Genomic DNA, 230,686 nt, shown 5'->3' with positions numbered 1-230,686 from the left:
GAAGACCAGATGCTCCACCATAGAACCCCAATATCTCGATTGAGCCAACTTGTTTTCCTTGTCTAAATATTTCTCCCTCGTTTTTCTTTGGAAATGTTACCGACCAACCTTCTGGCAAGTTCCCTGTAACGACACATTCTACATTACTGGGTAAATCCCAATTATAACGAGCGTCATTTGCAGTCACTCCAGTTACGTTTGACTTTGCTTCATTCTGTGTATTCATTTGTATGTTTGTATTAGATTTCGTGCTTGAGACATTACTCGCTGTACAACCAGAAATCATACTTAAACATATTATTAACCCACAAATTAGATTGAAAGCTTTCTTCATCTTGAACTCCCTCTAATTTTGTTCCAGTTAACTTACTTAACCGCTATTGACTTCCCATCCTTCACCCTCCATCTTCCCCATATCCACCAGGCAACCACATCCCTTCCTGCGGGATTGAAGGAGTTCGGTGGCTTGACTGGTAGCTGGGGTTTATGGGGATTTTGGGTTGAGGTTAGCGGGGCGCGAGGGGCAATATGTGTAACGGTGACATGATAGAATTTGAGCCGGAATGTTGTCCGGAATCCTTTGTTTTAATTCCTTTGATGATAAGTTTAACGGCAAGATAATTACTATTTACACAAAAACTACAATACTATTCTTTTTATATCGTAAGGAATTATTAGAACTTGCTAGTATTCTAATTTTTAAAGTGTGTTTTTCAACTTGTCGTCAGATAGTACACATTAGCTACCAATTTTTGAACTCTAAATTTATTATTTAAATCAAGTGTTCTCTCCTTTATAATTATTATTACATCTAATCTTACTAAAGGATTTACTTTTTCTATTTCTTTTGTTTGATCAGAAATCTCAGCACGATAAACATTACGTCCGGAAGTAAAAAATAGAGGGCATATGCTTATAGAATCCGTTTTAACATAAATCACTATAATAACTATAATAATGAAGAGGGTTACAACAAGATTTACGACAGATTTATTATCTATAGAAAATAGAGGCAATAAAAGAGTTATTAGAAAGAAAGAATAATCATTAACACTTATTTTTTGATACTTTCTTACTGAGTAACTTCTGCCAATCCTTCTCATTTTTAACTGATCATCAAAATCATTAAATAACCAATTTGTAATTAATCTAAAAAGAAGTAATGAGAATGTAATTATAAGTAATATGAGAAAAAATTCGAACAACTCTTTCCCAATATTTCGCTTTAACCATAATGCCCATTTAGTATTCTTAAAAAAGTTGTTACCATCTATAAACCTATATAACATTATTAAAATTAAAGGTAGATAGGAAGTAGTCCATAAAATCACTTGCTCTCTTTTTCCCCACATCATTACTCTCCTTCTTGAAGAGATTATTACCTAAAACTTATTCGTAGGAAGATACTATTCTAAAGTCTTCAGTAAGAAAAGATTTAACAATTTTATCTGCAAATAAGTGTATTAAAGTTGTTGGAGAATCGCCTTCATGGTAGATTATCTTTTTCCTATCTAAATCTATATAGTCAAATAGTTTCCAAAGCGTATTATATCTTTCAATATATTTTGATTTTTGTTCTGGTTCAGCGGGAATGCTTGATTTAATAATTAGTAATTCTTCACATCTTTTTTCAAAATTTTCCTGAATTGCATTTAACGTTTCAGGTTTAATTTGGGCGAGACCTCTAGAATATATAAATTGCTTACACGATTCTTCAAAAATCTCTTTATTTGAATCTACATAATCAAAAAAAGGCATTGATATAATCGTTTTAATATTTTGATCTCTTAAATCTGTAATATGATCCCTATAATCAAATGCATACTCAAAATTGGTTGGATTTAATATAAATATATAATCATCGACTATAAAGAAATCAAAATTCCCACCTTTTCTTTTCTGAAAATTCGGGATCGGCTTGTCTTAATGCATTCATCAATAGTTCTTTTTTACCTAACGGTGTTACACTTAGTGAAAGTTTTGCTATTCTATCTTTTAAAGCAATTTCATGATTATAATCAGCAACATTAAAAACATGATTTTGCTTTAACTTATTCAACATTGCAATCACATTTGTTTTAATCCAATATACTACGTCCGGTGAAAGCTGAATTTCGGATGTTTGGTATCCATTATCGGCCTCATTTTGTTTGCTAACTAGATGAAAAGAGACATCAACATTTTGTAACTGTGCATCAGTATCGATATTACTTAATTTATATATTAAGTTATTACAATTATTGATATCCATTAAGAATTACTCCCCTACTCTCTATAATAACAGTTGATTCAACAGGCACCTTAATTTTCCTCTAAACTCCATTAAATTCACCTCAAAAGTTTATTGAAGTCGAACCTATAATTGACTTAGTTTTTCCGAAACATCACTTCAATGCTATATAATCGCGTGTCTCCTCGTAAGAAACTCTATAATGCGCCGGATCGTCCAAACGATTCGGCTGTGTTCCATCATATGAAACGCCTCCCTTATCCTTCGGTTTTTCGATTCGTTGGGTGTAGCAACTTGTGTTATCCAATAGGTTAAAACATTATGCAGCATTACCTGTTAAAGTTCACTTGCCCCAAACACTTCGTCTAGCTCCAAGAAACATCAACCCACAACCTTAGGTCTACCCAGTATCAATGGCGTAGATATTAAATCGGTAAAAACTCCCAAACCGACCAAGAACACATTTCAATTTCGAACAGTATTTGACTTGTTCCAATTACAGATCAAAGTGTTGAAACACATTATCAAGTAATAATTATAAACATTCATCTATCTTTTCTAATTCATACCTAAGCAGATTTCTTGCCAAAGTTTTTTTATTCCTACGAATAAATTCAAATACATCATCTTCATCTATGTCGGGTGGAACATTTTTTTCTAATTGTCTAACGGCGCTCGCAGGAATACCATACTCTGTTAGAATAGATAAATTATCTCTAATAAAATCATTTTCGAGTTGTTGAACAAAATAGCTATAAGAACCAGGTCTTCTACTATGTTTTGTACAAACAAAACGCTGTAAACTATCAACAACTCGAAACGCCTTCGGAACAGTAAACTGAAACCAATGTCGATAAAGATGAAATGCTTGTTCTATTGAGTCGTCATAATACTTTAGTTTACGCTCAGGTGTCATATATTTAACGTTTTTAACTTTCCCTTGATATATATCATCCACAATAACCATTAAATTTTTCTTTTTTCTATACATATCTAGGTATCGAACTAATTGTTTGACAGAAAAAACACCATGCTTATCACTAAAATCAAAAAGATTATTTTCCGCTAAACTAAGTATATAAAACATCTTTTCCCAATTAGGCAGTTGTGCCCATGCGATGTTATTATATTGAACATCAATATCACGCTCTAAAGCATAGTATATATTCATTTGACCATTAACAGAAACACCATTTTTCTTAATAATATCCAATAATTCGTGTTTGATCTGATATAATTCTTCATAACGTGCTCGGGTTCTATCTTCAATATCTTCCGGTAAAATATTGATGAGTATCTCATCAGAAATAATTTGTGGATTTTGTTCATAAAATGGTATGTCAATTATAATCTGGCGTTGTTTAGGCGGCTGTACAAAATTATATATTGTTCCTACATAATGCTCCATTAGTCTGCCAGAACGCCCTTTAATATTGCTATAATCAAAAAAGTCTATTTGACGTCCTCCTTTTCGATCATCAAAAAGAATAACATTTTTTGCACTTGTATTAACTCCTTCAATAATAGTTGAAGTACAGAATATGCAATTTAATAATCCCTTATTAAAATATCTAATAATTGAGGCCCCGATATGTTTCTGTAACGAACCATCGTGGACGGCTACTTTATACTCTAATTCTTTTGCAAGACTCCAATCATCAGCAATATTCTTATGAATCCATTCAATAAGTGATAAATCATTTTGTGGTGCTGTCCCTTTAGAAATCAAATAATCTAAATAACCTCTTGCATACCTACGTGCTCTGTTAGGGGATGAACAATATATAAGAGTCTGTTCATTTCCAAGAGAATCTAATAAGGGATATAACAAAGCAAGCTTATTTTTGTCGTTCTCTCTATCTGATGTAGTTGGAGTAATTTGCTCATATAAATTAACGACATTGCAATCAACTAATGAAAAATTTGATTTAAAGAATACGGCGTTATATTTTTCTGCAAAACCTGGCGTAATGTCATCGATATTTGGTCCCAATAAATAGAACTTACAATTATTATGATTAGTGATTTTCAAAAAAGCATTATTAAGGGTGTCTGCTCGATCATCAATACGTCGTAGGCTAAGTTTATAAAACTCATCAACAATAAGAAAATCTATTTTAGGCAACGGCTCATATTCCATAACTCTTTCTGCAGTTAAAAGAAATAAATTCCCCTTTTCTTCTGAAGCTGGTTGAGAAGTTCTTACAATTATCTTGTAAAAATCACTATATTTACGCATTTTCAGCCTTGTTTCATCTAATAAAGCAAGGGTAGGCTGTATAATTACAATGTTTTGGAATTTATGGGAAGCAACAATTTCTTCAATAAGTAAACTTTTCCCAAAGCTAGTTGGTGCACTTGCGACAACATTATTATCTGAAAAAACATTAGTAGATAACTTCTTTTGCTCTTTATGAAAATATGTATTCTCTAAATAATCCGACAAAAAATATTGCTGTCGAATTATATCGGCAGAGGATTCTAATATTAGGTTATCCTTATTTTTAGCTAAATACGGATAAAAACCCAAAGCCTCAATAATGTCCGTCCAAAAATTATACGTCTCATGGCACACTTTTTCCCAATTGTTTAAAATATGGATAACAATTCTGCGCGCCTCTTGTTCGTCTAATGTAGAGCCACTGGATAATAAGTTTGAACATTTTTCAGCTAAATAAAAGCTTCTATTAGAAGATATATTTTCAGAAGTGTTGATTTCTGAAATGAGTTCTTCCAAATAGTTTCACCTCACATATTTTGCATATGCCAAAGACGAGCATGTAATTCAGTTACAAGCTCTTTTTTATTACGAATCGGAAATAACATAAGTGTAATATTCAATTGACTTTTTAAGGGATGTTGATTTTGTATGTCAAAGTAATCCTTCAACTCTCTAATGTTTGTTTCATGATAAGTTATCGCAGCAATGTTATTCATATCGTCATATAATTTATATATATCATGGGGATAGGTACAAAGCATAGGGATATTAATAATGTTAATTTTATCTTTCAATCTGTTAGAATTACTAAGTATTTTGATCCATTCATCTCTTTGTGGAATAGAGTTATTGTCAAGATTTTTCTTTATGATAATGAATTGTTCATTCAAATAATCTTTTTTAAAATGATTATTTAAATCCGATAATAATTCTTGTAAGCCCCTTTTACTTTCTGAATAAAACTTGCTTTCCCCTAACCAAAGTATTTTCTCATCTGGGGAAATATGTACTGAATCAAACCCATGGGCAGGTATTCCGGCTGCATCTTTAAAATAGACCTTTGAAACAAGTGGAATTGTGTTCTTAAAATCGCGCAATAATAGGTGAAGAAGCAATTCTCCAAATTCACCTCGTCGTGCAGTGCTCGATTTTTTTAACTCCTCCAAAGCGGTTTTATCGTTATTTAAACGCCATCTACGCATCAAATCATAATCTTTAATTTTATATATACAATGGGCAGCTTCTCTCAATTTCTCAACTACATCCGTTTGGGGAATTTCTGGGTTTTCATAATCAGCAAAGACATATTCAGGAATAGTATTTATGATTGCTTTTGTCAAATCATCTAACATATATAGAGGTTGTCCCGAGTCATCTATATCCATATTAACAAGAAAAGAATTTAAGTCGTCTTCATCGATCTTTAAAAGTATGATATTCTTTTTATCAAAAATCCGACCGGAAATATTATCACTTCCTTAGATTATATTCTTTTATCTGTTTTTTGAGCCCCACAATATAATAAGAAATTAGATGCAGCTTTGTTTGAAATTGGCGCGATTCTTCAGGGTCATAATATAGAAATTTAAAATCATTCCAAATTATTCATCGAGTAGTGTAGTATTATATAATAATACTTTTCTTCTAGTCATATATTTAATTCATATTTTACATTTCTTCATCTTTCGCTCATTTCCTTCCAGGAATAGCAAAAATAATCCAAGAAAACACAATAAATCCAGATCATTAAGACCTGGATTCTTTACAATTTACTATAAACCTTCCGAGCAAGCGTATTCTCAAGTAACATAAATCGCCACACTAATTCCCATGAAATAGACAAACGGCTTCTCACAGTCTCAAGGCCACATTGACCCTGTAGTACATTACTAAAAATCACTTCATTTTACATCGATAACAACGATAGGTAAGGCTTTTATGTTATCTCCGCCTTTTTTCCCGTTCCACACCGCGCTAAAAGTTTCTCATAACACACAAAAAAGACCCCCGCCAGCAAAGACAGAGGCCAAAATAGAGTTATGGGATAAAACAGTTGAAGATACTATATCTAGGATTAAAGGTATTAAGAGCAAAAAACTTTCACAGTCTCAAGAGCCCTTTGACACTGTGACACTTATTTAGCATATCTTTCCTGCAAAAACGCTATATTTACATTAAATATGTTCCCTCGAACGCACCCTTAACACATTCTTAACATTTTTAGCCTATTTCAAATATTTCCCACCGCTGAAGCCCTTGGTACAGGCCGCTTCTAAAATGTAGGTGTTTTCAAACTCACCACGGTCTCAACGTGGTTTGTTCGCGGGTACATTTTTCAAAAACCACAATATATAGTTATTATCCCTATGTAAAGTACTATATATTGTGGTTGTGTTTTCTTTCGAGGCGAACGATGCTCTCAACGTGCCTTGAGGAGATAAAAAGTATGTCGTAACACTCTGGTATCCCCCTGGCGGCATTGTATATTTCTGAAATCACAGCCTATTGCAGGCATTTTTGCAGGATTAAGAACCGCATTTTGCTCTACAACCTTAGTAATTGTAACGATTAAACCTTCAAAAGTGTGTTAACCTCTTGAAGGCTTTATTCGATACAATTATTTCTAACAATCTCCTCTGCAGACACATTTTCTTCCCTTGCGCCATCAAACCGCTTTTTCTGGTATAACTCACGGCAACATGAAAAACCTGCATTTTCCGTAATTTCATCCACAAAAGGGGCAAAAGCAGCATACTCCAAAATATATACCGATTCTTTGAAGTCTTGAAAAAAGCTGTTGCAATTCAGACAAATTTTATCCATATTTCTGAATCGCTCCACTATATTTCCACCCGACTTTTTATCCTGTAACCCTTTGATTTAATCATCCTCACCCCTGCGCTCCGTGCAGATATCGTCAAGCCATCCCTCATCATAGTTTGAACCTCTGCCCTTATATGGAACATTGCGAGGCTTCCCCATTTTATAAACTTTACAGGATTTGGGTCCGTAACAAAAACTTTCGAACCGATGCTTCTGGGATTTGCCCCATTCATACTCAATGGAGACGTTCGCCATATTAGCCCATATACATTGAAAGCACTTACCTTTCCAACAACTAAGACTCAACATCCTCGCGCCGCGCCATTCGTATGTTTGCATATCAGGCGGAGCGGTTCTCCACGGTGGAGCTGACTTATCTTCGGTTGTTTCCTCGCCCTCACTTATTCGTTTCAATGCACCCGCTCGATAGTAGTCGGCGTATTCCCAACCGGAATACTTCTTTGTCCACGCTGTGCCTTTAACAACATCGCCAATACGGAAACCGCCGCACTGTTGCTGCTTTTCGGAGATTGCCACGGCAAACTGAGCATTAATGCCGTTAACAGAGCCGTCAAGGAACAGGTTGTAACCGATGTGGGAATGAGTTCGATTATCGAGAACATAACGCCATACATTGGTACGCGGCTGAATCGATAATATTTTGCCTAGCCATTGAACTTTTTCTTGATTATCCATAAACGCTCCTTCATAACCAGCAAGGTGTTCGAATGGAGGTCTCCCATTCGGTCAACCTCCCCAACCCAACGGGGTCTCATAATTCTCTGGTATCCCCTTGGCGGGAGAATCCCTGATAACATTACCTATTTTCAGAAGGTGTCGAATTCGGCGACTTTATATATTACTCTTCATTCTTTATATCATCAATTAGTTTATCAAAGTCAGATTGAAACAGTCTATCCTGGATAATGCGATATTTTTCAAACTCGCTTTCCGCGTGGGCTTTGGCAATTTCCATCGTCACCTTTCCTGCATCTTGTAAAACATCACGATCAGCTGCCTCTATAAAACGGTTCAACCGTGTTTCCCAATCATGCATGGACATGGGTATATGCCGAATCGCCATATCCTCTGCAATGTCTAAATAAGCCGAAACCAGTCTCTGTAATTGTCCCATCTCGAATTCGCTCAGGTAGTTTTTAGCTACCGTTACGTCGAATTTCTGAATTTTTCCATGAGGTGCATCTTTCCAGGTTGTCAGCCCCATATGTTCCTTTCCTGCGTCGGCACGAGTATATATAACTTCTGAAGCAGTCTGTCCATGAATCGCCCAATGAAGCTTATTTTGGACAGTTGCAAAAAATCGCTTTGTGGCACTTGCATTTACATCGTAATCGATAGCAGTCGCATAAATATCTGTAATTTTTTGATAAAACTTCCGCTCACTAAGACGGATTTCACGAATACGTTGGAGTTGCTCTTCGAAATATTGCTCCGTCAGAATTGACCCACCATTTTTCAGGCGTTCATCATCCATAGCAAAGCCTTTAATAGTGTAATCCTTTACAATCTGATTTGCCCATTTTCGGAATTGGACAGCACGTTCATTATTCACTTTAAAACCCACAGCAATAATCATTTGCAGATTATAATGTTTAATATCGCGTGCAACTTGACGTGAACCTTCATTTTGAACTATCCGGAAATTCCGGATAGTTGATTCTTGTTCAAGTTCATTATCGGAATATATTTTTTGCATATGTTCGTTTATTGTTCGTACATCAACATCATAAAGTGTTGCCAGCATCTTTTGCGTTAGCCAGATATTTTCGTCTTCATAACGCATTTCAAAACTTTGAGGATCATCACCCGTTGCAGCAATAAAAGTCAAGTATTCCGCCGCACTGGAACGGATTGTTATTTCATTCTTTTTTTTCATAGCCATAAGATTATATCCTCCACCTTGACTTATTGATAATCCACTGCTTTAATTTTCGCAGTCAACTCAATTATACCAAACATTTGTTCTCTTGTACAAGATAAAAACGGGTATCTTTCGTTAGAAAGCTCTTCGTAAGAAAGCAATGAGGCTATGAGGTAGCATGGCATAATACGAAAGACTTAACGTCTGTAATTGCTAAGAAAATGATCTATGCGTGTCCTTGTACTCCTCCCTGGTTGGTCTGAAAACTGAATTGTTACCCATCCATCCTCTTGAGCAGTTATTGTTGCAATCACACCGGAATCCATTTCCAGTTCAAGTTTTCCGCCGACACTCTTGCTGGATGGTCTGTTTTTCCAGGAGATTCTTCTGTAAAAACCCTGCTCCAATTTGTATAAAGAAATTTTTGAAGAATGGCTATATATCTGCGCCCATCTTCCGGATGCATAACAAAAATATAAGAGCGCTGTGTTCCCTTATGATATGTAAGGATATATATCCTGGCATCTGGTAGATATTCAATCATTTCATTCTTAGTTTTATCCCACTGCTCCCAAGTTCGACGAGCCTTCTGGCAATAATAAGCAACATTCTGGCCTCTATTATAATAATCTACAATTTCCAAAGGGCAAATATATTTCTCTGAATTTTTACTGCCTTTAGACTTCGTGCCAATAGGTCCATTATCAGGATCACAAAAAACAAGCTCTGCATCCCTCAAAGCTTCTAACGCATAATCATGCCACTCATCACGGTTTTCTCTTGAAATAAGCTTATGATAAAAGCATGCTGAGGAAAATATCTCTGCTTGCTCAATCATCGATACCGACTTATCTTCGCACACAACTACCTTCTTTAATAAATCAAACAGTTCCGGATCAAGATATTGTTCTTTGTCATTATCAAGATACGTTGTGAATTTTCCATCATCTGAATCGTCATTCTCAGTCAGATACCAATTTACACCTATTTTTATACCACTTTTCTCAAGGTATCTGAGCATGCCATATTTTCCATAATCTCCGATGTCACCAATGTACTGATTTTTCGTGTTGCACCTACTCTGCCTTTTCGAATTTTGTGAAGTATCTTAGGCATCACATTTGCCCTCCAATTTCCTTGTTATCAGTGCTGCTGCTATCTGCAGCGCTTTCATCCGCCGAACCATCAGTGTGTATTGGGATGTTCCCTCACGCAATTTGGGCAGTACCTTTTCACACTTGCTGGTCGTTGGGTGAATCACAAGGCTGCGCATCTGCTCCGGTCCGGATGTGCTTACCCTGCAATAGGCGGCAACTCTGAGCTTTTTATGCTCTTTGGGTTTAGGCGGTATGATTCTAACATTTTTCATTTCAATTTTTTATTAATATAAATATTAACTGGGAAAGGTCATAAACTCATTTGCATTTTACAAAATAAAAGACGTGAAAGATAGACTCCACGTCAAAACACATTTTTGCGTCCGTCCTCTTAAACCCTTGATACATCAAGGTTACAGCCTCTGCAACAGGATTATTACCTCCGTATGCACCGTCCACGGAAACATATCCACCGGCTGCACCTCTGCCACCTGATATCCCCCGCTCTGTAATATCCCCAGATCCCGGGCTAACGTCCCCGGATCACAGGAAACATAGATGATCTGCTTCGGCTTTAATTCCAATAATCGCTCCAATACGCTCTTGTGCGCCCCGGCCCGAGGCGGGTCGAGGACTACAATATCCGGTTGGTCGGTGATTTGTCGGAAGGTATCCTCTACTTTACCGGTAATAAATTCTACATTATCAATTTGGTTATGCTTAGCATTTTCCTTGGCATCTTCCACAGCGTAGGCGTTTTCTTCGATTCCCCAGACCTTTTTGGCTTTCGCCGCTAAAGCCAAGGTGATAGTCCCGATTCCGCAGTAAAGATCCCAAACAACTTTCTTATCTGAAAGCTCTGCCCAAGCCAACACCGTTTGATAAAGTCTGCGGGTCTGAGCAGGATTGACTTGCAGGAAGGCCAGAGGAGAGATCTTGAACTCAGCTCCCAGTACGCTCTCGGTAAAATCCCCCTGACCGGCGATACATACCGGCTTTCCTAAACCGTTGATGCCCCAGACCCAGCGGATTCCTGAGCCGGTTTCATTGAGTCCTGACTTCTTCCCGTCTTCGTCCGGCTCGGACCATGCCCCGGCTCTTTGTTCAGCCGGCAGAAAAGTATCCCTCAGAGAAACAGATTCCAGGGAGTCCAGAATCAACATACCTTCTCCTTGAGAGTTTTCCCTGAAGGTGAGCGAGGTCAGCCGGGAAAGGAATTTCTCATCCTGTTTGCTTAAAAGCCTTTCCGCTTCCTCTATCCAGCGATTCATCCTTTCGCTGATCAAAAGGCAGTCGCTAAAACGAACCGTCGCTTTGCTTTTTTCCTGGTAATAACCAATGTTGCCCGGTCCTCCCCAATGGAGCCGGGCTTTGTTGCGGTAGCGCCAGGGATGATCCATCCCAATCGTGGGATGAATCGTAACGTTATCCATTTGTATTTTACCAATTCTGGCAAGAGCGTCTGTCACCCACTGTCTCTTCCAGGCTAAGGTCTGTTCATACTTCAGGTGCTGCAGTTGGCAGCCGCCGCAAACAGGAAAAACGCTGCAAGGCGGGTCGGTCCTGTCCTCAGATTCCTTTATAATTCTCAGCAATTTTCCTCGCTGCCAGTTTTTCTTTGTTTCTACGATCTGGACTTGGCCTATTTCCCCAGGCAGTAACCCCGGTACGAAGGTGGCTTTACCCTCATAATATCCTACGGCCATTCCGTCCGAGGAAAGGCGAAGGCATTCCAAATTAATACCGCCGATGGCTTGGGTTTTCCCATGAACAGGAAACTTTGATTTCACCGATTCTATCCTCCCCAATGTATTCCGGTTCACTGAATTCAGGTATCCATTCTGTCCGATGGTCTTCTATCTGCAAAACTATCGTCTGCTCCTAGCGTCTTCTTTTCTTTTTGCCAGCAATTATCTCCACCCGAAAACCTTTCTTACTTTGCCGAACAGTAGCCGCCATAAATCCGAAAAACATGGCCGCCCAAATTCCGCCCGTTACGATAACCCCCAGAAACACCCGCCATGCCGATGACCATAAGAGAGGCCGGCTTAGGAGATAGATTCCATAAAATAGACCTGACAGCAAACCACCTTTATAGGTTACAGCCGGAAGGCCCCTTAGAACAGGAACTAACTCTCCGGGCAAAAAGAGATAGGTTAAACCCACGGCCAATAAAAGTATAAAGAATAAGTTTAACAGGTACATAAACAAGGAAGCCCCTGGAGCGATCCTCTGCTGAGGTGTATCCGGATTATAACGGCAGTTATTAATCGAATAAAAGAGCCCGATAGAACTTGCTCCTAACGAGAGGAATACCGCTCCAACGGCCAATGCAATAATAAGGGTCTTAGAAACCCCTATAGCCAACGCAGTTCCAACGAGCAGTGCTTCCATTAACACCAAAGTAGGTAAAACAGCGGCCAATAATTTTCCCCAGACCACCGGCCATCCAGCGAGAGGCACACTGTTTAAGAGCCAGTCAGATTCTCCTTCACGGCCAAAGGATTGTAAGGCCATATTTCCGCTGAACATGATGGTATACATGATTAGCACTGTCATTAATGAGCTTTGGGAAGTCTTAATAGAGGAAAGCAAAAACTGACCAACAAAGAAAAGCATAATAATCAGAGGCACTAAGTATCCGAACCACTCCCGGGTATCACGCTTCATAGAGAGCAGATCCTTTTTGGCCACGGCCCACATTCCTAACCAAGGAGATGCCGGAGGTACAACATCTTGCTTTAGAATTGCAAGGGAAGGGGCCTTCAGCGGCTTTACTCCCTCCACTTCTGCCTGTGCCTTACGCCGTTTGCCCCTTTCCCCTTGACTCAGGGAAATGAATCCTCTGCGGAATCCTTTCTCGACGAGATTAAAGGCGATTAAGAAAAGTAAAACCCCGACCACAAGTATTAACAGGCTCCAGCCTAATCCCCCTAAGAAATTTTGGGAAACCCCAGCAACCAGTGCAGACGAACCCCATCCCCAGGGAAAAAACTTCATGACACTAAGCATCTGTTTCTGTTGTTCCAGCCAAGAGCCAAGATTGAATTTGCTGTTGCTGTTCATCAGCATATTGGGGAGCTGAAAACTAATGGCAATGATGATTCCTCCCAAAGCCCCTATAACGCCAATAGCTTCCTTGCTGCGATGGGGCGGGATAATGCGCATTACCAACAGATTAATCAATTCAGCAATCGCCGTCCCCATTGCCCATAAACCTAGACCGACCAGCAAAACTAGGATATAGAATGAGGCTCCGGCTTTAAACATCAATCCGTAAAACAGTCCGGGTAAGAAGGCAAACAAAACAGCCGTTAAAAAATTACTTCCAATAATCACTAAAGATTTAATAGCAAACACTGCTTTAATAGGTACCGGTGCCATGAACAAAAGCTCAAGGTCGTCGGACATGTAAAGGGCAACAAAGGCTCCTGTAATACCAAAAAAGATCTGTCCCCCTAAGCCGACCATAAATAACATCGATAGGAAGCCCTGGACTGTATCGGGAGACAGGGCTTTTAAAGACCCATAAGCGAAAATTCCTAGGGAAACGACAATTGCAATTACTCCTATTAAAAGCCCTACCATGGCGATAAGGACTCTCACAGGCCTGTGACGGAACTGATTCCAACTAACTCGCAGCTGATTCCTCAACAACAGCATCAAATTTTGCAGAAAGGATTGTTCCGGCGGCGGGCTCATCAAAGGCGGAGGCAATTGAATTTTCATACCTTCAGCCCTCCTCCAGACCCTTAATCAGTTCAGCATTTTCATGACCGCCTGTAAGCTCTAAGAAGATATCTTCCAGGCTTTCTCCTTCGCGTCCAACCTTCTTCCGCAGCTCTTCAGGACTGCCTTGAGCAATCAGCAAGCCATCTTTAAGAATACCTACGCGATGGCACATCCTTTCTGCAATCTCCAGTATATGGGTGGAGACAAAAATAGCAGCTCCTTGGCGAGCCATTTCCTGCAGAACATCTTTAAGTAAACGAGCACTTCCCGGATCAAGGCCGACGGTAGGCTCATCGAGAAGAATTACCTTGGGCTGATGGATAAGAGCCGAGGCCAATACCACCTTTTGACGCATGCCATGAGAATAGCCTTCCAGCAACTCATCCGCACGATCTTGAAGTCCGAACAAACTCAACAGTTGTTCCGCCCTCTCTTTCATGACTTCCTTAGGAACTCTATAAAGGGCAGAAATAAGGTACAAGAACTCCCGCGCCGAAAGCTTACCATATAATTTTGGCTGATCAGGTACATAGGCCATTAGAGACTTAGCTTGAGTTGGCTGTTTACTAATATCATAGTTACAGATTAAGGCCTCGCCTTCACTAGGGTCCAGCAAACCCGTCAACATTTTAATTGTCGTTGTTTTCCCGGCACCATTAGGCCCCAAGAAGCCAAATATTTCACCGCTTTTAACTTCTAAATCAAGCCCTTTTACCACAGGGACCGCCCCATACCTTTTCGTCAATCCATGAGTCTTGATTAAAACAGAATCCAAAGTTACAGCTCTCCTTCTTGGTTTTTAGATATTATAAAGAAGTAGTATTAATTTTTACGATTGAAGCATCTGCAGAAAATAACAAAAACTGCCCTACTAGTATCGTGTATCTATGCCTGGAATAATCATAAAAAACATGATGGTCACTAATAACGCTGTATCCAAAGGGCAAGAGCCATCAAAATATTCCATGTCCCGTGTGCTACAACTGACGGCCATATACTGGAAGAGCGTTCATATAACCATGTAAGGACAATTCCTCCCAGAAATAAGGGTAAAAACCGTATTAGGTCAAAATGTAACATCGCAAAAAACATTCCGGTCAGGACTATTCCTTTGCCCTTCCCGTGAGCTTCTCGCAGCGGCGGGTAGATTAATCCGCGAAAAAGCATTTCTTCTTTAATGGGTGCTATGATTCCTCCCAATAAGGTAAGAAGAGCGAATTCCCAAGAATAGTTTGCCCCTTTAACCGCAATGGCAAAACTCTGCGGCGCTGGTATACCCAAGATTTTTGTCAATTCGTTCCCTAAGAGACCAATACTAAAAAACAGAAAAAATCCAGCCGCAAGTCCTAACAAAATAAATCGTTTTTCAGCCTTTACAAAACCCAAGTCTGAAAAAGGACGGCGAATGAGGCGCATAAAAATCCAAATAACACTAATGTATAGAAATACATCCCCAAATCCTACCCCTAAAAATCTTAAAACTCCGTTTACTGAAGCCAGATCTTTAGGAGTTTCCAGCCAGCCAAGGGGAAATTCTAAAAGTGTAACTAATGCTATTAAAAACAGGCCTTGCCATATGTTCCAGATAGGTTGTCGTGGGGGAATTCGAACCTCTTTCTTTTTAACCATACTATTCATCCTCTATCTCATAGTGCTTGAGACTCTATCATCGAAACACTTCTATTCCCAATTCTAAGGGTTCCCCGGGCTAATGTCCAGAGATGAAAAAGAAGGAGCCCTATCCAAGGGACTCCCTTCTCACGGTTTACATTTTGCGACATAATTCGTTTCTTAATTTATCCCCATCCTAAGAATATAATTTCCATAAACGGGGTACTCCTTCAAGCTCTTCGTAAACATCTCGAAATCAAATTAATATTTTTTAATTTGGCATTGGCTTATATTTGGTAATGGTGTTTTTATTTGCTATTTGGACTTTTTCCGCCAAATACCTAATTTCTTAGCTTCTTCAATAAGACCCTCTCTAAAGTCAGGATGAGCAATTGAAATCAAGGCCTCTGCTCTCTGCCAGGTTGAGAGTCCCTTTAAGTTAACCTTGCCATACTCAGTGACAACAAATTGGACGGTTGGCCTCGTATCCGTAACTGTTGCCCCAAGAGTTAAAAGCCCTTTAATTCTGGAGTGTACAGTTCCTTGTTTATCTTTAAAGGTGGAAGGCAAACAAATGAAGCTTTTTCCGCCCTTAGAGTGATAGGCAGCTTCCACAAAATCCAACTGGCCGCCGGCACCGCTAATGATATTTGGTCCGGCCGATTCTGAGCAAACTTGTCCCGTCAGATCGATTTCCAAAGCGCTGTTAATTGAAATCAGCTGGTCAATCTGGGAAGCTATGAAAGGCAAGTTGGAATAGTCCACAGGATAACCGGCCAAAGATGGATTGTCACGCATAAAATCATAAAGTTTCTGTGTACCCGCTGCAAAAGAATATACCATTCTGCCGCGGTCTAAATTTTTACATCTCCCGGTGACCTTCCCTGCTTCCACCATATCGACAAACCCATCAACCAACATTTCTGTGTGAATTCCGAGGTCCTTAAGATCCGATTCGGCTATCATCTGTCCTAAGGCGTTAGGCATCCCGCCAATACCAAGTTGGATACAAGCTCCGTCTTTAATCTCCGGCAGGACATAGGCGGCAATTTGCCGGTCAATCTCTGATGCAGGAGCCGATGGAAGGACTGGCAGACCACGATGACCGCCTTCAACAATATAATCAACTTTGGAAATATGCACCATATGGTCATATCCACCATGGACTCTAGGCATATCTTCGTTAACCTCAACGATAACATTGCGGGCCTTTTCAATCGCCGCAGCATAGTGGGAGACTGTTACGCCAAAACTAAAATAGCCATGCTCATCCATGGGGGCGACCTGAATAGCTACTACATCCGTTTGTAAATTTTCACGTATGTAGCGTGGCAATTCCGAATATTTTAGCGGGATATAATAGGCCAAACCTTTTTGAGCCCATTTGCGTTCCCGTCCACCAAGATGCCAGCTGTTCCAGGTAAAATGTTCTCCCGTTGGATCACTCTCAATACAGGCCAAGGGAGTCAATAGTACGCCTCCGCGCAGATTCACGTCATAAAGCTCATCTTTACGACGGGCCAATGCTTCGTCTAACAGACCGGCCACGCTCGCGGCCCAAGCAAACTCTACCCAATCCCCGCTGCGAATCACTTTTACAGCTTCATCTGCCGTAACACATTTCTTTTGATACTCTTCCCTAATCAATGCTGCATCCTCCTTACTTAATTCCATGAATCTCTAGTGCCTTGAGCAAAAAACACAAGTACCGCCTTAACTCCGCCTGAGATTTAGTCAATTTGGAGAGTATTGAATTTTCTTTGCAATTATTGTGCCAATATTATTCAATAGATTCGGAATTTTTGATTTAGTGCTGCATCTAGGTTTTGTGTAGAAATTGGAAGTTAAAACTTTTGGATTTCTCGAACACTATTGTCCACTATTGTTGACATAAATTGTACAAAATTCAATCAAAATGGACTAATCTTTAGCTCGCGGTTATGTCTACATATAGATACATGTATTTAATTGTTTACACCTTGTGAAAAGACAGGCTTGGAACTCAATCCCTCACCTGCCTTTTACCGAATTCAAGCTACTTCCTGTAATGGATTTAAGAGTTTGAACGCGTCTCATAATCTGGGTTCTTAAGTTATAATCTTCATTTATTTCATACTTTCAACAATAGCCATTGCCATTTCCTGAGTGCCGGAGGTTCCACCCAAATCGGGAGTGACATACTCTCGATGACTTAAAACATCATTAATACCCTTTTCCACTCGCTGAGCCTCTTTTATAAATCCCAAGTACTTCAGCATTTCAATTCCGGAAAGAATCATCGCTAAAGGGTTGGCTATATTTTTGCCGGCAATCTGTGGAGCGCTGCCATGAACGGCCTCAAAAACCGCCCCCATCTCACCAATGTTTGCCCCCGGAGCAACTCCTAATCCTCCGACTAAACCCGCAACAAGGTCGGATACAATATCTCCGTATAAGTTGGGCAGCACTAATACATCAAACTGTTCGGGAACTTGCACCAGGTTCATGCACAAAGCATCAATAATCCGATCCTCACATTCAATCTCAGGAAAATCTCGGGCTACATGGCGGATACTTTCCAGAAAGAGTCCATCACTCAGCTTCATGATATTCGCTTTATGAACAATCGTCACACGTTTACGCCCTTCCCGCCGAGCAAGCTCAAAGGCGTACCTTCCTATGCGCTCTGACGCATCACGTGTTATCACTTTAATGGATTCTGCGGCATAATTTCCAACCTTGTGTTCAATGCCTGCATATAGGTCTTCTGTATTTTCCCTGACAACTACTATATCGACGTCTTGATACTTAGACGGGACATTAGGCAGATTTCGCAAATGTCTTACATTGGCATAAAGCTGCAGTTGCTGCCTCAGGGCTACATTTACGCTGCGAAAACCCTTACCGACGGGAGTCGTAATCGGTCCTTTGATTGCAACCTTATTGCGGCGAATTGTTTCTAATACATGCTCCGGTAAAGGAGTTCCATATTTTTCAATGCAAGCTTCTCCTGCTTCCACAACCTCCCAGTCCAGAGGTGCCTGACTGGCGGTTATTACCTTTTGAGTAGCGGCGCTTACCTCAGGCCCTATCCCATCGCCGGGAATCAATGTAACCTTAACTGTCATTAAGTGATACTCCCTTTCCTTAAAGAAAAACTAACCGTCAACGCTGCGACTTAAACACCTTTGACTATCGCCTTATTGATTGATTGTGGTATTATTGATTCTTTTGTTTCAACATATCCCCATAAATATAAACAAGTTCCTTATCAAATAAGGATCGTTTCATATCCACTGCCAAAGCACGTACTTTAGCTAACATTTCAACTGCTTGTTCCTCAGAAATTTCTTTGCCATATTCTTTAAACTTTGCCTTAATCGAGGCAGTTCCGGAGTGTTTGCCAATAACAATCTGACGTTCTAGCCCGACATCTTCCGGGCTGAAGGCTTCGTAGGTCCGGGGATTCTTTAAAGCCCCATCAGCGTGAATTCCTGATTCATGGGCAAACATGTTGCTTCCTACAATAGACTTCCAAGGAGGAAGCATACGGCCTGAAGCCCGAGCAACATACTCAGAAAGTTCAACAAATCGTTCGGTGGCAAAGCTCATATCAGTGTTGAGTAAAAACTTAAGAGCCATAACCACTTCTTCTAAAGCGGCATTACCGGCGCGTTCTCCTAATCCATTGACAGTGACCCCAACATGGGAAGCCCCTGCTTTAGCTCCAGCCAAAGCATTTGCCGTGGCCATCCCAAAATCATCGTGGGTATGCATCTCAACATCGAGCCCCGTTTTCTCGATTAACGTTTTAATATTATCGTAAGTAGTGAAGGGATCAAGTATCCCAACAGTATCGCAATAACGCAGACGATCTGCACCCGCTTTTTTAGCTTCCTGAGCAAACCGGATCAGAAAATCCATATCGGAACGGGAAGCATCTTCGGCATTGACGGATATATACATACCTTCCCTTTTGGCAAACTCTGTCGCTTTAACCATACGTTCCAGTACATCGTCGCGGGTGGTCATAAGTTTATGTTCTATATGAATATCGGACGTGGAAATTGAAATGGCTACCGCATCCACTCCACAAGCAAGAGATGCTTCAATATCCGAGATGACCGCACGATTCCAGCCCATAATACTGGCTTTTAAACCGAGTTTTGCTATCTCGCTGATGGCTTTTTTTTCGTCTCCGCCCATGACGGCAACCCCTGCTTCGATTTGATGAACACCTACCTCATCGAGTAAGCGAGCAATGCGCAATTTTTCTTGATTGGAAAATACGACTCCTGCCGTTTGCTCTCCATCCCGTAATGTTGTATCTACAATCGTTAAATGTCTCAATGGAAACACCCCTCTTCTTCAAATGGGAAATATATTATATACTATGTCGCGAATATTTATTCTCTATACTAGCATAATAAATGTTAAGTTTGAAGGAGATCAAAATGCTTATACTGTATACATCAGCCTTCACTTAATACATTTAAGTAATATTAAAGCATAAGGTTTTATCTTTAAGAGAATAAAGCCTAATTATAATTAGTTATAATTTAAAATCATTAATTCTTGATTTATATCCCTTAATAATTTTATGAAATTTGACACAATTCTTAAAGTTAATACTTTATTTAATATTAAAGTGGGATGGCCTATTACATGAATAGTTAGGCCACCCCACTTTAAACGCAGTAAATCGTTTTAAGTCATAGAAGTACCTCAAGGAGGTATTCCAATTTTATTAACAGATCCTGTTACTTTGCTAATCTTTCCTTAAGCAGCTGATTAACAAGACCAGGATTAGCTTGTCCTTTTGTCGCTTTCATAATCTGTCCCACTAAGAACCCAATAGCCCGCTCTTTACCCGCGTGAAAATCTTCTACGGATTGGGGATTAGCGACAATTACCTGGTCGATGATTCCGAGCAATGCTCCTTCATCACTGATTTGAGCAAGCCCTTTCTCTTTGACAATCTGGTCAGCATCTTTGCCCGAAGAATACATTTCTTCCAGAACAGATTTGGCGATTTTGCCGCTCAAAGTGCCTTTGTCAATGAGTTTTACAAGTTCCACCAACTTTTGGGCGGAAACAGGCGAATCCGCTATTTGACACTGATTGCTGTTCAGCAGCCTGGTTAGATCCCCCATAACCCAATTGGCTAAACTCTTTGCCTCGGCACCATGAGCTAAACCCTGGTCAAAATAGTCGGCCATGGCTTTAGTTTGCGTAAGCACTGCTGCATCGTAAGCAGATAGTCCTAAACTCTGTAAACGGTTCCGGCGTTCTCTGGGAAGTTCGGGCAATGTTTTGCGAATTTCTTCTACCCACTCCCTGTCTATTACGAGGGGAACGAGATCCGGCTCAGGGAAATAGCGGTAATCATGAGCTTCTTCTTTGGAACGCAATGCTAGGGTAATTCCCCGGCCTTCATCCCAAGTCCGGGTTTCCTGAACCACTTCCTCCCCTTCATCAAGAACACGGGCCTGGCGGGCAACTTCATATTCCATGCAGCGTCGGACTGAACTGAAAGAATTAAGGTTTTTTGTCTCAGTTCGGGTTCCAAAGGTTGTTGACCCTGCGGGCCTCAAGGAGACATTGACATCAAAGCGAACCGAACCTTGTTCCATGCGGCAGTCGGAAACCCCAGTGTATTCCAGAATTTGGACCAACTGTTCCAGATAGGCTAAAACTTCCGGAATCGAACGCAAGTCAGGCTCGGAAACAATCTCCAAAAGCGGTACTCCTGCCCGGTTATAATCAACGGAAGAGGCGTCCGAAGTCGTAATAGTTTCCCCGCTGTGAACAAGTTTCCCAGCATCTTCTTCCATATGTGCCCGGGTAATCCCAATCCACTTTTTAACTCCGTCAACTTCAATTTCCAAGCCGCCATTTTTGCAAATTGGCAGGTCATATTGAGACGTCTGATAGTTTTTCGTTAAATCGGGATAATAGTAGTTCTTGCGGTCAAATTTAGAAAAATCAGCGATCTCACAGTTTAATGCCAATCCCGCACGAATGGCATAATTGACTACTTCACGGTTTAAAACCGGAAGGGTTCCGGGCATACCTAAGCACACAGGGCAGACATGGGTATTTTGTTCCCCCCCAAACTCGGTAGTACAGCCACAGAATATCTTCGTCTTGGTTTGAAGCTCCACATGAACTTCTAAGCCACAAACCATTTCATAACGATCAGCGACTGCCACGGGTAAGCACCTCCTCTGAAAGATCCGGTTTTAACGTGTGATACGTTGTATTTTGCTCAAAGGTATAGGCAACTCGATAGAGCGTCCCTTCATTGAAATGCTTGCCCATTAATTGCATGCCGATGGGCAGACCATTCACAAAACCTGCAGGTACGGATATGGCCGGAATACCTGCCAGATTAATGGGAACTGTTGTGATATCTGATAAATACATAGCCAGTGGATTGGATTTCTCACCGAATTTAAAAGCCGGCGTGGGCGCAGCGGGAGAGAGCAGAACATCAAATTTCTCAAAGGCCTGATCAAAATCTTGCTTGATCAACGTCCGAACTTTTTGGGCTTTAAGATAATAAGCATCGTAATAACCGGAACTTAAGGCATAGGTTCCCAACATGATTCTGCGCTTAACCTCTTGTCCGAATCCCTCTGCTCTGGTTTTTCTAAACATCCCCAAAACATCTTCAGCTTGGGCCCGGTAACCGTAGCGGACACCATCATAACGGGCAAGGTTGGAACTGGCTTCGGCAGTGGCAATCAAATAGTAGGCCGGGATGGCGTATTCCGTGTGGGGGAGAGAACATTCGCTCACTTCAGCTCCCAGATTACGCAGCGTTTCAATGCTTTCCTGAATCCCTTTAGCTACCTCGGGCTCAATCCCTTCCCCGAAATATTCACGGGGTATGCCAATTTTTAAACCTTTAATGTCATTGAGCAGAAATTTTGTATAATCAGGTTTATCGTAGCGAACAGAGGTGGAATCCTGAGAATCGTACCCGGCAATAGCATTCATCACTAGGGCATTGTCCCTTACTGTTTTTGTTAGAGGGCCTATTTGATCGAGGGATGAGGCATAGGCTATGAGGCCAAAGCGGGATACGGCTCCATAGGTTGGTTTAAGGCCAACAACCCCGCAAAAGGCAGCCGGCTGCCGAATCGATCCCCCGGTATCAGATCCCAGGGAGAAGGCCGCCAAATCAGCCGCTACGGAAACCGCCGAACCGCCGGAAGAACCTCCTGGAACACATTCTAATTTCCAGGGATTTCGTGTTTTCAGATAGGCTGAATTCTCTGTGGAAGAGCCCATAGCAAACTCATCCATATTTAATTTACCTAAAAGAATACTTCCTGCATCCTTTAATCGTGTTGTTACTGTTGCATCATAGGGAGGATAAAACTCCTTAAGAATTTTGGAAGCACAACTTGTACGTATTCCTTCGGTACACATGTTGTCTTTCATAGCCATAGGAATGCCTTCTAAAGCCCCTAGTTCTCCCCCTTGAGCGATCTTCCGATCGATTTCCGAGGCTTGGGCTTGAGCTTCTTTTTCTAAGACTGTTAAATAAGCTTGCAGATCTTTATCTAAATTATGAATTCGCTCTATGTAAGCGTTGGTTAATTCCGTGGCACTAACTTCTTTATGCACAAGGAGTTCATGAAGCTCACTCACGGATTTCTCAAATATCATGGGCGCAGCCCCTCCTTTCTATGTGAGACTAATTCTCGGAACCCTGAAAAATCCTTCTTCCGCATCCGGGGCATTTCTTAAGGCCTTTTCGTGCTTAATGGAACCTTTTACCTCATCCTCCCGCAGCACATTATGCAAGGGAACAGCATGAGCCGTAGGCACAACATCTTCAGTATCCAAACGTTCCAACATTGCGGCGTAATCAAGAATCGAGTTCAGCTGCACAGTATATTCTTGAATTTCTTGTTCGTTTAACTCTAAACGTGCCAATCCGGCGACATATATAACGTCTTCACGTGAAATTGCCATTAAATTCACCGTCCTTTGACTACTTTTTTGCTATCCTTCTATAATAGCAAATCTGGAAGAATCGGGCAACAAATGTGTCAGGGGGACAGTTATTGAAAAGTGCAAATAAGGACGGTTCTTTGGTATACGCCTGACCGCATACAACAAAAAGCCGTCCCTGAGTTAACCTTATGCTACAGAGGAAGTAACAGAAGACTATCCCTGCTTTACACCCTGATGAAATCATGCAAAATGTGCAATAAGGACCGTCCCCAATACACACTTGCTAGGCCCCTCCCCAATTGCTACTGTTTCAGCAGTGTGTCAAATTCGTCTTCCGTTAGGATCTGGACCCCTAGTTCTTGGGCTTTCGTAAGCTTAGAACCTGCTTTTTCGCCGGCAACGACGAAAGCTGTCTTTTTGCTGACGGAGCTTGCGGCTTTGCCGCCGTGGTCTTCAATGACTTTTTCGATCTCTCGTCGGTCCCAACGTTCTAAGGAACCTGTGACAACAATACTTTTACCGGCAAATATCTGGGGTTTTGAAGATTCTTCAGCCGTCATATCGACTCCTGCCTGACGCAGTTTTTCAATAAAACCTTGAGTGCTCTCCAGGCTGAAAAAATAGACGAGATTTTCCGCCATGGTGGGCCCTATATCGGGAATTCCCTGCAGCTCTTCCAGAGACGCTTTCATGAGTTGGTCCATGGAACCAAACCTCTGAGCCAAGACTTTGCCGGCCTTTTCTCCGGTATGGCGAATCCCCAGGGCAAAAATCAAAGGCCCCAAGCCGCGGGTTTTGCTATCCTGAATGGCTTTTAAAAGATTTTCGGCGGATTTCTTACCCATCCGTTCTAAGGGGATTAAATCCTCAAAGGTTAAGGAATAAAGATCCGCAGCGTCCGAGATCAAACGAGCATCGAGAAGCTGCTGAATCACCGCCGGCCCCAGACCGTCTATAGCCATGGCATCGCGGGAAACGAAATGGATGATCCCTTCCCGTTGCCTGGCGGGACAGGTGATACTCTGACAGCGGTAGGCCACTTCACCTTCATCTTGGCGGACAGGGCTTTGACATTCCGGACAGAATTCCGGCATTTCAAAGATTCTTTCCTCCCCGGTTCGTTTCTCAGGCAGCATCTTAACAACTTCAGGAATAACATCCCCGGCCTTATGAAGCAAAACATGGTCGCCGATGCGGATATCCTTCTGGCGTATGTTATCAAGATTATGCAGAGTCGCCCGGCTCACCGTGGACCCTGCAACCAGAACAGGCGTGAGCACTGCCGTAGGGGTTAACACCCCCGTTCGGCCTACCCGAATCAGTATATCTTCAACAACGGTTTCCACTTGTTCTGCTGGAAATTTATAAGCAATTGCCCAACGAGGACTTTTAGCTGTAAAGCCCAATTCCTGTTGAACGGCAAAATCATTCACTTTAATAACCAATCCGTCAATATCATAGGAGAAACCATGACGTTCCGAAGACATTCTTTCACAAAACCCAATAACTTCGTCAATGGTTCCAAAAACCTTATACTCCGGATTGACAATAAATCCTTGTTCCTTTAAATAGGTAAGGACTTCCGTTTGATTATGTAAACCTAACTCGTTGGCACCCAACACCTGATAAGCAAAATAATCCAGCTTCCGCTGGGCCGTAATCTTGGAATTCAATTGGCGCAAGGAACCTGCCGCCGCATTACGGGGATTGGCAAAGGTTGCTTGTCCCTCTTCTTCCCGTTCTTGATTCAAGCGGGCAAAGGAAGCTTTGGGCATATACCCTTCTCCCCGGACGCTTAGTCTTGGAACATCATCTTTAAGGCGTAAAGGTATTGATTTTACAGTCTTAACGTTAGGGGTGATATCTTCACCCACTTCGCCATCACCACGGGTTGCTCCCCGCACCATCAGGCTGTTTTCGTAGGTTAAAGCGACAGTCAGTCCATCAATCTTAAGTTCTACAACATACTCCACAGTTGAAGTCACTTGACGGACCCGTCGGTCAAATTCCCTGAGGTCCTCCGCCGAAAAAGCGTTATCTAAACTCAGGAGAGGTTCCAAATGACGTACTTTAGTGTACTCTTTGGCTACCTCTCCCCCGACTCGTACTGTCGGAGAATCGGGAGTAACCCAGTCCGGATGCTTCGCTTCCAAATCGATCAATTCCCGCATGAGAGCATCGTAATCCGCATCAGTCATGGTGGGTTGATCAAGTACATAGTACTGCTTATTGGCAGTCTCTATCTCCCCCCGCAACCATCTCACACGCTCGAATTCATCCCGCACCGAAATTTCCTCCCTGTTCTCCTAATATGTTTGTATTTTAATTAAGCTGAAAAATAAGTTGTCATTGGTGGAACAACTTGTTTTTTACGGGAGAGAACGCCAGGAAGCTCAACACTGCCATTGACAAGTTCTTTGCCGAAGGCTTTAGCAACTTCTTCCGGATTATCTCCTTTAACAATCAGTTCAGTGTAATCACTTAAAATGTCAGTAACCATTAAGCAGATATAACGCAGGCCTTGAGAATTGCGATAGTTTTCCAGCTCTTTGTTTAAGTTTGCCCGAACATCTTCAAATCCATCCATGCCCATCAGACTGACTTGGCCAACGCCAACTTTGTGGGATCCCATGGTGAAAGCTTTGAAATCTTCTTCAATCATGCTTTGCGGAGTGCGCTCAGCGATGTTGGAACCCGCTTTGAACATATCAATACCGAAGGTTTTGGGGTCAACTCCAGCAATGGCTGCGAGTTCAGCAGCAATAACTTTATCCAGCTCAGTGCAAGTTGGGGATTTGAAGATTACTGTGTCAGAAAGAATAGCAGCTAATAAAATACCTGCAATCGCTTTCTCAGGAACTAAGCCTTTTTCTTTGTAATATTGAGCAACAATCGAACAGGTTGAACCGACAGGCTCGATACGTACATAAAGAGGTTCGGCAGTTTGGAATCCGCCAACTTTGTGGTGGTCAACAACTTGTACGAGCTGAGCTTGATCAGCACCGCCTACAGCTTGACCATATTCGTTGTGGTCAACGAGGATAAGTTTTTGTTTAGCCTCAACGGATTCTAATACTTCAGGTACTTGAACTCCATAATAGTTGAGAACAAACTCGGTCTCTTTATTGATTTTGCCGGCTGTTACGGCAACACAATTTTCAGCACCTGTAAGTTCTTTAAAACGAGCTAAAGCGATAGCGGAGCAAACTGAGTCTGTATCTGGGTTCTTGTGACCAACAATATAAATCTTATCCATTATAACACCTAAACCTTTCTCTTCATAATTTCTCATTTGAATTTAGAGTTTGGTAAGTTTGGCGTACTCTGCCAAGAGTTTTTTAATTCCAATTCCACCATCAAATACAATTGTCAATTCTGCCTGATTTCCTTCACCCTTAATTGAGACTATTATTCCTCGTCCGAATTTAACATGCTCAACCTTTTCTCCTACGTGATGAGCCTCACCTCCTTTAATGACCACCGGGCTGCCAAAATCTTTCTCCCAGGAACCGGACCCTAAAGGAATTCTCCGATCTGGTTTACCCTCCTGTCTCTGAAATGATTTGGGTGAAGTATTTAAACGCAGTTTAGGCGGATCGAGTGGATCGATATCCGTCATCAGCTCCGACGGGATCTCCTCTAAAAACCGCGAAGGTGGATTATACTGGGTTTTGCCATAGAGCATACGCATTTCTGAATTGCACAAGTACAGTTTTTCACGTGCCCGTGTAATAGCTACATAGCACAGCCTCCGTTCCTCCTCCAACTCTGAAGGGTCAAGAAAGGAACGTCCGCTGGGAAAGATGCCCTCTTCCATGCCTACCACGAAAACGACAGGATATTCCAGACCTTTAGCGCTGTGCATGGTCATTAAGGCAATGGATTCTTCTGCAGGATCCAGTTCGTCTATGTCAGCGACCAGCGATACTTGCTCTAAAAAGCCGCTGACTCCGCCAAGGATCTGTTCTTCCTCCCCTTCGGTTTCAGATTGAGCAGCTTTTTCATCGAACTCCGTTGTGACGGAAAGAAACTCTAACAAGTTTTCCAAGCGGGCTTCTGCTTCCGGTGAACTATCTGCTTCGAGAATCGCCTGGTAACCCGTTTTATTCAAAATCTCCTTGACTAACTCTGTAACGGTGGCATTTTTCGAAAACTCAACTAAACCTTGCATCAGATGGGCAAAGGCCAACAATGGTTTCTTAGCCCGGGCTGTTAATTCCGGAATATAGTCTGCTTCCAAAATAGCGTCCAAGACAGGCATTCCTTGTTCGTCGGCATATTCCAGAATTTTCTCCAGAGTACTTTCTCCCAGGCCCCGTTTAGGAACATTAAGCACCCGGGCAAAACTTACTTGGTCTGAAGGGTTATAGATAAGCCGCAGATAGGCTAACATATCTTTGATCTCTAAACGTTGGTAAAACTTTAAACCCGAAAAAATTCGATAAGGCAGGGCGGCTTTCATCAACTGTTCTTCCAGTATCCGAGATTGGGCATTGGTTCGATAAAGAACTGTAAAATCACTGTAGGGACGACCTTCCAGTTCATGCAAACGCTGAATCCGTTCTACCACATACCTGGCTTCATCCCGTTCGTCATTACTGACATAACAAACGATTGGCTGTCCTGAGGAATTCTCCGTCCAGAGAGATTTTTCTTTGCGTCCCTCATTGTTCCTGACAACGGCATTGGCAGCATCAAGAATTTTTTGAGTAGACCGATAATTCTGCTCAAGCTTGATAACCTTAGCTTCAGGGTAATCCCGCTCAAAATCAAGGATGTTTTGAATATCAGCCCCGCGCCAGCCATAAACGGACTGGTCATCGTCCCCTACCACACAAAGATTGCGGTAACGGCTGGCCAACAGCTTGATCAGCATGTATTGGGCATGATTGGTATCCTGATATTCATCCACCAAAATATAACGGAATTTCTCCTGATAATAATCCAAAACCCTGTCATTTTCTCTGAACAGTTTAACCGTAAGCATAATAATATCATCAAAATCCAGAGCATTATTCGTTCTGAGTTTTTTCTGATAATCCCGATACAAATCAACAACTTTGCTCTGAAAATAATCGCTGGCCTGGACAGCAAATCCTTCAGGGTCCAGGAGTTTATTTTTGGCATCACTAATCACCGAAGCTACACCACGCGGGGAAAATTTCTTTTCATCCAGATTCTTTTCCTTTAAGCATCCTTTGATCAAAGCCAGTTGATCTCCCGCATCGTAGATCACAAAATTCCGGGTATAACCCGGCAGATGCTCGATATCCCGCCGCAAAATGCGTACACAGGCTGAGTGGAAGGTGCTGACCCATAATCCTCGTCCTTCACTGCCTACGAGGGTTGTTACCCTGTCCCGCATCTCCTTAGCTGCTTTATTCGTAAACGTAATTGCTAATATATCGCCTGGATCGACACCCCGAGCAATCAAATGAGCAATTCGGTAAGTAAGCACGCGAGTCTTTCCTGATCCTGCACCGGCCAGAATAAGAAGCGGCCCTTCCTGATGCTCAGCAGCTTCCCTTTGTACTGAATTCAAATCGTCCAACCGATACATTAACCACTCCACCTCTCCTCTTGTACATATTATAACATACTGTTCGTCCTGACTGTTGTCTGATTTAAAGGCGGCACTCACCTAAAGGTTACTTGCTATTAAATTTTACTATACCTAGTAATGATGATTGTTATAGCAAAGCCCCAATTATAGTCCTCTGATTCCAGTATCTTGAAATATTTATCCTTTGAACTGTAGATTATCATGTAGATTTATGTCTTTTTGTGACAAATTGCTAATTCTCGCTTTAAATGATTTAAATAAGGAATTAAAACATTCTATTTTCACTAGCCCATATACCCCAAGCAGCATAAATAAGGTTAATAGAGACATAGCCCTCCATTAACCTTATTTCTCCATCATTGCATTATCCTTTTGACTATCGATGTCAGCAGTCTCTTCCTGCCATCCCGATAGTCTCCAGTGGAGACTATCGCACTTGTTTGGCTCCAGAGACACTTGGCCAAATCCACACTGCAGGAGTAGGCCTATTAAGTTGCAGTGTGGCGATAAGCTCGTCCGCTTATCGTCATGGCCGGCGGTCTCTTCCCGCCATCCTTGGCTCCAGAGACACTTGGCCAATCCATGGCCGGCGTCTGCTTGGATGTTCTTCGCTATCGTAAAATCAGAACCACACTATGACTTTCATTAGAAGATCCCTTCAAAACCCAGTCCTTTTAGAAATTCATCCTGAAATTCTTTCTTATTAGATAGCTCAATATGCTCTGCCTGTTTAGCCATAGTCTCAGCGCGCCCTCGCTCAATAATGGAAAGCAAGGCCATTTTAGCCCCATCTCCTGCCGCATTACCTATGGAATGAATTCTTTCCAAGGGTAAAGGCGGAAGCAATCCGATGCCCAAGGCACTTTCTTTCTTAATATAATTCCCAAAGGCTCCTGCCAGAAGCACCCTGTCTATCTCAAGAGGACTAATTCCCATTTCTCTGACGAGCAGTGTAATTCCTGCACTTATAGCCCCCTTCGCCAGCTGTAAAGCTCGAATGTCCTTTTGGGAAAGCACAAGATCCTCGCCGCTGACCGAATCCTTTCCCCAAGCAAGAACAAATTCAAAAGTCTGCTCACCTTTACGCAGCCGCTCACGCACCAGAGGAGGCAATATTTCCAAGTCTTCCGGTTCGCTGGCATAACGTCCGGAAGCAGTAATAACCCCCGCCTTAAACATTTCGGCAATAGCATCGATCAGCCCCGAGCCACAGATACCTCGATCTTTTCCACCTCCGATGGTTTTTAATTCAACATCCTGAGCTATACTCACCGCTTCAATTGCTCCCTCTGCCGCTCTCATTCCATAGCGGATCTCCGCTCCTTCAAAGGCCGGCCCAGCTGCAGTGGAGCAAGTCAGAATCCGGTTCTTGCCGCTGAGAACCATCTCGCCGTTTGTTCCAATATCAACGATCAGGCTGACTCCGTCCAGATGATCAGCTCTTGCCGCTAACATTGCTCCAACGGTATCCGATCCAACATAACCGGCCACATTCGGCAGTACCAGCACCCGTCCAGTGGAGAGCATATAAAGTCCCAACTCTTTAGCTTCCACATCGACCATTTGCTGAAAAACCGGAATGAAAGGGGCCGGAGCCAGATAGGTGGGATCGATTCCCAAAAACAAATGAGCCATTGTTGTGTTGCCCACGACCACGGCCTGATAAATTTCTTCCTGCTTAATGTTCTTCTCCTGGCATAGCTCTTTGATTATCTTGTTAAGGCCGCCCACTACTTTCCCTTGAACTTCCTGAAGTTTTTCCGGACCGCCCGCTGCATAAGTGATTCGTGAAATAACATCAGCTCCGAAAATCTGCTGCGGATTTGTCATCGCCCCACTTGCTGCAACAATGCCTTGGAGCATATCCAAAAGGTAAACCACCACCGTCGTAGTACCAATATCAATGGCAATGCCAAAACAGCGCTTTGAAGTGTCATGGGGTTCTACAGCCAATAATCTATGGCCGTCCAGCACCGCCGTGATTTGAAATCCACCGTCTCGCAGCACCTTAGGAAGTGTAGCAGCAATGGAACGGCTAAAGCGCAGCCCCCTTTCAGGCAGAGCAGACACTAAACGCTCCCAATCTGACCTCTGGTCTTCAACTGTGGGACGTTCGAGTTCAAGTGGATATTTGCAGACACTGGGGGCCAACTCAATTTCCCTTAGCTCGGCCAAATCTGTTTTCCGATGAACGACATCCTTTTGTTCTTCAATCCGGATCGATGCATTGTGAGTAAGGGTGTGTTGACAGGCCAAGACCCAACCGGCCTCTAGCTCTGAAGCCGTTAGAAATTTCTTTTCTGCCAAAGTAGGAGAATACGGAGCATCTGTCTTAATTTGAACCTTACATTTTCCGCAGGTTCCTTTTCCTCCGCAGGTGCTTTCAACTTGCCTTCCGGCTAAAGCAACTGCTTGCAAAATAGTTGTGTCTTTCTCAACCTGAACAACTTTGTTCGAAAATGTGATGTCAATCATCCCTGTCACTCCTTTGCTATAACAACTTGTCAACTCTCAACTGCCTGAACAAAAGGTTTTTTGGAAATTATACTCCAAAGCCCTAAACTGATTAAAGCAAGAATTGCATATAGGAGCCCCATGACCTCTATCCGATTGGCCCAATTCAAGGAAATGAGAATCATACCGATACTGCCAAAGACCGTAAAGGCACAAGACATTAATGATACAGCCGCCCCGGTGTCTCCCTTTTGCTGTTCCAGCATTAAATTAGCACTGGGGGGGCGAGTGAGGCTGCCTGCCAGCGTAGCCGGCAATAAGGTTAAGGCAAATACCGCCGGACTCATACTCCCTATAAAACTGACTAAAAGTCCGCTGACAAAGGAGATAAAATAACTGGCTGAAATAATAAAATCCCTTTTCAGATACCGGGCTACCCTCGAATAGAGCAAAGGACCAATCACCATAAAGATTGCATTAAAGGCAAAATAATAGCTGTAAACTTGTGCGCTTAAGCCAAATTGATCAATATAAATATAGGAGGATGAGGTAATGAAGGACATCATCGGAATCCCCATTAAGGAAAATGTCAAAAGAAGTGAGACAAACCCCGGATTTTTAGCAACAACTTGCAATCTCCCCAGAGATTGAAGAATTCCCCCGGTATAATGCTCAGCAATGGTTTCCTGGAAGGCAATTCCCGCCATTGTGATTAGAAACCCAATCACTGCCAAGGTAGAAAACACTCCCCGCCAGGAAGTAAACCTCAAGATTACTGCCCCAACAACAGGAGCGACGATTGGCGAAATCATAGTCATTGATGACACCACGGCTAAGACAGATATCCGCTTCTTCCCGGTATAACAATCTTTTACAACAGCCTGAGCTACAGAAGTTGCCGCTCCGCTGGCAATAGCTTGGAAAACTCGAAAAATAATAAGCTGATATACATTTCCCGAAAAGGCGCATAAAACACTGGCAATAGTGTAAAGCACTAAACCCGTAAGCAATATTGGTTTGCGACCGTATTTATCGCTTAAGGGCCCCCAAAATAAGGTTCCGATGGCATAAAAAAGGAAAAACATAATTAACGTAAGATTAATTAAACCGGCAGAAGCTTTAAAATTCTCCGCCATCCTCGGCAGGGCAGGAAGATATAGATCAGTAGATAAGGGTATAAACGCACTTAAAAAAGCAATAAGGACTACGAGCCCCTTATCACCTAAATATCGCTGCGTCTTCTTAGGTTCTTCATTTTGATCAGTTGTCTCAAGCAATGAATCCTTTGTCATTCGTTTTATTAACTCCATTCTTTAGTCTGTACAATTACTACAAATTATGTTCACGTGCAAGAACGCTCTAAAGAAAACTTAGCGGGCGCCAAGCATCGGAGCAGGCGGCTGCCAAGTTGCACTTATGCTAGAAGACGAAGGCACTGTCTTCGCAGATATTAGCCCTGCTTGCGGTATACAACCGAAGGTTATACTTTCTGCCTCGGAAAGTGAACTCGTCCAGCTAAAGCTGAACATCGGGGTCTCAGATGACGATAGTCTCCAGTGGAGAGTATCGCCGAAGCCGCTTATACTTAAAAGAATACTGCGCGGCGAAGGATGACTCTACCCCACCTGAAGTTTACGAAGATCCCCCACTTATAGAAGTGTGGGGCTTCAAATCCGGATAAATTTTCAATTCTTCAGTGATACCGCTAAACGGCATGGGGGGGCTGATAACGGAACAGACAATTAGGAGGCACCTCATAAGACACCTCCTTAACCGGTCTTGAAGTTAGGGACGCGGTGAACCTTCTTGTTTGCTAAGCGTTGTTAGGCAACTCCGAATATTTCTTCAGCAATCTTGACGCCATCCGTAGCAGCCTGAGCGCTGAAATCTGCACCTACGTAGTCTTTGACGACCTCATCAATATAGTTGCCGCCGATAAGTATTATGCAATCCAATCCTGCAGCTCTGATGGCCTCAATGGTTTCTTTCATAGATTCCTGGCATCCTGTCAACAGAACACTCATGCCTACAAGGGGGGCTTTAAATTCTTTTATCGCTTCAATAAACTTCTCTTTCGGAACATCCACTCCGAGATCAATGACATTATAACCCGATCCTTTGAGGAGCATTACCACAATGTTCTTTCCTAAATCGTGGATATCCCCTTTCACAGTGCCCATGACGATATTCCCCTTATACTCTGCATTACTGCCCGTGAGGAGCGGTTCTAAAACGACCATAGAATCCTGCATGATTTCTCCGCACATGATGAGTTCACCCAAGAAATATTCTCCGGTCTCAAAGCGAACACCTGCTTCTGCCATTCCTTGCTGCAGCGAATTTACAATTTCTAAGGGCGTTACTCCCTTTGCCAAACGTTCTTTGACTAGATCTGCCACTTGCTGTTCTTCCAATTCCGCTATGGCCTTCGATAATTCATCTGTCAGCATCATCATCCCACTCCTTTGAAATCAAAAAGTATTTTAAATTTCTTAGTTCTATCGTTGTACCCAAAACCAAATGAAATTGTAGGCAAAGTCATCCAACTTTTCCCATTCCTTTTTCACAATTTCTTCGTTTCCCGGAAGATCGCCGAATTCCTCAAGTTTCAGTTCCCAGGGCACACAGACCCCAGGATTGGGATTTATGAATGATTTTTCCTTATCCGCCATTGATTTTCCCTCCTATCTTTCTAATAAACACCAAATTCTCGGGCTGCCTCAATCATGGCCATGACGTTTTCTTGTTTTGCGTCTCCCATCACAACCCCGCCGGCATCCAAGATAAAGCCTCCATCACGGCCCAATTCGTCAATGGACCGTTTAACCTGTTCGCGAATCTTTTCCGGTGTTCCATAGGTTAATAATGTTGTAGGAACACCACCTTGCAGGCAGAACCTGCCGCCCAGAATTTCCTTAGCTTTTTTAGGATCTGTCGTGTCAACCTGAAAGATAATACTTCGATCTGGCAATTCGGCAATTTTTTCAAGATAGGGAGTCCAGTCTCCTTCAGCATAAAACAACATACGTTTCCCTTTAGTCCACAGTCCTTCAATAGTTGCTTTTAAGGACGGCCAGTAAAACGTTTCCCATTGATGCGGATTAAGGAACGGATAAGCTCCGCGATGAAGTGGGGCAAAACAGGGGAAACGCGTGTCTGCGCCGGCACCGGCCAAGCCGCAATTAACATTGTGAGGAGTGATAGCTTCGCAAGCAGCTAATACTTTCTCCGGGCGGCGGCGCAAGTCTAAGAGTATTCCCTTCATCCCCCGCAGAGCATCCCCGAGAGTATCAAAAGGGGCCTTGGTAAACCCGGTCCCTTGACCGACAATTCCATGGTCCATTGTCCATTTTTCGAAAGCGGCTGCCATTATACTTCCGGACATAGCAAAGGCTGCTGAACCTTTGATCAGGGCAACGGCAGCTCTGTATGACCCAGGATTCTCCAATTCCGTACTTATATTGGGCAAAAAGTGATTGACGAGCCATTCTGTCGGACTGGCAGTAAATTCGTCATAATCCTCTGGTTTCATGTATTCTTGCTCATTGTATTGGAAGGTTGAATTCTCATCGACTCCAATTCCCGGAAATTTATATAACTTTGAACCCATGACATCAAACATTGGCGGCCACCATAAAGAAGGGCCGCCTTTAAAAATATCAAAGTCCAAGCCCGGCAACATTTCCGAAACTATAGAATTACTTTTATCAAGGTCGTAATATACTTCTTGCAGAGTGATGCCTTTATATTTAGCAATCCATTCCCCTACGCCGAAGGCTACGGGAACCATATCCGGTTTTCCGCAGTCCATCGCAGTGATGTAACGAGCTAATCGTTTTTGATAAAGGGTTTCCTTTTCATTCATAGTCGCTTACACCTTCCTCTTAAAATAATTAACCATGGTATGGTACTATCATACCGCAATTCCCAAGCTGTGCTAATCTTCCAGCACTTCGCTGCGATAGGCTTTTAAATAGTTCTTACCGAAACGGTCTTTGCCTAACAGAAAATCATTTGTAATGACTGAGGTCATAATTTTTCCATCGAGGGGATCGAGAATTGCAGCATCCATTTCAAAAGCCATACAAAGAGTTAAGAAATGACGATTCATGATTTTTCGTTTTGGGGAATTATACGATATGTTACTTAACCCAGAGACTGTTTTAACCTGAAATGACTGTTTGATTTCCGTAAGACACTTGAAAAACATGGTGGCATTCAGGTGGTTTACCGCTAAGGGAAGGACTAGGGGGTCTAAATACAACTGCTCAAGGTCATATTGATATTTGGTTAAGGTTTCAATGAGTTGATTGGAAATGGCTATTCTATCTTCGGCAGTTTTGGGAATTCCGTTGTCATCTAGAGTGAGCCCAATAACCGAGCAATTATATTCGAGAACTAAAGGGAGCACTTCTTCAATACGGTTTCTTTCCATGGAAATGGAGTTTATTAAAACTCGGCTCTTATCCCCATGAACCGCAGCCAAACCTCTTTTAATGGCTGCGGCTGAAGTGCTGTCCAGACATAAGGGCACATCGGTTACCTCTTGCACCGTTCTCACCAGCCACTCCATATTAGGCGCTTCATCCCCTTGAGCTGTATTGAGATCCAAATAATCAGCTCCTGCTGCGGATTGCCTCAGTGCCAAATCCTGAACAGCAGCCGTGTCTTTATTATTAATAAACTGACGTACGCTAGGAATAGAGCTGTTTAACTTTTCGCCTATAATCAACATCGTCTCTAACCCTCCCCGAAGTCAAAATTATGAAATCTATGTAAGCTGTCCTGTCAGAGTTTACCGGCATCACCTTCCTTATTAAAGTCCTGAAGTTTCCCCCTTAAAACAAGTTTAACCCTACATACAAAACGGTATTATCACCATTGCAGTAGGGTATTGAAGACAAGGCTTACTCTGAAAATCGATAGGGATTAACATCAGCTTGGAGAACGATAATTCTAGCCTCTGTAAAAGCACTAATCGATATCAAAATAAATAGTCTAGATGTATATACATATATTGTAATAATTATTAATTTATTTAGAATGTATAGATAACTTTATCTATTTTTAAAATAGTATCACAACTCCTTTGTCTGGTCAATAACACCATGATGATGGTCTCAAAACTAAAGAAACCTTGGTTCCTCGGTTTGCGCTGATTGGCACGGCCAAAGACTTTCGCCGCGCTTATGTCTCCCTATGGTATCGGCCCAATATTATAAGATTCCTTAGAAAAAAGGATCCGGTCTCAGCATCCCGAGACCGGACCTCCTCCAATTCCTAAAATATCACGATAAATTTTCAGAGCTTCCGTAACGTCGTTGGCGTAAAAATCCGCACCCGTGTATTCTTTAACCTCTTGATTTACCGGGTATCCTCCTACCACAACTTTTACTTGATCTCTAAGCCCTGCGTCTGTCAACAGATCCACAACTTTTTTAATGGAGCCCACACAAAAAGATAACAACACACTAATCCCTAAGATCGCGGCCTTCGATTCACTTACGGCTTGAACGAATTTCTCAGGTGTCACATCAACACCCAAGTCTATTACTTCTAACCCGGAGGATCGCAAAAGATAGATGATAATGTTTTTACCCAGATCGTGAATATCTCCTTCGATGGTACCCATAACAATCGGCAGAAATCTATTATTGGTCCCTTTAACAGGAATGTGGGGCTCCAGGATCCTCATAACTTCTTTAAGAATCTCTTCGGACATAATCAGATCGGACAAAAAATAATCACTGTCACTGTACTTCTCTCCGACTATTTCCACACCCCGCCGGCAGCTTTCTATGATATCTACAGCAGAGTGCCCGGCCTGAATTCTTTCGTTGACCAACCTTAGAGTTTTTTCTTCATCCAATTCTGCCATCGCTATTTGTAGTTCGTCTTCCACCTCATGAACCCCCAATTAGCTTAGTCTTTTTTATACCAACCGTCATAACTCGTCAGTTTATACCTGTCTCCCCTGTAAACAGCTTTGCTCCACCCCACCGGCTTAAGGTCTGAATCAAAAATTGTCTGTTCTATAAGAAATACCGGGGCATAAGGCGGAATCCCAAGAATTGCAGCTTCTTCCTGACTACAGGAGGCAACCTGTAAAACCTTCTTCGAACTGACCGGCACATATTCCGTATGCGCTGCTATTAAACCCGGCAAACTCGGATCTTTTAGTTCTGATTCAAGGATTGGTTTGCTCTTGCTGTAGATTGTGTATTTTACCTCATAGGATAGCCGTTCATTTTCGGCCGAAAGCACCGTTCGAAAAAACAGAAATCGTTTGTTCTCTTCCTGAATCTGAAACTTAGATTTCAATTCTTCATTGGCCCGGATAATCTTAGCTTCCAATAAAGTAGTTTTATAATTCAACCCTCTTTGATTGATTTCCTGATTAAAATCATTTAATTCAAAGACGATGTTATCCAGTTTAGGGGTAGCAACGAAGGTGCCTTTACCCTGCTGAGCATAGACCATGCCTGCAGCCACCAGTTCAGAAATTGCCCTGCGTACCGTCATACGACTTATTTCATAGCACGTAGCGATATCATTTTCCGTCGGCAAAGACTCTCCGGGCTTCAGATCTCCTCTGCGAATTTGTCCTTCGAGCAGCTTAAATAGCTGATAGTAAATGGGGATCACTGAATTTTTATCGATGGCTATTTCTTCTCGGCTCACCAAAAACACCTATTCCTGCTTTAATTGTCTGCAAATTGCAAATTTTTTTAAGTTTAACATGCCAAAATCGGGGTGTCAATGATCTAAAGGATCTAAATGACTAATAGGGATGAAGGAAAATCTCCTTCACCCCGCTAAAAAAACCATCCCGAACCCTATAGACCTCAAAGGAAGGTAACTTCGCCCACAAAAGTGAACTCATTACATGGAGAGGCGATAAGCTCTTCCGCTTATCGTCATGGCCGGCGGTTCACTTCTAACGCACAAACACGTGAGCGAGCCTCGGATTGCTGAGTACTTAAAACTCACAACTGTTGGCAGTTCTAGGAAATGCTATAACGTCACGAATATTCGACATTCCTGTCAGGTACATAATCACCCGTTCAAAGCCCAGTCCATACCCGGCATGCTTCACACCGCCGTATTTTCTAAGATCGAGATACCAGTGATAATCCTCTTCCTTTAAGCCGAACGCCTTCATCCGCTCTTCGAGAACCTCAAGACGTTCCTCCCGCTGGCTTCCGCCAATAATTTCTCCGACTCCCGGTACCAGGAGATCCATGGCTGCAACCGTTTTATTGTCGTCGTTAAGCCGCATGTAGAAAGCTTTTATGTCCTTTGGATAATCCGTAACAAACACGGGTTTCATAAAGATCTTTTCCGTCAGATAGCGTTCGTGCTCCGTTTGAAGATCTATGCCCCAATGCACAGGATATTCAAACTGGGAATTTTCCTTTTCCAAAAGTTCCACGGCTTCAGTATAAGTAATTTGACCGAAATCAGAGTTCAAGATATTTTCCAAGCGTTCGAAGAGAGTTTTATCAACAAATTGATTGAAAAAGGCCATCTCTTCGGGAGCATAATCTAAAGCATACTGAATAATATACTTCATCATTTCTTCTGCCAATTTCATATTGTCGTTCAGCTCAGCGAAAGCAATTTCCGGTTCGATCATCCAGAACTCCGCGGCATGTCTGGCCGTATTGGAGTTTTCGGCACGGAACGTTGGTCCGAAGGTATAGACATTGCGGAAAGCCATGCAATACGTCTCGACATTAAGCTGACCGCTGACCGTCAAACTCGTTTCCTTCCCAAAAAAATCCTTGGCAAAGTCAATGGCTCCTGAGTCCGTCTTTGGCAGATTGGCCGGATCTAAAGCCGTTACCCTGAACATTTCTCCGGCACCCTCGGCATCACTTCCCGTAATAATGGGGGTATGAACATAGACAAACCCTTTTTCTTGAAAAAACTTGTGAATGGCATAGGCCACTACAGACCTAATGCGAAAGACCGCGGCAAATGTATTTGTTCTTGGACGCAAATGAGCAATTGTCCGCAAGTACTCAAAGGTATGGCGCTTCTTTTGCAAAGGATAATCCGCACTTGAGAGGGCCAGAATCTCTATATGTTCCGCCTTCAATTCAAAGGGCTGCTTTGCTCCCGGTGATGGGACAAGGGTCCCCTGGATACGAAGGGCAGAGCTAATGGTTAACTTGCCAATTTCCAAAAAATTAGTTAAGCTTTCGTCAAAAACCACTTGAATGTTTTCAAAAAAACTACCGTCATTGATTTCGATAAAGCCGAAGGCTTTCGAGGTGCGAATGGTACGAACCCAACCAGATATCTCCAACGTTTGGTTGAGAAACTTCTCTGTCTCTCTGAAAATTTGTTTTACCGTTACCGCTTGCATCAGCTTTCCTCCTCAAAAAGGTCCCCTTGAGGGTTAAGAATTTCCTGATTAACAATTATACCTGATTGGCACCTTAACTTCAAATGAGGGTGAAAGGGCGGCCGTTAGCTGACAAACCTCGTACTCTGGGTTTTCAATTCCTCCATTAAGACGATCAACTGCTCAACACTGTCGCGAATTGAAGTAACCGTGGCACTCATTTCTTCACTGGAAGCAGCAATTTCCTCTGAGGCACCGGCATCTTCCTGGGACATATCATTAATCACCTGAATCGAATGAGCTATTGTTTCGCTCATCCGGACAACTTGCTGAACTTCTTCGGACATTATCCCTAATGAACTGGAAACACCCTGCATTCCTTGAGAAATATCCATAAACCGTTGCAGAGCTGTTTTTCCAATCCCGACCTGCTCCTGAATCAAGGAGAAAGCTTCTTCCGTTGAGAGGGCTGAAGCCTCGACGCTGCGAGTCACTTGATCAATGAGCTCAGCGATCTGTTCGGCGCTTTGATGAGAACCTTCCGCCAATTTTCGAACCTCTTCAGCCACGACAGCAAATCCCCGTCCGGCTTCCCCGGCGCGAGCAGCTTCAATGGCAGCATTAAGAGCAAGGAGATTCGTTTGCTCAGAAATTCCGGAGATAATTTGCGTGATCCCACGGATCTTTCCGGTTTGATCTTTAAGGCTCTGACTTGCCGTTTGAATTTCCTCCACCTTAGAGGCTGAAACGCTCATCTTTGCAGCTAAATCCTTCATCATTTCCTCACCCTGCTGTGTCCGCTCAGTGACATCACTATTACTATGTGAGATACGTTCCATATGTCCGGCCAATGATAAGACGCTTTGATTTATTCCTGAACTTTGTTCTCCTATTTCGCTTGTGCTTTGAGCAATTTTTTGAGCACCGATCGCCACTTGATTAATGCTCTCGGCGACTTGTTCGATTCCTGAAGATGTTTGATCTGTGGCCACTGAGATTTCCTTGGTCGAATCCTCAACCCGGTTTAACGCTTTGTTGATCGAGGAGCAGATATCCTTCGTGTTTTCCACCATCTTTCTCATAGCCAGAGCCAGTGTCCCTATCTCTCCGAACCAGTCAGTCCTAATAGCCGTTCTCAAATCGCCTTGGGCTAATACCTCCGCATTTTCGGCTAATTCAATGAGAGGACGTGTGAAACTCCGGGAAAATATGTAACCTGCAAACACTCCTAAGACAAGAACCACCAAGCCGATCAAAAAGGACCATAGTTTTAAATCATTGAGTTGCTTAAGCACCGCACTCCGCGAAAGGACAGCCTTAATATAGCCTTTCACCTGACCTTGATAGTCCTTAAACGGAATGAGCAGAATGTTTGACTGTCCATCTCCGCTTACCACAAATTGAGACTGTCCATTTGCCAGCGCTTTTACCCTATCCTGGGCCACCGGATAATTATCTTTGCCGATGCCCGCCAGTAATCCCCCATTTGTCTTTACGCTTTTAACTAACGAGGCCGAGGGATCGAGGAGGTAAATAAAATAATCTCCGGGGTTCTTCGTCTGGAGAGTTTTTAAAAAATCTTCGCCAAAATCCATCCCATATTCTACACTACCAACCCACTGATCTTGATACTTTACAGGAACTACAACCCGAAAACCGTAGCCTTCGACTCCTTCTTCCAAACCTTCTATTATCTTATGGTCTGTATTGGCGGCCACCACCGTCGGCCGAATTTTTGAAAGGTCATCTCCGAATTTTTTGGGAGAATGTGCTCGATAGAAGGAGATCGCCGGAGCAAGATGAAACTGAAGCTGACTAAAGCCCTGCTTCTTAACCTCATTAAAAACAGGCTGAACTAACTGTGCCAAAGTCGTCCGGTCTCGTTCTGCCAAGGCCTTAGCTACATCCGGATTCATACTCAAGGACAACACTGAAGATTTAGCTTGATCCAGGCGGTTGCTGAATTCATCCCGGATTCCTTGCTGAGCAAGCTTTTCCGTTTGCAGTTCACTTGTTTGCAGCATCTTCTCTGCATTCCAAAGCCCAGCCGCCGAGAGTGCTATTACCACGAAAACAATTAAAATCCCTACTAAAAGAGTTACACGTGTTTTGATTGACATCGAACGTTGAAATCTCATTTCTGCTCTCTCCTAATCATTTCACTGCAATTTTGCAATTGTTCAATTTACGCGGATAGATTTCATTGATTAAATCAAATGGACAACCCACGAAACAGCAGGAATCGATAATTAATTTATATTTCTTCCAAATTATGATATTTCCGAACTCAGTCGTCAAATATTCACCTCCATATATCGAAAAAACACTGATATAGTCGATCAATTTTACTATATTTTTTGGCAAATAAATGAAATCCACATGACAAAAAAAATGTCATGTGGATTTCATTTTGCTCCTAATATCATATTATTTTCCTTAATCTTTGTTCAAAATGAACGTACTTTCAGTTTTTCCTCTTTAATTGCCTTAAGCAGCTTAACAATCGTTCGATTCATCCACATCAATACCGGCCATTTTTATTAGATACATAGCATTGCGTGTTGTCGAGATTCCAGGCCGCAGCTTATAGTCAAAAAAGATTTGCTCATTTTTATAATACTCCCGGAAATGATAATTCCGGATTTTGCGGCTGCTTTCACTTTCAAGATCACCCAGTTCTAAATCATGGGTTGATACCATGCCCATAGCTCCTGCTTTGCTTAATTGCCGAATTAAGATTTTAGCCCCGGCATGACGATCTTCTGAGTTTGTACCTTTAAAAATCTCATCAAGGAGAAAAAATATCTTCGCTTCTTGCTTCGAAGCCTCGACAATTTTTTTAATCCTTAACAGCTCTGCATAGAACGACGAAATGTTTTCTCCTAAATTATCACTGACTCGCATACAACTAAACAATTTGAAAAGCGAACAGGAAAATTCCCGGGCGCATACTGGAACCCCCGCATAGGCCAAAACGAGATTAATTCCTACCGTTCTGAGCATCGTACTTTTTCCGGACATGTTTGATCCGGTTATTAAGATAATTCCGGTTTCCTTATTGATGGTTAAATCATTGCAAACCGGGTTCTTTAAGAGCGGGTGAGCTATCTGTAAAGCTTTAACCCCGGTTTTCTCGGAAGTAAATACCGGGCGGCACCACTCCGGGTGATCTGCAGCAACGATTGCCAGACTGCTGAGGGCTTCTAATTCGCCCAGAGTATCCACCCATGACTCTAAAAATCGGCCTGACCTTTCTTTCCAGGCTTCCAAAGAAATCATACACTGGATGTCCCAGAGTGTTAGGATGTTGACAATCAGAAACATGGCGTTACCGCGATTAGCAATGAGATCTGCCAAGCGCGAAAGTTTTCTGATCTGTTCAAAAGCTGCTTTATCCTCTCGATTGCGCAAGCCATTTCTCAATTCTTGCAGATAATCTGCCTTAAAGAATCGTTTTTCAAATCTTTCCAGCATTCTCTCGTAGACCCGAATATCTTCCTTAAAGGTATGAACCGCATTAAGAGTTTTTCCCCTTTGTCTTCCTATAAAGAGAATTGCCGCTTGAATCACAAGTCCCGTCAAAGGGTACCCATAAGATACATTGTGCCTAAAAAAATATAAGAACAAAAATGATAAAGTTACTAAGGGAAGAGCCCGAGCCAACACGAGAACATCCCGGCGAAGGTAATTTGGGTTATAAGTTTTTGCCCAAGCAAACATTGCCGCAGGAGACGTCATGGGACGCTTTGCCAGAGTTGCCTCGGCTAAAAACCTCTGTCTCCAGGCCATTGTTCCGGCTAATTCAAGGATGGCCCTTTGTCTTTTTAATAGCTCTTCCTCTGTCTCCGGAGGTTCTGTCAAAACTCGCTTAAGTTTTTCCCGGCCTCGGAAGGTCTTAGCTGTGGTAATCCATTGATAAAGTGAACCATAGCCAACGATATCAAGGTCCAGGGCATAAGGGTGATCGGGGTCTTTAAAGTCGTCTCCCAGGTCGGCAAAGGATTTCCACTCTCCCTCCATACGCTTTACGGCCTGATCATAGTTTCCCCGGAGAACTTCAAGATACTTTTGCCTGGCCTTTAAGGATTGGTGCCAAAAGACCAAAGTTATAAAGCTCGCCACCGTTAGAAAGGCAATTCCCATTGTCCAAAAGGGTTTCTTGTTTAGATAAAAGCAGAGAGTTAATATAGCACCTGCGAAGAAAACAACAAGACGAAAATTGCTTAGGCGATTAAGGTCAACGGTTAAACTCTTTAGTTTGCGGCCATAAAACAGCTGCCGTTTATGATATAACTCTGACGGAGTTTTTCTATTTTCAGCCTCAGGCAAAATGACAATCCCCCAAACTATCCCCAAAGAAAGATTTATGTCATTATACACTAACCCGCCCTGCATAACCACTTTTTGGGAAGAGTCAGCGTCGAATCCCTTCTTTTCTTCTCTTTTGGGGAGTGCTATACTAGATTTAAATGTTTGTCCTTTGCCCCCTTACCCTAACCGGGCTAAGGGGGCGATTGATTAGAGGGACGATTTTACTGGAGGAATCATCTATGAATAGACGCCGCAGCTCAATCAATTTATTTTTATTGGCCCTTGATTCCCTTTCAGTTTACCGAGGCCTTTTAGAAGATTCCGTACTCCGGAAACTCAGAGAATTATTCATAGGTCTAGAGAAAGCTGATATCCAATTGCGTGATATTGTTAATGATTACAATGACTTCTACTACGAATTTGCAAGGTGCCCTGGTCTTTCGCTGGCTCATCATATTCTTAACTTAATTATATTTGAGGAAAACTCCTTTTCCTTGAATGCCCAGGCAATACACCCGTCAATGAGAGATAATACTCTTGATCAAGCTGTTTCCAGTGACCTCAGAAATCTCGAAATCATTGCCAAGCTTGATTCAAAGGCGATAAAAGCTGAAATAATAAAATGCTGCAAACTTCACGCCACTGGAAACGACCCCGCTGACATCCTCGACAGCGATCTTCAATCCATCCTCCAGAGTCTCCCGGATTGGGGATTTTCCTCTGCCCTTTTTGCCAACCGGGAACCAGAACATGTACAGGCCTTAAAGGAAACGTTTCTTACCAGTCCCCGCTGGGAAGATTGCCTGGAGGAACTGAAACAGTTTCATCGCCAATTTGGCTGCGGTATTTTTGCCCGCAGTATCGCTTTTATCTGGGAGCGATCCGAAGGCCAAGGCTATCTCAAATGTGTCGAACAGCCTGATCCCATCACCCTGCATGAGTTAGTTGATTATCATGATGAACGCTCTAAGGTTTTGGAAAATACGATGCAGTTTCTGAAAGGGTATCCGGCCAACAACGTACTCCTTTATGGTGACCGGGGAACCGGCAAATCATCCACCGTCAAGGCCATCCTCAATGAGTATCATCCTCTCGGACTGCGCATGATCGAAATCCCCAAAGCTTTTTTGGCGGATTTTCCCCAAATCCTTCGGATCTTAAATAATCGATCGCAAAAGTTTATCCTCTTCGTTGATGATCTGGTTTTTGGAGATAATGAAGAAAACTATACCTCCCTCAAAGCCGTCCTTGAAGGAGGCCTGGAAAGCAAAACCTCCAATATTCTTATCTATGCAACCTCCAACCGGCGCCATTTGGTGAAAGAGTATTTTAGCGAAAGAGCAGGCGTGCAGTCAGCTAATCGCGACGAAGAAGTCCATGCCGGAGACAGCATGCAGGAAAAACTGTCCCTTGCCGATCGATTTGGGATTAATGTTGTCTTCTCATCACCGGATCAAAAACAATACCTAAAAATTGTCGATGGTATTGCTTCCCACAGAAGATTAACCATTGACCAAACAACCTTGCACAAAGAAGCCTTGCAATGGGCCTTGTGGTATAACGGACGTTCGGCGCGTACGGCACGACAGTTTATTGACTGGATTGAAGGACATCTCGCGATTAATTAAAGCAAGCGAAAAAAACGGTTTAAATGCATAGTCATCCATGGGGCGGCAAACAATGTAAGAAAATGCAAAGGAGATGCCGCTGATGGATGACTATTTTAATTTTGACATTATCGGACTCAATTCTAATTACATTTTAGATCCTCAGGCAGGAGTTATTAAAGTCTGCAAATCCTATAATCGTTTGACTAATAAAACTTATGACATTAAAGACTTAACCCCGACTTCAGGATTTCCTGAAACTATGACCGGAGTATTAATCTTAAGAAAAATACTAGAGGTAACCTGGGGATTCAGTTTGCACAAAATGACAGAACATATCGGAGCAAGGTCATTTTAAACTGAATAGGTTCATAAAACTATAAGCTTCATCAATATTATTAAGCATATAGGCGCTTAGAATTCCTTAAACTTTTGGGAGACCCTTTTTAGGAAAAGGCTTGGACAGCTTTACTTAGAGGGATGGGTTTTGCTGTGTTACTATTATTTTTTGATTTAAAATGTTATAATACGTTTTTAAGTCAAAATTCTTGATAAAGGAACGATATTAATGATTAGTACCAGCGGAATTACCCTTAGGTTCGGAAAACGCGCTTTATTCGAGGATGTTAATGTAAAATTCTTGCCCGGGAACTGTTACGGCTTAATTGGAGCCAACGGGGCCGGCAAATCTACATTTTTGAAAATTCTTTCTGGAGAGCTGGATTCCAGCAGCGGAGAGGTCATTATAACACCGGGAGAACGAATCGGGGTATTAAAACAGGATCACTTTCAATTCGAAGAGTTTGAAGTTCTGAAAACTGTAATCATGGGGCATGCCAGACTCTATGAGATTATGGAAGAGAAAGACGCTCTTTATGCGAAACCCGATTTTTCCGATGAAGACGGGCTAAAGGCCTCTGAATTGGAAGGAGAATTCGCCGAACTTAATGGCTGGCAGGCAGAATCCGAAGCTTCCGAACTCCTGATGGGCTTGGGAATCCCCAAAGACCTGCAAAATAAAAAGATGAAGGATCTGTCCGGTAATGAAAAAGTTCGCGTGCTCTTAGCTCAAGCGCTCTTTGGCAATCCGAATATTCTTCTCTTGGATGAGCCTACTAACCATTTAGATCTCCAGTCCATTATTTGGCTGGAAAATTTCCTCTATAACTATGAAAATACTGTGATCGTTGTCTCCCACGACCGCCATTTCTTAAATAAAGTATGCACTCATATTGCTGATATCGATTTCGGAAAAATTCAGCTCTATGTCGGAAATTACGACTTCTGGTATGAGTCTAGTCAATTAGCCTTACGCTTAATGAGAGAAGCCAACAAAAAGAAAGAAGATAAGATAGAGGAACTGCAGAAATTTATTCAACGCTTTAGTTCCAATGCTTCAAAAGCAAAACAAGCCACCTCGCGCAAAAAGCAACTCGAAAAATTAACCCTGGAGGATATTAAACCCTCCTCTCGCAAATACCCTTACATTGCCTTTACCCCTGATCGCGAGGCAGGTAATAATATCTTGTCGGTCAGCAACTTAACCGTTCGTATTGACGGCGAAAAAATCCTTGACAACATCTCCTTCCTCATGAATAAAGGAGATAAAATTGCCTTAGTAGGTCCTAACAGCACTGCTAAAACAACATTATTTAAAGTTTTAATGGGGGAAATTATTCCCGATGAAGGAGAGGTCAATTGGGGGATTACAACGACTCAAGCCTATTTCCCTAAGGACAACTCCGCTTACTTTGACACTGATCTCAATCTAGTTGATTGGCTCCGGCAATTTTCCAGAGATCAAGACGAGTCCTTCGTTCGCGGTTTCTTAGGCAGAATGCTTTTTTCCGGAGATGAATCGTTGAAATCGGCCCGAGTTCTCTCCGGTGGTGAAAAAGTCCGCTGTATGTTTGCAAAAATGATGCTTAGCGGCGCTAACGTTCTCCTCTTTGACGAGCCAACCAATCATTTGGATATGGAATCCATTACAGCGCTGAATAATTCTTTAATGAACCTGGATGGAAACGTTCTTTTTGTTTCCCAAGACCATCAATTTGTTCAGACGATAGCCAATCGTATTCTGGAAATTACCCCCCAAGGAATTCTTGATCGCAGAATGACCTTTGATGAATACTTGGAAAACGAAGATGTTCAAGCATTGCTGCAATCAATGTACAGCTAAAGTTAGCGTAATACTCCGATTTTTGGTATATCTCAATACCCTAATATGACGTTTTTTATGCACAGATCCTTTGATTTAATTGACATATATAGTATTTTAAGCTATATTAATATAAACTCGTTAATTAGATGGATTTACACGAACCTTCTCTATAGCTCCGGCTCTGGGAAGAGGCTGCTGAACTTACCATGTAGCGGGTAAATTATAGTGGAGGTATTTTAAAATGTTTGCTGACAAAATTCTTACTTGCCGTGATTGCGGACGTGATTTCGAATTCACTGCATCTGAACAAGAGTTCTATGCTGAAAAAGGATTCACCAACGAACCCAGCCGTTGCCCAGAGTGCCGCGCTGCCAGAAAGGCTCAAACCAGAAATAACGGCGGCGGTTTTTCGCGCCAACGGGAAATGTTCCCTGCTGTTTGCTCTAATTGCGGAAAAGAAACCACTGTTCCTTTCCAGCCTTCCGGCAACAAACCAGTCTATTGCCGCGATTGTTATCAACCACGTACCCGCAGCAATTGGTAAACTATTGTTAAACCAAACCCTCCTAAGCTTAAATGCTTAGGAGGGTTTTTTAGTATAGTCAACGGCTTACTCTTTGAGGCACGATGGAAGCCATTCTCATCTTGATCATTAAGTCAAATCGAAGCGTTGTATTTTCTCATAAAGCCATGAGCGGGAGATTCCCAGCATTCGGGCAGCTTCCGATTTGTTTCCCTTTGTCTCAGTCAAAGCCTTTTTGATAGTATTTTTGTCTAGATTACGACGAGCAATCTCCAGGTTCCATCCTTTTTCATAATCTGTTGTTGGTTCTATTGTTTGCTCACGGAGATAAAATGGCAAATCTTCGATCTCTAAAAAATCCCCTTCGGCAAAGTTAACCGCTCTTTCAAGGACATTTCTGAGTTCACGCACATTGCCCGGCCAGCGGTGAAAATGGAGAACCCTTTGGACCGCTATGGATACTCCCTTAATTTTTTTACCGAAATCCTGATTTAAGCGTTCTAAAAAAACATGGACAAGCGGGATAACATCTTCTGAACGACGCTGCAATGGAATCAAATGGAAATTGATAACATTCAAACGATAATATAAATCACTGCGAAACTCCCCAACCTCTGCTTTTTTTAATAGGTCCTGGTTTGTCGCTGCAATAATCCTTACGTCAACATTTAGCGATTCATTGCTTCCGACAGGTTCAAAACTTTTATCTTCCAAAACCCGAAGTAATTTGCTTTGTAAATTCAGGGACATATCACCGATTTCATCTAAAAATAACGTCCCGCCGTGAGCAAGCGCAAACTTTCCCAGTTTTCCTCCCCTTTGGGCTCCCGTAAATGCTCCATTGGCATAGCCAAAGAATTCAGATTCCAAGAGATTATCCGGAACTGCTGCACAATTCACCTTAACAAAGGGGCCTTTGCGCCGTGGGCTCGCTTGATGGATCGCCTCGGCAAACAGTCCCTTACCCGTGCCGCTGGCTCCGGTAAGTAAGATCGTTGAATTCCCCCGGGCAGCCATCTCGGCTTCTTTCTTAAGACGCCGCATGGCAGGATTCACGGTAACAATCTGATTAAAGGTCACCGACGCGGGGATTGAGCCGACTTTTTCTTTATAGAGCTGTAATTCACGATCCATTTGAGCCAGTCGTTCTGCAACATCCTTTGCTTCCTCGATTTTCTGATAGACGATTTTTCCCACAGCTCCTATAATCTTCCCTTGTCTGACAATGGGGGAACGGGAAACAATACAAGTCTTTCCTTGAATAACCTGTATTTCATTCGTTTCTGCCAATCCGGTTTTTAACGTTCGCCGCAGGCGAATATTTTCAATAACCTCTTCAATTGGCCTATGAAGGATATCCTTTTCCTTCTTGCCAAAAAAACTGCAAGCGGCCTCATTGATTAGGGTGATCTTTCCTTGACTATCGACGACGACAATTGCTTCGTAAGCGATATTCATCACAGTCAATAGTGTTTCATAAAGGCGCTTGGTAGCTTCAAGTTCCTCTACAACGATAAGTCCATTAGGCATTGCCTGATAAACGGCATTAAGTTTCCCTGCCATTTGCTCTGTTTCGTGAAATAGGGCTAAAATCATATCAATCTTAGTAAAAATTCCCAGGACCTTTCTCTCATCATCAATGACAACTCCTGTCCCCACAGAAGTTTGCTTAGCTCGTTGTTCGATGACTTCATAGGGCGTATTGACTTCGACAGTTACAACCTGGGGGTTGAAATACCCTGCGATAGTTTCCCTTAAATCAACGCCAGCCAGAAATGCATCCAGAACGTTAGATTTTGTAAAGATGCCAATGAGGCATCCCTCTTCGTCCACCACCGGAAGCGCATCAAGTTTATTTCTGCGCAAAACCGTAACACCTTGCCTAAGAGTATCATGGGGATGGAGACACGGAACCTCACGCGTCATCATGTCACCCATTAACATCCCCGATCCCTCCCCAAAAGCCTTCTCCGAAAAAGTCAAACCCTAGCCTTCGTAGTATTCTCCCGATAAACATATTTTCCTCTAATTTTCAAAATTTTCTTTTTACTATTTACCTTGGCTGCATGCGTATTGCGCCATCGAGACGAATGGTGCTGCCATTCAACATTGGATTTTCAATAATACTGCGTACCAATAGGGCGAACTCCTCGGGGTAGCCGAGGCGCGATGGGAAAGGAACCATTGAACCTAAGGACTTTCTGGCTTCTTCCGGCAGGGAATCAAACATCGGAGTTTCAAAGAGACCCGGAGCGATGGTCATAACCCGAATACCATGAAGAGCCATTTCACGAGCAATAGGGAGCGTCATGCCAATGATTCCTCCCTTTGAGGCACTGTAGGCTGCCTGTCCAATTTGTCCTTCATAGGCGGCCACTGAAGCAGTGTTAATGATAACCCCACGTTCCCCACTTGGGTTAGGCAAATTTTCAGTCATTTTTTCCACAGCCAAGCGAATAACATTAAAACTGCCTATAAGATTTATATGGATAACCCGCGAAAAACTCTCCAGAGTATGCAGACCCTTTTTCCCCAGTATCTTTTCCGCAGCCGCGATCCCTGCGCAATTAACAACGACAGACACTCGCGCAAATTTTTCCTGGGCGCTTCCTAAGGCTGCCTGAATACTCTCCGTATCTGTAACATCTGTTTTTTGAAAACAAGCGCTGTCTCCCAATTCTGCCTCAAGCTTTTTCCCTCTCGCTTCGTCTCGATCGGCAATGATTGCCTTCCCGCCGTCATTGACTATTCGCCTAACCGTTGCTTCTCCTAAACCAGAAGCCCCTCCCGTGACAAAACCAACCACCTGTTTCATATCCATTGAACGCGGCCTCCTTCTCAAAAAATCTTAATTCAGTCGTTCAATAATCGTAGCATTTGCCATGCCATGCCCTTCACACATAGTTTGCAGTCCATATCTCCCTCCACTTCGTTCCAATTCATGCATCATGGTTGTCATCAAGCGAGCACCACTGGCTCCTAAGGGATGTCCGAGGGCGATGGCTCCCCCACAGGGATTTAGTTTTTCCCGATCAGCTCCGGTTTCTCTTAACCACGCAAGAGGTATGGCTGCAAAGGCTTCATTGACTTCAAAAACATCGATATCCTCAAGTTTCAAACCGGCTTTGGCTAAAACTTTAGCCGTAGCGGGAATAGGTCCCGTCAGCATTAAAGTGGGATCAGAGCCCACAACGCTGCGGGCAATAATTCGGAATCGGGGCTTAAGGCCCAATTCTGCCGCCTTATCGCCGGACATAATAAGGATTGCTGCTGCTCCGTCTGAAATTTGACTGGCGTTTCCTGCGGTGACTTGACCATTTTCCAAGAAGGGAGACTTTAAATTAGAAAGTTTCTCTAGATTGGTATCCGGCCGGGGGCCCTCATCCTTACTCACATCAATCTGACTTCCATCAGGCAGCTGAACAGGGATCGGCATAATCTCCCGCTCAAAGCGGCCTTCCTTTTGAGCCCTCAGCGCTTTCAAATGACTTTCGAGAGAGAATTCGTCCATTTCCTGACGGCTGATTTTCCATTTCTGGGCGATTCTCTCGGCTGAAAGACCCTGATGAATAATCTCGTAGCGTGAAGTTAACTCCGAAGATAATTCTGTCCCTTTAACATTGGAGCCCAAGGGAGTTCGGGACATATTTTCAACTCCGGCAGCTACAACAACGTCCATATCTCCTGCAAGAATTGCCTGTGCTGCGAAATGAACTGCCTGTTGGCTTGATCCGCATTGCCTGTCAATAGATATACCAGGTACATGAAAAGGATAATCAGCTATGAGAGCAGCTTGACGGCCAATGCAAAATCCTTGCTCCCCAACTTGAGAGACGCATCCCATAATGACATCCTCCACCAGATCGGGCTTTAAGCCCGTCCGTATCATCAGTTCTTTTAAAACCATCCCTGCCATATCTTCAGACCGAACTCCACTTAAGGAACCCTTTTTGCGCCCTACCGGGGTTCTTACTGCTTCGACAATTAAAGCTTCTTTCATTAAATATCCACCTTTCCAAATATTCTGAAACTTCTTTTTGACCTTAGCCTATTGCAATTACTATGCCATCATCTTTACTCTTTTGCTTAGACATAAGAGCCAATAATTACTCTTCCCTTAAAAATAATCCTAAAAGAATAGGTGTCCTTTATAACGGACAGTTGACAACAAAAAGGACATTTTATCAAGTGTCAGTAACACCTCGAATACTGACAAATTGAGAGACCGGCTCTTGGCATATATATTGCAAATATTCAGAATAGACTTAGTAATATTAAGCTAAGGAGTGATGCATTATGATGGCCTATGATCTCACCTTGCGAGCCATTCTTGAACGGGCTTCAAGTCTCTATGCCAAGAAGGAAATTATCTCACGGGATTTTTCCGGAATCTTTCACTATACTTACGGCGATTTCTACAAACGAACTCTTCAACTTGCCAACGTCCTCAAAGATCTGGGAATCACCAAGGGAGATCGCGTGGGCACTCTTGCTTGGAATCATCATCGCCACCTTGAACTCTATTTTGCCGTCCCTATTAGCGGAGGAGTCCTTCATACCCTGAATTTACGGCTTGGAACGGACCAACTGGTCTACATTATTAATCATGCTGAAGATAAAGTAATTTTTGTGGACAAAGACCTTGTCCCTCTGCTGGAGAGCTTTCGGGATCAGTTAACCACTGTGGAACGGATCATTGTGCTGTCCGACACCTTAGATATTCCAGCCTGCGGCCTCGAGAATCCGCTTTCTTATGAAGCACTTCTGGCTGAAGCCGACGAAACGTTTCAATATCCGGACATCTCTGAATGGGACCCTGCCGCTATGTGCTATACCACCGCTACAACCGGGAGTCCCAAAGGGGTAGTCTATACACACCGGGCTTTAGTTCTCCATTGCCTGTCGGCTTGTCTGCCCGATTGTTTGGATCTGCGTGAATCAGATCGTGTCTTGCCCTTTGTGCCCATGTTTCATGTCAATGCATGGGGATTACCATTTGCCTGCACTTGGCTGGGAACAACTCAGGTTTTTCCCGGATCACGCCCACAGGCTGAAGATATTTGTCAGCTCATCCAAGATTATAAAGTAACCATGGCAGCCGGAGTACCAACCATCTGGATGGCAACCTATCCGTTATGGGCCAATGGAAGTTATGATCCCTCCTCTCTCCGCCAATTGGTTAACGGCGGTTCCGCCGCAACTATCTCCTTAATCCGCAATTACTATGAAAAGCTGGGTGTTTCCATTCTCCATGCCTATGGCATGACCGAAACGACACCTGTGGTTCTTGTTTCGCGGCCCAAAAGCACCATGAAGAATCTTTCCTTGGAAGAAAAATACCGGTTGTCGGCCAAGCAAGGGTTGCTCGTACCTGGACTGGAAATGAAAGTCATTGGAGAAAAGGGGAAGGAAATCCCTTGGGACGGGAAAACCATGGGCGAGCTTCTGCTGCGCGGACCATGGATTGCCAAGGAGTATTATAAGGATCCTGTTCGTTCTAAGGAGGCCTTTATCGACGGCTGGCTGCGAACAGGAGACATAGTGACTGTGGATGAAGAAGGATATGTCAGTATCGCCGACCGCAGTAAAGATCTCATCAAAAGCGGCGGTGAATGGATACCCTCTCTGGACCTGGAAAATACGCTCATGAGCCATCCCGCCGTATCGGAAGCAGCCGTGATAGCAATTCCACATCCCAAGTGGGATGAACGTCCCTTGGCTTGTGTGGTTCTGAACCAGAACTATGAAGGGGATGTGACAGCTCAAGACATCCTCGATTTTCTCAAAGACAAAGTACCCAAACTATGGCTCCCGGATTATATCAAATTTATTGAGGCCATTCCCAGAACAAGTGTTGGTAAGTTCTACAAAGCGGCTCTGCGGGAACGTTTCTCTGAAATAGCTTGTACTTCTGGAGTACCTTCTCGCACCGGCGTCTGAGAAGCATTTTAAAAAGAACAACTCTTAAGGAGGATGATTTACACGTGAACTTTGAATTATCCGAAGAGCAGAAAGCTTTTCAAAATCTAGCCTATAAATTTGCTCTTAAAGAATTTGAACCCCTCGCCAAGGAATGTGACCGGGAAGAGAAATACCCTCGCGAACTCTGGCAAAAGGCCTGTGAAGCCGGATTAGTTGGAATTGCTATTCCCGAGGAGTATGGTGGCCCCGGCGGCGGATGGATGGAAACAGCCCTGATCACCGAACAACTGTCTCGAATAGATATGGGGCTGGGCCTGGCCGTCATGGCAGCAACCTTTGGTTCGGAAAACATTCTGAACTACGGCACTGAGGAACAGAAAAAGAAGTACCTTTCACTGCTCCCAACAGGACAGGCTATTTTTGCCGGAGCCTACACTGAGCCCAACGCCGGCAGTGATGTAGCGGGAACCACCACCAAAGCTGTTAAAGATGGAAGCGATTATGTGATTAACGGCAGTAAAATGTTCATCACCAACGGGACGATTTGTGACTATATGGTAGCATTGTGTGTCACAAACCCGGATACACCGAAGAAAACCGGACGACATAGCTTGATAATAGTCGATGCCAATACCCCAGGAATCACCCGCACAAAAATTAAAGGCAAAATGGGTATCCGTGCCTCAGACACTGCTGAGATTAATTTTGAGGATGTGAGAGTCCCGCAGGAAAACCTGGTAGGCAAAGAAGGAAACGGATTCCACCAACTCATGCATTTTTTTGATATGACTCGCATTATGGTTGCTTCCCAAGGTTTAGGGTTAGCTCAAGGAGCCTTAGATTTGGCTCTCAAATATGTTCAGGAACGAAAAACCTTTGGCTTTCCACTCGCTGCCAACCAAGCAATTCAGTTCCAGTTAGCCGAAATGGCAATGCGTATTGAATTAGCCCGCAACATCATTTATAAAGCGGCTTGGAAAGCCGACAATGGACAGTTAGATCCCTCACTGAATGCCATGGCTAAATATTATGCCGGGGAAACCGCCGTCTGGGTAACCGACAAAGCACTGCAGATGCACGGCGGCTACGGTTATATTGATGAATACGACATCCAGCGTTTCTATCGCGACGCTAAAATTCTCGAAATCTACGAAGGAGCTAAAGAAATCGAGAAAATAACCATCGCCAAACGGCTCTTTTAATAGGGCGATATTCCAACGGCGGAGACGCAAGCGCGGATTACGTTTTAAAATGTGCATAAATCCATCCCAAGAAATAAGTGCCCTGGTCAGTGTTGTAGACAGCTGACAGGGCACTTCACTTACTATTAATTTAATTTAATTAAATTAAACATAACTAAATTTAACACTTATTAAGTAATTGATTAGATTGATTTTATTGGTTCAACCCCCTCCTATTTTCCTTTATTATTTTAAGGTTGAGCCAGTCCTGTTATAACCCCATATCCGCCAAGCACCTTGACCGTTCCGACCAGCCCTCCGATATGAGACCTATGCTCAAGATCTTGACCGCTGCCTTGCTTCACAAAATATCTATCCAGGGAATAGTCCACCTGAAAAGTACTCAAGGGTGAGTAGGAGTTTCTAATTCTTCCCTTGAGGTAAACTCCCTGTTGCGGTTTTGTTACACTGACTTGATCAACCACATAAAACTTTCCGTCCTGCTTCAGGCTCACATAAAGTGTCCTTTTTCTAAGTTTCTCTATCGGCTCAGGGGCCATCGACTTAGGAATTTCTGCAATTGCCAGGTTCACGGAAACGTAATCTCCTCTAAACAAATCTGTGGGATCAACTGCTCTCGTTTCCAAAAATATTTCTCGTCCGAAAAGAACCGTAGCCTCAGGCTTTATCGTCATTGCCACGAGAATCAGGAGAGGAATTGCCGCAGCCAAAAGAAAAGATTTTTTCTTAGTCATGGAAGTATTCCCCCTTTCGACTGTTTCCTCACTCGTTCAATGTAAAAACCAAACCCAAGCAATAACAAACCTCCAAGGATAAAAAACAAAGATTTCGGTAAAAAAGCAAACGTATCAATGTAATATCTAAAAATAGTGAGACACACAAAGATCAAACTGATAACACTGCCTCTTCGGATCAGTGCAAAGAGCAGACCTACAAAAAGAAGTGAAAAGATGATGCTTGCTATGCGTGCTGATTGCAAACTAACAAGCACCTCCCAAAATCCCGGAAATGTCAGGAAAACACCGCTTACTCCCAGTATAATATTACCCTGAATCTTCACTATTCCCCGCTTAAATCTATTGGCTGTTCCATACATCAAAAGACCAATCAGCAAAAAAGTCAGGGCAACATACAATCCTTTTGTTTCACACCTCAAAAGCAGCACCAAAATAAATTCTAAACTTACGGCATTAGCAAAAAATAAGAGTAGTTTTGATCTGTTCAGGAACTTAAAGGCATAATACAGTACCGGGAGGCCAATTACGGCTGCGTAGGGAAAGCCCTGTTGAACAGTACCAGCCAGGTAAATTCCGAATAGTACGTTCGCGAACAGCATTAAATACTTATCCTTAAGCTGTAATGCCATTGGCACAACTCCCAACGCCCAAAGAAGAAAGGCAGTCGAAAAATTTCCTCCGAAGTTATATAGTTGACCGATGAGGAAAATTCCTGCTCCATAGACTAATGTCCCAAGATAAATCAAACTCCGCCCTGTCTTGGGATAATGGTCTTCTAAAACATATCCGGCAAAGTTTGAACCCCCAAAGGCAATGAAGATGATACTAAGTTTTGCCATATTGTTAAGTCCATCCCAATTGCTGGCAATAAAACTTAAGATTCCGAGTCCCACCAAAATAGCACCCATAGTAACCAGGGTCCGAATGAAGTTCAGTCCTTCTTTGATTTCATAAATTTCCAATATATCTTTCGTTTGCTGATCACTAATTAATCCGTTCATTCTATAATAATCCAATTCCTCGCCAATAAACGAAAACTTACTTTTATTAATTGCTCTTTTCACATTTCCCCTCCTTAATTCACGTTAATATGTTCTTAGCGAAAGTCTTTATCTCTATTATTATTCTGAGCTGTCTGATAATTTCCCTCCCTTGTTATGGATTTACTATAACAAGTTTTTAACGTCCCTCTCGTAGAGATATTTAAACGCTTTCCCCATACACACAATTAGAGACCATAACAAGTAAACTCGTTCGGCTATAGATGAATATCGGGGCTTCGGTGACGAAAGTGTCCTGTGGACAGTTTCGCTGAAAGCGCGTAGCCAAGAACAAATGCCCTCCATATTTTTAAGCGTATTTGCCCTAGTGACAACCTCTTTTTATTATGTTAGGTTAAGAGCAAGGGAGTGATACTATTGAACTCGTTATTCCTTGCCGACCTTATGGAGCGAAACGTAAAACTTCTAAGCTCTAAGCCAAGTCCTGCTGACACTTCTGCATTAAGCAGTTCCAGCCATCTCGTCCTTATTCAAAATAGTCAACCCACTGAGGTCCTCGTCAGAGATTCAAGAAATTTAAGAAATTCGACAGATTCGAAATCACTCGCTATAAACCTTACTTGGGAGAGACCTTTATTAGCTTCAATCGATACTAAAGCACTGCCCTTCTATCAAGAACACTTCGGAGATTTTCGCCCCGTGGTCATTCTTGATGATTCCGGAAGCGTATTAGGAGTCATCTCAGCCCTTGAGTTAATAGATAGCCTTTTAAAACATTGCGAAATAATGAACTCTTTTTTTAAAACTTTACTTGATACCGTCAATGAGGCAGTCACTGTGGTTACTAAAGAAGGAACCGTAAGTCACTGGAATTCAGTGGCTCAAGACACCTATTCAATCCCCCAGCAAAACATTCTCGGCAAACATATTGCCGACTTTTTTAAACAAGAAACGTTAGCTACCCTAAAAATTCTGGATGAAGGCCGTCCGGTTCGTCAATCTTATCATAGCCCTCGCCCGGGAACTCATGTACTCATTAATGCCTCACCCGTCATCTATGACGGAACAATTCTGGGTGCGATATCCTGTGAGCAGGATGTTACCCAAATCGTAAGGCTCAACGAAAAACTTACGAATACGAGCTCTGAACTGCGTGATCTGCAGAAAAAAATTTCCCCTCCCGAAGATCCTTTTGCTAAGATCATCGGTAAGGGGCAATCCATTCGACATACAATATCTGTTGCTCGTAAAATATCCTCAAGCGAAGCGACTGTTCTTATTACAGGAGAAAGCGGTGTCGGCAAAGAGTTGTTTGCTCAAGCAATACATATGGCCAGCCCCAGGGCAAAAAAACCATTAATTACACTTAATTGCGGGGCTATACCAGCGGCCCTTTTCGAAAGTGAACTCTTTGGCTACCACGGCGGAGCCTTTACCGGGGCCGAAAGAAAAGGGAAACCCGGCAAATTGGAGTTGGCCCACGGAGGAACCCTTTTCCTGGATGAGGTTGGAGAATTGCCTCTGGGTCTCCAAGTCAAATTACTGCGTGTGCTTCAGGATCGCTGCTTTTATCGCTTAGGGGGTACGGAACCCATTACGGTCAATACTCGGATTATTGCGGCCACAAACCGTGATTTGGAAAAAATGATGCAAACAGGGGAATTTCGTGAAGACTTTTATTATCGCTTAAATGTCATCACTTTAGAAGTACCGCCTCTCAGAGAACGAACAGAAGATATTCCCGAATTAGCTCAAGCTTTTTTACATGAATCTGCTCTTAAACACAACAGGCCTATGCCCTCCCTCGATCCCGCAGTCATTGTAGCCTTTCTCAACTATCACTGGCCGGGCAATGTCAGAGAACTCCACAATGTCGCCGAACGATTAGCAGTCTTGGCTGACGAAGGTATTATCGAAACGAAATATCTGCCTCTAGCCCTTAAGCGACCTAAGGTCGAATCCCTCACCTTATCGAATCCAATACCCTCTCAGTTTGGCCGCGCCAATTCTAAAGAGTTAACTATATCTAGCGAAATCGAAAAAATTTGCGGCGTTTTGGAAAAGACCCATGGCAATAAATCAGCAGCTGCCAAACTTCTCGGCATTTCACGAGGAACTCTCTACTATAAGCTTAAACAATACAATTTGGGGTAACGCTCCACTGAGCTTTCAGCTTAAACTCCTCTCTAATTGCCTTTTTTAAAAGCTATATGAACTCACTCAGCCCAACGAACATGGTACTAAAGGCAAGAAATTATCAAGTAATTGTAGAATGGGCAAGATTTTGTTATTGCAATAACTTTTTACGATCCGCTGTTTCGGGAACTCTTTCCAGCCACCCTCTCTCAATAAGCAGGTCCGTACCGTCTTTGGAGTATTCGAGAAGTTCAACAATAAGTCGACCGAATGATGCTACCACATCTTTTCTGGCGCTATTTGTTAAAGCCAGGCCATAGCTTAAGATAGTAAACGCCGTCACGACGGTGGAGTGGAACAAGATTAATTTAGCACTGAATGGTGATTCCCTGGATGTTGTAATTTGAAAATTTGATGTCGATGGTAAAGGTAAGTCATCACTTTCTAATATTGAGCTGAGAACTTCAATCTGTTTATTACTGATTTCCTTCCCTCTAATCAAGTGATCCTTGACCTTTTTATCTTCAACGACTTGAGCTAACCCTGTACTTAACGTTTCTAAGACGAGTTTTGACTCGATTTTATCATATAAATATCCGACTTCTAAAGCGTTAAGAGGCCGTTTACTTCTGCCCCAAAACGAGCCGAAATAATCATCATTATGGACGTAATCCACCTTATCGGGAATTACAATATAAGGAGGCTTCAGAAGAAGTCCTTTAGCTAGTAACACTTCTTTGGCTTCTTTGTTTATTTGTCGTGATGTATCGATACATTCGTTGAAGAAGTTTATAAAATCGGTCCGAGTTGAAATAGCAAAGGCCTGACAATAGTGTAATAAAATATATTTATTAGTGAACTTTGTATAAGTCAGCAAATAATCCTCGGAAAATAATTCACTGGCATTGATATCTACATCTTTTTCCCCAAAAGCATCCGGGATAGGATGTTTAATGGTATTAAAAATGTCCTCCATAGACGTTACCCGCTGACTTGAGACATCCAAAGCATGTTGAAAAACCGGCTTACAGGCAGGATCTTTGGATTTTGCGATAATGTATTTTAACATGCAAAGAGACATTGTTTCGGCAAAGTAGCTTTGCCATAGGAATCCAATTTCTGCAGAAGTTGGCATTATATTACTGATATTATGCGGGATTGTATCCATTGGAGTTTGACTTGTAAATTGCTCCGAAGTATTCATTTTTTATTCTCCTTCTTAGTTTGATCTAATGGTTTATTTGGAGTTATATAAGCTTAAATTTAATATATTAAACAGATTCTTAATATCTTTCCCACAAGAAGCCCATCTTTTCAAGGTAAATAATTCCACAAACCTAATCCGGCTTAAAGTCCGGGACTAGATAAAAGTAATCTTTCGAGGGGCCTAATTCCCAAAAAAACAAAAACGTTTCTTTAATAATTTGAAAATCGGGTAAGAGGGGGCCGTGAGAAACTAAGTTTCAACACGGCCCCTACTAATGAAAAGTTTATTTAACTAAATCATAAAAAAGTTAAACGAGGCTATTAGTATTAACACTAAAAAGCCTCGTTTAACTATTCGGCGTAAATCCTTCGTCCGTTCAACACAACATTCAGCATTCGGAGCTTTCGAGTTGATTTAGGAATATGGCCCTTTTACACCCTGTTTTAAATGAACCTATCACTGGCGGATGGAGTCATCTCTGCTTTGTGCCCTTATTCCTCTGTCATATAAGGGTAACTAACAACGGTACGGGGAATCAGCATCTCTTTTATAGCCCGTTGATTCATCCAACGATATAGGTTGATGGCGCTGCCCGCTTTATCATTTGTTCCTGAAGCCCGGCTTCCGCCGAAGGGTTGCTGTCCGACAACGGCACCGGTGGGCTTGTCGTTAATATAGAAGTTCCCTGCCGCATGATCTAAGGCTCTGGCAATCTTGATAATTGCGGCTCTGTCCTGGGCAAAAACAGCACCGGTTAATCCGTAGATCGTCGCAGTATCGCAGGCTTTTAAAGTTTCTTCCAGTTTGTCGTTGGGATAAACATAAACAGTCATAACAGGTCCAAATATTTCTTCTACCATGGTTTTAAAGTTGGGCGTTTTAGCTAAGATAACCGTCGGCTCTACAAAATAACCAACACTGTCATCGCATTTTCCGCCGATAAGGATCTCTGCATCCTTAGATTCTCTGGCGTAATCAAGATAGTTCTTAATATTCGTGAAGGAATTCTGATCGATAACGGCATTCATGAGATTGCTAAAATTGCGAACATCACCCATCTTGATCTTGCCGATTTCTTCTTCAAGGCGTCCTTTGAGTTCACCCCAAAGGCTTTCCGGAATGTAGGCACGGGAGGCAGCCGAGCATTTTTGCCCTTGATATTCATAGGCCCCAAGCACCATAGCGCAGGCAAGAGCTTCAACGTCTGCAGATTCATGGGCAAAAATGAAGTCTTTGCCGCCGGTTTCACCCACAAGACGCGGATAGGAAACATACTTGTTAATATTTGTGCCCACTTGATTCCAGATCCCGTTGAATACGGCCGTGGACCCGGTAAAGTGGAAACCCGCCATCTTCGGATGACTTACCACGATCCTGCCAAAGTCCGCCCCCCTGCAAGGTACGAAATTGATAACCCCGGCCGGTAAACCTGCTTCCATGAGAATTTGCATAAAATAATAGTTGGAGAGAACGGCCGTGGATGAGGGTTTCCACAAAACAGTGTTCCCTACCATGGCCGGAGCCGTGGAGAGATTGCCGCCGATCGACGTAAAGTTAAAGGGAGTAATTGCGGCGACAAAGCCATCCAAGGCGCGGTATTCCACCCGATTCCAGACACCGGGTGTGTTCATAGGCTGTTGTTTATAAATTTCTTGGGTGTAGTAAGTATTAAAACGCAGGAAATCAGCTAATTCACAAATAGCATCGATTTCAGCCTGGAAGGGATTTTTACTTTGTCCAAGCATACAGGAAGCCGCTACTTTGGCTCGGTATTTGCCTGTTAACAAATCGGCGGCTTTCAAGAAAATAGTTGCTCTATGCTCCCAAGGCATATTCTCCCATTCTTCTCTGGCAGCTTCTGCGGATTCAATAGCCAGGAGCAATTCTTTTTCCCCGGCCACATGGTATTCGCCAAGAACTTTTTGATGATCATGGGGACAAATCATCTGAACTTTGTTTCCGGTCCGAATTTCCTTGCCGCCGATAATTACCGGTATTTCAACAAAGCTTGTTAATTGACGGTCCAGTTCTGCCTTTAAAGCAGTACGTTCCGGAGAACCCGGCATATACCCTTTGATAGGTTCATTCTCGGGAAATTTAAGTTCAAAATAAGCATTATTCATTATAATTCCTCCCATTTTTTGAATCCATAAAGTAACGATTACAAAACTTATCCCTTCTAGATTCCCTCTTCTACATCTAGATTTGCACTTCTACAAGTGGGGTTACTCCTTCGGTTTCTCCGCAGAGGCTAAAGCCCCCCACCGAGACTCCTGATGTACAGTTTTGCAGACCAAGTTCATTGAGAGCCTTAATAAATTCTGAATCATTACACCACAGCAGGCTCAAGCAAGAGTTCTCCTCTGCGGAAACGGTCTAAACCAAATTTTTCAATAGGCATAAAACATTCCTGACCCAGAATTTTCTGAGTTAAAAGAACGGCGGTCTGAGGTCCTACCATGAAGCCATGGCCGCTGAAACCCGCGGCTACCCACATTCCTTGGGCATTAGGAATTTCATCGAAAATGGGATTCGCATCCGGACTCATGTCATAGAGACCCGACCATTGACGCACAACACGCAGATTCTTCAGAAGGGGCAATACGGTAGTCGCTTGGCGGGCCACATCCTCCAAAAACTCCCAGCTGGAACGGATGTCAAAATCTTTCGGTTCGTTAGGGTCGCCCACTCCCATGATAAAGCTGCCGTGGGGAGTCTGCTGGCAGTATAAACGATGATGTAAGGAAATGACCATAGGGCCCTGGCAAGGTTCCACAGGTTCCGTCACCAAGGCTTGATGGCGCTGGGGATAAAGAGGAAGATCAAAGCCGACCATCTTACAGATTGTGCCGGCGGCATAACCGCAGGCATTAATGACGATGGGTGTATCGATGTCCCCTTTCGTGGTTTGGACAGTGGTAACTTTGCCTTTCTCACGTTTAATTCCAGTAACCGTGGTGTAGGTTTCATAGTTAACCCCCAGCCGCCGCCCGGCTTTATAATAGGCATCCACCACATGGAAGGGATTAGCATGTCCGTCGGATTGACAGAAGGTCGCTCCGATCAAACCTTCTATATTTAAATGAGGTACGATCTCTTGAGCCTCTTGGGGCGTAATCATTTTGGTGGGAATCCCTAGGCTATGCTGAATTGCCACATTTTTTTTATATTGCTCCCATTCCCTCTCAGTATAGGCCACCATCAGATAGCCGCCCTGTTTAAATTCAATATCCAAGTCATAATCCAATTCTTCATTCATGCCTTCGAAGCGTTTCACGCTGTCCCGGGCAAGAATTGCATTGGTTTCTGTTCCCCACTGCTGGCGAACCCCGGCACCGCAGCGTCCTGTGGCTCCCGAAGCAAGGTATTGTTTATCAAGCACGACAATATCTTTAACACCGCGCAGGGCCATTTCATAAGCTACGGCACAGCCGGTAATCCCCCCGCCGATAATGACAACATTAGCTGTTTTTTGCAACTGCTTCACCCCCCGCATAGGTTCCTAGTTTCACCGGTTTGACTGTCGGCCGGAAGGTAGGCATCAGGACTTCGGAAACAGGAATCCCATAGGCCTTTGACAGTTCTTGGGCAATTAACATCCGGCAGGTCCGTCCCTGACAAGGTCCCATCCCGGCGCGAAGAACCCGTTTAATTTCGTCAATGGTCCGGTAGCCTTGCTTTATCAAGGCTTGGATTTCATCTAAAGTAATATCTTCACAACGACAGACGATGGTCTCTTTATCCAGCATGTCTAACCCCTCCCAAGCGAATACCGCGCACTTCCATGGCCAGTTCCTGGGGTACAGCCAGCCACACAGTGTAAGTTTTATTTTTCGGGCCGCCGGACTGGACCTTTTTCACCTTAAAGGTACCCAGTTCTTTACCAGCACGATCAACCCCAACCACTTCTTCCTCAACTTGCGGAACCGGCAGATATTCATAAGGAACTCTGACAATGGCTTCTTCCGCGCTATAGGAACCATCAACTATAAAAATTGCCAATCCCGGACAACGACTGAGGCAAACACCGCAGCCATTGCATTTATCAAAGTCCATCCTGGGCAAGTCATTGATTTCCTCCATCGGCTGAATAGCACCTTGCTTGCAGGCTTCCGTACAAGGATTGCAGGGTATCTTTTGGAAACATTCGATAATAGCAACAGGACCTTTCTTCAGCCGTTCCTCAGTGGGGGTAACAGTTTTTACATCCTCAGCGGTGGGAATCCCAGTTTTGTTCAGCATCCCGCTCCCCCCTTTTCCGTCAGTTTTTTAAGTCCTTGCAAGGTCTTTTGCCCGGCAGGTCCCGCCCGCAATTCACTTAACTCTGCCAAGGCATCTTCTTGAAGTTTCGCTGCCGTATCCTGGCCGTAACCTAAACTATAAGCAGCACTTATTCCGGCCAAGCGTCCTTCGACCATAGCAGAACTGGCCTCTTCAACCCCGCTGACATCCCCAGCTACATAGAGCCCAGGACGGGTGGTTTCCAAATATTCGTTTCTTAGGGGCACGTGTCCGGAAAGTTCCGGAACGTATTTCATCTGGCAGTCTGCCTGAAAGCAAAGTTCTGTTAAGGGACTTAATCCGACTGCCAGACAAATAACATCGACCGTCAAGTCCTGTTCGCTCCCGGGAATCTCCTGCCAATGTTCGTCCAATTGGCAAATGATTGCGCCCTCAACACTTTCCTTGCCGTAAGCTTCTTTAATGGTATAAGAGGTCAGGATAGGAACACCGGCACGCCGGATCTTTGAAGCGTGGACCAAATATCCACCAATCGCTGGTGCAGCCTCAATGATCGCTGCCACGTCAACTCCTGCCTGAAGCAATTGATAAGAAACAATAAGTCCTATATTTCCGGCACCAACCATAAGTACACGTTGCCCTGGAACAATGCCATGGACATTCATGAGAGTTTGAACTGCCCCGGCTCCGTAAATACCGGGCATGTCGTTATTGGGGAAGGCTATCATCTTCTCAGAAGCACCCGTTGACACGATAATTTTTTTGGGTTTAATTTTTATATGTTGGCCGTCTTTTTCTGCCGTGACAACACCATCATCATAAATTCCCAGAGCGGTAGCTTCCGACCATACTTCAACCTTCGGCTTAGCGGAACACTGCTCAATCAGAACGTTTCCGATCTGGTAGCCCCGCTCACCGGCGTACTGTTTTTTAGAACCGAAAAACTTATGGGTTTGTTTGACTAATTGTCCGCCGAGTTTGTCATCCCTCTCCAGCAAAAGAACACCGGCACCCAATTCGGCCGCCGCTGCTGCGGCGCATAGCCCAGCCGGTCCGCCGCCAATAATGAGAACTTCTATCTCTTTCAACGCAGGCACCCCTTTCCTTGCTGCGTTTGCACCTGCATGCCTTGCTTAACCTTTTCTACACAAATTCTGACATTGGGTTCTCCATCGACGATCATGAGACAGGATGAACAATTGCCGATAGCACAAAAGAGTCCTCTCGGCCTATGCTTTTCCGGACTATGGCCTAAAACCCTAACCCCCGCAGCATGAAGGGCGGCAGCGATGGTCTCTCCTTCATAACCTTTAACTTCCTGACCATCGAAGGAAAAGGTGATCTCTTCTCCTCGCTGGAAGTCCAAAATAGGATGATCATTAATTCGCACAGACGTCACTCCCCCTGGTTGTAATCCAAGAACTTGATTGAACTTAAATATAAATAGCAATTTTCGTGCCAATTTGCATACTGTCAACTGAAACATTTGGAATTAAATTTTCTGGATAAAAAGAAGTACGGGGACCACTCCTTCATATGAAAGCGGCCCCCTTCGTTAAATTTACGCTTTGCTCACCTAAGAAGAAAGGCGCTGTCACTCTACTCTAGTAGTAAAGTGACAGCGCCCTTGCTCTATTTTCACCCACTTTAATCTATAACAAATTTATCCAAGTCCAACAGTGTAGTATAATATATTTAACGGATAGAAGTGTAATATGATACTTCTTACCAAAAAAGAAATTCAACTGGTTTTTACAATGCGTGATCCAGTAGAAGCCGTAAGAGATGCCGATAAGATTTTCTTTGACTCTGTAGAAGCTGTCCTGGCGGAAGCAGGAGATTTTATTATTCCTTTATCTCGCAAAAGAATCAGCAAAGATAAGTTTTCAGGAGAAATTCGGGAAAATTCAAGACATATTTGATCTCAAATCTTCTTAAGATCGGCTAAGACTAGAGAAAAATTGTTCTAGTTTCTTAAAACTTTTAAACGAGAAAGGAATTGAAGCATATTGATGAATTTTAAGCACTCCATACATTGCATAGACGCCCATACAGCGGGAGAACCTCTTAGAATTGTTACCTCCGGCTTACCGCCTATTCCAGGCAAAACGATGCTAGAAAAAAGACAATATATGCTGGAAAACTATGATCACTTGCGCAAGATGATCATGTTGGAACCCCGGGGACACAGCGGAATGTACGGCTGTATCCTCCTTCCTGCGGTAACAGAAGATGGAGATTTTGGCGTCTTATTTACTCATAACGAGGGATTAAGCTCCATGTGCGGACACGGCATTATTGGGGTAACTAAAGTTGCTATTGAAACCGGAATGATTGTCGCTCAGGAAGGTGAAACAGTCGTTAAAATAGACTCGCCGGCCGGAAGAATTAAAGCCTTTGCCGATGTCAAAAATGGGGAAGTTGAACGAGTTAGATTTCAAAACGTCCCCTGTTTTGTCTATCGAGAGAACATCACTGTCAAAGTCGAGGGTATCGGGGAAGTTACGGGCGATGTTGTTTATTGCGGCGCCTTTTATGTATATTTGGATACAAAACAAATAAACTTGACAATTACCCCAGAAAACACTGAAAAACTGGTCTCGACTGGTATGGAAATTAAGCACAAAGTAATGTCAGTTATGGAATTTAATCATCCCTCATCCGGTGTCAATTGGCTCTATGGAACGATTTTCTACGAAAAGCCTGTACGAGAAGGAAGTATACTTACGACCCGAAATGTTTGTATCTTCGCCGAGGGGCAAGTTGATCGTTCTCCTACCGGGACCGGAACAGGCGGGAGAGTTGCTCTCCATTATCATAGAGGTGAAATGAAAAAAGAAGATACCCTGATCAATTACAGCATTATAGATACTCCCTTTGCAGGCAAATTTGTAGAAGAAACAAAGATTGGGGACTACCCTGCCGTTCTTACTGAGGTATCCGGAACTGCGCAAATTACCGGATTTAATCATTTAGTGCTTGATCCCAAGGACCCGCTGCCCGAAGGATTTAGGATCATTGGAAGTTAGTTTAAGTTTTCTAAACTCTTGATCTATAACAATCTTGAATTGTCCACTCTGTTTAATAGTGTTCAAAGTGTTTAAACACTTTGAACACTATTGTTTAACTCATATTTGCTGATTACCCCATAATTTTGGAGACGTATTAGAAAATTACAAAACTAACTGTTGGATACATCTTTACAGAAAAGCAGAAAAACTGACAGCCTAATTTTAAGCCGTCAGTTGAAATCACTCTATTCACGTGGGATAATGTTACCTCATTGTTAATTCATCAGGGTAGGTCCCTCGTCACGGTTGCGTTTATGCAGTATGATAATCCTAGTGTCAAAACAAAAATTTCAGTTAGAGGATTACACTCCCCTATATCAATAGAATATAGTTTTGCGCTCCATAGAAAAACCTATAGATAATTACAGCTTTTGTCATCTCATTCACCTTATAAACCAGAACATAGTTATTAATTGTTGCCTTGCGAAAACCTTCTGCTTCTAAAAGAACATCATGGCATCTTTCATACATAAACGGATTACTTTTTAAAAAGCCGTAGCATCTTTCAACTTCATTTAAAAATGTTGCTGCAGCCATGGGCTTATCGAGTTGAACAGCAATATACGAAATGATATTGTCTAAGTCTTCATTAGCGTCACTAGTACACTGGGAGAGCGTTCTTTATTGAAAACCTGTAGAGTAATCAGATTGCAAATGTTCCTTAGCAAACAGTTATTTAAAAAGCTGTATGCTCTGTCCGAGTAATAATCTCTTCCTGCAAAGCTTCACTGAGGTCACAGAAGTAATCGCTGTATCCGGCAACGCGGACAATGAGATCACGATACTTTTCCGGTTCCTTCTGAGCCGCCCGCAGGGTCTTGGCGCTGACAACATTGAACTGAATGTGGTGGCCGCTTAACTTGAAGTAGGAGCGAACCAGCTGGACTAATTTCTCAAGCCCTTCATCTCCCTCCACCACTTGGGGAGTAAACTTCAGATTCAGCAAAGTCCCCCCGGTGCGGGCATGATCCATTTTGGAAGCGGACTTGATAACTGCCGTCGGCCCTAAGCGATCAGATCCTTGAACGGGAGAAATCCCCTCGGAAAGCGGTTCCCAAGCCCTGCGGCCGTCAGCCGTAGCGCCGATGACCGAGCCGAAATAGACGTGGCAGGTGGTGGGCAGCATATTAATGCGATAGACCCCGCCTTTCATCGTGGGCCGTCCATTGACTTCATTATAGTAGGCGTTAAAAATATCGACCATGATTTCATCGGCGTAGTCATCATCATTGCCAAAATGGGGCGTTTTGTTCAGCAGCAGCTGGCGAACTCCTTCATGTCCCTCGAAGTTTTGCTCCAAAGCCTTAAGCAGTTGTTCCATGGTCAGATCTTTTTGATCATAAACATGATAGCGAATGCCTGACAAGGTATCTGTGAGGCTGCCCAGGCCGACACCTTGAATATAGTTCGTATTGTAACGGGCACCCCCGTCATTGTAATCCTTAGCTTTAAGAATACAATCGTCGATGAGCATGGACAGGAAGGGAGAAGGCATATAGGCTGCATAGAGGCGCTCGATAACATTGCTCCCTTTAACCTTAATGTCAAGGAAATAGTGAAGCTGCTTTTTAAAGGCTTCGAAGAGTTCCTCATAGGAACTAAATCCTCCGGGATCTCCGGTTTCCAGGCCCAATCGCCCACCGGTCTTCGGATCAATCCCATTGTGTAAGGTCAGTTCAAAGATCTTCGGTAAGTTGAAATATCCTGTGAGGATATAACTTTCTTTGCCAAAGGCACCTGTCTCAACGCAGCCGCTAGTACCGCCCTGACGGGCATCCTCAATGGATTTGCCCTGGCGCAGCAGCTCTTCAACCACAGAGTCGGCATTAAAAACGGAAGGCTGGCCCCAACCCTTGCGGATAATGCGAGCCGCTCGCCTGATAAAACGATCAGGATTTTTTTTGCTCAATTGAATATTGGAACTAGGCTGCAAAAGGCGCATTTCATCGATAACATCTAACACGAGGTATGTGACGTCATTGACCCCATCCGACCCGTCCGCTTTAAGTCCGCCGCTGTTGATATTGGCGAAATCCGTATAAGTCCCGCTTTCTGCCGCGGTTACCCCCACTTTAGGCGGTGCCGGCTGGTTGTTAAACTTAACCCAAAAACACTGTAAAAGTTCCTTGGCCTTTTCTTCAGTCAAAGTTCCTTCGGCTAAAGCCTTCTTATAAAAAGGATACAGGTGCTGATCCAATCGCCCGGGGTTAAAGGCATCCCAGGTATTAAGTTCCAGAATAACACCGAGATGGACAAACCAATAGGCTTGCAGGGCCTCCCAGAAATTTCTCGGAGCATGAGCCGGTATATAGGAACATACTTCGGCAATGGTTTCCAGTTCTGACTTGCGCAGCGGGTCTGTCTCACCTTGAGCAATTTCTTTAGCTTTTTGGGCATACCGCTTAGCGAATGTTATGATTCCCTCGGCGCAAATTCTCATGGCCTTAAGCTCTTCCTGCTTCTGATAGGCTTCAGGATCATTCAAATAGTCGAGATTTGCTAATTGGTCCTCAATTTTCTCTATAAAATCCAAAAAGCCTAAGCGATAGATTTTATCATCAAGAACGGTATGGCCCGGTGCTCTCTGCTCCATAAATTCTGTGAATATTCCCGCATCATAAGCCGCTTTCCATTCCTCGGACATCTCCTGAAAAATCAGGTCGCGCATAGAATTTCCCTGCCAGTAAGGAATGATTTGCTGTTTGTAAACCTCACGAACTTCCTGACTTACCTTAAAGGAAATCTTGGGCCGCGAGTCGAGAATATCTAAATCCTCAAGGGAATGACAGCAAAGCTCAGGATAGGTATACGTCGCCTTGGGAGCAGGTCCTCGTTCTCCTACGATCAATTCTCCCGGATTGATGCAGATCGCTTTGCGTTCCAGCATGTACTTAAAAGCTAAGGCTCTTCGGACAGGCACGGAGGTATTACCGGCTTGACGATAAAATTCCGTCATTAATTCTGCTCTTTCCGCTGAAATATAGGCTTCGGTTTCTAGACTCTGCTGCCTCAGCATGGTTACTCGTTCATTCATTTCAACCTCTCCTCCCTCAAAAATTATTAACCGCCGATTTTAACCTTTAACCCATATCGTTCCAATTCCATCTTGATCTTCTCCATCTGTTCATTCTCAGGAACTTGGATCTCCGGCAGCTGATACTCCAGACCCAACCGTTTGTATTTATCCACTCCCGCCCGGTGATAGGGCAGCAAATGGAGTTCTTGAATTCTTTTCAGGGAGGCAACGAATTCTCCCAGTTGGTGAAGATTTTCCTTATCATCATTACAACCGGGAATGATAGGTACGCGGACATGAACCTTGGGATGGTGCTCTGTCAGCCAGCGCAGGTTGTCCAGGATAAGTTCATTGGGCACCCCGGTGTAGTGTTGGTGTCGCTGGGAATCCATAAGTTTGAGATCGTATAAGAAGAGATTAACGAAGGGGCTGATGGTATGGAGAATTTCCGGCTTAGCATAGCCGCAGGTCTCAACAGCCGTGTGTATCTCCTTCTTTTGACACTCCTTCAGCAGTTCTGTAAGGAAGACCGGCTGCATCAAGGCTTCTCCGCCTGAAAAGGTTACCCCGCCTCCCGATTCGTCATAAAATACGAGGTCTTTTTCAATCTCAGCCATCACTTGGCTCACCGACATCGTTTTAGCTGCCAAATCTCGCGCCCCGGCATGGCAGACCTTACAGCAGTCTCCGCAAGCCTGACACTGAGTGCGGTAAAATATTAATTGGTCTTCTGCCAGTCTAATCGCATCGTTAACACAACTCGCCAAGCATTGGCCGCAGCCGATACAGCGATCCGGCCAATAGAACAACTCTTGGTCATATTTCTGACTTTCCGGATTATGACACCAAAGACAATTAAGGGGACAGCCCTTAAAGAAAACAGCGGTTCGAATACCCGGTCCATCGTGGATGGAATATTTCATAATATTAATGATCTTGCCTTGCGTCACATTCAACACTCCGTCTGTCAATTTACCAACTCTCCGCCGACACGGACCGGCACTTTGGGATTCTGCCGGGCAAGAAAACCAGCCCGCTCCAAGATTCTCTCTCCCACCGGCGGCAGCAAGTCTTTTAAAGGGTAATCCCTCTGAAGATTTCTATAGGTTTCAAGACCAAGCCGGTGATAAGGCAAGAGCTCGATCTCTTGCAGTTTGCGCAGGGATTGGCAAAATTCCGCAGCAGCCATGAGATTCGCATCTGAATCGTTCACTCCCGAAATTAAGGGGATGCGCACAATAATATCCAGCGGGGTATCTGAATCATCAACATTTCTCAGGTTAGCGAGGATCAGAGAATTATCTCTTCCTGCCCATTGTTTATGTAATTCTTCATTCATGTGTTTGAGATCAACGTATAAGACATTCAGCCAGGGCAAAACCTTCAAGACACTCTCAAAAGGGGCGTAAAGACTGCTCTCCATAGCCGTATGAATTCCCTGTCCCCGGCACCTTCTCAGGATTTCTGAGACAAACTCTGACTGGGCCAGAGGCTCCCCTCCACTAATAGTAACACCGCCGCCGGAATAAAAAAAGAAAATCTCATCCTTGGAGATTTCCCGGACTGTTTCTGTCGCGGACATTAAACGTCCATATTTTTTTATGGCATTCTGCGGACATTTCTCAGCACAAACGAAACATACCCGGCATTTTGAGGAATTGATGATGACCTTGCCCTCTTGCTTAGCTATGGCAAGGGCACCTTGCTGACATATGTTCACACATGTACCGCAGCCATTGCAGCGATCAGTTACGTACCCTCTTTCCGGTTCATGTCTCTGAGATTCAGGTGTGGAACACCACTGACAGCGAAGCGGACAGCCTTTGAGGAAAATAACTGTTCGCAGCCCCTGCCCATCGTGGATTGATGTCCGCTCGATTCTGAGCACTAATCCCATTAATTCCTCAGATGTGTTAATCGATGTTCTAATTGAAGATTCAGCGCGACCTAAGACAGAACCTTCGGCATCACCTGCTGTATCTCCAAGAGACCTCTGGGATGGCATTTTAGTCTTTTCTAATTCCGTCATAACCTTCACCCCATAAACTTTAGCCTCGGAATCTTTTCCCCGATAATCTTTACCCTTGTAACATTTATCCCACCGAAATTCCCTGCTGTACGGTACGCCCAATAATCTCGTCTTGAACATCTTTGCCAAGTTCCACAAAATAGGCCGTATAACCGGCAACCCGAACGAGCAGGCCCCGGTATTCTTCGGGATTTTTCTGTGCCTGCACTAATTTTTCCTGGTCAATGACATTGAATTGGACATGGAAGACTCCCAGACTGCACATGCTTTTAAGCAGAGCCATCATTTGAATCATGCCGTTTTCTGTAGATAATAGCTCCGGCTCAACTTTCATATTCAGCAAAGTTCCCTGAACAAACCGGTCGTGGGGAATATTAGCCACAGACTTCAAAACCGATCCCGGACCGTTGAAGTCTGTTCCTCCGCTGGGACTGACCCCGTCCGCCAGAGGTTTCCAAGCCCGGCGGCCTGAGGGAAGTGCACCCACTTCCAAACCAAATGGAGTATTGCCGGACACAGGGAGAATACCCGGTGTCATGCGTCCGAATTTACTGCTGTATTTCTCAATTTCATCGGCAATATAGGTAAACATTTCTCCCGCGATATCGTCAACCAGAGGATCATCGTTGCCGTACTTAGGTGAGTCTAAGCAAAGCTTGCGGATATCATCATATCCTGCAAAGTCACAGTCAAGAGCTTTAAGAAGCTGTTCCATAGTCGCTTGTTTCGTTTCATATACAATATGTCTCACAGCAGCTAAACTGTTGATTAAATCGGCAACCCCTATCAAAATAATTCCATTACCCACATTATATTTAGCTCCGCCCCAGGCATAATCTTTAGCCTGCTCGATACATTCTTTAAAGGTCAAGGAAAGAGCCGGAACCGGACGATGCATACCGATTTCATCAATCACATGACTCCCTTTCACCACGGCCCGGGTGGCATAATCAATCTGCTTCTTTATCGCAGTCAGAAACTCAGCAAAAGTCTTAAAATTCAGGGGGTTTCCTGTTCGCTCGGAGATATAATCACCGCTTTTCCTGTTTCTTCCGTCCAGAAGAGCGAACTCCGCGATACTCCCCAGATTAATATCCGCCAGAGCAGTGTATTGACGCAGACGTCCCTCCAAATTCGTCTCAACACAACCGCAGGGATTCCAATTAAAGGCTTCTTTCAGGGGAATTCCTTTATTTAAGAGCATCCTAATCCCTATATCATCGTTATGGAAGGCCGGGAATCCTGTTCCGAGAGAAATGAGCTCTACGACTTTTCTCAAGAAGGAGTTGGGATTCTTGGCCAGGCTATAGCGAACTGAAAGGGAAGGCTGATAGAGCTGAACGTCCATAGTCGCTTGCAGGATTAAATAGGAAAGATCATTAACGGCGTTCCTGCCGGAACTGTCTACACCACCGACACAAACATTTTGAAACATGGGATACCCGGCGGCAAATTCCGCCGTAACAGCATCCTGAAAGAGACAGGGTTCACTGAACTTAACCCACAGACAGTCTAAAAGTTCCTGGGCCTCCTCGGATGTTAGGCGCCCTGCTTCAAGGTCGGCTTGATAGTAGGGCCAAAGGTACTGATCCATACGTCCAGGATTATAGCTTGCTGCATTCTGTTCCATAAAGATGGCCGTTTGATAAAAATAAAAAGACTGCAAAGCCTCGCGAAAGGTCCGTGCCGGATTAGCCGGCACCTGACGGCAAACTGCAGCAATCTCCAGAAGTTCCTTTTTCCTCTGCGGATGTTCTTCTAATGCCGCCAGTCTTTCTGCTTCCTGGGCATAGCGTTTCCCTAAGGTCTTTAACCCTTCAGCGACAATCAGGAGAGCGCTTAAATAGTAATCTTTTTCATAATCTCCCGGTTTGGTAATATCTAAGGTAGCTTTTCTCTCTTCCACTCGTTTTTGAATACCGCTGACACCTTCGTGGATCAGCCATTCATAACCCGCCGTAGTTTCCCCCCAGCCACGGACTGCTTTGCGGTTAATGTAGATGACCCCATGATCTCTCAGAATACGGGTGTCCTCTGGAATCTGGGCTAACCACTCCTCATAGGTGGATTTTCCTTGCCAGTAAGGACGGATCTCTTCTTCAAAAACTCTGCTGTCTTCCGGCTTTAAATAAAAAGGGTCATAGCGGCGGTCATTAATGGTTTCCAATTCTTCATTGAGCACCGACCAGCAGGTGTCAGCGCATAGAATTCCCCCCCGCATCTTGCTTCCGGAACACCCCACGATCAGCTCATCGTCCCAAATCTTCACGGTCTTTTCCTGACACTGTCTGCGAAAAGCCTTGGCTTTACGCAGGACGAGAGGCTGACCTTCAGTCTCCCGAAAGCCCTCGGTAAGAATTCTGGCATTCTCCAGATCCATCTCGGGACGAGTTCCCAGTACTCTCTGCTTGAGGCGATTCACGCGCTCCATGTAGCTGTTCTCGGCTCTTTGTGGCACATTCACACCCCCGCTCAACGATTCTAGGATCAGGGTCACCTCATTCGGATATCCCCCTCTTCTATTTCTAAAATCATTCCTGCTGCCAGTCATCTATAGTCTTCTTCCACTATCATGGTAACTCTATCATGATTAACGGTGCGCTCCAGTTAAAAACCGTCTGAACAACAATAGCTCCCATAGCCAAAATCTTCTCACCGTCAATGTTTATATCGCGTTTGGAGCAACCCGCGCTCTATACTTATTCCATGATATGAGAAGCCGAAGTTAAGGTCCTTGTAAAGAGCAAAGACCTCGATCTATTCGCCAAGATAAGCCTTTGTCACTCTCTCATCTTTCCTGAGCTCCGCACTATTCCCTTCCATGACTAACTCTCCGGTCTCTAGAACATAACCGTAATCCGCTAATTTTAAGGCGATCTTCGCATTTTGCTCCACCAGCAAAACTGTTGTACCTTCAGCATTCAACTGCTTAATAATTCTCATAATATCTTGGACAATCAGAGGAGCAAGACCCATGGAGGGCTCGTCTAATAAAAGAAGTTTCGGGTCCGTTATCATAGCGCGGCCTATAGCCAGCATTTGCTGTTCGCCCCCTGAGAGGGTTCCCCCGATTTGCTTTTGCCGGTCTTTCAAGCGGGGAAACATTTCAAAAACATGCTCAATTCGATTGCGGCGCAACGAATCATCTTTGAGGGTAAAACCCCCTAATTCAAGATTTTCTTTCACAGTTAAGTCTTTAAAAATCCGCCGTCCTTCAGGGACATGGATTAATCCCATACTGACAATATTGTGAGCTTTCTCTTTAACAATATCCCGGCCGTAAAACTCAATCTTACCCGCAGACGCTTGAATCAGACCCGAAATCGTTTTTAAGGTCGTGGTCTTTCCCGCACCATTGGAGCCAAGCAGTGTCACGATTTTCCCCTTGGGTACTTCTAAGCTAACCCCTTTAAGGGCATGAATTTTGCCATAAAAGGTTTCCACATTTTGCAGGACGAGTGCTAAGTCGCTCATTCCTCATCCTCCTTACCCAAGTAAGCTTCAATGACTCTTGGATTATTTTTGACTTCCTCCGAAGTCCCTTCGGCAATTTTTTGTCCATAATCAATAACGACGATTTTTTCCGAGACTTTCATGACCAGGCCCATATCATGCTCAATCAACAAGACTGTGATTCCTAGATCTTTGCGAATACGATGGATCAAGTCTACTAACTGATCCTTTTCATCATGATTAAGCCCGGCGGCCGGTTCATCCAGCAAAATAAGTTTGGGGTGTGTTGCCAATGCTCTGGCCCATTCCACTCGGCGCTGGTCACCGTAGGCCAGATTACGGGCCAGACGGTCCTTCTTATCCAAGATGCCCACAAAATCCAGGCACTCTTCGCTCACCTGCCGTATTTTCTTTTCTTCCTGACGCTGACTCGGGAGTCTTAAAACGGCTCCCAGAACCCCGGCAGAGGTACGGCTGTGCATGCCTGACATAACATTTTCTAAAACAGTCATATCTTTGAATAAGCGTAAATTCTGAAAGGTTCGCGCCATTCCCATTTTCGTAATTTTATACGGCTTCTGCCGGAAAATAGTTCGGCCCTGGAACAGGATATCCCCTTCACTGCCTTTATAAAAACCTGTCAGGCAGTTAAAGGCTGACGTCTTGCCTGCCCCATTAGGTCCGATGAGACTCATGATCGAATTTTCTTCAATATCGAAGCTGAGGTTATTGACAGCTGTTAACCCGCCAAAACGAAGAGTTAAATTTTTCACTTCTAAGATAGGCATTCTACTCATCCTTCTTTTCTAAGTTCCGGAAAATATAAGCAGCTTTCTAAAAAAACTCGGCCCTAGTTGCACTTATGCGGGAGGACGAAAACACTGTCTTCGCACATAAGCCATTCTATGCAACGAAGTTATACTTTCTGAGAGTATTAAAAACGCTCGATTGTCTGCAGACAAAAATGCCTTTATTAGTTTTTTCGTTCCGGCCAGAGTCCTTGGGGGCGAAATACCATAATGATAACCAACAAAATGCCAAAAAGGAGCATCCGCATCTGGCCAATTTCTCGAAATATCTCTGGGAAGAAGACAAGAAAGACTGCACCCAAAATCGCTCCGGGAATCTTACCCATGCCTCCTAAGATAACCGCCAAAAGAATCATCGCCGATTGAGTAAAAGCAAAGGTCTCCGGCGAAATAGCTGTCATTTTAACAGCGAAAAAGGCTCCTGCCACACCGCCAAAGGCTGCCCCAATCATATAGGCATAAAGTTTGGTTTTTACCGGGTCGATCCCCATGGCCTCGGCAGCATCTTCATCCTCGCGAATATATTGCCAAGCACGTCCCAGTCGCGAATGATAAATTCGCAGCGAAACAATAATTGCTAAAATTACCAAGACAAAAAATGTATAATAAAAGTCAGAAATCTGATAGAGCTTATGGCCAAAAATACTTGGCCGTTGAATACCTACCAAACCACTGGCCCCACCTGTAATCTTTAAGTTGCGGGCAGTAATCCGGGTGATTTCTCCAAATCCCAGAGTTACAATGGCTAAATAGTCGCTGCGCAGTCTTAAGGTCGGTCCTCCAATAATAATTCCGGCGATAACACAGAAAATCACGGCAATAGGTATAGTTAGCCAAAAATTCAAGCCATATTTCATGAGAATTCCTGTGGTATAAGCTCCCACAGCAAAAAAAGCCGCGTATCCAAGGTCAACCAGACCGGCATAACCAATCACAATATTTAATCCCAAGGCCAGAATAATATAAAAAAAAGTATTGGTCATTACTTCCTCGACATAGTTATTGACACCCAAGGGCAATAAGGTGACAATCACGACCAGTAAGGTTAGCAAAAAAGTACGTGTTTTTTTGCCCTTCATCCTTTCACTTAGACGATCTTTAAAACCAACAGAATTACTCATCCGTTACATCCTCTCAATCTCGCTTTTACCCAAAATTCCGGTCGGTTTTGTAACCAGCAATAGGATTAAAATTCCGAAGGTAAATACATCTTTCCAAGCCGAGCCAACAAAAGGCAGCTGAGTTCCGGCTGTTTCTAAGAGGCCGAGGATAAGACCTCCGAGCATAGCTCCCGGTATGCTGCCAATCCCGCCGATAACTGCTGCGGTAAATGCTTTTAAGCCGATGATAAAGCCCATATAAAATTGAATGCTTCCGTAGTAAACTCCCGCCATAACCCCTGCCGCAGCGGCCAAGGCCGAACCGACAAAAAAGGTTAAGCTGATGGTCTTCGTAACATTGATTCCCATCAGGCGGCAGGCGTCCTGGTCAAGAGCTATGGCGCGCATGGCTTTGCCGTACATCGTCCGGTTAATAAACCAGTACAAACAAAGCATCAGAACAGCCGTTGCAACCACCATAATTATCTGAGTATAGGTAATATTAACAGGCCCAACACTGATGCCGTCGTAGCCCAAGCTGGTGGTGAAAGCTTTGTATTCCCCGCTGGTCATCACCATAACTGCGTTAAATAAGGTAAAAGATACACCCACCGCCGTAATCAATAGTGACATGCGGGGGGCATTTTTATTTAAGAGGGGCTGGTAGGCAACCCTATGTATTACAATCCCCAAAAGACCCACCAGAACCATGCTAATCACTAAAGCGACAGTAATTCCTAACCAACCAATTCCTAAGGCACCTCCGAAAATACCAAGAGCCCCAAATCCCACAAAAGCCCCTACCATGTAGATATCCCCGTGGGCAAAATTGAGGAGTTTTATAATGCCGTAAACCATAGAATAGCCGAGAGCGACAAGGCTATAAAAGGAACCGAGAATTAAACCATTCACAAGCTGCTGAATAATGATATAAAAGACTGTCATGGCATGCACCCCTTAACCCTCTTTGAACTATTGTTAAAGATTGTCTAAGGACGCCAGGGAAAAGTTCCCCGCCGTCCTTAGAATCAGTTGATTTTATTGTAAAACGAATTGTCCGTTCTTAATTTGCAGAACAATAAAGTTACTTTCCTGTAACGTCTTATTGGGAGCGAAGGTGACTTTACCTGCTAAGCCCGGAAAGTCCTTGGTCTCAGTCAACGCTTTAATAACGGCTTTGCCATCGGTACTTCCGGCTCGTTTCATAGCATCTGCCAAGAGGTTAATTCCATCATAGGCAAGTGGGGCATAAGCTCCCGGGGTTTGATTAAATTTAGCTTTATAGGCATCGGCGAATTGTTTGGCAGACGGGAGGAATTCTGCGACAGGTGGCGAGAGAACATAAGTACCTTCCCCGGCAGCTCCGGCCATTTGAATTAGTTTGGGGTCGCTGCTGCCGTCACCAACAACAATGGAACCTTTGTAACCTCCCTGGCGCAATTGTTTAATTAAGAGAGCACCATCGGCATAATAGGCTGTCCAAAAGACCAAATCGGCATTTTTAGATTTCAAACTCGTGACTAAGGAAGAAAAATCTTGTTCTCCTTTAGTTGTCACATCATGGGAAACCACTGTATTGCCTGCAGCTTTCCACGCAGCTTCGGTCTGCTTCGCCAAATCTGAGGAATAAGCATCCCCTTGTTCTACGATAGCAACGTTTTTGGCACCTAACTTTTTAAAGAGCTCCACGGCTTTTTGAGTTTGGTGCACGGCAGTACCATTAATTTGGAAGGTATTGCCCGGATTTTGATCTGTAATTTTCGATGAGTTAGCGGCCTCAACGATAAAGGGAAGATTCTTTTCATTGTAAATGGTCAGGGTTGGAACAACCGCGCCGGAGCAATATCCTCCGACAATGGCTACCACCCCTTCGGAAACCAGTTTATTAGCAGCAGCTGTTGCTTGCTGCGGATCACAAGCATCATCACCGGTAACGGTTGCTAGTTTTTTGCCGTTAATCCCGCCTTTGGCATTCACTTCGTCAACTGCCATTTTAATAGCATTTTCCATATCTTTGCCGTAAGTTGCCTCTGACCCGGTCATAGGCAAAGGTAACCCAATCTTAATATCTCCGCTGCCGGCCGTGGATTGTGTATCGGATGAATTGGATGATGTACCTGAAGGTGCACTGCCTTGCGTACCGCAGCCTGTAACAATTACCGTAAAGGACAGAATTGTCACAGCAAGCATACTTAGAAACTTTTTGGACATCTTACTTACCCCTCCTCATTCTTATATAGGTATGTATTTTTAGTTATCTGCCCTGCTCCTCACCTCCAATTCCGAAGTTCTTCATATAACAAGTGACAGGTAAAACATCGATCGGGCCAGTTTAATTCAGAATGAAAAGAGACTAGATTTCTTGGATTCTAAAAGATCAAAATTCTCCATGAGAATAGGAACTATAATGAAGGTAAGGTACCGCAAGAAGCAGCACCACACACATCCATAATCAATAATCAATAAACATTAATCCATTATTAACATTATACCCTATAGTAGGTTTAAAAGTAATAATTTGGTAATAAAGTTTATTCCATTTCACCAACTTGTCCCTGCAGACACCGTTGTCTACGCAAAAACTGTCAATAATGGGCAAAAAATATTGTCAGAATCATTTTTAATATGATGATATAGTGCAATACATGCTCTGTCAATAAGTTATTGCCTAATATACATAATACTTTATACGTGTTATATAGAAGACATTGAGGCTAAATAACTCGGATCAAATAACCAAATTCTTACGTTGAAATACAAACCCTGTTACCAGCAGCAGCAGTCCCGAGATCAAACTCAAGGCCAGGCATCTTGTGCCCGGCAAGACGCTTCCTTGGAGTACTTCTTGGGGACGAAACAATCCGAAGGGTGTGAAATCTTGAAGCCGGGAAAATCCTTCATTCAGGGATGACACAACATCAAGTCCGTAATAAACAAAAGTTATTGCGCTTACTAGAGCAACTGACTTTTCTTCTGAATTAAGAAGCACACCCAAAAGCATGCTGTAACTGCTCACAACTGCGCTCAAACAAAATCCCAAGATTCCCATTCTGAAAAATTGCCAGCGGTCAATTTCTACCTCAAAGAAAGCTGTTGCTGAATATATTCCACCTAACGTGGCGGAGGTTACCAAAATCAATTCCGTGAGCAGCACTCCGATTTGAGTATTGATCACTTCCCGGCGGGAAACCGGTGTCGATAATGGATATGCCATAAAACCTTGTTCAAGTATATGCGCCATCAGGGCATTTGATGAGCTTATTCCATAAACAGAAATAAGCAGCGTCCAGAACCTTCCCAATAATTGCGCTGAAATATAAGCTTCATAGGAAATATCGGGTTCTTCCGTTGAAACTCCAAAGGCTCGTTGGACGGGCACCGGAAAACTTTTAGGAATATCCTGGATAATTGGTGATTCAATTAGAATGGGATAACCCCAGGTAATTAACCATTCATAGGACATCAACCCCAGAGAATAACCTAAAACTTTTTTGCTCTCCAGTTTAAGCATGGCCCAATATAAGGTATCGTTCAAAGCCGTCACCTCGATGTTTCTATAGGTTCATCCGTTCTTTTGGCAAAGAAATAGTGGGATGTTCCTAAAGGCATCACGGAAATATCCACATCGCTGTAACCCGACCGTTCCAGCAAGGAGGTAATTTCTCCTGCAGTGGGAAGACCTGAAAATCCCTGATGACAAGCCAGAAAAAAACTCATAAGATTCTGAGGAAGATGGGTGTGAAAGACTCGGACCGGTTCGCCCTTGCGAACTGCTGTCAAAATTCCCACTTGCCCTCCCGGCTTCAGAAATTCTTTAATACTTTGTAAGAGCTCAATCCTTTGTTCCTGGGTAAAGTAATAAATGCTGTTGTTCAGTAGACAAAGATCAAAGGTTCCTAATTCCGAGAGCGACTCCTTCCGCTGATGAACGAGGGAAAATATATCTTTACAGAGGATTTGAATTCGACCCTCAGATGCCTTAGCCATTTCCTGCCCCCTGCCCGCCACAGCAGGATTCATTTCTAATCCCACTCCCCGTAAGTCTCCAAATTCCTCACTTAAGTTTTTTAAATACCTGCCTTCCCCACAGCCTAGATCCAGGACATTTTTCCATCGTTCTTTTTGACACTTCGTGCGTAAAAATGGCCAGACAAATGGTTCCGAGGCCAAAGAGGCTTTGGAAATCAGTTCTTCCTGCATATCCGTTTCTAAAGTTAACTTTTCCCTCTGTTTCATCATCAGACCAGGAAGTTCAGCAAATCCTCTGGTCCAATGCTGTGTGAGTTCCTTATATAATGCCTCCAAGCCGAAGTTTCGGTATTTATTAACGGCTTTGGCTAATTTGGTTGTTTGAAAACGGTCATTCTTTCTGGTGAGCAGCTCCAGATAGTGAGCCTGTTCTAACCAGTGATCCAATAGAATTTCGTCCCAATCCGGATGCAAGGTCATGATCTCTTCTAAACTGCTTGCTTTTTCCAGCTCCGCCCACAGATTTAGCTCCAAGCCCGTTTGCGTCACCCACAAAAATCCAAGATATTCCATGATTGTTGTGGTTTTTGCCAGCAAAGCCAACATACTTACATCCAAGCGGCTCACTCCTCTATACTTTTTATACTTGATCCTTAAACGCAGAAATCTTTTCTCTCGAAAATATAGCCTGCGAGACCCATAAACATTGTAGAAAGGGCCAATAACAACGAGGTTGGCAGCAATGATGTTTCACCCTCCAACACCTCTTGGGGCCGGAACCAGCCAAAGATCGTAAGTCGTCTAACCCAGAGAAAACGATCATCAAGGCTGGAAAAAGTGTCGAGAGCATAAAAGATAAAGGTTATACAGGCCGCGCTTAGCACGACATTCTCCTCATTATTAAATAGGGTAGAAAATAATAAGCTATAAGAGCCTACGTTAAGAAATAAGGCCAAAGCCAAAATTCCCAGACTGGTATACGCCTTTTTATCCATGGAAAGCGAAAATAATTTTGCTTCCCCCCATATTCCCAGTTCAGTCAGAGTCACCATGAGAATTAAGCCGCTAATGAGGACAGCAGTCTGGGTCAAAAAGATTTCCGAACGACCTGCCGGGGAAGTAAGCAAATAGGTCATTCCCCCCTCAGCGACATATTGGGCGATTAATTCGTTGGCTGTGCTTATTGTATAAATCCCCATAACCAACACCCATACCTGCCCAAAGCATTGGCTGGCCACAAAGGACTCAAAACGGTTAAGAGCAGAGTCTGAAGTCAATCTGAAAACCCGCGCCAGTTTCGGTAAATTCTCAGTTAGTTTTGCCATCCCCTTAGACTGGGACAAGGAGGGAAAAACACCAATCAACAAAAGGTTATAGAGCGACAGACCAAAGGCATAATGGCATGTCTTTCTGCCTTGCCGCTTGAACATGGCTCGAAATAATGCCTTATTCAGAACCCTCCCCCCTTTCATAAAATACCATGAAGGCCTCTTCCAGTTCCGTCATCTTCTGGGAAAAATCTTTAACTTGAACTTGAGCCAATGCCCTTAAGAGCGGATTTAAATCTCCTTCAATTTGAACAGAAACTTGATCAGCCTCCCTTAGATTTACCTTCAAACCGCTCTCGCAAATACGTTGAGCCTGCTCAGAAGTTTCTACGGTAATTTCAAAGGTCCGGCGCTGCTCTTGTCTTAGTTTTTGAATACCTTCAACCGCAGCCAACTCTCCCGCCCGGATAATTCCAACCCTGTCACAAGTCCGCTCCACCTCAGGAAACATATGAGAAGAAATTAAAATCGTTTTGCCCCGGCTTTTCTCTTCCAAAACTAATTCAATAAACTCTTTTTGCATCAGTGGATCAAGACCTGACGTAGGTTCATCTAAAATCAACACCCGGGCATCCAGCATCATGGTGTTAATAATTCCTAATTTTTGTTTCATTCCTTTGGACATCTTCTTAATAGACTGTTTTAGATTAAGATCTAAACGCTCAGCCAGAGCATCGCGCCGTTTCCGAAAAACGGGGGAATTACCATGCATTCCGGCCATAAGGTTCAAAAACTCATGGCCTGTCATCTCTCTGAGAAAATTCATTTCCCCCGGAAGATATCCCACTAAGGCCTTTACGTCCTTAGATTCTTCCCAACAATCTAAGCCATTGATCCGGGCATATCCGGAGTCCGGTTTAATAAACCCCATAAGGTGACGAATCACGGTCGTTTTTCCTGCACCGTTTGGTCCTAATAAACCAAACACTTCTCCCTGTCGGACATGAAACGTGATTTCTTTAAGCCCCGCAACATAGTTTGAGATTGCCTTCGTATTCCTTCGTCGAAGGTTTGTATACACTTTTGACAATCCGTTAACCTGGATCATGGTTTAACACCTTCTTAGACAAAAAACTTTTAAACCACTCTTTAATACTCCAATGCTCTAAAAACCAGTAACTCCGAAAAGGTTTGATTAACTCCGCTAAGCTCATGGAAGGGTCCAGTTTATGGATGATTCCTTCGAGGGTTAGGAGCGATTTTCCTAATAAGACAAACTCAGGCGGAAATTGAATCTCATATCGAAACGCCAAGTTCATACAGTCATTAATGACTTTCCGTAAATCTACTTGACAGAAAGGAACATCCAAATGACTTCTGCAAATCTCCGTCAGATCTTGGCATAAGCCTCCAAAGTCCACCTTTTTCGGCGAGATTCCCAGACGCAGCAAAGATTCAGCCATGGCTTTGGAATCGCGTCTCTTTAAAGCCAAGATGACCTTCAATAATTTGCGTTTTAAACGCTGATTCAAAACTCCCACAATCCCGAAATCGATTAACCCAATCTTCTCCTTAGACAAGACAATGATATTTCCGGGATGAGGATCTCCATGAAAAAAACCATCTCTTAAAATTTGCCGGAGCAACGCGCCGCCGAGAAGTTCGGCGATGGTTCGGCCATCATAGAGGGTTAAGATTTTCTCCCGCTCATTGAGTTTGATCCCCTCAAGATACGACATGGTCAGAACGCGCCTGGTAGTGTGAGTCCAAAAGATTCGAGGAAAAATCACTTGAGAATCTCTGGCAAATCCCTTGGCTATGGTCTCAGCATTTTTACCTTCTGCCAAATAATCTTGCTCGGCTTCCAGCCATCTTGAAAATTCCCCTAGGATTCCCCGGAGAGAATAGGATTTTAATTTTGGAAAACGATTTTCTATTAAGGGAATAATTTCTTTAAGAATTTCTAAATCTGTCCGGATTATTTCCAAATTCGGGCGCTGCACTTTAACTGCAACAGATTCGCCGGTTTTCAGGCGGGCAAAATGGACTTGACCAATTGAAGCTGATGCCAGCGGAGAGGGATCAAACTCTTGAAAAAGGTCTTCCAGCGAAGCCCCTAATTCCTGTTCCACGGTCCGGCGCATAACTGCAAAAGGGACTTGCCGGACTCTGTCTTGAAGCTGTTCCAATTCATAAATAATAGGCATGGGGATAATGTCCGGGCGCGTACTGGCAAATTGACCAAGCTTGATAAACGTTGGACCCAGCTCACTCAACACAAGTCGAATGCGTTGGCCAAGACGTGCCATGACAATATCTGTTTTGCCCTGACTTTTTAGACCCATGCTCTCAAAAAGAATAAAACCAAATCCATGGCGAATCAGCACAGATACAATCTCTTGATAGCGGCCAAAATGCTGAAAAATCATTCCAAACACAGGAAAAGCGCTCCTTTTCAAGCTTCCTGACGTCATAACCTATAATATTCCAAGATACCTAATAATGACCCTTTATCCAGTATCAACATGTTTTTAAACGAGATCACTGTTTCCTTAAAAGCCGAGAAATGCTCGTTTGGTGACATATAACGTTTGATAGCGCCCCAGAGCCCGGATAGCTGTTAAAGCCGTTGTAAGGGGTTCTTCATAATTCCATCCCTTAGCATAAATCCCGCCATATGACGGCTTAAAGGAACCATTGGCTTTCTGAGCGTTGAGAAGGTTCTTTACTCCATTATCCATGAGATCTCTCGGGACGAATCGCCCATACCGCCATAATCCCGATAGGGCTAATCCTGTCTCAGCAACAGAGCCCCAATCTCCATGGTTCTGTGCCTTCAGCAAAAATTCCAATCCTTTTTTGCGGGCGGCTTGAATTTTGCGCGGAATCATCCAGTGTTCCCAGCTAAGTTTCCATTTGCCGAGAAGTTCAAGGACCTGGGCAGTACTGTAGATTTTTCCTTCAAACCACGAAGCCGGAAAGGCTCCCTGCTCATCCTGCTGAGAAATAAGCCAATTTAATCCTCGCCAAAATGTTTGATCGTCTGCTTGGGATGAACCCCATAAAGCTTCCAGAGCATGAATCGTAACATCAACGCTGGCAATATAGACAGGAAACTCTGAGGAAATAGACGGAGGTAACCCTGTGAAACTTGGGAACGTCCCCCAGCTCCCGTCAGGATTTTGCAGCCTTCTTAGGAGCTCTATTCCCTGCTTATTCTGCTTCCGAAGTACCTGATGCAAAGCGGTTAAGGCAACCGAGGTATCGTCCAAATCCGGATGTGTATGTGGGGGAGTACTTCCATAGCTTCCGTCTGAATTCTGGCCCTCTTTAAGATAATCGATTGCCCGAGCAAGCCAAGGAGTCGCTTCGTTTCTTTTCATTTGTTCGCCAAAGATACATACTGCCCAGCCCACTGACCAGATCTTAAGCTGGTCAAAAGCCGGCCATCCTCCACTGGAGTACTGTTTCGAGGCTAACCATTGTCCCGCTTTTTCTACAGCTGTAGAATTGCCGCCGCGGCGCAGGAGGCCCAAAATGCCTAAGCTTGTTGCTACAATATCCTCAGCCCAGGAACCGTCAGACATTTGATTTTCCAGAAGATAGCGGATTCCTCGACTAATTCCTTCCGGGGAATCCGAAGCTAGGATCGAAGCCGCTACAACAACGGGGCGGCCATAGAGGGGCAATTTAGCCAAAACTTTCTCTTCAAGTATATTGGGAAGAATGGTTTCCTCAGGTGTAGGACCTTCCAAACCGGGCACTACCCTTTGTCCTAAAGATAAAACCATCTCCGAAAATTGCCTTGCCTGTGATAAAAGACGGATTTTGGCCATCCACCCGCCTTCACTGCCTTGCAAAACAGCATTTACAATTTGCGTTATTTCCGGGTCAGGCTTATCACCGGGAAACTTCCCCCATCCACCGCGGCGGTTCTGCCATAACCATTGAACTCCTTGCCTCTGGGCCTTCTCAAACCCCCGCCCTATTGCCAGAAGAGCAAGGGCAGCAAGGGCTGAAGCTCCCGGACTTGGAGATACTCCATACATTTCAGTGAGATTTCCTGTTAAGATTTGTTCTATGCCTTCGGCTACATAACTTCTGGCTTTGGCGAGGCATTCGTTGACATCACTTTTTAGCTCCATAGCACCCTCTCCTTTAAGAAATCCCATAATATGATTTATGTTTGGAGAGGAATAATCGTTCCAAAGGCTGATTTTCTTGATTTCTGTTCATAAAAGAAAGGGAGTGTCGCTCACTACTATGAAAAGCAGTTCTTCGACCTCCCTTTGTCCAGAGTCCCTTATTTTTTTAGTTGAAGTTTAGCCAAGGCGTCTGCTAAGGCTGTATTTTTCAGCGCATCTTCATTTTGTTTCCTTAAATAAGCGCTAACTTCTTTTTTATTACCGGTTGTATTTCCAGCCTCTTTTCGTTTCTTAAAGGCAGAAAGTTTTTCCCGATAACCGCAAGTACAAAAGAACAATTTACTTTCGCCCTCTCCCCGAAGCTCCATCTTTTTGTGGCATTCCGGGCAGCGAGCATTAGACATCTGAGAAATATTCTGTCTATAGCCACATTCGCGGTCTTGACAAACATACATTTCGCCTTTCTTGCCTTTCACCTGCAAGAGAAACTTTCCGCAATTGGGACACTTTGTTCTTGTTAAGTTATCATGTTTGAAAAATTGACTGCTGCCGTTAACTGTCGAGACAAGCTGTGCAGCATACTGACGCATATCTTTTAAGAAAGTCTGAGCATTTACCCTTCCTTTACTTATCTCATTTAATTGTTGTTCCCATTGGGCAGTTAATTCCGGAGATTTAAGTTCCTCCGGCACTAAGTTAATAAGTTGAATTCCTTTGGAAGTGGGAACAATCTCTTTGCCTTGGCGATTCATGTAGAAGGAATTAAAGAGCTTTTCAATGATCTCAGCCCGCGTTGCCGGTGTACCCAAACCATGGCTTTGAGCCATGATATCCCTCAACTGGCGATCCTCGATCATCTGAGCGGGGTGCTCCATGGCATAAAGCAAGGTGGCCTCCGTATGCCTTGAAGGGGGCTTCGTTTTATGAGAATCCAGTCGTATGGACAAACTCTTCAGCCTGTCACCGAGGCTTATTTCCGGCAAGGTTTGCAATCCTTGAGCTTCTCCTTCATCCTCATCTTCAGCCCCTGTATAATCTCCCGCATAAACATCTTTCCACCCTTTTTTCAAGACAATTCTTCCTTTGGTGGTAAACACCTCGCCATTGACTTTCATCTTCACGGTGGTTTGCTGGTATTCAAAGGGCGGTAGGAGAACGGCTAGAAATCTGCGCACAATTAAGTCATAAATCTTAAGTTCATCTGAACTAAGCCTATTCAACATAGCAGGCTGTTCTGTCGGGATGATCGCATGGTGATCTGAAACTTTGGAATTGTCAACAAACCTCTTTGTAACGTTCGGTTTAGTTCTTAGGATTCCTCGCGCTAGGTTAACATAAGGACCTTGCGCCACACTTTTCAATCGTTCCGGAAGCGTCGGCACAATGTCATCACTGATATAGCGGGAATCTGTGCGCGGATAGGTCACCAACTTATGGTTTTCATAGAGCTGCTGCATGATATTGGAGGTTGTTTTGGCAGAAAAGCCAAATTTGCGATTGGCATCCCTCTGTAATTCTGTGAGGTCATAGGCCAAAGGCGGCGGCTCGTGCTTGGCCTCTTTTTTAATGTCAATAATCTCTCCGGGATGACCTTTAACCTTTGTTAAAATCTCATCTGCTTTAATTTTATTAAATATGCGGGTTTGACCATTTTTATCCTGCCAGCGCAGATCGAAGGATTGTGCGGAAGCTGCCACTGACCAATAATCCTGCGGAACAAATTCCTTAATTTCCTTTTCCCGCTCAACGATCATTGCCAAGGTTGGGGTTTGTACTCGTCCGGCAGAAAGTTGGGCATTGAACTTACAAGTTAAAGCCCGCGTGACATTTAAACCCACCAGCCAATCTGCCTCGGCACGGCATTCTGCTGCCGCATACAGCGTTTCGAAATCTTTCCCAGGACGCAGGTGATTAAAGCCGTCCCTTATTGCCCTTTCAGTAAGAGAAGAAATCCACAGCCGTTTAATAGGTTTACGCCAACCGGCCTTTTTGATAATCCAGCGTGCCACCAGTTCTCCTTCACGCCCTGCATCCGTGGCGATAATAAGCTCATCCACTTCCGGATTTCTCATCATATTCTTAACAATCCCAAACTGCTTAGCTGTTTCCCTAATGACCACCAATTCCATTTTAGCCGGCAGCATAGGCAGATCTTCGGCTCTCCATATTTTATAGCTTGCATCATACGCTTCAGGGTCGGCCAAAGTTACCAAGTGACCTAAGGCCCAAACCACAATATATTTTTCACCTATAAGGCAGCCATTTCCCTGCCGGGAGCATTTTAAAATCCTTGCAACCTCTCTTCCAACCGATGGTTTTTCAGTTAATACTAATGTCTTCCCCATTTCATGCTCCTAACACAATTATTTCTTGCCTGCACAGTCTTCTTCAACCCAGAGTATCTCCCTTTTCTGAAACTTTGCTCCGCTGGTTCACAATAATCACACCCAGGGCTACAAGTATCAAAGCGATGAACATATTTTGAGTCAGCCGTTCACCGGGAATAAACAGAACTGCTAAAAAGGCCCCGGATACAGGAGTCATAAACTTATAGACACTAATTTCTCCTGCTTTATTATATTTTAGTATAGCATACCAAAGAGAAAAGGCCGTGGCTGATATGAACCCGGAATATATAAGAAGAAGGACTGCTTTTTCCGTAAAGATCATACTTTGCGGCCTCAAGCCCGGCAATCCCACAGCCATTAAAAGAATTGAACCCGTCAGCATTTGCCAGGCTGTCATGATCATTAATTACCTATTCGTCAATATTAAATCTTTGTTGACAAATGGTCAATTAATTAAGGTTTCACAACTTCTCTCTTTTTGTTTATAAGCAGAAAAAGTGACACGTATACCTCATTTTGCAATACGTGCCACTTTCTTGTTTTAATTTAACACTGTTGGATTAGATTTAAGGTACTATTATCTGTAACTATGCAGGTGTATCCAGGAGTTCTACCAATATTGTCCACTTATGAACAGCTCATTGAACAACATCAATCCATTGTCCGTCTGTTAATTCCTGCAGAGCATCCACTGTTAACTTAATGGCCGTATTGGGTTCACCGGCCGCCGGAAACACATGGGTATATACTTTTAAGGAATTATCCAGATACACAGGAATAGGCTGCTTCAAGCCGAAGGGACAAACCCCGCCTACCGGGTGTCCTGTTACACTGATTACTTCCTCAGCTTCAGGCATCTTTGCCTTTGCGGCAAAGACATCCTTAAACTTCCTGTTATCCAAACGCTTATCACCGGCCATCAAAATCATGACGAATTGATCTTTAACTTTAAACAGTAAGGATTTTGCAATCTCTCCGGGAGTTACCTGTAAGGACTCGGCTGCTTTAGCAACGGTGCTGGTATCCTCAAAGGTTAAGATCTCAATGTGTTTTTGACTCTCCTTTAAAAACTCTTTTACACGTTCAGCAGACATAACTTCCCCCTAATATTCAGCGACACACAAATCTTCATTGAGACAAACAATCGCTTTGGCATACAGCTTCCGGTCAATCACAAATTGCATATTTACCTGGCGAAGGGATTGAGAGACACACTTGATATTAATGTCGTTCTTAGCCAAAGCGTTCGCCGCGCGGGCAAGAATTCTGGGCATCGCAATATTTGAACCAATGACGCAGACAATCGCTGCTTCTTGGACCGTCACCGTTTGATATTTCTCTTCCAGTTCAGCTACCAGTTGATGATTGAGATCTGATTCCCAGATGATGAGGGAAATGCTGTTGGCATTGGTAGCTTTAGTAATATAGCTGATATTGTATTCTTTAAATTTCTTCATAATCTCATAATCAAAGCCGATTTCTCCTACCATTAATGTATCGTGGATCTCCACGACAACAATTTTGTCAGAACCGGCGACGATTTCAATTCTGGCCTTGGGACCAATATAGTCTTTAGAAATAAGAGTTCCCGGATGGTTCGGTTCAAAGGTATTCTTAATACGCAGGTTGATGCCAGCCATTTCTAAAGGCTTGGAAGCATTGGGATGAATCGCCTCCATTCCGATGTCTGCCAGCTGGTCTGCAACATCATAATTTGTTTTTCCCACGGGAATGGCCTTTTCGACTCCCACGATTTTAGGATCTGCTGAGGAAAGATGAAACTCTTTGTGAATAATCGCTTCATCCGCTTGCAGATGAGTGGCAATCTTGGAAAAGGTGATTTCTGAGTACCCTCGCTCATATTGCCGCATGATCCCTTCCACCCCTTTGGTATAGCCCGTGGCCACAATAATTGCCTCAAAGGGATTGATAGTTCTGAAGGTCCGCTCAATGCGCTCACTGATGGACAGTTGCTTGGAATCTTGAAAACCGGTTAAATCAACAAGCTCGGCACGTATTCCCCGGTTACGCAGGATATTTACGGTGTTGAAAGCCGAATGCGCTTCTCCAATGGAAGCCAGCAATTCCCTGGCTGCTGATAAAATACTCCCCCGTTCAACATACCCTGAAGCAATAATATCTTCCATACTGCTTAAATAGGCTTTCGTCTGATCAATTCTCTCGATCAGGAAATCACGGCAAACTTGAAAATCTAAACCAATTTCTACGAAAGATTCATTAATCTGGAGCAGTCGTTCCAGCAGCTGATTAATTGAAGCTTCATGGCCCTCACCTTTTATAAAATGCTGGTACACTCCAGGGGCTTTAGTCTTTTTATCTTCTAACAACCAATTCGTTACCCCGGCATAGGCAGAAACTACAAAAACTCTGCCATATCGAAAACCTTCCGAATCCGGGTAACCAATAATGTCGTTAAGCACATTTTGAAACTGAGACATGGATGTTCCGCCGATTTTTTCTACAGTTAGCATTGTTGTCCTGAACCCCTCTTCTTAATTCTAAATAACAGAAGCTAAAACTAAATAACTTATGATGACAGCGTAACTTAGTTATACCTCTATCAGCGACAATTGTCCACCCTTAAAATACGATTCCTAATTTTGCCTGATCGCCGTAACCCATTTATTCGATAACCGAAGGAATCGGAGCAGTCCCCTTGCAATCTGTTACTCGAGAGTATACGCTATAGCTATTAGCTCAAAATACACAAATAAAGGAAAGAACGAAAGGAAGCATGTCTATGAAATACCGTAAATTTGGCTCTTTAGACTATCAAGCTTCAATCTTAGGTTTTGGCTGTATGCGTCTCCCTACTCTAGACGGAGACCCCAGCAAGATTAATGAGCCGGAAGCTATCTCCTTGATCCGTTACGCCGTTGATAACGGTGTCAACTATATAGATACCGCCTATCCCTATCATCAGGGCCAAAGCGAACTATTGGTGGGAAAAGCGCTGCAAAATGGTTACCGGGAAAAAGTAAAACTGGCTACAAAACTTCCTCTTTTCCGCTGCCAGAGTCACGATGACTTTGACCGCATCCTTAACGAGCAGCTCCAAAAACTCCAAACAGATCACATTGATTTTTATCTTTTGCACGGACTCAGCAAAGCTACCTGGGAAAAGGCTAAAAACCTTGACTATAGAAGCTTTTTGAAAAGGGCTCTGGCCGATGGCCGAATTAAGTATGTCGGATTCTCATTTCACGATAAGTTTCCTGTCTTTCAAGAAATCGTTGATGCTTATCCCTGGACCTTCTGTCAAATTCAATATAACTACATGGATACGGAATTTCAAGCCGGCACAAAAGGTTTAAAGTATGCCGCAGAAAAAGGGTTAGCCGTCATCGTCATGGAGCCCCTCAAGGGAGGAAAACTCGTTAAAAATCCCCCATCATCCATACTTAAGCTCTGGGACAAAGCGGAAGTAAAGCGCACCCCGGCTGAATGGGCCTTGCGCTGGGTCTGGAACCACCCTGAAGTCACGTTGCTTTTAAGCGGCATGGGCACCAAGGAACAAGTCGAAGAAAATTTGCTCCTGGCGAATGTTTCTGAACCTAGCACCTTAACGGACCAAGAGCATAGCTTAATTGAAGAGGTTAAAAAACAATACTTATCCTTAACTAAGGTTGACTGTACAGCTTGTGGTTATTGTCAGCCCTGTCCTTCCGGTGTAAACATCCCCGGCAATTTTGCCCTTTATAATGACACCCACATCTATGATGATCTTGCTTCCTCCCATTTTGCGTATAATACCTTCTTTACCCCCGAAAGTAAAGCTTCAGCCTGTACTGAATGCGGGGCCTGCGAAGAAGCATGTCCCCAGCAGCTGCCGATCCGAGAATATCTGAAGGAAATCCAAAAAACCTTTTAAAGAAAACTTGGCTGACTCTCCGAAGACGCAGTCTTCACACGGATTAGCCCTGCTTACATGTATTTAATCGAAAGATATACTTTCAAACCCCTCTTGAAAATTAGACAAAACATTAAGGGTTGTAACACGTATCATATGATTTAAGCCGTCCCCCAGAGATAAACAGTTTCCTTCGTGAAACTGTTTGCTCAGGGTGAGCATATCATACAGATGTTACAACCCTTTTTATTTTTTGATCTTAAATTATAAACAAATTTCAAACCAGAAAACTTGATCCTAAAACTTAAACCTTAAATCCCTAGGCCTAATCCTATCTTTGAATACGAAGAACCCAAATGATTATTGTCTCTCAAAACTTCGGCTTGAATTAGCCAAAACAAACAACGGCTGCCGCAGATAATCTACGGGATAAAGATCGTCTCTTCCGGAAATTAAGGCCATAACCCTCGCTACCTTGGAAGCAGGATCTATGGAAAGAATAACAAAGGCGTCTTTCTCTGGGGTTAAGGGATAGATGACGTTGTTCTTATTTAAAACATCAAGATAAGCATCCAGGGTAAGGACTCTGAAATCTTGGTTACGCCAGCGGATATCGTAGACTTTAAACGCCTGATGGGCCACAAGGGGCAACAGAATATCTTCAGTTAAATAAAGTTCAATCCCCATCATATAACCTTCACTGTCAAGATCATTCCAATATTCACAATGGAATACATTATTGACAGCTTCCCGATAAGTCTTAACCGACAATCGCATTTGACTTAAGATCTGGCCCATACCCAACCATTTGATTCTAGGTATGCTGAGACTTTCGAGGTCGTAATACAATCCAATGTCGCTTTCCTCGAGGGTATACTCAACAGTTGCCTCACTGGGCATCAGGTAAATATAGCCCATTTGCATATTGTTGTCACAAGTGATAAGCATAGCACATCTCCCCCCAAAGCTTCGTATTCCAGCTTGTCTATCTTTTCTACATCATGACTCATTTATCCTGCAATGAACTCCGAGACAATATCCTGAGGATTTAACAAGATACACTAAAAATCGGCTGCAATACTCTATTGTAATCGTTATTTCGACCGATCCTGACGAAGGACGCATGGAGAGACGGCTGTACCGGCCCCGCGGACTTGATCAAGGACACCAAGTTAGTAACCAAAAGTTCATTAGACGTAAAACATCAACTATGATATTCTTAACTCGTTCACCGCATAACTGATAACGTTGAATTATGCCGCTAAAGGAGTATTTTCATGCCTCACATTACAATTTCGGAAGCACAAATCATGAATCTGGCTGATAATGACCGTGTCTATCGGAGGGGAGTATCCTATTTTTTAACCAATAGGGTTCGTAATTTTAGCTATACACCCGATAATGGCACTGTCTGCGCTTCTGTCGTCGGCAGTTTACGTTATGAAGTCCAGTTAGTGTTTGAAGAAGAGGGGAGCCTACACTCCTATCACTGTACCTGTCCTGCCTTTACGGAGTATCATGGTGCTTGTAAACATGTGGTAGCGGTTTTAAAAAGCGTTCAGCAAAAAACTGCGGCTTGGTTAAAACCTTCCACTCAGAATCGGGTTATTGAGAAATTCTTACAAACCTTCTCGCACCAACAACAGGATTTTCACTTAGAAGAGCTAACCTTAAACGCTGAACTCATGATCGGAACTACCTACAGGGTATCTGCACATTTACAGCTTAAAGTGGGCCTGCAGCGTCTCTATATTGTTAAAGACTTTGAGCAGTTCCTTTCCTCTCTTAAAACTGGCGAGCCTTTAGAATTTGGCAAGCAATTTGTTTTTGAACCCCTGCGTCAAACCTTTAATTTGCAAGATCAAGGATTAATATCCATGCTGAAAGAGATGTTTGACCAACATACTTCTCTGAATGAGATGCAAGGATTTTATTACAATACCAATCTGTTAAAGCAGAAATCGATGCCTTTATCCGGTTATTATCTGGCTAAATTATTTGATGCTCTGGGAGACAAAGAATTCCTCTGTCAGATAAATACTTCCCGCCCGCAAACAATGCACATCATCAAAGATGGATTACCCTTGGAATTTTCTCTTAACCAGCAAGACAAAGACCTGTCCTTGGCCCTTGGTTCATCTGAAATCCCCCTCCAACTGACCCCTGACGGCAGTTACTATTTGTATCGTCAAAGCATTTATCAGGCAACTGCTGCCCAAAAGAACCTGCTTCCTTCTCTTATAGGCAGTCTGAACAAGGATTTTATGACAGATATTGTTATTCCGGCAGCTCAGAGGGAGATTTTTGTCTCAGAATCCCTGCCCTTAATCGAAAAAATAGGGTCCATCTCCATAGATCCCTTGCTGGAAGACAAATTTTGTCAGGATATATTACAAGCTAAGATATACTTCGACCGATCTGAAGATATGGGAATTACGGCTCGCTTAGAATTTCATTACGGAAATGTTTCCATAAATCCCTTTACTTCAACTCGGGAAACCAACTATGACTATGCCGAGGACACCATCCTTGTTCGTTCTATTGAACAAGAACGAACCATATTAAGCATTCTGGAACAAGCTGAATTCATTGTCTCCAAAGGCAGCATCTACCTTGCAGAGGATGATAAAATCTTTGATTTTGCTGCCAAAGGACTTCCCCTGCTGCAAGACCTAGCCGAAATATACTATTCTGATCGATTCAAACTGAAAATTCGTTCTGCACCGTCGTTTTCGGGTCAAGTTCGCCTAGATGAGAATCTGGATATCCTTGAAATATCATTCCAATACACTGATATTGATGCAGACGAGTTAACAGATTTATTTCATTCCCTTCATTTAAAGAAAAAATATCACCGCCTTCGTGACGGTTCTTTTCTCGATTTAAGCCAACCTGAGTTAATCTCAGTGGCTCAACTTCTTGACAATTTAAATCTCAAAGTTAAAGATCTGGACCAACCAATTATTAGTCTGCCAAAATACCGGGCTTTATACCTTGACAGTTTTCTTCGCCAGGTAAATCTTCCCGGTGTGCAGCGCAACAAAGCCTTTAAACAGTTGGTTCAAAACATTCTTGAGCCTCAGGACGGCGAGTACGAGATTCCCAAGGAAGTGAATCCTGTTTTACGAGATTACCAGAAAACAGGGTTTCGCTGGCTGAAAACATTAGCGGCCTATGGCCTAGGCGGTATATTGGCAGACGACATGGGCTTAGGCAAGACCCTCCAGATTCTTACCTTTTTACTATCGGAGAAACCTTCATCGCCAGAACCCGCCCTAGTCATCGCCCCCACTTCCTTGATTTATAACTGGCAAACAGAAGCTCAGAAATTCACGCCCTCCTTAAAGATTCTTGTTGTGGATGGAACTCCTCAGGAAAGACAAGCCCAAATAGAAAGTATCAGGGAGTGGGACCTTGTTGTAATTTCCTATCCCATTATTCGCCGCGAGATCGACAATTTAAGGGATGTCATGTTTTCATATTGTTTTCTCGATGAAGCCCAGCATATTAAAAATGCTCAAACGTTGAATGCAAAATCCGTTCAACAAATTCAAGCCAAAGGATATTTCGCTTTAACCGGAACCCCCATCGAAAATTCTCTTTCTGAGTTATGGTCCCTCTTTAATTTTATAATGCCCGGCTATCTCCTCAGCTACCAGGAATTTCGCCAAAAATTTGAGCTGCCCATTGCTAAAGGTGAAGATATTCCTCTCATGGAGTTAAGCCGTCATGTCAATCCCTTCATCTTACGCCGTCTGAAAAAGGATGTTCTCAAAGAATTGCCGGATAAAATCGAAACCCATCTTTATGCTCCCTTAACAGAACGGCAGAAAAAGTTATACCTGGCCTATTTACAGGAAGCAAAAGGGCAGCTAGCTCAGGAACTTGCTGTAGCAGGGTTTAACAAAAGTCACATTAAGATTCTGGCGGTCCTCACCAGACTCCGGCAAATTTGCGGCCACCCAGCCATGTTTGTCGAAGATTATGACGGGGACAGCGGGAAGATGCTTCTCTTACAAGAGGTTTTAACAGACGCTCTGGACAGCGGGCACCGAATCCTCCTTTTCTCCCAATTCACAACGATGCTTGACCTTATCCAGAAATTCCTAAATACTCAGGGCATTGAACATTTCTATCTTTCGGGGATAACAAAAGCTGCCGACCGCCTAAAAATGGCCAATTCCTTCAATGCAGGAACCGGCCAGGTCTTCTTAATCTCATTAAAAGCTGGGGGGACAGGTCTTAATTTAGTCGGTGCCGATATGGTGATTCATTATGATCCCTGGTGGAACCCGGCAGTAGAAGATCAAGCCACTGACAGAGCACACCGCATCGGCCAGAAAAACGCCGTTCAGGTGATCCGGCTCATTGCCCAGGGCACTGTTGAAGAAAAAATCAGTGCTTTGCAAACGAAAAAAAAGGCCCTTGTAGATTCTGTGATTCAGCCCGGTGAAACGTTTCTCTCCAAATTGTCTGAGGAGGAACTGAAAGAGCTCTTTGAGTTAAATTAAGTCAATTAACAACAGTTACTGGCAAATAGGGATTATAAACAATTATCAAGACACTATCTAATTCTATAATCCTTTTATATTCTTGCTAATGATTTTTATCCTAAAGTTAAGTAAACAAGATTTTCTGAAGCCCTTGCAACATAATTGGCGCGCTCGTAACATGCGAGCGCGCCAACTTATCTCTCCAAAATAACCAGCACTTCAAAGGCAGCGTAAATGAAGTTTCGGGAGCTTTAGTTACAACGTAACACCTTTTTTAAAAATAGCTAACTCCCTGAATTGATTTTTCTCATTATTAACCCAGCGTCCACTGGCAACTTCAAGGACATAACTGATAAAATCCTCAAGCAAATTCTCCAGGGTGACATCTTCGATCAGGCTTCCGGCATTGAAATCGATCCAATGGGGCTTAAGCTCATAAATCTGGCTATTGGAAGATATTTTCATGGTCGGAACAAAGCTGCCAAAAGGAGTTCCTCGTCCTGTGGTAAAGAGAACCATCTGACAGCCTGCCGCGGCCAAGGCTGAGGAAGCTACTAGATCATTGCCCGGTGCACTGAGGAGATTCAATCCCTTGGTTTGCAAAGTATCGCCATATTTAAGAACATCCATAACAGTGGCAGATCCCGCTTTTTGGGTACAGCCCAAGGACTTGTCTTCCAGAGTAGTAATTCCCCCTGCTTTATTGCCTGGCGAAGGATTTTCATAGACCGGCTGCTTATATTCAATAAAATACTCTTTAAAGTTATTGATTAAATCCACCGTTTTAGCAAAAACTTCGTTATCCTTAGCCCTCGCCATAAGCAACGTCTCCGCGCCAAACATTTCCGGAACTTCAGTAAGGACAGCTGTTCCTCCCTGAGCTACCAAGAAATCCGTGAATTTTCCCAGCAGAGGATTAGCTGTTATCCCGGAAAACCCATCGGAGGCTCCGCATTTTAGCCCTACCTTAAGCTCAGAAAGAGGTATCTCCTCCCGCTGATCTTTGATCATCTGCTTATACAGTTGTTTCAGAATGTTGACCCCTTCGGCCACTTCATCCGACACTTCCTGAGAAACCAAATACTTAATTCTCTGTTGATTATAATCCCCTAAGGATTTTATAAATTCGGGCATGGTGTTATTTTCACAGCCCAATCCTAAAACCAAAACCCCTCCGGCATTGGGATGTTTCACTACGTCGCCTAAGATCGTCCGTGTATTGAGATGATCATCGCCCAGCTGAGAACAACCATAATTATGCTTGAGAACCATAATATTGTCGACGGCAGCATCCTTCACTTCTTCTTTAAAACGCTCAATAATCTGTTCTGCCGTTCCATTGACACAGCCCACCGTGGGAACAATCCATAGCTCATTCCTTATTCCTACCCGGCCATCCTCTCTGCGATAGCCTTGGAAGTTCAAATTACGCTGAAGGTCTTTCTGCTGAATCCATTGGGGCTGATAGGAATACTCACTGATACCTTCTAAATTTGTTTTGAGGTTATGAGTATGAACATGATCACCCACAGAAATATCCTGTAAAGCATGGCCTATGGGGAAACCGTATTTCACGACATTTTCGCCCTGTTTAATATCTTGAACAGCAACTTTATGCCCCCGGTTTATATCTGCATGAATAGGAATGGCTTGGCCGTCCAGATCAACAACGTCACCATTATTCAATTTTCGTAAGGCAATAGCGACATTATCGGCTTGATGAATCTTCATTAAATCCTTTTTCATAATTAATCCACTCTTACAGTAAATTTTTAACGGCTTCTTGCATGCCAAGCTTTTCAATGGCTGCCAAATCCTTGGTAACTGCTTCAGTTAGCCCCGCTACTTCATTTAAGTCCATCTTCCAGTTCTTTTGGTAACCAAGAATGGTGCGGACCAGCTCACTAAGAGCCGCCTCAGAACCCTCATACTTCTGCCAGGCTTCCTGGTAGAGCTCCAGAATATCTGCATCATCAGCTAGTTTAATCGCTTCTTCCCCTCGTTTGCCCTTATAGAATTCTATTAACGCAGCCAGGGAAAAGACAATTCTTCTCGGCAGCTGCTGATTTCTCTTGACATATTCCAAGAGCGTCGGTAATACCCTGGTCTCGAATTTAGACATTGAGTTTAAAGCAATACTGAGCAAATAGTGTTGGACGAAAGGATTAGCAAATCTCTCCAGCACAGCACCTGCAAAATATTTTAGCTCTTCTTGAGGCAGATCCAAAGTCGGAATAATTTCCTCATAAATAACGTCTTTGATAAATTGACCAATGATTGGATCTTCAACAGATTGCCCGACGGTATCAAGGCCATAAAGATAAGCTACCGGAACTAAGGAAGTGTGGGCTCCGTTTAAAATTCTTACTTTTCTCGTTCTGTAAGGAGTCATGTCACTGACAAACTTAACGTTAAGTCCCGCCTCTTCCGCCGGGAATTCTTTCTTCACCCACTCTGGGCCTTCAATAACCCAGAGATGAAATTGCTCGCCGACCACAACTAAATTGTCCTCATAACCCAGTTCTTCTGTGATCTCCTTAATCGTATCCCTTGGGTAGCCGGTGACAATTCGATCGACGAGAGAACAGCAGAAGGTATTGGAATTTTCCAGCCAGGTCTTAAACTCTTCCCCAAGTTTCCAGAACTCAACATACTTTAGGACAATTTCCTTAAGTTTTTCACCATTTCGGTCGATCAATTCGCATGGTATGATGATCAGCCCTCTATTCTTGTCACCACCAAAAGTCCTAAACCTATGATATAAAAAGGCCGTTAACTTCCCTGGATAACTTTTCTGAGGAGCGTCAGTCAATTGATCGTTTTCCTCAAAAGCGATCCCTGATTCCGTCGTATTGGAAATGATAAAGCGTAATTCTGGTTTTTCAGCTGCTTGCAAATATTCGTTATACTGAGTGTAGGGATTGATACCCCGGCTTATACTGTTAATCACGGAATGTTCTTTGACAGCTTTTCCCTCTTTAATGCCTTGCAGGTAGAGGGTATACAAACCATCCTGGTCGTTTAACTTGTCAACAAGCCCCTGTTCAATCGGTTGAACTACAATAACACTTCCGCCAAAACCTACAGATTTATTCATTATATCAATTTGCCAGTCAACAAAAGCCCTTAAAAAGTTCCCTTCCCCGAACTGAAGAACTCTTTCCGGATTTTTCTTATACTCAGGAAAACTCTCTTTGCTTAATTTCATATTCAAGACCTCCGTTACTTGTCTTTATGGCTATCGTTCAATGCGTTGTTTGCGACCCATGAACTCTAATAATTGTTCAAAATATGGGTAGCCATCGGAATCCCCCTGTGCTAGAGTAGCCATGGCCCCTATTCCGTTGGCATATTTACCGGTTTCCTCCAAGCTTTCCTTTCTCAAAATCCCTGCTAAGAGACCTGCAGCAAACCCATCGCCGGCTCCGACGGTATCAATCACTTTCTCTACTTTAAAACCAGGGATATATCGAGATTCGGATTCCTGGCGCAGATAGCACCCTTCACTCCCGAGCTTGATTGCGACTGTTTTACTTCCTTGAGCAATAAAATAATCGGCAATTGCTTCTACATCCTTTATGCCAAGCAGAAGCTCAGCTTCATCGATACCAGGCATAATAATGTCCGCGTAATGAGCGAGTTCTAAAATTGTACTTCTTGCTTCATCAAGGCTCCAAAGCTTCAAGCGCAAATTCGGGTCAAAGGACACTAAAACTCCATTAGTTTTGGCTATTTCAACGGCTTTAAAAACAGCTTCGCGGGCACTTGAGGAAAGAGCCGGAGTAATTCCTGTAAAGTGCAATATTTTCGCTTGTTTTAGGTAGTCTTCATTAATATCATCAATATTAAGAGTACTGGCAGCAGAGTTTTTACGGTAATAAATGACATTAGGGTTAGAGCTTTGATAATTTTCCTTAAATAATAGGCCTGTACTCTCTTGTTTAAGCATTTTAACCTGGGAGGTGTCGACCCCTTCCGCTCGTATGGAATTTAAAATATAGCGTCCAAATTCATCGTCACCAAGCTTGGAAAACCAACCTACCTTATGGCCTAATCTGGCAAGGGCGATAAGGACATTTGACTCCGCTCCGCCTAAGGATTTGCGAAAACCATTCACCTGCCTTAGAGGCCCAGGTGTGTCAGGATTAAAAACTACCAAAGATTCTCCAAAACTGACGACGTCCATGGTTATTTCCTCTCCTCGGCTATGGCCTTTTGAAACCTCTCGACAAACTGGGCTGCCGTTTTTTCAACAAGTTCATAATCTCCAGTTTTAGCTCCCTTAGTCAATTCACTGCCTATTCCAACAGCTACTGCACCAGCCTTAACCCAATTCTTAATATTGTCCAATGTAACTCCGCCGGTTGGCATAAAATTAGCTTGTGGCAGAGGCCCCTTGAGGGCGCTGAGAATCCCCGGACCAAATAAGCTGGCTGGAAAGACCTTGATAATTTCCACACCATACTCTAAAGCTTCGACAGCATCTCTAACCGTAACCACTCCAGGCATAACAGCCACTCGGTAGCGGTTGCAGAGTTTAAGCACCTCTGGATTCAGGCTGGGACTTACTATAAAATCGGCGCCTGCCCTTATACAGGCTGCGGCAGTTTCTGTATCTAAGACCGTTCCAGCCCCGATAATCAGCTCATGGTCTGTATTAGCTTCACATAGCTCTTTAATAATATCTACTGCACCTGGAACGGTCATCGTTAATTCAATACCCCTGATGCCGCCTCTTTTGACAGCCTCGACAACTTGAATGGCTTTTTCCTTAGATTCCGAACGTATAACAGCGATAACACCGGCATCTAGGATCTTTTCGATCATTTTAAGTCTCTTCATTACTGCACACCTCAATTAATCCTTACCTTAAAATTTCATGCCAAAGTACTCTTTAGCATTCTTAAAGCTGATATTTTCAACATAAGTACCGAGAAGCTCTCGATCCTTAGGAGCCTCACCGTTTTCAACCCACACTCCAAGCATTTGGCAAAGTATTCTTCTAAAATACTCATGCCTCGTATAAGACAAGAAACTGCGGGAATCTGTCAACATGCCCACAAAGGTACCCAGGGCTCCTAAATTGGCCAAAGTCTTCATTTGTTCCAACATACCCTCTTTGTGATCAATAAACCACCAAGCTGCTCCCAACTGTATCTTGCCGGCAATGCCACTGCCTTGGAAACATCCCATCAAAGTAGCTAAACCATAGAAATCATTAGGATTTAAGCTGTAGAGAATAGTTTTCGGCAGGGCATTTTGGGCCTCTAAGGAGTCTAACAGTCGAGAAAGAGGATAAGCAACTTTACTGTCATTAACAGAATCAAAACCTGTATCAGGCCCCAACAGCTTAAGCATGCGAGAGTTGTTATTGCGATAGGCATTTATATGAAGCTGCATGGTCCAACCGAGTTCCGTGTACTTTTGACCTAAGAATTGCAAGGTATGAGTTCTGAATTTTTGTTCTTCCTCAAAACTAATTGCTTGGCCCTGGAGCGCTTTAGCAAATATTTCACGGACTTCTGTCTCAGAGGTCTCTTGGAAAGGAACATAATCTAAAGCATGATCCGCTACTCTTCCGCCGACAGCATGAAAGAAATCCAGGCGTTTTTTTAAGGCCGCGAGAAATTCAGAATAAGTTTCGATAGTTACCTCAGATACCTGGGCTAACTTACCCAACCAATCTTTAAAACCTTCTTTATCAATGCCAAGAGCCTTATCAGGCCGGAAAGCCGGATAAACTTTAACCTCAAAATCGACACAGTCTTTGAGTTTGAGATGATATTCCAGGGAATCTGTTGGATCATCCGTGGTACAAATCGCCTTGACATTGGACTTCCTGATGATGTCTCTTACCCTAAAGCCTTCCCCTGCCAGTAAGGAATTTACCTTTTCCCAAATCGCCGGTGCCGTCTTTTCGCTTAAAACTTCATAGACTTGAAAATAGCGCTGCAATTCCAGATGGGTCCAATGATAAAGAGGATTCCCCAGCAGCTTCGGCATGGTTTGAGCCCAGGCCATAAACTTTTCATAGTCACTGGAATCCCCGGTAATATATCTTTCATCAACGCCAACACTTCGCATGGCACGCCATTTATAATGGTCTCCATAGAGCCAAGCATCCGTAATATTTTTAAACTGTTTGTTGTCAAAAATTTCTTTCGGGCTAATATGACAATGGTAATCAATGATCGGCATAGTTTTGGCATAATTGTGATATAAATCGATAGCTGTTTCATTAGTTAAAAGAAAATTCTCATCCATAAAGGTTGTCATTGTTACCATCTTCCTTTTGTAAATTTGTTCTTTCTGCCATTCATTGCTACTACTGTTGTTTAAATATAACCGCTGAATTTATACGACAAATGTTTTTCACCCGGGTGAATAGGTTAAAGTCCGCTGCTGTCTTTGACTGTCTAAAGCTAACTCAATAATGCGAATAGTATTCAAGGCCTCTTCGGGTTTGACTGCTAACTTATTTCCCTGACTAAGAACAGCAGCAATATTTTCATAATAAGCTCGATAATCACCCCTGATGGTTTCTACCTTGCCAATAAAATGCAAACCATTAGCCTCAGTATTTAACTCACCCCAATCCTCTGTTGGCTCTTGTCCCCACAAAGGATCATCATTAGGCATTAGCCCTAATTTTAAGGCTGCTTCTTGTGGATCTAGACCGTATTTTACAAATGAACCATTTGTACCGTGGACGATAAAATGGGGTCCTTTTTCTCTTACTATCATGCCGGCCTTTAAGGTAACCTTAATTCCCTTCTCGTAATTTAAGATTAACTCGAAGGCATCATCAATTTGGCTTTCCTCTCTTTGTCGCCGAATATCTGCGGTTACAGACTTTGGCAAGCCAAAAAGAACTTGGGCCTGATCAATGAGATGTGAACCTAAATCAAAAACAATACCTGCAGCGGGGTTCTCTTCCTCTTTCCAGGTATTAGGCCGCAAATAGTTAATATATCGGTCATAATGAACTTCAACTTCGACGATCCGCCCCAGCAGCCCCTGCTCTATCAGCTGACGCACTGTTTGAAAATCGCCATCCCAGCGTCGATTTTGAAAGACACTAAGCAGACAGTTTTTTTCCTGAGCCAGCTTGATCAAAGCCTTAGCTTCAGCAGACGTTGCAGTAAAGGGTTTGTCTACGACGACATGTTTTCCTGCTTCTAAGGCCAGCCGGGCATAATCAAAGTGTGTTGCATTAGGGGTAGCAATAACGACAAGTTCAAGCTCAGGATCTGCTAAAAGTTCTTCAACACTCTTTACCGAAGAAATCCAAGGATAACGATCCTTAGCTTTTTGCTCATGACGCTCAACCACCGTTTTTAAATTTAAGCCATTAACAGAAGAAATAATCGGGGCATGAAACGCCTGTCCTGCCATTCCATAACCCACTAAGCCAACTTCAATTAGTTTGCTCAAATTATTCACCACCATTATTAATTTTTATAATTTTTTCAAAACTGCGTTATAAGTAATCGGGTGACCATTTTAAAAATGGCCACCCAACATGCATTCAAAGTTTCCCTCGTCAGTGAACTAAAATTTTGGGTAACGTTAAAGAAATTGCTGGCACATAGGATAATAACATTAACATACAAAACATAACTGCCAAAAAGGGCAACATGGCTTTAAAGGCCTGTTCAAGTTTCAAATTGCCCATGGAACAGCCTACATAAATGGCAGCTCCGATTGGCGGCAGCAAAAGGCCCATTCCTAAAGCTAACATCATCATAACACCAAATTGGATTGGATCGACGCCAACCTTTTGAGCAATGGGGAGAAGAATTGGGGTAGCTACCAAAATTAATGGTGCCATATCCATAATTAAAGCAAAAGCAAGTAAGATAAGATCGATCAATAGAATAACCACATGAGGGTTACTGGATAACCCAGTGATAAAACTCATGACTGCATCAGGAATATGAAGATAGGAAAGAAACCAAGAAAATGCAGAGGATGCAGAAATCAAAAACAGTACCACCGAAAGTTTGCGGAAAGTCTTGACTAAAATATTATGGACACCTTTAGGTCCAACTTCCCGGAAGACAAAGGTAACGATAATCAAAGCATAAACTACCGCGATTGCTGCGGATTCATTAGCGGTAAAAACGCCGCCCAAAACTCCTAACATGATAATTCCCGCTGTGGACAGGCTTAACAGTCCTTCGGCAATAACACGCAAGCGTTGATTCTTGGGAATGACATCCCCTCGTGGATAATTACGGCGCACTGCAATGACATAACTGGTAACCATCAGAGATAAACCCAAGGCGATTCCCGGGATTAATCCAGCCGCAAATAATCCGGCAATGGATACTCCACCGGCTACTAAAGAATATAGAATCATATTATGACTTGGCGGGAGCAAAACTCCCTGTATAGCACCAGTGCAAGTTACACTGACAGCGTAATCATCATCATAACCGCGCATCCTCATCATGGGGATCATAATACTGCCAATGGATGAAGCATCAGCTACGGCTGAACCTGTAATTCCTCCAAAAAACATGGTTGAGAGAACGTTCACTATTGCTAAGCCGCCTCTGAAACGACCGACCAAAAGATTGGAAAGTTTAATGAGCCTTTCCGAAATGCCGCCCTCCCCCATAATTTCACCCGCGAAAATAAACAAGGGAATGGCCATCATAGAGGTTGAATTGAGCCCGGTCAACATACGCTGACCCACAACTTCCAGAGGAACGCCTAGATATATACCCGTTAAGACTGAAGAAACTGCGAGACTGAGAGCTACCGGCACATGCAAAAAACTTAAGATTAAAAAAGTCCCTATTAACAATGCAATAGCTATACCTGTACTCATATTTTGCCTCCTTCATCCAAGAAAGGACCTAAGAGCCGATCAATGACAATTACGAGACCAGTAAAGGGAATCACCATATATTGAACTCCGTTAGGCAGTCCTGTAGCAGGAAGCTGTGAACTCCAGGTTAGAACCGTAAATTTGTAGCCTTCAATCATTAGAAATAGGCCAAAGAGTACACTTAATACATCAGATAATATATTCAAAACCTTTTGAACAACGGGCGGAAAGTGATCATAGAGAACAGTGATACTCAAGTGAACTTTCCGACCAATACCAGTGGCAATGCTGAGGAAACCATACGCTGTCATAAACAAAAGCGCTACTTCTTCGGACCATGCCGGTGTGTTACGTAAAACATAACGACTAAATACCTGACAGAACACTATAATAACCATTACGGCCATCATATAGGAGCCAATAGACTCGACGACATTATCAAATCCGTCGACGAAGAATTTTAAAGTTCTTTTAATGGATGACATGACTGACTCCTTTCATATAGAACTGTAGAGGGGGATGGCCAGTCACCTGGCCACCCAATACCTTTTATTTTGTAGCTCTGATTTTAGCGATGATATCTTTGAATTCAGAACCGTATTTGTCGTATAAAGGTTGAACTGCCTTTTGCCATTCTGAAACATCGACTTGGCTGATAGTATTACCATGAGCAGTAACTTCTTTTTTAGCTTTGTTTTCCAATTGAGTCCAGGAGGAACGTTCTGCGGCTTGAGAATCCTTAGCAGCTTGCATAATTAACTTTTGGTCATCCGCTGAAAGTTTATTCCAAGAAGTTTGGCTGGCTAAGAGGATTTCAGGAGTCCGGGTGTGATCGTCTTCCGTAAAATATTTGGCGACTTGATAATGGTTAGTGGAGTAATAACTTGGCCAGTTGTTCTCTGCTCCGTCGATAACACCTGTTTGCAGAGCACCATAAACATCGCCATAAGCCATCGGGGTAGGTGAAGCACCCAGAGCCTTCACCAGATCAATATACATGGGAGATTGCTGAACACGAATCTTCATGCCTTTTAAATCACTGGGATGAACTACCGCATGTTTGGAATTATAGAAGCTTCTGGCTCCAGAGTCATAATAGGTTAAACCAACCATTTTGGCCGTAGTTAACGTAGAAAGGATTTGATCTCCAATGGGTCCATTAAGGACATTCCACATTTGCTGACTGGAGTTAAAAAGATAGGGTAAATTTAAAACATTAAGCTGTTTATCAAAGCTGGCCAAAGGTGAAGCATTGATCCGAGCAAAATCGATAGCCCCAAGTTGAACTTGTTCAGCGACTGTAGCCTCGTCACCTAACTGGGCATTAGGATAAACTGTAACCGTAATCCGGCCATTACTGCGTTGCTTAACGAGATCTGCAAACTTTTGATCCCCAACAACTGTCGGATAATTGGTGGGCTGGTCATCCGCTAAACGCAAGGTAAGATGAGCGCCGCTTGAAGCACTCCCAGTGCTGCCGGTATTTTGACCCGTTGAGGTGCCACAGGCTGTAAGAGTTAACATAGCCGCAACCGTCAATCCAACAATTGCCAATCGTTTAGCTTTTTTCATTTTCACTATTATTTCCTCCTCAAACGTTTGTATCTTTATATTTCCCAAAAAAATGAAATTAATAACACTTTAGGTAACGGTTTTGTTAATCGGTTTCTAAAAGCGTAAAAAATTATTACCACATTTGTGGGGGAATAATTTTTATCTTAGCAAGCTTGTTGATCCCCGTAAAATCAATTCCGAAGGTAATTCCAGCAATTTCGGTTTGGCCTTACGTCGTTTACCCATAATTCGAGTGATCAGCATTTTAGCGCTCTCAACTCCAATCATGTAAGAAGGCTGAGAAATCGCTGTTATTCCAGGAGGAATTAGTGTTGCCCACCCCATATCATCATAACCGCAAACACCCAAATCCTCTGGCATGGTTAAATTTAATTTACGAATTTCTTGGAGAAGATTGAGCAAGGTTACGCCATTGACAGCCATAACTGCTTGTTTGTTTGTTTCACCTGTCAAGCGAAAGCGTTGCAGGGCATCCACAATGGATTTTGGATTGCTGTTATCTATGATATAGACAAGGTCATGAGCATCAACCTTTTTAGACAATTGATAAGCATGCAAAAATGCATTCTGTCGGATATGACGGGAACTGCTCCAATTAGTTTCCTCGGTAAAGAAGGCTACTCGTTGGAAGCCAACGTCGAAAAGATATTGAACAGTCTGCGTTGTCATCTCGAAATTGTTACTCGTTACAGTATCAAACTTCAATTCGGGAAGGGCACGGTCTGTCAAAACAATAGGTAAGCCCTGTTCTTGAAGGGAAAGCAAATAATCAATATTTTGACCTGTACTGTTGACGATTAAGCCTTCAATTCGATTATCAATCAAGGATTGAATGTACTTCTTTTCAAGCTCAGGCTCATTGTCCGTATTGGCAATAATTATTTGATAGCCCTTTCTTTGACAATAATCGCCAATCCCTTTAAGTACTATTGCAAAAAAAGGATTGGTAATGTCTGATATTATAGCGCCGATCAATCCACTCTTGTTAGATTTTAAACCTCTGGCCAAATTATTTGGCCTATAACCTAATGTTTCAACAACCTCTTCAATACGTTTACGTGTTTCTTCGGACATAAATTCAAAATGACCATTTAAATAGCGGGAAATCGTTGTTTTCGAAACCCCCGCTTTGCTTGCGACTTCATCAATGGTCGTTTTCGTTTGCTTAATCTTAATTCCACCTCCTCTCAATGACACCCATGTCATTGTCATTCTTAATAGTTTGTAGAAATCAGTTTTGTAAACCGGTTTACATCAACATAATAATAATCCTCAAGATTTTTGTCAATATACATTTTTTAAACAATTCAGCTTTCATAATATAAACTCGGCTGTTATCTGACTGTTACAAAGCAGGTAATACCAGTGTTTCCGTAAATCAAATTCATCATACAATTTTCTTTAGCTGCATTAACGTAACAGAATCTCAGGCTTCTTAGCTCCTAGCTCTTATACCGAAATTGTTACGGGTCCAACTCTGTAATGTATACAATGTTTTTTGCAAAACCATCTAGACGCAAGAGAGATAACTCCTTATAATAACCGTAATGAGCAAAGGCGCTCTCGAATTAATTTCGAGGGCGCCTTATTTATTCAAGCAAAGACGCTTGGGCAAAATGTCCGAGTGTCTTCTTCTATTTTAAGGAGGTGATTCTGTCGGCGCAATATCTGTTCATATGGTTAGCGGTATCCTTAACGCTACCCAGGGTATGCGTGTAAAACCTGAAGACGAAATAGCCGGGTTGGACATTCCGGAAATGGGGATGCTGGCATATCCTGAATTCGTCATGCAGTCTTCTACCGGAGAATAGTCTCTGGCATTAACTAACAACTGTTTGGCGAAACCCATAAATGAAAGGGGAATTTCCTATGAAGAAAATAGAGGCTATTATCCGACCGGGTAAATTGGATGAGATAAAAGATGCCTTGGCAGCGGCAGGAATTTTAGGTATTACGGTAACTCATGTCCTCGGTTTTGGTCGTCAAAAAGGCTATACACAAATCTACCGGGGTCAAGAGGTAGTTTCACATTTACTTTCAAAGATAAAAATAGAGATTGTCACATTGGATGACAAATTAGATGAAGTCATTGATATTATTGTTAAAACCGCACGTACCGGTCAGGTAGGCGACGGGAAACTATTTATCCAAAACGTGGACGAAGTCATTCGTATTCGTACCGGTGACAAAGGCGAGAAAGCTATTTAGTTATGGAGTTAGCAATTGATCCGGCATTATCAGTCAAATTCTTGCCTCTAATATAGGTGGGACCGCAACTTTGATCGGTGATCCTCCGAATATTATGATTGGCAGTGCAGCCGGGTTGAGTTTCATAGATTTCGCCGCAATCTTTTCATACCCATAACGGTTATTTTTCTAGCAACCATGTTAATTCTAAAAATTATTTACCGCAAAAAACTGGTAGTAACGGAACTTTCCACGGCGCGCATCATGAATCTACAAGAACTGGAAGCCATTAAGGATTATGCTTTGTTGAAAAATCACTAGTTGTCCTAGCTGTTACGATTCTGGGTTTCCTTTTACTATGAAAGCCTCAAAACTGAGCACTAAAACACAACATAGGCACTTCGCTTCTTTAAAATAGCGAAGTGCCTATCGATTTGTCTCCCGTGGATAATATCCCTTAAATCATAGTCTCCCCATCATAAGATGAGATAATCTTGTATAAATCAGGCCGCCTGTCGCGGAAGATTCCCCATTCTAATCGCTGCGTCTCCAATAATTCTAAATCAAACTCCGTCACAAGAACAGTCTCCTCTGAACGGCCGGCTTCAAGAAGCTTATTCCCTTGGGGGCCCGCAATGAAGGAAGAACCGTAGAAAGTTATATTGGAATCATCATCTTCTTCAACTCCAACCCGATTGGAGGCGATCACTGGAACCAAATTAGCTGCAGCATGGCCTAACATACAGGCCTGCCAGTGATCCCGGGAATCAATAGAACCATCTTGCGGCTCAGAACCTATGGCAGTGGGGTAAAATAACAGTTCAGCACCCATTATGGCCATACAGCGCGCTGCTTCGGGATACCATTGATCCCAACACACCCCAACCCCGATCCTGGCATAGCGGGTCTTCCACACTTTAAACCCCGTATCTCCGGGATTAAAGTAAAATTTCTCTTCATATCCGGGACCGTCCGGTATATGACTTTTCCGATACTTTCCTAATATTTCTCCATCAGCGTCAATAATAGCCAAAGAATTGTAACGAGCGTTGTTTTTCTTTTCATAAAAGCTAATGGGCAAGACTACCTGAAGCTCTTTAGCAACCTTTTGAAAATGCAGCACTGCCTTATTCTCTTCCAATTCTGAGGCATAACTATAATACTTCGCTTTCTCCTTTTGGCAAAAATACGGTGTTTCAAAGAGTTCTTGCAGTAAAATAATTTGAGCTCCCTTTCCGGCTGCTTCACGAACCAGCCGATCTGCTTTAGCTATATTTTCAGCCAAGTCAGCAGAACAACTCATTTGGGTGGCAGCGACCTTTACAGTTCTCATATTAATTCCTTTCTTAAATTCCAGTATTCCCAACCGGCATCTGCTGGGTGGTGCAATGAACATTGCCGCCTTCACTGATAACAGCCATGCCATTAATGGTACGAATCCTCCGTTCCGGAAAAACTTCACTCAAGGTTAATTTCGCTAAATGATCTGTCTCAGCTGCCGAACCGCCAAAAACCGGGAGAATGATTCCCCCGTTCACAAAATAGAAATTGAGATAGCTTAAAGTTAGACGCCCCCCTGTCTTGGGATCGACTACTTTTGGAGGCTGTTTGATAGGGATAATTTCGAAAGGTCTTCCCTGGGCATCGGTTTCCCGCTGAAGTAACTTCAAGTTTGTCTGGGTAATCTCATAATTTCCATCCTCAGGATCATTACAGAGCTGCAAAAGAATTTTGCCTGGTGCCGCAAAACAGGCTAAGTTATCCACATGACCGTCCGTCTCGTCTCCATCCAATCCCTTTTTCAGCCAGATTACTTTATGGACATTCAGATAACTTTTTAGTTTATTTTCAATCTGCTCCTTTGTCAGTTCTGAATTTCGGTTCTGATTAAGAAGACACTCTTCGGTGGTCAAAAGAGTACCTTCTCCATCAACATGAAAAGAGCCTCCTTCCATTACAAAAGGAGCATCAAAGCGTCTTACTTCTAAAAACTCTAAGAGCCTAGCAGCCACTTGATCATCTAAATCCCAAGGTTTGTATTTTCCGCCCCAGGCATTAAACCGCCAATTTACACCGGCAAGATTTCCTAAGTCATTGACCAAAAACGTTGGACCGTTATCTCTAAGCCAGGCATCATTGTGTTCAATTACTAAGATCTCAATTCTCTCGTCGGCAAAACCTAGAGATAGAGTTTTTGAATCAGAGGGGTTTGCAATAACGGATATGGGCTCAAATTCGGCAATAGCTTTAATTATCTCCGAATAGCCCTTGCACACGGTTTCATAATCCTCCGGATGACACATAGATTCGCGAACAGGCCAAGAAATAAAAGTCCGCCTATGTTCAGACCATTCAGCAGGCATACGGTAATTTAAATCTATAGGATACATTACATTCCCTCGCATATCGTTCATTCGCATTTTATCCCCATCTACAAGGGGCTGTACCAAAAGTTGTAGCCCTGATTGTATTCCCACATTTGCTTCCCTTATCATTAAAGAAAGGTGTTGTCACTCCACTCTAGAAGTGAAATGATAACGCCTTTGGCTATTTGAACTCACTTTGGGTTTTTCGGGTTACGTTTTTACACAGTCCCTTAATCCTTCGATTTCTTCAGTAGGGTTAGAGTCCCCCAACGAAGTCCCAAGGTCAGCATTAGCTGAATGAGTTCATTCCTTTTATTCTACTTCATCATTCTGAGAAGATAAAGCAATTTTTATGGATAATAGTTTGAATCGAAAGGCATGAAAACTTTTAGTTCATATTTAAATAATAAAAAACCAGCAATTTCTCTAAACTATTTTTCTCTTTTTTTCGACATATTTATTAAGTATACTTAGCTCATGAAGTATACAAGAAATTCTTCGTTATGTAAATTACTGGTATCTATGTTAGTATTATTCAGCAATTACCTCCTGATTTGGAAAACAATTCGCATTTACATTCCTTAAATTTTCTCTTTTTAAAGTTGCCTCAACAGTTTCTAGGAAATAATCTAAATCAAGAGGTTTACTTAAGAGATCACGGACACCTAAACTTCGTGCAGCATCTTCAAAATCATCTTCCGCACTGATCATAATCACCGGAATATGTTTGGCCCTTTCATCCTGAACCAGTTGTGCTAATACCTGCAGCCCTGTCATCCCAGGCATGCTCTGGTCCAGAAGAATCAAGGCAGGTCTGGGAACAGACGTTGCAAGACTCAAACACTCTGAACCGCTTGCCACCGCCTTCACCTGATACCCTGATTCTTCCAAAGCCTTTTGGATAAAAAGTCTAACCGCAAATTGATCGTCAACAACAAGTATATATTGCGACAATTTTCTCTCTCCTTAACATAATGTCCGTTATATTACACAACTTAACTTAAATTTGATTTTTTACTACATTACTTTCACATTGTATAACTATTTGTACGTATTTTCAATATAATTACACACACACAGTCGCTAAGATGTTTCAAGTGACTACCTTAAAATTGGAAGAGGAGGTGATAGAGTGTCTAACATTCAAGAGGTTGTCGGAAAAAACATAAAGTTATTCCGCCAGACTAAGGGACTTACACAAGAAAGACTCGCAGAACTTGTTAACGTCAGCACTTCATATATCGGTTATCTTGAACGAGGCCTGAGGTCTCCTTCATTAGACCTCTTAGCAAGGATAGGCACTGCCCTGGATGTTGAACCAACCGTATTGCTTGCTGGTTCTTCAGAAGAGACCGAACCCATACTCAAAAAACTTAATGCTCTTCTGATAGGAAAAGATCCGATCCCGATTAATTTTTTATATGAAGTTGCTGTCGCCTATTTTGAATCTCTTAAATAACAATTAGCAGTGAATTACAATATTCAACATCAAATTAAAAAACAAATCATTACTATACAGTTATTAACGAATCCATTGTTTTTCTTCCTTACTATCTAAGTACGTAAAGAGAACTTGACTGGCGCTAAGCTCTGGCACAGGGGCCAATGTGCTGCACTTATGCTTGAACGAAAACACTGTCTCGCACGTAGAGCCTTCTTGCAGTATACAACCGAAAATTATACTTTAGGATAGTACAATAAGGGGCTTTATGACTGCACATAAAGCCCCTGAGTTCAAATACATACCCTAGGATCGGTTTCGCAGATAGTTCTTAAGAATAGATCACTTAATCAATCTCAGCCATAGGATAGGAACCCAGAAATTTGTAGAAATTCGTTTTACGCTGAATCATGGTTAAGGCATCGCGGACGTCAGGATCAGACATATGCCCATCAATGTCAATAAAGAAGATGTAACGTCCAAGCTGACCACGTGAGGGGCGTGATTCGATTTTTGTCATATTAATATCCCATAAATTAAAAATATCCAAGATGCACGCTAAACTCCCTGGCTTATGTTCCGTAGAGAAAACTATAGAAGTCCTATTTCTAGCCGCTGGGAGACGGCTCGTCTCATTGCCCGCCACCACAAAGCGAGTGAAGTTATTATCGTTATCTTGAATATCTCGCAGAACTACTTGAAGACCGAATTTATCCGCCGCTGCTTCCGGTCCGATGGCTCCTGCAGTCCTTCCCGCCCTCTGAGCTTGTCGAGCACCCTCAGCATTACTGCTGGTCAAATACAATTTTGCCTGGGGTAAATGAGTATCTAAAAAGAGGCGGCATTGCCCTGCAGATTGGGGATGAGTATATACCTCAGTAATATCTTGCCATTTTGCGCCAGGGGTAACCATCAATGTTTGAGAAATTCGAAGGATAAGTTCGTCAATTATCTTCAAGTTAACTTCCCAAGCTAAGACATCCAAAACGATATTAACTGAACCCTCTATAGAATTTTCAAAGGGAATTACCGCTAAATCCAAATCACCGCGCTGCACTGCTAAAAGAGTATCACGAATATTAGGCATAGCGTTTAAATCCGCTTCCTGTTTATTATGAAGATAATGCAGAGCAGCCTGTTGGGTAAAGGTTCCTTCCGGTCCAAGATAACCTATTTTAAGCATAAAGCCCCCCTGTTCTGAATCGTATAACATACTGACGATCATATAAGAATTCTATTCTATTCTATTATAATTCTTCCTCATCCACCAAAGAGAACTTGTGCTAACTAAAGGTTAACTAATTATATCATTGTTATCTCTTCCCTGTCGAAGAAATAAAAATCTCCCCCATAGCAATAATTTGTGTTTTGCCATGGAGGATCGATTTTGAGCATTGTGGAATTGATTCGTTTGTTAAAATTTAATATATAAGAATTTATAACAGCCCAGTCGCAGCGTATGAACACCTTTCTATGACGCTGGAATGATTGTTGGCTTGATCAACGAAATACTCTGCCAGTTTAATTCCATCTTCTAACGTATCAAATATTAGAAGAGTATAACTAAATAATACTTTATTTTTTACGTGATAAGTGACATGGGGTATCTCACTTTTCTTGGCTAGTGAAGCCAAGACCGGCTTTCTTCCTATTCTCATTAGAATACTTAAAGCCTCCAGAGAAACGCATTTGCTAGTCATTGAAATGGATATCGCTTTTTGCATGTTACATTTGTTTGAAATTTTGGCATCTGAGATTAAGTTATGCTCTTCAAGCCACTCATTTTCCATTTTGTTATAAAGATCTCGTACTCCTTCAACAGCAAGAGTATATTTTCCGCGCAATGACTCAGGCATGCCATCAAACTCCACCGGGGTAACGCCAATAACTATGTTTCTCTTTTCCATCCTATCCCACCCCTTGTTATAAGTTATTTTTATACATAGAAATGCTTTTCGTATTACGAATAATAGTTAAAATGCTTTTTGTATTACGATTTTTTCTAAAATACTAACTCGGTATTTGGGGATAGACTTTTTTCAGTTAAGAAACATCGCCTCCTAATTCAAATCTTCAATTACCTAGAGGAATTATCTTTATTTTGGAAAACTTTTCTGTGTTAGTACCGAAGAAAAATTAATATTTAAATTATTCGTATTTATTTATTTTTTCACATTATAACACTCCGATATAATAAATTTCAATGGTTAATTGAGTCTTATGCTAGATCTTAGCGAGAGAATATTCCAATTTTCGCATTAAACTTCTTTATATTATATTGTCTTTCGATATTGCAGTTTTATTTTAGTCCCCATTCCAGCGATGTTCTCTCATTGATCTTTCAACTTGCCTTCAGGCCGCATACCGCGTACACTAAATAATGATCAAATACAATCCCTTAAGTCAAAAAAGCAAACAAGAGAGGATATTATGAACGCCGACCGCAGCACTTATTCTTCTAATAGCTCAAACCTCCCCGTACTTTCACGCAGCCTTCTTTTAATTCTGGCTGTCAGTTGCGGATTGTCCGTTGCCAACTTATATTACAACCAACCTTTGTTAGCGGACATGGCCCAAACTTTTCACTTATCTGCCGCTCAAATTGGAAGCATTTCTATGCTTACGCAATTAGGCTATGCCTTGGGACTTTTTTTATTTGTCCCTTTAGGAGATATTAAAGAAAAAAAGTCTCTAATTGTTATCTTACTGGGCGCAGTAACCCTTTCCCTATTGTTTGTTGCTTCATCTAATAATTTGACTATGTTAGGAGCCGCCAGTTTCGCTGTCGGAACAACAACTGTCGTACCTCAAATCATAGTCCCTCTGGCCGCCCAGCTGGCAGCCCCGAACCAACAAGGTCGAATCGTTGGGATCGTCATGAGCGGTTTGTTTTTTGGAATTCTCTTAGCGCGAACCATCAGCGGAATCATCGGCAGCATATGGGGCTGGCGTACCATGTTTTATATCGCGGCCTGTTTGATGTTGGTTTTAGCTCTAATGCTGTGGGGAGTTCTGCCAAAGACCGGATCTAATTCACGTTTATCTTACGGTCAGACTCTTAAATCCTTAGGAGGATATATCACCCAACTGCCTTTGTTACGCGAAGCTTCTCTGATGGGCGGACTCCTCTTTGGAACTTTCAGTGTCTTTTGGACAACCTTAGCCTTCTTTATAAAGCAACCGCCATATTATTATGGCACCGAAATTGCCGGCCTATTTGGCTTAATCGGAGTTGCAGGCGCCTCATTTGCTCCTATTGCCGGACGTTTGGCGGATAAAAAAGGCCCGCGAATTGTTGTCGGAATAGCCGCAGCAGTCACATTGCTTGCTTATTGTATCTTCTGGTTTCTAGGTCAGCAGTTGTGGGGCTTAATCCTTGGAGTTATCTTGTTGGACCTGGGCATCCAAAGTGCTCAAATATCAAATCAAGCACGGGTGTATGCTTTGATCCCTGAAGCAAAAAGCAGGCTGAACACAATTTATATGGTAAGTTACTTTATTGGAGGATCATTTGGGTCTTTTCTAGGGATGCATGCTTGGAGTCTCTGGCAGTGGAAGGGCGTTTGCCTCAGCGGCAGTCTGCTCATTCTTGCCAGTTTAATCACTTGGGGAATAGGCCGCAAAAACAATATAAATAAAAACAATATAAATAAGGATAATTAAACCCTATACTGTTAAAACTTTATGCAGCTTTTTTGAGCACATTAGAAATACTAATAACTTTTGTATTAGCTGCAAGTACTAATAATAAAGCGTTTTCAAAGGAGAAAGGCGTGAAAGAACTATGTTGGATCTTGCGATCATCGGCGGCCTTGTTGTAGATGGATCAGGAACCCCCCCGGAAATATTGGATCTTGGAATTATGAATGGCAGGATCGCAGAGATAAAACGGGACCTGTCATCGGCTTCGCCTGCTGCTCAGGTGATTAATGCCGAAGGGCATATGGTTACACCGGGTTTTATTGACGTCCACAGTCATTGCGACTTAGTACCGTTTACTTCCGGTTCCATTCGGGAAAGTCGAATACGCCAAGGTGTTACTACGGAGATTGCAGGCCAATGCGGCCTCGGTCCTGCCCCTTATTCCTCAGGGATGGAAGCTTGGCGCAGCTACCTTACACCGATCCTGGGACAGGGTCCGCAAAATTGGAATTGGCCCGTTTTTTCAACATTTCTTCATGATATCCAACGATCTGCCAAAACTAATAACGTTGCTTATCTCCTAGGCCACGGGGCAGTACGCGCCAAAGTTTTAGGGTTGAATAACCATTTGCCTTCTGCCAAAGACCTGGCCAATATGTGCTCCCTCGTAGCTGAAGCCATGTCGGCAGGAGCGCTGGGGATTTCCTATGGCTTAGCATACTTGCCGGGCATGTTCGCATCTCACGAAGAGCTTGTTGCTCTAAGTTCTGTCGTGGCATCTCATGACGGCATCATGATGATCCACATTCGAAGTCATTCTCTTCAAGTCCGGGAAGCAATGACTGAGGCCCTTAAAATCGCCCAAGAATCCGGAGTTAAATTGCAAATTTCTCATATGCGTTCCTATGCCAACCGCCATTTCGGCATTTCAGGTCCAGAACTCATCCACATGGTGGAAAAAGCTCGCTCGGAAGGGATCGACGTCACATTTGATGAACACCCCTATCAGGCGGGAAGCACTCTGCTTTCTCAGGTTCTTCCGCCTTGGGCCAAGGAAGGCGGAAGCCCGGAAATTATTAAAAGACTAAAAGACCCAGTTCTCAGGACAAGACTGAAAAATGAACTTAAGGAAGATGGACCTGAATATCCAGGTTGGGATAACTTTGTTGGTATGGTAGAATGGCCTAATATCATGATAAGCTCCACCTTCAAAGAACAAAACAAATGGGCTGAGGGGCTTAGAGCTGATCAACTAATCTCCCGGCACTTCCAAACGGTAAAAGCACCTGCGGAGGACGTTATTGATCAGATCGCAAAGCTCTTGATCAGTGAGGACTGCCAAAGTTCTATGGTTATGCATCATTTATTTGCCGAAGAAGATATGGTCACCTTACTCCAACATCCTTTATGTCAAATAGGATCTGACGGCATTCCCACCGGAAAACCTCATCCTCGCCTATTCGGGACCTTTCCTAAGTTTCTGGGGGAATATGTACGGGAGAAAAAGCTCTTAACTTGGGAAGAAGCGATTAAAAGAGTTACAGGGACCCCTGCACAGCGCTTAAACTTAAGGCAAAAAGGCCTAATCAAAGAAGGATATTCCGCTGATCTTGTTATTTTCAACCCCGATGAAATTAATATACTCGAAGATTACAACAACCCTGAACAACCCCTGCAAGGCATAGATTATACAATTCTTAACGGCCGGATTGTTTTAGCTAAAGGTGAACTCTTAAGTCCAAGTGAAGGGCAACTAATAGTTCGTTAGGGACACTCGGCCGATCCACACTGCAGGGGTCTGCTTAATCAGTTGCAGTGCGGCGATAAGCTCGTCCGCTTATCGTCTGGCCAGCGGTCCCCTCTCGCCGTCCTTGGCTTCGAGGACACTCGGCCGTCCTGGCCAGCGGTTCACATCAGGTACTGCCCTGAGGTTCGGCACGAAAATGTCCGGTGGACATTTTCGCTCGAAACGGTCATTTCCAAAGAAAACATATCCGCTGAAGATAGCTCCCGCGCAATTGAGTGGGCTAGCCTCGGAATGTCGGGGGAATGGTGTGGGCGAAGCTGCCCGACCCGAAGGCATGACCTGTTCTCATCATCCGCTGATGCTCCGCAATGGCATGGCGGGCTGCCCCAATAATACTGGGTAAAAAATCCAAGGATTCCCCCCTCACTGACATCATTGGGAGAACCCTTGGATTTTGTTTTGTTTATCTATCATTGGGCTTCATTAAATATCTCGTTTCGAGAACCTTCGAATTGCCAAGGCAAGAAAACCTATGATATAAAGAGCAGTATAAATCAGCATATTATTGCTTGGTTCGGAGCTGCTCCCAAAGGGGCCCAAAAAGAAAGTAGAAAAATTTATTCCGGCGGCCGAAAGGACCGAGGATACAATTTTACGGTAGAGAGAATCAGCCGGCATGATTAAACTGGAGATGATCCCCATTTGGAGAAGAGTTTGGTTCTTCAGCATGAAACCGATTTGCTCAATCATACCGCCCATGACTCCCAGCATATAGAGCATGAAAACGACGATTCCATTGGCTAACGTTGAAAGAAACGTTGTTCCGTACAGAGTCAAAGCAAGAAGCACTAACGGTTGACAGGCATAAAGGAAAACAGTGCCAGGCCTCAGTACAACAGACAGGCCCGTCGTTTGCTGAAGTATTACGATGACGGTGACATAGAAAATAACAGCAAAGCTCATCAGCAGTACAGCATAACCTAAGAATTTTCCCAGCAGGATCTCCGCACGCCGTATGGGACGGGGGATAATTGCCAGGATAATCCCATTCTCGATTTCCAGGGAGACCGATCCCACCGAAGACATTATGGCTAGGAAGGAAATGAGAAAGCTGCCAAAAAACAACCCCAAGGAAAGAAACTGGGGGATAATCATGGCACGCAAGGCCGAACCTTCAGCAGACATGTTTTGAAAGGCATAATGGACTCCGGTTCCGAAAAGGGCTAAAAACAAGATCGAAAGCAAGATTGTAACATGGAGAATTCGGCGTCGAACCACTTCCTTGAGAGTGAGCCGCAGGATGGTTAACATGAGCCATCCCCCTCCCCCCCAATTAGTGTAACATAAAGATCCTCCAGAGAAGTATGCCTGGTTGTCAGGGAATATAGCTCTCCACCCTGTTTGACAACTTCAGTCGCCAGGCGTGGTATATCCGAACGATTTTCAAGGGTCATTTGAATGCCTTTGCCGTCTCTCTTAATAGCTTGACTCATTGCAGATAGCCCTCGAAACAACTCATCTGTCATACCTTCGATGACCATTTCCACTTCTGTGGTCTTAGACAAAAGTTCCTCCAGGGTCCCTCCCAGTAAAATATGCCCATCCTTAATAATCTCTACGCGGTCGCAAATCATCTCAACTTCGCTCAGCAAATGGCTGTTTAGAAAAACTGTTTTCCCCCGCTCCCGCAATTTCAGCATTATTTCTCGCACTTCCCGCCGGCCCAAGGGATCCAGGGCTGAAGAAGGTTCATCAAGAAACAAGAGTTCCGGATCGGGAAGTAAAGCACAGGCCAAACCGATTCTCTGCTGCATGCCTTTACTGTAAGAACCGACTTTAAGGGTTTCTTTTCCCCACAAACCGACTAATTTTATGACCTCAGGAATCCTCTCTTTTTTTTGCGCCGAGGTCATCTTGGCTAAAGACGCGTGAAAAGAAAGCAGTTCTTCTCCGGTTAACCAGGGTTGATAGCGAAACGTCTCCGGCAGAAAACCTATCTTTTTTCTGGCTTCGATACTTCCCAAAGGAAAACCCAGAAGTTTCGCAGTCCCTGAAGTTGGTGTCAGCAAGCCAACCAGCATTTTGACCAATGTACTTTTACCGGCACCATTGGGGCCAAGGAATCCGAAGATTTGCCCCTGATCAATGGAGAGGCAAATCTTCTCACAGCCAATTTTAGTGCCATAACGTTTGGTTAGATTGAACGTTTCTAAAATCATTCCATTTGTATCCCCTAACTACTTCTTGGTATCCCTATTTACTTTAGAGAATTAGCCAGCCCTAAGCCTTGTTCTTCTGTAAAGTTCCCGGCAAGAGCATAAATTACCCCGTTATTTTGCCAGAGAAGTGCATTCCGCTCAGAATTTGACTCCTTATTTGTGCCCTGGGGCGCACTCATATAAACTCCCTGGGAACCGTCAACAGTCACTGTTTGACTTGAGCCGTTAAAACTGGGGATGATAAAGGTATGCTGCCAATCATTCACTGAGGCTAATTGTTTTCTTAAATTATCCGGCAGAAAGGGAAGAGCTAAGATGGCATCTCGAATTGTATCCACATCTTGAGAGGGAGCCGTCAGTTGAGGACTGCGTGTTTGGGTAAGCATAAGATTTTGATTTTCCGGTCCCACATAGGAAGCACTGATTACCACGGGTATCGCTGCAGTGAAGGTTTTACCGTTAATTGAATCTGGAAGTAATGTTGTCGCTCCAAAACTTTTTAAGACATCGTTCGTTTTGTGAGTATCCAAAGTAAAGTCCAGAGTAGTTCCCGCGGTTCGTTGAATATGTTTTAAGGTATATCCGTTCGTCAAACTTTGGGGAACAAGCAGGGGGAAATCTACAGATTCTTTAGCCTCAGCAAGAGTAACTCCGCCATTCGCACCCGATTGTCTCATATCGACATGTCCAAGATCACCCAATGCTACTTTCCCCGCACCTTTGCGCATGGTTTTTTGAATTTGCGCGAGGTCATTGCTGTCAATAGAGACAGTCTGGAAGTTATTTACACGGAAAATACTCAATAAATCACTGGCCAAAGCACGCACCGGTGCAAAACTCAAACTGAATGAAACAGCTAAAATGACAGCCGCGGCTGCGGTTGCGGTACGGTATTTTCTTAACATAGTTAATACTCCTTTCTTTTTGCCAAGAGTCTTCTGCAAATTAAGCCATACTTTATCCTGATGATTCAGTTCTTGGGAACCGAAATAAGGCAAGAGTATTTGCTCAGTAAATTGTTGATTATCCATAAGTTGCTGCAGTTTCTTTCGACATCCTGCACAACCGGTCAGGTGCCTGTCAATTTCCTCCCGCTCAGAGTCTTTGAGCTCATGATCTAAGTAAGCCTGAAGCATACCTGAATCGTAACACATTAATCATCCCTCCCTTTGAGTTTGAGATATTCAGCCTTAAATCGCTCTTTAGCTCTGGCCAATATCGTCCCCACCGACGTTTCTTTAACCTCAATCGCCTGGGCGATTTCAGAATAACTCATTCCCGAAAGGCGAAGGGTAAGGCATACTCGGTCCCGCTCCGATAAGGAATGTAAGGCTTGGCTGATTACATTTTTTTCTTCCTCCTCTTCAAGGCGAAGTTCCGGTTCTGTAATCAGAGGCAGTTCCAGATGAGATTCTCGCACAGCCCTGCTTTTCTCCCGGTGCAGGTAATTAAACGCTAAATTTTTAGCAACCTGCGTCAACCATCCCCCAACATTATCAAAATCACGGGGAGGGGTGAGATAGAACCTAAGAAAGGTTTCTTGAGCAATGTCCTCCGCGGTTGAACGATTACTTAAGAAACAAGTGAGCAGACGATAAACTCTAAGATAGTGTTTTTCAAAGATGTTTTTAAACTCTTTGTTGTTGAGAGAAGGTTTCTTTTCGGCGAACAGAACCGGCACCTCCAGAACGTTAAGGTTAAGTAACTACTTATATAACAAATATGAAAGCTATTTTGTGACAGTTGAAAATAAATTTCTAGTGTGAATTATTTAATTGCGCATATATTTATCCTGAAAGTCAATTGTTCTAACCTTATATTTAACTTAAGAATGCTATAATAAGCATATTATCACATTACATAACATCTTATATTTTTTGCTTGGTTCTACTGCAAATATTCCCAGAAACAAAAGGAGGCAGAAATTTACGTGAACAACAGTCACAGTCATACTACCAGTACCAGCACTACCTTTTCCCGTTCGCGCCGCTTATGGACCGCATTCATTTTAGGAGCTTTATCTGCCTTCGGGCCATTGTCCATCGATATGTACTTACCTTCACTCCCTATCTTAACCAGAGATTTGCACACCAGCACCTCTCTGGCCCAATTTAGCCTGACGGCTTGTCTTCTCGGACTCGCTTTCGGACAATTAGTATCAGGCTCGCAGAGTGACGTTCGCGGACGGCGCATCCCCTTATTGATAGGACTTGCCGGTTACACCGTCTCATCCTTGTTATGCGCAGTCAGTCCCTCCATCTGGACGCTGATTTTACTCCGCTTCATTCAGGGTTTCGCCGGTTCTGCCGGTATCGCTATTTCGAGGGCTGTTGTGAGGGATCTCTATTCGGGTTCGGAAATGACAAGATTCTTTGCTCTTTTGATGTTAATCAATGGCGTAGGACCTATTGTTGCGCCAATTATTGGCGGACAGCTTTTAGAATTCACTTCATGGCGGGGAGTATTTCTTGTTCTGACGGTCGTTGGAATTATCATGCTCCTGGCAGTGTTTTTCTCCTTACCAGAGACCTTGCCTTCTGAACACCGCTCAGAGGCGGGGCTAATGAATATTCTACTCACTTTCCGCGGTCTAATGGGAGACAGAGTTTTTATGGGATATGCTTTGCCTCAAGGCCTTGTCATGGCCGCTATGTTTGCCTATATCTCCGGTTCCCCTTTTGTTATCCAAGATATTTTCGGAGCATCTCCCCAATTGTTCAGCCTGTTTTTTGCCATTAACGGTCTGGGGATAATCATTGCCGGCCAAATCACCGGCAGACTGGCAAGCCGCATTGCCGGAACGAAACTTTTTTCCACAGGTCTCATCTTGGCTGCTCTGGGAGGCTTGTGTTTACTCACAACAATCCTCCTGAGGGCAGGACTGACTGCCATTTTAATTCCCTTATTTTTGGTGGTTTCAAGCGTGGGAATCGTCACAACAGCCGGCTCTTCATTGGCCATGGAAAATTACGGTCATTCGGCGGGCAGTGCCTCAGCCTTGCTAGGATTATTTTCTTTTGTTATCGGTGCCGTAGTTGCACCGCTTGTAGGGCTTGGAGGCGGAAATACAGCAGTACCTATGGGGAGTGTCATTGCCGTTGCGGAGGTTGGGGCAATTCTCTGTTACATCGTGTTGAGAGAAAAGAGGCAAAATCAGTAAGGATTGAGCCTCGATACAGGATGTTTCTACTTTTCATGTTTATTCACTACTTTTATAACTAATTGTCAGCATTTTTCCAGCCTAGGACTGCAAATCAACTGGATTATTTGGAAATACTAATCATCAGATTATAATTCCGGACGAGGAGCAGTCTATGACTAGGAAAAAAATTACCGTTTTGTTTAGTATTTGCATCGTCATCTTCATAAGTGGATTTATACTGCTTACCCGTAACACCAAACCGCTTACTCCCCGGAACATTTCTTTAGATTCGGGAGGAGCGAAAACTCAATCTCAGAGCAGCTCCGAAATCACAACAAACAGACAGGATAAAGCAACTCAGACGATGGTTAATCCCAAATACTCAAACGAGGACAGCCTAAATCCCGACGATGTTTCCAACCGTGTTGTTGTAAAGCTCAGCCCCGGAACCGACCCTGACACATTAGCCAAAATGTTTAAAGCTGAAATCGTAAGAAAAGGGCCCCTCCAATTCGTCACCTTAGCCCTTCCCGCCAACCAATATCAGAGCATCGTCGAACAACTTAAGAAAACAAGCGGAGTTTTGAGTGTTGAGCCGGTTCGAGTCATCAAAACAACGGCAGTGAAAACTATGAGCACTAATCCCACGGACCCCTTATATCCGCAGCAATGGGGACTCGGCAAGATCGAAGCACAAAAGGCCTGGAGTTTAGGATATACGGGCAATGGGATTATCGTCGCTGTGGTGGATACGGGAGTCGATTTAAATCACCCCGACTTAAAGGACAATATCTTACCCGGCTATAACGCCATCACCGGAGTTGCCGGCAGCACAACAGCTCAGGATCAAAACGGCCACGGAACCCACGTTTCCGGGATCATCGCCGCCGAAGCAAACGGAATTGGCATTGTCGGCGTTGCCTACAATGCCAAAATCTTACCCGTAAAAGCTTTGACCAAGCAAGGGGAAGGAACCGACGACTGTATTGCCGATGGCATCGCCTGGGCCGCTGATCACGGTGCAAAAATCATCAATCTTAGTTTGGGCTCGGACAGCGAGGGAGACGTCCTAAAAGAAGCCATCCAGTATGCTTCTGCTAAAGGATGTTTAATCGTCGCGGCCGGAGGAAATCAAGAAGACAATTTAACTACCATTGCCTACCCAGCGGCTGACCCGTTGGTAATGGCTGTGACAGCTACAGACACCACGGATACAATTGCCCCATTTTCTCTGCCAGGCCCTTCGGCTGCTCTGGCAGCCCCCGGAGTCGATATTACAAGCGACTATTGGCAGTATTCTTCGGACTACGCTTCCTTAGACGGCACTTCTATGGCCTCGCCCTTTGTTTCAGGAGTCGCTGCTCTAGTTTGGGGCGCCTACCCCAACTTAAGTTCTCAACAAGTGAAAGTCGCTTTAGAAAATTCTTCTTTAGACTTAGGCCCCGCCGGTCGAGATAATTCCTACGGTTATGGACGAGTCGATGCCTATTGGGCAATACGCTTCGCGGGCAAGTCACCATCCTTTACTTCTCCTGCAAATCTTGATTGGGCAGGCGGTTCGGTGCAAGGGGGAACAACCACTACCTCGGTAACATTGACAATTCCTAATCGTGCTTTCGGTCTAAATCCTACGCTAAATACCACTGTATCAATCGGGCAAGCCTCCGATGTCTCCGACCTTCCTCCCGGAATTTTGCCGTTGGGAGATGCAATTTCCCTCCAATGGAACGGAACTCCTGCAAAACTTCTGGGGTTAAACATATCCTCTGCCGCCAGCCCACCTGATTCAAGCCGTGTAGGGTACATTTTTCACTGGTCCGGGTCACGCTGGATTTTGATCGGTGGAGGAGTTAAAACCTCAACCGTCACTGCCGGAATTACGGAGCCGGGAGTTTATCGCGTTGGTTTTTCCTTACCACCGGAAAACCAGCGTATTGCCGGATACGACAAAATTCAGACTGCCCTGCAAATTTCCCAGACTGAATTCCCCAATGGAGCGGATACGGTAATCTTAGCTACTGCCAATGATTTTTCTGACGCTCTCAGCGGCGTGCCCCTGGCCTTCAAAGTTCATGGTCCTATTCTCCTGACAACTCCTGCTCAGTTGCCCGAAGCTGTATTAATGGAACTTCAGCGTTTGGCCCCCAGGAAAATTATCCTTCTGGGAGGAACCGCTGTCATTTCCCAAACAATTGAACAGCAGCTTCAGACGTCTTATTCACTGCAGCGTCTTGCCGGAGTTACCCGTTATGGGACTGCGGCTCAAATCGCCTCTGCTCTTGGAACTCTTGGAAGGGCTGTTCTAGTCAACGGAACCAGCTTTCCCGATGCCATTTCCATCGCGCCCATTGCCGCTCAGCAAGGAATACCTATTCTTTTAACTGAGGCCGATTCCTTGCCTTCAGAAACCGATACCATCATGCGGCAGCTTCTTATCACCGAAACAACGGTTGTCGGCGGAGAAGCCGTTGTGACTCCAACTGTATACAGCAGCCTGCCAACTGCCACGCGATTCTCCGGATCTACCCGCTATGACACTGCTGCCGCCGTCTTACAAGCCTTCCCTCCTCAAGGAAACTTTGTATTTATGGCAACGGGCGAAAACTTTCCGGATGCCCTCACAGGTGGAGTTGTAGCGGCTATGAACCAAACAAACCTGGTTATTATCCCGTTAACGGGTCCTAGTTCCCCGGAACTAGCCGCTATCAAAACCTGGCAGGGAAAATCCGTCTACGTCTTTGGAGGTGCGGCGGTTGTACCTGATACAGTCATAAAGCAGATTAATGGGATTTTCCAGTAAAGGACTCTTTAGTTTAACAGAGTGAACTCGTTCAGCTAAAGCTGAACATCGGGGCTTCGGTACGAAAGTGTCCTGTGGACAGTTTCGCCAAAACGCCTAGCCAATAACAAATGCTATCACGCTGAAGGATGGATTCCCCCCACCGAAACAGAGAACGGGGATCACTCCCACTTATAGAAGTGAGAGTCTCACGATTGGATCAAAGGGTGAGACCGTGCAATCCATTATGAGCTTTGAGTTCCTCAGCCAACTAATTAGGGTTGTAATCCCCGAATAAAATCAAGGGGTTACAACCCATTTCATTTAAGCTATATTGTTTTGGTAGAATATTGGTCTATTTTTCCGCATAGTGCAATTAGATTTACTTATTGTTCTTTAGCAGGTTTCGGGCCACGCGATAAAGCAATTTTGCCTGTTCGCACAATTTCAATAATTCCATGATCTTCCTCAAGGACTTGACAAAGGGCATCGATCTTTGTTTCATCCCCGGAAAGTTCTATCACCATCGTCTCTCGACTGACATCCACAATACTGGCCCTAAAAATATTAACGATATTGATGATATCCGAACGGGTCTCCAAACTTGCTTTGACCTTTATCAGAGCCAGCTCCCGCTGAATTGATTCAACTGCCGTCAGATCACTGATTTTAATAACGTCAATCAATTTCGACAGCTGATTTACGACTTGCTCCTGTTCTATTTCATTGCCTTCCACGACGATGGTAATTCGGGTTGTATCTGGTTCTTCCGTGTAACCGGCGGCAATACTTTCAATGTTAAAGGCCCTGCGGCTAATTAACCCCGAAATATGTGTTAAAACGCCCGGCCGGTTTTCAACTAAAACGGCTAACGTGTGTTTCATCTTCTTAACCTCCCATAATCATCTGATCCAGGCGCGCTCCCGCCGGAACCATTGGTAAGACATCCTCTATCTCCGGAGTTCGTATGTCCACCAAAACCGGTCCCCGGATTGCTAAAGCCTCTGTCAGGACTTGATCTAATTCTTCAGGTTTAGTTACCCTCAAGCCTGTTACTCCCATAGCTTCTGCCAGCTTCACAAAATCCGTATGACCTTTGAGGCTGGTATGAGAATAACGGCCGCCATAAAACATTCTTTGCCACTGGGCCACCATCCCTAACGTTTGGTTGTTCAGGACTAAAACTATCACTGGAAAATTACAGTCCGCAAGAGTTGCTAACTCCTGACAGTTCATCATGAAACCGCCATCGCCAACAAAAAGAACCACCTTTTTATCGGGTAATCCACATTGCGCTCCTAAGGCTGCCGGCAAGCCATACCCCATGGTTCCCAGCCCGCCCGACGTAAGAAACGTACGCGGATGTCTGAAACCATAGAATTGGGCTGCCCAAATTTGATTCTGCCCCACATCGGTAACAACCACGACATCGCCCTGAGTGAGATGGCTTACCTTTTCCACCACAGCCTGCGGCATCACGAGATCCTTCTTCTGTTCGTAAGTCAGCGGAAAATCTCGCCTCCAACTCGAAACTCTTTCCAGCCATGGCTGAACTTGTTCTTTTAATTCACTGGCGGCATCTCCAATTCGCTTAATGAGAGCCGGCAAGGACCATTTCAAATCCCCAATAACCCGTATTTGAGCTATAACGTTTTTGTTAATTTCCGCAGGATCAATATCGAAATGAACAATCTTTGCTTTCGAAGCAAAATCACTTAATAAGCCAGTTACACGATCATCAAAACGAACCCCTATCCCTAAAAGCAAATCGCATTCTGTAGTGGCCATATTGGCTGCATAAGTCCCATGCATTCCCACCATTCCTAAAAACTGAGGATGGTCATAAGGGATACAACCCAAACCCATCAAACTGCTTATTACCGGAAATCCGGTTTGCTCCACAAAGTTTCTCAGTTCCTGAGAAGAGTCGGATAAATTGACTCCCCCGCCTATAAAAAGCAAGGGTTTGCGAGAAGAGCGCAATTCCTCAAAAACCTGACTTATAACAGTCGGGTTTCCTTCAAAAACAGGACGGTAGCCGCGCAGCTTGACTTCTGACGGGTATTCGTAGTCAAAGGTCGCAGCAAAAACATCCTTGGCGATATCGACTACGACAGGACCGGGGCGGCCAGTACGTGCAATATAAAAGGCTTCTTTTAAAGCCCGGGGCAGCTCTTCAACGGTTTTAACCAAATAGTTGTGTTTCGTTATTGGAGTGGTAATTCCCCGTATATCTGCCTCTTGAAAAGAATCCCTCCCAATTAAAGGCACGGCGACTTGACCGGTAATTGCCACCATAGGGATTGAATCCATATAGGCAGTAGCTATCCCAGTTACCAGATTTGTGGCCCCAGGACCTGAGGTTGCAATGACTACTCCAACTTTGCCTGTAGCCCTGGCATAACCATCAGCGGCGTGAACAGCACCTTGCTCATGTTTCGTTAAAATATGCCTGAAATCTGCTTTATATAAAGCATCATACAGTGTCAGCACTGCACCTCCGGGATAACCGAAGGCTACATCAACATTTTCATTTCTTAGCGATTCAATAATTGCCTCTGCACCCGTCATTATCATATCCTTGACCCTCCCCTTCTAATTCTGCTCGACCATGTTGTCTGTCATTAAGACATTCGATAATTTTAAACTCTATTATAGCACAATATCCTAATCGTACAGAATACTCATAAAAATAGGTTTTGCAAAATTTGATCAAATAGATTCGCTTTCTATGATATAATCGACATAACGGCAAAAGAAAGGATGAATTAATGTGAAAAAAATCATAACAGCGATGATTGTATCGCTTGCAGTTATATTTTGTATGCCCATAGTTACTCAAGCAAGTCCTTTGGCTTATGTGACCGAGAGAATAGCTGGGCAGGACCAGATTGAAACAGCCCTTAAAATCTCGCAGAAAGGCTGGGATTCGGCGCAAACGGTTATCTTATGCGAAGCCTCTGATTATCCGGATTCCATTGCTGCCACTCCTTATGCCGTCTGCTTGGATGCTCCAATCCTTTTGACAGGCGGGGATACGCTTGACCCCAGGGTCATTCAAGAATTGCAGCGCCTAAAACCTACGAAAATCGTTCTTCTTGGCGGAACTGCCTGCTTAAAGCCCAAGATTGAGAAAGACCTTGAACAATTATCGTTAACCTGGGAACGTATCGGAGGGGTTGATCGCTATGAGACCTCCGTTCTCCTTGCCAAACGTTTGTCCTCGGATTCTTTGATTATCGTTAATGGAGATAATTTCCCCGATGCTCTGTCAGCAGCAACCTATGCCGGGATTAAACAAATACCCATCGTACTTACTTCAACCACCTTGCCCGACTCTGACCTAAAATACTTAAACGAAACTTCGCCTAAACATATCACCGTCATCGGAGGAGAGGTTGTCGTACCATCTGCAGAATTAACTAAAAATAACTTTACCATTGAAACACGTATTGGTGGTCAGGACCGCTATGATACTAACGCCCAAGTTGTTTCAACTATGAAGGATATCTACCAATCCAATGATCTCTTCTTGGCCTCCGGAGTCACCTTTCCGGACGCTGTCGCCGGAACCGTTCTAGCCTCCAAAGAAAAGGCTCCTCTTTTACTTACAGAACAAAATGACATTCCTTCTTCTGTTTATAGCATCATGCGTTTACATATGGTTGTAGAACCTCCTGCCTCAAAGGTTTCAACTTCAACTTCCTCATCCACATCAGCTTCCAGCAGCGGATCCGAAACCGGGGTCGTTACTTCTTCAGCCGGATTAAATCTTCGTGACACGCCTTCCTCTTCAGGAAAACTATTGGTAACTATCCCTAAAGGGACAACCCTTGAACTCGGGAGTTATAACAATCACTGGTATCAAACAACCTACCAATCCCAAACCGGCTGGGTATCTGATCAATACCTCAGTATCTCCTCGACGTCAGGGTCTTCTTCGGCTGCTACACCCAGCAGTGACTCTAAATCAGGAACCGTCAATGCATCCGGTGGATTAAACCTAAGAGATACTCCCTCCGCATCCGGGAAACTTCTGACAACCATACCTCAAGGCACAACACTCACTCTCACTAACTATCAGAACCATTGGTACCAAACCACTTATCAATCAACAACCGGTTGGGTATCTGACAGTTATATTACACTCTCGACTGTGTCCAGCGGCTCACCAACGTCTGCAGCCTCAACATCTGCCATTGACCTGAGTCCGAATGGTAAGATCTATATTCTTGGAGGAACAGGTATTATTAGTGCAACCTCCGAAGCCATTATGGAAGGAAAAGCTTCCTCTAGTTACAGCTCTAATTTAAAAGATTTCCCCTCGCTTCCCACTACAGTTCAACCACCCTCTTCTCCTTCTTCAGGTGATTCTTCGACAGGTAATTCTTCCTCGAGTGATTCTTCCTCAACGTCGAATTACGATCCTTCTAAAGAAGTACTGGCAGATCCTTTTTCTGGAATCCCGGCAAATTGTTTAAGCGGCAAGACCATCATGGTAGACCCCGGACACGGAGGTCCCGATACCGGAGCAGTCGGCCCTAACCATACCTATGAAAAAGACAACACGTTAGCTATTGCTCAAGATTTAAGTTCGATCCTGCAGCAAGCAGGGGCAAAGGTTATTTTAACCCGCAGCGATGACTCCTCTCCGGCTAGCAGTTATTCTGAAATTAATGATCTGCAAGCCCGGGTGGACGAAGCTTCCAAAAGCAACCCCGACCTTTTTATATCTATCCATAACGACTCCTTTAGCAATCCTTCTGTTCAAGGAACAACAACTTATTATTCCCAGGACAACCCTCAGGAGCAAAAGAGCCAGCAACTTGCCAGCAGTATTGAAAATGCCATGATTGACACCGTAAAAACCAACAGCCGTGGAGTTAAAGCAGCAAACTTTTATGTTATAAAATACACAACAATGCCCGCCGTCTTATTAGAAGCCGCCTTCATTTCCAGTCCCTATGAAGAAGCAAGGTTACAGAACGACACCTTCCGAAAAAACGTTGCCACGGCAGTCTTTCATGGAATTTATAACTATTACACTAACCCAACACCTAATAACTAAGCAGTAAGGCAGCGAACTATTGGATAGAACGCTGCCTTTGCCATTTCTTTAATATGTCTATTAAAATGTCTATTCATTTTCGCTAAGAAATCGTTAAGAAACTTGGCGGGGTTCCCGAAGACACTTTCTTCGCACTTGTTAGTCTCTGGCGCAGTCAATTTTCCATTGCGATGCTGCTAAGCGGCATGGGATTCTGATCGTAAAAGAAAAGCAGCCGGTAACTGCAAAAGTTACTAGCTGCCTATTTTTTTAATCCCCCAGTTGGCCAAAGACACCATCAGCGATACTAAAAGGGCCGTCCCGAAACCATGAACATAAAAACCAGGCACAAGTCCGCTCGTAAGCAAGATCATCCACGTATTAATAATAAAAGTGAAAATTCCTAATGTGAGGAGATTTAAAGGAATAGTTAAGACAATCAAGACCGGACGAATCAACAAATTAACGATCCAGAGAATTATACCGGCTCCTAAATAATGCAGAGGGCTAGATGCGTGAATTGGGAGAAATTGTGCAGCCACCATAAATACAAGTGTGTTTACTATTATACGATAAATAGGTCGTTTCATCGAATACCCCCGTTTCACTTTAAGCTAATTTTAACCCAAACTTCTCCGGTTTTCACCTCAACAATGTTCAGACCCTTGTATCTGCCCAATTCTTTAATCACTCCCTGAAAACTTTCCATCAGGCCGCTTGGAGAAATAGCTTTAGTCCAACTCATTAGTTTCCGGGTCTTATGATCTTTATGAAGGGGAAGACATTTTAATGTCATTTCCCCTACCCATACCAATTCCGTCAAGGTTTCAAGAAATTCATCTACGACCAAGACAGGAACAGGAAACAGCAAACCCCAGCTCCCTTTTAACTTTACTCTGATGATTAATACCTTGGCATAATTACTCCACACACACTTCCACCTTGATTCTGCCCTCCATAGGATCTGTAACTTCCACATCCACAATCTTGCCATCTACGGTTTCTTCAACTAAACGAACCAGTTCCTCAATATCCAAAGCCTGCAAATCAAGACCCTTTTGTTCCAGTTCTGCTCGCTTATCGGCAGGGACAAAACTCATGGCATAAACCAAAAGCTTAGAGGCGGATCGAATTAGGCTCAAGGGGACATTGACATTGACCTTCAGGGCTTTTTCCCCCAGAACACGAACACGTAAGAATCGATCTCCCGTGGCCGATCTAAGCACTTCCTTTTTCTCCAGATCAAACTCTTGAGTCCCTGGTTCCTTCTCGGAGGAAGACTCTTCCTCCATAACCTTCAATAGTTCCATGCCCTCCGCAGCTGTAAGTTTTCCCTCCTGAATCATCTCAAGAATCTTCATTTTTTCGCTGCTCATTCTCCGTTGTTGCTCCTTTCTGTTCCGTTTTCCTCTTCAGAATTTATACCTTTCTGTTTCCTCATCTGACGTGTTGCTTCTTGGGCTGATATATCCCCTCGATTGAGAGCTTCAAGTATCTCTTGCCTGCGCAATCGTTCTTCATCTGCTATTGAATTTTCAGGGGCAGATTCTTTGACGTTTTCAAAACTGTAACTTAGAGCCTCAATAACACTGTCTAAGCGGCTTCGTACGGTAGGATAGGATATTCCAAGCTCTTTTTCAACCTCTTTTATATTCCCCCGGCATTTTATAAATGCTTCTATAAAAACAATCTGTTTGCGTGGGAGTCTGCAAAATTTACAGGAAGAAAATTCCCCTTCAATCTTAGTCGGGCAGTGAGTACAGGTTAATTTGCTGATCTTTAATTCATGATCACAAACCGGACAGCGATGGGGCATCTTATAATTCAAACTTATCACCTCTCAGAGAATATTCTTAAGTACTGCTTTTCTTAGATCTTTTATTAGATAATACAGCTTTATATTAATAATGTCAATAAATATCTTAATATAATTAATATGTATGTTAATTATATTAAGATATACTTGTGCGTTATGAACTCGTTATGAACTCGTTCAACTAAAGTTGAACCTCTAGTCCTCAATAGGGGGACTCTACCCCACCGAAGCAGAATAAGGAGTACCACTCCCGCTTGTAGAAATGAGGGTCTTCTGATTTAGGTAAATAGTAATTAATAAACAGCTAAAAGTTTAAACGTTTTTATCGAATAATCCCAAAACAAAAGCCCCTTGTCCATTAAGACTGGGGGCTAAGGGACTAAGGAGCTAAAAGTTCAAATATTTTAAAAAGCAATTAAGAGTCCGCCTTCATCCGCATAGGCAGAAATTGTCGCTCCCATCTCCACAATAATCACATCTTTAAAACTATACTTTTGTACCACTTCTTCTTTTAAGGCCATAGCCTTATCCAGACAATTACAATGAGCAATCCCTAGTACCTTATCCTCCAGCTTTTCTCCCTTTTCTCCAATGATTTCGAGAAAGCGAGAAAAAGCCCTTTTGGACCCTCTTACTTTTTCAAAAAGGTCAATTGTTCCCTCATCAGAGGCACCCAGAATAGGTTTAATAGAGAGCCATGTTGCGACGGTCCCGGCAAAACGATTGAGTCGTCCGGACTTAATTAAATGCTCCAGAGAATCTAAAAGGAAAAAAGTTCTCATTTCTTTTATATATTGATTGACTCTCCCTACAATCTCTTCCTTCTTTAGGTTATCATGAGCCAATTCCGCAATTTTTAGGCCAACCAAAGTTTCTCCCGCCGAAGCACTGAGCGAATCAAAAACATGAATGAACTGTCTGCCTTGTTGTTCCAGAAACATAGTTTTTGCTAACAGGGCGTTATTATAGGTACTGCTAATTTTCGAGGAAAGAGTTACGACGAAAATGTTCTCAGCTTCCTCAAACCACTTGAGAAAACCACTCGGTGATGGACTGGCAGTCTGCGGTGCAGATTCAGTACGTTTCATTTCTGCCAAGAAATCTTGTATATTTACATTCTCGTCGAGAAAATGGTGCTCTCCTAATACAACACTAAGCGGTACTACCCGAAGAGGAATTTGTCTTTTAATATCTTCATTGAGATCAGCGCCGCTGTCCATCACAATTGTATAGTCCATTACTCCTCCTCCATTTTCTTACTCTTTATGATCCCATTTTAGTGAAAACTTCGCCCCGCCATTTGATTATGTTTGCTTCGTAATTGTCCACAAGCTGCATCAATATCCCCACCATGTTCAAGGCGAATGCTGCAATTAATTCTATGCTTTTTCAAAATATCATAAAAAACAAGCATCGATTTGTGATCACTTCGTTGGTACTGAGAGTGCTCGTCCACAGGATTATAGGGAATTAAATTTACATTAATGAGCTGTCTCTTTTCTCCAATCAATTCAGCAATTTGCCGGGCATGGATTTGTTGATCATTAAGATCCTTGAGCAAGATGTATTCCAAAGTAACTCTCCGCTTTGTTTTTTGCAGATAATAGTCCACAGCCTCCATAATCGATTGAATTGAAAAGATACGATTGATTTTCATGATCTGCGTCCGCAGCTCATTATTGGGAGCGTGCAAAGAAATTGCCAGATTAACCTGCAAATTAGCGTCCGCAAACTGATAAATTTTATCGGCCAAACCGCTGGTCGATACGGTAATATGCCGGGCGGGAATAGCTAGACCTTTGTGGTCCTTTATAATCTCAATGGCATTTATAACACTCGTAAAATTGTCAAATGGTTCACCTATCCCCATCACTACAACATGACTTACTTGTTCAGGTTGTCCTAATCTCTTTAGATGGTCTTGAACAACTATAACCTGTTCCACGATTTCCCCGGCGGATAGGTCACGATTTTTAGTCAACAACCCACTGGCGCAAAAACTGCATCCCATGTTACATCCAACCTGGGTCGTAACACAAACTGATAAACCAAATTTATGCCTCATTAAAACGGTTTCAATTAAATGATCATCTTGCAGTTTGAGCAAAAACTTGACGGTTCCATCTTGAGATTCTTGCCTCTGATATTCACTTAATGTCTTAATATAAAAATTGTCTGCTAATAGTTGAATACACTCTCTATGAACATCAGTCATCTCTGAGAATTGCGTTGCTTTTTTTCGATAAAGCCAATCCCAAACTTGCAAGGCACGATGTTTTTTCTGTCCATGATTGAGGAACCAAGCAGCCAATTGATCAAAAGTCAAACCATAAATTGATTCTTTATTCATTACTCATTTCCTCTTAAAGAGTATTTTAATAACACCATTTCATAATTTCCAAACCGAATTCACAGTACCTTATATATAGCCCACTTTTAAACTTCACATTATTAGTGTTGTTTGTTGAAAAACTATTTATGAGATCCTGTCAACTGCATAAATACAGTCAGAAACTCCTGTTCGACTGAAGCGAAATCTCTCTGGGCAAAGTCATGCTTCTTCATCGATTTTTCTGGAGGTGTTTCAAAAATTAGATAATCCATCATAGCTTCAAATTCGTAATGCAACAAGGTATCGTCAACATTTTCGATCTGTTTTTGCTCATCTTCAGTTAGATCCCCCAGGCCAAACCTCTCATAAATAACTCGCTGCAGCCTTTCTTCGATCATGGAATACTGAGGCAAATTGCGTTTGACTGGGCGGGTTAAATCAGATATATAGCTTTCACTGGCATCATGAAGAAGGCAGCCAAGCTGTACCCTCTCCGAATATGCTCTGCTTTTAGCCTCATAGCAGCACTGCAAGGAGTGCTGAGCCACCGAGTAAAAATGACTGCTATGGCCATTAGCCCTAGTCATCAAAGATAACGAATGAGCAATATCTTCTATCTTAATATCTTCTCTGAGTGGTTCCAGCGGATAAAACTTAACCCTAGTATAGGTTAGAATATAATCAGAAGACATGGTACACCTTCCAGTTATCAATTTACTTACTTTTAACCAATATAATAATATTCAATTATACCACTCCCCATAAAACTGAAAAAGCAAATCTATTTTGAATCTATCTTTTCAAAGGGTCATAAACAAATATATTTTAATTTAAGTCTCTGTTGATACTTTGGCAGCATATACATCTACTGGGTCTACATAAATATTATGAACAAGCACAAAATATCTACAGTAAGTTCTAGTACTGCAGAGGAGATTGCCTTATGAATAACATCAAGGGTCGATTAGTCAGCAAAGATGCTTTTCTCATGAATTCCGATTATGCGAAGGAACCCTATGAAGGAATTCTGGTCAGTTCCGATAGTGAAAACAAGCAATATCGGATTGGGATACAGTTAGATGAAAATCAGGTACTGCTTGTAGACCAAGTTAACAATTGGGAAGTTAAGGAAAAACTAGTTTCATGGATACCTCGTGTTAATGATATACAGAGACAATATAAGGTGAAAAATGATCTTCAAAATTATGATGAGCTTCAATAATCCGAGCGAGATTCTTAATTTTAGATGAAAGAATAACAAACGATCAAAGGCAATGCCACAATTTCAAGAAGAATGCTTAAATAGTTATACAAAGAAACCTTAGCCGTCACTCGAAGGCACAGTCCTTCGCACGAATTAGCTCTTCTTGCAGCCTCCGGCGAAAGCAGCAGGTTAGGTCGCTTATGCTAGAGGACGAAGATACCGTCTTCACTCGTATTAGCCTTCTTGCAGTATTTAACTGAAACCTATACTTTCCGATAGTATAAAATAAGCGAAATGAAATGGAAAAAGAACTGTATGTATGACAGGTCAGTAGTTTTAAACTGACCCTGTCTTTTTTTATACTTTCAGACCTTCATGCCGCTGAGGGGTATCACTGATCAATGGAAATTAATTTCCCAGGCCAGAAAGTATAACTTCCAGTTGTATGCTTTCCAGATTAAATTCATTGTAAATGTTGAAGAGTGCCTAAGCTATTCCAATAGTGATAACGATAAACCTTATGATATTTACCTTTTTACTTTGAATAAAAATTATAATTCCATTTTAAAAACAATAAAGTCTTGCTCAGTACTAATACGTTAAATATTTTAGTTATAATTATTTCCAGTATATGTATTTACAAGATATTATTAAATCTTATTAATATGGTTTAGAAACCATTAAGACTTAACAGCTTATATATGAAGGATTCAAGTAAATAAGAAATAGATGGAAACATAACCATTAAGTTTAAAGTGTACTTTTGGTTTTAATATGTTATTATCTGTTTGTCCCGAGTTTGAAGCTTAAAAAAACGCGAACTCAAAACTTCAAACAATAGCTCAAACATTAAAATAGCTCAAATATCTTAAATGAAATTTAAGCTGTTTAACAAGTGAAGCTATTGGGACTTTTGAGGATTCTCTCTTTCACGTCTTATTTAGTTTCTAAAGGGTACCCACCGGAGCGATTTACCATCATTTTTGGAGGGACGCTTCCATTAATTTTCCGGTGGAATACTTTAGATACTGCGCAATGTCTAAAGAATTAACATTAAAACCTTCAAGGAGGTGAGAGGCGAATTTAAGCGTCTCTGCAAATTGGTTCGTTCACCAGACTGATTCCTTGATTTCACTTGTTTCTTTTAATTGAAACTGGTTTCTTTCTTAAACTGATTTCCTTTTTAAAAATTAAAAAAGAAACAAGTGGTTCCAACAAAACAAGACAAAAAAACGTTTCTAACATTGAGAGGAGAAATATTTAGCATGAAAAAGACTAATAAGGCTTTAGCTTCTTTAGCAATCGCAGGTATGGCATTAAGCGCAGTTCCTTACAATGCTTTCGCTGCTACTACCGTTCCTACCCGCTTAGCCGGTACTACTGCTGAGCAAACCGCTGTCGCCATTGCTGATCAAACCGGCTGGACAGGTGCTGCTGTTCTGGCTTCATCCACTTCTTACGGCATGGTTGACGCTCTGACTGCTGGACCTCTTGCTTCTTTCCTCAAAGCTCCTATCCTTCTTCAAGGGGCCGGAAATACCTTAAACGCTGACACCAAAGCTGAACTCCAAAAGCTTCAAGTGAAAACCGTTTATGTAACCAGCGGAACGGCTGTCATCAGCCAATCGGTTCTTGATCAATTATCCGGCATGGGCATCTCTGTTGTTTCTCTCGGCGGAAACGACCGTTTTGAAACCTCTGCCAACATCGCTAAGGAAATGATCAAACTTGGTGCTTCAGTCTCTAAAGTAGCTGTTGCTTATGGCTGGTCAAACCAAGACGCTCTTTCCATTGCTTCCATCGCTTCCGCTGCCAACGAACCTATTCTTTTGACTGAAAAAGATTCCGTACCTTCCAGTGTACAATCTTTCTTAGCTTCAAATTCTAATATTACGTCTTCAGATGTCATTGGTGGTACAGGCGTTATCAGCGATGCTGTGAAAGCAGACTTCCCGAATGCTACCCGCCACTTCGGAACCACTGCTTATGACACCAATAACCAAGTCATCCAAGACTTCAGCTCATCTTTGAAATTTGACAACGTCTATGTCGCCAATGGCAATACCGGCATCGATGCTCTTGCTGGCGCACCTCTTGCAGCTCAAACCAACTCTGCTATCGTCCTCACCGACGGAACGGTTCCCGCGGCTGCAACCTTTGTTCACAGTAAGCTCGGCTCGAATGGTGTTGTAACGGCTCTTGGCGGAACCGCTGTGGTTTCCGATGCTGTTCGTACTGGCATTGAATCCGGCACAACAACCCCTGCACAAGGTGATTTAGCTGTCACTTCTGTAAATGCTGTTAGCGCTGATGCTATACAAGTAAAATTCAATCAAGCTCCTGCTGACACCTCTAAAGTTGCCTTTACTGTTACCAATTCAGGTGTTCCTGTAACTGTAAGCGCTACTTGGAATTCCGACAATACGGTCGCTACACTGAACAATTCTGCTAACTTCGCTGAAGGAACTTATAGTGTTGACGTGAAGACTGACTCTACGGATCTTGGCTCAAGCAATGTTACCATCAGCCAGCAAAAAATTGCTAAGATTAACATTACTTCCAGTAAACTTGCTATTACTCAAGATGGTATAGGTTATGCTAGCTTTACGGTTCTCGACCAATATGGAAATGATATTACCAGCAGCTATCTTGCTAATAATATCACCTTCCAAACGGGTGCCGGAACCATCACTGTCCCAACAACGGGCGTACTGAAAGTAACTCCAAACGCTTCTACGAATCTTATTACCTTCCCGACAGTGGGCATCACAGGTTATGATTCAACTTCCGGAGTTTCCGCCAGTGCAACATTGGCAACTTCTACGGCTCTTGGAACCTTAAGCAGCATTACACTTAATAACTTGACGAATGCTAACAATGCAGCTCTTACCGCTGCTGATACCAGTGACACTTGGTATATTAATTACAGTGCTAAAGATATGAGTGGCAACGATACAACGGATTATAGCCTTGTTAGCGGCGGCTTGATCTTAAGCGGAGCTAATAATGATCAATTGTCATCTTCCAGCCCCTATGTAACAGCAAAAGTCGTAAGAGATCCTTCGGACAGCAACAAAGCTGCAATTCAAGTGACCGTATCCAGTGACAACATTCAGAACGATCTTCCTGTAACCATCACCGCTATGAGTTACCAAGGAGCTCCTTCAACCTTAAATCTGACCTTGAAGAAACAGTCCGCTGTTGATTCCTTCAACTTAATGGCTCCTTCCTATAATATTGCTTCCGGCGAACTTAAAGAGATTCCATTTACCGCCTATGATCAAAATGGAAAACAACTCACCAAATATTCCGATCTGGCAGGCAACGTTACTTTGAGTGGTTTCGACGGCAGTGGCTCTGATGCCTCTGAAGTAGGATTCCAACGTAATCCCGATGGAACTGCCAGCTTATTTGTCAGAGCAACCACGGTTTCAGGCACTTCAAATCAAAGTGTTCCTCAAATCCTTACCGCAAGCACTTCAACCGGCAAATTCAGCACCATCACCTTGAATATTCAACCGGCCGCTAAAGCTGATACCTTCTCCTTAGACAACACAAAAGTCATTACTGCAATGCAGGAAGGTGCTAACGAGCGCTTAGACTTTGGCGAAAACTATGGTGGCTTAGCTGTTAAGGATCAATATGGCCGTACCATGGATATGACAGGTCTCACAGGTAATGCCGGCAACTATGAAGTTGTCGCTACCACAACCGGAAGTGCTCTGAGCTTAAACGGCATTGAATCCGACAAAACCACTACCACGGCCAATGCTATAGCAAGCGGCGGACAAGGTATCGAAGTAGTAGCAGGCAGCAATCTTGCGGATTCTGTAAGCAGAACCCAAACTGTTAACTTCTACTTGATCAACAAAGCTGATGAATCGGCAGTACTCGGCGGCGATACAAGCAAAGCCATCGATTCTCAATCTGTAACCTTCTCAGTTGTGAAAAACAGCGATATCAGCGACTACTCAATTGATTCCGTTGCTAATCCGATCTACGCTTTTGACTCCAATGCGGGCAGTGCTATTACCGCACAACAAGATGATTGGTCAGCTAATCCTTATGTCTATGGAAAGACATCCGGCGGAGCAAAAGTAATGATGGCACCTGGCTTTGTACAAGGCGCATATGTTGACGACACTAAAGACTTCTCCGTTGAAACTAACGTAACAGGTTCCAAATCTGCGGCTACCAATGCCTATGATACTGTAAAAGTAGTTGGATTAAAATTAGATCCCACAGTATCCAGCGCAAAAGCTAATTTAACAGTAACTATTAAAGGTGCTGATGGTTTAATCCACACCGTAACAACACCGATCAGTTCTTCAAGCGTAGATCCGGTAGCTAAAACAATTGCTGTCCACAGCGACACAACAAAAGGTATGCACCTGTCTGATGATGGAAATACCATCTATATTGACAATGCAACCGCTATGACGAATGAGCTGAGTAATGGCGCTCTGTTACAACGCAATAACACAGATGAAACTAACACCGGCCGCAAAGATATCTACTTCTATGCTACAGATTCTTATGGTTCTAAGGGTATGAATCTAGCAAATGTTTATGTGGTAGACAGCGGAACAGTTAACGGATCCTCTGCAACTCCATTGTTCACCATTGCAAACGGAAAAGTTGATACCAACAGTTTGACAAACAAAGGTGATTACGTCGTTCTGTCCGGTGTAACCACAGACGGTTTAGTGGCTACTGTCAAGATCGTTAAAAACTACTAAAATTTAAATATCTTAAATCCAGAAGTAGCAAGCATTGTAAATCAACCCATAAATTATTAGTAAGTAAACAGTATGGACCGTTGTTAAACGAACGGATAGTTCGCGGAACAGCGGTCCTTTTTTAGCTGCACTAAACCTCATTCCCCTTGGAACCATCTTCATTTAACATAATATTATCATTTTCCTATTTAGGGTTTAATCAATTACTACATCATTAAGCAAAAGAGTAATTTGTATTTTAGAAAACAATAACAACTCGCTCCATAATAATACGTTAAATATTTAACAATAATAATTTCCAATATATGTTTTTATAAGTTTTTATGGAATTTTAATTATTTGTTTTAGATTTTATTAAGATTTGCCCATTTATATATTAAATATTTCAACATACAAGTAAAACCTGGAAACATAACCATTAAGTTTAAAGTGTACTTTTGGTTTTAATATGTTATTATCTGTTTGTCCCGAGTTTGAAGGTTAAAAAAACTCGAACTCGAAACTTCAAACAATAGCTCAAACATTAAAATAGCTCAAATATCTTAAATGAAATTTAAGCTGTTAAACAAGTAAAGCTATTGGGACTTTTGAGGATTCTCTCTTTCACGTCTTATTTAGTTTCTAAAGGGTACCCACCGGAGCGATTTACCATCATTTTTGGAGGGACGCTTCCATTAATTTTCCGGTGGAATACTTTAGATACTGCGCAATGTCTAAAGAATTAACATTAAAACCTTCAAGGAGGTGAGAGGCGAATTTAAGCGTCTCTGCAAATTGGTTCGTTCACCAGACTGATTCCTTGATTTCACTTGTTTCTTTTAATTGAAACTGGTTTCTTTCTTAAACTGATTTCCTTTTTAAAAATTAAAAAAGAAACAAGTGGTTCCAACAAAACAAGACAAAAAAACGTTTCTAACATTGAGAGGAGAAATATTTAGCATGAAAAAGACTAATAAGGCTTTAGCTTCTTTAGCAATCGCAGGTATGGCATTAAGCGCAGTTCCTTACAATGCTTTCGCTGCTACTACCGTTCCTACCCGCTTAGCCGGTACTACTGCTGAGCAAACCGCTGTCGCCATTGCTGATCAAACCGGCTGGACAGGTGCTGCTGTTCTGGCTTCATCCACTTCTTACGGCATGGTTGACGCTCTGACTGCTGGACCTCTTGCTTCTTTCCTCAAAGCTCCTATCCTTCTTCAAGGGGCCGGAAATACCTTAAACGCTGACACCAAAGCTGAACTCCAAAAGCTTCAAGTGAAAACCGTTTATGTAACCAGCGGAACGGCTGTCATCAGCCAATCGGTTCTTGATCAATTATCCGGCATGGGCATCTCTGTTGTTTCTCTCGGCGGAAACGACCGTTTTGAAACCTCTGCCAACATCGCTAAGGAAATGATCAAACTTGGTGCTTCAGTCTCTAAAGTAGCTGTTGCTTATGGCTGGTCAAACCAAGACGCTCTTTCCATTGCTTCCATCGCTTCCGCTGCCAACGAACCTATTCTTTTGACTGAAAAAGATTCCGTACCTTCCAGTGTACAATCTTTCTTAGCTTCAAATTCTAATATTACGTCTTCAGATGTCATTGGTGGTACAGGCGTAATCAGCGATGCTGTGAAAGCAGACTTCCCGAATGCTACCCGCCACTTCGGAACCACTGCTTATGACACCAATAACCAAGTCATCCAAGACTTCAGCTCATCTTTGAAATTTGACAACGTCTATGTCGCCAATGGCAATACCGGCATCGATGCTCTTGCTGGCGCACCTCTTGCAGCTCAAACCAACTCTGCTATCGTCCTCACCGACGGAACGGTTCCCGCGGCTGCAACCTTTGTTCACAGTAAGCTCGGCTCGAATGGTGTTGTAACGGCTCTTGGCGGAACCGCTGTGGTTTCCGATGCTGTTCGTACTGGCATTGAATCCGGCACAACAACCCCTGCACAAGGTGATTTAGCTGTCACTTCTGTAAATGCTGTTAGCGCTGATGCTATACAAGTAAAATTCAATCAAGCTCCTGCTGACACCTCTAAAGTTGCCTTTACTGTTACCAATTCAGGTGTTCCTGTAACTGTAAGCGCTACTTGGAATTCCGACAATACGGTCGCTACACTGAACAATTCTGCTAACTTCGCTGAAGGAACTTATAGTGTTGACGTGAAGACTGACTCTACGGATCTTGGCTCAAGCAATGTTACCATCAGCCAGCAAAAAATTGCTAAGATTAACATTACTTCCAGTAAACTTGCTATTACTCAAGATGGTATAGGTTATGCTAGCTTTACGGTTCTCGACCAATATGGAAATGATATTACCAGCAGCTATCTTGCTAATAATATCACCTTCCAAACGGGTGCCGGAACCATCACTGTCCCAACAACGGGCGTACTGAAAGTAACTCCAAACGCTTCTACGAATCTTATTACCTTCCCGACAGTGGGCATCACAGGTTATGATTCAACTTCCGGAGTTTCCGCCAGTGCAACATTGGCAACTTCTACGGCTCTTGGAACCTTAAGCAGCATTACACTTAATAACTTGACGAATGCTAACAATGCAGCTCTTACCGCTGCTGATACCAGTGACACTTGGTATATTAATTACAGTGCTAAAGATATGAGTGGCAACGATACAACGGATTATAGCCTTGTTAGCGGCGGCTTGATCTTAAGCGGAGCTAATAATGATCAATTGTCATCTTCCAGCCCCTATGTAACAGCAAAAGTCGTAAGAGATCCTTCGGACAGCAACAAAGCTGCAATTCAAGTGACCGTATCCAGTGACAACATTCAGAACGATCTTCCTGTAACCATCACCGCTATGAGTTACCAAGGAGCTCCTTCAACCTTAAATCTGACCTTGAAGAAACAGTCCGCTGTTGATTCCTTCAACTTAATGGCTCCTTCCTATAATATTGCTTCCGGCGAACTTAAAGAGATTCCATTTACCGCCTATGATCAAAATGGAAAACAACTCACCAAATATTCCGATCTGGCAGGCAACGTTACTTTGAGTGGTTTCGACGGCAGTGGCTCTGATGCCTCTGAAGTAGGATTCCAACGTAATCCCGATGGAACTGCCAGCTTATTTGTCAGAGCAACCACGGTTTCAGGCACTTCAAATCAAAGTGTTCCTCAAATCCTTACCGCAAGCACTTCAACCGGCAAATTCAGCACCATCACCTTGAATATTCAACCGGCCGCTAAAGCTGATACCTTCTCCTTAGACAACACAAAAGTCATTACTGCAATGCAGGAAGGTGCTAACGAGCGCTTAGACTTTGGCGAAAACTATGGTGGCTTAGCTGTTAAGGATCAATATGGCCGTACCATGGATATGACAGGTCTCACAGGTAATGCCGGCAACTATGAAGTTGTCGCTACCACAACCGGAAGTGCTCTGAGCTTAAACGGCATTGAATCCGACAAAACCACTACCACGGCCAATGCTATAGCAAGCGGCGGACAAGGTATCGAAGTAGTAGCAGGCAGCAATCTTGCGGATTCTGTAAGCAGAACCCAAACTGTTAACTTCTACTTGATCAACAAAGCTGATGAATCGGCAGTACTCGGCGGCGATACAAGCAAAGCCATCGATTCTCAATCTGTAACCTTCTCAGTTGTGAAAAACAGCGATATCAGCGACTACTCAATTGATTCCGTTGCTAATCCGATCTACGCTTTTGACTCCAATGCGGGCAGTGCTATTACCGCACAACAAGATGATTGGTCAGCTAATCCTTATGTCTATGGAAAGACATCCGGCGGAGCAAAAGTAATGATGGCACCTGGCTTTGTACAAGGCGCATATGTTGACGACACTAAAGACTTCTCCGTTGAAACTAACGTAACAGGTTCCAAATCTGCGGCTACCAATGCCTATGATACTGTAAAAGTAGTTGGATTAAAATTAGATCCCACAGTATCCAGCGCAAAAGCTAATTTAACAGTAACTATTAAAGGTGCTGATGGTTTAATCCACACCGTAACAACACCGATCAGTTCTTCAAGCGTAGATCCGGTAGCTAAAACAATTGCTGTCCACAGCGACACAACAAAAGGTATGCACCTGTCTGATGATGGAAATACCATCTATATTGACAATGCAACCGCTATGACGAATGAGCTGAGTAATGGCGCTCTGTTACAACGCAATAACACAGATGAAACTAACACCGGCCGCAAAGATATCTACTTCTATGCTACAGATTCTTATGGTTCTAAGGGTATGAATCTAGCAAATGTTTATGTGGTAGACAGCGGAACAGTTAACGGATCCTCTGCAACTCCATTGTTCACCATTGCAAACGGAAAAGTTGATACCAACAGTTTGACAAACAAAGGTGATTATGTCGTTCTGTCCGGTGTAACCACAGACGGTTTAGTGGCTACTGTCAAGATCGTTAAAAACTACTAAAATCAAACTCTCTCATCCAATAGAAACAGGCATTCGGCAGAGTCAATGTATAAGTAATAGGTAAACAAAGGGGTCCTTCACCTTCGGTGAGGGACTCTTTTGCATGGTTTCATTAAAATAGCAATACTTGAAAACTAAGAAATCTTTAACTCCATTTACCTTGCAATGATGCTCTTAAATCACTTGAAAGGCAGGTTGAGAGCGTCATTGCAACTCTCTTCCTTAGATTTACTCACGATAATAACACATATATTTACAATTACATAATTTAGGAATACCACGCATCATTTGAAAGCACAGCCTAAGAATTTCCGGATTTTCCTCACCTTCGAGGATATCTAATGATCTTTTCAATAACCTGACGCTTGCTGTTTTCTTTTTGAGAGGTGATTCTCTCCCGACAATCTTAAGTGAGCAGACACCCATGGCTTTAAGTTCCGGTAAAGCGCAAAGGCCACACATACCCATGGGATCTCCTTTAGGACTCATACTTTCCCCCATGTTTCTGATCCCAATATAAATGAATTCCCGGTAATTCATAAGATGCTCGGAAAAAGAAAGATTCTCTTCCTTTCCCACCCTCCCATTTTGATCGTAGACTTTATATGACCAATGTGGATTATGGCAAATTGCTCCACCGAAAGCATGATTGACAAAACAATAAGCCTCTTCGAAAATACAACCATCATTAAGGATAAAAGCTTCATACTCCATCTCGGGACCTATCTCTTGAATGATACGAGACATAGTCTCCAAATCCATATATCTGGGAAAAATAATTCTTGTTGCACCTGAATCCCGAAAAAACTTGGCAGCCTCTGTATTTAAAATTGCGCCCATACTGCTCGCATGAAGTTTAGCTTCCGGGACTTTCTCCTTGATTATTTTCATCAGCCCAGGGTCTCCTATAATCAGGGCATCAGGGCTGCAAATCGAATAAACTCCTCGAACCAATCTTACAATTTCTTGATACAGAACATCTGAAAATACGAATTGATTGAGCGTTAGGAAGACCTTAACATTGCAAAGATGAGCCATGGCAATGAGTTCGGACAGTTCTTCAATTTGAGTCAAATTCCCTCGTCCAGGGCCTCGCCGGTTCAACCAAAATCCATCTCCGAAAACAGTACCCCAATTAAAGGGTTGCAAACCACAATAGAGTTCTTCGGCTCCTTCCGAAATCAGTGTCTTTGCCTCATCAAGTGACGTTACAGGAGCTAGAATTTTCATTGCTATACCCTCCTGTCAAATAGGTTCCGGTTGAAAAATCATGCGATTTATTCCTGTCTCAGAGATATCATTAAAAACATCCTTAAGAAAATCCGCACTAAAAACACAAAATAGGGCGTTACCCTTTTGAATAATCTTCCGCTCCTTAATCTCGAGAACCTGCCCCGATTTATCTGAGAGCTCCAGCCAGTATTTTCGGCATAAATGTTTGCAGCTATTATCTAATGTTTTAAATTTATCTTCCTTCTTTTGTCCCCAAGAATTTAGAAGACACATTCTGCCGCTTGTGACTATAGTATAGGGAAAATACAAGGAAACTTCGTAGTTCCCCTTGCTAAAATTCTTAAATCCCCATGGCATAATATCTAATTCGACATGACTTGTGCCAAATTCCTTAAAAAAATTTCTTATTATGTCACTTTCAAAGCTCGTGCTAGGTAGGGAGTCTAATTTTAGATTAGGAAATTTCTTCTTTTGTTTACCTGCTGAGTTCCCTATTCGCGGATCACGCCAGGCTTTATTTAATTGCCTTCCTATAATAGGCTTAAAACTGGGAAACTCATGATTTAACAAATACAGTATTCCCCAATCATTAACAACTACTTCTAATTCCAAACCTTTCTCTGCTAATCCCTGAAACAAATCACGAAGTTTTAATAACCCATGATCCGTAACATAGGGCGTTACTAAAGTCATCTCCTGACTATTTTCTTGCGTTAAATGATATATTTCCAGCACTTCATGTAAAGAAGGTATTGCCCGTTCGCAAAATCCTTGTCCATAATAGATCCTCGAAAAACAAATTTCCCCAAATGCTTCCTCACTAATATTCTTAATGGCTGCGGAGCTAAAAACATCGTTGTCTTTCCATGGTTCCTTTATTAGATATACCTTTTCAAGGTTGGGAACACATAAAGCCCATTCCATACCGCAATGCACCTCATTATAAAGTATACTAATTCTCTACTTATTAAAATAATATGTTATTTCTAGGTACTGCGTTAACAAACTTGGGCTTCTATGCTAAAAACAATTATGGATCTAATCTTCATGACCGATTGAGTAATTAAGACAAGGTAATTGAAACAATCTTTGATTTTTTAGAACAAAGTCTTTTTTACCTGAAAATTCTCTTGTATAATAGCTTGTGGCCAAAATCAATTACCATCTTAATACCATTATTCTTTTCTTGATGTTTCGCTGCGTTCCACTTTTCTTTTCCCATTAACTTTAAATTTCTAAAAAGATTATTATTAAAGGGGTGTGTCATCCTAAGATGAAACGAAAAATAATTACGATAAACCAGGAACTTTGCAACGGATGTAAACTCTGTATTAATGCCTGTCATGAGGGAGCTTTGCAATTAGTAGATGGTAAAGCAAAACTTATCTCTGAAAGCTATTGCGACGGTCTCGGTGACTGTCTGCCCGAGTGCCCCGCCGGGGCTATTACCCTAGAAGAACGTGAAACTGTCGAATATGATGAAGAGGCAGTCAAAGAGCATTTGAATAGAAATATGGCACAGCAAAATTTCACTTTAGCATCGGCTTCTCCGAGCACAGAATTCCCATCTCAGCTTTCACATTGGCCATGCCAGCTAAAATTAGTTTCCGTCGATGCCCCCTACTTGGATAACGCTCATTTATTACTAGCTGCGGACTGCACTGCTTTTGCTTATTCAAATATTCACCAAGAATTCATGCAGGGCAAAGTTACCTTAATTGCCTGTCCGAAACTAGATAGCGTCGACTACTCCGAAAAATTAACCGAAATTTTTAAACGACATCCTATAAGTAGTATTACGATCTTAAAAATGGAAGTCCCCTGCTGCGGTGGGCTTGTCAATGCCGCAAAAAAGGCGTTGGCTAACAGTGGTAAGTCAATTCCCGATAATGTCATTACCATCTCGACAAATGGTAGAATCATAATATAGTTGCAGCTATAGTTCTGTTCAGTTTTACTCCATTAGTACACCCACATTTGGAGGTACTCCTTCGATTTCTCAAACAAGGGACTGTAACAAAACTTGTTGGCACCTTCGTTGCATTCCCACTTTGTTTCCCTAATCATTAAAAAGGGCGTTGTCACTTCAATTGAAATGATAACGCCCTTGGCTAGTTTAACCCAATTTGGGCTGTTCGAGTTGAGTTTTACTCAACACCTGTTTTTACCCCGCATTGACTAACTATACTCTATTGCTCGAGACAGAGTAGCTGTCGCTAGAAGTATCTGTTCTTCGGTGGGTTCCGCAGTAACGATATATTTCTGAATAAATTCAGCAATATATGCTATCGGTTTAAAATGATATCTTTGAAAGTTCCGATTGAAAACCTCATAACTAATCGCTAACACCATTACTATTAATGGCAATGGCATGGTTATAAACGATAGTAAAATAGCTAGAGGGATTGCAATAACAGCCATATTTGTCCCGCAACGATTAGAAATCCGGCTGGCTGTTCTAACACTCATTATTGTAAGATCGTCTCCGTTAGTATAACTATTAAAGGCTTTGTGCTCTGCTCCATGAAACTGCCAAAGGCGTCTCAATAATACTACTAAAATTAAAAGGACCATAATATAGGCAGCGAGACAGGCCCAAATTGAGTCAAAACCACTAAAATCGCTAACAGGAAAAATCCGCTCCCATGGTATAGCAAGGAAGAGGATAATTTCCAGGAACAGCTTAAGATTAAGCCTTGCCAATGAAGAGACTCCGCGAAGGAAAGGAACCTTATCCATCAGCTTAAATAGTCGTATCCCCGGTAATTGACGTACACTTATGGAGACAGTTCCTTGGGTTAGCCTTCCGCGAACAACATGTGTGTTAGTGGCAAAGGTAACCCCATTTATATGTGCGCGCCCTCCTATAACCGCCAAATTCTCACCTTCATTTTACAAAGAAGTTTCCGAATATAACAAACGTTAATTATATCATACCACGGAACCGGAACCTGACATAGTTAACCTTAAGCTGTTCTCTTATCCATATAGGTTTTACTAAAATCCCTATAAGTTAAATTAGCCTTTTAGTATAAACTATTATACTTATTAACCAAGCATTAAGAGGGGGGACTCAATACACTTTACGGCGGCATTCGTGCGATTTTTCACATTTAACTTTTTATAAATACTCGAAAGATGGTTTTTAACAGTCTTTTCACTCAAGAATAGCTTTTGAGCAATAATTTTATTAGAACCTCCATTAACTAGCTCCTTCAGGACGAGCCTCTCCATTTCTGTTAATTTAGCGTCCTCCACTTATATAAACCCCCTAAAAGGAATTTTAGATCGAATTAAGTCATTTTTTGTTGGTTGATAATTTAATTATAGGAGTCCATTTCTCTACACTCAATTATCTCTGTTAGATAAAGTTTTCGAGCTAAAGCTTAATCTTTTTATCCCGGGAGGATAAAATACATACTATTTAGATCGGATTAAATGCGGGAAAGGGCTGCATACACTTATAACAGAATTATAGTTTGCAAGTACCAGCCCCTCTTTTCATTCGGTAACTGCTTTCGGTAAATTAATGTTGTACTGCCCTTATTGTCCGAATTAAATTTAGCGTCAAGCAAATACCAACCTTTTCAACCTTTTCAACCTTTCCCATACCCTTCTAACACCTTCGTCCATAACGCCGGATCCTCGATTCCTAATCGCCAAATGGCAACACCTTGCAAGTGAGTATTCTTCGCAAGACTAAGTTTTGCTGTGAGGCTGCGAACATCCTCTAAATATACTTCGTGACGCACATTGCCAACTGTATAAGCAAAATGCGGAACCTGTTGAGTCCTATCATACAGAATACTCACTTTATGCCCACTCGCTATACTCGTAGCTTTGGCATAAGTAAGGTAACTGGGTACAGTAGGGCTGTTCGAAGCCCAATCACTGGCATAAACAGGCAGTCCCATAATAATTTTTTCCTTAGGAATTTTACTGCTTGCGAAATCAATAACTCTATTGACCCAGCCTTGGGAAGCAATAGGGCCTTGCGTTGTTCCTATACCATGTTCTTCATAGGTCATTAAAACTATCTGATCTGCCGCCTGTCCAACGGCAGTATAATCGAAAGCACCTGTCCAAAGATCGTTTGGATCATCCTGATATTTTGCAGGAATTGAGACATTAAGAATCTTATTTTTTGCCTTTAGTGCGGTATGTAATTGATCTAAAAAAGCAGAGTAATTACTCCGATCGTTATCAGGGATTTTCTCGAGGTCAATTGATATTCCATCCCAATCTTCTTTAATACTCAAGTCAACCAGATTATTTATAAACTTAGAACGACTGGTTCCATTTGCCAACACTTGATGGGCCAATTGAGAGTTAAACCCTCCGGCCCCCATATTATGGACTAAAGCGTAAGCTTTGACCCCGTCTTTTTGGACAGTAGCCTTAAGACCTAAATCAACATTACCGGCTCGCTTGATTAGGCCGGTGCCATCGAAGGTGTACCAAAAAAATGCTACTTCATTGAGCTTTTTAATGTTACTCAGCATAGATTCTTTGGCATTCTGAGAATCTGTATAAAAACCTAAAACTACTGAACTTAACGCTTCTTTACGTGAGGCCTCTGCCAGCGGAGGTTGGCCCTTGGAACCTGTACAACCCACGAGAGCCTGACATAGAATTATGAAACTTATCAATAGCAACGTCAGATACCTTTTCATATGTTTGCTCCTTTGTCATATTTCGGTCATCTGACATTAGCTTTCCCTCTCTCAAATTTCTATATGTAATGAAGGCGGAGATTAAATATCCGATTAATGAACTGAAGGATATTTAAGATTATGATAATGGCGGGCACTTGTAACATTTATCTAAAAGTGCTCGCCCGTAGGTACTTCGTATCTGCCAATCAGGGATGGTGAGTCCAAAAAATGGCGTTTATCTTCTCCGGATCTAAACGTTCCGGCATAGCAATAAGCACAGTAATAAAGACATGTGTCATAAACCCCTATATCTTTGCTCGGAATACACCCACACTCTAATCGTTGTGACTTATCTTTAACACTTGCCGCCTTAACGCCAAATACACTTCGTATATATTGATCATCGATACATTTTCCTGGTGAGATATTGCAAGACTCCAAATCAACAGTTTCTGCACAGCTATATATCTCCATGCCGTTTTCTCCGGCAAGATCGGAGATGGCTTTCATCAATACCTTAATTTTCGAAATTCAACCCTTAGAAGGCCAATTATACAAAGATTTGACCTTTGAAATAATTTAATAAATTAATTAGTTTAGTATACCATTCAAATGCTTGATGTTGCTGGTTGTCAGTGAGGTTTACCGACGTCAGTATCAACAATATGGTATTATTGATAGCGAAGTTCCTGCATTTATCCTTCTAAGATGTTCATTGTTAATCCAAACCATAAATACAAATCATTGCAAAGACTATTTAAGATTGGAAATGGTGATATGAGATCGTATTATTCGTATGCGGTAACCGAGAAACATCAGGGCCTGACGGTTGAGGCTTATTTAAAGCAAGTTCTCAGTTACTCGGGAAGAACCCTTCAGAAACTGACTCGGCAAAGGGGAATTTTACTGAACAAAAAAACCACCTTTCTTCAGAAGCATGTTAAATCCGGAGATATTCTACAAGTCCTCTCCTTTGAGGATACATCGTATGGGGTGGTACCGGAGCCAGGACCCATCGAAATATTGTATGAAGACAGTTTTTTGATTGTCCTCAACAAACCCTCTGGACTCTTGGTACATCCTGCAGGGCAAACTTCCCATGGAACGTTAAGCAACTACCTTGCCTGCCATTATCAGCAGCAAGGAGCAATTCATGCAATTCGCCCACTCCATCGCTTAGACAGAGAAACCTCCGGGTGCATCCTATTTGCCAAAGACAGTCATACTCAAACCCAATTAGAGACGCTTCTTAAAGAAGGAAGGATAAAACGAACTTACCAGGCTATTGTAAGTGGAATTGTCGATCCTCCAAGCGGAACAATCACTCTGCCTATTGGCCCACATCCTACTAAACCGAACCGCAGGGCTGTAGGCCCTGTCGGAGACCAGGCAGTTACCCATTACGAGACAATTCGAAACTATCCTGGTTACTCTCTGCTAAAACTAACACTGGAAACCGGCAGAACACATCAAATCCGAGTTCATTTGAGTCATTTAGGTCACCCGATCGTTGGGGACAGAATGTACGGAAAGGGTTCAATGCTTATTGCCGGCCAAGCTCTACATGCGGCTGCCCTGACCTTTCCCCATCCTTCTGAACAAAGAATAATTTCCTTAGAAGCGCCGTTTCCGGCAGATTATTTACGTGTCCTTGAAAAACTTATCCTCAATGACACTAATCTCCTCTAAGCGAATACTCAAACACTCGTAAAAAGCCGATTTTCTATTTGATAAATATGTCTGCTCAATTTTCCGGATATGTAATTAATATGCATTCCATATCTATATCTATCTTCATCCTTTATAGACCATAAAACTCTTGCCGAGATCGATTTATACAATGTATCTCCTAATGTTATATCAAATTCAAGGAGAGCCCCTTCCTTAAATTCAACTTCCGTGGTAATACACAAACCTTCTCTTGAAATATTCATAACCTGTATTTCTAAAAGGGGGGCATAAACAACTACCTTTCCTTCCGAAATACATTTCGTACACTGAATTATTGTATTATAAGTTAGTCTCACATCACTGCGCGCATCTTCTTTATCCGGCATCTTTTAAAATACTCCCCCGCACTTCGTACTCTTTAAAGTGGCCCTCTGCTCCTTCGAATTTTTTAACCTCTACTTTGTATTTATCTATTTTTTAAGACCCCATAAATTTACGCTTGTGCTTGCCATTTGACCTTTACGTTAACATTATACCTAATAACCGGGCAGCTAAAGAACTGTTTTTTGTCAAGCTACCGAGAATTTTTTACTTTTCCGTAAAACAAGAAGAAGGATTTAGTGCAAATAGTACAGAATTTTTTGATTAGTCAATTTTTAAGGGTTTAAATTCTTTAGGGGGGTTGAAATATGAAGGCTCTTTTTAATCGCCATTGGTATACTGAAGTGCGAAGAAATGGTGATAGTTTACTCGAGGCACAGACCAGTTATGTTGACACGCACCGAGAAGCTGCAGCACTACTGCTGGTTGATAGTAATTCGTTCAGAATAAGAGAAGCATTATGGGAGGAGCAAAGATCATCTCATCCCATTCGTACTCGCTCACTCCAAGTCATACCCCTGCTTGGTGCAGAAGCTTATTTTAGCTCCTCTGGTGTCCTGAAAGAAACAGCTGCTTTTCTCGAAGACCCACTTGCGGTGTCTCTCTTTGCTGAAACAATTAAAGGAATTATTCAATCCGAAACGTTTCTCCTCAAGGAACGAGGCTATGCTTCCGAAGAAGATTATGAACACCAATGGATTAACTTCTATTCAGGCTCCTGCCGCTACTATAGCAATTTAGACAGAATCACGAAAACTTGGTTTGACCATATCGGAGAAAGTAACCGCAATGGAAATTTATTTATACGGTTCAAAACACAAAGTCTTTCTGAACTAGGGGAGAACCGTTATTTATTACTTGGTAATTTAAGTGATTCTTTCCACGAGGTTAACGTACAGCTAACGTTAAATGGTTTTACTGTTGAAGAGGCGGATGGAGTTCTTTTAAGATCTCCGGATTTGGTTTGCCGCGAGTCCTCAGCAATGCTGTCCAATCTCTGCGGCATCCCCTTAAAAAAAATAAATAAGAAAGAACTCGCTAATATTCTAGGGAATGGGCAAGGATGTGTACACCTCATTGATTTAGTCTATGATTGCGCTCAAATCTTGAAATTCGCCTGGTTAGAAAAATACCCGCCACAACTCTAACGCGGACGGGTAATTAACTATTAAGTTCCTGCTAAGGAACCTGATAAAATCTTTTGCTAGTTATTTGTGTGAAGAAAATACAAAAGATTAAACTTTTTTCCAAGAATTATTGGTGGCACTTGTTGGGACTTTCTTTTTATCGTTATCAGAATTAGGACGATTGTCATCGAGATTAGCAGCATGAGTTCTCGACTTATCAGTCTTTTTATTGCCCAAAACACATTTCTCCTTTCCACATCTCAGTCTTGTTCATTTAGGTTGCCCTAACAAGCGAAACAAGATACATAGATTTTAAGGTTTAACCTTTTCCGAAAGAACACTTAACTTTTGAAAAACACGCTGCTCTATATAATTAAAAACCTGTCGAGTATCCTCCGTAGTCGGAATAAAGACCTTAAATCTTTCAAAGTATTGTTTGCTTTGAGCAATTTTCAAGGAAATCGGGAAAGATAAATCTAGCAGCCAGGACAATCTGATTAATTTAATATCTAATGGATTTTTGACAGTCGTGTAGGAAATCTGTTTTCCGTTTAAAATACTCTCGATGATATTTGTAGAATAACGTGTATCCTCGCTGTTGGTCTCTACCGCCAGGTATGGAGTTTTAGAAGGATTCTCATAAAAACTAATAATTTGCTCAAAGATATCTAATTTATCGGCATCTCGTATCAATCTGCAAAACATTAAGGTAACATCACTAAGGTTCTCTTCGATCACACGCTGGTTGTGATTTCTAATTGCTGAGCTAATGATTTCCTTTTCCGATTCGTTGGTACGGTCATTAAGAATCTTTTCTCGTTCTAATGTCAATAAGCCCAACATGGCATGATCTTCACTTAAATGATCCTTAAACGTATGATATTTTGAGTATTGTTCAAAACGGCCAACATCATGCAATAACCCTATTACCTCGGCCAATATCATTTGGTTCTTAGGTAACTGAAGGTCCCGGCCAATCATTAGCATGTAATCCCTAACTCTAAAGGAATGCTCTCTTTTATACCTTATATTAGCCGCCACTTCGGGGTCCTCAGAAGTAAAACAGTTGGTAAATTGTTCAAACCAAGCGTTTAAGAAAAGAACATCATTCTTGGTCATGATAAATACTCCTCGTTAAAAACTTCTATATCCTAAGTCAGTTTGGTTGGCCCGTTTGCAATCCCCTTGCAGACAGGTCTACTCCGACACTGCTGCTATTTTTTATCTATTTCAGCTTGTATTTTCAGATCTCTATGCAGTCCAACCCATTTCATAGCCCAGTTTTGCAATTCGTCAAAAACAGGAATAAGGTCTTCCCCTTTAGGACTTAAGCTGTATTCGATACGAACAGGCATTTCCGGATAAACCTGTCGACTTATAATCCCCTCACACTCCAATTCCTTTAAACGCTCGGTCAATACTTTACCGCTGACACTAGGTATTGTTTCTGTCAATTCCTTGAAGCGCTTCGGCCCTGTTTGTAAGACTCGAATTATTAAGCCCGTCCATCGTTTACCAATTAATTCAAAGGCAGATTCAAATTTCGGACAGAGATGATAGTCTTCCATCGTAGACACCTTCCGTTTCTACTATACTAACAGTGTATCACATTTACTCACTTGACGACAGTAGTTATCTTATAGTATGATACTTACATAAGGTAACTAACTTTGGGGATATTTCTCTAAAATTGATCGGCAAAATACCCTATGCAGGTGAGATGCGGTAAACTTTAGTTTAACTTTCAACCCGAGTAAGCTTCAGCAAAATATTATCTGTTTTTGTTAGGTATAGATTAATTTACCGTTTAGAAAAGGAAATTTTTTTAATAAAATACAGACATATTAAGCTGAGAACCTTATTTATAAAGAATAAAGAGGAGTTGATTGTTTCATGATAACAGGAGATATGTCAATCACTGAAGTTGTTGAAAAGTATCCTAAAGCAGCAGATATCCTGCTTAGCTACGGAATGCATTGTTTCGGATGTATGGCCGCACGTTTTGAAAATTTGGAGCAAGGAGCTTTGGCCCACGGGATTGATGTTCCTCATTTACTCAAAGATCTTAACGATGCTATCACTCATTAACTACAAACCTTTTACCTAAGCCATAAAATTTCCAAGCCTTCCACATAATTATATAGGTGGAAGGCTCTTTTGATGTAGAAACTCTTTGCAATAAATTATCCGTGTGACTTCTACTCCAAGCAGGAGCGATTCCCATTACCTTAAGCTCCGATAAGCATATCCTTTTTCAAAATATGTTCTAGTACCCAATCAAACACAAAGGTTAAAATTTCGCGGATATGTTTGTCCTGGTCTTGATCAATTTCTTCAAAATCTATTTGTTCAATTTTTTGAATGAAGTCATCATGTTCAACTTTTTGGCTAAAATACCGAGGATATTTTATTTCCAGCATATAATCTTCCTCAGCTTTAAAATGATACTTTGTATAATCACTCAGTTCGTGGATGATCGCTATGATTTTATCATACTTGTCAACATACAAATAATTTTCTAATAAGTCGTATATTCTATTTCCTATTTCAAAAAGGTGCTTATGTTGTTCGTCAATATGTTCTACTCCTATTGAATATTCCTCTTTCCAGACTAACAATGATCTCAATCCTTTCGTAAATTAAAATATTTTCAAACTATAGCACTGATATGCATATTATACAATAAAACGATAATATTCACATGATTTCTAAGACAACTTTACTAAGTATCCTATAAACTAGGTGTTTTCCCCATTTACATTCGTCGGTGGTACCACTTAGGACATGGGGGGGGATATTGTAAAGAAAACTTAGCTGGCGCTGAGCCTCCGGCGAAAGCGGCAGCTAAGTTGCACTTATGCCAGAAGACGAAGACACTGTCTTCGCACGAATTAGCTCTTCTTGCAGTATACAACCAAAGGTTATACTTTCTGATAGTACAAGAAAAATCCGGCTTTAAGCCGGATCATTAATTAACTAACAAAATTGATACCTTGAATAATACATTCTTTTAAGGAAGAACAAAAGGGGGGGTACCATTATCTTTCTTCTCTGATCGTTTCTTCATTTTCGCCTTATTTTTCGGACTTTTATCACCCATTTCGACCACCTCCTATCCTACATTTACCATAGTATTACTAACAGAACATTTTTCCATACATAAAAGTCTATTTATATCCAATTCTTCTTCGATTACCTAAATCCAAAATCTATTATCGGTTGTTAATTAAGTTAACAATTCTAAGTTCTTTACTCCATTCACTCAACTTCTTTGTTTTGTTCCGCATGTTCAAATTCACTTGCATAGCTTAACCCCCATTTACAGAGAGTATCTAGGATTGGCAAGAGACTTTTTCCGGCATCAGTTAGGGAATATTCGACCTTGGGGGGGATTTGCGTATAGATCAATCGCTTGACCAGTCCACTATCTTCTAATTCTCTTAACTGCTGAGTCAGCATTTTAGGAGTAATACTAGGCAAAACCTTTCTCATCTCATTATATCTTAAGGTTTTATCGCCTAAATGCCAGAGTATTAGGGCTTTCCACTTTCCACCTATCAAAGCTAACGTTAATTCCATTGAACACTGGTATTCATTATTCTTAAACTTAATCATCTTCGAACTCTCCTTAAACGTTAAATTTTGCAGAATGAGGGTGTAAAGTTGATACTCGACTTAAAAGACATGGCAATAAGATACTTAGTATATAGTTTAATACTATAGCACTCAAAAGTACGTACTTGTCAATTTAGAGTATATTGTTTAATATTATACCAAGCAACTATTCAAAAATATAGAAGAGGAGCGTTCAAATTATGAAAGTTGTTGCATTTAATGGCAGCCCTCGAGCCAATGGAAATACTGCCCAAAGCCTTAAAATGGTCTTGGCTGAATTAGAGAAGGAAGGCATCGAGACAGAAATCGTCCAATTGGGAGGGCGTAAAGTCTTTGGTTGTTTGGCTTGCGGTCAATGTGGAAAAAACAAAGATAACCGCTGTGCACGCAAGGACGATGAAATGAATACCTTCATTGAAAAGATAGAAAAAGCTGATGGCATTATCATTGGTTCCCCCACCTACTTTAGTAATGTCAGTACTGAAGTAAAAGCTTTAATCGATCGATGTGGATATGTTGCAAAATCCAACGGAGGCTCTTTACTCAGAGGAAAAGTTGGAACAGCTGTGGTTTCCGTGCGCAGAGCAGGTTCAACCTTTACATATTCGGCTATTAACTTCTTTTTTGGTATCGCCGAAATGACAATTTGCTCTTCAAGCTATTGGAATATGACCCTATCGCGTGACCCGGGAGACGTCCAAAAGGATGAGGAAGGAATTCAGACTTTCCAGGTCCTCGGCCAAAATATGGCAAAGCTTCTAAAGCAAGTTCGTTAAGCGTGTAAGGGGGACGGTCCTTCTGACACAAAATGTGTCAGAAGGACCGTCCCCTCTCCGCATTCACCCTCTCCGCATTTTCTATTTCAACATGTGCGTTGGCGATAATTAAAATGTTCTTTGGCCTTTACCATAGACACGATAATTTCATTCGTGGGGACGGACACTCCTGATTCATGAGCTAGTTTAACCACGGCACCATTGAGAGATTCAATTTCTGTACGGCGGCCACTCTGAATATCTTGAAGCATTGAAGCGTGATGGGCGGATGTCGGAGGGATCAAGTTCTGATAGAAGTTTTCCAGATAACTTTGAGCATCAGACCAAAATGTTACGATTCCCCTCGCTTTAAACAAGTTAAAAATTTCTTCAATAATCTTATTCATGAGATCCCTGGTAATGGGTTCTTCAGCCAGTTGACCATAACTCACTTCAAAGATCGCACCAAGGGAGTTAAGCGCTGAGTTATAAATGATTTTTCCCCAAATATATTTCATGATTTCAAGGGAAGACTTTGTGGGAATGCCTGCTTTAGTAAAAATCCCTGCATACTCATCAAGAAACTCATGAGGTATAAGATTTTTGGGTGACCCTAAAACTACATCATCTGCTATTACTGTAACGATTGACTCCCCCGGAGCAACCAGCTCTGCTCCAAAAATTACTCTCCCTAGTATAATTCTATCTTCGGAAATATAGTTCGCTGCCGATTCAAAATTTCCATAGCCATTTTGCAGGAGAAACACATGAGTATTATCTCCAACGAGATGGGAAATATTTTTGGCGATTTCTTCAGTTGCAAAGGTTTTTACGGTGACAATAATCATTTCGAATTGATCACGATCGAGTTCTGCGACCTCAGATACCATTCCACTAAGTTTAGCGCTATGTTCTCCCCAAATACCTGTAACTTTAACACCATTGTTTCTAATCTTATCTAAAATAGCGGGTCTACCTACTCCTGTCACTTCGTGCCCCGCCAAACTTAAAAAACAGGAATATGCTGTTCCTAACGCACCCAGACCGATTACCAAAACCTTCACAAATGTCCCTCCTTGAAATACAATCGTCTATCAATCAATTTACTCTTAATAAATTATCACACTAAACCTGATAATGGAAGCTCACAAGGCGTGAAAGGGTCCTTTTGACACATGTGTCAAAAGGACCCTTTCACGCTTTCACCTCTTCACGCTCACACCCACGCCCGGCCCCCTTTCGCCTTTTCACGCTCTGAAGGTCAGCCTTTCCCCATTCCAAAACCTATTACAGGGCCGTGAGAAACAAAGTTTCAACACGGCCCTTTCACTCGAGTTATATAGTTTACTTAGCTAAATTAGGCAACGCCTTTTTAATCATATCCAACACCGTTGGGTCTGTGATTTCGACATTTTTAGTCGTTGGATTAACTTTTGTTGCAGACTCTGGAACAGCTGTGAAACTATGGTCGGCAGTGATGTGGTTATAGGGATCAGACTTATTATCCCACATGATTGTTTTTACATCGTAGTTTTTCCCTGCATGACAAGTGGCACAAATATCATTTGGATTGGTTTTCCTCAGTAATCCGCCGTTAGCATCAGGAGCATGATATTGGTGACAGGTCAAGCATCCGTTAATCATACCCGTTGTATTATGCTTACTGAACGTAAAGTCGCGTGTTCCGTAGTGGTTTGTGGTTATAATTGCACCAGTCTTCGGATCTTTCGTAGGATCACTATTGTGGCACTTTAAGCAAGTATCTGAAGTGGGCAAAGGCATAGTCGCTTTCTTTTGATCGTCCGAGGTTGCTGCAACATGCGCGCTGCCAGGTCCGTGACATGATTCGCAGGTAATCGTTAAATCTGGTGAACCTGCTTTTCCCATACTAGGGCTATGGCATTCGAGACAGGAATAATCTTCCGCAGACCAGTTTTGAGTTCCTTTGACAAGACCTGCACTTTGGATCTTGTAAGTTCCGTCTGGGTTTTTGCTGACCTTTCCTACCCTGTAATATTGTTTGGCAAAACCGGCTGTCTTAGGAATTTGAGCAATAACATATGTGTCCATTTGAACTCCAAGTGCTTTACTCAAATCAACTGTTGTAGATTTAGCGTCATTAGCAGCTCCATCATAGACGGTAACTGTACTATAGGTTTTGTCAAATTTATAAGCCGATAATGGTTTAAAGGACTGAAAATGAGCTGTTTTATCATAGTTGGTTTTCTTATGACAAGATAGACAAGTTTGTTCTCCTACGTAAGTTGGATTGGTGTTAGAAGTCTGCGTTACATTGGGTGTCGTTTGGGGCGAAGTTGGTGCAGGTGCAGGAGTCTGATTATTACAGGCTGCAATGAGGGTGATTATAACTAAAGTCAAGATCGAAAAAACAAGAATTTTAAGACGACGCACTAAAAATTACCTCCTTCACTGGTTCCTTAATCATCCATAGTTTACCGAAAATAGATCCTTTTATACTTTCTTTTAAGATTAACAATGGCGATGTTTCCAAGAGTTATTTAAAAGAGTTATTTACATATTTTTTGCAAGTTCATGCAACAATAAGTCAGTAGAAGAAGACAATATGTTTCATAAAGAGGATGATGACAATGGCACCAAATGAAGGACAGCCCGCCAAAGCCAGTAAAACTCAAAAAACCGTGCTAATTGGATTAATTGTACTTGTAGTATTGCTCGTTGGAGCTTACGCAGGAATGCACTACACTTCTCGTCCACAATTCTGTACGTCTTGTCATGAAATTGCCCCCCAAGTGGCCTCTTGGGAAAAAGGCCCTCACAAAACAGTAGAGTGCCTAAATTGTCATGCTGCGCCTGGGAACATCGGCTACATAGTGCGTAAAGTAAGCAGTTATAAAGAACTTTACCTGCATTTCACTCATCAAGTTCCGGCTCAAATAGCATGGACCCCTCATATCGATGCTTGTTTGTATTGCCATAGCGGCAAAGACAGTGCTTACCCAAATGCTAAAAATATTACCCTTGCCCCCGGTTCTGCTCCAAATGCCCCGCCTATCAGCCACCAACCCATGATTTCCGGTAATGTTAACTGTATCTCTTGTCATGGTAATGTGGGTCATGCATCAACATCAACCACTACTCAGTAATTTGCACAGGAGCATAGGGGCCTAATAGGACAAAAATCCCTCTGGTTTGCTTTCCGGAGGGATTCTGATTTTCAATTACGTTATCGATTTCCCGGCTAAATTTCAAAGAATAGCGTTATGAAATTTACAATTATTCCGCAAAATTCCGGGAGAATATGGGGATGTTCAGGGCGCCAATCCGGAGGAAAACGAATAAATAGTTAGTCATAAATACCTAGGATTATTAAAACGGGATCAGAAGTTGTTAATAGAATATACTGATTATTAATTTATATTTAATAAATTTGAGTTATCGAAATTAGGTAAATAATTTTGATAACTCATTTCATTATTTGTGAAAATGTGCTAAACTTTACTAAATGAATGTTCATTCATAAACCCGTGCTACTTTAACTTCTCAGTCTATTCAGGCATAAACGTTATAGGTATGCTCTTATTTTAAAAGAAATTATTTGAAATGGCAGGCGACTATAATGCAAGAAAATTCCGGAATGATCTTTGAAGATGTTAAAAAGTGCGTCGATGAAGTAATTGATTACATAGGCAAAGATATCGTTTTTTCTATGACCCTTGCTCTAGGGAAACCCATTCTCTTTATAAATGAGCTTTATAGGAGAGCAAAGCAAGATCCCGAAATTAAACTTAAAATTTTAACGGCACTTCCTCTTGAAAAGCCACGAGGCAGCAATGAACTTGAAAATAGATATTTGAAATCGTTAGTTAACAGAATTTTTGCAGGCGTACCGGATATAGAGTATATGCTCGATTTCCGAGCCGGAAAACTCCCTGCTAATGTTGAAGCCTATGAGTTTTTCAGTAAGGCAGGCGGATATTTAAATAACCCGCAAGCACAGCAGAACCATATGTCCACTCATTATACCCATGCCTGCCGAGACGCTATGGCCCTTGGGGTCAACGTATTCGGGCAGCTTCTGGGTTATCGGGAAATTGACGGCAAAACAATGTATTCCATGGGGTGCAATACTGACATTTCTTTAGAAGCTCTAAGAACCTTCCAAGAACGAAGAGCCAAGGGAGAGAAGGTCGTCCTGATTGGCGAAGCAAATAAAAACATGCCTTTTATGTATGGAGATGCCGTCGTTGAAGGAAGCAGCTACGACATGATTCTTCAAGGACCTGATTTTAATTATGAACTTTTTGCCCCGCCAAAAGATTCTGTTTCTTTGTCTGACCATATGATTGGAATCAATGTCAGTACCTTAATCAAAGACGGCGGGACCATTCAAGTTGGTATTGGGGCCCTTGGTGATGCCATTGTTTCAGGCCTTATCCTGCGCAATGAACAAAATGAATTATATCAAGAAATTCTCGAAAAAACCGGAATTAAAAAGCGATATAGTAAGCTGATTCAAAACTGGGGAGATACGGGTGTTTTTGAGAAGGGACTCTACGGTTCTTCAGAGATGTTTGTAGACGCCTTCCTGCAAATGTACAAAAGCAAGATTTTAAAACGCCAGGTCTTTGAAAACATCCCACTCATGAAACTCATCAACGCCGGAAAACTTTCACCGGAAAATATCCCATCAGATATCATTGATCAATTAATTGCCATGAAGGCTATCAATACAAAGCTTAATGAAAATGACTTTAACTTTTTAATAAAGTTCGGAATACTAAAAAAAGGACTCGTTTTAAACAATGACGTCATAATGGATAAAGAGACTGCCTATTCGACGGATCTCAATGAAGAACATAACCGTTCGGAGATACGAAGATTACTCGGCAATAAGTTACTGGGCGGACAGGTTATTCTCGGAGCTTTCTTTGTTGGACCTAAAGCATTTTATAATGCATTAAATGAGATGAGTGAAGATGAAAGGCAGCTTTTTGGCATGTCCGGGGTGGAAAAAGTTAATCAGCTTTACGGTGATGAAGAGTTGAGGAGCCTGCAGCGTAAGGATGCACGTTTCATTAATACAGGCATGATTGCAAGTATCCTGGGAGCCATCGCTTCTGATCAACTTCAGGACGGCCGTGTTGTCAGCGGCATTGGGGGGCAATATAACTTTGTAGCTATGGGACATGCGCTCCCCGATGCCCGGGTCATCATGATGATAAAAAGCACAAAAGGTTCCGGGAAAAACCTCAAATCTAATATTGTATTTAGTTATGGTCATTGCTCCATTCCCAAGCACATGAAAGATATTATTGTTACCGAGTATGGCATTGCAGATATCCGAAGCAAACCCGAAAAAGAAGTGATTGCTGAATTGATTAATATTGCTGATTCGCGATTCCAAGGACAATTGCTGGCTCAGGCAAAAAAAGCCGGTAAAATACCTCTCGATTATGAAATTCCGATGGAATATCGCAATAATACTCCTGCTAAAATTGCTTCGTTACTCAAACCCTACCAAGCACAAGGTGTATTTAAACCCTTCCCTTTTGGGACGGACTTAACGGAAGATGATATCATTTTAGGCGGTTCCCTTAAAACATTAAAAAACCTTGCTAAAGAACATCGAATAAAAATGGCAAAAGGAATACTTCTAGAATTGTTTAGGCCGATTCCGAAATCGGTCGAAAGTCATATAAAACGAATGGAACTCTCCGCCCCTGCCTCAATAAAGGAGAGACTCTTAAGAAAAGCAATAATTTATGCCTTGAGGAATAGTATCCCAGATTCCAACAGACTTTCAAAGTATCCAATGAATAACAACAAACAACTCCATGCTAAATAACCAAAAAAGGAAATAAACTGAGTGAACTCGTTCAACTAAACCTGAACATCGGTGCTTCGGTGACGAAAGTGTCCTGTGGACCGCTGCCTAGGGAATAGCTAATGCTATCGCGCTGAAGAATGGACTCTTCCCCCACCGAAGTAAAGAACCGGGACCACTCCCACTTACAAGAAGTGGAAGTCTCACGATTGGATCAATATAATGGATCCTTTGCATAATGAGTATTTACACGTTTTAATAAATAAAACCCTGCATATAAGTGGATGATTAAACCACAATTTATGCAGGATTTTGTTTAATTGGGGGAGCTTATGCATTTTGCAACAGTCCCTGGTATATAGATATTATCCTATTTCAAATTAGGCATTATTGTTTCCTTATACTAAAACGATTCTCTTGTCATAGATAACCTAAAGCAACAGGATTCATTTACTTGGCATTAACACTTAAGTTGCTGTGATCTTCTAATTCATTATAATCTTTACTTAATATTTCCGAAAGCAACTCGCGATCATGAAGTAAATCGGTTAAACGACGTTCATCTTTTGTTTGAGTAGAATGAGCATTGGTTAAAATACTTAAAGGACGATAAACCGGGGCATCTTGGATTTTTAAGGTTTTAAATATTTTTTGATCATAATCTTTCCGAACAGTCAATGACGAAATGATCGTTATGCCTAATCCTGCCGCAACCACTTGTTTAATAGCCTGGGTACTTCCTAACTCCATTGTAACATTTAATTGCGAGGGATCGAGCCCTCTCTCTTTAATAGCGTTTTCCATGACTTTACGTGTCCCTGACCCAACCTCTCTGGCAACTAAGCGCTCATAGGGGAGTTCAGAGAGAGCAATGCTTTTTCTTGTAGCCCAGGGATGAAAATATGGCAGGACAACTACTAACTCATCTTCCCAAAAACTCTCCACATTCAAATCTTTGTGATGCGGTACAGGGCCTTCAATTAGGCCTATATGAATTTTCTTCTCCAGAACATCTTGCGTAATCGAGCCGGTATTGGCAATCTTAACTTTAAAATCAACCCCAGGGTGGGTTCTAAATAAAAAGGCTAAAATATTGGGGAGGATATACTCTCCGATAGTTAAAGTAGCACCGAGAGTTATTAATCTCCGCTGATCTTTAGCCAAAGCGCATATTTGTTCCTTGGCATTAGCCAGAATCCCCAAAACACTGCGAACGTGTTTATAAAATATTTCACCCTCTTTTGTTAGGGTGACCCCTTTATTAGTCCTGTCAAAAAAGCGGGCACCATAATGATTTTCCAAATTTTGAATCTGCAAACTTATACTTGGTTGACTCATATGAAGGTTTTTGGAGGATAGTGTTATATTTTTGGTTTCGGCCACTTCTTTAAAGACAAGAAAGTGTTGTTCCATGGTGCAGTATCTCCCTTCATGCTTCCCGAGTTCATTATATCATTTCATTTCGCTGAAACTCCCTATTTTTCCTTCCCTCTGGCGCGAAATATTGGAAGGAAATATCTTTTAACTAAAAAAAGGGCTGTAACCAAAACTTGTTGGCCTCCGCATTGCATTCCCACTTTTGCTTCTCTAATCGCTAAAGAAAGGCGTTGTCACTCCACTATAGTAGTGGAATGATAACGCCTTTGGCCATTTGCCCCCCCCCTTTGGGTTTTCCAAGTTAAGTTTTTACACAACCCCTTTTCTACGCTGATCTAGATCGCTATGGTAGACTCGGCTTTAGGGGTTTTCTTAGTCAGAGCATTAATATAAGCTTTGGCACTGGCTTCTATCACATCTGTAGAATATCCTTTGCCGACCACTAACTGACCATCCTCGTAACGCATCTTAACAGTAGCCTCTCCAAGCGCCTCACTGCTTCGCGTTACGGAATTGAGAGTATAGTGTTCTAAAGTTGCTTTATTGCCTGTTATTCTGTCGATGGTATTAAACAGCGCATTTACCGGACCATTGCCGCAGGCAGCATCAGTTATTGTTTTTCCTTCGAATTCCAAGGTTACTGTAGCTGTAGCCATTCCGACTCCAGAGGTGGCAATAGACATACTTTGGAATACTATGCTGTTCCCCGTGTCATCTGAATCACCCATCAAAACATAGAGATCCTGATCAAAGACCTCTTTTTTCTGATCTGCCAAAAGTAAGAACCTCTGATAAACGTCATCCAAATGGGTCCCTTCAATCTTATATCCCAATTCCTCAAGACGAAATTGCAAAGCATGTCTTCCTGAGCGGGCAGTAAGATTAATATTATTCTTGGGAACACCGATGGTCTCCGGTTGGATAATCTCGTAAGTCTCCCTATCTTTCAAGACTCCGTCTTGATGTATCCCTGAAGCATGATTAAATGCGTTAGCCCCTACAATTGCTTTATGATCCGGAATAGTAACTCCGGTAATGCGAGAAACCAGTCGGCTTGTCGCTGAAATTTCACGATGATTTATGCTGCTTTCAACTCCGTATCCGTCGCGCCGGGTAAAGATAGCCATAATGACTTCTTCAAGAGATGTATTTCCTGCCCTCTCGCCAATTCCATTAATCGTTCCTTCCACTTGGCGGGCACCCGCTTTAATTCCAGCAAGAGAATTCGCCGTGGCCATCCCCAAATCATTATGGCAATGGACACTGACAATTGCTTGATCAATATTCTTGACGTTTTTGATGATAAAACTAATAAGATCACCGTATTCCCAGGGACTTGCATATCCTACTGTATCCGGCAAATTCACGACCGTGGCCCCTGCCGAAATAACTGCTTCAATAACTTTTGCTAGAAATTTCGGTTCTCCACGAAAAGCATCTTCCGCATAAAATTCGACATCACTGACATACTTCTTCGCATACTTTACTGCAAAAACCGCCTGCTCGATAAGTCTATCAGGAGTTAAGTTAAGCTTTTTGGCCATATGAATTGGTGATACTCCAATTCCGGTATGAATTCTCGGATATTCTGCTTTGCGTAAGGCATCAGCACATAGATCAATATCATTTGCTACTGCGCGTGTTAAACCGCAAATAGTAACACCTTTTATCTCCTTAGCCATGGTTTGAACAGATTCGAAATCCCCTGGCGAGGAAGCCGGAAAACCAGCTTCGATAATATCAACACCGAGCTTGACCAACTGATGGCCAATTTCCAGTTTTTCCTTAACATTAAGAGTTATCCCTAGAGATTGCTCTCCATCGCGAAGCGTTGTATCAAAAACATATAACTTTTCCATGATAGAAACCTCCTTAAAATAATCAAACCCTTCGTCTCTGCTTGAGACGAAGGGTTAATTCGCGGTACCACTCAAATTGACAACTAAAGTTGTCTTCTCGGCCAGATACGGGATCTCTTAGATGTTGATGGTTCAACACAATGATCCGATATCCTCTTCCTTTTAACGGTGGAAGATCCGTCCGAGCCTACTTTAATAAATTGAATTTCGGTCGGCTACTCGAGGAAGAGTTCTAATTCTATCCCATGACTGCCTTGCACCAACCGCCAGCTCTCTAACACGGAATCTGAATTGTAATAGTTCCTCTCATCGTCATTTTAGCATTTTTAACTATATTGACACTTCTTCATATAATTGTCAAGTATATTTTATAATTTTACCCCAAGGAATACCCTCTGATCTATAACAATTCCCTAAGACCTAGGCATTAAACCGATAACCCGCACCCCACAATGTTTCTATATATTCCGGATTCGATGGATCTCTTTCAATCTTTTTTCTGATCTTCTGAACATGGACAGAAACTGTTGCGGTATCTCCGAAGTACTCATCTCCCCAGATCGTAGCAAGAAGATGTTCTTTGCTGAAAACAATATTAGGATTTGTGGCAAAGAAAACTAGAAGCTCATATTCAGTGGTTGTCAATAGAACCTCCTTGCCATTGACAAAAACTTTACGAGATGCTGTATTAATTTCCAATCCCCGATGGTTGATCACTTCAAGAGCAACGGCTCTGCCTTTGAGTCGTTCATACCTGGTGATATGTGATTTAACCCTTGCAGTCAGCTCGGCGGGACTAAAAGGTTTTGTCAAGTAATCATCGGCTCCAAACCCCAACCCCCTAATCTTATCGATGTCTTCATTTTTGGCAGAAACGATAATGACTGGAATTTCAAATTTTTCACGTATTTCTTTCGTGATTTGGTATCCATCTTTGCCAGGCAGCATTAGGTCAACGATAATTACGTCGTAACGACCGGTTAAGGCTTTTTTTAAGCCTTGAATCCCATCTTGGACAATTTCTGTATCATACCCGTTTAAGCAGAGATAGTCCCGCTCTAATTCAGCAATATTCAAATCATCTTCAATAATTAAAATCCGCTTCATTCAAGGCCTCTTTCATTCCGATTGTTCTCCATAATCGGAAGTTTTATCGAAAAACATGTACCTTCCTGCTCAATGCTGGAAACTGACAGAGTACCCCCATGGGCTTGAACGAGTTCCTTTGCAATCGCGAGGCCAAGTCCGGTACTCATTAAGTCTTTTGTACGTTCGCTGTCTATCCTATAAAACCTGTTAAATATATAGGGAAGTTTATCTGCTGGAATTCCCGGTCCATTGTCCTCAACATCAATAACAATAACATTATCCTTTCGCTTAAGGGTAATGTTAATCATTAATTCCTTATCTACACCGTATTTGACGGCATTTCCAATAATGTTTTTAAAGGCTTGATTTATCCGTTTTCTGTCGATAAAAAGTTCGCAGTCACCTGCCATTTTATTGTGATAATCAAATTTGATATTTCGTTCCTCCAATTCGAATTTAAATTCCTCCATAAGATCTTCCATAAAAGCTCGTATACAAATAATTTCAAATTTAAACTCCAACTTTTGCATATCTAACTTTGAAAACAGGAAAAGATCATCAATTAGCTTATCTATATAAACAGTATTTTGATAAATTGTCTTAAGATACTTGTTAACTTTCTCAGGGGAACTGACAACTCCGTCTAATATTGCCTCCAAATAGCCTTGAACCGACGATATAGGAGTTTTAAGATCATGGGAAATATTAGCAATTAAAGTCTTGCGATTTTCTTCATACTCTAATTTCATCTTCTCACCGACTTGTAATTTTAGAGCCATTTCATTAAAAGAATCCACCAATAATCCGATAAACCCGAGATCACAACTCTCATCACTTTCGATTTGAACATAATAATTTCCTTGAGCGATTTCTTCTACTCCGTTTTGAAGTTTAAGAATAGGCTTAAATATTCTCTTTTCTAATCTCCACAAAAAAATAAATTGCAAAATTTCCTTAATTATAATAAATATTGCAAAGAATATGCTGATTGAGCGAATTCCTACCCACTTGAAGAGCAGACCGAGAATGATTAAATTGAAGATAATGCTCATGGGGCGAAGAAAGCGCAGTGACCTATGATCTCGTTTAAATTGTCTGTGTTTTACCCAAAACTCCGATTGTCGGTAAAGTTGGTGCTGCTGCTTATGGAATTCCCGATGTCGCCGGCGAAATTCCTGATGTTTTCTGATATGAACTCTCTTATGGTGTTCAATCTTTATATATAGGCGTTTAAATAAGCTCTTAAGCAATTTGATCACCATTTTCTTAACCTTTTCCTTAACTGCAGAAGATTTGTGTTCATTATACTGAGAATAAGGGCGCAAAACAATTCGATTGTTCTGTGCCCTTAAACTTAATTTGCGAATCGATTATCCGTCAAGACAGCTGCAATTCTGCTGTAAGCTGTAACTTATGAATTTCATCCGCTTCCTGATTTTGTTTTCCTTCCGCAGTCAACAAGATTCTTTCTATTTCTTTGGTCTTGCTGACCCAAAGATTACACTGAATATTGGGCTCTTGCATCGTAAAAAATTCTTTCAGCAAAAAATGATGTTGCTGATGCTCAGGCATTCTTCGCTGACTCATTTTTTCTTGGATGGCCTTTTTCATTTCTTCAGGTATTTCCTTCAGATTTAGAGAAAGTTTAACCGATTGATCTTCTTGTTCTTCCATCTTGATTTGATTAATAACATTGAGAACAAAGGCTAACTTTGCTAACTTTCCGCGAATCCCTATGTTTCTCAGATTCTCATGACCTTCAATACCACATTCGCCATGGTGATAAAAATGGTGATGATGTTTCATAAAGCCGTGATGCATATGCCTACGGCAACCCGGGAGAGTAAACTCAGTTTGGCTTTCATGTTTAATCTTCTTGCCGTCATAATCCAGTTCCGAGCTAATTTTCACTTTAGTCTCTCCGCTAGTTAAGTTTTTTACAAACTCATTTTGGAAACCGATAATTTTTGATTGATCTTTTGTCCCTTCGACTTTTAATGTCCCGCTAATGACCTCCTTATCTTTCATAGTATTGATTACATCATACAAAAGTTTAACTCCACTCATCATAATGACCTCCTTGTTTAATAACTACAGTGGTCATTATAATGGGTGGCTCTAAATTCTCCTTTAAGCAATTATAAAAATTTTATAAAAACCATAAAAAAGTTTTCTTATGTAAAGATCCGAATCAACAGTTCCGCAATAAGATTTGCAAACTTCATTATATAGAAATGGCAATCCCTCCCGCCATCCCGATAGTCTCCAGTGGGGTGTATCACACTTGTTTGATTCAGAGACTCTTGGTCAATCCCACTGTAGGAGTATGAGACCATCTATTTTCATCATTCGTGGTGCCGTTTTAGGCGACACAGGAGGCAGATAGCACAAAAAGGCAAACTTCCATAAAATTGTGAAGTTTGCCTTTCTTTATTTGCCCGCATGAAATAGTTTACTGAACATCCCATTTCAGAATATCTTTATCCCCTTGATAACGAGGAATGACATGAAGATGCAGATGAAAAACCGTCTGACCAGCTACAGTCCCTACATTCGCAACTACGTTGTAACCATCTGGATGATATTCCTCATCAAGCATACCCTTTACCTGCTTTAATAGTTCCCCTATGGCTGCCATTTCCTCCGGCTTAGCTTCAAAGATATTAGTCACATGGCGCTTTGAAATAATTAAAGCATGACCTTTACTCACCGGATTCCGATCGTAAATAGCTCGAAAGAGATCGTTTTCAGCAAATGTGGCTTCCTGAGGCAGTCCACAGAATACGCAATCCCCCATAACCTTCTTCCTTTCTTTATATTGGTCGGGCCTTGTTGGCTTTGATGATTACAGATTTAACCATTAAACTTTGTTCCGTACTTATTGATGTCGACCTTAGCAAAATCGAGATCTTTCTCCGAATATGGAGATTTGGACTCCGCCGGATATCCAAGAGCCATAATCGACGCAACGTTCAATGTCTCAGGAATTGCTAATATCTTCCTCACATATTCCTCTGCTGTCTCATTTTCCGTATGCTGCCGATTCCTAATTTGGATCCAACATGATCCTAACCCCAAAGATTCTGCAGTTAGATGAAGAATTGTGCCGGCAATAGAAGCATCTTCCACCCAGACATCACTTACCCCAGGATCAGCCAAGATCACCATGGCCAATGCTGCACTCTTTAAATGCCCGGCCCCCTTTTTGGAAGACGATAAAAGTGATAATATCTCAGGGTCGTCCACAACTAAAAACCGGCAAGGCTTTAACCCATGGGACGACGGGCTTAGCAAAGCCGCCTTTAGTAGGATTTGAACTGTTCCCGGATTAATCTTCGTTGCTGTATATTTTCTAATGCTTCGCCGCTTATATAATAAATCTAACAACCTTATCCCTCCTTTCTCATTAAAATAATTCAATAAACTTTACTTAAAGAATACCCTTAAAAAGGGCATAAAATCAAATAATAATACGCAGAAAAGAAACTTCTCACCGGCACAAGGGGTAAGAAGTTTACTTACCTCCGATTGGGCAGTAGGATTCCAGCTCATTTTCCTCCATTAGTTTACTCTTAATTTGCGATTGTACGGAAAACTCAAACACACAGGAATATATCCTTTTTACGAACTCGGGCGAGAGCTGCAACTCTTCTGCCAAAGGAACTAAACGTTGCAAAATGTCTCTTTCTCTGGCCGTGTCCTTGACTCGATCTAATCGCTTTTTATTGCCAATTTTTTTGGCAATTTCCATACGATCAGACAAACGCTTCACAATTGTATGATCAATTTGATCAATTTCTGAGCGCAAAGCTTCCAAAGTTTCCTCTGTTTTTCCTCTTACAAAGATTCTCCCCACTGATTGAGCGACTTGCTCCAATTCTTGAGCTACAGTCATCATTTGTTCCGGTGTCAGAGACTGAGGTCCGTCACTCAAGGCTTCCTCAGGATTGGGATGCATTTCGATGAGTAAACCATCAGCCCCGGCAGCCACGGCCGCCTTAGACAGAGAAGAGATTAGATCACGTCTTCCTGCTGCATGACTTGGATCGACAATGACCGGCAGATGAGACAGTTCTTTAGCAACTCCTACTGCACTCAAATCTAACGTATTTCGAGTACTGGGTTCAAACGTCCGGATTCCCCGCTCACACAAAATAACTTGAGGATTCCCCGCCGCCATAATATATTCCGCGGCTAACAACCACTCTTCGATTGTCGCTGACAACCCACGTTTGAGAATAACCGGTTTATTCACCTTTCCTGCTAACTTGAGCAGTTCAAAATTTTGCATGTTGCGGGCTCCTATTTGCAGCAAATCAACTCTATCGACGACTAAATCCAAACTCTTGGCATCAATCACTTCGGTAACACACAGAAGCCCTTCTTCTCTTGCAGCCTCTGCCAAATAGTTAACCCCTTCAAGCCCCAACCCTTGAAAACTATAGGGAGATGTGCGTGGCTTAAATACTCCTCCGCGCAAAATTTTACCTCCTGAACGTTTTACCGAGGCAGCAGCCTTTCGCATTTGGATACTTGACTCTACAGCACACGGCCCGCCAATAAGGATGATTTCTTTCCCCCCTATAGTTGCTTCGCCAATTTCAATCATACTTTTTGGAGACTTACCCCCGGCTAATTTTAAGTCTTTCATAAACTATTCCCCCTTCAATTGATATAAAAAAGTCCACGGCTCATCCCACCAGGGACGAAAGCCGTGGACTTCCGCGTTACCACCCAATTTGACCAAATCTGGTCCTCTCTAAAAAGGTACTGTCTTCAAACTCGTCTTTGTTGAGCTATGGAAGATAACAAAACCAAAAAGTTCCTCATCCCTGACGGGACGAGAAACTTTATCTCGTGTTACCACCCAACTTTTAGCCTTACTGGCCACTCCACAAGGTACGGGAATGATATCCGATACCCCCTTCCAATTAACGGGGAAGAACCGTCCAAGCCTACTTTTTCGTTCAGCCGGAAGCTCGGGAGGGAACTTCAGCTACTACCACACATAGAAGAGTTTTCAGTCATGACTCTTCCTCCCTGAAAGGTACTATATAGCCTACTTTTCTCCGTCTTTGCTTTTAAAGTAAGATTAAATTAATAGTATTATAACAGAAGGAGGGAATTTGTCAACTATATATATTAGAAACAGCCTATTATATCTTTATCCTCAATTGTAAAAGTTATTTCCACCCCTACCACACTTAGAAGTGGAAGTTAGGCTTGCAAATCTTCTTATCGTTCCTTTCCTTAACCATCTTAACTGCCCCACAACCTCTAAAATGTTCTACGTGTCAAGGACGAAGCCGCAAAGCGGTGCGAAGCATCAAATATCGTACTTTTAAACCCTTGAATAGCATTATCACTGATAGGAAAAAATATAGAAATCATAAAGGATATTTTAAGGATATCTTAAGGTTCCTCATTTATGGTTATAGTATATGTAAATCCCTTTCACAGATATTAGATACAGTTATTGGAAAGGAGTTTTTATAAATGCGTTTTTCGCTAGGTTTATTAGATTCACTCTTTGGAGAAAAAATAGTACTTCAAGGCCCTGATGAAAAAGGAAATATTGTTAAATGCAAGGTTTCAAAAAAATGGCTTGAACGAGCACAGGTAGGAAGCAATTCACTATCTCCATTATCCCAGGATTCTCAAAATGACGATAAGTACTCAGCGTCGATGATTTAGAATGATTTATTTTCTGTATGAGCCATCTCCTTAAATACTTCGCTGAAAATCCCTCGAAAAGCAACCGGAAGAGGAATTTCGCGAAAATTTTCCGAAGTAACCCAACACCTGTCACACTCGACCAGGTGTTCTTTTTGTTCGTCTGCCGTATAAGTATTGGCATCGTCTTTAACCATATTTAAATTGGACTCAAAAGCGCCTTTCTGAGTCCCGGGATAATTCCCAACATCCAAACATACCCATAGAATCTTCCAGCGCCGATGGCTGAAATTGTACCATATAGGACCCTGCAAAGGGACAACTTGGGCCAACTGCTTCTGAACAACTCCGTCATAGGATCGGTCGGCAACTGCTTCTTGAAACAATCGAAACCAATCCGCCTGCGAAAAGGTTGAAAAATCATCTTCGCGGCTGTCTTCCGGCAAAATTTCCACACCGGGTAGTTCCCAGAGACTTGCCAGTAAACCATCTGCCGGTCGTTTTTGCAAATAGATTTCATTTCTTTGCCGTAGGACAAACGTTAATCGAGTCACCTCTTGACGTTGTGATTTGATCCTTTTTACAGGATAAAGAAGAACGTTTCCTTGCTTTTTACCGCGGCAGACTTCAAGCAAAGGGCATTCAAGACAATTAGGCTTCTGGGGAGTACATATTATAGCTCCCAATTCCATTAAAGCTTGGTTAAAATCACCCGGATCAAAGACTGACTGCCAAGCAGCTATGCGTTGATCAAAGTAACGGTAACTTTTAATAGACTCAATAGGCTCTACCCAGGCCAAGAGACGGGACATGACTCTCAACACGTTGCCGTCAATTGCCGAAACCTTCTCTTTAAAAGCAATACTGGCGATAGCTCCGGCAGTGTACTTTCCAATGCCCGGTACTTTGAGAAGTTGATCATAATTGCCGGGCATTTTGCCTGCCCTTTGGGCGAGAAGATATTGTGCCCCCTCCCACATTCGTCGGGCTCTTACATAATAACCCAGACCTCTCCATTCGGTTAATACCTCTTCAATGCTTGACTCACCCAGTTTTTTTATGTTAGGAAAGCGTTGGAGAAATCGTTCATAGTATGGAATTACCGTTTTTACCTGAGTTTGCTGCAGCATTACTTCAGACACCCAGATTGTATAAGGATCCTTCGTCTTTCGCCAAGGCAAATCTCTTTTTTTCACTTGATACCAAGACAACAACAGATCAGCTATGTCAGAGTTTGTTGAATCGTCTTGAATCATCTTTTTTTGAGCTCCCATACCTTTATCTCCTATTTATTAATCAGGATCAAACCGCAGATACACATAAGTGCTCCAAAAATTTGATAAAACGTAAAACCTTCATTAAAAAACAATATCCCGATAGGAATAAGCATTACAGCCAGAATAATGTTAGCAACCAACGAACCGACCCCAATATTCCAGCCTACTCGGTAAGCCATTAAGTAACCCACCTCAAGTCCTACAATTGCCAATCCCAAGACAAAGCTCGTCCAATTCAACTTGGCAAAAGAATGTAAAAAGCTTTTGTCAGTTTTATATAAAAAGCCCGCTAAAACAGTTAATACAGCCGCAGTCGTATAGGTTATCAGCAGAGCAGAGAAAGGATTGACATCTTGAGGAGTCGTCTTTTGACAGATATTATAAGCAATATTTGATATGACAATAAGAACTATAGGAAACACATATTCCAGCATATTCAAACCCCATTCGCACTTAATTGTTCGGGTCTTTTTTTGCCAATCACTCTCTTAAACTTAAGATATAATGATTTCAGGCCATTTCAGATGTTAATATAGTCATCACGTTAGTGAACTGTCTCTGTCCAAAATTTTCCAACTGATTCTCGAACAGCCTTAGTATTAGTCATGTAATGAATGTTCTTCCATTCAGGGGGAAGCAATTTTTTGTACTTCCATTGAGCGAAGCGTTCATCAATCAGTAAAACAATGCCCCTATCGTTCTCTGTTCGGATGACTCGTCCCACTGCCTGCAAAACCTTGTTAATTCCCGGGTACATGTAGGCAAATTCAAACCCTTCATGACTTACTTTTTCGTAATAAGCACGTATTATCTCTCGTTCAAATCCAATCTGAGGCAAGCCCACTCCAACAATAATAGCCCCTGAGAGGCGATCACCTAATAAATCAATTCCTTCGCCAAAGATGCCGCCCATTAAAGCGAAACCTACTAATGTTTGCTCAGGATGCTTCATAAAATCCGCCAAGAAATTCTCCCGTTCCTCTTCAAGCATGCCTAAAGTTTGCTGAATAACCTTAACTGAAGGATTTTGCACTCGAAACCTGAGAATAACTTCCTGCAAATATTCGTAAGAAGGGAAGAAAACGAGATAGTTCCCTACTTTAGGCTGAATAACGGCGGCGATTGTTTCGGCAATCTGCTCATAGCTCAAAGCTCGTTGCTTATATTTAGTAGGAATGCTTTTGTGAATCATAACATGTAAGTTTCCTGCGGGAAAGGGGGAAGATAATCTTAATTTAAACGACGTCTCTTCTCCGCCCAAAACATTCATAAAATAATCCATAGGACTTAAGGTTGCAGAAAACAGTATTGATGCTTTCCCTTTCTCAAACGCTTCTCTAAGCCGGATAGCAGGGTCGAGACAAAACAGTTTGACCCTAAATTCTTCCCGAAATTGCAGACAGGTCACATAACGTGTATCATAACTTTCCGCTGTTCTAAGAAACGTTAAGGTCTGAAAGTAAAGATCTAAAAGCTGTTCCTGCCAAGGATACGTTTCCGCTTTTGATTTTAAAAAAACTTCAACTTCTTTAACAAATTGTCTCAAAACCTTAATAAGGCTGCCGGGAAGCCCTTTTTCAACAAATTCTCCCTGGGAATTTGCAGCCAGACAACGGTTTTTTTCTTTGCCTAAGGCAGTATTGACCCGGTTCAAACTCTTAGACAGTCTTGGATTATCCCTTTTGGCGAGTCGTTTAAGCTTGAGCCAATCTTCCTTCACTAATTCGGCCGAAAACATCTCACGAGCACGGTCCACTAAATTGTGGGCTTCATCGACCAAAAAAGTATATTCCCCTCCGTCCAGAAAAAATCGTTTTAAATAGACACGAGGGTCAAATACATAGTTATAATCTCCAATAACCACATCTGCCCAAAGAGCCATTTCCAGTGAAAATTCGAAAGGACAAATTGAATGTTTACGGGCATGATCTTCAAGAACCTGGCGAGTCCATGATTCTTCATTAAACATATCCTCAACAGCGCCTCGGAGGCGGTCATAATAACCTTTGGCATAGGAACATTCTTCCGGCAAACAGGAAACCTCCGGCAAAAAACATACTTTTCTTTTAGCAGTTAGGGTCAGCCGCTTAATTTTTAACCCTTTGTTTTGTAAATCAGACAAAGCCCTTTCCGCAACGGTACGAGTGATGGTTTTAGCCGTGAGGTAAAAAATTTGCACAGTTAACCCTTCGGACATAGCCTTCAGGGCAGGAAATAGAGTACCCATGGTCTTGCCGATGCCTGTGGGAGCTTGAGCAAAAAGCATCTCGCCGTGCTTTATCGTCTGGTAGACGCCGACAGCCAAATCCCTTTGCCCCACCCGATAAGCCTCAAAGGGAAAATTTAGGTTATGAATACTTTCATCGCGGACAATAAGCCACTCTTGAACCCGACAAGCCCAGGCCAAATATCGTTCCCCTAAATTAAAGAAGAACTCCGCTAGTTCTTCTAAAGTAAACCATTTATTAAATTTTCTCGTTTCAGCGGTGTCAAGTTGATAATATGTGAGCTGAACTTCCATGTTTTCCAAGCTTTCCATAACTGCATACATAAAGGCATAACACTGGGCTTGGGCCCAGTGCATACCGCTTATGGATTCTTCAAGTAAGGATAAATCCATGGACGTCGTTTTTATCTCATCGACACAAACTCCGGATTCCGTTTTAAATATCCCATCCGCTCGTCCTTTAACTTCCAGGCAAATTTCTTCATCAAGTCCACTTATATACTGATTCTCCCTTGGGACATAAAGATAAGAGAGTGTTACTTCAGGCAGATAGTTCAGACCGCTATGTTTTTGAATGTACTGATGGGCTTTTATACCATCTTGAGTGCGAGCAGCCCCCAGCGAGGCTGGCTGCAAGTCACCCCTTTTTAGTACGAATTCCACTAAATCTCGCACGGATACTTTTACAATCTTCAATTTTACAATCCTTCCAATAAGTTAACATTACTAAAACCGCAAAACTTCTATCAGCCTTAGGCCTGGCCCGTCGCTGCCCCATAAGATTCGACGTAACTTTTGGCGAATCCTTCATATCAATAAGTTCCGGTACCTGTGACCTCGATATATTTCATTAACGGAAAGTGAACTCGTTCAGCTAAAGCCGAACATCGGGGCTTCAATGACGAAAGGTCCTGTGGACAGTTTCGCCGAAAGCACCTAGCCAATAACAAATGCTATCACGCCGAAGGATGGACTCTACCCCACCGAAGCATGGGATGGGGACCACTCCCACATAAAGTGGGAGTCTTACGATTGGACAAATTCAGGTATCTGTAACCTCAGAGACCTCAGTATATTCCAATCAACGGACAAACATATCTCTTAAAGACATTATACTTTATATTTGCCCTGTTATTTAATGTTTGGCTCAAACTTTTCTCTATTTTCATTCTTATTTTCTTTCTCATTTTTCTTTTATTTCTCGTAAGATCTTCACCATTTCTTAACAACTTGTTCATCTTTTACGCAGATATAAAACGCAGGGGGGAGTATAATTGATAGCCGAAGGCATTTAGGGAAATAAGAAATGAGATGATAATTTTGAGACTATCGTTTTTGGATCGCACCCGTGGTTTAATTATGCTCACCATGGCCTTAGATCACGCTTTATATTTTTGGAGTAGTGGACGAGTAAATAATGAAGGATTGCCCCTCCTAATTAATGGGATTGTAACCTTTAATCCCATAGGAAGTACTACCCTTCTTGGCTTGCTCGTCATGTTTTTTTCCAGCCTCTGTGCTCCCGGATTTCTTTTTATTGCCGGGTATGTTTTAGCCCTGTCCGTTAAGAAACGTGAGGCTCTGGGAGCTGCAAATTGGGATATTAATACGTATTTGCTGAAACGGGGACTCCTACTTATATTTTTACAAATTTTTATTGCCTCTCCTGCTTTCAACCTTCCTCTGTTTCTTCAGTCCCGGTCATTTTTTTCTGTGGTTACCACCGGAACCTTTTTCTCCTTAAGTGTGCTGTCCACCATTGGTCTAGGCTTTATTGCCCTCATCTTGGGGCGTAAAATTTCACCTTGGAAGCTATTGGGGATATCTGGGTTGCTCTATTTTATCAGCCAGTTCTTTTTACCGGCTATCACAAAAGTCTTTCCTTTCCAGCAATCCTTCATAAAAGCTTTGCAGACTATTTTGGTTTTACCCGTCCCCTTCTCATCAACCTTACTCGTGAACAACAACTTTCCCTTGATCCCTTGGCTTCTGCCTATGGCTCTGGGCTGGCTGTACGGACACACCTATGTTGAAAAACACGGGCCATCCTATGAGGCAAATAGGTTTGCCGTCTCCGGATTATGCAGTTTATCACTTTTCTTTATCTTACGTTTTCTCGGAGTGGGAGATTATCTGGTTCCTGACGGCACTTTGCAAGGTTTCTTCGGACTTTCCAAATACCCCCCAAGTATTGACTTTTTTCTTCTTTACCTCGGAGTGGTATTCTTGTTATGCTATATCTTTTTCAAAGTCTCTCAAACTTCGAAGTTGGGAAATATATTGGAGAAATTTGGTCAATCCCCGCTTTTCTTTTACAACGCCCACCTTTGGCTTTACGCCGCGATACCTGCAATTACAGGGCATTTCAATAGTCTCTCTCTTTTACTGGGAGTTGGGATTTGGCTCATGGGGATATTAATCCTTTATCCTCTTTCTAGTGGCTACCAGACTTGGAGAATTTATCTTAAAACCCATTTTTTCACCCCAAAACTGCTTCCTCAATTAGAGCCAAGCTACTCTGGAAAAGTTAACAATTCCATTATAAAGTTTGAGAAAGGCAGATAAATACCAATGAGTTCTTCCGTAATTCTAAAAACATTACACTGGCCGAAAGGGTCAAAAACAACTCTCTTACGTCTGTGCTTAGTGGCGATAATCCTCTACGTTCTAATAGCTCCCGATCGGCCTGCCCACTATTCCTACCTCCTTTTAGTGGGAGCTTTCTGGAATATTGAGCCTGATCGTTTAACTGTATCTTGGCAGAGCTTCTTGAAAATTGGTATTCCTTTAGTTATTTTTCCTATTCTAATGTGGCAATATTTCCCTCCCGTTTGGAATGACATTGTCTATTGGCAATTAGGAACTCGTGTCCATCTTTTGGACTTAGATGCTTTGTTTAAATCTATTCCCGGAAATAACGGCTGGATGTTTCGAGTCATTAAAACTCCTTGGTTGACAGCCTACTTCCGTTGGATTTATGCCAATGGCTTTACGCTCCCGGTATTAATCCCGATTTTTCGCTCCTTTTGGGCCAAAGACTCCTTGAAAATGATTCGCTACAGCTTGTCCGCCCACATCTTGCAATTTCTTTTAATTTTCCCTTTCTACTTAACGATTCATGTTAACGAAGTTTGGTATGTCTTAGGACAACCGGATGGTATGGCGCGCAACCTTTCCCCGGCCCAAGCGGCCGTTGTTGTCGTAAATTGTTTTCCTTCCATGCATACTTCAATTTCTTTTGCCATGCTTCTCTTAGCCTGGAGAGAAAAAGACAAACTTTTTCGTTGGGTTTGGACAATTTTTTGCCTTTCGATAATCTATTCAACTCTTTACCTAGAAATACATTGGGTTACTGATGTCATCGGCGGCCTTCTTTTGGCACTCGTCACTGTCAAATTGGGCGATTGGTTAATTCATAGGATCGCCCTTCGCGAGGAAAATAAACCTCTTAATTCAAAATCCTTGCGGGATTTGAAATTGACCCAGTGAACTCGTTCGGCTAAAGCTGAACATCGTGGCCACGGTGACGAAAGTGTCCTATGGACAGTTTCGCCGAAAGCGCCGAGCCAATAACAAATGCTATCGCGCTGAAGGATGGACTCTACCCGCACTGAAGCAGAGAACGGGACCCCTCCCATTTAGAGAAGTGGGAGTCTCACGATTGGATAAAGAAAACTTAGCTGGCGCCAGCATAAAGAAAGGTGGCGGCTCATTATGCATGAAAAGCTCCTAATCGTCGCATCCTTTTATAGATAAGCTTAACGGCGAAAGGAGAAAAACTATGAGTGAACTCATGGGGCATCATAACCAGCGGCGAGAAACTCTCAAGCAAATTATTCGCGACATTCATCAAAATAAAAATCCTCAGGAATTGAAAGAAAGATTTCGTGAGCTCTTATCCGATGTCGGGGCAACAGAAATCGCCGCTTTGGAGCAGGAACTTATTCAAGAAGGTTTGCCGGAAAAGGAAATCCAAAGTCTTTGTGATGTTCATGTTTCCGTATTCCAGGATAGTCTTGACCAACAGCCCAAATCACAAGAGCAAGGCGGGCACCCCATTCAGACATTTCGCAAAGAAAATCAGGCCATTGAAAGCTTAATTAAGGAGCTGCGTCCCCTTCTGGAACAGCTTCTCGATTCCGCTCAATCAGCTATTCCAGGTAAAATTCTCAATGAATGGCAAGCCCTCCACCGGCAATTGATTGAAATAGAAAAGCATTACAGCCGCAAAGAGAATATTCTCTTTGCTTACTTGGAAAAGCACGGAGTAAGCGGTCCCCCCAAAGTGATGTGGGGGATACATGATGAAATCAGAGCCCAACTAAAGCAGATTTCTCAAGAACTTTCGCACCCGACCTCCGAAACCCATGTTTTTCAAGAAATGATTCAAACTACGGCTTTACCGGTACTAAAAGCTATTGAAGATATGATTTACAAAGAGGAAAATATCTTATTCCCAATGAGCATGGAAACCTTAACTGAAGCAGAATGGGCGGCAGTGGCCGAACAGAGCGGTGAGATCGGATATGCGTTAGTTCAGCCTGATCATGGATGGATTCCATCCGTTCCTCCCGAACCACCGGTTGATCAAAAGGCCTTTTCCCAGACTCAATCACCAAGCAGTCTGCCTCATCAACTTCTTCCTTTTTCAACCGGCGCTCTTTCCTTAGAACAAATAAGTCTTATCTTTAATCACCTGCCGGTGGATATAACCTTTGTGGATGAATTCGATATCGTTCGCTATTTCTCTTTTGGTAAAGAACGTATCTTTCAGCGCAGTAAGGCAATTATCGGCCGTAATGTCAAAGACTGCCACCCTCCTGACAGCGTTCATATTGTTAACAAGATCGTTCAAGACTTTAAAAGCGGGCAGCGTGATACAGCTGATTTCTGGCTACATATGGACAATCAGTATGTTTATATCCAATATTTCGCGTTACGGGATGAAAACGGGACGTACCGAGGTACAATTGAGGTCACCCAAGATATTCAAAAATATCAGAGCCTCCGAGGAGAAAAACGAATTTACTCCGAAGAATAGCCCAACCTAAACACAACTGCATGCGCTCATACTTTGAATATTATTTAACTCCTGAACAGGAAATGGACGAAACCTCATTTAAAAGATGTTTCGTCCATTGTTCTCAACGCTTGATTTATCTATTGGAATCGGAAATGGTATAGAAAAACTAAGCCTGGCTCGCAACGGCAGCCTGAAGTTTTGCCTTTTCCTCATCCACTAGCTGACGTCGTAAAACTTTTCCTACAATACTTCTCGGCAACTCTTTTCTAAACTCAACGAGACGCGGAACTTTGAAGGCTGCCATTTTGCTTCTGCAAAATAAAATAAATTCCTGTTCAGTTCCTTCTATGTCATCATGCAGCACAATATAGGCTTTCGCGGTTTCCCCGCGATACTGGTCTGGTACTCCGGCAACAACGACTTCTTTCACCTTAGGATGTTCATAAAGAACTTCTTCAATGTCACGGGGATAAATATTATAGCCTCCAGCGATAATCATATCTTTCTTTCGGTCGATGATATAAAAATAACCATCGTCATCCATTTTGGCAATGTCACCTGTATGCAGCCAGCCATCCCGTAAGGTCGCTTTTGTTTCCTCGGGCCTATTCCAGTACCCGCTCATAACCTGAGGGCCCCTAATACACAATTCTCCGATCCCTCCTGCCGGGAGAGGCCTTGTTCCTGTTTCCAGGTCCATGATAACACAGTCTGTATCTGGGAAGGGGATACCTATAGAACCTTCACGGGTAGGACGATCCAATGGATTGCTATGAGTAACCGGTGAAGCTTCGGACAGTCCATATCCCTCGGCCAAATTTCCTTCTCCCTGCGTTACTTTCTTGAACTTTTGGGCAACTTCCAAAGGAAGAGGCGCTGAACCGCTATTGCAAACTTTGATAGCTGCTAAACATTCCCGATAATCCGCAATTCGAGGATGGTTGTTAATAGCCATAAAAATCGTGGGCGCACCAGGGAATAGGGTTGGCCTATATTTTTTAATAGCAGCTAAGACTTTATCTATTTCAAAGCGAGGCAAGATTATTTGGGTTGATGCACTAGCCACGGCATAGTTTACACAGTTAGTCATTCCATAAACATGAAACACCGGCAATATTGTCAGGATTCGTTCTTCCCCGTAATTTAAATCCAGAGACCATGTAATACTCTGCAGAGCATTACATATTAAGTTACGGTGTGTAAGCATGACACCCTTGGACACACCCGTCGTACCGCCCGTATATTGTAAAACCGCTAAGTCAGCAGCAGGATTTAGCTCAACCGGTGGTAAAATCGAATCATTCTTTATCAATTCATCATAGGAATATAAGTCCTTTGCGGGCTCAACAGGAGCAAAAAAACTAAAAGCTATGACGCGCTGCAGGGAGGTTTCGTGAAGAACATTTTTAACTCTGGGATACAACGCTTCCAACACAATAATTGTTGTGGCACCGGAATCGTTCATTTGATGGGCTATTTCGCGTTCCACATACATCGGGTTAGTTTGTACAACGATGGCACCGATCTTAAGCAAGGCGTAAAAACTAACAACCCATTGGGGGCAATTAGGCCCCATTAGCCCAACTCGATCTCCTTTTTTTACACCTATGTCCAATAACCCTTTGGCAAAGCGATTCACCTGATCTCCAAACTCCCTATACGTAACCTTTTGATCCTCAAAAATCATGGCCACTGTATCTGGTCTCTTACTTACTGCATCATCCAGCAATTGTCCAAGAGTCATTGCAGGATAATCCAAGTTTGGCTTTATTTTGGACGGATAGCTTTTTAACCAAGGTTTTTCAGTTTGTGGCATGATTACTTAACCTCCTTAATTTCACCAATCCCAAAGACCGTTTAACAAACAAACGGCCGCCATGCCCAAATAGCTGCGTTGCAGCAATAAAATTATCACCACCTTTTTCTAAATATTCATAATTATTCACCTTGTTTACATTTGCAAGAATTGTACCAATATTATAAAAATTTATTATACTTGCTATGTCTTATCCTTAATCCATTGCTGTGGTGGGATATATTTATACAAAATAATTGGAGCAACCATAAAACATTAAGAGAAACTCTTACACATGTATATAATTGTTACAATATTGCGACTAAACCTTCGGCAAGTGTATACATCATATACAGATGCCCGCTCGCGCTCAGCTCTTCATACCATTAGGTCACAGTCTTCACTTGTTATCTGTTAGTACAAAAAAATTAAGAGCAAATCCACAAAGATCATTTGCGGATATGCTCTCCCAAGTAAGTTGCTTCGGAATAGGTTGCCTTTCCCACCGAAGCCCAAGCCCAAGTTCAAGGTCAAATTCAGGTTCAGGTTCAGGTTCAGGTTTAGGTTCAGGTTTAGGTTATAGTATTCACTCGTAAGAATAAAAACCTTTTTTCGCTTTTACACCATATTCCCCTTTGGAAAATTTTTCAACTAAAAGGGGCGAAGGTTTATCTTTAGGATCGCGGGTATCTTGATAGCGTTCCATGCCTATATAATAAGCTAAATCTATTCCTGTGAAGTCCAATAAACGGAAAGGGCCCATTGGATGACCTAAAGCATTTGTAACAGCCATATCTATCTCTTCGGGAGCAGCAATACCCATATCTGCTAGAAACAATGCCTCTTGATTAATAGCAGCCACAATCCTGTTCACTAAAAAACCATAGATTTCCTTTTTCAGCCAAACCCCTGTTTTGCCAAAGTTTGCTGTCAAATCCATAGTAACCTGAGCGGTTTCCTGGGAAGTATGCGGACCTTGAACGACTTCGACAAGTTTCATGACAAGGGCAGGATTAAAGAAATGCATGTTGCAGACCTTTTGTGGGCGATTTGTGGCATCTGCAATTTTAGAACTAACTATAAAGGAGCTATTGGTTGCCAATATAGCATGGGGAGGAGCAATTCTGTCTATATCAGCAAAGAGCTTTCGCTTAATATCTAATTTTTCTACGGCGGCTTCTATCACAAAATCAGCATCGACCGCTGCTTCCTCTAAACTTCGTTTAAAGCTTAAATTTTCTAAGGCCCTATCAGCTTGTTCTTGCGTTAATTTTCCTTTAGACACACGCTCAGGAAGATAATTGCGGGCAAAATTCTCAGCTTTATTTAACATCTCTTGATTAATATCCGTACAAATCACTTTATACCCGGCTAAAGCAGCACAAAGGGAAATCTGATGTCCCATATTTCCTGCCCCTATGACGCAAATCGTTTTAATATCATTAATGTTCATAACTGCACCTCCGAAATCTTTTATTGTTCTTATTAATCCCCGCTTAAAAAGTGCCTTGCCTCTTATTGTTCTTTTCAATAGATCCCGCTTAATTACAAGCGTATATATTTTATACAAAAGCTCATCCGAACAAGATCCTATCTGTAAGTGAATTTAGATCTCAATTCTAATTCAAGTCATGGATAAATGGAAATCTTTTGCCTAAAAGTATACAGTGAAAAGTCTATGTGTATATTTCCTAAACAGCGCTTACATATATAAAGAAAACTTAACTGGCGCTTACCCTCCGGCGAAAGCGGCAGCTAAGTTGCACTTGTGCTAGAAGACGAAGACACTGTCTTCGCACGAATTAACTCTTCTTGCAGTATACAACCAAAGGTTATACTTTCTGATAGTAGAACAAAACTTTGCTAAAATCTCCGAAAATCAAAGCGACAAATCGAGAGATAACAAGAGTTTACTTGATGTTTTTTGAATCTTTTGAATAGTGGCACAAATATTGCAAAACACTTTATTAGCATCTTCCAATAACCACTGTGGCGCCGGAAGGGAGGGATAGTAGGCCAAAGGGAACTTGTTCTATCCTTTGAAGAGAACTTGTTCCTATCCGAATCCACGTCATATATTTTTAAGAGGAGGTTGGAGTAATGGCAAAACTCTCAAGTATTTTTAGTAAGGCTAATCTTGTTTTTCTCGTGCTCTTGCTAGCCCTTATTATGGCCGGCGAACTCGTCTTAGAACCGATGCACTTAGCAGCGTGGCCAGCATTTATGATCATGATTTTTTACTTTATGGCTCATATGAATATTAAAGAAGCTCCTGCAATTTTATTAGGAAGTGCTTTTGGAATTCTAAACCTTGACCTGATAGTCTATTGGTTTAATGCAACTGTTCCGCTTCTGGGAGGAGACATGTCCCAATTCACAGCCCCCCACACAGTTGATGCTGTGTTTCATGCGACATTGATCTATATTTGCATATTTGTCGCAGCTATTGTTTTCTTAAAAGATGTAATACCTTGGATATTCAATAACTATGCTTTTATGTGCTTTACTGTCGCCGCTGCCGTTTCGAGCGGGAATACTGCCGCCGCTATAGCGGCCAAAACTGTTGCAGGCTATGCAAATGCTGTCGCTGCTGCAGGAGGTAATTCTGCTGCAATAGCGGCAATGAAAGGCGCCACAGATAAAGCTATAGCTGCAACAGTTCCAGTCACTAATATATACCAGTGGATTGCCATTGAGCTTATCGTTGGCACAATATTCATCATTTGTATTTACGGCATAAATAAGCTTGTAACAAAAATTGCAGTAAGCTCCGCTTCAGAACATACCATCAAAGCTTAAAATCAGGATAAAGAGGTGAACGGGTTTGCCCAGTTTCAGGCATAACCCGTTTTTTGCATTCCCTAATTATTTACTTCTACGTTCTGAGCGCCTCTTCACGATTTTCAAACAAATAACTATTTTTTATTGGTTTTAAAATGAATATTAATTCATCCAAACTTAACGTTAATTGATGTTTTATAGTGTTGTGATCTATTCAACAGACCAATCGGAAAGCTTAAAATTCGCATCCTTTTTATAGCGATCCATTAAATAGTGACGAAAGCGAATATACTCCTTATAGTCACATTCAATTCCCTCTTTAGCTAAGGTATCAACAAATTTCTTCAGATCAGGAGGGCAACCCCAAAGCGAAATAGCTTTATTGATGTCCTGATTATCTTTATTTAGGTGACAAGCACATTTACCAAAGAGTACTGAGTGCTCAAACCCCGGAGATGCTAAACGTTTCTTGCCGCTCACCACCTCAACATTAGGAAAAGGCTGGCCTTTATAGGCGGAAGCAAGAAGAATTAACATTGGATTGTATTGAACGGAACAACCTGTGCACAGGCTGCTGTCATACTTGCGAATTGCTAAACCCGTAATACCTCTTTTGGCAAATCCTGAGGGTCCAGTATCCTCTTCTGACCACTCCCAATCATACTCTACATATTCCTTATGATCTTCGATAGTTTCACCTTTTATCTCATAATCAGCTAAATCTCTGCTGTACCCATGACGTTCAGCATAAATACTAAGATGTTCAACATCGTCTAAAGGATAACCAAGAATCGCGGCACCCACTAAATCGCAGGCAAAAGGATCTCGGGAGGAGATAAGCAAATTTTTGCGGAAGGACCTGCCCGTTGGACCCGGCCCCTTTTCAAGGGTGTATAGGCCGTCAATAATGGTCAAGGCAACGGGAAGTTTTTCAATGATATGCGGAAACATTAGGCTAAGTTCTCCATTGCCCACGCCATGACATAATTGTTTGGACCTTTTATTAAGACACCCTTTTAAGTTTTTAATACCCAAAGAGACTTTCGCTTGATTATGTGTCTTCAGAACCGGTACATTAATGATTTTATCTGCTTCCAGAGCTTGCTTGGCAATATCAAGTGTTAAACCTTCTCCATAGTCAACGGCTATGAAAGCCTCTTGGTTGAAATCTGCAAGTTTTACGCCATAGCGCTGCACCAACTTATTATATCCTAAGGCTTCATAAACAGCTTCGCCTTTGGGATTAAATACAGGCAAAGCCCCTTCACCAATCGTCAGTTTTTTAAACCCATGCTCAGCCAAGATACGTACCAGAGCTTCTATGACAATGCTCGTAGTCACCACACCGAAGGGTGGGAATGGCAGATCAAAATCCCAACTGACTATATTAGGTTTAATTAAAATTTGGTCATTTGTGTTTAACCCAGCTAATCCGTCACATAATTTTAAGCTCTCTTGCAGGGATTCATAAACATCATTTACTTTTACAATTGATACGGACGGTTTATCCATTAAAACTCCCTCGATTCTTAGTATTGAGTGGCTTGAGCTATTCTCGCTTACTCTTTTTCACAAGCAACTGCCGTTTGAAGTTTGGCCTTTTCTTCTTCCACTAACTGGCGGCGAAGAACTTTGCCAACGATGGTCCTTGGCAATTCACTGCGAAACTCCACTTGACGCGGAACTTTGTAGGCAGCCATCTTATCTTTGCAGAAGGCTGTAAATTCTGCTTCTGTTCCTTCCTTATCAGGCTGCAGGACTATATAGGCCTTGACGGTTTCCCCACGGTATTGGTCCGGAATTCCTGCCACTACCACTTCTTTTACCTTAGGGTGTTCATAGAGTACTTCCTCAATATCACGCGGGTAAATATTAAAACCGCCGGCAATGATAATATCCTTCTTACGGTCGATAATATAGAAATAACCGTCGTCATCCATTTTGGCGATATCTCCGGTATATAACCATCCGTTCCGTAAGGTTTCAGCGGTCTCCTTTGCTTTATTCCAATAACCTTTCATAACTTGGGGACCACGAATACATAATTCTCCGATTTCACCTGGCGGCAGCACCCTATCTCCCGTTTCCAAGTCCATAATGACACAATCCGTATCGGGCAGAGGAAGGCCAATGGAACCGGGACGTGTTGGCCGGTCTAAAGGATTACTGTGAGTTACAGGGGAAGCCTCTGATAAGCCGTATCCCTCGACAAGATTACCTTCTCCCTGAGTGACTTCAGCAAACTTTTGAGCGACTTCCAATGGCAAAGGTGCCGAACCACTATTGCAGACTTTAATAGCGGCTAAGCTCTCCCGAAAATGCCTAATGTTAGGATGGTTGTTAATAGCCATATACATCGTTGGAGCACCAGGGAAAAGAGTTGGACGATGTTTTTGAATTGTTTCCAAAACCTTTTCAATTTCAAAGCGAGGTAAAATTACTTGTGCTGCTGCAATCGCCACAGCAAAATTAACACAATCGGTCATACCATAGACATGGAATACCGGCAAAATGGTGAGAATGCGTTCTTTACCATATTCAATATTGACCGCCAGCTCCATAACCTGAAAAGTATTACAAATTAAATTCCGATGAGTCAGCATTACCCCTTTAGAAACCCCTGTCGTACCTCCTGTATACTGTAAAACAGCGAGATCTTCAGAGGAATTAATTTTAACTTCAGGAACAGCAATTTCACATTGGATTAAGTTATCAAAGGAATAAAGATCTTGGCTCGCCTCAACGGGGTTTAGATAATTAAAGGCGATCACCCGCTTTAAAGAGGTCTCTTTGAGAATATTCTTGACTCGCGGATATAATAACTCAAATACTATGAGGGTTGTTGCCCCGGAATCATTCATCTGATAGGCAATTTCTCGTTCTACATACATTGGGTTAGTCTGGACGACGATTGCCCCTAATTTGAGCAAGGCAAAGAAGGCTATTTCCCACTGGGGACAATTCGGACCCATGAGTCCCACACGTTCACCCTTTTCAATACCCAAGTTGGCTAGAGCACTGGCAAAACGATCAACTTGCTCCCCAAACTGTCGATAAGTGATCCTTTGATCTGCAAAAATCAAGGCAAGACTATCCGGCATTTTACTTACGGTTTCATCAAATAGCTGCCCAAGCGTTTTGTTGGGATAATCAAGTTGGTATCTAACGTTCGAGGGATAGTTTTTTAACCAAGGTTTCATGTTATCTGACATTGTTTTCAACCTCCCAAAAACTGGTTCCTCATTGATACCTGCCATTTCCGATTTGATGAATAATGCCCTTCTGCCTTAGCATCACACTCCTTTCAAACTGCCTGGAACATTTAAAATGAGACCATTGGTTTATTAGTCATTCTTTTCATAATTTACTGATAATTAGAGTCGAAGTTCTTAGGCATATGCCTTATATTTACCATTTGGTCTCAGAACGATCTTTCCTTGCTTTGCGAGACGCTGCAAATGCTTTTCCAACATTGTCAGTTCAAAAAAGCGATAGGCCTTTTGAGGTTCAGGATAACGTTTGAAAATAATTTTTTTATCGAGCAGGTCAGCCGCCTTCCTTGGGACCTGCAAATACCTAAGGATTTGTTCATCTCGCTGATCAATCTTTTCAGCATAGCTTTTTAATCTTTCCGAAATATTATCCGAAATTATTCCTTCATGGCTGGTAACCAAAATTTTAGGTTTTAACTCGATTAGCCGGTTAATAGAGTTTACGAACTCCTCAAGATCAGAGCGTACGTTACCATACCAAGGCCCAAAAGGTGAAAGGTCAATGTCCCCCGAAAATAAGAGGCTCGCCTGCGGCTCATAAAGTGCAATATGCCCGCGAGTATGCCCTGGCGTATGGATAACCTTAAGAACGATTTGGCCAAAGTCTAAGACATCGCCGTCGATAAGCTCTCGGTCAACCTTTTGATTCGATGGCCCACCGGGGAAGTGCTCAGGATCGGGAAAATCAGAAAGTTCACGGAATCCTGTATAAGCCATAAAATTATCTACTGAACGTATGGGAGGTGCGTCGAAGGCATGAGCCCAAATCTCAGCCTCAGGAAAATATTTATTTCCATAGGCATGGTCTAAATGGAAATGAGTATTAATGATCACATCAATTGATCCTCTTTCCAGAAGCTTTTTCCTCCGACTGGGACCAAAACCTGTATCAATGAGAACCCTTTTTCCACTTTCAATCAAAAGTCCATTGCTGTATGGAAACCGTCCTCCCTGTTCCCCTGAGACAAAAAATAACTGTGGCAGCAAATTGACGATCATTGCTTCACTCATTCTAATCGCAGTTCTCCTAGGCGGTAAAACATCCCTTTTAAGGTTCTCTACCGGGGAGAACCCACTGATCCCCCTTAAGATTATCATTGGTCATCTCTGTTACAACATAGAGTCCCAATATTAACATGCAAAATTCATGCCAGTCACTCTTAGGCGAAAACCAATGCCGGCCACTCAATTAAATTTGGATTGTGTATTGATTTCATACATTTTTAGAAGCTTCACGCGTATATAATGCGCACATCCCTATAGTTCGTCTTGTCAATCCGGATAGTTAAACAAAACAGTATTAATAACCCGACCTAAATTCTATTCTTCGATACCGTACCTGCGCAATTTATCATAAAAGGCCCGCCTCGAAATTCCTAGGACTTTCATCGTCTTCGTTCGATTATTGTTATTACTTGCTAAAGCGGATAAAATAAGTTCTCTTTCGACCCTGGCCACAATTTCCTTAAGATCGTAGGTTTTATCTTTTACATTGATAGTTTGATTGTTTGTGGGAATTATGTTGGCAGGTAAGTGCTGTATCTCAATACTAGAACCGGAACAAACTATGCTGGCATGTTCAAGGACATTTTGCAGTTCGCGAATATTACCTGGCCAATCATAGTGTTGGAATAGCTTAATGACTTGAGGGGAAAGGCTCAACTCTTGACCAACTTCACGAGAAAATTGATCCAGAAATGTTTTGGTCAAAGCCATCAAGTCATCTTTGCGTTCACGAAGCGGTGTAAGAGCCAATGGGACAATGTTCAAACGATAATAAAGGTCCCTCCGAAAGGTCCCCTCGACAATCATCGTTTCTAAGTCACGGTTTGTCGCAGCAATGACTCGGATATCAACCTTGACCACCACAGATCCTCCGACTCTTTCAAATTCTCTTTCCTGTAATACTCGCAATAATTTTGCTTGCATCGTTAAACTCATGTCGCCAATCTCATCTAAGAAAATTGTCCCACCATGGGCCAATTCGAATTTTCCCAGTTTCCCTCCCTTTTTAGCACCCGTATAGGCTCCTTCTTCATAACCGAAAAGTTCACTTTCAATTAAACTCTCCGGTATTGCAGCACAATTGACCTTTATCAGAGGTTTGTCTTTGCGCCGACTGGCCTTATGAACCGCCCTTGCCAGGACTTCTTTACCAACACCACTCTCTCCGCGAATCAATACGGTGCTGTCAGTTCGGGCAACCTTCGCCGCTAAAATAAGGGTTTCCTTTACATTCCGGTTTTGCCCTACGTATTCCTTAAAAGACAGGGGCAGTTGTTCCCATTGTTCTAATTGCTCTTTCAGATAATCAGCGACACCTTTAGTTTGCTGCAGTTCACGATTGAGCTCAAGCTCCTCTGTTACATTTTTAAAGGTAGAGATACAACCAATAATATGTTTCCCTTTATACAAGGGAAAGGTGCTTCCCACAACGTCGATGTCTAAAGACTTTAAATGATCTGCACCATTCCTTGCTGTTCCGGTTCGTAAAACTTTAATTGCGGCGGCATCTGGTTCAATCTTATCTAATCTCCGGCCCAATACTTTTTCCACCGGGACTCCTAAGATTGTAGCATAAGCTTTATTAACATAAACAATTGTTGTATGGGAATCAATTACCAATACCACGTCATGAATATTATCGAGGATTTTAAAGAGTAGTTCTTGGTCCCAACGTGGAAAATCGGTTGTAGTGACAGCATGAACTCCGACACTCATGAAATCCCCCCGTTTTTGTATCATTTGTAAACATTATACTAAAGGAATCCAAAAGAAGAAAGGTTAATGGCCAAATATTTTAAACATTCTAACTATTATTTCTAGCCAAATTCTATCCAAGACTTCCGTAATCTCCCTGCTAAAGGGCCGTTAGAATCAGTAAATAAAGACTTTTTATCAAAATGCCAAACTCTACGCGATGGCAAAACTTACGACATCAGTTAATCTTCTGCTTAATAATATAGAAAGAATCTAAGACAGACGATATTCCTAGATTCTTTCTATATTACTATTACTTATTCATATTATTGGAATTTGATATTTGCCAATCAATCAACAATATCCCCAAGTAAAACCTTTACCAATATTAGTAAAGGAATTACCCAATTGTTTTAACGCCCTTTAAAACTGGGTTTTCTTTTCTCAAAAAAAGCTGAAATAGCTTCCTTTATATCCTCGGTACCGCAACAATAGGTTGATTGGGCCTGTTCAAACAATAGGCCAGCCGCTACACTGCTTTCTTCGGCAAGATTAATACCCTTTTTGGCGAAAGCGACACTTGACGGAGGATATGTCGCCATTTTTTGAGCGAGTCGGATTGTGGACTCCCGTAATTTCTCGACAGAAACAATTTTTTCCACAAGCCCGATTTGAAGAGCTTCCTGCGCACCAATCTCCTCACAGGCCATAATAAGTCTCTTGGCTTGCCCTGTTCCAACAAGTTTCGTTAAGCGTGTTGTCCCGCCCATATCAGGGGATAGCCCCAACTTAACTTCCGGCAGGCTCAGTCTCAGATTTTCTGCAGCGATTCTAATGTCACACCCTAACATTAATTCAACGGCCGAACCAAAACAAAATCCTTGAACACCGATGACTACGGGTATTGAAAGGGTTTGCCAAAAACTATAAAGTCCCTGTAAATGCGTTAAACTAGCCTTCACTTTCTCTGAACTGACTTCATGAAGAAATTTAAGGTCGATTCCCGCTGAAAAATTGTCACCATTGGCAACAATGGCTAAAGCCCTCAAATCCTCCATACCGAGAATATCCTGTTGCAGGGCTCCCAGTTCCTTTAGAAAGGCGTCCCCTACCACGTTCATTTTCTCGACATTGTCCAAAATAATTGCCCCACAATAATCCTGCTTTTCAAATTTAATGACATCTCCATATTTGGTTTCCATAATATCGTCTGGTTTGAAACCAGACTCCCCCCTTTCTTTTGCAAAGTATCATAGTTTCTATAAAACTAATGGTACTTAGATATAAATTATCTTAGAAATCCGTCAAAGTTTTTTAAAAAAATATAGTAATGCCTCATTCACTTCGGTCGCTTTTTCCTCCATGCACATATGCCCTGCGGCCTCAATCATTCTTAAATTCGAATCGGGTAATTTTTCCGTCAAGAATCGGGAGTACTTCACTGGAGTCATGACATCTTCCTCTCCTACTAAAATCAACGCAGGGACCTTAATTTTTTCGACATCATTAATTCGGTCAAACATGCTGCAAGCCTGAAAATCCGCCCCCAATACTTTAGTAGGAATCTTCTGCAATTCCCGCAGTTCTTTAGTTTTTTGTTCCTCTGAAATTGAAGAGCCATATAAATGATTGACATCTTTAAAAGGCAGCTGTCCTATGGCAAAGGCATCAAGGATAGTTTGACCCACTTTTAGCCTGGCTCCGGTCCCAATGAGAATGAGCCCTTCTACTTTGTTTGGATACCGCAAGGTGAATTCCTGGGCAATAGCTCCCCCCATGGAATGCCCTGCTAAGAAGAATTTCTCAACTGCTAGGGCACGGACAAATTGATTTAGAAACTCAGCCATGGCTGGGATGTCTGAAAGCAAATTTCCGCCGGAATTGCCATGCCCAGGCAAATCCACAGCAATCATAGTTAATTGATTTTGCAAACCTGATAATTGCTTTGCCCAGCGCTGACTCGATCCTCCTGCCCCGTGAATAAAAATGAGGGGCAGGGAATCTCCGTCAGAGCGCTCAAAGAAAATATCTATTCCCCCGACTGATACATAAGGCATTTATACGAACTCCTTTCGTCAATGACCGTTTATTGCTCTTGCAAAAGGCGACGCAAAACTTTTCCGGCACCGGTAGACGGAAGAGTGTCGCGAAACTCCACAAAACGGGGAGATTTGTAGGGGGACATTCGTAGTCTAGCCCAGTCAATAATAGTTTGAGGAGTGAGGTGTGCTTTATGCTCCGACTTTAGTACTACAAAGGCTTTGACAACCTCGCCTTTATGAGAATCTTTTATGCCGATAACCGCAACTTGAGCGATTGCTTCATGACGAATCAACATAGCTTCCACTTCCTCTGGGAAAACACTGTAACCTGATACTTTGATCATTTCTTTCAATCGTCCGCTGAACGTCAAATAACCCTCTTCATCCAAAAAACCTATATCCCCGGTGTGAACCCAGCCATTACGCAGCGTCTGGGCAGTTTCCTCAACACGGTTCCAGTACCCCTTAAATACCCCTGGATTCTTAAGTACTATTTCGCCCATTTCTCCAGTTGGCTTTTCCTCACCGGTTTGGGGATCAAGAATACGAAGACTTGTTTCATAAGTTGGAATCCCCTGGGTTCCATATTTTATAGCGTTAACAGGCATGAAAGTATCCCCTGTATGGCTTTCACTAAGGCCATAAGCGCCCTCAAACAGCTTACACCCTCCCGTAAACTTCGCCCATCCTTCTGCCAGTTCCTGGGTGAGATTAATTCCAAAACTTGTACAGGGATTAATTTTTAAGGATGTGAGATCGTACAGTCCGGCATTAGGTACTTGCATCACATGAATGTTCATTGGAACCATACTGTACCACCAAGTACATTTGTAGCGCTCAATCGCCTGAAGAACAGCAAGCGGGTCGAAACGATAAAGAAGAACTGTCGTTGCGTTGGCATAAATCGCACAATTAAGCCCCATCAACATCCCAGCTATATGGTAGAGTGGGGCAACGGATAATATCGTTTCCGCGGTGCCAATTTGGTTGCTTTGAACAACTGCAGCAGACTTAAAGAGCGCATTGCGATGAGTGAGCATAGCACCTTTCGGTTTACCCGTTGTTCCGGAGGTATATACCAGCAGAGCTAAGTCATCCACATTCACATCGTCTATTTGCCCTGTTGCTTCTGTGCGATTGATAACGGTCAATAAATCAATACTATCGGCGAAAGATGGCTTAGGTTGGCATAGATCTTCCGGAACATTGATCGTAGGCTCAAGGGGAAGCAGGTCTCCATAACTAGTAAGGATAATCTGTTCCAGGCTGGTTTGAGGCAGAACATTAAGGACGATGTCGTACAACTTGTCAGCGGTAACAATTATCTTGGCCTCTGAATCCTTTAATTGGTATTCGAGTTCCCACTCCTTGAACAAGGGACTGCAGGGGCAGACGACTCCCCCGCATTTTTGAATTCCATAATGCGCAATAAAATACTGCGGGCAATTTGAGAGAAAGAGAGCAACTCTCTCCCCTTTTTTCAACCCTGAGTTTCTCAAATAAGACGCAAATCGATCACTAAGATCATTTATCTCTCGATAGCTCAGCTCTCGTCCATACCAAACAATTGCTGTCTTCTCAGGAGTAATCCCAGCATAGTCGCGTAAATACTCAAACAAAGGCTTTTGACTGCGACGATAGAATAGATCCGAAGCTAATTCGGCAGGCCAACCTTTACCTACTCTTTCCATGTTGTCCCTCCTCAAACTTTCCAGATTTCTTTCCCCACAGACCTTTTTAGTATTTCACTTACGTCAAACTGTTCTGAAGTTACTTAATCTAAGCTATATTATATATCGTTAATTTCTGAATATTAAGATATATAATTTCATTTTTTCTCCGCTATCTGTTAATTTCTATTAGGCAGTGATTCTCCCCTAACTCTTCAGCTAGGGGAGTTTCTGTCCATCGTGTTTTATTTACAGCTGCCGATCTTCGAGTTACTCGTATATATCTTTACATTACTTTTTCCTCGGTGTCATTCCGGCAATCTCCCGAACGATGTCTTTCTTGGACTCTATATCATACTGAGAAGTAATAGCAATTTGCTCCATAATTGGTGACCCTCCGCCGTGATAGGCGCCATATTGGGAAGTGCCTGCATAACCGGAAAGACCAAAATCGATAAAATTTAACCAGAATTTTATTTGATCCTCAATCGGAATTTGGGGATTGCGGTTTAGATATTTTTCCAGAAGCTGTTTCGTCTCCGGATTCATTAAATCCCTTTCAAAGGGGAACGTCGCCGGCATTCCACCTGCGATATTGCATAAGATTTCCTGTTCCTGAAAAACTGCCTCACCGGTCAGACATCTGCCCACATTGGCGTAAATAGAATTCGGGATGAAACTCCCAGGGCCATAGGGGACCATTCCCATACCGGGCATATAGACTTCAGGTTTAGCCAAAGCTGAAGCCGTGAAACCGGCGGCATATCCCAGTTCACCCGTCATGATTAATTCTGAAAGCATTTCACGCACATTATGAGTCTTACCGATACCATTTATTTCGGCTGCCAGGCTCGCCAACCCGATGACATAATCGAGAGAAGCCGGTTTACATCCTGAATAGGAATGACGATGAAACAGGGCAAAAAGCAAAGCTGCTAGGCCGCCGTGCTGGATCTCCCCGCACAAAAAAACTCGCTCCCAGGGAATAAAACAATCCTCAAAGATTATGTAGGAATCGGTGTATCCGGTTTCAATTCCTCTTTGATAGAAATCTCTCTTACGATTTTGATGATAATGGACTACTTGCTTAATCCCCTCATAATCTGAAGGAACAGCGAAACTAACAGCATAAGCTTCTTCACCTTTTTGTAAAGCGCGGTTTGGTACAACTAAGATTTCGTCTGAAATAGAGGCTTCTGAAATATGGACTTTTGAGCCACGAACTACAATACCGTCACTGCGTTCTTCGACAACATGAACATACATATCGGGATCTGTCTGTTCAGCGGGCCGCTTCAGTCGCTCCCCTTTGACATCGGTTTGAGCGCAGCTTGCCACAAGATCTTCTGTTTGAAACCGTTCCAGCCACCTGAGAAAATTATCGTGATAAGCCGTTTTCGCTTTAGACGATTTTTGAGCCTCATAAGAAACCGCATTAATCGCGTTAGCGGCATCAATTCCCATGCAGCGTTGAATGCACCCCCCAACTTTATTGCATAGAAGCCGGGTCATGTCTTGCTTTTTATGCAAGTCCTCAGGGCTTTGATGGATGTGATTGAAGCGATTGATGGTTTGCCCTGTTAGATGAGAGGTCGCCGTGCAAAGGTCCTTGCTGGCAGGATCCCAAGCCGCGTCAAAGGTCAGCCCCATTATATTCAAAGCACCTTCTTGGCGCGGATCGAGCCTGTCAATCTTTTCCCCGTTCGCATAGAGATTTCGGTTCATTTTACTTAGTCTTTCTAAATATTGAGCTCTTGTTCGCATTTTTATTTTCCTCCTCTATTTTTGATCCTAGAATTTTAAGGTTTTCAGCTTTACCTGAACGGTTCACTTTCCTTGAAACTTGGCCGGTCTCTTTTCCAGAAAGGCTTTCATGCCTTCCTTTTGATCCTCTGTAGCGAAGAGAAGGCTAAAGCATTTATGCTCGTATTCCAGACCTGCCTCTAAATCCATTCTCAACCCTTCATTTACTGCTGATTTTGCCATAGCTAAGGCTACTGCACCTCGAGAAGCGAATCGTTTCGCCATTTTATAAGCTTCTTCAAACAATTGATCTGGCGAAACCACTTTATTTACGAGGCCAATCCGCCAAGCTTCCTGAGCACTAATAAAATCTCCGCTAAAAATCAATTCCTTTGCCCTTCCCGAACCGATTAAGCGGGGCAAGCGCTGAGTCCCTCCACCACCGGGTAAAATTCCCAGCTTGATTTCCGGCAAGCCCAGTTGCGCATTATCTGCGGCAATACGCACATCAGCTGCCAAGGCAAGTTCACATCCGCCTCCTAAAGCATAGCCGCAAATTGCTGCAATAACAGGTTTGGGTATATTCTCAAGCAAATTTAATGCCCGCTGCGAAGGGCGGTCTCCGGTAGAAATTTCAACGGCTGTGGCAGATGCCATTTGACCGATATCTGCCCCTGCGGCAAACACCTTATTGCCGCCTGTGATAATGACTGCCCGAACAGAATCATCTGATCCTAAGGTTTGTGCTGCGTCAGCCAGATCTTCAAAAACTTGACTATTCAGTGCATTTAACACTTCAGGACGATTTAGAGTAATTGTCGCAATGCCTTCCTCAATGTTTACTAAGATCGTTTCATATGCCATTCTTCATCCCCCTATTTGCATATATTTTACTTCTCTTTCTATTTGCAAAATATATGCCAATCATTTAAAGAAAACTTAGCTGGCGCTAAGCCTCCGGCGAAGCGGCAGGTTAGTTGCACTTATGCCAGATGACGAAGACACTGTCTTCGCACGAATTAGCTCTTCTTGCAGTTACAGCCAAAGGTTATACTTTCAGATAGTAGAACAAAAGCGGAGAGTCTCGCACTTGTTTGGCTCCAGACCAAAAGATATACTTTCTGCGAGTAAAAAAACCCCCCTAAGGCCGTTTCCACTGCTAGGGGGTATACAACATGTATGGAATTCATACACCAGACGACAATCATAAAAATGTATAGTCAAATTATTTTTCAATCCTGAACGGATATTTACTCTGCGCTGCAGGCTTTGTTAGGGCTAATGGCTATATAGGCTAAACCAGACAATACTCTTTTGTCACGATCATTGCAGGCAGCTAAATCACAGACTAAGATATTTTCCGATCGAGCCCTTACAAAACCGGAAAATAGAATAGTATCTCCTGGACGAACCATATGCTCAAAACGAACATCCAGTTTAGTAATTGCGCCTCCATCTCCAATCCAATCTGTCAGCATTGCTGCCATTTGAGCCATAGACAGCATTCCGTGAGCAATGACTCCGCCAAGACCTGCTTGCCGCGCGTAATTATCATCGAGATGAATTGGATTAAAATCCCCTGATGCTTCAGCATACTGACGAATTTGCATCGGAGTGGGTATCCATTTGCGGATAGGAAGCTTTTCGGCTACTTGATAATCAGACAAGCTTTTCATGAACCTTCCTCCCTTCCAGGAGCAATGATAATGGAAGTGCTGGAAAATACCAATTCACCGGTTAAATCATTTCCAACAGTCTCTAACACCACAAAGGTCATCTTTCCAAGTTTGCCGCTTCGATCATAAACATCTTTAACTCGCCTTTTGTACGAAATACAGTCCCCGATTCGCAGTTGGCGGTGATAGGTAATTTTTTGTTCACCATGAATCATCCCGGCAACAGGCAGTTCTACGCCTTTTATCGAGGCATGCAATAATGTACCAACAAATGTAGGAGGAACTCGATCATTATAAGGAACTCCCGTAGCCTCAGCAAACCGGCGTACTTCTTCGGGTTTAATCTTGACTACAATCGACTCACTCTCTTTGCCAATCAACTCTCTTCCAATCATAGGCCATTCCCTTCCTTCTTAGATCGATCCCCTTTATCCCCATCGAAAACCCCCATTTCTATAAATGGGAGCTGAACGAGTTCTCTTTACAAACATAGCTTTTCTCTCAGGCTATCCAATTTGTTCTGAACGACAACTAACTTAGGATCTAAAACATTTGCCATCATATATTCATTTAAGGCCTCGGCCAAATTCCCCAAAGATTCTTGGTAAATTCCCTCTCCATAATGCCTCAAGGCTAAGCTCTCATGATCGATGTCATCATGATTATGTCCAATGTGCAATTTGACCCCCCCTTATTGCGGGCGATAAGCAAGTTCGCAGGCCCCATTTCCATCTTTGCCGCAAGTTATTTCTAAAGTCATTTCAACTTTTTTAGCAGCAGTTTTTGCGGCAGCTAAACAGAAAATTTCACAATTATTAATCCCTTTTTCCGCAAAACGTTTACTTAGACTGCAATTATAACTGCGCACTTTCAAAGTCCTGGTTGTTGCCTCAGTGACCGTCCAGGCATCTCGGGGACGCAGGGTCAGGATTCCCAGTTCTATATACCTCTCAAACACATGAGGAAATCGTATCCCCGTTTGTTGGGCAACCTTTTCAATCATCTCAGCAGTTCGGTCTTTATACGTGTCAGAGTCCGCTTCACGAATTAATATAGTCATGAATTTCGTTCCCTGTTCGGCCAAGAAATCTTCGCTTGCCCCAGAAAGTTGCTTTAATAAACTCTCCGCAGGAAATTCCGAGTTGACTTTGTATATAAGTTCCTTAGGCATATCATAGACATAATCTTGACCCGGGTTTATCTTCAGGCGTCGATTGGGGGCAACCTCAAAACTTGGATTACCCTTAACTTTTTGTAAGACCTTAAAATCTAAAGCCATTACCTGCTCCCTCCATCTCAAATTCATCCGATTTACAACTGGCGTTCTTTTAATTGAGCTGCCCGTTCTTCTCGAAACTTTTGGGCTAATTGTTCACGTGGTATAAAGGTTACTTTTAGGGCATTTGTGGGGCAAACCTCTTCACAATCACCGCAGCCGGAACATTTATCATAATAACGGCCGATAATCTTATACTCCCGAGAATCGCTCTCCCGGCCTTTCCATACTTTCGTGGGACCGCACACAAATACAACAGAAGGACATATGCTTAGACATTTGCGACAATTTAAAGGATCTTGACATAATGCATAATCGATAGTTATTTGAGCAATCATTTTCTTCCCTCCTTTACCAGTTTTCGGCTAATCCTGGCATACCTTGGCGATCATACAATTGAATCGACCCGCTAGGACATGCGGTTACACAAAGCCCGCAGCCAAAACATTGGTCAAGGTCAATATAGGCCTTATTGGTATACACTTCCAAGTTAAGCGCTTTAAACTGGCAGCGCCCCAAACAGCTTTTGCAGCCTGTACATTTTTCTCGGTCAACCTTGGCGACAGAATGTCCTTTTAATAAAAACTTAAAATCATAATCTATTCGATTGCGGACAGCTACGCACCCCGGATATTCACATTGACATAATCCTCCGATATAAGGAGTGCCAAAGACATCAACGGTTTGGACGCGCCCCTCTTTGTGGTTCATCATTGCCCATTCTTTAGCTTCCTCAGGAGTTACAAACTCCACTCCTCCTCGATAAGTTTCAGGCCACCGTTCCCACTTATACATCCCAGGACCAATACCCATGCAGGTGAAATTCTCTTCGTCAGGCATCCCTCGTTGGACGCGGCGACAGCCACAGGTCATTTTGGCCAAGGGATAGGCCGTGTCTAAAATCTGCAAATACTCGTCCAAGGTGACTACCTGTCCGAAATGGGTTTGATAAGCTTGCTGTAAGGCATCTCGTTTGATCTCCTCTTCCCATTCCTTGTCCCCGCTGATACGCGCTTTTACTAGCTCTGCCACCACCCCGGCGCCCATACCTGCGGATTGGGGATCAGCATCTGCTCCCGCTGCCTCTTTGCCCTCTTTGCGCACTTTATAAAGGCGACGGGCATAATTTTCCGGATTGAGATACCATTTCTGGCCATTACCATATTTTTCACATACCCAGCACATTTCTAGATTCCTCCTTTTTCTTGGCTTTAAAACATCCCTGACGTAACTGAGTTATTAAGTGGGCCTCGTTCTGAACCGGCTCCTCAAAGATAGTGACGCAAGAACCAACACTTAATTTGCTGTGAGCATCACTGCCGCCTGTTCCCTTTTTATTAAGCAGTAATGAAAGTTGTCGGGCTGCCCGGATTTCCTGCCAACTACTGCGCCCATTACAGACTTCAAATGTATGAACAAAACTAAACAAAGGTCTTCTGCCTATTTCCTCCAAATTAATGGGATCAAGTCCGCGTTCTTCCCTTGTCAAGGTCGAGAAGAGAAAATCACTTCTCAAGGGATGAGCAGCGATCATGACTCCCCCAAGGTCCCTTACTAGTTGAACTAACTTCGGCAAATTATCCCTCAGATGAAGCAAAGATTGATGTACACCGTAAATAAGAATCTCGCCAAAAGCTGTACTTAACTCAACCCCTCCATAAACTTGAATGCCACTGGCCCGCATTAATTTGGCCAATTCCCTCTCGTCCCAGCAATAATCATGATCTGTAATGCAAACCCCATCTAATTTCTTTTCACAAGCAGCCTGAACCAAATCCTCAATAACCATACGGCTGCACGCTGAACCCTGACTGGTATGAGTATGTAGATCAAACTCCATCTTAAATCGACTCAGTTCCTCCTCTTGACAATCATTTTTATCGACAGACAGTTAAGGATAGCCATTAATAAAGCAATTTTTATGCCAATACTCATTCGTTTGCCAAGGGCCCATAATCCCCCGTTGTTTAAGAAAATCAAGCTAACTCGCTATAATCTCTGTCTCAATCAGGTACACAATGTTTACTTGCTATACATAAAGAAACTCTTTCTTTCCCCTCGAAGACATAGCCTGCCCCATGCCACTGGCGGTACCATCAAAAAACAAACCGCTCACCTCATTGATGAATCTGAGCTGAGCGGTCGGCCCTACACCTATTGAGGCCTTTATTCATAGGAATAAAAGCCTTTCTTTGTCTTCCTCCCCCATTCACCTTTGAAATATTTTTCCGTTATCAGGGGCGACGGTTTGTCCTTTGGATCCCCTGTTTCTTGATAGCGTTCCATCTCTATAATGTAACTAAGGTCATTGCCGGTAAAGTCCATTAGCCTAAATGGCCCAATGGGATGTCCTAGGGCATTTGTGACAGCTAAATCAATTTCTTCCGGGCTGGCAACTCCCATCTCAGCAAGATACAACGCTTCATGATTAAGTGCCCTTATGAACCTATTGACTAAAAAACCATAGATTTCTTTTTTTAGCAAAATGCCTTGTTTACCCATTTTTTCGCATACCCCTAAGGTAAGCTCTGCCGTCTCAGCGGAAGTATGCGGTCCTTGAACTACCTCAACAATATTCATTTTCAAAACAGGATTGAAAAAGTGCATGTTACATATCTTTTCAGGCCTTTTCGTTGCACTGGCAATTTTAGAACTAACAATAAACGAGCTGTTAGTCACTAAAATTGCATGAGGTTGAGTAATACGGTCCAGTTCAGCAAATATTTTACGTTTGATATCAATTTTTTCTATAACTGACTCAATGGCAAAATCCGAGTCTGCTGCGGCTTCCTCTAAATTTTGAGTAAAGGAAATATTCTCCTTTGCTGCATTAACTTGTTCTTGGGTTAACTTTCCTTTAGTAACTCTCGCCGGGAAATAACTCTCAGCGAAGGCCTTCGCATGGTATAGCATTTCTAAACTAACATCGGTACAGCTTACCCGATATCCTGCCAAAGCTGCACTCCATGCAATCTGGCAGCCCATACTCCCGGCACCAATCACACAAATCTTCTGGATATCTTCAATTCTCACTCTAAACTCCTCCAAAATTATTATTTTGTATTTCAATTAATAATCTTACAATCAGCCTGAACCAAACTAAAGTAATACCAAGAATCCAAATAGGCAGGCCGGCTTAGCGGGGCAAATCTTTTACCTGGCAATCCTTGTTATTACAAAAATCATGCCAACTCTACAATACTCTTAAGTTCTCTGTAAATCCTGATCTCCACATTCGGCCAATCTGCACTTCAGGAGTATACCCAGGGAACTCCTTCAGCTAAAGCTTAACACCGGGGCTTTGGTAACGAAAGTATCCTGTGCACAGGTTCCCCAAAAGCTCCAAGCCAATTAAAAGTGCTATCGCTGAAAGGTAGACTCAACTACACCGAAACAGAGAACCTGGACCCCTCCCACTATAGAAGTGGAAGTCTCTCGTTCGGATGACGAATATGCCTATTTCTTCGCATACGAAAAAATAGGCGTATCTATGACCGTATGGAATTGAAACAAATTCTAACTCTAAAGATCATTATCCAGTATAGAATCCGTACACAGATTTTCTTTTAAATTTCCTCACGAGAAATTAAAAATCTTTGACGTATAATCTTAAGTTAGATACGTCTAACCAGTAGTAAGGCGGTGATAAATATTTGCACGATACTGAATTAATTACCGGTATCCTTAACGGTAATGCAAAGTTATATGAAGAAATTATTGAACGTTATCAAACAGGAGTTTACAGAACTGCCTATTACTACACTCAAAATGTAGAGGATGCTCGGGATATCACACAGGAAATTTTTATCAAAGTCTATAACAAACTTGCCGGATTCAAACAAGGTTCCGCTTTTTCTACCTGGCTTTACAGAATTGCCGTCAACCATTGTCTTGATTGGTCCCGCAGGAAAAAGCCGCTCTTTGTGGAACCTGCTTGTTTAGATAGTCACTTTGATAAAAGAGTTGGTCCGGAAGAAAATCTTCTCCGTCAAGAAGTATCTGCTGAAATTCAAGACGCAATTGGAAGTTTACATGAAATCTACCGTACTGTTCTTATTCTTTACTACTTTGAAGACTTCACTCCTCAGCAGATCGCAGATATATTGGGCACTTCTAAAAGAACTATAGAAACCCGCTTGTTCCGAGGTCGAAAACTATTGAAAGAGGAACTTCAATTTATACTATCAGGAGGTGACTGTCATGACCTGTTATCTGAGCAAAGATGATTGGCACAGTTATTACAAGAAAAGTTTGAGTAAGAGCAAACTCGAAGAGATGAGCAATCACCTGGCTCTTTGTCTTGAATGCCGAAATAATCTTCTGCAAATCCAAGAAACAGCCAATGTCTTGGCAGCAGGAAGGACTGCTCTCACCCCTCCGGAAGACCTCAAGCTCAACATAATGAAAGCAATCGACAAGCACAAATATCAAATTAAGCCCTCCTCCATTGAAAAATGCGAGCAACAACCGTCGACTGCTCACAGGAACTTAGATACTTATGATGATGGCCATCCTCATAAAACGGCAAACTCTCCTCTCTTTGAGCTTAGAAATTGGGGTTTCAGCATGGTGGCTGCAGGCTTTCTCCTTTTCACTCTTAATCTATCGCCTTTAACTCATTATTTAACAAACACCCAGGTCGCCCTATTAAATAATGAGTTAAATAAGCAAATAGCACTTCCTTTGAATCGAATAAATCAACTAACCCACACTCTCATTACAAAAATCGATTCTTTAGCCCCCTAGTAATTCTGAGAACCAATTTTAAGGAGGTTTAATTATGCAATGCAAATATCATCCCAATGAAGAAGCTTTGGCTCTCTGTGAGAAATGCAAAAATCCAATCTGTTCGGAATGTACTCTTCAGATCGATGGCAGAAACATCTGTCATCACTGTATTCAAACGACGTTCTTTTCTGATTTGCCTCAAGAGTCTAAGCCATCCTTTATAGATAAGTTTCTTTTCCTCTGTACAAGTTTAGTTCCCGGTGCTGCTCATATGAAAATGGGCCTTATGCGGCGCGGTTTACAGTTAATGATTCTTGCCTTGGGCGTCATCGTCATCGCTACTTATATTGGTTTAGATCTTATTATTCCCTTGGCCCTAATCCCTACTTGGTTTTTTAGTTTCTTTGAAAGCTACAGCCTAAGAAGGAGAAAGGCAGAAGGCCAATTACTAGAGGATCGGAATCTCTTCGATCAGCAACTCTTTGATTATTCCTTGCTGTTTAAGAACCGCCGCATTCTCGGGATTATTATTTCGGTTCTTGGTTTTCTCAGCCTAATGCAAGTGATGGACAGATATTCAGTCTTCAGTGACTTGTTTAGAAGTTGGGATTTTTACTATATGATAAAGAGCAGTCTGATTCCAATTGTGCTAATCCTGACAGGTATCTACTTAATTTTCAAAGCTAAGAAAGCCCAAAAAACAATCTCTGACGTTCCTAAGGAACAGTGAACAAGTTCAGCTAAAGCTGAACATCGGGGCTTCAGTGACGAAACCGTCCTGTGGGCCGTTTCGCCAAAAGAGCCTAGCCAACAAATGCTATTTAACATGCCTTCGCGAGCAGACCTATCAAACTTAGCCTAATAATTATACTCATAGCTCAAAAGGGGAAACGCACTCGGTCGTGGGTTCCTCTTTTTTCGTTTTTCTTCAAAGTACAGCTTCAATCTTAGCTTTACTTTGAAGAAATTTATGAGATAATTATCTTAATTGTTTAAATAGTTTATTATTTTACAGGTTAATGAATGAACATTCATTCAACTATTTGGAAAGGCGTGAGTGCATGAGTTTATTACTTAATCCCCAAAACTACAAAAGCCCGCAGAAAGATTTACCCTCTCGAGAAATCATGGAGAAGACCCTTCGTTTTTTTGAAGATAAGGGGCTGGCAAGTATCAAGGAAGATGATCAGGCAAGCCGTTGGTACACCGATTTCCTCAAATTTATTAAAGAACATCAAATTTTCGCTGCTCTCTTGACTCCGGCAGGCTATGGAGCCGAAAATTCACGCTTTGATTTAAGCCGTATCTGTGAATTCAATGAGATTAGCGCCTTTTATTCCCTTTCTTATCAATATGCCTATCAAGTTACAATTCTTGGCCTCGGACCTATTTGGATGGGAAACAATGAAAAAGTCAAACATTTGACTGCTAAAAAGTTACGAGAAGGGGGAATCTTTGCCTTTGGCTTATCTGAAAAAGAACATGGTGCTGATCTCTATAGCAACGAGATGTCCTTGGCACCTGCCGGAGATGGGCAATTCACGGCCAACGGCGGAAAGTATTACATCGGCAACGCTAATGAGGCTGCGCTTGTTTCTACATTCGGACGTTATAAAGATACCAACGACTATGTATTTTTTGTTGTTGACAGCAGACACCGCAACTATAAATTAGTAAAAAAAATCTCCACCTCGGGAGTACGGGCTGCTTATGTAGGAGATTTTGAACTGATTGAATACCCGATTTCCGAGGATGATATCCTTTCCAGCGGCACTTTAGCTTGGGATTCTTCCCTTTCTTCTGTCAATATCGGCAAATTCCAATTAGGCTTTGCTTCTATCGGAATCTGTACCCATGCTTACTATGAAGCCATAAATCACGCCTCAAACAGAGTACTCTATGGCAAAAAGGTAACAGATTTTCCCCATATTCAAAAAATATTTACGGAATCCTATGCCCGCCTTATTGCCATGAAACTTTATGCTCTTAGGAGTTTGGATTATTTCCGCTCTGCCTCCGATGAAGACCGGCGCTATTTATTATTTAATCCAATTCAAAAAATGAAAGTTACTACACAAGGTATGAAAATTATCGAAATGCTTCTTGACGCCATTGCTGCCAAGGGCTTCGAACAAGATACCTATTTTGAGACAGCGATTCGCGATATTGGTATGATCCCTCGTTTAGAAGGGACCACTCATGTCAATATTGCTCTCGTAATTAAATTCATTCAAAATTACTTCTTCCAGCCTAAGGAATACCCTGTTATACCTAAACGTGACGATCCAGCGGATGATTCCTATCTTTTCCGCCAAAAAGCCGGCAAACTGGCCTCCGTCCGCTTCCCTGACTATCGTATACCCTATGCGGGCATCAAGATCCCTAATGTTTTGGTCTTCTTTGAACAAGTAGAACTTTTCCGTTCTTTCTTAGAACAAGCCAGTCCTAGTCCGGAGCAAGTGAAAAATATTGATTACATGCTCGCCTTGGGAGAAATGTTCACGCTCATCGTTTATGCCCAGTTGATCTTAGAAGATACCAAGCTTAATCCCATTTCCCCAGCTTTACTCGATGAGATTTTCAACTTTTTGGTTCGAGATTTTGCTCAATTTGCTTTGACCCAGATTTCCAATTATGCTAATTCCATCGAACAAGAAGAATTCCTGAAAGCAATGATGAAAAAACCAAGTCATAATCCTGCCACTGTTCAAACTCTTTGGGATAATGAAGTGAAGCCATTGGTTGGAGCCTATCAAAATTCCTAACTATCTCAGCCGATAATTTATTTTCAGACAAAATGGCTCCAAAGATTTGCGTCTTGGGAGCCATTTTGAACCACTATCTCACGGTACTTCTGTGCTTTCGTCTACACTTTTAGTTTCCAAGCGACATCGTTCCAACGTAATTCATTGCGAAAAGCCAAAAGATTAGTGTCCTTGTTAATTAAAAGATATTCGATGCCTGCCATTTCAGACCAATCTAACAATTGCTCAGCCGTGACATTCAATGAAAAACAAGTATGATGGGCTCCACCGGCACGAATCCATGCTTCTGCGGCATCTCTAAGATTGGGCTGAGGTTTCCAGAGAACTCTGGCAACCGGAAGTTTTGGCAGTGAATGCGGCGATTTTAAGGCATCTACTTCATTGACTATGAGACGAAAGCGTCCTCCCAAATCTATTAGTGAGGCACAAATTGCAGGACCAGCGGCACCGTCAAAGACCAATCGTGCAGGATCTGCTTTTCCTCCAATGGAAAGCGGATGAACTTCAATCCGCGGGCGATTGTCTGCTAAGGTGGGGCAAATTTCAAGCATGTGTGCTCCAAGGATCATTTCATGACCCTTTTCCAGATGATAGGTGTAATCTTCCATGAGTGAAGTCCCTTTTCCTGCGGCCATGATCTTCATGATTCGAACCAAGGCGGCTGTTTTCCAATCCCCTTCAGCACCAAAGCCATACCCGGCTGCCATGAGACGTTGTGCTGCCAGACCAGGAAGCTGTTTCATGCCATGTAAATCTTGGAAGGTCGTGGTAAATGCACTAAAACCACCTTCATTCAAGAAGGCCTTTAAAGCTAGTTCAATGCGAGCCTGCTCTCGAACAGCATCACGAAAGGAACCTTCTTCCCTTACCTCCGAGGCAATGTCATAAAGAGTCTCATATTCTTCCATCAATTGATTTACTGCCGTGTCGGAAATGTCGTCAATATATCTTACTAAATCCCCAACTCCGTACCCACTTATAGACCAACCCAATTTGATCTGAGCTTCTACTTTATCTCCTTCTGTCACAGCCACTTCGCGCATGTTATCGCCAAACCGTGCGACCTTAAGCTGGCGTCCCTCTGTATATCCAACTGCTGTGTGCATCCAAGTGCCTATTTTCCCGCATACTTCAGGGTCTTCCCAGTAGCCGACAACCACTTTCCGTGGAATCTGCAAACGTGCACCAATAAAACCATATTCCCGGTCACCATGAGCGGATTGGTTTAAATTCATAAAATCCATGTCAATCTTATCCCAAGGAAGATCACGATTAAACTGAGTATGCAGATGTAAAAGCGGTTTGTTCAACTCTGAAAGGCCTGCAATCCACATTTTCGCAGGTGAAAATGTATGCATCCACGTAATTAGGCCGGCACAAGATTCATCGACATTTGCCTCTTGACACAACTTGTGAATACCCTCTGGTGTTTTCAAAACCGACTTGAATTCGATTTGATAAGGGATGTCTGAGTCGTTATTTAAGCCCTCCGTCATCAACCTAGAATGTTCCTCCACTATCTGAAGCACTTCAGGTCCATACAAATCTTGACTTCCCGTTACAAACCAAAATACTGATTTTTTAATTCCTAACATCCTTCATCGCTCCATCTTCTTCTCATTTTTGATCTTTAATTATAGTAAATATCTGTTATATAACGAGCAGCCTCTTCAAGCATCCCCACATCTTCAAGCAGCTGTAAAACCCCATACCTTTTGCGCACGTCTTTAGCCGCAACAAGGCTTGCCCTAAAAACTTCTTGATCTATTCCTAATTGTTGTGGAGAAACTATGGCACCTGCCTTTTTTAGAGTTTCTCTTATGGAACCCGGTTCCGGTACCAATGAATCACATATTTTTATAATTTCATCCCAATTAGCCATAATTTTTTCCATATTGCTTTTTCGTTGATGTTCATTAAAGCAAAGCGACTCTTTTTTATACTGAATAACACTTGGTGCACTTCTTCCATAAACCTTCGTTAGAGTCTCCATCCATTTCTCTTCATTGAAATTTAGATATTTCCCGGATTCTAGTACCTTTTCGATATTTATAGTTCTTAAATACCTATAGGCTTCCGCAATGATTCCTACCCCAACACCCACATTATTGCCATGAAGCCATTTTGATGTGCTGCCATTATTCATCCCTATCATTTCCCAGCAGTGGGATAGATGATGTTCTTCGCCTGAAGCAGGTCTAGAAACCCCTACCATGCCTATTGCTAAACCCGAAAGAATTAATGCCTCTGTTAAACTTTCCAGAATTTCATTTTCTCGCAGGGGCAGCCTTTCAGACGCTAGCTCACACTTTTCCACTGCAGAACGCACTAATTTTTCAACTGACTCGCAAAAATACTCTTCCTTTAATACACGGGCAAGGTGCCAATCTGCAAGTGCAGTATATTTTCCTAAAATATCACCGAGACCTGCCTGGATCATATGCATTGGAGCAGCCTTCATAATATCGAGATCTGCTACTATTGCTAAGGGGTAAACAGCCTCGAAGGTTGTTTTAACTCCGTCAACAATAAGCGGAGAAACCACTGAAGCATAACCATCCATAGAAGGTGCAGTACCAACGATTACATAGGGTATGTGTAGTTTGTAACTTAAAAACCGAGCCAAGTCATTGATTGTTCCGGAACCAATACCAAGGATCAGGGTGGTATCCTCAGGAATCTCTACAAGAAGTCTTCCAAGGGACATTTCGTTGGGAACTAAATGCTCTTCCCTGAATATATATTGACTAATTTGAAAATCTTCTTCTAACAATTGTTTGACCTTTTTCCCAGCAACTTCAAACGTGTTCTGATCTTCGATCAAAAATATTCTCGTATTTTTAAAGGCCGTTAGCAGACTTGGCAATTGATTTATTACTCCATTGCCAAGCTTAATAGTCTGGATATCAACCCTATGAAAAATACCACAAGAACACTTATAATTTAGTCCCGCCATATTCTCTAAGTCCAGATTTAACAACTCTCAACTCCATCTCCATTCATTGGCCTGACAATATTATTAAAATATAACTATTGTCCATAATATGCATTTGCGCCATGCTTTCTTAGGAAATGCTTATCCAGCAAAATCTGATCAATGGGATTAATTCCTGGTGTAAGAGAGCAGGCAGTATAAGCCATCATGGCTACTTCTTCAAGCACCACAGAATTATGCACTGCCTCTTGCGCATTTTTTCCCCAAGTAAAAGGCCCGTGATTATTCACAAGTACCCCCGGCACAAACATTGGATTGCCGCGCAAAAAGGTTTCTACTATGACTTCTCCGGTTTGCTTTTCGTAGTTTTCCTGTATTTCATGAGGTGTTAACTTTCTGGTACAAGGTATTTCTCCATAGAAATAATCCGCATGAGTGGTTCCCAGGGCCGGAATTCCTTTACCCGCTTGTGCCCAGCCCGTAGCCCATCTCGAATGTGTATGAACTACACCACCCACTTGATTAAAATTCCTATAAATGACAAGATGAGTCGGCGTATCTGATGAAGGCTTTAACTTACCTTCTACTTGATTTCCCTCAAGATCGACGACAACAAGATCTTCAACGTTAAGTTCTTCGTAAGGAACGCCACTGGGCTTAATCACAATAAGATTACTCTGACGGTCAATGCCACTGACATTTCCCCAGGTATACGTTACAAGACCTTTTTTAGGAAGTTCCAGGTTCGCCTCCAGGACGGATTTTTTTAATTCTTCTAACATAGCATTAGCTCCTTTAAGGACTGCATCTATTTTACAGCGGCTTTGATCTTCTTTAGCCTTTTCATGACGTCATTTGTGCCTCGCCCGAAGTAATCATGGAGGATATTGTATTCCGCGTAAAGTTTTTCATAGATTTCGACATTTTTCTTATTGGGTTTATAATACTCTTCTTTAACCTTACCCATGTGTTTTGCAGCCTCAACAATTGAATCATATCCGCCCTTTTCTTTCCCTGCAACCACCGCTCCGAACATGGCGGAACCAAGAGCTGGCGTTTGAGCCGAAGCCGATATTCTAATTTCTCGGTTCGTGACATCGGCATAGATCTGCATCATGAGCTTATTTTTCTCAGCAATCCCACCAGCAGCATATAATTCATGAATCGGAACCCCATTTTCCTCAAAAGTATCTATGATCTTCCGTGTTCCATACGCTGTTGCTTCGATTAATGCCCTATAAATTTCCTCCGGCTTTGTTAAAAGAGTGCACCCTAAAATCATTCCGGTGAGGTCAACATCCACGAGAACAGATCTATTGCCATTCCACCAGTCTAAGGCAATCAAGCCGCTTTCGCCTGCTTGGAGCTTTTCAGCCTTTTCCGTTAAGAGCCCATGAATATCCAAACCTCGTTCTTCCGCTTCTTCAGTCAGGCTAGCTGGCACACAATTTTCGACAAACCATTCAAAATGGTCTCCGACGCAGGATTGGCCGGCCTCATAGCCCAGTAAACCTGGAATGATTCCGTCTTCAACCACACCGCACATGCCCGGCACAACCTTTTCGTCGGTACCCAGCATGACATGACATGTTGATGTTCCCATAATCATCAACATCTTGCCTGCCTCCGTCATGCCCAAGGCGGGAACTGAGACGTGTGCATCTACATTACCGACAGCTACGGCAGTTCCAATTTTCAATCCTGTTAGTTCTGCTGCTTTGGATGTAATTTCTCCTGCTTTTGAACCAATCGAGTAGATATCCGTGCTAAGTTTCTCTTCAACGACGTTCTCAAGTTTTGGATGAAGCGACTTAAAGAAATCTCGAGAAGGGTACCCCTCTTGTTTGTGCCATATTGCTTTGTACCCTGCTGTACAACTATTGCGTTTTTCTTCTCCGGTGAGCTCAAATACTACCCAATCTGTAGCTTCCATAAACCGATCTGCCAAATCATAAATATCAGGTGCCTCGTTAACAATCTGTAATATCTTGGGCATCATCCATTCTGAAGAAATTTTCCCGCCGTAATTTTTAAGGAATCTTTCTCCTCTTTCTTCGGCTATCTTATTTAACTTATTCGCTTCCTCTTGGGCAGCATGATGTTTCCAAAGCTTCACATAAGCATGAGGATTTGATTTAAGGTTTTCATCAAAGCAAAGCGGCGTACCATCCTTGTAAGTTGGTAACATTGTGCAAGCAGTAAAGTCAATCCCCAGGCCAATGACATCTTCAGCCTTAACTCCTGATTTCTTTAAAACTTCAGGAATCGTTTCACGTAGAACCTCCAGATAATCTTGAGGATGTTGAAGCGCCCAATCTGGTTCCAACTTGGTTACACCGTCGGGTAAATACTCATCCATTACACCATGACGGTAAACTTTTACTGCCGCAGCGACCTCTTTCCCAGTTTTTACTTCAACGAGTACGGCTCTCCCAGATTGAGTTCCGTAATCCACTCCAATAGTATATTTATGATTCATTGATCTTAACATCCCCTAATAATTTTTTTAACTTATCAATTTCAAATAATGACATTATCCTAAAGCTCTTTAGGCCTGCATGATTGAAAGGGTAGATTGTCAGAACTATTATTATAATAATTTAAATTTGAGAAATAATACTTTAATCGGATAATAGCCTATTAGCAATACAATTAGAGTAACGAGAGCAATTATTCCTGGGATCATATAAACCGCACCAAATATTATGCAAAAAACTCCATCAAATAAGGTTATTCTTCTTTCCTTTGCCGTTTCAAATCGCTTCCTTGAGCTATCAAAAGAAATTTGTTGACCGGGATATTTATTGAACGCTATTCCATACAAACCAATCGCAATAATTACTAATCCGAATGCAATAGTTGAGGGTGGCATAGACTACTCCCCTTTGATCATTTTCCAAGCGAATAAACATTGTTTATAGAAATAAAAGCTGAAAGTAATATTCAGCTTTTATCCAAATATGGAAGCAATCAACTAAGCTATAAAGAGAACTGCTCTTACTTTAAGCAGTTTTCGATTTTGAATAGACATCAAATGCTACGGCAAATAACAGTACTAAGCCTTTGATGGTCTGCTGCCAGTCAATCCCAACACCTATTAGTGACATACCGTTGTTCATTACCCCCATAACAAGCCCACCAATTATTGCCCCCATAATAGTACCTATGCCGCCGGCAGTAGATGCTCCTCCAATAAAGCAGGCAGCAATAGCATCAAGTTCAAAGCCTGTACCTGCATTGGGTGTGCCTGAATTTAATCTTGCGGCAAAGACTAATCCAGAAAGAGCGGAAAGAATCCCCATGTTTACGAAGACTAGAAAAATAACTTGTCTTGTTTTTACCCCAGATAGTCTAGCCGCCTTTTCATTACCACCAAGGGCATAAATGTGTCTTCCTAAAGTCGTCTTTGTAGTAATAAATGTATAAAAGGCGATTAGCACAAGCAGTAGTATCAAAACGTTAGGTATTCCTTTATAGATAGCAAGGACATAAAAAAATAGATTTATAATTACAATAATGGCGGCCATCTTTGCAATTAAAAGACCCTGAGGCAGCACTTCAAAATTGTACTTTTTTTGTGTTCTTCTCTTTCTCATTTCATAGATCACATATAAAATTGTTAATATGAGCCCGATAACGACCGTAGTGATATGAAGACCCTTCCCATGAAAGAAATCCGGAATAAAACCGGTACTCATCTTTTGGAATGAGCTAGGAAACGGTGCAATAGAAGTACCTTGAAGGGATACATAAGTGAGACCTCTAAATATCAACATCCCCGCAAGGGTAGTAATAAATGCCGGTATCCTTACAACAGCAATCCAGAACCCTTGAAATGCTCCAATGAGAGCACCAACTACTAGGGCAATGATTATTCCCAGGGCAACTGAAACATGATGGTTTATGATCAATATTGCCGAGAGAGCACCAACTACAGCGGCTACTGAACCCACAGACAGGTCAATTTGAAAAGCAACTATGACAAGCAGCATTCCAATTGCCAATATTAGGATGTAACTGTTCTGCAATATTAAATTGGTAATATTTAAAGGTTTCAATAAAATACCGCCGGATGCAAACTGGAAGAAGATCATAATACCTACTAACGCAATAACCATACTGTATTTAGTTATATTTTCCCTAAACATTTTATATAGAGATCCCATTCTTATACCCCCTGCTCCTGCTTCATAATGATTTCCATAATTTTTTCCTGAGATGCCTCTTTTGCACTTAGTTCTCCTAATACCTTTCCTTCATTCATAATATAGATCCGGTCGGACATACCCAGTAATTCAGGAAGCTCAGAAGAAATTAGCAGGATGCCCTTTCCTTCTGTTGCTAATTGGTTGATAATCGTGTAAATTTCGTATTTTGCTCCCACATCGATACCCCGGGTGGGTTCATCCATGATTAATATATCTGGCTCTGTGAAAATCCATTTACTGAGTACTACCTTTTGTTGGTTTCCTCCGCTTAGATTGCCAGTCTGCTGTAAGATTCCGGAACACTTAATATTCAATTTTTTGCGCAAATTCTCCGAATGCACAACCTCTTCATTTTCGTTCATTATGCCGCCCTTAGATATTTTATTAAGGTTGGCTAGTGATATATTTCCTTTTATATGATCTATTAAAACTAATCCTAATTCTTTTCTGTCTTCTGTAACGTACGCCAGACCATTTTTAATAGCCTTATTTACATTGTTTAGATTTATTTCATGACCGTCTTTATATATTTGGCCACTTATCTTTTTACCATAGGATTTACCAAAGATACTCATTGCAAGTTCAGTTCTTCCCGCTCCCATAAGGCCTGCAATACCAACAACTTCCCCTTTGCGAACATTAATGTTGACATTATCACATACTTTACGACCACTGATTATGGGATGATAAACTGTCCAATTCTTCACTTCAAAGCTGATCTCACCGATTTCCGTTTCTCTTGGCGGATAACGATGAACTAAATCCCTGCCAACCATACCTTTGATGATCCTGTCGATCGTTATATTGTCATTTTTAGTGTCAAGCGTTTCGATGGTTGCCCCATCACGTAATATCGTGATTGAATCAGCGATTTTAGAAATTTCGTTCAATTTGTGGGAAATAAGAATCGACGTTATCCCTTGACTTTTAAGCTCGGCAATCAAATCGATCAAATTTTGACTATCATCTTCATTCAAAGCAGCAGTGGGTTCATCTAAAATTAATAATTTAACTTCTTTTGACAAAGCTTTAGCAATTTCAACTAATTGTTGCTTACCAACTCCTATATTGGCTATAAGAGTATTTGGAGACTCTTCAAGACCGACCTTTTTAAGTAATTGTTTTGTTTTTTTCGTTGTTTCATTCCAGTCAATAACTCCGTGTCGACTTCGTTCGTTTCCTAAAAAGATATTTTCGGCGATTGATAAAAAGGGTATTAAAGCCAACTCTTGATGAATTATTACAATTCCTAAGTGCTCACTTTGTTTTATATCTTTAAATTCGCAGAGATTGTTTTGAAACAAAATGTCTCCGGCATAACTCCCATGCGGATACACACCGCTCAAAACCTTCATGAGGGTTGATTTACCCGCACCATTTTCCCCAACTAAGGCATGAATCTCACCTTGTTTAACCTTTAAATTGACATTATTGAGTGCCTTAACACCGGGAAAGGTTTTGGTAATATTTTTCATTTCGAGAATGGTCTCTGCCATAGGATTTCAACTCCTACCATAAAAATAATTTAGTGATGGGTATAACACCTTCGATATACACCATCACTAAAAGTCACTGGTAACTACTAATGTTTCTTACGAAAATATACTTCTCTGTGAACTGGCAGATTCATGAAAGTTTATTTGAGTTTATCTGCTGTATAGTATCCGCTATCAATTAAAATCTTTTGATAATTTGTTTTATCAACAACCACCGGATCGCAAAGGAACGAAGGGACAATTTTAACTCCGTTGTTATAAGATTTCGTATCATTTACTACTGGAGTTTTGCCTTGAAGAACATCATTTGCCATTTCAGCAGCTTTCTTAGCTAAAACTCTTGTATCCTTAAATATCGAGGAGGTTTGTTCGCCGGCAATGATCGATTTAACCGAAGCCACTTCACAGTCTTGCCCTGTGATTATAGGCATTTTTTGACTTGCTGTTCCATAGCCTACACCCTTAAGAGAGGATATGATACCAATACTGATACCATCATAGGGAGATAAGACAGCGTCCACTTTAGCTGTTGTATAGTTTTTACTGAGGATGTTATCCATTCTCGCTTGTGCAGTAGCGCCGTCCCAGCGTAAGGTTCCAACTTGGGCATAAGCTGTTTGTCCGCTCCTGACAACTAATTTTCCGGAAGTTATATAAGGCTGCAAAACTGACATAGCTCCATCAAAGAAGAATTTAGCATTGTTATCATCTGGAGATCCGGCAAACAGTTCAATGTTAAATGGACCTTTTCCGTCCTTTAATCCTAAAGCTTTTTCAATGTAACCTGCTTGAAGTACACCAACTTTGAAATTATCAAACGTTGCATAGTAATCTACATAAGGACTGTTCATGATTAGTCGGTCATAGGATATAACCGGAATTTTAGCATCATGTGCTTTTTTTAATACATCCGTCAGAGCTGTGCCATCAATTGAAGCTATGACTAAGACATTGGCACCTTTAGTGATCATATTTTCAATCTGTGATATCTGATTTTGTACATCATTATCCGCGTACTGTAAATCAGTTTTATAACCTAGTGCTTGCAATGATTTAACCATGTTGTTACCATCATCAATCCATCTTTGTGATGTCTTGGTAGGCATTGCTATCCCTGCAATTTTACCGTTACTGGCTGCGGTTGAACCTGAAGTTGATGAGCTTGAAGCTGTTGAGCTTGACGCACCGCATGCTGTTGCGAAAACCATTACAAAGAAAAGCATTAATACTGACAGGACTTTTTTCATTCTTTCTCCCCCTTATATTTAACGTGTAATATATTACTAACCCTTCGCCGTATTCCCTCATTGCTTTAAATTTAGGGATAGGCAAAAGATAGTAATCGAAAGAGTTTGTCCATCCATAACTTAGTTAATTAAATTACCTAAGTTAATTATATTGCCGGATTCAGAATAGTCAAGCATTATATTTCAGACAATTTACTTAGTTTGTATTTTCAAATAATCCATCAGCTAACCCCGTAGGCGTAAATATTTTTTTCAGTACCAAGGTAAACGCCCCAATTGGGATAGCATTTCCGCCTAATTCCGAGATGACGATGGAAACTGCCTGAGCTGGCTTTTCTAAAGCCCGTCGTTCAACCGTCTTTCTTAAAGACTCCATAATAAAATCAGCGGATCCGAAAACTCCTCCGCTTAAAATTATGAGCGATGGATTTAGGCTATTAATCAGATTGGCAATACCAATTCCGAGATAACGGCCTGTGTCTTCTAATACTTCTATGGCTACTTGATCCTCTTGCTGAGCTGCTAAGTAGAGCATTTTTCCGTCAATAAGCTCCAGGTTGCCTTTAACCATATCCTCTAGAATTGAACTTTTGCCAAGACGAATGGCGTGCTGGGCTCTTAAAGCAAGCGCAGTCCCGCCTACCATGCTTTCCAGACAGCCGTAATTACCACAACTGCATTTTGGTCCATTGATATCGATGGTTGTATGCCCTATTTCACCTGCGGTGTATGAGGCTCCGCGATACAACTGATGATCCAAGATGATACCTGCTCCTACGCCCGTTCCGACCCGGAACAAGATAAAATTAGAAACGCACTTTCCCTGACCAAACCAACTTTCACCGATGGCCTGAGCCCGAATATCATTTTCCACTTCAACGGGCAAATTAAATTTACGTTCTAGGTACGCTTTGATGGCAATGTTACGCAAATTAAGATGAGGTGCAAAAATCGAAATTCCTTCTTGGGAATCAACGAGACCATGCATTCCCACGCCAATTCCTAGAACAGCCTCCATATTAGGGGTCGCTCTCTCGATAACCTTTTCGATGACGTCTGCCAGCGTTTCTAAAAACTGTTCACTCGTCGGATTCACCTCATACTTAGCTTCCAATTGGGTAACCAAATTTCCATCTAAGGTGGCCGCCACTGCTTTGACTTTCTTCGGTCCAGCATAAACGCCAACAACGCGAAAAGCGGAAGAGTTAATTCTGAGCAGAATTGGTTTTCTTCCACCCGTAGACTCACCCAGATCAGTTTCAACCACTAATTTTGCGTCAATCAATTCCCCCACAAGATTCGTAACTGTGGGGGGAGTCAGCTTTGTCAATTTTGCTATCTCAGCTCTCGAAATAAGGCCATGTTCCCTGACGACATTAAGAATTGCCGATTTATTCAGAGATTTCATGCCCTGAAAACTCCCGACTGGAATTGGTTCGCCCACGCTTTCACTCCCTTTTATGCCAATTATAAATACCCAATTTATCGGATCAGGATATCTGGACGGAGGTGAATTTTCCCATCTTTCTCTATCTTCATATACTCCCATTCTCCTGTATGCGTTAAAAACTCCGGCCCATTCTCCGTAACTAAAATAGTATCTTCTGATTTAATACCTTTAAGGGATGGGTTCCAGGCAAAAGCCTGGTGGTTCTGAACCACGCCCTCGCAATCAAAATTAGCCAGAAACTCCCGTGAAGCATACCCTGTCGGTCCGCCTTGGTGAAGGGAACGCCAGTCCTCTTCATAACCCATTTTTCTGTACACTTCAATACCTTGCCGAAAAACATCCTTGATCGGGACCCCCGGCCTAGTAGCCAGATTAAAGGCAAGATCAATCTCCAGCAATTTTCGTTTATTCTGCTGTAGTTCTTGCGAGATTGGCCCGAAATGGACAAAGCGAGTTGCATTAGCAACCAACCCCCCTTTTTCTCCGCAAAGAACAAGCATCGCATAATTCTCTAGCTTTTTCTCCGTAGGGATAGGATGACGAAATTTATAAATTCTACGATCAGTGGCCACGAGAAGTACTTGCGGTTGAATTCCCAGGCTCACAACTTTTGTGGTTAAAAGTGCTTGAATCTCAAATTCAGTCATTCCTGGTTCGATCTGTCGGCAGGTTAATTCTAGAGCCCTGGCAACATTTTGCGACAACCATCTGTAACGCTCAATTTCTTCAAGACTTAAGACATAAGTCAACTCCGCTAATTCCTTGCTCAAGTCTATTCCCGCTCTAAGAGGAATTGTTTCCGGACACACATCCGTTCCCATCTTTTTCCCTAGACATAGGTTGTCAATAACCGCTTGATGACCCTCATACCACTCCGGCGTGATCCACACTATTTCTAAATCAGAAAGTTCCTCTTCCTGTATCCTTGCAAACTCCATTTTAGTCGTAACACAGTAAACCTTGTCCTCAAAAATTAAGAGATCTGCAACTCCTAACTCTGACGTCGTAAAAATATAATTAGCTCGTCCGTTCGTTAGCCAGGAGAAACTCCGACGTTTCCGGAGAAGGACTCCGTCTAAACCTTTGTCCCTGAGCAAATTTCTAACTTTTTCGATTTTCTCTCTCGCATTCATCATTTATCAAACCCTTCCGGATGAGACTGATGCCATTTCCAGGCTGTCTCTATGATTTGTTCCAAACTATCAAATTGCGGCTAATATCTCATGTACTCCATCCCCAATTTCACCACTATAAAAAGTTGGTGTCAAGCCTGTCTTGGCCTGATATCCCCTAGTCACCTGAGCTTCGAAGTCCGCAATAGCCTCTTTATGAACAAGACTCACTGTACAACCGCCGAAACCAGCACCTGTCATTCTTGTACCAAGGCAACCCAATGTTTGACGCGACTCTTCAAAGAGTGTGTCGAGTTCCGGACCTGTCACCTCAAAGAGATCCCGTAAGGATTCGTGTGATTTTACCATATATTTACCGAAAGTCTCAATATCCCCGGCTTCTAAAGCAATCGTCGAGGCCAATACCCGAGCATTTTCATGCACCACATGATCTAAACGTTTGTATGCCTCCGGAGAAAAGCCTTTTTTAGGAACAGATTCCCATTGTTCAAGGGTAACATCCCCTAAACAAGAAACTGAAGGAAGGTACTTTAAAATAGCTTTTTCCCCTGCTTCGCATTCTTGCCGTCTTTGATTGTACTTTGATTGAGTCAAGCTCCGCGGTTTATTCGAGTTAGTAAGAACCAATTGATAATCGCCTAAATACAAGGGTACATTACGGAAAGCCAAGGAATCACATTTCAAAAGCAAGGCATGCCCAGCTTTCCCCATTCCGGAGGCAAATTGATCCATAATTCCACAATTAACCCCAACAAATTGATTTTCCGCACGCTGGGAAAGCTGAATTAATTTTAAACGTGATAAGTCCAGTGTTTCAAGTTCCTTAATTGCAATAGCAGTCACCATTTCAATGGAAGCCGAGGAAGACAGCCCGGCACCCTTGGGAATGTTGCCATCAAACAGCATATCGCACCCCGACAAGCGGAAGCCAAATTTATCAAATTCTCGAATAACTCCTTTAGGATAATTGGCCCATACCTCTTCTTGTTGGTGATCCATCCGATCCGTGTCGAATTCTACCTTCTCGTCAAAGCTCGTCGAGGTAAGACAAAACTTCCCATCCTTGCGAAGACGGACAGCCGCCCAGGTTCCATAGGATAGAGCGGCAGGCAGCACATAACCTCCTGTGAAATCCGTATGCTCCCCGATCAAATTTACCCGGCCTGGGGCAAAGAAGATTCGAATCTCTTCCGCACTGGAGTTAAAGACTTTTTTAAACTGCTCTCGAAGTATGCTCAATCTAGGCATTCATTAGACCGCCCTTCTTTTTCAGATAATCTTGAAATGCTTTGCGCAGTTGTTCTGATGTCTCTTCCACGGCCTGAGGGTTTAAAGCAGCCCAAGCACCCATTTCTGAAGAAGCATAATACTTAATTTTTCCTGCATCTCGCAGGGGTGTATAAAATTCAATATGAAAATGATAGGAATCTTCTGCAGCTTCTCCATGCACCGGACGCTGATGGATCACCATCATGTAGGGAAATAACCTATTAAACAAGGTGTCCATGGCTCCAGTCATGTTCTTAAGCATTTCAGCCAAGCTTCGTTTCTCTTGCTGAGTAAAATCAGTCAAGGCTGTCTTGTGGTTTTTACTTACAATGAACAACCCATAGGGATAATCTGTAAAAAATGGGATATAGGCTATGAAATGCTGATTTTCATAAATCACTCGCTGTTGAAAGTCTGCTTCTTCCTTATTCATATCGCAAAACAAGCACGACCCGTGCGAGTCATAATATGTTTGGCAATTTTCCAGTTCTGTTCGAATTTTGAGAGGAATCCAAGAATAGGCATATATCTGACCGTGCGGATGGGGCATTGTGACACCACACTCTTGCCCTCGATTCTCGAAAATCATAATGTACTCATGTTTTGGTTCCCGGCTCAATGCTATAAACCGTTCTGTCCACAGATCAATCAACTTCTCCAGATGATCAACTGAAAGTTGCGGAAGAGTGACGGTATGATCCGACGAGTAAAGAATGACTTCACATTTTCCATAAGCTTGTTTAGTTTTATACAAGACAGACCCAACTGAATCAGCTTCAGGCGGGTCTGTCATTAAGGCAGGAAAATCATTATCATATTTAAGAACATCATAATGATCGGGAACTTTTCCGGAACCCGGACAAAACGGACACCCATCCTTTGGCATGTTCGGGCGATTCTGTCGATGTGCAGCCACCATCGTCCAATCCCCAAGTAACGGGTTATAACGTAATTCTGTCATAATATTCCCTCCTAAAAAATGGAGATAATAAAGTTAATTAAATTAATTAACTTTATTATCTCCATCATAATATATTTGCAGCCTTTTTGGCAATGGTTTTTTATTGCTCCGTATCTTATCTGCCCAACTACTTAACCCTGTGTAATTTGGTCTGCCTTTTTGCGCTTGCTAAAGGATAAACTTTGTTTGATACTTTGTTTGATTTCAGTTTCCTTTCAGATTGGCGGCGATGATGCCCTAACAAGTAGCCAGAGACTAAGACAATCACCATAGCAATTAGTAACGTTAGATACCCCATACTCACTCACCCTTCAGATCTCTACGATTCGCCTTTATCACCTCAAGGCCTTAGTGACCTTCTAAGGTTAGCTTATACTTAAAGATTCCTGATTATCACCCTTGTAATATTTTCCAATTCGTTTCTGAAGAAAACTTAGCTGGCGCTCGAAGACACTGTCTTCGCACGAATTAGCTCTTCTTGCAGTATACAACCAAAGGTTATACTTTCTGATAATACAAGAAACCCCCTTGGGCTTAATTTCAAGGACACAAAGTTTTCATTCAAACTGAATTGCGGCCCCTACCGTTCCTGGACCCGTGTGAACACCGATAACAGCTCCAACCTGTGTAAAAACAGTTGTTTGGATTTGACAAACATTTTCTAAAGCCTCTTGAAGATAATGACCGGCTTGTTCTGCCGCTCCGTGAGCAACAGCCAGTCGGATTTGTTTGCGGCCCTTTGCTAAATCCTGAAAAGCTTGGACAACACATTCAAGAGACTTCTTCTGACTATGAGCCTTTGCATAAGTATGGTAAACACCATCATCACCCACTCGAATTACAGGTTTAAGGTTTAAAAGGGATCCCACAAAACCTTGAACTCTGCCGATTCTTCCGCCTTTTTGCAGGTATTCTAAGGTATTTAAGGTAAACAAAGTTTCGATGTTCTTCCTGGCTTTGGCCAGATTTTTCAAGATCCAAGCACTATCATATCCATCTTTTATATTGCGTGCAGCTTCGATCATCAACAAACCCATACCTAAACTTATGGTTTTAGAGTCTACAAGATGGATCTTTTCTTTAAACTTTTCCTTGGCTAAATTCGCCGCATTATAGGTTCCACTTAAGGCGGAAGAGAGATGAATGGAAATAATCTCTTGATATTCTTCAAGTAACTTACTGTACAATCGTCCAAACATTTCAGGTGAAGGCTGAGATGTTTTAGGAAGTTCCTTCTCAATGCTTAAGCGCCGGTAAAATTCTTCGCTCGAAAGTTCCTCGTCAGAAAACTCTTCCTTGCCAAAGCTAACTTTCAAAGGAATGACATGAATGTCGAACTCCTTCTTTATTTCTTCTGTTAGGTCGGCCGTACTGTCAGTTACCAGTGCGATCCTTTTCATTCCAAATCCCCCGTCTGTTTATTTCTTTAAAGATATCATTTAATTCGCCTTATCGTCGCTATTCTCCTTCAACATGATATGTGTTTTATCTGATTATTTAATAAATCCTTCTTAAATAGTATCTACTGCCCTGAATAGGCATTGTACTTTATGTTCTTGCCAAGGTCACAGGTAGTCACTGATTATAGAGAGATCGTCAAGGTTCGAAACTATAAATAGGACAACAACAGAATTCATTTGTTGCTGCCCTATTATTGTTCTAATTTATTCCCATCTAAAGCTGCTTCCTTTGCAGCATGGCAAGCTTTTCAACTTCATTTTGCATACCCCTTAGGATGATTGCTATGCCAATTCCAAGCAGTTTGAATGATCTGTCCCAGGCCGTTATATTGCGGCTTCCAGCCCAACTCTCGCTGAGCCCTTTCCGAAGAAGCAATAAGTACAGCGGGATCTCCCGCTCGACGCGGAGCAATTTTTACCGGAATTGGATGGCCCGTTACTTCCCGGGCTTTCTCCACCACCTGTTTTACGGAAAAGCCCTCCCCATTGCCTAAATTATATACAGCGCTCTCCCCTGTGCTTCTGAGTTTTTGCAGAGCTAACCAATGAGCATTGGCTAAATCGGTAACATGAATATAGTCACGGACACAGGTTCCATCGACCGTGGGATAATCATCTCCAAAAACAGCCAGTTGTTCTCGCTGCCCCAAGGCCACTTGTAAAATAATAGGGATTAAATGACTTTCCGGTTGATGATCTTCTCCAATCTGTCCGTCGATATGAGCACCGGCCGCATTAAAATATCTTAACGCGACATGCTTAAGCCCATAGGCGTGATCACACCATTTTAACATCTTTTCAATGGCTAATTTTGTCTCACCATAGGGATTAGTGGGTTCTTTACGATCCGTTTCCCTAATAGGAATAGATTCCGGCTCTCCGTAAGTAGCCGCAGTAGAAGAAAAGACAATATTCTTAACTCCGTGTTTCACCATTCCCGCCAAAAGATTTTGAGCAGTAATAACATTGTTATCATAATACTTTAGGGGATTTTCCACACTTTCCCCTACTAAAGAATCGGCCGCAAAGTGGATCACAGCTTCAACGTTATGTTCGGAAAACACCTTAGTGAGGAGTTGATCATCCCGAATATCCCCTTCATAAAACATCCCGCTCTTGACAGCCTCACGATGTCCCTTCTGAAGATTATCGAGAACAATAACCTCTTCACCTTTTGCCAAAAATTCAACAACAGTATGGCTTCCGATATAGCCTGCTCCGCCAGTTACCAATATTGCCATTCTCTATGGCCTCCTTCATAGTTCCTAAATTCCTTAAGGCGCCCCGCTTCTAAGGCTTTGCTTGAAACAAACTGATCTATGATGCCACGTTGACGTCAACAAATTCATTTTTCTCCCGCTGCGCCAAACGTGTCAACTCCCCAAAAAAATATTCGAATCCCTCATTATAGTTTACTGCAACGACCCTTACCATTACAATAGAGGCTGAGGAAGACAACCCGACTCCTATCGGCTTAAACTCAAATCTTACTTGGAAAACATATGGAAACGCCAAAACTTACCGCCTTGACTGTTTCGTACCGCTGCCCAGATCTCATAGGTAAAGCGACTGGCAGAACATACCCGCTGAGAATTGGATATACTTTATACTTTGAAAGGCTTGACGATTTTCCATCCGTCAAGCCTTTATCATCACTAAATCTCTCACCGCGACTGAAAGCTTCAGTCTTTGACAAACTCTACTTGAAGATAACCTACCTGGTTAGTGATAGTCCCGCTCACCTAGACGATCATTTTTTATAGTCTAGCTGCGATTTAGCAGTTCCTAAATTCCTTCGTATCTCAAGGACAATTTGCTAATTCTGTTAAGCCGTGCATTGTATCCCTTAATCTAAGATAGAGAGAATTATAAATATCATACATTTGTTCATATACTGTTACGTTGGAAGCAATCGGCTCACACTTATTAACGACCTTAATTGTCGTTCGGCACGCCTCCTCTACAGAAGAATAAATTCCTACACCCGTACCAGCTAAGAGTAATGCCCCGAATGCAGGCCCTTCACTGCTATTAACTACCGTTACAGGTATATTAAAAACGTCAGCAAGGATTTGCCTCCATAAAGAACTTTGTGCCCCTCCACCGGATACACGAACCTCTTGGGCTGTTATTCCTGAACTTCGTATTAGCTCCAATGAATCACGCAGTCCAAAGGAAACCCCTTCCAACACGGCACGTGCCAGATGACCCTTGTGATGACGGAGATTCAAGCCAATAAACGCCCCTCGAGCTGACGGGTCAGGATAAGGTGTCCTTTCTCCCATGAGATAC

Annotated in this window: 197 protein-coding genes, 1 pseudogene and 2 other annotated features (2 of these 200 running past the window's edge); of the genes and pseudogenes, 40 read left to right on the top strand and 158 right to left on the bottom strand. The window is 42.4% G+C overall.

Annotated elements, in window-relative coordinates; all coding sequences use genetic code 11:
* From DESACI_RS05970 to DESACI_RS05800, 35 genes are all read right to left on the bottom strand, one after another.
* Positions 1-334 carry the 5' portion of a hypothetical protein gene (locus DESACI_RS05970; protein ID WP_014826271.1) on the bottom strand. Its footprint begins 245 nt before the window's first position, so the window shows 334 of its 579 coding nt (coding positions 1-334); the start codon lies at positions 332-334; its stop codon lies off the left edge, out of view.
* Positions 335-713: 379 nt separating this feature from the next.
* Positions 714-1,355, bottom strand: coding sequence for a hypothetical protein (locus tag DESACI_RS05965; protein ID WP_202947869.1), 642 nt, complete (start codon positions 1,353-1,355; stop codon positions 714-716).
* Between the two features lie 34 nt (positions 1,356-1,389).
* Positions 1,390-1,848, bottom strand: coding sequence for a Kiwa anti-phage protein KwaB-like domain-containing protein (locus DESACI_RS05960; RefSeq protein WP_242833172.1), 459 nt, complete (start codon positions 1,846-1,848; stop codon positions 1,390-1,392).
* A gap of 28 nt (positions 1,849-1,876) precedes the next feature.
* Positions 1,877-2,251 (bottom strand): hypothetical protein, encoded by a 375-nt coding sequence (locus tag DESACI_RS05955; protein ID WP_014826268.1) that lies wholly within the window; start codon positions 2,249-2,251, stop codon positions 1,877-1,879.
* Positions 2,252-2,765: 514 nt separating this feature from the next.
* Entirely contained in the window at positions 2,766-4,967 is a 2,202-nt protein-coding gene (locus DESACI_RS05950) for a helicase-related protein (protein ID WP_014826267.1), read from the bottom strand.
* 11 nt (positions 4,968-4,978) lie between these two features.
* The gene (locus DESACI_RS05945) at positions 4,979-5,872 is read right to left on the bottom strand and encodes a HamA C-terminal domain-containing protein (RefSeq protein ID WP_486598916.1); all 894 of its coding nucleotides are present in this window, start codon (positions 5,870-5,872) and stop codon (positions 4,979-4,981) included.
* A gap of 1,183 nt (positions 5,873-7,055) precedes the next feature.
* Complete coding sequence (locus DESACI_RS05935) at positions 7,056-7,292, bottom strand: hypothetical protein (RefSeq protein WP_041275976.1); 237 nt, start codon at positions 7,290-7,292, stop codon at positions 7,056-7,058.
* A gap of 39 nt (positions 7,293-7,331) precedes the next feature.
* A complete protein-coding gene (locus DESACI_RS05930; protein WP_014826264.1) occupies positions 7,332-7,970 on the bottom strand; it encodes a hypothetical protein in 639 nt (212 codons plus the stop codon).
* A 163-nt stretch (positions 7,971-8,133) separates the two neighbouring features.
* Positions 8,134-9,177: a virulence RhuM family protein gene (locus DESACI_RS05925; protein ID WP_014826263.1), complete on the bottom strand. Its 1,044-nt coding sequence runs from the start codon at positions 9,175-9,177 to the stop codon at positions 8,134-8,136.
* A 289-nt stretch (positions 9,178-9,466) separates the two neighbouring features.
* Complete coding sequence (locus tag DESACI_RS05920; protein ID WP_014826262.1) at positions 9,467-10,177, bottom strand: hypothetical protein; 711 nt, start codon at positions 10,175-10,177, stop codon at positions 9,467-9,469.
* 87 nt (positions 10,178-10,264) lie between these two features.
* A complete protein-coding gene (locus DESACI_RS24125; protein ID WP_083845546.1) occupies positions 10,265-10,525 on the bottom strand; it encodes a hypothetical protein in 261 nt (86 codons plus the stop codon).
* A gap of 141 nt (positions 10,526-10,666) precedes the next feature.
* Entirely contained in the window at positions 10,667-12,043 is a 1,377-nt protein-coding gene (gene rlmD / locus DESACI_RS05915) for a 23S rRNA (uracil(1939)-C(5))-methyltransferase RlmD (protein WP_014826260.1), read from the bottom strand.
* A gap of 91 nt (positions 12,044-12,134) precedes the next feature.
* On the bottom strand, positions 12,135-13,982 hold the full coding sequence (locus DESACI_RS05910) for a putative ABC transporter permease subunit (RefSeq protein ID WP_014826259.1): 1,848 nt from the start codon (positions 13,980-13,982) through the stop codon (positions 12,135-12,137).
* 4 nt (positions 13,983-13,986) lie between these two features.
* Positions 13,987-14,760 (bottom strand): ABC transporter ATP-binding protein, encoded by a 774-nt coding sequence (locus DESACI_RS05905; RefSeq protein WP_014826258.1) that lies wholly within the window; start codon positions 14,758-14,760, stop codon positions 13,987-13,989.
* Positions 14,761-14,906: 146 nt separating this feature from the next.
* Positions 14,907-15,614 (bottom strand): CPBP family intramembrane glutamic endopeptidase, encoded by a 708-nt coding sequence (locus DESACI_RS05900; protein WP_014826257.1) that lies wholly within the window; start codon positions 15,612-15,614, stop codon positions 14,907-14,909.
* Positions 15,615-15,911: 297 nt separating this feature from the next.
* Positions 15,912-17,270: an acetyl-CoA hydrolase/transferase family protein gene (locus tag DESACI_RS05895; protein ID WP_049804035.1), complete on the bottom strand. Its 1,359-nt coding sequence runs from the start codon at positions 17,268-17,270 to the stop codon at positions 15,912-15,914.
* A gap of 431 nt (positions 17,271-17,701) precedes the next feature.
* Positions 17,702-18,703, bottom strand: coding sequence for an isocitrate/isopropylmalate dehydrogenase family protein (locus DESACI_RS05890; protein ID WP_014826255.1), 1,002 nt, complete (start codon positions 18,701-18,703; stop codon positions 17,702-17,704).
* Between the two features lie 91 nt (positions 18,704-18,794).
* Positions 18,795-19,925, bottom strand: coding sequence for a homocitrate synthase (nifV, locus tag DESACI_RS05885; RefSeq protein ID WP_014826254.1), 1,131 nt, complete (start codon positions 19,923-19,925; stop codon positions 18,795-18,797).
* A 410-nt stretch (positions 19,926-20,335) separates the two neighbouring features.
* The gene (gene gatB / locus DESACI_RS05880) at positions 20,336-21,787 is read right to left on the bottom strand and encodes an Asp-tRNA(Asn)/Glu-tRNA(Gln) amidotransferase subunit GatB (RefSeq protein WP_014826253.1); all 1,452 of its coding nucleotides are present in this window, start codon (positions 21,785-21,787) and stop codon (positions 20,336-20,338) included.
* Entirely contained in the window at positions 21,774-23,252 is a 1,479-nt protein-coding gene (gatA, locus tag DESACI_RS05875; protein ID WP_014826252.1) for an Asp-tRNA(Asn)/Glu-tRNA(Gln) amidotransferase subunit GatA, read from the bottom strand. The genes gatB and gatA overlap by 14 nt, the downstream gene beginning before the upstream one ends.
* A gap of 18 nt (positions 23,253-23,270) precedes the next feature.
* On the bottom strand, positions 23,271-23,561 hold the full coding sequence (gatC, locus tag DESACI_RS05870) for an Asp-tRNA(Asn)/Glu-tRNA(Gln) amidotransferase subunit GatC (protein ID WP_014826251.1): 291 nt from the start codon (positions 23,559-23,561) through the stop codon (positions 23,271-23,273).
* A 284-nt stretch (positions 23,562-23,845) separates the two neighbouring features.
* A complete protein-coding gene (gene ligA / locus DESACI_RS05865) occupies positions 23,846-25,828 on the bottom strand; it encodes an NAD-dependent DNA ligase LigA (protein ID WP_014826250.1) in 1,983 nt (660 codons plus the stop codon).
* A 41-nt stretch (positions 25,829-25,869) separates the two neighbouring features.
* Positions 25,870-26,835 (bottom strand): putative manganese-dependent inorganic diphosphatase, encoded by a 966-nt coding sequence (locus DESACI_RS05860; RefSeq protein WP_242833132.1) that lies wholly within the window; start codon positions 26,833-26,835, stop codon positions 25,870-25,872.
* 6 nt (positions 26,836-26,841) lie between these two features.
* Entirely contained in the window at positions 26,842-29,103 is a 2,262-nt protein-coding gene (gene pcrA / locus DESACI_RS05855; protein WP_014826248.1) for a DNA helicase PcrA, read from the bottom strand.
* A gap of 648 nt (positions 29,104-29,751) precedes the next feature.
* Positions 29,752-31,581, bottom strand: coding sequence for an ASKHA domain-containing protein (locus DESACI_RS05850; protein ID WP_014826247.1), 1,830 nt, complete (start codon positions 31,579-31,581; stop codon positions 29,752-29,754).
* A 29-nt stretch (positions 31,582-31,610) separates the two neighbouring features.
* The gene (locus DESACI_RS05845) at positions 31,611-32,852 is read right to left on the bottom strand and encodes a multidrug effflux MFS transporter (RefSeq protein WP_014826246.1); all 1,242 of its coding nucleotides are present in this window, start codon (positions 32,850-32,852) and stop codon (positions 31,611-31,613) included.
* A gap of 531 nt (positions 32,853-33,383) precedes the next feature.
* A complete protein-coding gene (locus DESACI_RS05835) occupies positions 33,384-34,016 on the bottom strand; it encodes a cobalamin B12-binding domain-containing protein (RefSeq protein WP_242833131.1) in 633 nt (210 codons plus the stop codon).
* Positions 34,017-34,058: 42 nt separating this feature from the next.
* Complete coding sequence (locus tag DESACI_RS24750; RefSeq protein WP_014826244.1) at positions 34,059-34,232, bottom strand: hypothetical protein; 174 nt, start codon at positions 34,230-34,232, stop codon at positions 34,059-34,061.
* Positions 34,233-34,252: 20 nt separating this feature from the next.
* A complete protein-coding gene (locus DESACI_RS05830) occupies positions 34,253-35,425 on the bottom strand; it encodes a uroporphyrinogen decarboxylase family protein (protein ID WP_014826243.1) in 1,173 nt (390 codons plus the stop codon).
* 72 nt (positions 35,426-35,497) lie between these two features.
* Positions 35,498-36,295 carry a methyltetrahydrofolate--corrinoid methyltransferase gene (locus DESACI_RS05825; protein ID WP_014826242.1) on the bottom strand — a complete coding sequence of 266 codons (798 nt, stop codon included), beginning with the start codon at positions 36,293-36,295 and terminating at the stop codon, positions 35,498-35,500.
* 513 nt (positions 36,296-36,808) lie between these two features.
* Positions 36,809-37,462, bottom strand: a complete 654-nt coding sequence (locus DESACI_RS05820) for a cobalamin B12-binding domain-containing protein (RefSeq protein WP_014826241.1) — start codon at positions 37,460-37,462, stop codon at positions 36,809-36,811.
* A 20-nt stretch (positions 37,463-37,482) separates the two neighbouring features.
* On the bottom strand, positions 37,483-38,250 hold the full coding sequence (locus tag DESACI_RS05815) for a GntR family transcriptional regulator (protein WP_014826240.1): 768 nt from the start codon (positions 38,248-38,250) through the stop codon (positions 37,483-37,485).
* A 289-nt stretch (positions 38,251-38,539) separates the two neighbouring features.
* Complete coding sequence (gene asnS, locus DESACI_RS05810; protein ID WP_014826239.1) at positions 38,540-39,931, bottom strand: asparagine--tRNA ligase; 1,392 nt, start codon at positions 39,929-39,931, stop codon at positions 38,540-38,542.
* Positions 39,932-40,035: 104 nt separating this feature from the next.
* A complete protein-coding gene (locus tag DESACI_RS05805; RefSeq protein ID WP_014826238.1) occupies positions 40,036-42,048 on the bottom strand; it encodes a methyl-accepting chemotaxis protein in 2,013 nt (670 codons plus the stop codon).
* A 358-nt stretch (positions 42,049-42,406) separates the two neighbouring features.
* Complete coding sequence (locus DESACI_RS05800) at positions 42,407-44,290, bottom strand: MutS family DNA mismatch repair protein (RefSeq protein WP_014826237.1); 1,884 nt, start codon at positions 44,288-44,290, stop codon at positions 42,407-42,409.
* 170 nt (positions 44,291-44,460) lie between these two features.
* Between DESACI_RS05800 and DESACI_RS05795 the strand changes: the two genes are divergently transcribed.
* The 4 genes from DESACI_RS05795 (at position 44,461) to DESACI_RS05780 (ending at position 48,536) form a co-directional block, all read left to right on the top strand.
* Positions 44,461-45,849, top strand: coding sequence for a DUF815 domain-containing protein (locus tag DESACI_RS05795; protein WP_014826236.1), 1,389 nt, complete (start codon positions 44,461-44,463; stop codon positions 45,847-45,849).
* Between the two features lie 82 nt (positions 45,850-45,931).
* A complete protein-coding gene (locus DESACI_RS05790) occupies positions 45,932-46,186 on the top strand; it encodes a hypothetical protein (protein ID WP_014826235.1) in 255 nt (84 codons plus the stop codon).
* A gap of 210 nt (positions 46,187-46,396) precedes the next feature.
* A complete protein-coding gene (locus DESACI_RS05785; RefSeq protein ID WP_014826234.1) occupies positions 46,397-48,010 on the top strand; it encodes an ABC-F family ATP-binding cassette domain-containing protein in 1,614 nt (537 codons plus the stop codon).
* Positions 48,011-48,233: 223 nt separating this feature from the next.
* Positions 48,234-48,536, top strand: coding sequence for a zinc-ribbon domain containing protein (locus tag DESACI_RS05780; RefSeq protein WP_014826233.1), 303 nt, complete (start codon positions 48,234-48,236; stop codon positions 48,534-48,536).
* A 108-nt stretch (positions 48,537-48,644) separates the two neighbouring features.
* Here the strand turns inward: DESACI_RS05780 and DESACI_RS05775 are convergent, their stop codons facing one another.
* From DESACI_RS05775 to DESACI_RS05765, 3 genes are all read right to left on the bottom strand, one after another.
* Complete coding sequence (locus DESACI_RS05775) at positions 48,645-50,459, bottom strand: sigma-54-dependent Fis family transcriptional regulator (RefSeq protein ID WP_014826232.1); 1,815 nt, start codon at positions 50,457-50,459, stop codon at positions 48,645-48,647.
* A gap of 109 nt (positions 50,460-50,568) precedes the next feature.
* Positions 50,569-51,336, bottom strand: a complete 768-nt coding sequence (locus tag DESACI_RS05770) for a 3-hydroxyacyl-CoA dehydrogenase (protein WP_014826231.1) — start codon at positions 51,334-51,336, stop codon at positions 50,569-50,571.
* Between the two features lie 27 nt (positions 51,337-51,363).
* Positions 51,364-52,515, bottom strand: coding sequence for a thiolase family protein (locus DESACI_RS05765; protein ID WP_014826230.1), 1,152 nt, complete (start codon positions 52,513-52,515; stop codon positions 51,364-51,366).
* Between the two features lie 296 nt (positions 52,516-52,811).
* Between DESACI_RS05765 and DESACI_RS05760 the strand changes: the two genes are divergently transcribed.
* Positions 52,812-54,455: a long-chain fatty acid--CoA ligase gene (locus tag DESACI_RS05760; protein WP_014826229.1), complete on the top strand. Its 1,644-nt coding sequence runs from the start codon at positions 52,812-52,814 to the stop codon at positions 54,453-54,455.
* Positions 54,456-54,499: 44 nt separating this feature from the next.
* Positions 54,500-55,639: an acyl-CoA dehydrogenase family protein gene (locus tag DESACI_RS05755; protein ID WP_014826228.1), complete on the top strand. Its 1,140-nt coding sequence runs from the start codon at positions 54,500-54,502 to the stop codon at positions 55,637-55,639.
* Between the two features lie 230 nt (positions 55,640-55,869).
* Here the strand turns inward: DESACI_RS05755 and DESACI_RS05750 are convergent, their stop codons facing one another.
* Both DESACI_RS05750 and DESACI_RS05745 read right to left on the bottom strand, forming a co-directional pair.
* Positions 55,870-56,373, bottom strand: a complete 504-nt coding sequence (locus tag DESACI_RS05750; protein WP_014826227.1) for a GDYXXLXY domain-containing protein — start codon at positions 56,371-56,373, stop codon at positions 55,870-55,872.
* The gene (locus tag DESACI_RS05745; RefSeq protein WP_014826226.1) at positions 56,370-57,440 is read right to left on the bottom strand and encodes a DUF2157 domain-containing protein; all 1,071 of its coding nucleotides are present in this window, start codon (positions 57,438-57,440) and stop codon (positions 56,370-56,372) included. The genes DESACI_RS05750 and DESACI_RS05745 overlap by 4 nt, the downstream gene beginning before the upstream one ends.
* 354 nt (positions 57,441-57,794) lie before the next feature.
* On the opposite strand from DESACI_RS05745, the gene DESACI_RS05740 reads away from it, so the two are divergent.
* Complete coding sequence (locus DESACI_RS05740; RefSeq protein WP_014826225.1) at positions 57,795-59,531, top strand: sigma-54 interaction domain-containing protein; 1,737 nt, start codon at positions 57,795-57,797, stop codon at positions 59,529-59,531.
* Between the two features lie 133 nt (positions 59,532-59,664).
* Here the strand turns inward: DESACI_RS05740 and DESACI_RS05735 are convergent, their stop codons facing one another.
* The 8 genes from DESACI_RS05735 to DESACI_RS05705 form a co-directional block, all read right to left on the bottom strand.
* Entirely contained in the window at positions 59,665-60,717 is a 1,053-nt protein-coding gene (locus DESACI_RS05735) for a DUF3231 family protein (RefSeq protein ID WP_014826224.1), read from the bottom strand.
* Between the two features lie 494 nt (positions 60,718-61,211).
* Positions 61,212-62,843 carry an L-glutamate gamma-semialdehyde dehydrogenase gene (gene pruA / locus DESACI_RS05730; RefSeq protein ID WP_014826223.1) on the bottom strand — a complete coding sequence of 544 codons (1,632 nt, stop codon included), beginning with the start codon at positions 62,841-62,843 and terminating at the stop codon, positions 61,212-61,214.
* Between the two features lie 76 nt (positions 62,844-62,919).
* A complete protein-coding gene (locus tag DESACI_RS24435; RefSeq protein ID WP_158310147.1) occupies positions 62,920-63,069 on the bottom strand; it encodes a hypothetical protein in 150 nt (49 codons plus the stop codon).
* Positions 63,050-64,198 (bottom strand): NAD(P)/FAD-dependent oxidoreductase, encoded by a 1,149-nt coding sequence (locus DESACI_RS05725; protein WP_014826222.1) that lies wholly within the window; start codon positions 64,196-64,198, stop codon positions 63,050-63,052. Before DESACI_RS05725 ends, DESACI_RS24435 begins: the two co-directional genes overlap by 20 nt.
* Entirely contained in the window at positions 64,182-64,469 is a 288-nt protein-coding gene (locus DESACI_RS05720) for a (2Fe-2S)-binding protein (protein ID WP_014826221.1), read from the bottom strand. The genes DESACI_RS05725 and DESACI_RS05720 overlap by 17 nt, the downstream gene beginning before the upstream one ends.
* On the bottom strand, positions 64,459-64,962 hold the full coding sequence (locus DESACI_RS05715; protein ID WP_014826220.1) for a 4Fe-4S dicluster domain-containing protein: 504 nt from the start codon (positions 64,960-64,962) through the stop codon (positions 64,459-64,461). The genes DESACI_RS05720 and DESACI_RS05715 overlap by 11 nt, the downstream gene beginning before the upstream one ends.
* Positions 64,956-66,050 (bottom strand): NAD(P)/FAD-dependent oxidoreductase, encoded by a 1,095-nt coding sequence (locus DESACI_RS05710; protein ID WP_041275973.1) that lies wholly within the window; start codon positions 66,048-66,050, stop codon positions 64,956-64,958. Before DESACI_RS05710 ends, DESACI_RS05715 begins: the two co-directional genes overlap by 7 nt.
* Positions 66,047-66,352, bottom strand: coding sequence for a (2Fe-2S)-binding protein (locus DESACI_RS05705; protein WP_014826218.1), 306 nt, complete (start codon positions 66,350-66,352; stop codon positions 66,047-66,049). Before DESACI_RS05705 ends, DESACI_RS05710 begins: the two co-directional genes overlap by 4 nt.
* Positions 66,353-66,719: 367 nt before the next feature.
* Here DESACI_RS05705 and DESACI_RS24120 point away from each other — a divergent pair, with 367 nt between their 5' ends.
* Both DESACI_RS24120 and DESACI_RS05695 read left to right on the top strand, forming a co-directional pair.
* The gene (locus DESACI_RS24120) at positions 66,720-66,884 is read left to right on the top strand and encodes a hypothetical protein (protein ID WP_174270318.1); all 165 of its coding nucleotides are present in this window, start codon (positions 66,720-66,722) and stop codon (positions 66,882-66,884) included.
* 90 nt (positions 66,885-66,974) lie between these two features.
* Positions 66,975-67,991, top strand: coding sequence for a proline racemase family protein (locus tag DESACI_RS05695; protein WP_014826217.1), 1,017 nt, complete (start codon positions 66,975-66,977; stop codon positions 67,989-67,991).
* Between the two features lie 354 nt (positions 67,992-68,345).
* Here DESACI_RS05695 and DESACI_RS05690 read toward each other — a convergent pair.
* From DESACI_RS05690 to DESACI_RS05595, 20 genes and pseudogenes are all read right to left on the bottom strand, one after another.
* A pseudogene (locus DESACI_RS05690) lies at positions 68,346-68,624 on the bottom strand (type II toxin-antitoxin system RelE/ParE family toxin); the annotation flags it as partial.
* An 85-nt stretch (positions 68,625-68,709) separates the two neighbouring features.
* Complete coding sequence (hypD, locus tag DESACI_RS05685) at positions 68,710-71,067, bottom strand: trans-4-hydroxy-L-proline dehydratase (RefSeq protein ID WP_014826216.1); 2,358 nt, start codon at positions 71,065-71,067, stop codon at positions 68,710-68,712.
* 26 nt (positions 71,068-71,093) lie between these two features.
* The gene (locus tag DESACI_RS05680; protein ID WP_014826215.1) at positions 71,094-72,020 is read right to left on the bottom strand and encodes a glycyl-radical enzyme activating protein; all 927 of its coding nucleotides are present in this window, start codon (positions 72,018-72,020) and stop codon (positions 71,094-71,096) included.
* Positions 72,017-73,078, bottom strand: coding sequence for a glycyl-radical enzyme activating protein (locus DESACI_RS05675; protein ID WP_242833129.1), 1,062 nt, complete (start codon positions 73,076-73,078; stop codon positions 72,017-72,019). The genes DESACI_RS05680 and DESACI_RS05675 overlap by 4 nt, the downstream gene beginning before the upstream one ends.
* Positions 73,079-73,142: 64 nt before the next feature.
* Positions 73,143-75,536 carry a glycyl radical protein gene (locus DESACI_RS05670; protein ID WP_345788486.1) on the bottom strand — a complete coding sequence of 798 codons (2,394 nt, stop codon included), beginning with the start codon at positions 75,534-75,536 and terminating at the stop codon, positions 73,143-73,145.
* Positions 75,537-75,835: 299 nt separating this feature from the next.
* Positions 75,836-76,552 (bottom strand): ABC transporter ATP-binding protein, encoded by a 717-nt coding sequence (locus tag DESACI_RS05665; protein ID WP_014826212.1) that lies wholly within the window; start codon positions 76,550-76,552, stop codon positions 75,836-75,838.
* Positions 76,549-77,319, bottom strand: a complete 771-nt coding sequence (locus DESACI_RS05660; RefSeq protein ID WP_014826211.1) for an ABC transporter ATP-binding protein — start codon at positions 77,317-77,319, stop codon at positions 76,549-76,551. The genes DESACI_RS05665 and DESACI_RS05660 overlap by 4 nt, the downstream gene beginning before the upstream one ends.
* Before the next feature lie 185 nt (positions 77,320-77,504).
* Entirely contained in the window at positions 77,505-78,461 is a 957-nt protein-coding gene (locus tag DESACI_RS05655) for a branched-chain amino acid ABC transporter permease (RefSeq protein ID WP_014826210.1), read from the bottom strand.
* A gap of 3 nt (positions 78,462-78,464) precedes the next feature.
* Positions 78,465-79,385: a branched-chain amino acid ABC transporter permease gene (locus tag DESACI_RS05650; protein ID WP_041276301.1), complete on the bottom strand. Its 921-nt coding sequence runs from the start codon at positions 79,383-79,385 to the stop codon at positions 78,465-78,467.
* Positions 79,386-79,478: 93 nt separating this feature from the next.
* Positions 79,479-80,651, bottom strand: a complete 1,173-nt coding sequence (locus DESACI_RS05645) for a branched-chain amino acid ABC transporter substrate-binding protein (RefSeq protein ID WP_014826208.1) — start codon at positions 80,649-80,651, stop codon at positions 79,479-79,481.
* 517 nt (positions 80,652-81,168) lie between these two features.
* Positions 81,169-81,984 (bottom strand): ABC transporter permease subunit, encoded by an 816-nt coding sequence (locus DESACI_RS05640; protein ID WP_242833128.1) that lies wholly within the window; start codon positions 81,982-81,984, stop codon positions 81,169-81,171.
* Positions 81,981-83,036, bottom strand: a complete 1,056-nt coding sequence (locus DESACI_RS05635; RefSeq protein ID WP_242833127.1) for a class I SAM-dependent methyltransferase — start codon at positions 83,034-83,036, stop codon at positions 81,981-81,983. The genes DESACI_RS05640 and DESACI_RS05635 overlap by 4 nt, the downstream gene beginning before the upstream one ends.
* 26 nt (positions 83,037-83,062) lie before the next feature.
* Positions 83,063-83,839: an ABC transporter permease gene (locus DESACI_RS05630; RefSeq protein WP_242833126.1), complete on the bottom strand. Its 777-nt coding sequence runs from the start codon at positions 83,837-83,839 to the stop codon at positions 83,063-83,065.
* A gap of 16 nt (positions 83,840-83,855) precedes the next feature.
* Positions 83,856-84,785: an ABC transporter ATP-binding protein gene (locus DESACI_RS05625; protein ID WP_014826204.1), complete on the bottom strand. Its 930-nt coding sequence runs from the start codon at positions 84,783-84,785 to the stop codon at positions 83,856-83,858.
* Positions 84,772-86,106 carry an ABC1 kinase family protein gene (locus DESACI_RS05620; protein ID WP_041276300.1) on the bottom strand — a complete coding sequence of 445 codons (1,335 nt, stop codon included), beginning with the start codon at positions 86,104-86,106 and terminating at the stop codon, positions 84,772-84,774. Before DESACI_RS05620 ends, DESACI_RS05625 begins: the two co-directional genes overlap by 14 nt.
* Positions 86,107-86,229: 123 nt before the next feature.
* Positions 86,230-87,822, bottom strand: a complete 1,593-nt coding sequence (locus tag DESACI_RS05615; protein ID WP_014826202.1) for a prenyltransferase/squalene oxidase repeat-containing protein — start codon at positions 87,820-87,822, stop codon at positions 86,230-86,232.
* A gap of 158 nt (positions 87,823-87,980) precedes the next feature.
* Complete coding sequence (locus DESACI_RS05610) at positions 87,981-90,167, bottom strand: DNA topoisomerase III (RefSeq protein ID WP_014826201.1); 2,187 nt, start codon at positions 90,165-90,167, stop codon at positions 87,981-87,983.
* Positions 90,168-90,210: 43 nt separating this feature from the next.
* On the bottom strand, positions 90,211-90,567 hold the full coding sequence (locus DESACI_RS05605; protein ID WP_041276299.1) for a DMT family transporter: 357 nt from the start codon (positions 90,565-90,567) through the stop codon (positions 90,211-90,213).
* A 241-nt stretch (positions 90,568-90,808) separates the two neighbouring features.
* On the bottom strand, positions 90,809-91,264 hold the full coding sequence (locus DESACI_RS05600) for a YbaK/EbsC family protein (protein ID WP_014826200.1): 456 nt from the start codon (positions 91,262-91,264) through the stop codon (positions 90,809-90,811).
* A 9-nt stretch (positions 91,265-91,273) separates the two neighbouring features.
* Entirely contained in the window at positions 91,274-92,662 is a 1,389-nt protein-coding gene (locus tag DESACI_RS05595) for an aspartate kinase (RefSeq protein ID WP_014826199.1), read from the bottom strand.
* A 269-nt stretch (positions 92,663-92,931) separates the two neighbouring features.
* Between DESACI_RS05595 and DESACI_RS05590 the strand changes: the two genes are divergently transcribed.
* Positions 92,932-94,062: an aldo/keto reductase gene (locus tag DESACI_RS05590; protein WP_014826198.1), complete on the top strand. Its 1,131-nt coding sequence runs from the start codon at positions 92,932-92,934 to the stop codon at positions 94,060-94,062.
* Between the two features lie 339 nt (positions 94,063-94,401).
* On the opposite strand, the gene DESACI_RS05585 is transcribed toward DESACI_RS05590, so the two are convergent.
* Complete coding sequence (locus DESACI_RS05585; protein WP_014826197.1) at positions 94,402-94,989, bottom strand: hypothetical protein; 588 nt, start codon at positions 94,987-94,989, stop codon at positions 94,402-94,404.
* Between the two features lie 329 nt (positions 94,990-95,318).
* Between DESACI_RS05585 and DESACI_RS05580 the strand changes: the two genes are divergently transcribed.
* Positions 95,319-98,552, top strand: a complete 3,234-nt coding sequence (locus DESACI_RS05580) for a DEAD/DEAH box helicase (protein WP_014826196.1) — start codon at positions 95,319-95,321, stop codon at positions 98,550-98,552.
* Between the two features lie 237 nt (positions 98,553-98,789).
* Here the strand turns inward: DESACI_RS05580 and DESACI_RS05575 are convergent, their stop codons facing one another.
* From DESACI_RS05575 to DESACI_RS05530, 10 genes are all read right to left on the bottom strand, one after another.
* The gene (locus DESACI_RS05575) at positions 98,790-100,280 is read right to left on the bottom strand and encodes a UxaA family hydrolase (RefSeq protein ID WP_014826195.1); all 1,491 of its coding nucleotides are present in this window, start codon (positions 100,278-100,280) and stop codon (positions 98,790-98,792) included.
* Positions 100,281-100,293: 13 nt separating this feature from the next.
* Positions 100,294-101,742 carry a tagaturonate reductase gene (locus DESACI_RS05570; protein ID WP_014826194.1) on the bottom strand — a complete coding sequence of 483 codons (1,449 nt, stop codon included), beginning with the start codon at positions 101,740-101,742 and terminating at the stop codon, positions 100,294-100,296.
* A 30-nt stretch (positions 101,743-101,772) separates the two neighbouring features.
* Complete coding sequence (locus DESACI_RS05565) at positions 101,773-102,720, bottom strand: sugar kinase (RefSeq protein ID WP_014826193.1); 948 nt, start codon at positions 102,718-102,720, stop codon at positions 101,773-101,775.
* Between the two features lie 2 nt (positions 102,721-102,722).
* The gene (locus DESACI_RS05560; protein WP_014826192.1) at positions 102,723-103,376 is read right to left on the bottom strand and encodes a bifunctional 2-keto-4-hydroxyglutarate aldolase/2-keto-3-deoxy-6-phosphogluconate aldolase; all 654 of its coding nucleotides are present in this window, start codon (positions 103,374-103,376) and stop codon (positions 102,723-102,725) included.
* A 27-nt stretch (positions 103,377-103,403) separates the two neighbouring features.
* Positions 103,404-104,810, bottom strand: coding sequence for a glucuronate isomerase (gene uxaC / locus DESACI_RS05555; RefSeq protein ID WP_014826191.1), 1,407 nt, complete (start codon positions 104,808-104,810; stop codon positions 103,404-103,406).
* Positions 104,811-104,906: 96 nt separating this feature from the next.
* The gene (locus DESACI_RS05550) at positions 104,907-105,977 is read right to left on the bottom strand and encodes an oxidoreductase (RefSeq protein WP_427846736.1); all 1,071 of its coding nucleotides are present in this window, start codon (positions 105,975-105,977) and stop codon (positions 104,907-104,909) included.
* Positions 105,978-106,077: 100 nt separating this feature from the next.
* The gene (locus DESACI_RS05545) at positions 106,078-107,370 is read right to left on the bottom strand and encodes a TRAP transporter large permease (protein WP_014826189.1); all 1,293 of its coding nucleotides are present in this window, start codon (positions 107,368-107,370) and stop codon (positions 106,078-106,080) included.
* A complete protein-coding gene (locus DESACI_RS05540; protein ID WP_014826188.1) occupies positions 107,367-107,855 on the bottom strand; it encodes a TRAP transporter small permease in 489 nt (162 codons plus the stop codon). Before DESACI_RS05540 ends, DESACI_RS05545 begins: the two co-directional genes overlap by 4 nt.
* A 64-nt stretch (positions 107,856-107,919) precedes the next feature.
* On the bottom strand, positions 107,920-108,942 hold the full coding sequence (locus DESACI_RS05535) for a TRAP transporter substrate-binding protein (RefSeq protein ID WP_174270332.1): 1,023 nt from the start codon (positions 108,940-108,942) through the stop codon (positions 107,920-107,922).
* A gap of 141 nt (positions 108,943-109,083) precedes the next feature.
* Entirely contained in the window at positions 109,084-110,151 is a 1,068-nt protein-coding gene (locus DESACI_RS05530) for a LacI family DNA-binding transcriptional regulator (protein ID WP_014826186.1), read from the bottom strand.
* 470 nt (positions 110,152-110,621) lie between these two features.
* On the opposite strand from DESACI_RS05530, the gene DESACI_RS25370 reads away from it, so the two are divergent.
* The 3 genes from DESACI_RS25370 to DESACI_RS25650 all read left to right on the top strand — a co-directional run bounded on the left by DESACI_RS25370 (position 110,622) and on the right by DESACI_RS25650 (position 111,310).
* On the top strand, positions 110,622-110,756 hold the full coding sequence (locus DESACI_RS25370) for a hypothetical protein (RefSeq protein ID WP_282434154.1): 135 nt from the start codon (positions 110,622-110,624) through the stop codon (positions 110,754-110,756).
* Positions 110,757-110,814: 58 nt separating this feature from the next.
* Complete coding sequence (locus tag DESACI_RS05525) at positions 110,815-111,153, top strand: P-II family nitrogen regulator (RefSeq protein ID WP_014826185.1); 339 nt, start codon at positions 110,815-110,817, stop codon at positions 111,151-111,153.
* A gap of 70 nt (positions 111,154-111,223) precedes the next feature.
* On the top strand, positions 111,224-111,310 hold the full coding sequence (locus DESACI_RS25650; RefSeq protein ID WP_345788491.1) for a hypothetical protein: 87 nt from the start codon (positions 111,224-111,226) through the stop codon (positions 111,308-111,310).
* A gap of 279 nt (positions 111,311-111,589) precedes the next feature.
* Here the strand turns inward: DESACI_RS25650 and aguB are convergent, their stop codons facing one another.
* The 3 genes from aguB to DESACI_RS05510 all read right to left on the bottom strand — a co-directional run bounded on the left by aguB (position 111,590) and on the right by DESACI_RS05510 (position 114,452).
* A complete protein-coding gene (aguB, locus tag DESACI_RS05520; protein ID WP_014826184.1) occupies positions 111,590-112,465 on the bottom strand; it encodes an N-carbamoylputrescine amidase in 876 nt (291 codons plus the stop codon).
* A gap of 13 nt (positions 112,466-112,478) precedes the next feature.
* Positions 112,479-113,522, bottom strand: coding sequence for an agmatine deiminase family protein (locus DESACI_RS05515; RefSeq protein WP_014826183.1), 1,044 nt, complete (start codon positions 113,520-113,522; stop codon positions 112,479-112,481).
* Between the two features lie 507 nt (positions 113,523-114,029).
* Positions 114,030-114,452: a response regulator gene (locus DESACI_RS05510; RefSeq protein WP_014826182.1), complete on the bottom strand. Its 423-nt coding sequence runs from the start codon at positions 114,450-114,452 to the stop codon at positions 114,030-114,032.
* Between the two features lie 178 nt (positions 114,453-114,630).
* Between DESACI_RS05510 and DESACI_RS05505 the strand changes: the two genes are divergently transcribed.
* The gene (locus tag DESACI_RS05505; protein WP_014826181.1) at positions 114,631-114,957 is read left to right on the top strand and encodes a helix-turn-helix domain-containing protein; all 327 of its coding nucleotides are present in this window, start codon (positions 114,631-114,633) and stop codon (positions 114,955-114,957) included.
* A 328-nt stretch (positions 114,958-115,285) separates the two neighbouring features.
* Here the strand turns inward: DESACI_RS05505 and pheA are convergent, their stop codons facing one another.
* Both pheA and DESACI_RS05495 read right to left on the bottom strand, forming a co-directional pair.
* Positions 115,286-116,122, bottom strand: coding sequence for a prephenate dehydratase (gene pheA / locus DESACI_RS05500; RefSeq protein ID WP_014826180.1), 837 nt, complete (start codon positions 116,120-116,122; stop codon positions 115,286-115,288).
* 253 nt (positions 116,123-116,375) lie between these two features.
* Positions 116,376-116,846: a hypothetical protein gene (locus DESACI_RS05495; protein ID WP_014826179.1), complete on the bottom strand. Its 471-nt coding sequence runs from the start codon at positions 116,844-116,846 to the stop codon at positions 116,376-116,378.
* 523 nt (positions 116,847-117,369) lie between these two features.
* Here DESACI_RS05495 and DESACI_RS05490 point away from each other — a divergent pair.
* Positions 117,370-118,602, top strand: a complete 1,233-nt coding sequence (locus DESACI_RS05490) for an MFS transporter (protein ID WP_014826178.1) — start codon at positions 117,370-117,372, stop codon at positions 118,600-118,602.
* Positions 118,603-118,723: 121 nt separating this feature from the next.
* Entirely contained in the window at positions 118,724-120,349 is a 1,626-nt protein-coding gene (locus DESACI_RS05485; protein ID WP_014826177.1) for an N-acyl-D-amino-acid deacylase family protein, read from the top strand.
* A gap of 259 nt (positions 120,350-120,608) precedes the next feature.
* Here DESACI_RS05485 and DESACI_RS24430 read toward each other — a convergent pair whose 3' ends face one another.
* The 5 genes from DESACI_RS24430 to DESACI_RS05465 are packed head-to-tail and all read right to left on the bottom strand — an operon-like array spanning position 120,609 to position 124,228.
* Positions 120,609-120,764, bottom strand: coding sequence for a hypothetical protein (locus tag DESACI_RS24430; RefSeq protein WP_158310146.1), 156 nt, complete (start codon positions 120,762-120,764; stop codon positions 120,609-120,611).
* A 47-nt stretch (positions 120,765-120,811) separates the two neighbouring features.
* The gene (locus DESACI_RS05480; protein WP_014826176.1) at positions 120,812-121,639 is read right to left on the bottom strand and encodes an ABC transporter permease subunit; all 828 of its coding nucleotides are present in this window, start codon (positions 121,637-121,639) and stop codon (positions 120,812-120,814) included.
* Positions 121,633-122,547 carry an ABC transporter ATP-binding protein gene (locus tag DESACI_RS05475; protein WP_014826175.1) on the bottom strand — a complete coding sequence of 305 codons (915 nt, stop codon included), beginning with the start codon at positions 122,545-122,547 and terminating at the stop codon, positions 121,633-121,635. The genes DESACI_RS05480 and DESACI_RS05475 overlap by 7 nt, the downstream gene beginning before the upstream one ends.
* A gap of 38 nt (positions 122,548-122,585) precedes the next feature.
* Positions 122,586-123,701 carry a zf-HC2 domain-containing protein gene (locus tag DESACI_RS05470; RefSeq protein ID WP_014826174.1) on the bottom strand — a complete coding sequence of 372 codons (1,116 nt, stop codon included), beginning with the start codon at positions 123,699-123,701 and terminating at the stop codon, positions 122,586-122,588.
* Positions 123,701-124,228 (bottom strand): sigma-70 family RNA polymerase sigma factor, encoded by a 528-nt coding sequence (locus DESACI_RS05465; protein WP_014826173.1) that lies wholly within the window; start codon positions 124,226-124,228, stop codon positions 123,701-123,703. Before DESACI_RS05465 ends, DESACI_RS05470 begins: the two co-directional genes overlap by 1 nt.
* Positions 124,229-124,477: 249 nt before the next feature.
* Between DESACI_RS05465 and DESACI_RS05460 the strand changes: the two genes are divergently transcribed.
* Entirely contained in the window at positions 124,478-125,707 is a 1,230-nt protein-coding gene (locus DESACI_RS05460; protein WP_014826172.1) for a multidrug effflux MFS transporter, read from the top strand.
* Positions 125,708-125,861: 154 nt separating this feature from the next.
* Positions 125,862-128,489, top strand: coding sequence for a S8 family serine peptidase (locus DESACI_RS05455; protein ID WP_014826171.1), 2,628 nt, complete (start codon positions 125,862-125,864; stop codon positions 128,487-128,489).
* 365 nt (positions 128,490-128,854) lie between these two features.
* Here the strand turns inward: DESACI_RS05455 and ilvN are convergent, their stop codons facing one another.
* Positions 128,855-129,352 carry an acetolactate synthase small subunit gene (gene ilvN / locus DESACI_RS05450; protein WP_014826170.1) on the bottom strand — a complete coding sequence of 166 codons (498 nt, stop codon included), beginning with the start codon at positions 129,350-129,352 and terminating at the stop codon, positions 128,855-128,857.
* A 4-nt stretch (positions 129,353-129,356) separates the two neighbouring features.
* On the bottom strand, positions 129,357-131,045 hold the full coding sequence (ilvB, locus tag DESACI_RS05445; RefSeq protein WP_014826169.1) for a biosynthetic-type acetolactate synthase large subunit: 1,689 nt from the start codon (positions 131,043-131,045) through the stop codon (positions 129,357-129,359).
* A 196-nt stretch (positions 131,046-131,241) separates the two neighbouring features.
* Between ilvB and DESACI_RS05440 the strand changes: the two genes are divergently transcribed.
* Positions 131,242-133,536 (top strand): N-acetylmuramoyl-L-alanine amidase, encoded by a 2,295-nt coding sequence (locus tag DESACI_RS05440; RefSeq protein ID WP_014826168.1) that lies wholly within the window; start codon positions 131,242-131,244, stop codon positions 133,534-133,536.
* 233 nt (positions 133,537-133,769) lie between these two features.
* Here DESACI_RS05440 and DESACI_RS05435 read toward each other — a convergent pair whose 3' ends face one another.
* From DESACI_RS05435 to DESACI_RS05405, 7 genes are all read right to left on the bottom strand, one after another.
* Positions 133,770-134,105, bottom strand: a complete 336-nt coding sequence (locus DESACI_RS05435) for a phage holin family protein (RefSeq protein WP_014826167.1) — start codon at positions 134,103-134,105, stop codon at positions 133,770-133,772.
* 14 nt (positions 134,106-134,119) lie between these two features.
* On the bottom strand, positions 134,120-134,446 hold the full coding sequence (locus DESACI_RS05430) for a hypothetical protein (RefSeq protein WP_014826166.1): 327 nt from the start codon (positions 134,444-134,446) through the stop codon (positions 134,120-134,122).
* Positions 134,436-134,891, bottom strand: coding sequence for an SHOCT-like domain-containing protein (locus tag DESACI_RS05425; protein ID WP_014826165.1), 456 nt, complete (start codon positions 134,889-134,891; stop codon positions 134,436-134,438). The genes DESACI_RS05430 and DESACI_RS05425 overlap by 11 nt, the downstream gene beginning before the upstream one ends.
* Entirely contained in the window at positions 134,888-135,343 is a 456-nt protein-coding gene (locus tag DESACI_RS05420; RefSeq protein WP_014826164.1) for a DUF2089 domain-containing protein, read from the bottom strand. Before DESACI_RS05420 ends, DESACI_RS05425 begins: the two co-directional genes overlap by 4 nt.
* 392 nt (positions 135,344-135,735) lie before the next feature.
* Complete coding sequence (locus tag DESACI_RS05415; protein ID WP_014826163.1) at positions 135,736-136,569, bottom strand: DegV family protein; 834 nt, start codon at positions 136,567-136,569, stop codon at positions 135,736-135,738.
* 38 nt (positions 136,570-136,607) lie between these two features.
* On the bottom strand, positions 136,608-137,681 hold the full coding sequence (gene rlmN, locus DESACI_RS05410; protein ID WP_014826162.1) for a dual-specificity RNA methyltransferase RlmN: 1,074 nt from the start codon (positions 137,679-137,681) through the stop codon (positions 136,608-136,610).
* A 122-nt stretch (positions 137,682-137,803) separates the two neighbouring features.
* Positions 137,804-138,355: an HD domain-containing protein gene (locus tag DESACI_RS05405; protein ID WP_014826161.1), complete on the bottom strand. Its 552-nt coding sequence runs from the start codon at positions 138,353-138,355 to the stop codon at positions 137,804-137,806.
* 251 nt (positions 138,356-138,606) lie between these two features.
* Here DESACI_RS05405 and DESACI_RS05400 point away from each other — a divergent pair, with 251 nt between their 5' ends.
* The 3 genes from DESACI_RS05400 (at position 138,607) to DESACI_RS23465 (ending at position 148,019) form a co-directional block, all read left to right on the top strand.
* Complete coding sequence (locus DESACI_RS05400) at positions 138,607-138,885, top strand: hypothetical protein (RefSeq protein WP_014826160.1); 279 nt, start codon at positions 138,607-138,609, stop codon at positions 138,883-138,885.
* Between the two features lie 1,247 nt (positions 138,886-140,132).
* Positions 140,133-143,606, top strand: a complete 3,474-nt coding sequence (locus DESACI_RS23470) for a cell wall-binding repeat-containing protein (protein WP_014826159.1) — start codon at positions 140,133-140,135, stop codon at positions 143,604-143,606.
* A gap of 939 nt (positions 143,607-144,545) precedes the next feature.
* Entirely contained in the window at positions 144,546-148,019 is a 3,474-nt protein-coding gene (locus DESACI_RS23465) for a cell wall-binding repeat-containing protein (protein WP_014826159.1), read from the top strand.
* A gap of 228 nt (positions 148,020-148,247) precedes the next feature.
* Here the strand turns inward: DESACI_RS23465 and DESACI_RS05385 are convergent, their stop codons facing one another.
* On the bottom strand, positions 148,248-149,249 hold the full coding sequence (locus tag DESACI_RS05385) for a peptidase U32 family protein (RefSeq protein ID WP_014826158.1): 1,002 nt from the start codon (positions 149,247-149,249) through the stop codon (positions 148,248-148,250).
* Positions 149,250-149,264: 15 nt separating this feature from the next.
* Entirely contained in the window at positions 149,265-150,176 is a 912-nt protein-coding gene (locus tag DESACI_RS05380) for a hypothetical protein (protein ID WP_014826157.1), read from the bottom strand.
* Between the two features lie 349 nt (positions 150,177-150,525).
* On the opposite strand from DESACI_RS05380, the gene DESACI_RS05375 reads away from it, so the two are divergent.
* Entirely contained in the window at positions 150,526-151,182 is a 657-nt protein-coding gene (locus DESACI_RS05375) for an ATP-binding protein (protein ID WP_014826156.1), read from the top strand.
* Between the two features lie 248 nt (positions 151,183-151,430).
* Here the strand turns inward: DESACI_RS05375 and DESACI_RS05370 are convergent, their stop codons facing one another.
* The 4 genes from DESACI_RS05370 to DESACI_RS05355 all read right to left on the bottom strand — a co-directional run bounded on the left by DESACI_RS05370 (position 151,431) and on the right by DESACI_RS05355 (position 154,417).
* Positions 151,431-152,129, bottom strand: coding sequence for a DUF1385 domain-containing protein (locus DESACI_RS05370; protein WP_014826155.1), 699 nt, complete (start codon positions 152,127-152,129; stop codon positions 151,431-151,433).
* 171 nt (positions 152,130-152,300) lie between these two features.
* Positions 152,301-152,510: a response regulator transcription factor gene (locus DESACI_RS05365; protein WP_049804033.1), complete on the bottom strand. Its 210-nt coding sequence runs from the start codon at positions 152,508-152,510 to the stop codon at positions 152,301-152,303.
* A gap of 338 nt (positions 152,511-152,848) precedes the next feature.
* Positions 152,849-153,925 (bottom strand): glycosyl hydrolase family 18 protein, encoded by a 1,077-nt coding sequence (locus DESACI_RS05360; protein WP_014826154.1) that lies wholly within the window; start codon positions 153,923-153,925, stop codon positions 152,849-152,851.
* A gap of 150 nt (positions 153,926-154,075) precedes the next feature.
* Complete coding sequence (locus DESACI_RS05355; protein ID WP_049804032.1) at positions 154,076-154,417, bottom strand: DUF1848 family protein; 342 nt, start codon at positions 154,415-154,417, stop codon at positions 154,076-154,078.
* A gap of 267 nt (positions 154,418-154,684) precedes the next feature.
* On the opposite strand from DESACI_RS05355, the gene DESACI_RS05350 reads away from it, so the two are divergent.
* Positions 154,685-155,596: an RluA family pseudouridine synthase gene (locus tag DESACI_RS05350; RefSeq protein WP_014826153.1), complete on the top strand. Its 912-nt coding sequence runs from the start codon at positions 154,685-154,687 to the stop codon at positions 155,594-155,596.
* Between the two features lie 8 nt (positions 155,597-155,604).
* Here DESACI_RS05350 and DESACI_RS05345 read toward each other — a convergent pair whose 3' ends face one another.
* Positions 155,605-155,964, bottom strand: a complete 360-nt coding sequence (locus tag DESACI_RS05345) for a PilZ domain-containing protein (RefSeq protein ID WP_014826152.1) — start codon at positions 155,962-155,964, stop codon at positions 155,605-155,607.
* 303 nt (positions 155,965-156,267) lie between these two features.
* Between DESACI_RS05345 and DESACI_RS05340 the strand changes: the two genes are divergently transcribed.
* Positions 156,268-157,107, top strand: coding sequence for a DUF2889 domain-containing protein (locus tag DESACI_RS05340; protein ID WP_014826151.1), 840 nt, complete (start codon positions 156,268-156,270; stop codon positions 157,105-157,107).
* Between the two features lie 87 nt (positions 157,108-157,194).
* Here the strand turns inward: DESACI_RS05340 and DESACI_RS25365 are convergent, their stop codons facing one another.
* The 3 genes from DESACI_RS25365 to DESACI_RS05330 form a co-directional block, all read right to left on the bottom strand.
* Positions 157,195-157,323, bottom strand: a complete 129-nt coding sequence (locus tag DESACI_RS25365) for a hypothetical protein (RefSeq protein ID WP_282434153.1) — start codon at positions 157,321-157,323, stop codon at positions 157,195-157,197.
* Between the two features lie 75 nt (positions 157,324-157,398).
* Entirely contained in the window at positions 157,399-158,205 is an 807-nt protein-coding gene (locus DESACI_RS05335) for an HD domain-containing protein (protein ID WP_014826150.1), read from the bottom strand.
* 95 nt (positions 158,206-158,300) lie between these two features.
* Complete coding sequence (locus tag DESACI_RS05330; protein ID WP_014826149.1) at positions 158,301-158,654, bottom strand: winged helix-turn-helix transcriptional regulator; 354 nt, start codon at positions 158,652-158,654, stop codon at positions 158,301-158,303.
* A gap of 325 nt (positions 158,655-158,979) precedes the next feature.
* Between DESACI_RS05330 and DESACI_RS05325 the strand changes: the two genes are divergently transcribed.
* On the top strand, positions 158,980-159,174 hold the full coding sequence (locus tag DESACI_RS05325; RefSeq protein WP_014826148.1) for a DUF1858 domain-containing protein: 195 nt from the start codon (positions 158,980-158,982) through the stop codon (positions 159,172-159,174).
* 140 nt (positions 159,175-159,314) lie between these two features.
* Here DESACI_RS05325 and DESACI_RS05320 read toward each other — a convergent pair whose 3' ends face one another.
* Both DESACI_RS05320 and DESACI_RS05315 read right to left on the bottom strand, forming a co-directional pair.
* Complete coding sequence (locus DESACI_RS05320; protein ID WP_014826146.1) at positions 159,315-159,704, bottom strand: bacteriohemerythrin; 390 nt, start codon at positions 159,702-159,704, stop codon at positions 159,315-159,317.
* 640 nt (positions 159,705-160,344) lie between these two features.
* Positions 160,345-160,701 (bottom strand): winged helix-turn-helix transcriptional regulator, encoded by a 357-nt coding sequence (locus tag DESACI_RS05315; RefSeq protein WP_014826144.1) that lies wholly within the window; start codon positions 160,699-160,701, stop codon positions 160,345-160,347.
* Between the two features lie 200 nt (positions 160,702-160,901).
* On the opposite strand from DESACI_RS05315, the gene DESACI_RS05310 reads away from it, so the two are divergent.
* Positions 160,902-161,477: a flavodoxin family protein gene (locus DESACI_RS05310; protein WP_014826143.1), complete on the top strand. Its 576-nt coding sequence runs from the start codon at positions 160,902-160,904 to the stop codon at positions 161,475-161,477.
* Positions 161,478-161,563: 86 nt separating this feature from the next.
* Here the strand turns inward: DESACI_RS05310 and DESACI_RS05305 are convergent, their stop codons facing one another.
* Both DESACI_RS05305 and DESACI_RS05300 read right to left on the bottom strand, forming a co-directional pair.
* A complete protein-coding gene (locus DESACI_RS05305; protein WP_014826142.1) occupies positions 161,564-162,520 on the bottom strand; it encodes a ketopantoate reductase family protein in 957 nt (318 codons plus the stop codon).
* A gap of 280 nt (positions 162,521-162,800) precedes the next feature.
* Positions 162,801-163,868 carry a cytochrome c3 family protein gene (locus DESACI_RS05300; RefSeq protein WP_014826141.1) on the bottom strand — a complete coding sequence of 356 codons (1,068 nt, stop codon included), beginning with the start codon at positions 163,866-163,868 and terminating at the stop codon, positions 162,801-162,803.
* Between the two features lie 197 nt (positions 163,869-164,065).
* Here DESACI_RS05300 and DESACI_RS05295 point away from each other — a divergent pair, with 197 nt between their 5' ends.
* The gene (locus tag DESACI_RS05295; protein ID WP_014826140.1) at positions 164,066-164,581 is read left to right on the top strand and encodes a cytochrome c3 family protein; all 516 of its coding nucleotides are present in this window, start codon (positions 164,066-164,068) and stop codon (positions 164,579-164,581) included.
* Positions 164,582-165,054: 473 nt separating this feature from the next.
* Positions 165,055-167,283, top strand: coding sequence for an acetyl-CoA hydrolase/transferase C-terminal domain-containing protein (locus DESACI_RS05290; protein WP_014826139.1), 2,229 nt, complete (start codon positions 165,055-165,057; stop codon positions 167,281-167,283).
* Positions 167,284-167,712: 429 nt separating this feature from the next.
* On the opposite strand, the gene DESACI_RS05285 is transcribed toward DESACI_RS05290, so the two are convergent.
* The 8 genes from DESACI_RS05285 to DESACI_RS05250 all read right to left on the bottom strand — a co-directional run bounded on the left by DESACI_RS05285 (position 167,713) and on the right by DESACI_RS05250 (position 176,238).
* Positions 167,713-168,675 carry a LysR family transcriptional regulator gene (locus DESACI_RS05285; RefSeq protein WP_014826138.1) on the bottom strand — a complete coding sequence of 321 codons (963 nt, stop codon included), beginning with the start codon at positions 168,673-168,675 and terminating at the stop codon, positions 167,713-167,715.
* A gap of 299 nt (positions 168,676-168,974) precedes the next feature.
* A complete protein-coding gene (locus DESACI_RS05280) occupies positions 168,975-170,498 on the bottom strand; it encodes a 2-isopropylmalate synthase (RefSeq protein WP_014826137.1) in 1,524 nt (507 codons plus the stop codon).
* Between the two features lie 39 nt (positions 170,499-170,537).
* Positions 170,538-170,817 (bottom strand) — a binding site (T-box leader).
* A gap of 101 nt (positions 170,818-170,918) precedes the next feature.
* Positions 170,919-171,605 (bottom strand): response regulator transcription factor, encoded by a 687-nt coding sequence (locus DESACI_RS05275; RefSeq protein ID WP_014826136.1) that lies wholly within the window; start codon positions 171,603-171,605, stop codon positions 170,919-170,921.
* A complete protein-coding gene (locus DESACI_RS05270; RefSeq protein WP_014826135.1) occupies positions 171,602-172,849 on the bottom strand; it encodes a HAMP domain-containing sensor histidine kinase in 1,248 nt (415 codons plus the stop codon). Before DESACI_RS05270 ends, DESACI_RS05275 begins: the two co-directional genes overlap by 4 nt.
* 115 nt (positions 172,850-172,964) lie before the next feature.
* Entirely contained in the window at positions 172,965-173,657 is a 693-nt protein-coding gene (locus DESACI_RS05265; RefSeq protein WP_014826134.1) for a hypothetical protein, read from the bottom strand.
* A 382-nt stretch (positions 173,658-174,039) separates the two neighbouring features.
* Entirely contained in the window at positions 174,040-174,384 is a 345-nt protein-coding gene (locus DESACI_RS05260) for an HIT family protein (protein ID WP_014826133.1), read from the bottom strand.
* A 56-nt stretch (positions 174,385-174,440) separates the two neighbouring features.
* A complete protein-coding gene (locus DESACI_RS05255) occupies positions 174,441-174,974 on the bottom strand; it encodes a nitroreductase family protein (protein WP_014826132.1) in 534 nt (177 codons plus the stop codon).
* Between the two features lie 127 nt (positions 174,975-175,101).
* Positions 175,102-176,238: a bifunctional 3-deoxy-7-phosphoheptulonate synthase/chorismate mutase gene (locus tag DESACI_RS05250; protein WP_014826131.1), complete on the bottom strand. Its 1,137-nt coding sequence runs from the start codon at positions 176,236-176,238 to the stop codon at positions 175,102-175,104.
* Between the two features lie 182 nt (positions 176,239-176,420).
* Positions 176,421-176,672 (bottom strand) — a binding site (T-box leader).
* A gap of 411 nt (positions 176,673-177,083) precedes the next feature.
* Here DESACI_RS05250 and DESACI_RS05245 point away from each other — a divergent pair.
* The gene (locus DESACI_RS05245; RefSeq protein WP_014826130.1) at positions 177,084-177,281 is read left to right on the top strand and encodes a hypothetical protein; all 198 of its coding nucleotides are present in this window, start codon (positions 177,084-177,086) and stop codon (positions 177,279-177,281) included.
* Here the strand turns inward: DESACI_RS05245 and mutY are convergent.
* From mutY to DESACI_RS05230, 3 genes are all read right to left on the bottom strand, one after another.
* Positions 177,278-178,534 (bottom strand): A/G-specific adenine glycosylase, encoded by a 1,257-nt coding sequence (mutY, locus tag DESACI_RS05240; protein WP_014826129.1) that lies wholly within the window; start codon positions 178,532-178,534, stop codon positions 177,278-177,280. The two genes, DESACI_RS05245 and mutY, sit on opposite strands and share 4 nt — an antisense overlap.
* An 11-nt stretch (positions 178,535-178,545) precedes the next feature.
* Complete coding sequence (locus DESACI_RS05235) at positions 178,546-178,971, bottom strand: EamA family transporter (RefSeq protein ID WP_014826128.1); 426 nt, start codon at positions 178,969-178,971, stop codon at positions 178,546-178,548.
* 110 nt (positions 178,972-179,081) lie between these two features.
* On the bottom strand, positions 179,082-181,460 hold the full coding sequence (locus tag DESACI_RS05230) for an ATP-dependent DNA helicase (RefSeq protein WP_014826127.1): 2,379 nt from the start codon (positions 181,458-181,460) through the stop codon (positions 179,082-179,084).
* Between the two features lie 639 nt (positions 181,461-182,099).
* Between DESACI_RS05230 and DESACI_RS05225 the strand changes: the two genes are divergently transcribed.
* The 3 genes from DESACI_RS05225 (at position 182,100) to DESACI_RS05215 (ending at position 185,805) form a co-directional block, all read left to right on the top strand.
* Entirely contained in the window at positions 182,100-183,329 is a 1,230-nt protein-coding gene (locus DESACI_RS05225; RefSeq protein WP_242833125.1) for a heparan-alpha-glucosaminide N-acetyltransferase domain-containing protein, read from the top strand.
* Positions 183,330-183,335: 6 nt separating this feature from the next.
* A complete protein-coding gene (locus DESACI_RS05220; RefSeq protein ID WP_014826125.1) occupies positions 183,336-184,253 on the top strand; it encodes a phosphatase PAP2 family protein in 918 nt (305 codons plus the stop codon).
* A 292-nt stretch (positions 184,254-184,545) separates the two neighbouring features.
* Positions 184,546-185,805: a DUF438 domain-containing protein gene (locus DESACI_RS05215; RefSeq protein ID WP_014826124.1), complete on the top strand. Its 1,260-nt coding sequence runs from the start codon at positions 184,546-184,548 to the stop codon at positions 185,803-185,805.
* Positions 185,806-185,953: 148 nt separating this feature from the next.
* Here DESACI_RS05215 and DESACI_RS05210 read toward each other — a convergent pair whose 3' ends face one another.
* A complete protein-coding gene (locus DESACI_RS05210) occupies positions 185,954-187,603 on the bottom strand; it encodes a long-chain-fatty-acid--CoA ligase (protein WP_014826123.1) in 1,650 nt (549 codons plus the stop codon).
* A gap of 565 nt (positions 187,604-188,168) precedes the next feature.
* Positions 188,169-189,035: a 3-hydroxyacyl-CoA dehydrogenase family protein gene (locus DESACI_RS05205; RefSeq protein WP_014826122.1), complete on the bottom strand. Its 867-nt coding sequence runs from the start codon at positions 189,033-189,035 to the stop codon at positions 188,169-188,171.
* 647 nt (positions 189,036-189,682) lie between these two features.
* Here DESACI_RS05205 and DESACI_RS05200 point away from each other — a divergent pair.
* Complete coding sequence (locus tag DESACI_RS05200) at positions 189,683-190,381, top strand: hypothetical protein (RefSeq protein WP_014826121.1); 699 nt, start codon at positions 189,683-189,685, stop codon at positions 190,379-190,381.
* 192 nt (positions 190,382-190,573) lie between these two features.
* Here the strand turns inward: DESACI_RS05200 and DESACI_RS05195 are convergent, their stop codons facing one another.
* The 16 genes from DESACI_RS05195 to DESACI_RS05120 form a co-directional block, all read right to left on the bottom strand.
* Entirely contained in the window at positions 190,574-191,875 is a 1,302-nt protein-coding gene (locus tag DESACI_RS05195; RefSeq protein WP_014826120.1) for a DUF362 domain-containing protein, read from the bottom strand.
* A 47-nt stretch (positions 191,876-191,922) separates the two neighbouring features.
* Positions 191,923-193,575: a long-chain-fatty-acid--CoA ligase gene (locus DESACI_RS05190; protein ID WP_014826119.1), complete on the bottom strand. Its 1,653-nt coding sequence runs from the start codon at positions 193,573-193,575 to the stop codon at positions 191,923-191,925.
* 177 nt (positions 193,576-193,752) lie between these two features.
* Entirely contained in the window at positions 193,753-194,646 is an 894-nt protein-coding gene (locus DESACI_RS05185; protein ID WP_014826118.1) for an MBL fold metallo-hydrolase, read from the bottom strand.
* Positions 194,647-194,955: 309 nt separating this feature from the next.
* On the bottom strand, positions 194,956-196,356 hold the full coding sequence (locus tag DESACI_RS05180) for a sigma-54 interaction domain-containing protein (RefSeq protein ID WP_014826117.1): 1,401 nt from the start codon (positions 196,354-196,356) through the stop codon (positions 194,956-194,958).
* 392 nt (positions 196,357-196,748) lie between these two features.
* The gene (locus tag DESACI_RS05175) at positions 196,749-197,537 is read right to left on the bottom strand and encodes an enoyl-CoA hydratase/isomerase family protein (RefSeq protein ID WP_014826116.1); all 789 of its coding nucleotides are present in this window, start codon (positions 197,535-197,537) and stop codon (positions 196,749-196,751) included.
* Positions 197,538-197,639: 102 nt separating this feature from the next.
* Positions 197,640-198,392, bottom strand: coding sequence for an alpha/beta fold hydrolase (locus DESACI_RS05170; RefSeq protein WP_014826115.1), 753 nt, complete (start codon positions 198,390-198,392; stop codon positions 197,640-197,642).
* Positions 198,393-198,421: 29 nt separating this feature from the next.
* Positions 198,422-200,068 carry an AMP-binding protein gene (locus DESACI_RS05165; protein WP_014826114.1) on the bottom strand — a complete coding sequence of 549 codons (1,647 nt, stop codon included), beginning with the start codon at positions 200,066-200,068 and terminating at the stop codon, positions 198,422-198,424.
* Between the two features lie 270 nt (positions 200,069-200,338).
* Entirely contained in the window at positions 200,339-201,811 is a 1,473-nt protein-coding gene (locus tag DESACI_RS05160) for a 4-hydroxyphenylacetate 3-hydroxylase family protein (RefSeq protein WP_014826113.1), read from the bottom strand.
* A gap of 63 nt (positions 201,812-201,874) precedes the next feature.
* On the bottom strand, positions 201,875-202,654 hold the full coding sequence (locus tag DESACI_RS05155; RefSeq protein ID WP_014826112.1) for an enoyl-CoA hydratase/isomerase family protein: 780 nt from the start codon (positions 202,652-202,654) through the stop codon (positions 201,875-201,877).
* A gap of 386 nt (positions 202,655-203,040) precedes the next feature.
* A complete protein-coding gene (locus DESACI_RS05150; protein ID WP_014826111.1) occupies positions 203,041-203,466 on the bottom strand; it encodes a MaoC family dehydratase in 426 nt (141 codons plus the stop codon).
* Positions 203,463-203,861 carry an FAS1-like dehydratase domain-containing protein gene (locus DESACI_RS05145; protein ID WP_014826110.1) on the bottom strand — a complete coding sequence of 133 codons (399 nt, stop codon included), beginning with the start codon at positions 203,859-203,861 and terminating at the stop codon, positions 203,463-203,465. The genes DESACI_RS05150 and DESACI_RS05145 overlap by 4 nt, the downstream gene beginning before the upstream one ends.
* 86 nt (positions 203,862-203,947) lie before the next feature.
* On the bottom strand, positions 203,948-204,145 hold the full coding sequence (locus tag DESACI_RS05140; RefSeq protein ID WP_014826109.1) for a hypothetical protein: 198 nt from the start codon (positions 204,143-204,145) through the stop codon (positions 203,948-203,950).
* Positions 204,146-204,157: 12 nt separating this feature from the next.
* Positions 204,158-204,745: a hypothetical protein gene (locus DESACI_RS05135; protein ID WP_014826108.1), complete on the bottom strand. Its 588-nt coding sequence runs from the start codon at positions 204,743-204,745 to the stop codon at positions 204,158-204,160.
* A gap of 32 nt (positions 204,746-204,777) precedes the next feature.
* Positions 204,778-205,080, bottom strand: a complete 303-nt coding sequence (locus DESACI_RS05130; protein WP_014826107.1) for a 4Fe-4S dicluster domain-containing protein — start codon at positions 205,078-205,080, stop codon at positions 204,778-204,780.
* A 13-nt stretch (positions 205,081-205,093) separates the two neighbouring features.
* Entirely contained in the window at positions 205,094-205,927 is an 834-nt protein-coding gene (locus DESACI_RS05125; RefSeq protein WP_014826106.1) for a 4Fe-4S binding protein, read from the bottom strand.
* Positions 205,911-206,582, bottom strand: a complete 672-nt coding sequence (locus DESACI_RS05120; RefSeq protein WP_014826105.1) for a PHP-associated domain-containing protein — start codon at positions 206,580-206,582, stop codon at positions 205,911-205,913. The genes DESACI_RS05125 and DESACI_RS05120 overlap by 17 nt, the downstream gene beginning before the upstream one ends.
* Positions 206,583-206,663: 81 nt before the next feature.
* Between DESACI_RS05120 and DESACI_RS24955 the strand changes: the two genes are divergently transcribed.
* The gene (locus DESACI_RS24955) at positions 206,664-206,903 is read left to right on the top strand and encodes a hypothetical protein (RefSeq protein WP_207643910.1); all 240 of its coding nucleotides are present in this window, start codon (positions 206,664-206,666) and stop codon (positions 206,901-206,903) included.
* A gap of 5 nt (positions 206,904-206,908) precedes the next feature.
* Here DESACI_RS24955 and DESACI_RS05115 read toward each other — a convergent pair whose 3' ends face one another.
* Positions 206,909-207,775: a 3-hydroxyacyl-CoA dehydrogenase family protein gene (locus DESACI_RS05115; RefSeq protein ID WP_014826104.1), complete on the bottom strand. Its 867-nt coding sequence runs from the start codon at positions 207,773-207,775 to the stop codon at positions 206,909-206,911.
* 620 nt (positions 207,776-208,395) lie between these two features.
* Between DESACI_RS05115 and DESACI_RS05110 the strand changes: the two genes are divergently transcribed.
* The 4 genes from DESACI_RS05110 to DESACI_RS05095 all read left to right on the top strand — a co-directional run bounded on the left by DESACI_RS05110 (position 208,396) and on the right by DESACI_RS05095 (position 212,235).
* Positions 208,396-208,968 (top strand): RNA polymerase sigma factor, encoded by a 573-nt coding sequence (locus DESACI_RS05110; protein ID WP_014826103.1) that lies wholly within the window; start codon positions 208,396-208,398, stop codon positions 208,966-208,968.
* Positions 208,943-209,488: an anti-sigma factor gene (locus DESACI_RS05105; protein ID WP_014826102.1), complete on the top strand. Its 546-nt coding sequence runs from the start codon at positions 208,943-208,945 to the stop codon at positions 209,486-209,488. The genes DESACI_RS05110 and DESACI_RS05105 overlap by 26 nt, the downstream gene beginning before the upstream one ends.
* 34 nt (positions 209,489-209,522) lie before the next feature.
* Entirely contained in the window at positions 209,523-210,200 is a 678-nt protein-coding gene (locus DESACI_RS05100; protein WP_014826101.1) for a B-box zinc finger protein, read from the top strand.
* Positions 210,201-210,531: 331 nt separating this feature from the next.
* Positions 210,532-212,235 (top strand): acyl-CoA dehydrogenase family protein, encoded by a 1,704-nt coding sequence (locus DESACI_RS05095; RefSeq protein ID WP_014826100.1) that lies wholly within the window; start codon positions 210,532-210,534, stop codon positions 212,233-212,235.
* 101 nt (positions 212,236-212,336) lie between these two features.
* On the opposite strand, the gene araA is transcribed toward DESACI_RS05095, so the two are convergent.
* The 16 genes from araA to xylB form a co-directional block, all read right to left on the bottom strand.
* Positions 212,337-213,830, bottom strand: coding sequence for an L-arabinose isomerase (gene araA / locus DESACI_RS05090; protein ID WP_014826099.1), 1,494 nt, complete (start codon positions 213,828-213,830; stop codon positions 212,337-212,339).
* Positions 213,831-213,865: 35 nt separating this feature from the next.
* A complete protein-coding gene (locus tag DESACI_RS05085) occupies positions 213,866-215,215 on the bottom strand; it encodes a sn-glycerol-1-phosphate dehydrogenase (protein ID WP_014826098.1) in 1,350 nt (449 codons plus the stop codon).
* 50 nt (positions 215,216-215,265) lie between these two features.
* A complete protein-coding gene (gene araD / locus DESACI_RS05080; RefSeq protein WP_014826097.1) occupies positions 215,266-215,952 on the bottom strand; it encodes an L-ribulose-5-phosphate 4-epimerase in 687 nt (228 codons plus the stop codon).
* Positions 215,953-215,978: 26 nt separating this feature from the next.
* Entirely contained in the window at positions 215,979-217,649 is a 1,671-nt protein-coding gene (araB, locus tag DESACI_RS05075) for a ribulokinase (RefSeq protein WP_014826096.1), read from the bottom strand.
* A gap of 111 nt (positions 217,650-217,760) precedes the next feature.
* Positions 217,761-218,042 carry a hypothetical protein gene (locus DESACI_RS05070; protein WP_014826095.1) on the bottom strand — a complete coding sequence of 94 codons (282 nt, stop codon included), beginning with the start codon at positions 218,040-218,042 and terminating at the stop codon, positions 217,761-217,763.
* Positions 218,043-218,172: 130 nt separating this feature from the next.
* On the bottom strand, positions 218,173-219,336 hold the full coding sequence (gene mmsB, locus DESACI_RS05065) for a multiple monosaccharide ABC transporter permease (protein ID WP_014826094.1): 1,164 nt from the start codon (positions 219,334-219,336) through the stop codon (positions 218,173-218,175).
* A 2-nt stretch (positions 219,337-219,338) separates the two neighbouring features.
* Entirely contained in the window at positions 219,339-220,874 is a 1,536-nt protein-coding gene (gene mmsA, locus DESACI_RS05060) for a multiple monosaccharide ABC transporter ATP-binding protein (RefSeq protein WP_014826093.1), read from the bottom strand.
* 140 nt (positions 220,875-221,014) lie between these two features.
* Positions 221,015-222,121 (bottom strand): multiple monosaccharide ABC transporter substrate-binding protein, encoded by a 1,107-nt coding sequence (gene chvE / locus DESACI_RS05055; RefSeq protein WP_014826092.1) that lies wholly within the window; start codon positions 222,119-222,121, stop codon positions 221,015-221,017.
* Positions 222,122-222,317: 196 nt separating this feature from the next.
* Positions 222,318-223,565 carry an ROK family transcriptional regulator gene (locus DESACI_RS05050; RefSeq protein WP_014826091.1) on the bottom strand — a complete coding sequence of 416 codons (1,248 nt, stop codon included), beginning with the start codon at positions 223,563-223,565 and terminating at the stop codon, positions 222,318-222,320.
* Positions 223,566-223,603: 38 nt separating this feature from the next.
* A complete protein-coding gene (locus tag DESACI_RS05045; RefSeq protein ID WP_202947867.1) occupies positions 223,604-224,707 on the bottom strand; it encodes a M24 family metallopeptidase in 1,104 nt (367 codons plus the stop codon).
* A 66-nt stretch (positions 224,708-224,773) separates the two neighbouring features.
* Complete coding sequence (locus tag DESACI_RS05040; protein WP_014826089.1) at positions 224,774-225,952, bottom strand: galactokinase; 1,179 nt, start codon at positions 225,950-225,952, stop codon at positions 224,774-224,776.
* Positions 225,945-226,934 carry a galactose-1-phosphate uridylyltransferase gene (galT, locus tag DESACI_RS05035; RefSeq protein WP_014826088.1) on the bottom strand — a complete coding sequence of 330 codons (990 nt, stop codon included), beginning with the start codon at positions 226,932-226,934 and terminating at the stop codon, positions 225,945-225,947. The genes DESACI_RS05040 and galT overlap by 8 nt, the downstream gene beginning before the upstream one ends.
* A gap of 557 nt (positions 226,935-227,491) precedes the next feature.
* Positions 227,492-228,334 carry a DegV family protein gene (locus DESACI_RS05030; protein WP_014826087.1) on the bottom strand — a complete coding sequence of 281 codons (843 nt, stop codon included), beginning with the start codon at positions 228,332-228,334 and terminating at the stop codon, positions 227,492-227,494.
* Between the two features lie 314 nt (positions 228,335-228,648).
* Positions 228,649-229,635, bottom strand: coding sequence for a UDP-glucose 4-epimerase GalE (galE, locus tag DESACI_RS05025; protein WP_014826086.1), 987 nt, complete (start codon positions 229,633-229,635; stop codon positions 228,649-228,651).
* A gap of 76 nt (positions 229,636-229,711) precedes the next feature.
* Positions 229,712-229,909, bottom strand: coding sequence for a GHMP family kinase ATP-binding protein (locus tag DESACI_RS05020; protein ID WP_041275970.1), 198 nt, complete (start codon positions 229,907-229,909; stop codon positions 229,712-229,714).
* A gap of 287 nt (positions 229,910-230,196) precedes the next feature.
* Positions 230,197-230,686, bottom strand: partial view of a xylulokinase gene (xylB, locus tag DESACI_RS05015; RefSeq protein ID WP_014826085.1) — the 3' portion only. 1,016 nt of this gene lie beyond the right edge of the window; the window shows 490 of its 1,506 coding nt (coding positions 1,017-1,506); its start codon lies off the right edge, out of view — the gene reads right to left on this strand; the stop codon is at positions 230,197-230,199.

Origin of the sequence: Desulfosporosinus acidiphilus SJ4 (assembly GCF_000255115.2) — a bacterium.
In the GTDB taxonomy this organism is placed as follows: domain Bacteria; phylum Bacillota; class Desulfitobacteriia; order Desulfitobacteriales; family Desulfitobacteriaceae; genus Desulfosporosinus; species Desulfosporosinus acidiphilus.
The sequence above is the reverse complement of the archived record's forward strand: the minus strand, read 5'-3'. Positions and strand labels throughout refer to the sequence as shown.

What these genes read in the sequence shown, in the direction of transcription:
- DESACI_RS05215 (WP_014826124.1), top strand. Translation starts at nt 184,546, where the DNA reads ATGAGTGAACTCATGGGGCATCATAACCAGCGGCGAGAAACTCTCAAG.
- DESACI_RS05200 (WP_014826121.1), top strand. Translation starts at nt 189,683, where the DNA reads ATGGCAAAACTCTCAAGTATTTTTAGTAAGGCTAATCTTGTTTTTCTC.
- DESACI_RS05400 (WP_014826160.1), top strand. Translation starts at nt 138,607, where the DNA reads ATGAATAACATCAAGGGTCGATTAGTCAGCAAAGATGCTTTTCTCATG.
- DESACI_RS05845 (WP_014826246.1), bottom strand. Translation starts at nt 32,852, where the DNA reads ATGACAAAGGATTCATTGCTTGAGACAACTGATCAAAATGAAGAACCT.
- galT (WP_014826088.1), bottom strand. Translation starts at nt 226,934, where the DNA reads ATGACAGAATTACGTTATAACCCGTTACTTGGGGATTGGACGATGGTG.
- DESACI_RS05830 (WP_014826243.1), bottom strand. Translation starts at nt 35,425, where the DNA reads ATGAATGAAAAGGAAACCCTTTATCAAAAACGATTAGCTCGTTACATC.
- asnS (WP_014826239.1), bottom strand. Translation starts at nt 39,931, where the DNA reads ATGCAAGCGGTAACGGTAAAACAAATTTTCAGAGAGACAGAGAAGTTT.
- DESACI_RS05770 (WP_014826231.1), bottom strand. Translation starts at nt 51,336, where the DNA reads ATGGATATGAAACAGGTGGTTGGTTTTGTCACGGGAGGGGCTTCTGGT.
- pruA (WP_014826223.1), bottom strand. Translation starts at nt 62,843, where the DNA reads ATGAATAATGCTTATTTTGAACTTAAATTTCCCGAGAATGAACCTATC.
- DESACI_RS05825 (WP_014826242.1), bottom strand. Translation starts at nt 36,295, where the DNA reads ATGTTGATTATAGGCGAAAAGTTAAACAGCTCTATTCCTAGCGTACGT.
- DESACI_RS05340 (WP_014826151.1), top strand. Translation starts at nt 156,268, where the DNA reads ATGAAGGCTCTTTTTAATCGCCATTGGTATACTGAAGTGCGAAGAAAT.
- DESACI_RS05040 (WP_014826089.1), bottom strand. Translation starts at nt 225,952, where the DNA reads ATGCCTAGATTGAGCATACTTCGAGAGCAGTTTAAAAAAGTCTTTAAC.
- gatA (WP_014826252.1), bottom strand. Translation starts at nt 23,252, where the DNA reads ATGATATTTGAGAAATCCGTGAGTGAGCTTCATGAACTCCTTGTGCAT.
- ilvN (WP_014826170.1), bottom strand. Translation starts at nt 129,352, where the DNA reads ATGAAACACACGTTAGCCGTTTTAGTTGAAAACCGGCCGGGCGTTTTA.
- DESACI_RS05775 (WP_014826232.1), bottom strand. Translation starts at nt 50,459, where the DNA reads ATGTTAATGGGTGACATGATGACGCGTGAGGTTCCGTGTCTCCATCCC.
- DESACI_RS24750 (WP_014826244.1), bottom strand. Translation starts at nt 34,232, where the DNA reads ATGGCGGATAAGGAAAAATCATTCATAAATCCCAATCCTGGGGTCTGT.
- DESACI_RS05895 (WP_049804035.1), bottom strand. Translation starts at nt 17,270, where the DNA reads ATGGAATTAAGTAAGGAGGATGCAGCATTGATTAGGGAAGAGTATCAA.
- DESACI_RS05650 (WP_041276301.1), bottom strand. Translation starts at nt 79,385, where the DNA reads ATGACAGTCTTTTATATCATTATTCAGCAGCTTGTGAATGGTTTAATT.
- DESACI_RS05220 (WP_014826125.1), top strand. Translation starts at nt 183,336, where the DNA reads ATGAGTTCTTCCGTAATTCTAAAAACATTACACTGGCCGAAAGGGTCA.
- DESACI_RS05655 (WP_014826210.1), bottom strand. Translation starts at nt 78,461, where the DNA reads ATGAGTAATTCTGTTGGTTTTAAAGATCGTCTAAGTGAAAGGATGAAG.
- uxaC (WP_014826191.1), bottom strand. Translation starts at nt 104,810, where the DNA reads ATGACAACCTTTATGGATGAGAATTTTCTTTTAACTAATGAAACAGCT.
- DESACI_RS05160 (WP_014826113.1), bottom strand. Translation starts at nt 201,811, where the DNA reads ATGCGAACAAGAGCTCAATATTTAGAAAGACTAAGTAAAATGAACCGA.
- DESACI_RS05535 (WP_174270332.1), bottom strand. Translation starts at nt 108,942, where the DNA reads ATGAAAAAAGCTAAACGATTGGCAATTGTTGGATTGACGGTTGCGGCT.
- DESACI_RS05030 (WP_014826087.1), bottom strand. Translation starts at nt 228,334, where the DNA reads ATGAAAAGGATCGCACTGGTAACTGACAGTACGGCCGACCTAACAGAA.
- DESACI_RS05620 (WP_041276300.1), bottom strand. Translation starts at nt 86,106, where the DNA reads ATGATTTTTCAGCATTTTGGCCGCTATCAAGAGATTGTATCTGTGCTG.
- galE (WP_014826086.1), bottom strand. Translation starts at nt 229,635, where the DNA reads ATGGCAATATTGGTAACTGGCGGAGCAGGCTATATCGGAAGCCATACT.
- DESACI_RS05545 (WP_014826189.1), bottom strand. Translation starts at nt 107,370, where the DNA reads ATGAGTACAGGTATAGCTATTGCATTGTTAATAGGGACTTTTTTAATC.
- DESACI_RS05565 (WP_014826193.1), bottom strand. Translation starts at nt 102,720, where the DNA reads ATGGACGTCGTCAGTTTTGGAGAATCTTTGGTAGTTTTTAATCCTGAC.
- DESACI_RS05495 (WP_014826179.1), bottom strand. Translation starts at nt 116,846, where the DNA reads ATGGAAAAGAGAAACATAGTTATTGGCGTTACCCCGGTGGAGTTTGAT.
- DESACI_RS05315 (WP_014826144.1), bottom strand. Translation starts at nt 160,701, where the DNA reads ATGATTAAGTTTAAGAATAATGAATACCAGTGTTCAATGGAATTAACG.
- DESACI_RS05575 (WP_014826195.1), bottom strand. Translation starts at nt 100,280, where the DNA reads ATGAAAAAGGATTTAATGAAGATTCATCAAGCCGATAATGTCGCTATT.
- DESACI_RS05150 (WP_014826111.1), bottom strand. Translation starts at nt 203,466, where the DNA reads ATGAAAAGCTTGTCTGATTATCAAGTAGCCGAAAAGCTTCCTATCCGC.
- DESACI_RS23470 (WP_014826159.1), top strand. Translation starts at nt 140,133, where the DNA reads ATGAAAAAGACTAATAAGGCTTTAGCTTCTTTAGCAATCGCAGGTATG.
- DESACI_RS05850 (WP_014826247.1), bottom strand. Translation starts at nt 31,581, where the DNA reads ATGATTGACATCACATTTTCGAACAAAGTTGTTCAGGTTGAGAAAGAC.
- DESACI_RS05645 (WP_014826208.1), bottom strand. Translation starts at nt 80,651, where the DNA reads ATGTCCAAAAAGTTTCTAAGTATGCTTGCTGTGACAATTCTGTCCTTT.
- DESACI_RS05435 (WP_014826167.1), bottom strand. Translation starts at nt 134,105, where the DNA reads ATGAAACGACCTATTTATCGTATAATAGTAAACACACTTGTATTTATG.
- DESACI_RS05590 (WP_014826198.1), top strand. Translation starts at nt 92,932, where the DNA reads ATGAAATACCGTAAATTTGGCTCTTTAGACTATCAAGCTTCAATCTTA.
- DESACI_RS05170 (WP_014826115.1), bottom strand. Translation starts at nt 198,392, where the DNA reads ATGCCTTATGTATCAGTCGGGGGAATAGATATTTTCTTTGAGCGCTCT.
- DESACI_RS05270 (WP_014826135.1), bottom strand. Translation starts at nt 172,849, where the DNA reads ATGGTGATCAAATTGCTTAAGAGCTTATTTAAACGCCTATATATAAAG.
- DESACI_RS05930 (WP_014826264.1), bottom strand. Translation starts at nt 7,970, where the DNA reads ATGGATAATCAAGAAAAAGTTCAATGGCTAGGCAAAATATTATCGATT.
- DESACI_RS05350 (WP_014826153.1), top strand. Translation starts at nt 154,685, where the DNA reads ATGAGATCGTATTATTCGTATGCGGTAACCGAGAAACATCAGGGCCTG.
- DESACI_RS05805 (WP_014826238.1), bottom strand. Translation starts at nt 42,048, where the DNA reads ATGAGATTTCAACGTTCGATGTCAATCAAAACACGTGTAACTCTTTTA.
- DESACI_RS05125 (WP_014826106.1), bottom strand. Translation starts at nt 205,927, where the DNA reads ATGTGCTGGGTATGTGAAAAATATGGTAATGGCCAGAAATGGTATCTC.
- DESACI_RS05415 (WP_014826163.1), bottom strand. Translation starts at nt 136,569, where the DNA reads ATGGACTATACAATTGTGATGGACAGCGGCGCTGATCTCAATGAAGAT.
- DESACI_RS05675 (WP_242833129.1), bottom strand. Translation starts at nt 73,078, where the DNA reads ATGACGGAATTAGAAAAGACTAAAATGCCATCCCAGAGGTCTCTTGGA.
- DESACI_RS05185 (WP_014826118.1), bottom strand. Translation starts at nt 194,646, where the DNA reads ATGAGTGAAGCAATGATCGTCAATTTGCTGCCACAGTTATTTTTTGTC.
- DESACI_RS05560 (WP_014826192.1), bottom strand. Translation starts at nt 103,376, where the DNA reads ATGAAGAGACTTAAAATGATCGAAAAGATCCTAGATGCCGGTGTTATC.
- DESACI_RS05665 (WP_014826212.1), bottom strand. Translation starts at nt 76,552, where the DNA reads ATGAGCGACTTAGCACTCGTCCTGCAAAATGTGGAAACCTTTTATGGC.
- hypD (WP_014826216.1), bottom strand. Translation starts at nt 71,067, where the DNA reads ATGAATGAACGAGTAACCATGCTGAGGCAGCAGAGTCTAGAAACCGAA.
- DESACI_RS05175 (WP_014826116.1), bottom strand. Translation starts at nt 197,537, where the DNA reads ATGGAAACCAAATATGGAGATGTCATTAAATTTGAAAAGCAGGATTAT.
- DESACI_RS05180 (WP_014826117.1), bottom strand. Translation starts at nt 196,356, where the DNA reads ATGAGTGTCGGAGTTCATGCTGTCACTACAACCGATTTTCCACGTTGG.
- DESACI_RS05525 (WP_014826185.1), top strand. Translation starts at nt 110,815, where the DNA reads ATGAAGAAAATAGAGGCTATTATCCGACCGGGTAAATTGGATGAGATA.
- DESACI_RS05540 (WP_014826188.1), bottom strand. Translation starts at nt 107,855, where the DNA reads ATGTCATCCATTAAAAGAACTTTAAAATTCTTCGTCGACGGATTTGAT.
- DESACI_RS05515 (WP_014826183.1), bottom strand. Translation starts at nt 113,522, where the DNA reads ATGTATCCTATAGATTTAAATTACCGTATGCCTGCTGAATGGTCTGAA.
- mmsA (WP_014826093.1), bottom strand. Translation starts at nt 220,874, where the DNA reads ATGGCAGAGACCATTCTCGAAATGAAAAATATTACCAAAACCTTTCCC.
- aguB (WP_014826184.1), bottom strand. Translation starts at nt 112,465, where the DNA reads ATGAGAACTGTAAAGGTCGCTGCCACCCAAATGAGTTGTTCTGCTGAC.
- DESACI_RS05290 (WP_014826139.1), top strand. Translation starts at nt 165,055, where the DNA reads ATGCAAGAAAATTCCGGAATGATCTTTGAAGATGTTAAAAAGTGCGTC.
- DESACI_RS05360 (WP_014826154.1), bottom strand. Translation starts at nt 153,925, where the DNA reads ATGAAAAGGTATCTGACGTTGCTATTGATAAGTTTCATAATTCTATGT.
- DESACI_RS05355 (WP_049804032.1), bottom strand. Translation starts at nt 154,417, where the DNA reads ATGAAAGCCATCTCCGATCTTGCCGGAGAAAACGGCATGGAGATATAT.
- DESACI_RS05260 (WP_014826133.1), bottom strand. Translation starts at nt 174,384, where the DNA reads ATGGGGGATTGCGTATTCTGTGGACTGCCTCAGGAAGCCACATTTGCT.
- DESACI_RS05205 (WP_014826122.1), bottom strand. Translation starts at nt 189,035, where the DNA reads ATGAACATTAATGATATTAAAACGATTTGCGTCATAGGGGCAGGAAAT.
- DESACI_RS05325 (WP_014826148.1), top strand. Translation starts at nt 158,980, where the DNA reads ATGATAACAGGAGATATGTCAATCACTGAAGTTGTTGAAAAGTATCCT.
- DESACI_RS05720 (WP_014826221.1), bottom strand. Translation starts at nt 64,469, where the DNA reads ATGCTGGATAAAGAGACCATCGTCTGTCGTTGTGAAGATATTACTTTA.
- DESACI_RS05045 (WP_202947867.1), bottom strand. Translation starts at nt 224,707, where the DNA reads ATGATGAATGCGAGAGAGAAAATCGAAAAAGTTAGAAATTTGCTCAGG.
- DESACI_RS05890 (WP_014826255.1), bottom strand. Translation starts at nt 18,703, where the DNA reads ATGACAGTTAAGGTTACATTGATTCCCGGCGATGGGATAGGGCCTGAG.
- DESACI_RS05345 (WP_014826152.1), bottom strand. Translation starts at nt 155,964, where the DNA reads ATGCCGGATAAAGAAGATGCGCGCAGTGATGTGAGACTAACTTATAAT.
- DESACI_RS05100 (WP_014826101.1), top strand. Translation starts at nt 209,523, where the DNA reads ATGCAATGCAAATATCATCCCAATGAAGAAGCTTTGGCTCTCTGTGAG.
- DESACI_RS05380 (WP_014826157.1), bottom strand. Translation starts at nt 150,176, where the DNA reads ATGGAATGGGCTTTATGTGTTCCCAACCTTGAAAAGGTATATCTAATA.
- DESACI_RS24955 (WP_207643910.1), top strand. Translation starts at nt 206,664, where the DNA reads ATGCCAATACTCATTCGTTTGCCAAGGGCCCATAATCCCCCGTTGTTT.
- DESACI_RS05480 (WP_014826176.1), bottom strand. Translation starts at nt 121,639, where the DNA reads ATGTTAACCATCCTGCGGCTCACTCTCAAGGAAGTGGTTCGACGCCGA.
- DESACI_RS05610 (WP_014826201.1), bottom strand. Translation starts at nt 90,167, where the DNA reads ATGGGGAAGACATTAGTATTAACTGAAAAACCATCGGTTGGAAGAGAG.
- DESACI_RS05900 (WP_014826257.1), bottom strand. Translation starts at nt 15,614, where the DNA reads ATGGTTAAAAAGAAAGAGGTTCGAATTCCCCCACGACAACCTATCTGG.
- DESACI_RS05795 (WP_014826236.1), top strand. Translation starts at nt 44,461, where the DNA reads ATGAATAGACGCCGCAGCTCAATCAATTTATTTTTATTGGCCCTTGAT.
- DESACI_RS05595 (WP_014826199.1), bottom strand. Translation starts at nt 92,662, where the DNA reads ATGCTAACTGTAGAAAAAATCGGCGGAACATCCATGTCTCAGTTTCAA.
- DESACI_RS05735 (WP_014826224.1), bottom strand. Translation starts at nt 60,717, where the DNA reads ATGAATACTTCGGAGCAATTTACAAGTCAAACTCCAATGGATACAATC.
- chvE (WP_014826092.1), bottom strand. Translation starts at nt 222,121, where the DNA reads ATGAAAAAAGTCCTGTCAGTATTAATGCTTTTCTTTGTAATGGTTTTC.
- DESACI_RS05385 (WP_014826158.1), bottom strand. Translation starts at nt 149,249, where the DNA reads ATGAAAATTCTAGCTCCTGTAACGTCACTTGATGAGGCAAAGACACTG.
- DESACI_RS05130 (WP_014826107.1), bottom strand. Translation starts at nt 205,080, where the DNA reads ATGATTGCTCAAATAACTATCGATTATGCATTATGTCAAGATCCTTTA.
- DESACI_RS05780 (WP_014826233.1), top strand. Translation starts at nt 48,234, where the DNA reads ATGTTTGCTGACAAAATTCTTACTTGCCGTGATTGCGGACGTGATTTC.
- DESACI_RS05750 (WP_014826227.1), bottom strand. Translation starts at nt 56,373, where the DNA reads ATGACTAAGAAAAAATCTTTTCTTTTGGCTGCGGCAATTCCTCTCCTG.
- DESACI_RS05570 (WP_014826194.1), bottom strand. Translation starts at nt 101,742, where the DNA reads ATGAAATTAAGCAAAGAGAGTTTTCCTGAGTATAAGAAAAATCCGGAA.
- DESACI_RS05490 (WP_014826178.1), top strand. Translation starts at nt 117,370, where the DNA reads ATGAACGCCGACCGCAGCACTTATTCTTCTAATAGCTCAAACCTCCCC.
- DESACI_RS05235 (WP_014826128.1), bottom strand. Translation starts at nt 178,971, where the DNA reads ATGCTGGAATATGTGTTTCCTATAGTTCTTATTGTCATATCAAATATT.
- DESACI_RS05280 (WP_014826137.1), bottom strand. Translation starts at nt 170,498, where the DNA reads ATGGAAAAGTTATATGTTTTTGATACAACGCTTCGCGATGGAGAGCAA.
- DESACI_RS05095 (WP_014826100.1), top strand. Translation starts at nt 210,532, where the DNA reads ATGAGTTTATTACTTAATCCCCAAAACTACAAAAGCCCGCAGAAAGAT.
- mutY (WP_014826129.1), bottom strand. Translation starts at nt 178,534, where the DNA reads ATGGGAGCTCAAAAAAAGATGATTCAAGACGATTCAACAAACTCTGAC.
- DESACI_RS05455 (WP_014826171.1), top strand. Translation starts at nt 125,862, where the DNA reads ATGACTAGGAAAAAAATTACCGTTTTGTTTAGTATTTGCATCGTCATC.
- DESACI_RS05920 (WP_014826262.1), bottom strand. Translation starts at nt 10,177, where the DNA reads ATGCTCAGATACCTTGAGAAAAGTGGTATAAAAATAGGTGTAAATTGG.
- DESACI_RS05245 (WP_014826130.1), top strand. Translation starts at nt 177,084, where the DNA reads ATGCGTTTTTCGCTAGGTTTATTAGATTCACTCTTTGGAGAAAAAATA.
- pcrA (WP_014826248.1), bottom strand. Translation starts at nt 29,103, where the DNA reads ATGTATCGGTTGGACGATTTGAATTCAGTACAAAGGGAAGCTGCTGAG.
- DESACI_RS05070 (WP_014826095.1), bottom strand. Translation starts at nt 218,042, where the DNA reads ATGCCACCCTCAACTATTGCATTCGGATTAGTAATTATTGCGATTGGT.
- DESACI_RS05105 (WP_014826102.1), top strand. Translation starts at nt 208,943, where the DNA reads ATGACCTGTTATCTGAGCAAAGATGATTGGCACAGTTATTACAAGAAA.
- DESACI_RS05835 (WP_242833131.1), bottom strand. Translation starts at nt 34,016, where the DNA reads ATGATGATGCTGACAGATGAATTATCGAAGGCCATAGCGGAATTGGAA.
- DESACI_RS05955 (WP_014826268.1), bottom strand. Translation starts at nt 2,251, where the DNA reads ATGGATATCAATAATTGTAATAACTTAATATATAAATTAAGTAATATC.
- DESACI_RS24125 (WP_083845546.1), bottom strand. Translation starts at nt 10,525, where the DNA reads ATGAAAAATGTTAGAATCATACCGCCTAAACCCAAAGAGCATAAAAAG.
- araA (WP_014826099.1), bottom strand. Translation starts at nt 213,830, where the DNA reads ATGTTAGGAATTAAAAAATCAGTATTTTGGTTTGTAACGGGAAGTCAA.
- mmsB (WP_014826094.1), bottom strand. Translation starts at nt 219,336, where the DNA reads ATGGGATCTCTATATAAAATGTTTAGGGAAAATATAACTAAATACAGT.
- gatC (WP_014826251.1), bottom strand. Translation starts at nt 23,561, where the DNA reads ATGGCAATTTCACGTGAAGACGTTATATATGTCGCCGGATTGGCACGT.
- DESACI_RS05715 (WP_014826220.1), bottom strand. Translation starts at nt 64,962, where the DNA reads ATGCTGAACAAAACTGGGATTCCCACCGCTGAGGATGTAAAAACTGTT.
- DESACI_RS05695 (WP_014826217.1), top strand. Translation starts at nt 66,975, where the DNA reads ATGAATTTTAAGCACTCCATACATTGCATAGACGCCCATACAGCGGGA.
- DESACI_RS05790 (WP_014826235.1), top strand. Translation starts at nt 45,932, where the DNA reads ATGGATGACTATTTTAATTTTGACATTATCGGACTCAATTCTAATTAC.
- DESACI_RS05615 (WP_014826202.1), bottom strand. Translation starts at nt 87,822, where the DNA reads ATGGAGCTAAAAAGTGATGTCAACGAATGCCTCGCCAAAGCCAGAAGT.
- DESACI_RS05265 (WP_014826134.1), bottom strand. Translation starts at nt 173,657, where the DNA reads ATGATGAGTGGAGTTAAACTTTTGTATGATGTAATCAATACTATGAAA.
- DESACI_RS05165 (WP_014826114.1), bottom strand. Translation starts at nt 200,068, where the DNA reads ATGGAAAGAGTAGGTAAAGGTTGGCCTGCCGAATTAGCTTCGGATCTA.
- DESACI_RS05605 (WP_041276299.1), bottom strand. Translation starts at nt 90,567, where the DNA reads ATGACAGCCTGGCAAATGCTGACGGGTTCAATTCTTTTAATGGCTGTG.
- DESACI_RS05335 (WP_014826150.1), bottom strand. Translation starts at nt 158,205, where the DNA reads ATGACCAAGAATGATGTTCTTTTCTTAAACGCTTGGTTTGAACAATTT.
- ilvB (WP_014826169.1), bottom strand. Translation starts at nt 131,045, where the DNA reads ATGATAATGACGGGTGCAGAGGCAATTATTGAATCGCTAAGAAATGAA.
- DESACI_RS05250 (WP_014826131.1), bottom strand. Translation starts at nt 176,238, where the DNA reads ATGAAAGACTTAAAATTAGCCGGGGGTAAGTCTCCAAAAAGTATGATT.
- DESACI_RS24120 (WP_174270318.1), top strand. Translation starts at nt 66,720, where the DNA reads ATGCGTGATCCAGTAGAAGCCGTAAGAGATGCCGATAAGATTTTCTTT.
- DESACI_RS05600 (WP_014826200.1), bottom strand. Translation starts at nt 91,264, where the DNA reads ATGTCTGCTGAACGTGTAAAAGAGTTTTTAAAGGAGAGTCAAAAACAC.
- rlmN (WP_014826162.1), bottom strand. Translation starts at nt 137,681, where the DNA reads ATGAATAAAGAATCAATTTATGGTTTGACTTTTGATCAATTGGCTGCT.
- DESACI_RS23465 (WP_014826159.1), top strand. Translation starts at nt 144,546, where the DNA reads ATGAAAAAGACTAATAAGGCTTTAGCTTCTTTAGCAATCGCAGGTATG.
- DESACI_RS05155 (WP_014826112.1), bottom strand. Translation starts at nt 202,654, where the DNA reads ATGGCATATGAAACGATCTTAGTAAACATTGAGGAAGGCATTGCGACA.
- DESACI_RS05625 (WP_014826204.1), bottom strand. Translation starts at nt 84,785, where the DNA reads ATGATCCAGGTTAACGGATTGTCAAAAGTGTATACAAACCTTCGACGA.
- DESACI_RS05470 (WP_014826174.1), bottom strand. Translation starts at nt 123,701, where the DNA reads ATGTGTTACGATTCAGGTATGCTTCAGGCTTACTTAGATCATGAGCTC.
- DESACI_RS05135 (WP_014826108.1), bottom strand. Translation starts at nt 204,745, where the DNA reads ATGGCTTTAGATTTTAAGGTCTTACAAAAAGTTAAGGGTAATCCAAGT.
- DESACI_RS05580 (WP_014826196.1), top strand. Translation starts at nt 95,319, where the DNA reads ATGCCTCACATTACAATTTCGGAAGCACAAATCATGAATCTGGCTGAT.
- DESACI_RS05145 (WP_014826110.1), bottom strand. Translation starts at nt 203,861, where the DNA reads ATGATTGGAAGAGAGTTGATTGGCAAAGAGAGTGAGTCGATTGTAGTC.
- DESACI_RS05785 (WP_014826234.1), top strand. Translation starts at nt 46,397, where the DNA reads ATGATTAGTACCAGCGGAATTACCCTTAGGTTCGGAAAACGCGCTTTA.
- DESACI_RS05310 (WP_014826143.1), top strand. Translation starts at nt 160,902, where the DNA reads ATGAAAGTTGTTGCATTTAATGGCAGCCCTCGAGCCAATGGAAATACT.
- araB (WP_014826096.1), bottom strand. Translation starts at nt 217,649, where the DNA reads ATGAATCATAAATATACTATTGGAGTGGATTACGGAACTCAATCTGGG.
- DESACI_RS05475 (WP_014826175.1), bottom strand. Translation starts at nt 122,547, where the DNA reads ATGATTTTAGAAACGTTCAATCTAACCAAACGTTATGGCACTAAAATT.
- DESACI_RS05530 (WP_014826186.1), bottom strand. Translation starts at nt 110,151, where the DNA reads ATGACATGGGTGTCATTGAGAGGAGGTGGAATTAAGATTAAGCAAACG.
- DESACI_RS25370 (WP_282434154.1), top strand. Translation starts at nt 110,622, where the DNA reads ATGGTTAGCGGTATCCTTAACGCTACCCAGGGTATGCGTGTAAAACCT.
- DESACI_RS05965 (WP_202947869.1), bottom strand. Translation starts at nt 1,355, where the DNA reads ATGATGTGGGGAAAAAGAGAGCAAGTGATTTTATGGACTACTTCCTAT.
- DESACI_RS05195 (WP_014826120.1), bottom strand. Translation starts at nt 191,875, where the DNA reads ATGGATAAACCGTCCGTATCAATTGTAAAAGTAAATGATGTTTATGAA.
- DESACI_RS05925 (WP_014826263.1), bottom strand. Translation starts at nt 9,177, where the DNA reads ATGGCTATGAAAAAAAAGAATGAAATAACAATCCGTTCCAGTGCGGCG.
- DESACI_RS05910 (WP_014826259.1), bottom strand. Translation starts at nt 13,982, where the DNA reads ATGAAAATTCAATTGCCTCCGCCTTTGATGAGCCCGCCGCCGGAACAA.
- DESACI_RS05210 (WP_014826123.1), bottom strand. Translation starts at nt 187,603, where the DNA reads ATGCCACAAACTGAAAAACCTTGGTTAAAAAGCTATCCGTCCAAAATA.
- DESACI_RS05630 (WP_242833126.1), bottom strand. Translation starts at nt 83,839, where the DNA reads ATGTTCAAGCGGCAAGGCAGAAAGACATGCCATTATGCCTTTGGTCTG.
- DESACI_RS05295 (WP_014826140.1), top strand. Translation starts at nt 164,066, where the DNA reads ATGGCACCAAATGAAGGACAGCCCGCCAAAGCCAGTAAAACTCAAAAA.
- DESACI_RS05485 (WP_014826177.1), top strand. Translation starts at nt 118,724, where the DNA reads ATGTTGGATCTTGCGATCATCGGCGGCCTTGTTGTAGATGGATCAGGA.
- DESACI_RS05190 (WP_014826119.1), bottom strand. Translation starts at nt 193,575, where the DNA reads ATGTCAGATAACATGAAACCTTGGTTAAAAAACTATCCCTCGAACGTT.
- DESACI_RS05405 (WP_014826161.1), bottom strand. Translation starts at nt 138,355, where the DNA reads ATGTCTTCTGATTATATTCTAACCTATACTAGGGTTAAGTTTTATCCG.
- DESACI_RS05860 (WP_242833132.1), bottom strand. Translation starts at nt 26,835, where the DNA reads ATGAGAAATTATGAAGAGAAAGGTTTAGGTGTTATAATGGATAAGATT.
- DESACI_RS05660 (WP_014826211.1), bottom strand. Translation starts at nt 77,319, where the DNA reads ATGCCTATCTTAGAAGTGAAAAATTTAACTCTTCGTTTTGGCGGGTTA.
- DESACI_RS05760 (WP_014826229.1), top strand. Translation starts at nt 52,812, where the DNA reads ATGATGGCCTATGATCTCACCTTGCGAGCCATTCTTGAACGGGCTTCA.
- DESACI_RS05330 (WP_014826149.1), bottom strand. Translation starts at nt 158,654, where the DNA reads ATGGAAGACTATCATCTCTGTCCGAAATTTGAATCTGCCTTTGAATTA.
- DESACI_RS05585 (WP_014826197.1), bottom strand. Translation starts at nt 94,989, where the DNA reads ATGCTTATCACTTGTGACAACAATATGCAAATGGGCTATATTTACCTG.
- DESACI_RS05275 (WP_014826136.1), bottom strand. Translation starts at nt 171,605, where the DNA reads ATGAAGCGGATTTTAATTATTGAAGATGATTTGAATATTGCTGAATTA.
- DESACI_RS05120 (WP_014826105.1), bottom strand. Translation starts at nt 206,582, where the DNA reads ATGGAGTTTGATCTACATACTCATACCAGTCAGGGTTCAGCGTGCAGC.
- DESACI_RS05285 (WP_014826138.1), bottom strand. Translation starts at nt 168,675, where the DNA reads ATGGAACAACACTTTCTTGTCTTTAAAGAAGTGGCCGAAACCAAAAAT.
- DESACI_RS05765 (WP_014826230.1), bottom strand. Translation starts at nt 52,515, where the DNA reads ATGAAAGAAGCTTTAATTGTCGAAGCAGTAAGAACCCCGGTAGGGCGC.
- DESACI_RS24430 (WP_158310146.1), bottom strand. Translation starts at nt 120,764, where the DNA reads ATGATGTCAGTGAGGGGGGAATCCTTGGATTTTTTACCCAGTATTATT.
- araD (WP_014826097.1), bottom strand. Translation starts at nt 215,952, where the DNA reads ATGTTAGAAGAATTAAAAAAATCCGTCCTGGAGGCGAACCTGGAACTT.
- DESACI_RS05425 (WP_014826165.1), bottom strand. Translation starts at nt 134,891, where the DNA reads ATGAGCAGCGAAAAAATGAAGATTCTTGAGATGATTCAGGAGGGAAAA.
- DESACI_RS05375 (WP_014826156.1), top strand. Translation starts at nt 150,526, where the DNA reads ATGAAACGAAAAATAATTACGATAAACCAGGAACTTTGCAACGGATGT.
- pheA (WP_014826180.1), bottom strand. Translation starts at nt 116,122, where the DNA reads ATGCTTAAAATAGGTTATCTTGGACCGGAAGGAACCTTTACCCAACAG.